This is a genomic window from Paenibacillus sp. JJ-223, assembly GCF_927798175.1.
Lineage (GTDB): Bacteria > Bacillota > Bacilli > Paenibacillales > Paenibacillaceae > Paenibacillus > Paenibacillus hubeiensis.
Genome location: NZ_CAKMMP010000001.1, coordinates 346029 through 576714 on the forward strand (window position 1 = coordinate 346029; position 230686 = coordinate 576714).

198 protein-coding genes, 1 pseudogene and 1 riboswitch (2 of these 200 only partly in view) are annotated in these 230686 nt (G+C 46.4%); of the genes and pseudogenes, 146 read left to right on the top strand and 53 right to left on the bottom strand.

From position 1 onward, the window contains the following. On the bottom strand, positions 1–121 hold the start of the coding sequence (locus L6H98_RS01410; RefSeq protein WP_236412350.1) for an XRE family transcriptional regulator. 440 nt of this gene lie to the left of the window's left edge; 121 of the gene's 561 nt are visible here — the first part of the coding sequence; its start codon is at positions 119–121; its stop codon lies off the left edge, out of view. 94 nt (positions 122–215) lie between these two features. After that, positions 216–848: an FMN-dependent NADH-azoreductase gene (locus L6H98_RS01415; protein WP_236412352.1), complete on the bottom strand. Its 633-nt coding sequence runs from the start codon at positions 846–848 to the stop codon at positions 216–218. Between the two features lie 132 nt (positions 849–980). Here L6H98_RS01415 and L6H98_RS01420 point away from each other — a divergent pair, with 132 nt between their 5' ends. The 3 genes from L6H98_RS01420 (at position 981) to L6H98_RS01430 (ending at position 3639) form a co-directional block, all read left to right on the top strand. Then, a complete protein-coding gene (locus tag L6H98_RS01420) occupies positions 981–1340 on the top strand; it encodes a winged helix-turn-helix transcriptional regulator (RefSeq protein WP_236412354.1) in 360 nt (119 codons plus the stop codon). 135 nt (positions 1341–1475) lie between these two features. Beyond that, complete coding sequence (locus tag L6H98_RS01425; protein ID WP_236412356.1) at positions 1476–1904, top strand: DUF1259 domain-containing protein; 429 nt, start codon at positions 1476–1478, stop codon at positions 1902–1904. Between the two features lie 106 nt (positions 1905–2010). Next, positions 2011–3639 carry a GMC family oxidoreductase gene (locus tag L6H98_RS01430; protein WP_236412359.1) on the top strand — a complete coding sequence of 543 codons (1629 nt, stop codon included), beginning with the start codon at positions 2011–2013 and terminating at the stop codon, positions 3637–3639. A 208-nt stretch (positions 3640–3847) separates the two neighbouring features. Here the strand turns inward: L6H98_RS01430 and L6H98_RS01435 are convergent, their stop codons facing one another. Further along, complete coding sequence (locus L6H98_RS01435) at positions 3848–4729, bottom strand: LysR family transcriptional regulator (RefSeq protein ID WP_236412361.1); 882 nt, start codon at positions 4727–4729, stop codon at positions 3848–3850. A 130-nt stretch (positions 4730–4859) separates the two neighbouring features. Between L6H98_RS01435 and L6H98_RS01440 the strand changes: the two genes are divergently transcribed. Both L6H98_RS01440 and L6H98_RS01445 read left to right on the top strand, forming a co-directional pair. After that, a complete protein-coding gene (locus tag L6H98_RS01440; protein ID WP_236412362.1) occupies positions 4860–5936 on the top strand; it encodes a nitronate monooxygenase in 1077 nt (358 codons plus the stop codon). Positions 5937–6198: 262 nt separating this feature from the next. Beyond that, positions 6199–6546, top strand: a complete 348-nt coding sequence (locus L6H98_RS01445) for a hypothetical protein (protein WP_236412363.1) — start codon at positions 6199–6201, stop codon at positions 6544–6546. A 110-nt stretch (positions 6547–6656) separates the two neighbouring features. Here the strand turns inward: L6H98_RS01445 and L6H98_RS01450 are convergent, their stop codons facing one another. Together L6H98_RS01450 and L6H98_RS01455 are read right to left on the bottom strand one after the other, a co-directional pair. Continuing rightward, positions 6657–6836, bottom strand: a complete 180-nt coding sequence (locus L6H98_RS01450; RefSeq protein WP_236412364.1) for an H-type small acid-soluble spore protein — start codon at positions 6834–6836, stop codon at positions 6657–6659. 11 nt (positions 6837–6847) lie between these two features. Next, positions 6848–7018 carry a hypothetical protein gene (locus L6H98_RS01455; RefSeq protein ID WP_236412365.1) on the bottom strand — a complete coding sequence of 57 codons (171 nt, stop codon included), beginning with the start codon at positions 7016–7018 and terminating at the stop codon, positions 6848–6850. Between the two features lie 244 nt (positions 7019–7262). On the opposite strand from L6H98_RS01455, the gene L6H98_RS01460 reads away from it, so the two are divergent. Together L6H98_RS01460 and L6H98_RS01465 are read left to right on the top strand one after the other, a co-directional pair. Beyond that, positions 7263–7952: a glycosyltransferase gene (locus L6H98_RS01460; RefSeq protein ID WP_236412933.1), complete on the top strand. Its 690-nt coding sequence runs from the start codon at positions 7263–7265 to the stop codon at positions 7950–7952. 274 nt (positions 7953–8226) lie between these two features. Beyond that, positions 8227–8997 carry a glycosyltransferase gene (locus L6H98_RS01465; protein WP_236412366.1) on the top strand — a complete coding sequence of 257 codons (771 nt, stop codon included), beginning with the start codon at positions 8227–8229 and terminating at the stop codon, positions 8995–8997. 78 nt (positions 8998–9075) lie between these two features. Here L6H98_RS01465 and L6H98_RS01470 read toward each other — a convergent pair whose 3' ends face one another. Continuing rightward, positions 9076–9645, bottom strand: coding sequence for a DUF4062 domain-containing protein (locus L6H98_RS01470; RefSeq protein WP_236412367.1), 570 nt, complete (start codon positions 9643–9645; stop codon positions 9076–9078). Between the two features lie 401 nt (positions 9646–10046). Between L6H98_RS01470 and L6H98_RS01475 the strand changes: the two genes are divergently transcribed. From L6H98_RS01475 to L6H98_RS01490, 4 genes are all read left to right on the top strand, one after another. Continuing rightward, positions 10047–11345 (top strand): NCS2 family permease, encoded by a 1299-nt coding sequence (locus tag L6H98_RS01475; protein WP_236412368.1) that lies wholly within the window; start codon positions 10047–10049, stop codon positions 11343–11345. A 245-nt stretch (positions 11346–11590) separates the two neighbouring features. After that, positions 11591–11998, top strand: a complete 408-nt coding sequence (locus L6H98_RS01480; protein ID WP_236412369.1) for a carboxymuconolactone decarboxylase family protein — start codon at positions 11591–11593, stop codon at positions 11996–11998. 346 nt (positions 11999–12344) lie between these two features. Continuing rightward, positions 12345–12926 (top strand): sigma-70 family RNA polymerase sigma factor, encoded by a 582-nt coding sequence (locus L6H98_RS01485; protein WP_236412370.1) that lies wholly within the window; start codon positions 12345–12347, stop codon positions 12924–12926. Continuing rightward, positions 12901–14097, top strand: a complete 1197-nt coding sequence (locus L6H98_RS01490; RefSeq protein ID WP_236412372.1) for a DUF4179 domain-containing protein — start codon at positions 12901–12903, stop codon at positions 14095–14097. Before L6H98_RS01485 ends, L6H98_RS01490 begins: the two co-directional genes overlap by 26 nt. A 383-nt stretch (positions 14098–14480) precedes the next feature. On the opposite strand, the pseudogene L6H98_RS01495 reads toward L6H98_RS01490, so the two are convergent. Further along, positions 14481–14546 (bottom strand): annotated as a pseudogene (locus L6H98_RS01495) (hypothetical protein); the annotation flags it as partial. A 253-nt stretch (positions 14547–14799) separates the two neighbouring features. Between L6H98_RS01495 and L6H98_RS01500 the strand changes: the two are divergent. Further along, positions 14800–15243: an Lrp/AsnC family transcriptional regulator gene (locus tag L6H98_RS01500; RefSeq protein WP_236412373.1), complete on the top strand. Its 444-nt coding sequence runs from the start codon at positions 14800–14802 to the stop codon at positions 15241–15243. An 87-nt stretch (positions 15244–15330) separates the two neighbouring features. Here the strand turns inward: L6H98_RS01500 and L6H98_RS01505 are convergent, their stop codons facing one another. The 11 genes from L6H98_RS01505 to L6H98_RS01555 form a co-directional block, all read right to left on the bottom strand. Further along, positions 15331–16533, bottom strand: coding sequence for an MFS transporter (locus L6H98_RS01505; RefSeq protein ID WP_236412374.1), 1203 nt, complete (start codon positions 16531–16533; stop codon positions 15331–15333). Between the two features lie 200 nt (positions 16534–16733). Further along, on the bottom strand, positions 16734–18116 hold the full coding sequence (locus L6H98_RS01510; RefSeq protein ID WP_236412375.1) for a DJ-1/PfpI family protein: 1383 nt from the start codon (positions 18114–18116) through the stop codon (positions 16734–16736). Between the two features lie 262 nt (positions 18117–18378). Beyond that, entirely contained in the window at positions 18379–19020 is a 642-nt protein-coding gene (locus L6H98_RS01515) for a phosphatase PAP2 family protein (protein ID WP_236412376.1), read from the bottom strand. A gap of 206 nt (positions 19021–19226) precedes the next feature. Next, entirely contained in the window at positions 19227–21761 is a 2535-nt protein-coding gene (mprF, locus tag L6H98_RS01520) for a bifunctional lysylphosphatidylglycerol flippase/synthetase MprF (protein WP_236412377.1), read from the bottom strand. A gap of 245 nt (positions 21762–22006) precedes the next feature. Next, a complete protein-coding gene (locus L6H98_RS01525; protein WP_236412378.1) occupies positions 22007–22579 on the bottom strand; it encodes a methyltransferase domain-containing protein in 573 nt (190 codons plus the stop codon). A 51-nt stretch (positions 22580–22630) separates the two neighbouring features. Beyond that, on the bottom strand, positions 22631–23728 hold the full coding sequence (locus L6H98_RS01530) for a HAMP domain-containing sensor histidine kinase (RefSeq protein WP_236412379.1): 1098 nt from the start codon (positions 23726–23728) through the stop codon (positions 22631–22633). After that, positions 23721–24401: a response regulator transcription factor gene (locus L6H98_RS01535; RefSeq protein ID WP_236412381.1), complete on the bottom strand. Its 681-nt coding sequence runs from the start codon at positions 24399–24401 to the stop codon at positions 23721–23723. The genes L6H98_RS01530 and L6H98_RS01535 overlap by 8 nt, the downstream gene beginning before the upstream one ends. Positions 24402–24457: 56 nt before the next feature. Then, entirely contained in the window at positions 24458–25012 is a 555-nt protein-coding gene (locus tag L6H98_RS01540) for a methyltransferase domain-containing protein (RefSeq protein ID WP_236412382.1), read from the bottom strand. 70 nt (positions 25013–25082) lie between these two features. Beyond that, the gene (locus L6H98_RS01545) at positions 25083–25586 is read right to left on the bottom strand and encodes a VTT domain-containing protein (RefSeq protein ID WP_236412384.1); all 504 of its coding nucleotides are present in this window, start codon (positions 25584–25586) and stop codon (positions 25083–25085) included. Between the two features lie 152 nt (positions 25587–25738). Then, positions 25739–26377, bottom strand: a complete 639-nt coding sequence (locus tag L6H98_RS01550; protein ID WP_236412386.1) for a hypothetical protein — start codon at positions 26375–26377, stop codon at positions 25739–25741. A gap of 200 nt (positions 26378–26577) precedes the next feature. After that, entirely contained in the window at positions 26578–28026 is a 1449-nt protein-coding gene (locus tag L6H98_RS01555) for an alpha/beta fold hydrolase (protein ID WP_236412389.1), read from the bottom strand. A 282-nt stretch (positions 28027–28308) separates the two neighbouring features. Between L6H98_RS01555 and L6H98_RS01560 the strand changes: the two genes are divergently transcribed. From L6H98_RS01560 to L6H98_RS01605, 10 genes are all read left to right on the top strand, one after another. Continuing rightward, the gene (locus tag L6H98_RS01560; protein ID WP_236412391.1) at positions 28309–28734 is read left to right on the top strand and encodes a hypothetical protein; all 426 of its coding nucleotides are present in this window, start codon (positions 28309–28311) and stop codon (positions 28732–28734) included. Positions 28735–29349: 615 nt separating this feature from the next. Beyond that, positions 29350–30729: an SPASM domain-containing protein gene (locus L6H98_RS01565; RefSeq protein ID WP_236412393.1), complete on the top strand. Its 1380-nt coding sequence runs from the start codon at positions 29350–29352 to the stop codon at positions 30727–30729. 33 nt (positions 30730–30762) lie between these two features. Continuing rightward, positions 30763–32409 carry an ABC transporter ATP-binding protein gene (locus L6H98_RS01570; RefSeq protein WP_236412394.1) on the top strand — a complete coding sequence of 549 codons (1647 nt, stop codon included), beginning with the start codon at positions 30763–30765 and terminating at the stop codon, positions 32407–32409. A 45-nt stretch (positions 32410–32454) separates the two neighbouring features. Beyond that, positions 32455–33315, top strand: coding sequence for an ATP-binding cassette domain-containing protein (locus L6H98_RS01575; protein WP_236412395.1), 861 nt, complete (start codon positions 32455–32457; stop codon positions 33313–33315). Between the two features lie 3 nt (positions 33316–33318). Next, complete coding sequence (locus L6H98_RS01580) at positions 33319–34005, top strand: hypothetical protein (RefSeq protein WP_236412396.1); 687 nt, start codon at positions 33319–33321, stop codon at positions 34003–34005. Continuing rightward, positions 34002–35132, top strand: a complete 1131-nt coding sequence (locus L6H98_RS01585) for a hypothetical protein (RefSeq protein WP_236412397.1) — start codon at positions 34002–34004, stop codon at positions 35130–35132. The genes L6H98_RS01580 and L6H98_RS01585 overlap by 4 nt, the downstream gene beginning before the upstream one ends. A 415-nt stretch (positions 35133–35547) precedes the next feature. Next, the gene (locus L6H98_RS01590) at positions 35548–35982 is read left to right on the top strand and encodes a YciI family protein (protein ID WP_236412398.1); all 435 of its coding nucleotides are present in this window, start codon (positions 35548–35550) and stop codon (positions 35980–35982) included. Next, positions 35979–37295, top strand: coding sequence for an RNA polymerase sigma factor (locus tag L6H98_RS01595; RefSeq protein ID WP_236412399.1), 1317 nt, complete (start codon positions 35979–35981; stop codon positions 37293–37295). The genes L6H98_RS01590 and L6H98_RS01595 overlap by 4 nt, the downstream gene beginning before the upstream one ends. A gap of 43 nt (positions 37296–37338) precedes the next feature. Then, a complete protein-coding gene (locus L6H98_RS01600; protein ID WP_236412400.1) occupies positions 37339–37680 on the top strand; it encodes a DUF1801 domain-containing protein in 342 nt (113 codons plus the stop codon). Between the two features lie 189 nt (positions 37681–37869). Next, entirely contained in the window at positions 37870–38709 is an 840-nt protein-coding gene (locus L6H98_RS01605) for an alpha/beta hydrolase (protein WP_236412403.1), read from the top strand. Positions 38710–38829: 120 nt separating this feature from the next. Here L6H98_RS01605 and L6H98_RS01610 read toward each other — a convergent pair whose 3' ends face one another. After that, on the bottom strand, positions 38830–40191 hold the full coding sequence (locus L6H98_RS01610; protein ID WP_236412935.1) for an alkaline phosphatase: 1362 nt from the start codon (positions 40189–40191) through the stop codon (positions 38830–38832). A gap of 405 nt (positions 40192–40596) precedes the next feature. Between L6H98_RS01610 and L6H98_RS31330 the strand changes: the two genes are divergently transcribed. Together L6H98_RS31330 and L6H98_RS01615 are read left to right on the top strand one after the other, a co-directional pair. Next, entirely contained in the window at positions 40597–40734 is a 138-nt protein-coding gene (locus L6H98_RS31330; protein WP_356722646.1) for a copper resistance protein CopC, read from the top strand. A 518-nt stretch (positions 40735–41252) separates the two neighbouring features. Next, a complete protein-coding gene (locus L6H98_RS01615) occupies positions 41253–41657 on the top strand; it encodes a hypothetical protein (RefSeq protein ID WP_236412404.1) in 405 nt (134 codons plus the stop codon). A 213-nt stretch (positions 41658–41870) separates the two neighbouring features. Here the strand turns inward: L6H98_RS01615 and L6H98_RS01620 are convergent, their stop codons facing one another. Beyond that, complete coding sequence (locus L6H98_RS01620) at positions 41871–42851, bottom strand: hypothetical protein (protein WP_236412406.1); 981 nt, start codon at positions 42849–42851, stop codon at positions 41871–41873. Positions 42852–43157: 306 nt separating this feature from the next. On the opposite strand from L6H98_RS01620, the gene L6H98_RS01625 reads away from it, so the two are divergent. The 6 genes from L6H98_RS01625 (at position 43158) to L6H98_RS01650 (ending at position 56897) form a co-directional block, all read left to right on the top strand. Next, complete coding sequence (locus tag L6H98_RS01625; protein WP_236412407.1) at positions 43158–44195, top strand: LacI family DNA-binding transcriptional regulator; 1038 nt, start codon at positions 43158–43160, stop codon at positions 44193–44195. Between the two features lie 172 nt (positions 44196–44367). Further along, positions 44368–46830 (top strand): hypothetical protein, encoded by a 2463-nt coding sequence (locus L6H98_RS01630; protein WP_236412408.1) that lies wholly within the window; start codon positions 44368–44370, stop codon positions 46828–46830. A gap of 398 nt (positions 46831–47228) precedes the next feature. Then, a complete protein-coding gene (locus tag L6H98_RS01635; protein ID WP_236412409.1) occupies positions 47229–48620 on the top strand; it encodes an extracellular solute-binding protein in 1392 nt (463 codons plus the stop codon). A 46-nt stretch (positions 48621–48666) separates the two neighbouring features. Beyond that, a complete protein-coding gene (locus L6H98_RS01640) occupies positions 48667–49644 on the top strand; it encodes a sugar ABC transporter permease (protein WP_236412410.1) in 978 nt (325 codons plus the stop codon). After that, entirely contained in the window at positions 49644–50525 is an 882-nt protein-coding gene (locus L6H98_RS01645) for a carbohydrate ABC transporter permease (RefSeq protein WP_236412411.1), read from the top strand. The genes L6H98_RS01640 and L6H98_RS01645 overlap by 1 nt, the downstream gene beginning before the upstream one ends. A gap of 18 nt (positions 50526–50543) precedes the next feature. Then, positions 50544–56897 carry an S-layer homology domain-containing protein gene (locus L6H98_RS01650; RefSeq protein WP_236412412.1) on the top strand — a complete coding sequence of 2118 codons (6354 nt, stop codon included), beginning with the start codon at positions 50544–50546 and terminating at the stop codon, positions 56895–56897. A 155-nt stretch (positions 56898–57052) separates the two neighbouring features. On the opposite strand, the gene L6H98_RS01655 is transcribed toward L6H98_RS01650, so the two are convergent. Then, positions 57053–57454 carry a VOC family protein gene (locus tag L6H98_RS01655; RefSeq protein WP_236412413.1) on the bottom strand — a complete coding sequence of 134 codons (402 nt, stop codon included), beginning with the start codon at positions 57452–57454 and terminating at the stop codon, positions 57053–57055. Between the two features lie 252 nt (positions 57455–57706). On the opposite strand from L6H98_RS01655, the gene L6H98_RS01660 reads away from it, so the two are divergent. Then, positions 57707–58123, top strand: coding sequence for a YjdF family protein (locus tag L6H98_RS01660; RefSeq protein WP_236412414.1), 417 nt, complete (start codon positions 57707–57709; stop codon positions 58121–58123). A 181-nt stretch (positions 58124–58304) separates the two neighbouring features. Beyond that, the gene (locus tag L6H98_RS01665; protein WP_236412415.1) at positions 58305–58769 is read left to right on the top strand and encodes an NUDIX hydrolase; all 465 of its coding nucleotides are present in this window, start codon (positions 58305–58307) and stop codon (positions 58767–58769) included. Positions 58770–59063: 294 nt separating this feature from the next. On the opposite strand, the gene L6H98_RS01670 is transcribed toward L6H98_RS01665, so the two are convergent. After that, on the bottom strand, positions 59064–59246 hold the full coding sequence (locus L6H98_RS01670; protein ID WP_236412416.1) for a hypothetical protein: 183 nt from the start codon (positions 59244–59246) through the stop codon (positions 59064–59066). Between the two features lie 214 nt (positions 59247–59460). Between L6H98_RS01670 and L6H98_RS01675 the strand changes: the two genes are divergently transcribed. The 3 genes from L6H98_RS01675 to tnpB all read left to right on the top strand — a co-directional run bounded on the left by L6H98_RS01675 (position 59461) and on the right by tnpB (position 64161). Further along, positions 59461–60216 (top strand): hypothetical protein, encoded by a 756-nt coding sequence (locus L6H98_RS01675; RefSeq protein ID WP_236412417.1) that lies wholly within the window; start codon positions 59461–59463, stop codon positions 60214–60216. A gap of 187 nt (positions 60217–60403) precedes the next feature. Continuing rightward, positions 60404–62713 carry a stalk domain-containing protein gene (locus L6H98_RS01680; protein WP_236412418.1) on the top strand — a complete coding sequence of 770 codons (2310 nt, stop codon included), beginning with the start codon at positions 60404–60406 and terminating at the stop codon, positions 62711–62713. Positions 62714–62967: 254 nt separating this feature from the next. After that, positions 62968–64161 (top strand): IS200/IS605 family element RNA-guided endonuclease TnpB, encoded by a 1194-nt coding sequence (tnpB, locus tag L6H98_RS01685; RefSeq protein ID WP_236412419.1) that lies wholly within the window; start codon positions 62968–62970, stop codon positions 64159–64161. A gap of 32 nt (positions 64162–64193) precedes the next feature. On the opposite strand, the gene L6H98_RS01690 is transcribed toward tnpB, so the two are convergent. Next, the gene (locus L6H98_RS01690; RefSeq protein WP_236412420.1) at positions 64194–64748 is read right to left on the bottom strand and encodes a stalk domain-containing protein; all 555 of its coding nucleotides are present in this window, start codon (positions 64746–64748) and stop codon (positions 64194–64196) included. A 79-nt stretch (positions 64749–64827) separates the two neighbouring features. Between L6H98_RS01690 and L6H98_RS01695 the strand changes: the two genes are divergently transcribed. From L6H98_RS01695 to L6H98_RS01705, 3 genes are all read left to right on the top strand, one after another. Beyond that, positions 64828–65091 (top strand): hypothetical protein, encoded by a 264-nt coding sequence (locus L6H98_RS01695; protein WP_236412421.1) that lies wholly within the window; start codon positions 64828–64830, stop codon positions 65089–65091. Positions 65092–65171: 80 nt separating this feature from the next. Next, a complete protein-coding gene (locus L6H98_RS01700) occupies positions 65172–65684 on the top strand; it encodes a hypothetical protein (protein ID WP_236412422.1) in 513 nt (170 codons plus the stop codon). Between the two features lie 111 nt (positions 65685–65795). Further along, entirely contained in the window at positions 65796–66242 is a 447-nt protein-coding gene (locus tag L6H98_RS01705) for a VOC family protein (protein ID WP_236412423.1), read from the top strand. Between the two features lie 228 nt (positions 66243–66470). On the opposite strand, the gene L6H98_RS01710 is transcribed toward L6H98_RS01705, so the two are convergent. From L6H98_RS01710 to L6H98_RS01720, 3 genes are all read right to left on the bottom strand, one after another. After that, positions 66471–68522, bottom strand: coding sequence for a serine hydrolase domain-containing protein (locus L6H98_RS01710; protein WP_236412937.1), 2052 nt, complete (start codon positions 68520–68522; stop codon positions 66471–66473). A gap of 113 nt (positions 68523–68635) precedes the next feature. Continuing rightward, positions 68636–69934 carry an ATP-binding protein gene (locus tag L6H98_RS01715; RefSeq protein WP_236412424.1) on the bottom strand — a complete coding sequence of 433 codons (1299 nt, stop codon included), beginning with the start codon at positions 69932–69934 and terminating at the stop codon, positions 68636–68638. A 1-nt stretch (position 69935) separates the two neighbouring features. Beyond that, the gene (locus tag L6H98_RS01720; RefSeq protein WP_236412426.1) at positions 69936–70676 is read right to left on the bottom strand and encodes a LytTR family DNA-binding domain-containing protein; all 741 of its coding nucleotides are present in this window, start codon (positions 70674–70676) and stop codon (positions 69936–69938) included. Positions 70677–71003: 327 nt separating this feature from the next. Between L6H98_RS01720 and L6H98_RS01725 the strand changes: the two genes are divergently transcribed. The 12 genes from L6H98_RS01725 (at position 71004) to L6H98_RS01780 (ending at position 83620) form a co-directional block, all read left to right on the top strand. Continuing rightward, entirely contained in the window at positions 71004–71543 is a 540-nt protein-coding gene (locus L6H98_RS01725) for a glycerol-3-phosphate responsive antiterminator (RefSeq protein WP_236412427.1), read from the top strand. 140 nt (positions 71544–71683) lie between these two features. Beyond that, positions 71684–72397: a glycerophosphodiester phosphodiesterase family protein gene (locus tag L6H98_RS01730; protein ID WP_236412429.1), complete on the top strand. Its 714-nt coding sequence runs from the start codon at positions 71684–71686 to the stop codon at positions 72395–72397. A gap of 12 nt (positions 72398–72409) precedes the next feature. After that, complete coding sequence (locus L6H98_RS01735; protein WP_356722647.1) at positions 72410–73249, top strand: HAD-IIA family hydrolase; 840 nt, start codon at positions 72410–72412, stop codon at positions 73247–73249. Between the two features lie 37 nt (positions 73250–73286). Continuing rightward, complete coding sequence (locus L6H98_RS01740) at positions 73287–74123, top strand: metallophosphoesterase (protein ID WP_236412430.1); 837 nt, start codon at positions 73287–73289, stop codon at positions 74121–74123. Between the two features lie 24 nt (positions 74124–74147). Further along, positions 74148–75236, top strand: a complete 1089-nt coding sequence (locus tag L6H98_RS01745) for an ABC transporter ATP-binding protein (RefSeq protein ID WP_236412431.1) — start codon at positions 74148–74150, stop codon at positions 75234–75236. Beyond that, a complete protein-coding gene (locus L6H98_RS01750; protein WP_236412432.1) occupies positions 75233–76105 on the top strand; it encodes a sugar ABC transporter permease in 873 nt (290 codons plus the stop codon). Before L6H98_RS01745 ends, L6H98_RS01750 begins: the two co-directional genes overlap by 4 nt. A gap of 18 nt (positions 76106–76123) precedes the next feature. Continuing rightward, positions 76124–76948, top strand: a complete 825-nt coding sequence (locus L6H98_RS01755; protein ID WP_236412433.1) for a carbohydrate ABC transporter permease — start codon at positions 76124–76126, stop codon at positions 76946–76948. A gap of 24 nt (positions 76949–76972) precedes the next feature. After that, positions 76973–78286 carry an ABC transporter substrate-binding protein gene (locus L6H98_RS01760; RefSeq protein WP_236412434.1) on the top strand — a complete coding sequence of 438 codons (1314 nt, stop codon included), beginning with the start codon at positions 76973–76975 and terminating at the stop codon, positions 78284–78286. 94 nt (positions 78287–78380) lie between these two features. Beyond that, a riboswitch (ZMP/ZTP riboswitch) is annotated at positions 78381–78462 on the top strand. Positions 78463–78522: 60 nt separating this feature from the next. Next, entirely contained in the window at positions 78523–79125 is a 603-nt protein-coding gene (locus tag L6H98_RS01765) for a DJ-1/PfpI family protein (RefSeq protein WP_236412435.1), read from the top strand. Positions 79126–79220: 95 nt separating this feature from the next. Continuing rightward, a complete protein-coding gene (gene map / locus L6H98_RS01770) occupies positions 79221–79961 on the top strand; it encodes a type I methionyl aminopeptidase (RefSeq protein ID WP_236412436.1) in 741 nt (246 codons plus the stop codon). A gap of 261 nt (positions 79962–80222) precedes the next feature. Beyond that, positions 80223–82271 (top strand): glycoside hydrolase family 16 protein, encoded by a 2049-nt coding sequence (locus tag L6H98_RS01775; protein ID WP_236412437.1) that lies wholly within the window; start codon positions 80223–80225, stop codon positions 82269–82271. A gap of 404 nt (positions 82272–82675) precedes the next feature. Then, positions 82676–83620 (top strand): hypothetical protein, encoded by a 945-nt coding sequence (locus L6H98_RS01780; RefSeq protein WP_236412438.1) that lies wholly within the window; start codon positions 82676–82678, stop codon positions 83618–83620. 87 nt (positions 83621–83707) lie between these two features. On the opposite strand, the gene L6H98_RS01785 is transcribed toward L6H98_RS01780, so the two are convergent. Both L6H98_RS01785 and L6H98_RS01790 read right to left on the bottom strand, forming a co-directional pair. Beyond that, positions 83708–84481: an SDR family NAD(P)-dependent oxidoreductase gene (locus L6H98_RS01785; RefSeq protein WP_236412439.1), complete on the bottom strand. Its 774-nt coding sequence runs from the start codon at positions 84479–84481 to the stop codon at positions 83708–83710. Next, entirely contained in the window at positions 84482–84880 is a 399-nt protein-coding gene (locus L6H98_RS01790) for a MerR family transcriptional regulator (RefSeq protein WP_236412440.1), read from the bottom strand. 229 nt (positions 84881–85109) lie between these two features. Between L6H98_RS01790 and L6H98_RS01795 the strand changes: the two genes are divergently transcribed. Beyond that, entirely contained in the window at positions 85110–85493 is a 384-nt protein-coding gene (locus tag L6H98_RS01795) for a nuclear transport factor 2 family protein (RefSeq protein ID WP_236412442.1), read from the top strand. 104 nt (positions 85494–85597) lie between these two features. Here L6H98_RS01795 and L6H98_RS01800 read toward each other — a convergent pair whose 3' ends face one another. Further along, positions 85598–86827: a helix-turn-helix domain-containing protein gene (locus tag L6H98_RS01800; protein ID WP_236412444.1), complete on the bottom strand. Its 1230-nt coding sequence runs from the start codon at positions 86825–86827 to the stop codon at positions 85598–85600. 261 nt (positions 86828–87088) lie between these two features. Between L6H98_RS01800 and L6H98_RS01805 the strand changes: the two genes are divergently transcribed. The 8 genes from L6H98_RS01805 to L6H98_RS01840 all read left to right on the top strand — a co-directional run bounded on the left by L6H98_RS01805 (position 87089) and on the right by L6H98_RS01840 (position 98211). Then, positions 87089–88453 (top strand): glycoside-pentoside-hexuronide (GPH):cation symporter, encoded by a 1365-nt coding sequence (locus L6H98_RS01805; protein WP_236412446.1) that lies wholly within the window; start codon positions 87089–87091, stop codon positions 88451–88453. A gap of 285 nt (positions 88454–88738) precedes the next feature. Then, complete coding sequence (gene uidA, locus L6H98_RS01810; protein WP_236412447.1) at positions 88739–90526, top strand: beta-glucuronidase; 1788 nt, start codon at positions 88739–88741, stop codon at positions 90524–90526. Between the two features lie 547 nt (positions 90527–91073). Next, the gene (locus L6H98_RS01815) at positions 91074–91556 is read left to right on the top strand and encodes a GNAT family N-acetyltransferase (RefSeq protein WP_236412448.1); all 483 of its coding nucleotides are present in this window, start codon (positions 91074–91076) and stop codon (positions 91554–91556) included. Between the two features lie 429 nt (positions 91557–91985). Continuing rightward, positions 91986–92447, top strand: a complete 462-nt coding sequence (locus L6H98_RS01820; RefSeq protein WP_236412449.1) for a MarR family transcriptional regulator — start codon at positions 91986–91988, stop codon at positions 92445–92447. A 182-nt stretch (positions 92448–92629) separates the two neighbouring features. After that, complete coding sequence (locus L6H98_RS01825; protein ID WP_236412450.1) at positions 92630–93739, top strand: zinc-binding dehydrogenase; 1110 nt, start codon at positions 92630–92632, stop codon at positions 93737–93739. Between the two features lie 77 nt (positions 93740–93816). Further along, on the top strand, positions 93817–95055 hold the full coding sequence (locus L6H98_RS01830) for an MFS transporter (RefSeq protein WP_236412451.1): 1239 nt from the start codon (positions 93817–93819) through the stop codon (positions 95053–95055). Between the two features lie 190 nt (positions 95056–95245). After that, a complete protein-coding gene (locus L6H98_RS01835) occupies positions 95246–97234 on the top strand; it encodes a methyl-accepting chemotaxis protein (protein ID WP_236412452.1) in 1989 nt (662 codons plus the stop codon). A 554-nt stretch (positions 97235–97788) separates the two neighbouring features. After that, complete coding sequence (locus L6H98_RS01840; protein WP_236412453.1) at positions 97789–98211, top strand: tetratricopeptide repeat protein; 423 nt, start codon at positions 97789–97791, stop codon at positions 98209–98211. Between the two features lie 81 nt (positions 98212–98292). Here L6H98_RS01840 and L6H98_RS01845 read toward each other — a convergent pair whose 3' ends face one another. After that, positions 98293–99135, bottom strand: a complete 843-nt coding sequence (locus L6H98_RS01845) for a DUF4367 domain-containing protein (protein ID WP_236412454.1) — start codon at positions 99133–99135, stop codon at positions 98293–98295. A 76-nt stretch (positions 99136–99211) separates the two neighbouring features. Continuing rightward, positions 99212–99808 (bottom strand): sigma-70 family RNA polymerase sigma factor, encoded by a 597-nt coding sequence (locus L6H98_RS01850; protein WP_236412455.1) that lies wholly within the window; start codon positions 99806–99808, stop codon positions 99212–99214. A 368-nt stretch (positions 99809–100176) separates the two neighbouring features. On the opposite strand from L6H98_RS01850, the gene L6H98_RS01855 reads away from it, so the two are divergent. The 3 genes from L6H98_RS01855 to L6H98_RS01865 all read left to right on the top strand — a co-directional run bounded on the left by L6H98_RS01855 (position 100177) and on the right by L6H98_RS01865 (position 103616). Then, the gene (locus L6H98_RS01855) at positions 100177–100815 is read left to right on the top strand and encodes a TetR/AcrR family transcriptional regulator (protein ID WP_236412456.1); all 639 of its coding nucleotides are present in this window, start codon (positions 100177–100179) and stop codon (positions 100813–100815) included. A gap of 108 nt (positions 100816–100923) precedes the next feature. Then, positions 100924–101067, top strand: coding sequence for a hypothetical protein (locus L6H98_RS01860; RefSeq protein ID WP_236412457.1), 144 nt, complete (start codon positions 100924–100926; stop codon positions 101065–101067). Positions 101068–101684: 617 nt separating this feature from the next. After that, a complete protein-coding gene (locus L6H98_RS01865; RefSeq protein ID WP_236412458.1) occupies positions 101685–103616 on the top strand; it encodes a fructose-1,6-bisphosphatase in 1932 nt (643 codons plus the stop codon). Positions 103617–104293: 677 nt separating this feature from the next. On the opposite strand, the gene L6H98_RS01870 is transcribed toward L6H98_RS01865, so the two are convergent. Together L6H98_RS01870 and L6H98_RS01875 are read right to left on the bottom strand one after the other, a co-directional pair. Beyond that, entirely contained in the window at positions 104294–105253 is a 960-nt protein-coding gene (locus L6H98_RS01870; protein ID WP_236412459.1) for an aldo/keto reductase, read from the bottom strand. 59 nt (positions 105254–105312) lie between these two features. Then, complete coding sequence (locus L6H98_RS01875; RefSeq protein WP_236412460.1) at positions 105313–105669, bottom strand: cyclic nucleotide-binding domain-containing protein; 357 nt, start codon at positions 105667–105669, stop codon at positions 105313–105315. Positions 105670–105856: 187 nt separating this feature from the next. Here L6H98_RS01875 and L6H98_RS01880 point away from each other — a divergent pair, with 187 nt between their 5' ends. The 8 genes from L6H98_RS01880 to L6H98_RS01915 all read left to right on the top strand — a co-directional run bounded on the left by L6H98_RS01880 (position 105857) and on the right by L6H98_RS01915 (position 112867). Then, positions 105857–106303, top strand: coding sequence for a GNAT family N-acetyltransferase (locus tag L6H98_RS01880; RefSeq protein WP_236412461.1), 447 nt, complete (start codon positions 105857–105859; stop codon positions 106301–106303). Positions 106304–106397: 94 nt separating this feature from the next. Continuing rightward, positions 106398–106946, top strand: a complete 549-nt coding sequence (locus tag L6H98_RS01885) for a GNAT family protein (RefSeq protein WP_236412462.1) — start codon at positions 106398–106400, stop codon at positions 106944–106946. Between the two features lie 82 nt (positions 106947–107028). Further along, the gene (locus L6H98_RS01890; RefSeq protein WP_236412463.1) at positions 107029–107541 is read left to right on the top strand and encodes a ClbS/DfsB family four-helix bundle protein; all 513 of its coding nucleotides are present in this window, start codon (positions 107029–107031) and stop codon (positions 107539–107541) included. 199 nt (positions 107542–107740) lie between these two features. Further along, complete coding sequence (locus L6H98_RS01895; protein ID WP_236412464.1) at positions 107741–109015, top strand: diguanylate cyclase; 1275 nt, start codon at positions 107741–107743, stop codon at positions 109013–109015. Positions 109016–109271: 256 nt separating this feature from the next. Continuing rightward, positions 109272–110069 (top strand): undecaprenyl-diphosphate phosphatase, encoded by a 798-nt coding sequence (locus tag L6H98_RS01900; protein WP_236412465.1) that lies wholly within the window; start codon positions 109272–109274, stop codon positions 110067–110069. A 146-nt stretch (positions 110070–110215) separates the two neighbouring features. Then, complete coding sequence (locus tag L6H98_RS01905) at positions 110216–110497, top strand: metalloregulator ArsR/SmtB family transcription factor (RefSeq protein WP_236412466.1); 282 nt, start codon at positions 110216–110218, stop codon at positions 110495–110497. Between the two features lie 62 nt (positions 110498–110559). Continuing rightward, a complete protein-coding gene (locus L6H98_RS01910) occupies positions 110560–111609 on the top strand; it encodes an Atu2307/SP_0267 family LLM class monooxygenase (RefSeq protein WP_236412941.1) in 1050 nt (349 codons plus the stop codon). Positions 111610–111700: 91 nt separating this feature from the next. Next, on the top strand, positions 111701–112867 hold the full coding sequence (locus tag L6H98_RS01915) for an MFS transporter (protein ID WP_236412467.1): 1167 nt from the start codon (positions 111701–111703) through the stop codon (positions 112865–112867). A 127-nt stretch (positions 112868–112994) separates the two neighbouring features. Here L6H98_RS01915 and L6H98_RS01920 read toward each other — a convergent pair whose 3' ends face one another. Next, complete coding sequence (locus L6H98_RS01920) at positions 112995–113885, bottom strand: LysR family transcriptional regulator (RefSeq protein ID WP_236412943.1); 891 nt, start codon at positions 113883–113885, stop codon at positions 112995–112997. 143 nt (positions 113886–114028) lie between these two features. On the opposite strand from L6H98_RS01920, the gene L6H98_RS01925 reads away from it, so the two are divergent. Then, a complete protein-coding gene (locus L6H98_RS01925) occupies positions 114029–115048 on the top strand; it encodes an alpha/beta fold hydrolase (RefSeq protein WP_236412468.1) in 1020 nt (339 codons plus the stop codon). A 178-nt stretch (positions 115049–115226) separates the two neighbouring features. Here L6H98_RS01925 and L6H98_RS01930 read toward each other — a convergent pair whose 3' ends face one another. Next, positions 115227–116750 (bottom strand): alpha-N-arabinofuranosidase, encoded by a 1524-nt coding sequence (locus L6H98_RS01930; protein WP_290371404.1) that lies wholly within the window; start codon positions 116748–116750, stop codon positions 115227–115229. A gap of 140 nt (positions 116751–116890) precedes the next feature. Between L6H98_RS01930 and L6H98_RS01935 the strand changes: the two genes are divergently transcribed. Both L6H98_RS01935 and L6H98_RS01940 read left to right on the top strand, forming a co-directional pair. Then, positions 116891–117808: an ArsR family transcriptional regulator gene (locus tag L6H98_RS01935; protein WP_236412470.1), complete on the top strand. Its 918-nt coding sequence runs from the start codon at positions 116891–116893 to the stop codon at positions 117806–117808. A gap of 100 nt (positions 117809–117908) precedes the next feature. After that, positions 117909–118529, top strand: coding sequence for a hypothetical protein (locus L6H98_RS01940; protein ID WP_236412472.1), 621 nt, complete (start codon positions 117909–117911; stop codon positions 118527–118529). A 77-nt stretch (positions 118530–118606) separates the two neighbouring features. Here L6H98_RS01940 and L6H98_RS01945 read toward each other — a convergent pair whose 3' ends face one another. Genes L6H98_RS01945 through L6H98_RS01960 form a run of 4 tightly spaced genes read right to left on the bottom strand, consistent with a single transcriptional unit; the run spans position 118607 to position 121676 of the window. Further along, on the bottom strand, positions 118607–118783 hold the full coding sequence (locus tag L6H98_RS01945; protein WP_236412474.1) for a hypothetical protein: 177 nt from the start codon (positions 118781–118783) through the stop codon (positions 118607–118609). A 29-nt stretch (positions 118784–118812) separates the two neighbouring features. Further along, positions 118813–119910, bottom strand: coding sequence for an ABC transporter permease (locus tag L6H98_RS01950; RefSeq protein WP_236412476.1), 1098 nt, complete (start codon positions 119908–119910; stop codon positions 118813–118815). Further along, complete coding sequence (locus L6H98_RS01955) at positions 119907–120731, bottom strand: ABC transporter permease (protein ID WP_236412478.1); 825 nt, start codon at positions 120729–120731, stop codon at positions 119907–119909. Before L6H98_RS01955 ends, L6H98_RS01950 begins: the two co-directional genes overlap by 4 nt. A 12-nt stretch (positions 120732–120743) precedes the next feature. Then, positions 120744–121676 carry an ABC transporter ATP-binding protein gene (locus L6H98_RS01960; protein WP_236412480.1) on the bottom strand — a complete coding sequence of 311 codons (933 nt, stop codon included), beginning with the start codon at positions 121674–121676 and terminating at the stop codon, positions 120744–120746. Positions 121677–121870: 194 nt separating this feature from the next. Between L6H98_RS01960 and L6H98_RS01965 the strand changes: the two genes are divergently transcribed. From L6H98_RS01965 to L6H98_RS01975, 3 genes are all read left to right on the top strand, one after another. Further along, positions 121871–123073 carry a sensor histidine kinase gene (locus L6H98_RS01965; protein ID WP_236412482.1) on the top strand — a complete coding sequence of 401 codons (1203 nt, stop codon included), beginning with the start codon at positions 121871–121873 and terminating at the stop codon, positions 123071–123073. Then, positions 123069–123725, top strand: coding sequence for a response regulator transcription factor (locus tag L6H98_RS01970; protein WP_236412944.1), 657 nt, complete (start codon positions 123069–123071; stop codon positions 123723–123725). The genes L6H98_RS01965 and L6H98_RS01970 overlap by 5 nt, the downstream gene beginning before the upstream one ends. A gap of 309 nt (positions 123726–124034) precedes the next feature. Beyond that, positions 124035–124673 carry a L,D-transpeptidase family protein gene (locus tag L6H98_RS01975; protein ID WP_236412945.1) on the top strand — a complete coding sequence of 213 codons (639 nt, stop codon included), beginning with the start codon at positions 124035–124037 and terminating at the stop codon, positions 124671–124673. Here the strand turns inward: L6H98_RS01975 and L6H98_RS01980 are convergent. Then, a complete protein-coding gene (locus L6H98_RS01980; protein ID WP_236412484.1) occupies positions 124656–125048 on the bottom strand; it encodes a hypothetical protein in 393 nt (130 codons plus the stop codon). The two genes, L6H98_RS01975 and L6H98_RS01980, sit on opposite strands and share 18 nt — an antisense overlap. A gap of 170 nt (positions 125049–125218) precedes the next feature. After that, positions 125219–126235: an alpha/beta hydrolase gene (locus tag L6H98_RS01985; protein ID WP_236412946.1), complete on the bottom strand. Its 1017-nt coding sequence runs from the start codon at positions 126233–126235 to the stop codon at positions 125219–125221. 104 nt (positions 126236–126339) lie between these two features. Between L6H98_RS01985 and L6H98_RS01990 the strand changes: the two genes are divergently transcribed. The 9 genes from L6H98_RS01990 (at position 126340) to L6H98_RS02030 (ending at position 135781) form a co-directional block, all read left to right on the top strand. Further along, positions 126340–126933, top strand: a complete 594-nt coding sequence (locus L6H98_RS01990; protein ID WP_236412486.1) for a TetR/AcrR family transcriptional regulator — start codon at positions 126340–126342, stop codon at positions 126931–126933. 316 nt (positions 126934–127249) lie between these two features. After that, the gene (locus L6H98_RS01995; RefSeq protein ID WP_236412488.1) at positions 127250–127942 is read left to right on the top strand and encodes a response regulator transcription factor; all 693 of its coding nucleotides are present in this window, start codon (positions 127250–127252) and stop codon (positions 127940–127942) included. Positions 127943–127947: 5 nt separating this feature from the next. Beyond that, positions 127948–129411, top strand: coding sequence for a HAMP domain-containing sensor histidine kinase (locus tag L6H98_RS02000; protein WP_236412490.1), 1464 nt, complete (start codon positions 127948–127950; stop codon positions 129409–129411). Next, entirely contained in the window at positions 129404–130549 is a 1146-nt protein-coding gene (locus L6H98_RS02005) for a WD40 repeat domain-containing protein (protein WP_236412492.1), read from the top strand. The genes L6H98_RS02000 and L6H98_RS02005 overlap by 8 nt, the downstream gene beginning before the upstream one ends. A 176-nt stretch (positions 130550–130725) precedes the next feature. Beyond that, positions 130726–132558 carry an acyltransferase family protein gene (locus L6H98_RS02010; protein ID WP_236412494.1) on the top strand — a complete coding sequence of 611 codons (1833 nt, stop codon included), beginning with the start codon at positions 130726–130728 and terminating at the stop codon, positions 132556–132558. A 36-nt stretch (positions 132559–132594) separates the two neighbouring features. Continuing rightward, on the top strand, positions 132595–133284 hold the full coding sequence (locus tag L6H98_RS02015) for a hypothetical protein (RefSeq protein ID WP_236412496.1): 690 nt from the start codon (positions 132595–132597) through the stop codon (positions 133282–133284). 40 nt (positions 133285–133324) lie between these two features. After that, positions 133325–134350 carry an LCP family protein gene (locus L6H98_RS02020; RefSeq protein ID WP_236412498.1) on the top strand — a complete coding sequence of 342 codons (1026 nt, stop codon included), beginning with the start codon at positions 133325–133327 and terminating at the stop codon, positions 134348–134350. Further along, positions 134347–134493, top strand: coding sequence for a hypothetical protein (locus L6H98_RS02025; RefSeq protein ID WP_236412500.1), 147 nt, complete (start codon positions 134347–134349; stop codon positions 134491–134493). Before L6H98_RS02020 ends, L6H98_RS02025 begins: the two co-directional genes overlap by 4 nt. Before the next feature lie 124 nt (positions 134494–134617). Further along, a complete protein-coding gene (locus L6H98_RS02030) occupies positions 134618–135781 on the top strand; it encodes an alpha/beta fold hydrolase (protein WP_236412502.1) in 1164 nt (387 codons plus the stop codon). 448 nt (positions 135782–136229) lie between these two features. On the opposite strand, the gene L6H98_RS02035 is transcribed toward L6H98_RS02030, so the two are convergent. Further along, positions 136230–137342, bottom strand: a complete 1113-nt coding sequence (locus tag L6H98_RS02035) for a hypothetical protein (RefSeq protein ID WP_236412947.1) — start codon at positions 137340–137342, stop codon at positions 136230–136232. A 409-nt stretch (positions 137343–137751) separates the two neighbouring features. On the opposite strand from L6H98_RS02035, the gene L6H98_RS02040 reads away from it, so the two are divergent. Further along, on the top strand, positions 137752–139884 hold the full coding sequence (locus L6H98_RS02040; RefSeq protein ID WP_236412504.1) for a LuxR C-terminal-related transcriptional regulator: 2133 nt from the start codon (positions 137752–137754) through the stop codon (positions 139882–139884). A gap of 78 nt (positions 139885–139962) precedes the next feature. Beyond that, entirely contained in the window at positions 139963–140622 is a 660-nt protein-coding gene (locus tag L6H98_RS02045) for a DUF4386 domain-containing protein (RefSeq protein WP_236412506.1), read from the top strand. Positions 140623–140666: 44 nt separating this feature from the next. Here L6H98_RS02045 and L6H98_RS02050 read toward each other — a convergent pair whose 3' ends face one another. The 4 genes from L6H98_RS02050 to L6H98_RS02065 form a co-directional block, all read right to left on the bottom strand. Then, a complete protein-coding gene (locus tag L6H98_RS02050; protein WP_236412508.1) occupies positions 140667–142067 on the bottom strand; it encodes a serine hydrolase domain-containing protein in 1401 nt (466 codons plus the stop codon). Between the two features lie 127 nt (positions 142068–142194). Next, complete coding sequence (locus tag L6H98_RS02055) at positions 142195–143289, bottom strand: HAMP domain-containing sensor histidine kinase (protein WP_236412509.1); 1095 nt, start codon at positions 143287–143289, stop codon at positions 142195–142197. Beyond that, a complete protein-coding gene (locus tag L6H98_RS02060; protein ID WP_236412510.1) occupies positions 143274–143948 on the bottom strand; it encodes a response regulator transcription factor in 675 nt (224 codons plus the stop codon). The genes L6H98_RS02055 and L6H98_RS02060 overlap by 16 nt, the downstream gene beginning before the upstream one ends. A gap of 164 nt (positions 143949–144112) precedes the next feature. Further along, positions 144113–144745 (bottom strand): phosphatase PAP2 family protein, encoded by a 633-nt coding sequence (locus tag L6H98_RS02065; protein ID WP_236412948.1) that lies wholly within the window; start codon positions 144743–144745, stop codon positions 144113–144115. A 264-nt stretch (positions 144746–145009) separates the two neighbouring features. On the opposite strand from L6H98_RS02065, the gene L6H98_RS02070 reads away from it, so the two are divergent. From L6H98_RS02070 to L6H98_RS02105, 8 genes are all read left to right on the top strand, one after another. After that, the gene (locus L6H98_RS02070; protein WP_236412511.1) at positions 145010–146017 is read left to right on the top strand and encodes a substrate-binding domain-containing protein; all 1008 of its coding nucleotides are present in this window, start codon (positions 145010–145012) and stop codon (positions 146015–146017) included. Between the two features lie 52 nt (positions 146018–146069). Next, positions 146070–147962: a sensor histidine kinase gene (locus tag L6H98_RS02075; protein WP_236412512.1), complete on the top strand. Its 1893-nt coding sequence runs from the start codon at positions 146070–146072 to the stop codon at positions 147960–147962. After that, on the top strand, positions 147959–149272 hold the full coding sequence (locus L6H98_RS02080; RefSeq protein WP_236412513.1) for a response regulator: 1314 nt from the start codon (positions 147959–147961) through the stop codon (positions 149270–149272). The genes L6H98_RS02075 and L6H98_RS02080 overlap by 4 nt, the downstream gene beginning before the upstream one ends. 325 nt (positions 149273–149597) lie before the next feature. Further along, positions 149598–150683: a multiple monosaccharide ABC transporter substrate-binding protein gene (gene chvE, locus L6H98_RS02085; RefSeq protein WP_290371405.1), complete on the top strand. Its 1086-nt coding sequence runs from the start codon at positions 149598–149600 to the stop codon at positions 150681–150683. Between the two features lie 21 nt (positions 150684–150704). Then, on the top strand, positions 150705–152255 hold the full coding sequence (gene mmsA, locus L6H98_RS02090; protein ID WP_236412514.1) for a multiple monosaccharide ABC transporter ATP-binding protein: 1551 nt from the start codon (positions 150705–150707) through the stop codon (positions 152253–152255). Beyond that, complete coding sequence (gene mmsB / locus L6H98_RS02095; protein ID WP_236412515.1) at positions 152239–153402, top strand: multiple monosaccharide ABC transporter permease; 1164 nt, start codon at positions 152239–152241, stop codon at positions 153400–153402. Before mmsA ends, mmsB begins: the two co-directional genes overlap by 17 nt. Before the next feature lie 304 nt (positions 153403–153706). Further along, positions 153707–154732, top strand: coding sequence for a hypothetical protein (locus L6H98_RS02100; RefSeq protein WP_236412516.1), 1026 nt, complete (start codon positions 153707–153709; stop codon positions 154730–154732). A 321-nt stretch (positions 154733–155053) separates the two neighbouring features. Then, positions 155054–155656: a hypothetical protein gene (locus L6H98_RS02105; RefSeq protein ID WP_236412517.1), complete on the top strand. Its 603-nt coding sequence runs from the start codon at positions 155054–155056 to the stop codon at positions 155654–155656. A 792-nt stretch (positions 155657–156448) separates the two neighbouring features. On the opposite strand, the gene L6H98_RS02110 is transcribed toward L6H98_RS02105, so the two are convergent. After that, on the bottom strand, positions 156449–156988 hold the full coding sequence (locus L6H98_RS02110; RefSeq protein WP_236412518.1) for an SUKH-4 family immunity protein: 540 nt from the start codon (positions 156986–156988) through the stop codon (positions 156449–156451). Positions 156989–157184: 196 nt separating this feature from the next. Between L6H98_RS02110 and L6H98_RS02115 the strand changes: the two genes are divergently transcribed. The 6 genes from L6H98_RS02115 (at position 157185) to L6H98_RS02140 (ending at position 161522) form a co-directional block, all read left to right on the top strand. Then, the gene (locus L6H98_RS02115; RefSeq protein WP_236412519.1) at positions 157185–157337 is read left to right on the top strand and encodes a hypothetical protein; all 153 of its coding nucleotides are present in this window, start codon (positions 157185–157187) and stop codon (positions 157335–157337) included. 281 nt (positions 157338–157618) lie between these two features. Then, positions 157619–158644, top strand: coding sequence for a hypothetical protein (locus L6H98_RS02120; RefSeq protein ID WP_236412520.1), 1026 nt, complete (start codon positions 157619–157621; stop codon positions 158642–158644). 148 nt (positions 158645–158792) lie between these two features. Continuing rightward, positions 158793–159530, top strand: a complete 738-nt coding sequence (locus L6H98_RS02125; RefSeq protein WP_236412521.1) for an MBL fold metallo-hydrolase — start codon at positions 158793–158795, stop codon at positions 159528–159530. A gap of 217 nt (positions 159531–159747) precedes the next feature. Next, positions 159748–160011, top strand: a complete 264-nt coding sequence (locus L6H98_RS02130; protein ID WP_236412522.1) for a hypothetical protein — start codon at positions 159748–159750, stop codon at positions 160009–160011. Positions 160012–160252: 241 nt separating this feature from the next. Continuing rightward, complete coding sequence (locus L6H98_RS02135; RefSeq protein WP_236412523.1) at positions 160253–160810, top strand: PadR family transcriptional regulator; 558 nt, start codon at positions 160253–160255, stop codon at positions 160808–160810. Beyond that, positions 160803–161522, top strand: coding sequence for a CPBP family intramembrane glutamic endopeptidase (locus L6H98_RS02140; RefSeq protein ID WP_236412524.1), 720 nt, complete (start codon positions 160803–160805; stop codon positions 161520–161522). Before L6H98_RS02135 ends, L6H98_RS02140 begins: the two co-directional genes overlap by 8 nt. Positions 161523–161703: 181 nt before the next feature. On the opposite strand, the gene L6H98_RS02145 is transcribed toward L6H98_RS02140, so the two are convergent. From L6H98_RS02145 to L6H98_RS02160, 4 genes are all read right to left on the bottom strand, one after another. Next, positions 161704–162585 carry a carbohydrate ABC transporter permease gene (locus L6H98_RS02145; RefSeq protein WP_236412525.1) on the bottom strand — a complete coding sequence of 294 codons (882 nt, stop codon included), beginning with the start codon at positions 162583–162585 and terminating at the stop codon, positions 161704–161706. Positions 162586–162600: 15 nt separating this feature from the next. Beyond that, positions 162601–163521, bottom strand: coding sequence for an ABC transporter permease subunit (locus L6H98_RS02150; protein ID WP_236412950.1), 921 nt, complete (start codon positions 163519–163521; stop codon positions 162601–162603). Positions 163522–163632: 111 nt separating this feature from the next. Then, positions 163633–165039, bottom strand: a complete 1407-nt coding sequence (locus tag L6H98_RS02155; RefSeq protein ID WP_236412526.1) for an extracellular solute-binding protein — start codon at positions 165037–165039, stop codon at positions 163633–163635. Between the two features lie 289 nt (positions 165040–165328). Continuing rightward, complete coding sequence (locus tag L6H98_RS02160) at positions 165329–167065, bottom strand: glycoside hydrolase family 2 TIM barrel-domain containing protein (protein WP_236412527.1); 1737 nt, start codon at positions 167063–167065, stop codon at positions 165329–165331. Positions 167066–167216: 151 nt separating this feature from the next. On the opposite strand from L6H98_RS02160, the gene L6H98_RS02165 reads away from it, so the two are divergent. Together L6H98_RS02165 and L6H98_RS02170 are read left to right on the top strand one after the other, a co-directional pair. Then, positions 167217–168053 carry an AraC family transcriptional regulator gene (locus L6H98_RS02165; protein ID WP_236412528.1) on the top strand — a complete coding sequence of 279 codons (837 nt, stop codon included), beginning with the start codon at positions 167217–167219 and terminating at the stop codon, positions 168051–168053. Positions 168054–168167: 114 nt separating this feature from the next. Beyond that, the gene (locus L6H98_RS02170) at positions 168168–170171 is read left to right on the top strand and encodes a glycoside hydrolase family 2 TIM barrel-domain containing protein (RefSeq protein ID WP_236412529.1); all 2004 of its coding nucleotides are present in this window, start codon (positions 168168–168170) and stop codon (positions 170169–170171) included. A 30-nt stretch (positions 170172–170201) separates the two neighbouring features. Here L6H98_RS02170 and L6H98_RS02175 read toward each other — a convergent pair whose 3' ends face one another. Beyond that, a complete protein-coding gene (locus tag L6H98_RS02175) occupies positions 170202–171095 on the bottom strand; it encodes an AraC family transcriptional regulator (protein WP_356722648.1) in 894 nt (297 codons plus the stop codon). Between the two features lie 178 nt (positions 171096–171273). Here L6H98_RS02175 and L6H98_RS02180 point away from each other — a divergent pair, with 178 nt between their 5' ends. The 34 genes from L6H98_RS02180 (at position 171274) to L6H98_RS02345 (ending at position 217261) form a co-directional block, all read left to right on the top strand. Then, entirely contained in the window at positions 171274–174627 is a 3354-nt protein-coding gene (locus L6H98_RS02180; protein WP_236412531.1) for a DUF5107 domain-containing protein, read from the top strand. A gap of 238 nt (positions 174628–174865) precedes the next feature. Next, a complete protein-coding gene (locus L6H98_RS02185) occupies positions 174866–180961 on the top strand; it encodes an S-layer homology domain-containing protein (protein ID WP_236412952.1) in 6096 nt (2031 codons plus the stop codon). A 331-nt stretch (positions 180962–181292) separates the two neighbouring features. Beyond that, the gene (locus L6H98_RS02190; RefSeq protein ID WP_236412532.1) at positions 181293–181859 is read left to right on the top strand and encodes a sigma-70 family RNA polymerase sigma factor; all 567 of its coding nucleotides are present in this window, start codon (positions 181293–181295) and stop codon (positions 181857–181859) included. After that, on the top strand, positions 181846–183054 hold the full coding sequence (locus L6H98_RS02195; protein ID WP_236412533.1) for a DUF4179 domain-containing protein: 1209 nt from the start codon (positions 181846–181848) through the stop codon (positions 183052–183054). Before L6H98_RS02190 ends, L6H98_RS02195 begins: the two co-directional genes overlap by 14 nt. A gap of 19 nt (positions 183055–183073) precedes the next feature. Beyond that, positions 183074–184051, top strand: coding sequence for a DUF5643 domain-containing protein (locus tag L6H98_RS02200; RefSeq protein WP_236412535.1), 978 nt, complete (start codon positions 183074–183076; stop codon positions 184049–184051). A gap of 55 nt (positions 184052–184106) precedes the next feature. Further along, complete coding sequence (locus L6H98_RS02205) at positions 184107–185084, top strand: DUF5643 domain-containing protein (RefSeq protein ID WP_236412537.1); 978 nt, start codon at positions 184107–184109, stop codon at positions 185082–185084. Between the two features lie 244 nt (positions 185085–185328). Beyond that, positions 185329–186096, top strand: coding sequence for an ABC transporter ATP-binding protein (locus L6H98_RS02210; protein WP_236412539.1), 768 nt, complete (start codon positions 185329–185331; stop codon positions 186094–186096). Next, positions 186083–188020 (top strand): ABC transporter permease, encoded by a 1938-nt coding sequence (locus tag L6H98_RS02215; protein WP_236412541.1) that lies wholly within the window; start codon positions 186083–186085, stop codon positions 188018–188020. Before L6H98_RS02210 ends, L6H98_RS02215 begins: the two co-directional genes overlap by 14 nt. Before the next feature lie 6 nt (positions 188021–188026). Further along, complete coding sequence (locus L6H98_RS02220; RefSeq protein ID WP_236412543.1) at positions 188027–188395, top strand: YxeA family protein; 369 nt, start codon at positions 188027–188029, stop codon at positions 188393–188395. 60 nt (positions 188396–188455) lie between these two features. Continuing rightward, a complete protein-coding gene (locus L6H98_RS02225; protein ID WP_236412544.1) occupies positions 188456–190660 on the top strand; it encodes a M1 family metallopeptidase in 2205 nt (734 codons plus the stop codon). A 307-nt stretch (positions 190661–190967) separates the two neighbouring features. Continuing rightward, on the top strand, positions 190968–191321 hold the full coding sequence (locus L6H98_RS02230; protein WP_236412546.1) for a multidrug efflux SMR transporter: 354 nt from the start codon (positions 190968–190970) through the stop codon (positions 191319–191321). A 1-nt stretch (position 191322) separates the two neighbouring features. Next, on the top strand, positions 191323–191637 hold the full coding sequence (locus L6H98_RS02235) for a multidrug efflux SMR transporter (protein ID WP_236412548.1): 315 nt from the start codon (positions 191323–191325) through the stop codon (positions 191635–191637). 30 nt (positions 191638–191667) lie between these two features. Further along, the gene (locus L6H98_RS02240; RefSeq protein ID WP_236412550.1) at positions 191668–192252 is read left to right on the top strand and encodes a TetR/AcrR family transcriptional regulator; all 585 of its coding nucleotides are present in this window, start codon (positions 191668–191670) and stop codon (positions 192250–192252) included. Between the two features lie 172 nt (positions 192253–192424). Then, positions 192425–193579, top strand: coding sequence for a VanZ family protein (locus L6H98_RS02245; protein ID WP_236412551.1), 1155 nt, complete (start codon positions 192425–192427; stop codon positions 193577–193579). A 307-nt stretch (positions 193580–193886) separates the two neighbouring features. Then, positions 193887–194600 carry a response regulator transcription factor gene (locus L6H98_RS02250; protein WP_236412553.1) on the top strand — a complete coding sequence of 238 codons (714 nt, stop codon included), beginning with the start codon at positions 193887–193889 and terminating at the stop codon, positions 194598–194600. Continuing rightward, positions 194597–196009 carry a HAMP domain-containing sensor histidine kinase gene (locus L6H98_RS02255; protein WP_236412555.1) on the top strand — a complete coding sequence of 471 codons (1413 nt, stop codon included), beginning with the start codon at positions 194597–194599 and terminating at the stop codon, positions 196007–196009. The genes L6H98_RS02250 and L6H98_RS02255 overlap by 4 nt, the downstream gene beginning before the upstream one ends. Positions 196010–196334: 325 nt before the next feature. Next, complete coding sequence (locus L6H98_RS02260) at positions 196335–196880, top strand: XRE family transcriptional regulator (protein WP_236412557.1); 546 nt, start codon at positions 196335–196337, stop codon at positions 196878–196880. Positions 196881–196895: 15 nt separating this feature from the next. After that, positions 196896–198410: a response regulator gene (locus L6H98_RS02265; RefSeq protein WP_236412559.1), complete on the top strand. Its 1515-nt coding sequence runs from the start codon at positions 196896–196898 to the stop codon at positions 198408–198410. 16 nt (positions 198411–198426) lie between these two features. Further along, positions 198427–200250, top strand: a complete 1824-nt coding sequence (locus L6H98_RS02270; RefSeq protein ID WP_236412561.1) for a histidine kinase — start codon at positions 198427–198429, stop codon at positions 200248–200250. A 99-nt stretch (positions 200251–200349) separates the two neighbouring features. Next, the gene (locus L6H98_RS02275; protein ID WP_236412562.1) at positions 200350–201720 is read left to right on the top strand and encodes a sugar ABC transporter substrate-binding protein; all 1371 of its coding nucleotides are present in this window, start codon (positions 200350–200352) and stop codon (positions 201718–201720) included. Between the two features lie 101 nt (positions 201721–201821). Next, a complete protein-coding gene (locus L6H98_RS02280; RefSeq protein WP_236412953.1) occupies positions 201822–202688 on the top strand; it encodes a sugar ABC transporter permease in 867 nt (288 codons plus the stop codon). A gap of 6 nt (positions 202689–202694) precedes the next feature. After that, positions 202695–203525: a carbohydrate ABC transporter permease gene (locus tag L6H98_RS02285; protein ID WP_236412564.1), complete on the top strand. Its 831-nt coding sequence runs from the start codon at positions 202695–202697 to the stop codon at positions 203523–203525. Positions 203526–203645: 120 nt separating this feature from the next. Next, positions 203646–204716 (top strand): Xaa-Pro peptidase family protein, encoded by a 1071-nt coding sequence (locus tag L6H98_RS02290; RefSeq protein ID WP_236412566.1) that lies wholly within the window; start codon positions 203646–203648, stop codon positions 204714–204716. Positions 204717–204739: 23 nt separating this feature from the next. Continuing rightward, positions 204740–205936: an FAD-dependent oxidoreductase gene (locus L6H98_RS02295; protein WP_236412568.1), complete on the top strand. Its 1197-nt coding sequence runs from the start codon at positions 204740–204742 to the stop codon at positions 205934–205936. After that, positions 205933–206934, top strand: a complete 1002-nt coding sequence (locus L6H98_RS02300) for a proline racemase family protein (RefSeq protein WP_236412569.1) — start codon at positions 205933–205935, stop codon at positions 206932–206934. The genes L6H98_RS02295 and L6H98_RS02300 overlap by 4 nt, the downstream gene beginning before the upstream one ends. Before the next feature lie 22 nt (positions 206935–206956). Further along, the gene (locus tag L6H98_RS02305; RefSeq protein WP_236412570.1) at positions 206957–207979 is read left to right on the top strand and encodes a proline racemase family protein; all 1023 of its coding nucleotides are present in this window, start codon (positions 206957–206959) and stop codon (positions 207977–207979) included. A 47-nt stretch (positions 207980–208026) separates the two neighbouring features. Then, positions 208027–208914: a dihydrodipicolinate synthase family protein gene (locus L6H98_RS02310; RefSeq protein ID WP_236412571.1), complete on the top strand. Its 888-nt coding sequence runs from the start codon at positions 208027–208029 to the stop codon at positions 208912–208914. A 55-nt stretch (positions 208915–208969) separates the two neighbouring features. Continuing rightward, on the top strand, positions 208970–210406 hold the full coding sequence (locus tag L6H98_RS02315; protein WP_236412572.1) for an aldehyde dehydrogenase family protein: 1437 nt from the start codon (positions 208970–208972) through the stop codon (positions 210404–210406). A 13-nt stretch (positions 210407–210419) separates the two neighbouring features. Next, positions 210420–210692 (top strand): (2Fe-2S)-binding protein, encoded by a 273-nt coding sequence (locus L6H98_RS02320; RefSeq protein ID WP_236412573.1) that lies wholly within the window; start codon positions 210420–210422, stop codon positions 210690–210692. After that, complete coding sequence (locus L6H98_RS02325) at positions 210686–211024, top strand: (2Fe-2S)-binding protein (protein WP_236412954.1); 339 nt, start codon at positions 210686–210688, stop codon at positions 211022–211024. Before L6H98_RS02320 ends, L6H98_RS02325 begins: the two co-directional genes overlap by 7 nt. Continuing rightward, positions 211021–212238 (top strand): FAD-dependent oxidoreductase, encoded by a 1218-nt coding sequence (locus L6H98_RS02330; RefSeq protein WP_236412574.1) that lies wholly within the window; start codon positions 211021–211023, stop codon positions 212236–212238. Before L6H98_RS02325 ends, L6H98_RS02330 begins: the two co-directional genes overlap by 4 nt. A 2-nt stretch (positions 212239–212240) precedes the next feature. Beyond that, positions 212241–214916, top strand: a complete 2676-nt coding sequence (locus tag L6H98_RS02335; RefSeq protein ID WP_236412575.1) for a LamG-like jellyroll fold domain-containing protein — start codon at positions 212241–212243, stop codon at positions 214914–214916. Between the two features lie 37 nt (positions 214917–214953). Then, on the top strand, positions 214954–215562 hold the full coding sequence (locus tag L6H98_RS02340) for an immunoglobulin-like domain-containing protein (protein ID WP_236412576.1): 609 nt from the start codon (positions 214954–214956) through the stop codon (positions 215560–215562). After that, positions 215492–217261 (top strand): beta-L-arabinofuranosidase domain-containing protein, encoded by a 1770-nt coding sequence (locus tag L6H98_RS02345; RefSeq protein WP_236412578.1) that lies wholly within the window; start codon positions 215492–215494, stop codon positions 217259–217261. The genes L6H98_RS02340 and L6H98_RS02345 overlap by 71 nt, the downstream gene beginning before the upstream one ends. A gap of 205 nt (positions 217262–217466) precedes the next feature. Here the strand turns inward: L6H98_RS02345 and L6H98_RS31230 are convergent, their stop codons facing one another. Beyond that, entirely contained in the window at positions 217467–219473 is a 2007-nt protein-coding gene (locus tag L6H98_RS31230; RefSeq protein WP_290371406.1) for an S-layer homology domain-containing protein, read from the bottom strand. A 499-nt stretch (positions 219474–219972) separates the two neighbouring features. On the opposite strand from L6H98_RS31230, the gene L6H98_RS02360 reads away from it, so the two are divergent. The 9 genes from L6H98_RS02360 to L6H98_RS02400 form a co-directional block, all read left to right on the top strand. Next, complete coding sequence (locus L6H98_RS02360) at positions 219973–222306, top strand: ABC transporter permease (protein WP_236412580.1); 2334 nt, start codon at positions 219973–219975, stop codon at positions 222304–222306. A 12-nt stretch (positions 222307–222318) separates the two neighbouring features. After that, positions 222319–223086 carry an ABC transporter ATP-binding protein gene (locus tag L6H98_RS02365; RefSeq protein ID WP_236412582.1) on the top strand — a complete coding sequence of 256 codons (768 nt, stop codon included), beginning with the start codon at positions 222319–222321 and terminating at the stop codon, positions 223084–223086. Positions 223087–223146: 60 nt separating this feature from the next. Beyond that, complete coding sequence (locus L6H98_RS02370) at positions 223147–223782, top strand: TetR/AcrR family transcriptional regulator (RefSeq protein ID WP_236412584.1); 636 nt, start codon at positions 223147–223149, stop codon at positions 223780–223782. 1213 nt (positions 223783–224995) lie between these two features. Continuing rightward, positions 224996–226174, top strand: a complete 1179-nt coding sequence (locus L6H98_RS02375) for a family 43 glycosylhydrolase (RefSeq protein ID WP_356722649.1) — start codon at positions 224996–224998, stop codon at positions 226172–226174. 663 nt (positions 226175–226837) lie between these two features. Then, positions 226838–227800: a zinc-binding dehydrogenase gene (locus L6H98_RS02380; RefSeq protein WP_236412585.1), complete on the top strand. Its 963-nt coding sequence runs from the start codon at positions 226838–226840 to the stop codon at positions 227798–227800. A 148-nt stretch (positions 227801–227948) separates the two neighbouring features. After that, positions 227949–228266 carry a thioredoxin gene (gene trxA / locus L6H98_RS02385; protein WP_236412586.1) on the top strand — a complete coding sequence of 106 codons (318 nt, stop codon included), beginning with the start codon at positions 227949–227951 and terminating at the stop codon, positions 228264–228266. Between the two features lie 126 nt (positions 228267–228392). Beyond that, a complete protein-coding gene (locus L6H98_RS02390; protein WP_236412587.1) occupies positions 228393–229163 on the top strand; it encodes a glucose 1-dehydrogenase in 771 nt (256 codons plus the stop codon). A gap of 213 nt (positions 229164–229376) precedes the next feature. Further along, positions 229377–229766 (top strand): rhodanese-like domain-containing protein, encoded by a 390-nt coding sequence (locus tag L6H98_RS02395; protein ID WP_236412588.1) that lies wholly within the window; start codon positions 229377–229379, stop codon positions 229764–229766. Positions 229767–229973: 207 nt separating this feature from the next. Beyond that, a protein-coding gene (locus tag L6H98_RS02400; RefSeq protein ID WP_236412589.1) for an FAD-dependent oxidoreductase crosses the window boundary here: on the top strand, positions 229974–230686 show its 5' portion. 388 nt of this gene lie beyond the right edge of the window; the window shows 713 of its 1101 coding nt (coding positions 1–713); its start codon is at positions 229974–229976; the stop codon falls past the right edge of the window.

Genomic DNA, 230686 nt, shown 5'->3' on the forward strand with positions numbered 1-230686 from the left:
GTTTGCTTACGCCTGTTATTTCCGCTAAGTCGTCTAAGCTCATGCCTTTTTCTTTTCTGTACCTTTTCAAGGCACCGCCGATTTGCAACACAAGTTGTTTGGATTCGTCAACTTCATCCATTGGATATTCACCTCAACAAAAAACAGCTACAGCTAGTATATCGTTTATCTAAATTCTTTTCCATAGGTGAGATATGATGAAGCCACAACTGCGATTAGAAACGTTTGGCGACTTCCTTAGCATGTGCAATTGCTTTTTCCTTAATCGCTGGAGCTTGTTCGGATGATGCCGTTCCTTCCACAAAAATGGCTTCAATCGATTGAATCCCGTAGAAATGCAGAACCTTTTTTAGATAACTGTATCCCATTTCAATCGGAGCAAGGGGACCTTCCGAATAAACGGAACCGCTAGCTTGAATGTGTAAGGCTTTCTTGCCGGACAACAAACCTACAGGACCATTTTCGGTATATTTGAACGTTTTGCCCGGAATGGAAGTCGCATCCGTATAGGCTTTCAAAACCGGCGGGATCGAGAAATTCCACATCGGTGAAACATACACGTACTTATCGACAGCCACGAATTGATCAATAATGGCTTCATGACGGGCTACTTTTGATTTCTCTTCATCAGACAGTTGATCGAAAGACGAACCCGACCGGATCTTTCCCCACCCCCGTAAAACATCGGCATCGATTGGCGGAATATCCTCTTGGTACAGATCGAGATGAATAATTTCATCGGTTGGATTTGCCTCACGATAAGCTTCTATAAATTTTTCCCCTACCGCGAGACTAAAAGATGACTGGGAATCCAGGGGATGGGCGGTGATGTAAAGTACAGCTGCCATAAATAAAAACTTCCCTTCTGTAATTAAAATAAATACACTTTCTGGATTAATCATATCGTATATATTTTAATTGTGAAGTACGCACAAATATGTGCTATAGTATTAAAAAAGGTACTGCAAAGGAGGCAAGGCATGCCAAAGAACCCCGGGCATTGCCAATTCGTTGTGGCGCTGGATTCGATTGTCGGCAAATGGAAGCCGATGATTCTTTATCATTTACTTCAAGGCAAACCTCTGAGGTTTAATGAGCTAAGAAGATTGCTGCCTGATATCACTCAAAGGATGCTTACGCTCCATCTGCGCGAATTGGAAGAGGAAGAGATCGTGAAACGTGTCGTTTATCCACAAATCCCGCCGAAAGTGGAGTACTCCATCACGGAATACGGCATGAGTCTGTCTCCGATTTTGGAAACCTTGCATCAATGGGGAGCGGCCCATATTGAGCGCAAGCAGCTCAACAAGGCGAAAAATGAACAAACCGAAACGGACTAGCGTTCGACATTACGCTAGTCCGTTTTCATTCGCCGCTTTATAAAAATGGTCCTATTATACAGGCTAGCAGCCTTCACCATATCTTTCATCTCTCCATAGTATGTTGGTATATTACGAGATGGGAGGAATGAACAGATGGCAGTTAGTCCGCTTTGTAGACAATTCGCTTCTATTTTGAAGGCAACACCGCAGGTGATTAACGGTGTTTGTACAGCTTCTACGGTCAGAAATAACATCAAACCTACGATTTTAGGCAAAAAAACCAGATCGTTTCTAGCCATCCCTCAGGCATTTTCCTTTGAGAACATTGGCCGTAACGGGAGAGCATTATGCCTTGGCGAAACTGTCATTTTGACCGCGGAAATCAATCCATTTATTTCCCGGCTGCGCAGCCATGGCATCAAGGTCACTGCGCTTCATAACCACTGGTTATTTACCAACCCTAACCTGTGGTATATCCACTTCGAAAAGAACGAGAAACCGCTAACTTTCGCGAGAGACGTGCGTGATGCACTTAACGTCTTGACAACAAAAACAGTTCGGCCTGTTATTATCAAGAAATAACCGAACAGGGGTCCGCCAAAGGCGGGCCTTTTTTTATTCCGCTCAGGAACAAAGGACAGGAAAAGGTAATATCCTGACATTAGCCTATATGCAGAGGAGAGCTTTGATGGATAGGAAATGGACATTCGATTATATTGTCGTAGGAACAGGTCCTGCCGGCGCAGTCATTGCAAAAATACTCAGTGATGATAAACAAACCTCAGTTCTTGTCCTTGAGGCCGGAGAAAACAACGATAAGGATAAGCCAATCCGGGATTCTACTTTTGCTCTTGAGCTGGAGGAACAATTTTTCCCGCAATACTTCTGGCAGGGGGAAGGGATTCCGCAAGAGGGGGTGGATGACCGATCATTTGAATGGACCACAGGACGCCTCTTAGGCGGAGGATCTTCGATTAACGGGGAGCAATATGTACGCCCGACACCAGATGTTTTTAGGGAATGGGAGAAGCTGCTTGGACCGCTGTGGTCACCAAGACGGGCTACGCGCCGGTTTAAGAAATTGGAAAAGTATAACGGAGAAACCGATAATCCAAGCGCACGGGGATACCACGGACGGCTGGATATCAGGCAGGCACCAGTACACCCCACATCGATGGCCGAGAAGCTTACCGCAGCCATTGAACAGGCTACAGGCTTCCCGGAGATCCTGGATTATAATGACCCGAAAACACCCCTTGGTCCGTTTACAAGATGGCAATTGTATCAAGATCCGAGCGGTCGAAGGGAAAGTTCTTCGAAGGCGTTTCTCTCCTTGGATATTATGACCCCTTCCGGTCGCGGTGTAAAAGGCAGGAAACTAAGAGTGTTCTTTAAATCAACGGCGCTGCGCGTGCTTTTTGATCAAAAACGCGCTGCAGGCGTGGAATTTCTGAAAGAAGGGAAACGCGTTCGGGCTTACGCACGAAAAAAAGTGATTATTTCGGGCGGCATCAATAGCGCTCAGCTGCTCATGCTATCCGGAATCGGACCTGCCCCATTGTTGAAAAAAGCAGGTATCCCTGTTATTTTTAACAATCCTAATGTAGGCCAGAGGCTGAGAAACCATACGCTCAACACGGCCGTGTTCACAACGAATCCCAACGATAACGCCCTGCCTGCTAATGATCCGAATGCCCTTTATACAGGGGGAGCCTTTTTGCCCGCCCCGATGGAGCCGAGCGGAAATCGGCGGGCAGTACAGCTGATTGGCATCGGTTCCGACCGCCATTTAACGCTTGCACTCCTGTACTTGCGCCCTAAGAGCCGCGGTTTCATTAAAATCCAGAACAATGATCCGCTTAAAATCGTGCTTGCGGATGAAGGATTTCTTGCCAATCCCGATGACATGGAAGCCGTTAAAAATATTTACAGAATATATGTTAAAAATATCGCTGCCAAGCTCACATCCATCGACCCGGCGTACCGGCTTATTTCGCCAACTACCGATATCATTGACGATGACTCCAAGTTGGAAGATTTTATAAAAGAGAATTTTGACCATAACCATCACCAGCAGGGTTCGCTTCGCATGGCTCCTTTACATAGGGGAGGGGTTGTTGATCGGAGGGGAAACGTGCATGGGGTGAAGGATTTGATCGTTGCAGATGCTTCAATCATTCCATTTACGGTGGACGGCAATGTTTCAGCCCCTGCATTCCTTATCGGGTATACCATTGCTCGCCAGCTGCAGTTACAGGATAAGAAGCCTCAAAAACGTCAGGGAAAAAGACAGCCATTCGAGAACGAGGAAGAATAGGTTCGTAATCCGATCAGAACGAGTCAAAAAGCCCTGGATTTGGATTCAAATGCTCCCCCTTAGAACGGACATGGGATACCCCTTTGGTTATTCCGATGAATTCTAAGGGGGATATTTTATGGCGATTAAAGGACAGAAATAATGCCCGGAAATCGGGTTATATTGCAGCTGTACTTTCTTATGCCTGTGCTTACATACGTAGATACCTTTAGATTAGGCTTATGGAGAGATTATTCCTCACTTCGTCTAAAAAAGCCGATAGTGCTGGTGTAATTAAGGTGTCTTTGCGCTTAACAAACAGAGTCGTTACAGAGGAATACTCAGTCGGCAGCCGGTGACTGATTACCTTTCCTCGCTCCTCATAATCAGCAATGATCGAGTAAGGGAGTAACGTAATGCCCAGCCCCGCATGAACACAAGCAAGAATCGTTTCAAGCGTACCGAATTCCATTAATTTTACCGGCAATAATCCTTCTTCTTGGAAAAGAGAATTAAGCCTGGCACGATATGAACATCCTTTAGGAAACACCAGCATCGTATGATTCTGCAAATCATGGATGGAATCAACCAAAGGGTGTTCGGGGGAAGTTACCAGTACGAGTGTCTCTTCAAAAACGTTCTCTTGACATAAATCAGGATGCTGGATCGGACCAGAAACAAATGCGCCATGCAGTTCATAATGGAGAACGGCATGAAGCAGTTTTTCGGTGGGCCCGGTCATGAGAGAGAAATCGACATGAGGATACTTTAAATGATATTTAGCAAAGACGGCAGGCAGCCGAACGGCTGCCGTCGTTTCCATCGAGCCGATGGACAGAGGGCCCGTAGGAATGGACGCATTCCCGACCGCTGCCCTGGCTTCATCCATCATATTTAATATCTTTTCGGTGTACGATACTAAAACTTCTCCGGAAGGAGTAAGGGTAATTCCTTTTTTATGGCGATAAAACAACGTCGTCTGAAGCTCAGCTTCCAATTGCTGAATCTTGTTTGTCACATTGGATTGCGCATAGTTTAATCTTTTGGCGGTCTTGGAAATGCTGCCTTCACGAGCTGCTTGAACAAAAATCTCCAATAAATGAATGTCCATAAGTGAAATCTCTCCCTGAAACTGAAGTATCTGAAAACGAGATATATAAGATCATGTTTTCGAATTATACATGATGGATAAAGTCGGTGTAAACTAATGTGAAGATATTCATAATGAGGAGGGAGCAACGATGGCCATACAACTATATAGCAAATTTTGTGAACTTTTCGATATTCGTTATCCCATTGTACTTGCAGGCATGGCTGGAATTGCGAACATGGTTCCGCTCGTATCCGCAGTTTCTAATGCAGGGGGTCTCGGAACCTTGGGCGCTGCTTACATGACACCCGAAGAAATAAGGGATGCGATACAAGCCATCAGGAAGCTGACTCAAGCTCCTTTTGCTGTTAACATTTTTGCTAACGTTGGACCGGATCATTATCAAAATTTTAATGCCGTTAATGAAAAACTGAATGCGATCCGTGACTCATTAGGAATATTACAACCTGATCAAAATGGAATTCATACACCAGATCGATTTGATGAACAATTTCGCGTGTTGTTAGAGGAAAACGTTCCGATTATTAGTACAACCTTCGGTTTATTATCGGATGATCACATGCAGCAAGCGAAATCATTAGGTATAAAAATCATGAATAAAGTAACAACTGTAGACGAAGCGATCCAGGCTGAACAACGAGGATGCGACGTTATCGTTGCTCAAGGCAGTGAAGCCGGAGGACATCGCGGGACATTTGATACGTCATCCAGACCATCTGGAGCCAACATCGGAACGATGGCGCTTGTCCCGCAGATTGTTGATCAGGTGAAAGTTCCCGTTCTTGCGGCTGGCGGAATTATGGATGGCAGGGGGCTGGTAGCTTCGCTTGCTTTAGGTGCGCAAGGGGTACAAATGGGGACAAGATTTTTAATCTCAGCGGAGTCGGGTGCACACCCGGTTTATAAACAGGCACTGCTTGAAAGTACGGAGGAAAGCACCGTGATCACCAATGCATTTTCGGGACGGCCGGCAAGGGGAATACGCAATACGTTTATCCAACATTGGGAAACAAGCGATATTAAGCCTCTTCCTTTTCCTACACAAAATACATTAACACGAGAAATCAGAAATGCTTCTGCCCGTCAGAACAACCGGGAATATATGGCGCTTTGGGCGGGACAAGGCACGAGAATGCTTACAGCGGATCAAGCCGCAGGCGATATTGTGAACCAGATCGTGGAAGATGCCAAAAAAATCTTGATCTAACGCATTTTTAGACAAGAATCACTATACCTAAAAGGAGCAGATTATATTGCCTCTTATTCGTTTTGATTTAATTGAAGGCAGAGATCGGGAGAGTATCAAGCGTTTATTGGATGTCTCCCATATAGAATAGAGGAGGCTCGGTATGAAGCTGTGATTATGATAAGATTTCTTCCATGGACTCATTTTACAAAAATAAGCATCTTCTGCTATTTTCCTTACTATATAATATAGTAAAATCACACTCGGAAGGAGGAGGGTACCTTTGCCATATGCCGTCAGTTTTATTATAGCCGTACTGCTCACATCGCTATCTTATTTTTTGGGCAGCCGTATACTTACCAATGGAATTGCAATGTGGCAGGCCATCGTGATCGGCGCATCCGTAGTTTCACTCGGTGCTATCGCTGAGGCGCTTGGATTACCTATTTGGCTGATTGTTCTTATACCGTTTCCGGTTGGGATGTTGTTGTTATTTCTATTTTTACATCAGCCGCTATACATCTGGTTTATTACATATTTGATTATTCTTGCTATATATACATTAATTCACGTCATCGGAAGTTACTTTTTTGAGTTTCATTCTTTGATTCCTGCTTGGAAATTATCTTAAGGTAGAACTTATACGAGTTAACCGGAGCTTAAATGCTCCGGTTTTTTTGCAGGTCAAAAGGGATATGGCTGCATGGTAAAGATGAAGAGTGTTCCAAAACCCGCCTTATTCTACGGATGTTCAACCAGACTGGATAAAGGAACGGTCATTTCCTGCTCCGAGTTGCCGATCGGATAGATCCGAGCGGTATCATCCTCATTGACATGCTGGATGAAAACAGGCGCATCCTGATAAGTTACATGTTTCATAATGCCTGACTCACAAATTTCAATCGCTCTTTGTTTGTTCATGGGAATTCTCCTTATTCTGAAGGCTCATTCGATGGATCAATATGACGATGGGCGGCTCTTTTTATTTCTTGGTCGAGTTTGGATGGTCCTTGAATTTCTGCGGCAGCCTCCATCTGATCGTTCAACTGCTGTTCGATCTGTCCGATTCCGTGCGCTTCCTGTTGTTGTTTGCTCTTGGCCAAAACGTTCCCTCCATGTCATGATAAGATCTTTATTTCCTCTGCATCACTACATTGCTCCAAAGCGTAGGACCTTATGCAATAGTTTTTCGTTCAATCGCCAAGATCGGTTCAAGTGCCCGTTACGTCTTGCTCCGTTTTTCATACTTTATAGAGTCGGCAGTATTGAATAAAGAGATCAAGACCGTAATTCGTTGAGACAGGAATTGGGTTGCGGGATTTAGGGATTTTATGAGGAGGCGGTATGGTGACAAGAAAAGTCGTGATCGAGATTAATTTCAACAACTATGGTTTTGACCCGGAGCGTCTAACGAGGGAATGGCTGGTGCGGAGAATGGGCATTTTTCGCAAGTTTACGCTGAACAGCCTTAAGGCACAGACGAATCAGGATTTCCTGGCCGTCGTGAAGCTCTCGAAGGAATCGGGAGAGTTGATGCAGGAAATTTTGGCAGAGCAGGAACCGTTGCCGGCCAATATCCGTTTCGGTACGCATATCGAGAGCGTTCGCGCCATACTCGCCTTTGCGGAAGGATATGAAGACATTTACATTGCCAGACTGGATTCGGATGACCTTTATCACAGAACGTTTGTTCAGCAGCTTTATAACGTGCAGCCAAAGCCAGAGACGATGGCGCTAATTAATCAGAACGGGTATCTCTGGAACAGCGTCAACAATGAGATGGCACCGACGTTTCATCGTTCACCGCAGTTCTATGTGTATCTGTATAAAACGGAGCAGTACGCCTCAGGATACCGCGTCAAGTTACCGGGGAGAGGCACCCATGGGAATGTCATCGATTTGCCGCATGAGCTGCTGCCTCCACGCAATTATATCAATGTCATTCATTCCAGCAATACTTCAGTAAAAAAGGTTCCGCTTAAAGACCGGCTGAGTGAAGATCAGATCGAACAAGTATTACGGGAATTCATGGGCTGAACAGAGGCGTTCTTGATCGATGAGAAAGCTGATGTTATTGACGTTACCACGAAGAGAGATCGGATATCCGCACTCTCTCTTCTTTTCCCGGTTTTATAGAGGTGGAATCCAGATTCTGCGGTCGTTTGAATCGATGCATCAAAGCAATTGTCCGTTGCTGTTTTACCGAACATACATATACTAAGCGTAGACTGACCACCGGATTTCCCTTTCAATAAGAGGAGTTGAAAAAATCCGGGGTAACATCCTTGAACATCAAAGGAGGGCTATGTGCGTGTCTAAAGAAAAAAAGCTTGTCGTAGAAATGCTCTTTAATAACTGGGGAGCGACAGCGGATCGACTGACCAAGGGATGGATCGAATACAGAATAGATTTATTCATGAAATATGCACTTCAGAGCCTGCTTCTTCAATCTTCTCAGGATTTTACCTGCTACTTGCTGTATGATCCGAACTCAGAGAAGCTTATACAAGAAACACTAAAAAAGTATCCTCCCTTGCCTTCCAATATCCGTTTCGTCACACCTAAAGATTACCAAGCTCATGTCATCCAAGATATTAGAGAGTTCAGGTATTTGTACCGCGTCTATCTGTCCAGTGACGATATGTATCACAAAGATTTTATCAAAAAGCTGCATGACTATACACCCCGAAAAGACACGGTTGCCCTGATCCCACAATACGGTTACATCTACGATTCGGTACAACATCGACTGGGGAAATTTTTTTTCTGGCTTCCCAGCTACGGTGCAACCCTGATCCGTGTGGACGAATATTTGAGAGGACAAGCGGCCCGTACTTCCTGGCGCGATGCGTTTAAGGTGCCCAGGGAGTTCATTAATATCAAAGAACCCATCTGGATCAATCATATTCATGGACAGAATACAGGAACCACTTTTGACAATGTGTTGACCTGGAAAATAGCCAATGTTCATGATGCTTGTTCGTTGGACCCTTGGGATAACGGTAAGCAGCCTCGAGCTTTTTTCGGTCCTGAAATTACAGAGCCCAATGAGATCGAACGGATACTGAAAAACTTTTTTTAAAGGTGTCTTTCCAATAGTCATTAAAGGAAAAGATAAAGGGAAGACGGAAGAAAGGGGCCGGTTGTGCAAGCCCCTCTTTCATTTCTTTTTCTCCAATTCTGCTTTTAATCTTGCATTCTCCTCCAACAGCTTTTGAACGTCCGGGATATCCTTGCCGGATACCCAGCCATATAAATCGTCTCTAGCTGCATATTTCGGCAATTGATCGCGAAGCACCATTTTAATGTGCCGTAGATCTTCAACATAATAGATCGGGATTTGTTCCATGACGAATTGTTTGAACTCTTGAAACTGCTGATAATATTCAATGGCTGAGAAGTCGTATGGCTTATGTCTTAATGCTTCATCCGTGACAACAAAGGCAAATCGAGGTTTACCCGCTTCTCCCGCATACTCGTATTCCCACTGCGTATAACTCTTGGTTTCATCATCAGGAAGCGTTAAGCCATAGAATCCGCCGAGAATCAGAATATATACATCGGACTCGTCGATCCATCTTTGCCTGATTTTCATTGGACTTTCCTTGAAAAATTGCTCTATGCCAGCAGGGATATGACCAGCTTGAAGTACGGCTTCGACAGCGGTATGCCTTTCCTCAATCAGATCGTAGTAAGTAGACGATATGTAAATCTGTAATTTTTTTCTCATAGGTCCCACCCAAATGTAAGAATCGGTATCCTATAGAATCTATCACTCACTCTCTTTATTTGTCAAAATGGACTTTGGTACGAGAAAAATCAAAATATCTTCGAGCCTGAAGGCAGTCAAGAGTCTAAAAAAACGAATAAATACGATATGTAATATCGATATCGTTCGTAAATAACTGTGAACAATCGGTTAATTCGTTGACAATGAGTGTTACGTTTATTAAAATACGAAATGGACATCAGGTTGAAACAGATATAAGTATCCTTATTTAAGTTAGAAGCTTGCTGTTAAATCCTAATGACGAATATAGGAGCGGGAATTTAACAATCCTATACGCAGATTAGGATTTTTTTGTTTTTATCTAACGTAGCATAATATGAAGGTTGGAGGCTGGCTTGACCATGGACAATTGGTTCAAACTCAAAGAAAGAGGCACGAGCGTTTCAACAGAAATCATCGCAGGGATCACGACATTTTTCACCATGGTATACATAGTGATCGTAAACCCTGGCATACTCAGCAGCACGGGGATGGAATTTAACGGAGTATTCATTGCAACGGTACTTGCGAGCATTGTGGCGACTCTGATAATGGGGATATGGTCCAACTATCCGATCGTCTTAGCGCCGGGTATGGGTCTCAACGCTTTCTTTGCTTACAGTGTAGTCGCCGGATATGGCGTGTCTTGGCAGGTTGCATTGGGAGCGGTATTTATAGCAGGGCTTTTGTTTGTTGTTTTATCGCTTACTTCATTCCGTTACATGCTGCTGGATGCCATTCCTGCGAGCCTTAAGCATGCGATCACAGCAGGGATCGGACTGTTTATTACGACGGTAGGCTTGCAAAATGCCGGAATTATCGCCGATTCGGAATCGAATCTGATTACCCTCGGGAACTTGGCAGAGCCAATGACTTACCTGACGATTATCGGATTGATTATCACGGTTGTGCTGATGGCTTACAATGTCAAGGGTTATCTGTTCATCGGTATGGTGATTACCGCGATCCTTGCCTGGATGATGGGACTATTTCAAATGCCGGAATCGATGGTATCCATGCCCGAAGGCCTTACGGCGACGGCTTTCCAACTGGACCTGGCAGGCGTATTCTCTAACGGCTTGTATACGATCATCTTTACCTTCTTGTTAATCACGCTGTTTGATACAACGGGAACGATGCTCGGCGTGGCTGAACAAGCCGGATTGCTTAAGGATGGTAAATTTCCGCGCTCGCGCGGCGCGCTCTTGGCGGATGCCGTAGGGACGACCACCGGCGCTTTGCTCGGTACCAGCCCGACATCGGCTTATATCGAGTCCAGCACAGGGGTGGCTGCCGGAGGAAGAACGGGACTGACGGCGGTAACGGTAAGTGTACTGCTTGCGCTTACGTTGTTCTTTACACCTATCGTAAGTGTCATATCCGGCATCCCTGCGATCACTTCTCCGGCATTGATTATTGTCGGGTACTTTATGATCAGCGTTATCAGCAAAATCAATTGGAAGGATCTCGAAGAAGCTTTTCCTGCCTTCCTGATTATCATCCTTACCCCGTTGACACACAGTATTGCGACAGGCATTGGCGTAGGATTTATCTTCTATCCTGTGCTTAAGCTGCTTCGTGGAAGAGGCAAGGATGTTCATCCTATATTTTACATTTTTGCGGTATTGTTCTTTATCCAGCTTGTATTCCTGGATCACTAAGAAATGGTCGAATAAAAAGGAGAACTGCTAGTTTACAGGCGGTTCTCCTTTTTTATTTCAATATGCTGGAAAAACATGATAAAGAACGAACAGTTCTTGAAAAAACCGAATAGTCGTAATACAATGATTTTAATATCCGTTTCTGTACTCATCCGTTTAGGATAGTTGCTGTTATCCACACACGTATTTGGTTTTATAGTTACAGTTGGAATCACCATTTCTAGTTGAACGAAGGAGGAGAACGGATGACCAGGTTATCTTACTCCAGTATAGGTGAAACTCCTTTTCAACGCTTGCTGGGTCATAATCCAGGTATTCAAACAAATTGGACCAAGCTTGAACAAGCTTTTTATGATGACGGCCGATTAAGCAGCGAATTAAAAGAACAGGTTCGTCGAACCCTGGCCTACGGCAACGGATGCAAGTACTGCCAGGCCAAAGGAAAACCGGATCTGAACCAAGCTGATGTTAAAACCAGTCTGGCTGTAGCTTTTGCTGAATTGTTTCTGAATCATCGCTCAGCCATTGATCAAGGAACATTCGATGTGCTCCGCAACGAGTTCTCCGAACCCGAGATTGCAGAGCTGTGCTCGTTCATTTGTTTTACGACAGCATCCCAAACCTTTGGTTCGCTAATGGATTTACAGCCCTGAAAATACTGCAAAAGAGAGGAGGAAAAAAACACCGACGATGTATACAAGTCATGAAGATATGATAAACGTTATTTTCGTTGCTCAAAAGAATGAACAACTGGAAGAAGCATTGCTGAATAACACGCAATTAACAGCCTTATTGAATGCAAAGCAAGTGTGGATCGAGAAATTTAACAACAATTTCAAAATTGAGAATCTGATTTGGACGTATACTTCAAACCATGTATCTTTACACATTTATTTGAAATAGTCGCTAAAGAGCGGCTTTTTTTTTTGCAAATGTCACATATCGCAAAATGCTGGACGTTATACAAGGTGAAGATGAAACAAAAGGGAGGTGAATGGTTTGAAGCACACAGACACCGGAGCAGAATTGATGGATATTGAACCGTATGTGATCGATGCCCAAAAAGGGGACAAGGAAGCTTTTGCCGTCATCATTCGTACCTTTGAGAGACAAATTTATACGTATTGTTATTATATGTTGAAAAATCGCGAAGAAGCGGAGGATGCGCTGCAAGAAATTTTTATTAAGTTATACCGCTCTATTCAAAAATACGAACATCAGGTTTCCTTTTCTTCCTGGCTTTACAAAATAGCCTATTATCATTGTATGGATATGTTCAGAAAGAAAAGCAGGCAGAAGAAAACGTTATTCCTGCAAAAAGAAATTCAAGAGTTGGAGCATCAGCACTTGAAGGAGAACATACCCGAGGTCGAACAATTACTTATGAGTTTGAAAGTGGAAGAGAAGCATCTCGTACTATTACGAGCCGTTGAGCAGTACAGCTTCGAAGAAATCGGACAGATCATGGAATGCAAACCGGCGACCCTTCGGAAAAAGTATGAACGCATCAGAAAAAAACTAATTCGAGAAAAGAAATCTAGAGGAGGGACAACGCATGAAGCAATGGTCAGATCCCACTGAAGAAGAGCAGGTAAATCAAATTAGAAGGATCGTTAAACAAAAAGAAATGCCGCAAGAAAGCTATGTAAATCAAATCTTAGAAAGGTTGGATCATATGAACAGATCTAGTGATATCAAACGTACTCGAAAGTGGAAGAAAAAAGTAGCGATCAGCGTGACAGCTGCCGCGATGCTTGGAGGCGTGGTGATGGGGAGCGGGTTTGTCTCCCCGGTGATGGCGGATGCCTTGAAAAATGTACCTTGGATTGGAAATGTATTCCAATACAATATGGACAACAGTTTAAAACAGGCCAGCGAGACTGGACTGACGACCTTACCGAACTTAAGCTTAACAAAGGAAGGGGTCACCCTAAACATCAAAGAAGTGATGTATGACGGTACACGGCTTGTCCTTGCTATTGAACGTCAAGGTATTGAGGACGACACCATGATTTCTCCGTATCTACCGGAAGGCGCAAAGGATGAGAATTTAAATCCAATTCCAACCGTACCACTGAAAGAGCAGAAGAAGGGATACCTTTCTATCCCGGACATCGAGATTCAGGGAAATAGCAAGTTTTTGGGCTCGTTCACCGATGCCGCTGGTAAGACGGAGGACGGACAAATCTTGCGAAACATGGCATTATATGAGGTTAGCAAGGGGCTGACGGAGAAAAATCTCCCTGAAACGTTTGACATGAAGGTTAAGCTGAACGTCAGCGGAATCGAGGAACCTTTTGAATTCGTAGTTCCTGTCAAAAACATGGCGAAAGGAGCAGTTATCCTTCATCCGAATCAAAGCCAAAAGAGCGGAGATTTCAGTTATACCGTCCAGCAAATTGAATTGACCCCTGTAACGACCCGTCTGGTGCTTGACAGCGTAGGTCAAGTTCCTGAAACTCCGGAACAGACGGGCGATTTAAGTCCGACTAAAATGTACTATGACATTGTAGACCAAGATGGGAATCAAATTCAGCAAAATATGGTCGGGTACTTTAATAGTCATCCAGGTACTGAGTATCACGAAGATGAGACGTACCAGCCATTTAAGCAAACGCCGACTTCGATTACGATTAAACCGTATACTTTAACCGCGAAAAAGGATTGGACGATCGTTTCCGACAGTGCAGGCAAACCGGTTAAAACCTATCATAAAGATCTTGAAATGACCATTCCGGTCATTCAGAAATAAGTCTTCCGCTGTGATGGTGCGAGTGAAAGAGGCGTTCTCATAGAGATACGCCTCTTTCACTTGCATAGCCTGTCAAAGAGCGCTTGAAATGCAACGGTTGCCGGCAACTTCGTTCATGCTCCGTTCATATTGCATTCATTAAGAGGACATTTGGGTTGGTTAGACTTGCAATAGCGGACCGACCGCAAGGCCAATGCAATGATCACAAGAGGAGCTTAAGAGTTTGACGCAACCAGGAACGGCGGCGCCTGCACTTGATTTTAAGCCACTCATATCAGAGTTAACTCCTTATTATAAAGTCGTCGCAATTGAACCTTTTGGTTGGTTACCGAAGCATATCTAAACAAAGCATTTTCCTGCATCGGTCGTTTCTGCTCGCGGTCGGCCCAACCAGCAGGCCTGCTGTAAACGAGGTTTCCGCCTAATGTAATTTGAACAACGGTACCCACGATCCTTTTTTCCTCGAGTGTACGGTCAATGACCTACCTCATTGACGCTTTTGTGCAGCCATTCCAGATCTATATTTCTCATGTTTCTCATCCTCTCCTGCTGTAATTTACTTGATTATTTATAGCAAGTGTGTTTATTATATAAATAATTTCTACCGCATTACATAAAACAAACAAGTTAAATGAAGTAGTTTCCGATGATTCCAAAGGGATTTAGAACAAATAACTTTTAAAATTAAGGTGGTCGATGTTCTTGGACGAGATCGATAATAACATCCTGCTCCATTTGCAAAACCAGGCGAGATTATCAATGACGGATTTAGGAAAGCTGGTGGGACTGTCTCAGCCAGCGGTAACCGAACGTGTAAAACGCATGGAAGAAAAGGGGATTATCGAGGAATACCGAACCGTCATTTCCGCACAAAAAGTGGGTAAGCCATGCACAGCCTATATGCTTGTTCGGACCCGGAATTGCTATCCTTTCCTTGATTTTTGCCGTTCTTCACCAGAAGTCACGGAATGTTACCGGATAAGCGGAGAGCATAATTATTTATTGAAGGTCCTCACGGAAACAACTCAGGAGTTGGAAGAGTTTGAAAACAGGTGCGATCAATACGGAACCTATACGACTCTGATCGTAATGTCTTCACCGATTGCTTATAAAAATCTCATTGGTGAAACGAATTTGCTCGCATAGGATGTAATCCTGTAATCCCCAAAAAAATGAATCCGCCTTTGCAGCGAATTCATTTTTTGATTATGTTGCGCATGCTCGTGAATTCCTTTAGGAAGGAAAGCCATGCTTTTTAGCTAGCCGAGCTGCAAGCAAGGAGGGAAGCAACAGAATGATTAATGAGCCTGGAAGGAATCCGGCTCCAAGCTGTTCGAGAAGAAGCCCGCCGATAATGCCTCCGCCGCCGATGGCCACATTCCACGCGGTAACCAGCATCGATTGGGCTATATCTGCGCTTTTTCCCGCTGCTTGTGCTATCGCTGTTTGCAGTAAAGTGGCTGCCCCGCCAAATGTAAGCCCCCATGCCGTAACACCAAGAATGATGACTGCAGGTTGATTCATTCCGATTCCCAAGGCTGCGGAAGCCAAAGCAAATCCCGTGATGCTGATTAAAACCAGCATTCTTAGAAAACGATCAATCAGCATGCCTATCACCCAAATGCCGACAATCGAGGTAATGCCGAAAATAAGAAGAACCAAATCCACTCGCTGAGCAAACGCCGTTTCGGCAAGATACGGTGCAATATAAGTGTACAAAATATTATGAGCTAATACCCATGCCAACACGACAAACAAAATCGACCGAACACCGGGAATCAGGAAAACCTTGTGAAAAGGGAGCTGATCACCGGCAGGCTCGCCGGCATAATCCGGCACCTTCCAGAGCACCCAGCCAATAAGGGCTGCAGCCAGTAATGATACAGCTCCGAAAATGAGACGCCAATCTGTATAAGTACCGAAAAAAGTGCCAAGCGGAACGCCCAGCGCCAATGCCAACGGGGTGCCAACCATGGCTACGGCCATCGCTCGTCCCTTTAACGAATCAGGCACCATGCGCCGCGCATAACCGGCCGTCATCCCCCATAGTACACCTGCCGAAACACCTGCGAAGAAACGCGCGACAAGCGTCAGCACATAAATAGAAGATAAGGCGGTGATGGTGTTAAATACAAAAAAGCCGACGATGCACAGCAGCAGAAGCGGCCGGCGCTTCCACCCGCGGGTAGCCGTTGTCAAAGGAATGGCGGCCAGAACAGATCCAACCGCATAGAGAGTAACCAATTGTCCGGCAAGAGCTTCTGTGACCCCGAGATCCTGCGCAATTTGCGGCAGTAATCCAGCAGGCAGCCCTTCCGTAAGAATGCAGATGAACCCCGCCATGGCTAAGGCCAGCAGCCCGACCCACGGAAGACGTTGGGAAGACGGCACATTTGCTCCGCCGCCTTTTCGTATAAGAGCAGTGTTTGAGTTCACGAAAAAAATCTCCTTTATTTATTTTTTGCCGTTTAAAAAGCTTTGGCTTTCGTATAAGCATATATAAATAAAACATTTATTTACATGGATGATTAAAGGAGAATGAAGCGAATGAAAAGGAATATACTTTTATTTTTATTGAAATTCCATGAATTTAAAGGCAAAAAGGCAGCCGATTATGAACGGCTGCCTGCGTTGCGCTAACGCGTAATATAGTTACTCTCCATTTTCTGCTTTTTCTTCCTACGGATCAAGACCGAATCAATGAAAAAAGTAATAAGCAAGGATAAGATACCAAGAACAACGGGTATGCCAAATGCCTCCAATGAGAAGGGTCTGCCTTCTAACGTTAAGTGATCAGTGGCGCGGTATTCCAGCCGTTTGGCCGCAAATTTAGCTGTTTGCACATCTTCCTGTGCCGCCAAATTCTCAAAGGCAGGATCCATGGCAAAACGATCTGCTGCATCACGGTGTAAGAACAGCATTTCCGCGCTGCTGCCGCTGCGTTTCCATTGCTCGATGTCGTCTGCAGCTGCAGACTCGGCATTGGCGCCAACGACAATCATTTTATCCAAGGTCGGCACATCATTTATTGGATAACGTGCAATCAGGTTGAGACCATGCTTCGTTACGATCGGTTTATGATCCCTGGAAACGGTTAATGTCGTTGTTGTACCCGAAGCGCCGTATGTATCAAATGCGGCGGACAAATCCAATTCGTCGGCACCATCATACAATAATACGCCCGCCTTAACTTTGTTCCATTGGTATGCATTATTCAGTACGTAAGTGATATCGCTTAACCCGGCATTAAAGGGTTCCATTTGAGGGTTGTTCACGTAATCATAAGAGGGATAGTTCATCTCTCTGGCAACTTCTTTCGCCGCTTCCTCGCCCAACTGCTGGGAGATGACAAACAACGTTGCATCGATCCCTGAGGTCAGACCTGCTGAAGATACGATATGATCTTGTGGGACATAGCGCTGGTCTTTTACCCATTGAACTTCGGGATACTTTTTAATGAGCCGGTTGATATCTCCCCAGTGGGTCGCGGCCGATTTTCCGTTCAGCAAGCCGGTATCTGCCAAGTTTTCCGCCCCATTGCAGATGCTGAGCAGCGTGGTCTCGCTATCCGAGTGTTTCTGAATCCATTCACGGACAGGTGCATATTTTTTGTCGTCCAATATCGGCATAAACGGAATAACGATAATATCCGGGCTTTTGCCGAGCATCCTGTCCAGTTCTTCAAATGAATAATGAGGGATGACATCAAGACCCCCGGTTAGGGATTTTACATTGCGATCGGGTGCAACACCGTATACATTGTAAGCCTTGGTCAACGCAAACATTTCGTACGGGACGAGAAAATCGAAAACTTCGGTCACTTCGGTTGCAAGCAGGACAGCTACTGTCGGTTTGGTTACGTCATATGTTGGGACTTGTATATTTCCCAAGACAGGCTCTGGTTTATTATACACTGACATCCCTGCATTCATCGTACGCACGAATCCAATCGACCCAACCCCTCCCACGATGACGATAAAAACAATAAAGTAAATGGCGATACGCAATGCAACTTTCACTTATATACCCCTTCCAGTTTTAAATTCTTGGTGCCTTCAAAATATATCAAATAGATGATTTATTTATCATCAGGCTGCAGTTTGGTAAGGGGGCTGGACTAAAGTTGAGGGACCCAATGGCCTCGGGTCTGTTTCTTTTTGTTAGCAAGACTCAATAGGGCTACTATTTCATAAAAGCAATGAAATAATCGTTTCAATGTTAAAGATTAGAAGTGTGAGGAGTGTTGTTGAGGGGCCCGGGACAATACGCATCACACCTTTTCTAAGCAGGAAGCTGCTGTTTTTTTTGTATCGATATGATCCACGCCCCTGCTAACCTGAAACATAGTTCCCCGACTAACACGCCACCGGCAATGTCTACCACGACGTGTTGTTTCACGAACACCGTTGAGATCATGATAAGAGTAGACATGGCTGCCGTCAGCCTCCAATTGATTTTGCTAAATACTCGCGCACCCCTAAGCATCAGGTAACTCGTTAACACATGAATGCTTGGGAAACAGTTGTAGGGCTGATCCGAGCTGTACACCATGCCGATGATACGATAGAGAAACCCTGTTTCATGCTGGATATCTGGACGCTGGATCGTTGTTTGAAAGAGGGCAAAGAACAGATACGAAACGATCAAACCGCTGCAAAGTGCGATCAAAGTTTGAAAATAGGTTTCCCTGTTTTTAAAGGCAAGCGCGACAAGTATGCCTGTAATGAAGGGGTACCATAATACATAAGGGATGATAAATACAGGGACGAATGGTACTAGTTGGTCAATGCTTGTTCCAAGATAAAATACATGATCCCCAGCCCGATTCAAAATACCATAGAAGATATTCAAAATGGGGACGATGAGGAGCCATAAAAGAGATAACCATGCCGATCTATAAGATGGTTTTTCAAGACGGTCCACGCTCTCACTCCTAAAGATGATTTATGAACCATCATAATAACAACCTCTGAAGAACGTACTGGGTATTTTCTAAAGAAACTCTAAAGATTCGACGAGGGTCATTGATACAGGTATACGAAAAGAACGAGAAGGGAACATAACGGCATAGAATCCGTATTCCTTTCTCGCCCATTCTGTAGAACATGTTCTTCATGAAGCGGGACTTGTTATTCAGGGGTTCGGGATATTAGTCTCACAAGGTCCATCGTGACGAAGGGGAGCCTTTTGTTAGCCGGATAAGCTAAAAATCTTGGCTGCCATTCGGGAATGAATTTTTCTTTATAACGGCGTAATCCTATAAATCCATACCAACGTCCGCCATATTTAAACACCAAGCGGGCCAGTTTTTCCTCGCGGTGTGCATATGGGGTTACTCCGACACTGGAAAGAGGAGACATCCCCAAATTGAAATAGGCATAGCCTTGCTCCTTTGTCCATTCCATCAAACGTATTAAAAGAACATCCATCGTTCCATTTGGCGCATGGTTCACATGACGCATGAGATCAATGGAAATCACTTTTTTTTGGTTATATGCAGGAGCTAGTGTAGCAAAGGCCAAAATTTTTCCTTCTGCATCACGCAGTAAGGTTAAGGGTGACCGTTGAATGTAAGCCTCATTAAACCAACCTAATGAATATGCTTTTTCTTTGCGATTGCCCAGCCATTCATCCGAAAGATCGCGTAATTCAGCAAGAAGTTCGGGATGGTACGGCGGCGTAAGAACTTCGAAACGTTGATTCATGCGATTGGATCTGTTCAAGGCCGTTCGTAAGTTTTGATTTTTTTTGCCGCTAAGCGAAAAGGGTTCCAAAGGAACCAGCGCTTCTTCCCCCAGCTTGAAGAATTTGTAACCATTCTCATGATAGATCGGAAGATAATCAGGGGTAGCCTGATAGAAAACAACGGTTAATCCGAAACGCTGCGCAAAACTCTGAAACTCCTGGATGGCGGCACCGACAAGTTTTTTGCTTCCGATCGGATCGCCAAGCACGATTAATTTGCGGCGAATGCGAGAATAAGGGATCAAGACTTGGTCATGCTGCGCCCAGTAGAAATGTTTGTCTCCCAAATATAGAAGATGTGTCAATACGTTCCCATCTTCTTTGGAAATGAACTGAGTCAATTTCTCGATATCCTTTTCACTAGGACGCTCCCCTGTGTAATGATGCGGTCGCAGCGTAAACATGGACGCCGCCAAAATCAGTACCCCACTGAAACCACCAATAAGATTCATCATATACTCACCTTTAGATGAAGCAAGGTCATGCAAGGGGCCTACAACAGCTAGATCGGCATTTATATCCATGGCCAAATAAGAAAGTAACCAAACGCAAGAAACAGGTACGCCAATCCAGATCGTGAGAGGGGATATTGTCGCACTTTTCCGGGTGAAGTGAATATGGGCTGTATACCATATAAGCGTTAATAGCAGCAAAATACTGGCCATTAACATATCGATCCCATGGCTGAATTTTATGAACAGGCCTGCTGACCATAATACGATGGCCCATATGTAAGCTCGCCGGGTTCGGAGCAGAGCGCCACGGGATACAATGATAAGCATGATGCCGACAGAAATGGATAATAGCTCACCAGAGTGATGCAGTATGGGGATAAATAATATATTTTCATAATCATAGCTCTTAGCAAACCGTTTGGGCATCGCCAAAGACAGAAGGAGAAGGATTCCATTCACCAAAAGCATTTTTTCAATGAGCCATGCCCCGAGTTTGCCCAACAATACCCATCGGGAGGGCTTGTGTAACTTGTTATAGGTTAGTCGCCTTGCATTGGAAATGGCCGCAATCATCCCCTTCAATAATTTACGGACCAAGCTTATTTCAAAAGCAGCCATGAAAAGACCGAGCAAACAAGGAGCTATAAAATAAAATAATCGAAATAATATTAAAATGATAAAAGCAGCGGATGAGTTAACCTCCAAGGTCTGAAGCCCATACAAAGCGATTAAATCAAATGCTCCAATTCCTCCCGGAGCCATGCTGATGATGCCGGCAATTGCTGCCACAATATATACACCGAAAACCGGCGCAAATGATAATTGGGGTTGCTCATGGAAGGCGAACAGCCAGAATAATATCCCTGCACACGCCCACTCCAAAAGAGAAGAGGCAAGAGAAGCGATAACGACATTCCACGGCAGCTTGCCCTGACCTTTATTGAACCATTTCGCAAACAAGGAAGATCGCTGCATCAATAAAAAGAACGGCAGATAGAGGGATATGCCCATTACACCGATTTGAAGCCATGAATGGCGCTCAAAGACGGCATCTACGGGGAAAACACCCATAAGTACAAAACATCCAAATAGAGCTAACCCAACCATCAAAATAGGAGAAAGGAACAGGGATGCAGCTCCCGCTGTTGTTATCTGAATTCCGCGTTTCTTATACAGAAATGTACGCATCCCTACACCAGTGAGGCCCGCCAACCCCATCATATTATTGAATGAATTGGCGATCCAAGCATACCGAAATGTTGTTTTCCAATCGAGCTCGAGCTTAAAATGGCTTCTGATTAAAAAATCATAGGTACTCATCACGGATACTGCTAAAAACGAAGAAAAGACCCATAGGATAATGACATGAACAGGCATTACGCCAATAGGGATCAGAATTCTTATGAATTTGAAGCTGTACGCAGCATAGAGTTTCTGCGATATTTTTCGTAACAAGTTTCTCATTGTGTCGTTGACTCCACCTTCGGGACAATAATTCTCTAAATTATAGAGAAATAAACTTAGGAATCTGTGGGCATATTTCTAAAGAAAATCTAAAGAACATCTAAAGAACGGGGATACGGTTGTTATTTTGAGCAAAGACCTGGTGTAGCAATTTGTACAAAAAAACAAGCAGTGAACCACTGCTTGTGATAGATAGAGTAGGGGGATGAAGAAATGTGTGACCCGCCAGATGAACAAAAGTGCCTTTAGGCGGATGGTTGATCCTTTTTATGACATACAAAAATAAATGCAGGTGCCAGATTGAAAGGTTCGAATATGATTTTATCGATGACCAGATGTTCGGCCCACTTCTTTTTCATATGAAGCGTATTTTGATAAACAATTAGAATTCCACCGGGCTTGAGAGAGTGAACCATTTGGTGAATGATATTTTCCCTCATATTCTTCGAAAAATTAAAGAAGGGTAAACCACATATAATACAGTCAAGGTGGTTAATGCTCTCTTGTATTAATTTTTTGGATAAGTACGATGCGTTCGAATGGAGCTTGAATTGGGGATAGGTATCCCTTAAGTTCTCGCGCATCTTTTTGTCTCTTTCAAACAAAAATACGTTTACATTACCTTGCAGCCGGCCGGTAAAAAGGCGAGTAATCGCCCCGGTGCCTGCCCCAAGTTCGGCGATCGATTTGATGTTATTCCAGGGTATTTCCCGAATGATTTTTTTGGCTAGAAATCGTTGATTAGGAAATAAACTTCCTACACGTTTCGGGTTCTTGAGGAACCCCTGAAGGAAGAGAAAAGGTTTAGGGTACTTCAATGATCCATCCTCCGTCGTCATTCTTTGTGGTGGTTTTTCGAAGCGTTAAGCTCAGGAGTGATATAGCGGCAGCAACATTGTAAACAAAAAAACATCATCGGTATGATGCAGGGTCAAACTACCTTGATGCAATTCCATAATATTCCTGGCAATGGAAAGACCGAGCCCAGAGCCGGCCTGAATGCCTTCGCTGCTCCTTGAAAAGTCTACTTTATAAAATCGGTCAAACAGCTTATTCACTTGATCCTCATTAAGCGGTGTCCCTTTATTTTGGATCTCTATCGCGATGTGTGTACTGAATTTTTCCATTCGAAGTTCGATAGCACCGGGTTTGTGTGAGTATTTCAAAGCATTCATCAACAAGTTGTCGATTGCCCTGGCGATTTTTTCGCTGTCCACATAAACATTCGTCGGAGAGGGGGCAATCTCTTTGACGATACGAATCCCATTTTCTTGAGCAAGCGGCTCAAATTCAAATAACATTTGCTCCAAAAGTTGGGATAAATCGATTTCTTTCCGATTCAATTGGGTATCGTCGACAGACGTAAGCCGGGTGTATTCGAACAAATCGTCGAGGAGTTTTCTCAAATGGACGGCTTTGTTGTACGTATTTTGGACAAAACGTGAGTACTCATCTTTGTCTCGGAAAGATTCGGTCTTTAGAAGCTGAATATAGCCGATGATACTTGTAAGAGGAGTGCGCAAGTCGTGGGAGAGACCTGTAATCATTTCCATTTTAGATTGTTCAAGCTCACGTTCCTTCGCAATTTGTGCTTCCAAACGCTCTGCCATTCTATTAATGTTTAAAGCGACATTACCTAGTTCGTCTTGACGGTCAATCGTTACCCGATATCCTAAATTCCCCACGGCGATTTTTTCAAGCCCTTGCTCTAGTTTGATCAAGTCTTTTACAATGTTCCGGGTCAAAAATAGAAAAACACCGATGAAACTAACGATAAACAAGGGGGTAATCAGATAAGGAAAAAATCGAGAGTACCAATCAGATTCCATAGAGTTACCAAGATAAATCGAAGTCAAAAGGAAAACATAGTTAATGCCAAGTGAGATAACCAGGCTTAGGATCATTCGAATGAGAATATTGACTTGAATTCGTTTGTTTTGTTTTAACTTTCGAACATAATTAATCAATTTTATAACCAACCCCCCATACGGTTTTAATGTATTGAGGTTCTCTTGGCGTTTCCTCCAATTTCTCTCTTAAATTACGTATGTGAACCATAACCGTATTGTCAGAATACCCATAGGGCTCTTTCCATACACTTTCGTAGATTTGCTCCGAGCTAAAAACTTGACCAGGCCGGCTCGCTAATAGCAGCAGAATGGCGAACTCCAAAGGGGTCAACGAAATCTCTTTTCCTTTGAGTTTAACGGAATGTTTATTCTTATCGATCGCCAGGTCCTTGATGAGGATTAACGAATTAAATTCTTCTTTGCCCATTAAGGATTGACGACGGAATTGTGCTTTTACGCGTGCAATCAATTCCAAAGGATTAAATGGTTTGACCATGTAATCATCTGCTCCGGTCGTCAAACCGATAATTTTATCGATATCCTCTTCCTTGGCAGACAGCATGATGATTGGAGTATTTGAAATTCCCCTGATTTTCATACATGCCGTGATCCCATCCATCCGTGGCATCATGACATCCAGAATAACAAGTTGGACCGAACTCGATTGGATCATGTCCACGGCTTCTAAGCCATCGGCTGCTTCAATGACGTCATATCCTTCATTGCGCAAGTATACATGGATCACATCTCGAATTTCCGGATCATCGTCTACGACTAAAATGGTATTCATTTTCTTTAGTATCTACCCTTTCTCATATATAATGCTTTGAATTTTCATTGCTTTCTTTATTTACGGCACACATAGACGAAAGCGGAGGGAACATTCAGAGGAACAAACTCAATGTTCTCAATAATGAATTTTTCGGAAAGATGCTTCTTCATTTGCAGCGAATATTGAAAAGCGATGAACCGTCCTCCAGGTTTTAAAGCTTGGTGAATCTGTTCAATCAAGGCATCCCTTAATGTACGCTCAAAATTGAAAAAAGGCAAACCGCTAAAAATATAGTCTAATTCGTCGATGCCTTCGTTCTTCATGGTATCCAATAAAGTGGCAGCGTTCGGGTGGGAGATGAACTCCGGGTATTCATGTTGTAAATTGCTCCGCATCGTTTGATCCATTTCAAATAATAAAACTTTTGTATGTTCATTTGCATTTTTTTGAATGTATCGGGTAATGGCCCCAGTCCCTGCGCCAAGCTCCGCAACGGCAGTGCTTTCTTGCCAAATGGCATGATTAACCATTGCGCTGGCCAAAAAGCGAGAGCTTGGAATGATACTCCCCACATTTTTCGGGTTTTTCACAAAGCTTTTTAAAAAAAGCAATTTATCATTAGTTTTCATTATACATACCTCCATTGGGTTTATTATGAACGGCTCCGTTCGTTTCAAATCGCATTTTTCAGGCCTTGGCTCAAAAACTCAAGGAATGCAGCAATGATAAAATTGAATCTCCAAAAAAAGTTCCTAAAGCAAAAAAGATGATCGTCCAAAGCAGCGCACTTGTGTATGTGATCAGAGCGAATTCTTTATAACGAACACCACTTAGCCCAATGAGCAATGGCATGAAATAACGTACAACCGGGATAAACATGCCGATACACATGGCTAGATTGCCTCTTTTTCGAAGAATGGATTCGGCTTTGAGATAGTGCTTGTTGCGTGAGAGCTTTTTCTTGAATTTGTAGCCGAATACGTGACCGGCAGAATAAGCAAGCGTGATCGCTGTCAGCAAACCGGCCAGAATACTGATATAGGCAGCCCAGTGATCGATAACATCCGAGCGGCTTAGAACGGCACCGGTAAGGATCGTTATTTCATTAGGAATCGGAATTCCGAATGGGCCTAGGGAGAAGGCGAGAAAAAAGAAAAGGTACCCATATTGATGAATGAGATCTAACACTGCGTTTCCAATCATTTTTTTCAGCTCCTCCTGTTGATCGTTTTATCTTAACGAGAAAAACTAAGGAAAGAATGAGAGTATTTCTAAAGAAAATCTGAAGAAAACCTAAAGAACAAAAAATAAACCGCATAACCATTGTTAATGTGATCTAACAATGGCCATGCAGTTTATGAATGAGTGTCCGAAGAAACATCCCGTGCAAATCGCAACAATTCGTTAATTCTTTTCTTTAAGTACACTGCTTTTGTGATTGCTTCTTGAATCCGTTTTCCGTAGTCGTCCTGGTTATTGTACGATGAAGTTTTCAAGAGGGTTATGTCATGAATAAGACTATTTAACGTTGGCCGTAATTCCGATATGATATCCTCCATTAACTTTTGATTGAAATGCTGCGTTTCATGTTCTTTCTTTGTTTCCTGCTGCAGGTGATCCATCAATGAATTGATGGTAGTTGCGACGTTGTCCAATTCATGAAACCCCAGATGAGGAATCCTATAACTTAAATTTTCTCCATTAAACATCAGTAACGCCTTTTCCAATACGATCATTTTTTTCGCAATGGGTAGTGTCAATAAACTGAATGTTATTACAAACAGTACGGTAAAAAACATCGGAATGAGATTGGCTGCCATAAAATGAGGAGTGGGGCCTTCCATTAAGTATGAAAAATGGGCAAGATAACAGGTGAGATAATAAGAGGAAAAGCATGTGAAGAAAAATGCAATCAACAAACGGTTACCCAGATAAATTAATATTTTTACATAGATATTGGTTATTCTAAAGGATGTTGAACGATTTTCATTCATGATTGGCGATCACTCCGTCATTTATTAGAGCCATCATAATCATAAATCCTGAAGAATATCATAGGGGATTTCTAAAGAAACTCTGAAGAGAGTCATAGGAGAGGTGGATATTTTGGGTAATGTCGGTTGTCATGATCTGCTATAGGAAACAAGCGTTTCTCCATGCGAGAAACGCTTGTTGAAGATAAGCCGGCTGTCCTTTACCGACCAGGCTGTTCTAAATGGATTTGGGGATACCTGTCGGAGATGTCGCTCATCTTTGGTTCGCCTGTACCCTTGACATATTGGTCAAAAAAAGCAAGACTCACTTCGTTGATGATTTGATGAACCTCGCGCGGTTGGGCTTTTTTAGCTGACAGCAGCGGGGAGAAGAGGTGAAAATCCGTAAAACTCATATGGGACGTCTTTGGGATCGTCATCGTATACCCTCCGTTTTTCAAAGCAAGGTTGCGACGTTCCGCGGATTCCTCCCAAAATGACTCGTAGTATGCTTTTGATTTCCCGCTCTGGGCAACGGCTTTGTCCAATGAGTTTTCGAACACGGTTCGATCGATACTCTGTTCCCCGTTCATTTGCAGATAAGGCTTCGCGAAACCATCATCAGGAGGCGGATCGCCATAAAGCGTGCCATCCATATTCATGGCTGCCCGGATACGTGAGTCCTTCATGAGCATTTGTGCTGCGGTCGCGCCTCCGTAAGAGTGCCCAAACATTCCGATACGTGTCAGGTCAATATGATCTTTAAACTCCGGTTGAGCGTTCAGTTGTTCAAGCTGGTCTAATACAAAAGTCACGTCATCAACCCAGAGAGTGATATGGCTTCCAAGTTCACTGAAACCACTCAAATTATTTTTCTTCAACAAAATTTCTCTTCCGTCGGGATAAACGGTCGCTGCTGCATCGTATGCATGATCGATGCCAACCACGATATAACCATGACTGGCTAATTCTTCGACCTGAAAGGTATTTTGATTACGAAAGCCGGTCAGCCCATGAGAAAAAATCAAAACAGGATACTGCTTTTGGTCATTGGACAAGGAGGCATTCGTAAACGAGTGCGAATCGATCAGGCTGAGGTGATCAAGTGTCCACGATGGAAACGAAAGGGCTTTTTCAAGACCCTTGGTTACAGCTTTCACATGACGGATATAGGGTTCAACCGGTTTGGATTCCGTGGTGTCCGCAGGATACCATAACTGAACCATCAGTTCCCGATATGCGTTGGGTTCTGATGCGTTTTCTTCCTTCCGGTCCAAGTCCGTCCAATGCAATACGGTCGTTCCAACCTGATAAGGCCCGGTCGGTTTTTCAAAGGTAAACACAGGCATCAGGAATGTAGGAGCGACCATTATCCCTAAAAGGAAAAGAGACATGATCGTCCAAAGCGATGTTTTCCATCCGATCTTTCTGCGATCCGTTCGTTCCTTCTTTTTCCGAGTTATACTTAAAAACAGAATCATAGCTATTACTGTTATGTATGCAGGAACCATCTGCCATCGGTATCCATCCAGCACGAATTGTAAAATCGTAGTGATCAACAGCAAGGCAATTGCAAAAAGCCTGGGCATTTCAAAAAAACGTGGTTTCCATATGAATAGATTAGCAAGGATGAAAATTAGCAATACAAGTACGATGTCGAATAATCTCAAAGTTTAAATCCTCCCAGTAAATTCATTTGTAGTCACAACAGTCCTTGAAGTATGGTTTGTACATGGACGTTCCCTTCTTTCTGTAAAATTTTCAACCGAAAAGGCTTTTCTCCCTATAGACGGCGACTTACTTGGAAACTATTTGGTTTTTTATAAAACTATATAGTAACACACGAATATCTTATCGATTTGAAGGAATGATGTCAAATGAAGCGAACAAGATGGAGCATCGGCGGAACATTTCAAATGTATATTTCGTTGGAAGATCAAGGGGGGCGTACGATGAAGAAATATTCGTTTTTCACCTTCATGTTTGCTTTATTAACGGCCTTGTTTCTAAGCAGCTGTCAAAGTGCTAATACGCCTAACCAGGCGGGAGCAAGTAAAGAACCAAAGGAATTAGAAACCTTTTTTTCCGGCGATATGACACAGGTTGATTCTATCGAAATCATGAGTGGCAGTGATGGTACCAAAAAAACGACTACAGATCAAGCGCTCATTCAGAAATGGATTGAAAAGGTGCGCCATATAAACATCGTCCTTGATCCGGATCAGGAAGATGCAGCAGGGGTTTTGTTCCATGTTACGCTGTTTAAGCAGGGGAACGAAGTGTTCTATATGACGCCTACCGATATGAATCATCAGCGGATGAAACCGCAGTCGGAATTGGCAGACCGAATGGCAGAGCTTTTCAATGCGATAGAATGAGCTTGTTTTACAGCATAACCGAGCCGTGTGCTAACATGACCCTTCTGGACTTCGGGTACTTTAAGGGCGGGGGCTTATAAAAAGCGGATAGGCTGTACACTGTATTGGATATAAAGACGCTTTAATGAAGAGATCAGTAGAAAGGACAAATAGAGTATCTGTATTAATTACCGCCCGATGTCTTGCACCAATATTGATCTTATTTTAGTCGAACACAAGAAATGTAAGTGATTTTTATTACTGTTTATTTAATGAAGTTACTGGATAATTTATCTTGCAAATACAATTTGATGATATCAATTCATTAGCTAATTGAAGGGAGGTGGAAGTATGCTTAAACAAATCAATAAGGGATTTACCAAGGGTTCCGATGACTCAAAGATATGTTGGACATGTGATACAAAGGATTATTGTGTAAAATGTGATGCACTTGATTGGGGATGTTCAGGTGGATATGAAACCTGCATTACCAGAGATTCTGATGGTTAGATGTTGAGAAGTGAAAGTGTTACATACACTTCTCATTTGAAACCCAGGTTTTCTATGGAGATCTGGGTTTTTTCTAGCCTTATTTTATCAAGAATAACTATCAGCACATAGATTGGAGCAAAGTAAATGAACGAACTCACAAATATTTGGGAAAAACGTATTAGACCAGCAGATGTTTTGCTTCTAGAACATAATTCAAATAGCTACGCATATGTTCCAGGGAGAAATGCACTTTATGAAATTGATAGCAACTTAGAGATGATCCTCAGGTCAGACAATGAAATAGTATCAGTGATATATGATAACTTACCTTTGCCATTAGAGAAAGGAGAATTTCTCGATGTTATTCATTCTCTTATCGAGAATGAAATGATTAATCAGGAAAGAAAGACGAAAGAAATTGAGACAGCCCATTTTCGATCAATAAGCGCTCTAACACTTATGATGGTACAAGAATGCAATCTAAAGTGTACCTACTGTTATGCTGGAGATGGCGAATACAATGAAAAAGGAAAAATGAATTTTGAAACTGCAAAAAGATCTGTGGATTTTTTAATTCAGAATTCAGGCGATATCGAAGAATTGACTCTTGTTTTCTTTGGTGGCGAACCTTTATTAAATTTCGAAACAATTGAACAAGTTGTATATTATGCTAATAAACTAGCCGAGACGCATCATAAGAAAATTAAATATAGTATGACTTGTAATGGAACCCTCATTACTCCGAAAATCATTGAATTCATTCGGGCTCATGATATGTATGTTCAAATTAGTGTTGATGGCCAGAAGGCAGCTCATGATCAGAATAGATTTTATGGTAACAAAAAAGGTAGTTACGAGATAATCATGAATCGTACGGAAGAGCTACGGAACAAAAATCAATTAGGGGTTCGCTCCACACTTACTCCAGATAATACGAACTATACAGAAATATACCAGCACTTATTTTCTTTGAATTTTCGAAGTGCTTTTTTAGCACCAGCTATGCAAATGTTTAACAGTGAGAGTTTTGAAGAATTGGGTGTAGAATATGAGATCCTCACTCAGTATTTTTTAGAACTGATAGAAGAGAGAGAATATGGTAAGGCTAAAAAGATAAATAATATAATGAAATATTTACAGAGATTACATAGTGGTTTCGAGTCGACCTATTCATGTGGTGCGGAGGTTAACTTTTTTGCTGTTGATATCCATGGTGATCTTTACCCGTGTCATCGCTTCGTTAACAATAAAAATTACAAACAGGGTAACATATACTCTGAAATTGATCATTATAAGAAAAAAGACTTTCTCCTAGAAGCACATACATCAAATCGAAAAAACTGCAATTATTGTTGGGCTAGAAATTTGTGTGGTGGTGGGTGTCATCATGAGAACTATGAGTTAACAGGAGCTGTAACATCACCACCGGTGGACTATTGTAAGCTTACAAAAACACAACTAAACTCCATTTTTCATCTTTACTTAACTTTGACAGAAGAAGAAAAAGAGATATTGCTAGGTTAACTTTTAAAAGGGTATTTCTAAGGAGATTTAATTATGAAAGGTCTTGCTTTTATATATAAAAGATTGCTCCCTTATAATCGTGAGATTGTGACAATTTTATTATTCATGGGGCTGCCTCTGTGCTTTGGAATAATGCAACCTATCCTTTTTGGAAAATTCGTTGATTCTATAAGCTCTAACCAGTTTAAGGATGCTTATTTTATCGTTTTTTTGATTTTTATGTTTTGTTTGATGAATCTTCTTTTTAACCTGGTATGCAAATATAAGGTGACGAGTATCTCTTATAAAATTCAATTCAGTTTAAAGACGGATCTAATTAAACGTATCTTCTCTCTTCCTATGAACATCTTCGAATCGCTCCCCAAGGGAGAGCTGATTAACAAAATTGAAAATGATACAAAAGCTTTCTCAATTGCCGTAACTGACTTAGCTAAGTTTTTTGTAGATAGTATCAGTTTCATTGTCATTATTAGTATACTCATTAAAATCAATCTGAAACTTTCGTTAATTTTAGCTCTTATTGGGCCGATATTACTTATATCATTCTTGGTATTTGGGAAAAAAATAAAATTTCTGGACGGGAATGTTAAACGAAAATTAGATAGTTATCTTAATTTGTTGAATGAGATCTTGGAGAAATTCACGCTATTTAGAGTTTTTCATGCAGAAGGTGCGATCTTTCGAAAGTTTGAAGGGGAATTGAGTAGTTATCAATCATCATCACTAAACAAGAACAGGATAACCATTCTTTCTAGTGGTACAGTAGAAGGCCTAAACTTTATTTCATATATAGCAATTCTCTTGGGTGGACTTTATTATGTTAAAAATCACAATCTAACTCTTGGCGAACTTGTAGCATTCACCACGTACTCCAGCAATTTCAATTACTCTCTGTTAAGGTTTTCTCAATTTAACGTTCTGCTACAGGAAACCGTGGTCTCTATAAATAGAATGGACAATATTCCCGCTGCAGCAATAAGAAGAAACGAGGAGAGAAGTATACATGATCCCAAAATCCTGAATAGTTTTACTGGAACTGTTATGGAAATATCAAAGCTCTCCTATAGGTATGCTGATGTCGGTATTAGGTGTATTAATGAATTAACCGTGTCTGTTGCTCGATCAAAAATCCTTCAAATTACTGGAGCGAACGGGAGCGGTAAATCAACCTTGTTAAAGATTTTAGCAGGTTTACTTGAGAACTATACAGGTGAGATTCGTTATAAAGGATCAGATATTAATGATATCCCACGTTCTATATATTGTAATGAGGTATGTTTCGTTACTCAAGAACCTCAAGTCATTTCTGGCTCAATCCGGGAGAATCTTTTACTGGGGAACGCTAAAGCAACTTCGGGAGAACTACGAAAGGTGTGTGAAATGGTTGGTATTGCTTCGTTTATTGATTCATTAGATCAAAATTATAATACTTTAATCGGTATTAATGGAATTGAACTATCTGTGGGTCAAAAACAAAAGTTATCCATGGCTAGAGGATTACTAGCAGATGCAGAATTATATCTGTTTGATGAAGTTACTTCTGCACTAGATATAAAGCATAAACAAACATTTTTTAAATTGATGCACTCTTTAAAAGAGAATAATAAGGCGATTATTATCATCTCTCATGATCCAACTCCGCCTGGCTTAGTTGATGAACAAATTGAATTATGTATCTAAGGACTGGGGATGTCAAAATAAAAATAAGGTAGCAGGTGATAATATATGAAACTGAGCGTTAAAAATCTTTCTAAACATTACGATAAGCCCATTCTTCAGAATGTGTCTTTTGAAATGAATACGGGAATACTTGGTTTGTTAGGCGAAAATGGAGCTGGAAAAACGACATTGCTCGAAATCATCTCCACGCTGATTGCTCCCCATACAGGTCAAGTAGACTATGAAGGCATGGATGTCAGTCAGGATTTATATGCGATCCGAAAACAGATTGGCTACTTGCCGCAGAAATTTGATTTTTTTCCCCATTTAACCGTGCAGGAGATTCTTGAATATGTTTGTCGTTTGAAAAATATTCACGGCAAGCAGCGGATAGCAGAAATTGAAGAAAAGCTCGAGCAGGTTGGTTTGCTGGTACATAGGAACAAAAAATTCATTGCTTTGTCTGGAGGGATGAAGCAGCGCTTAGGTATTGCCCAAGCCATCGTTGGCAACCCCAGGTTGCTTTTGGTTGATGAACCCACCGTGGGACTTGATCCTCATGAGCGTGTGTCGTTTAGACAGCTGCTAACCACTCTTTCTACAGACCGATCTATTATTATTTCCACCCATATTGTCGAAGATATTGCACTTACAACAGATTTGGTTCTTGTACTGCACCAAGGGATTGTGAACTATTTTGGAGATATCCCTGCTTTCATCAAATCGGTGGAGGGAAAGGTGTGGCTTTACAGCGGAGAGAATGTGACGGAGAAGCTTCAAGAGCAAGGTGCACTCATCATCTCAACACAGGTCACTGCAAGTGGTGTACATGTTCGCTATCTATCGGATACCCCATTGGAAGGCAGCCTGTTAGTAGAGCCTACTTTGGAGCACGCCTATATTTATACGAATAGAAAGAAGGTATAACCATTGCATGAATTTATGGTACAGCTTCATTTTTCGTTTAAATCATTGTTAAAACATCGATTGCTGCTCATCACTGTTTTTTTGCTCACAACGATCATCCCGCTTGTTCTGGCACAAATGAGCGGAGAGACCCGCTTTGAAAATCGTTGGCTTTCCATGCTTCAGCTCCAAATGATTATTGTGACACCTCTGGTTCCTGTTCTCGTCAATGCTGTTTGGGGCGGAAAACTTAGAGACTTCGAACTGAAAACGATCCTGTTTTATCTAATTATCCCTTCCAATTATTTAATCTCCAAGCTTGCAGCTGTTGGGGCCGGAATAAGCATGATCTTGATACTGATTGATTCTATTTATTGGTTTGCATTATCCAATCAAGGTCCTAGTCTCTTATGGTTAGTCACACTCTTGCAAATCATCTTAACCGTATCCTTTGTGGTCTCGTTAACTGGACTGTGCTCTCTTATTTTTAAAAGGACGATTTACAGTACCATTTTCGTTTTTATTTACCTGATGATCAGTATTCAATATGTCCACCAACCGATGTTTGCGATCTGGTTTAATCCAGATTATGTATCGGAAATGATTCTAGAGCCGAATTTTATGCTTCAACGGTACGTCTTGGTTTTATGGATAGTGCTCATGCTTTTGATCAGCTCCATGTTGTTCAGAAAGCAGGTTGTACGCACATGATACGGTTATGGTTTTTAGAATTAAAGGTCCTATGGCGCAGTGAACATATTTGGGCTTTCTACATGGGACTTTTCATTTTATATTTGAGCAAATTTGTATTCTTTATCGATGAATTGCCTGTTACTATTCCTTTATATGGACTGTTCATGTCGACCATGACACTTGTAATATTGAATTCACCTAGACGTTACCATATGGTTCATATAATAAGACTTACCAACTGGAATCCTATACGAAGAACATTGCAGTCATGGTTGTTTAGTTTTTTATGTACCCTTCCAGCTTCAACCCTCTTATTTTTCACGGTTCGTGAAATTTTTAAAGACACTCCCGTTTATCTGCTGGTGTTTGTTATTCTCGGATTATCCTATTTCGCCATCAGCTTTGCGTTTGTAATTTCTTTATTATCATTCAAAATGGCTATTCTATGCTGTGTATCTGTGTACATGCTCCTTACTTTAATGCATGGTTATAAGCTGGAGAGTATCCGGTATGCTGCACCAACTCTGAATTTCATGTATCCGGATTACCCTGATATGAGGAATATGCTCTCGATATTTTTTCTTGGAATCCTGATGATGGGGATCTATTTTTGGAAAGGAGTCGATTGGCCTCGCCGGCAAAAAAGATCGCTGCTTTTCATTCTCATGATGTTCCTTGTCATATACATCGCAGTTCCGATTCAAGAAACATGGAATGAAAGACATTTAGCAAACGAACCTTATCAAAAGGTTCAAGTGAACAACATCGTTGTGCAATATAAAGGTATCCCTCGAAGTATGGCAACAAGATATAGTCAGGTGGTCTCTGATATTATTGAGGAGTTGAAGGAACATGAAATGAACCCGGAAATGACTCAAATCAAAATCACACGATTAGGCCGAGTCCCCAAAGGTACTCAACTGGAGCATATTATGAAGTTAGAAGAGAAGACGCTATATATTGAACCCTATTCAAATAAATTCTATGAGTTCAATTATGGGTATAATATCATTCGAGACATGCTTGAACTCTCGGGAATTGACCATCAAATTGGACAACAAATAACCGAGAGTTTGATCCGTAAAAACAAACATCACTTTTTCGATTCACTTCAACGTAGGGGACTTAGCGAAACCTACGAATAAGAGATATGATTTTGAGTAAAGGTAACACCCAACTGCTATTGAGCACATTCAATAAAACCGTTCAATCAGCATCTACATACTGTGTTCTTAATTTCAGGGCACCACCCAAGCGCAAATGCTGGCGGGTGCCTTTTTTGTCCTATAAAGGAATCTTTTAAAATGAACGACAAGCAAAGAGGTGGATTCCGGTATTCACCCTTGCCATGTGACTGCAAAACATGAAGGTAAAAAGAACTTGTTTGAAGAATAGTTCAAGTAAAATGCGGGTGACTAATTTGTATTTTAGACCGGATTTCAATTTTTTTCGAAATTTTCAATAGAGTTTGTCGATTTTGGTTTCTGGCGTTCGTCGTCCTGTTTAGAGGCCGGAAAGTTTGGATCTCATAGCGTCTATTAAAAAGGAGGAGCTTACCACATGAAGTTTATGATGATTGTCAAAGCAACCAAGGATTCTGAGGCTGGGAAACCACCAAGCCCCGAACTGTTCGAAGCAATGATGCGGTTTAATGAAGAGTTGGCAAAAGCAGGGGTGTTGGTGGCCGCAGACGGACTGCATCCAAGCTCTGGAGCCATTCGGATTTCTTATCCGGAGCCTGGAGGAAAGCCTACGATTGTGGATGGTCCATTTACCGAATCCAAAGAAGTGATTGCTGGGTATACCCTGATTGAGGTGAGATCCCGGGAAGAGGCGATCGAGTGGGCCTTGCGAATGCCAGATCCGCACGGATTGGGAGAGGGACAGATTGAGCTCAGACAGGTATTCGAAGGAACGGATTTGACGGATGATCCCAAGATGTTAGCCGCCCATGACGCACTGAGTGCAGAACTAAAGCAACGCAATCAGCCATGATGGAGTGTTATGTCCATCGCAAGGTCGATGCGATCTGGCGAATGGAGTCGCCGAAGATCATTGCCGTATTAACCCGAATGGTGCGCGATATCGGCCTCGCCGAAGATCTGGCCCAAGACGTAATGCTCATTGCGCTGCAAAAGTGGCCGGAGGTGGGCGTTCCCGACAATCCCGGTGCTTGGCTGATGGCCGCGGCAAAAAGACGTGCCATCGACATGATGCGAAGAAACAAGGTACAACAGCGAAAATATGAAGAGGTCGGCCGCAGCTCCGACATGTTTGATGAACAAGAGATTAGCGATGCATGGGATGGGTCCGTGGGGGATGATCTCTTGCGCTTGATCTTTATGACGTGCCATCCGATATTGTCCCGCGAGGCTCGCCTCTCATTGACCCTTCGTTTGCTCTGTGGATTGACAACAGATGAGATTGCTCATGCGCTGTTCGCTGCCGAACCGACCATTGCCCAGCGGATCGTGCGTGCAAAGCGAACATTGCGCGATGCCAGAGCGGAATTTCAGATCCCGGAAGGAAACGAACTCAAGGAGCGTCTCGAAACCGTAATGGAAGTGATCTATCTTTTATTCAATGAAGGATATGCCGCGACTGCGGGGAGTTCCTGGATACGTCCGTTATTATGTCAGGAAGCGCTGAGGATGGGACGAATCTTGGCAGAGCTTGTAAAGGAAGAGTCGGAAGTTCATGGCTTGGTGGCATTAATGGAAATCCAATCGTCTCGTTTTAGAGCCCGAGTTCATTCCTCAGGGGAGCCGATCCTTTTGCAGGACCAAAATCGGGGATTATGGGACCATCTATTAATTCGTCGAGGGTTGGCAGCGCTTGAACGAGCAAAATCTTTCGGTCGACCGCTTGGTCCTTATGCGTTGCAGGCTTCCATTTCCGCATGCCATGCTGAGGCCCGTACTGCCGAGGACACCGACTGGATCAAAATTGCCGCATTGTACGAAGCGTTGTCGCGGGTCCTTCCCTCGCCGGTCGTTGAGTTAAACCGAGCGGTAGCCATCGGTATGGCATTTGGCGCGGAATTTGGCCTTCAGCTTGTGGAGCAATTAGAAACGGTAAAAGCGCTGCGGGAGTATCACTTGTTGCCCAGCGTGAAGGGGGATTTCCTTGAAAAGCTCGGACGAAACAACGAGGCTTATCAGTCGTTTCAATTCGCAGCCTCGCTTGCACAGAACGATCAGGAACGGGCACTGCTGCTCAAGCGCGCGGCAAAATGCAAACAGACTTTCCAAGGGGAAGGAACAGAGAAAGGGATGGAAACCGAATTGAAAAATCAAATGGGCCTGTAAATAATCAAAACGACATAACGCGTGCGCAAAGGAGAATATGACCATGAACCAAGAAGTTACGGAATATATCCAATCCTTGAAAGAGCCTTGGCAAAGCCAGCTGTGTAACGAACTGCGGGAGCTTGTACGCTCCGTCATTCCTGATGTACAGGAGCGGATGCAATATAAAAAACCCCATTATCTGAAAAACGGGAAATATGCTGCCGTCATTTCCGCTTCGAAAGATGCAGTGAGTTTCACCATCTTTAATGCCGCAGCTGTGACATTTCCTGAAGGTTTCGATGGACCCGCGGAACGAAAAACGATTAAACTGCGTAAGGGGCAAGAATGGAGCAAGGAATCGTTAACTTCCTTGTTGAGTCAGGCTGCCTCGACGTTGGAATGAACTTTGTACTAAATAGCTGCCAACGGGGTTGGCGGCTTTTTTTGTTGCCATGGATATAACGGTACAAGGGAAAATAAAAAAGTTTTCTAGCGATGTCGATTTCCATAAGTTGTGTTCGTCATGTAAGTATAGATGCAAAAAATGGCTTATTGGAATAACCACAAATCCCAACCTTAAAGGAGATTAAACATGAATACGATCATTTCCAGAGACGGAACCAACATCGCATACGACAAAATGGGGCAAGGACCGGCGCTCATTCTCGTGGCGGGAGCTTTCAGCTACCGCAAATTCCCTGGACAGGTACAGTTAGCCAAGGAATTGTCCGATCAGTTCACGGTGTATAATTACGATCGGCGGGGCAGAGGGGACAGCGGGGACGGAGAACGTTACGCCATAGAGAGAGAGATTCAGGATCTGGAGGCCCTAATCGAAGAAGCCGGTGGGAAAGCATACGTTTGGGGCTTATCTTCCGGGGCGGTTCTGGCCATGAAAGCTGCCGAGAATGGTGCGAAAATCACTAAATTAGCCCTGCATGAGCCGCCCTTCATCGTCAATGCGTCTGACCGCACACCTCCTGTAGATTTTCTGGATCAAGTGACTCGGCTTATCGCGGAGGAAAAGCGTGCAGAAGCCATTAAATACTTTATGACGCAAGGCATGGGCGCTCCTGCCTTTGTTGTATCCATGATGCGTATGATGCCTGGCGTGTGGGCTAATCTGATGTCTGTTGCCCATACTCTTCCTTACGATGCTCAATTGATGCAAGGTTATATGTCTGGCAAGTCTTTACCTCCTCATTTTGGAAAAAAGATCATCCAACCCTCCTTAGTATTGGAAGGTATCGAAAGTCCATCCGCACTACGCAGCGGGGCACATGCGCTTGCAAGCATACTCCCGAATGGGGAGCTGCGAAGCAAGAAAGGACTGGGCCATACGAAAAAACTTAATGCCAAACGGATTGCTTCTGAGTTAAAAGCCTTTTTTGATCAGGACAGTGATGTGGTTAGTACTGTGCAAGAGCGCTAATGATGATTAAGACATCTTTTGATGGACAATATTCCGCCCCTCTGATGTTTTTTTATGATACAAAAAGCCCCTCTCTAATTTCTGACGGAAAGAAGAGAGGGACTGCTGATAAAGCTTTGATTATTTATGCTTCTTCAGAATATCGAAAATGATTTCTGCATTATCCGTATTATCGATCAGGCCGGAGAAGCGGTGGCTTGCCGGACCGTAAGCATAGACTGGCACGTCTTCTCCCGTATGTCCGCCTGTTGTCCATCCCGTGAACGATCGGTTATCGATAATCGTCTCAATGGCATTGTCGATCTTCGTTACATCGGCGTCTTTAGCCGCATCTTTTACCGATTGAATTTCTTCAGCCGTCAGCTCAAGCTTGAGGTAGCTTTTAAGCGTTTCCTCTACGGAAGCACCTTCAGCAATCCGTGCTGCCATGAAATCCGGAGTGCGTACCGCAGCTTTGATCGGATCCACGAAGAAGTTATATTCACCGTCTTTGCCGAGCGTGAGTCCGCCTGTTGAATGGTCGGCAGTGGCAACGACAAGGGTTTCGCCGTCTTCTTTGGCAAAATCGATCGCTGCCTGGAATGCTGCAGCAAAATCCTCCATTTCGCTCATGGCGCCAACAATGTCATTATCATGGCCTGCCCAGTCAATCTGGCTGCCTTCAACCATGAGGAAAAATCCATTTTCGTTTGTGCTCAAACGATCAATCGCCGTATTTGTCATCTCGGCCAACGAAGGCGTTTCGCTAGTACGATCGATATATTTGTCCAGCCCTCCGTCCGCAAAAAGGCCCAGAACTTGTTTATTGGTATCTGCGAGCAGGGCGCTGCGGTCTGTCACATAGCTAAAGCCGGCTTCCCGGAACTCTTTCGTCAGGTCGCGATCCTTACGTACAAAATTTGATTTTCCCCCACCTAACAGGACATCCACTTTGTGTTTTCCATTGATCAATTCATCATAGTAATCATCTGCGATCGCATCCATGTTCTTGCGGCTGATGTCATGGGCACCGAATGCAGCCGGTGTAGCATGGGTAATCTCCGAGGTAGCAACAAGCCCGGTGGATTTTCCGTCTTCTTTGGCCTGCTCCAATACCGTTTTAACTTCAGTCTTGTCATGATCGACAGCAATGGCGGCATTATAGGTCTTCACGCCAGCAGACATCGCGGTTGCCGCGGAAGCGGAGTCCGTCACGTTCTGAGTGTCATCATCCGGATACGTCATTTGAGCTCCCACAAGGTAGGGATCAAATACGGTTTTCTCCATGACCTTTGTAGAAGGATCGTCTTTCATATAACGGTAAGCGGAAGTATAAGCAGTTCCCATGCCGTCACCAATGAGGAAGATGATATTTTTGACCTTTTTCTTCTCTACACTAATCGCTTGTACTGCATTGGCTTGTCCGGCAGACAAGACTGTAGAAGCGGCGACGGCCAGGCTAAGTGCTACTGCAGGGAGTGCTTTTTTTGATAATTTCACGATAAATCCTCCTTTTATATTAAACATGAATGCATGAATCTTTATTCATTTGTCTGACAATATGAAGATTAGCATTCGATTGTAAAAAAAATTCAAGCCATATGTACACGAGGAGTAAAAGATTAACAAAACATTAACTATTCCAGGTTCTCTATTTTATCGAATTCAACTCATTGAATGAAGGGAAGAGGAGGCAAAGACCCGTATATTACATGTTTTTACTTGCTGTAATCTTGATTCTTTCCGGGTGTAGTACGCCGATTGCTGGAACAGGGGGTAAATATCTGATAAGCGGATCAAGGTTTAATGGGGATCACAGGATGGGTCCCGTATTGAGGCCATGCTCGATGAGTCGATGGATTCGTGATGGGTTATGGGTCATGTTTGAGATATGGAGCCCGGAGAGTAATGGTTCCAGCCAGTTCATACGCACACACCAAGCTTGAGAGCTCTCCACCAAAAGCTGGCGAAGTGGTCACAACAAATCTGGATGAAATTACATTGCAATTCAACACTAACATTGAGGTGTTAAGTTCGTTTAAGTAGCTAAGAACGTAATTCGCCAGTCATAAAGAATCAGGATCTTTCCCAAACGGGAAAAATCCTGATTCTTTTCTTTTTCTGTATGTTATTCCCAAAATCATTTACATTAGTGCACTTTATAAAAAGCATTTTATCTCGTAGCTGCCCAAAGTGAAGAGTCTGTACCCTTCGCAGGTGAGCAGCCCCGTGAGTCGGCACGGATCTGCGTTGATTAGAATTTCGGGAATACATATTTAACCAGAAAGTAGAGAAGTCCAAAAAAGATAATGATATATGCGGCATATTTAATAAACGTGGAAGCGACCAAACTTGAATCAGACTTGTGCTGAACATCCTTATGCTCTACTTCTACTGTACGATGCGGCTCGTTCATTTGAATCATCTCCTTCAGGTGATTGTGTGCTTAGAGAACCATTACACACGATAAGAAGGATTGAATCGCTGTCGGCTTCACCCAAGCGTTATTACAAGAACGGCATACACTTATAGAATCAAGCTATGATTTACTAGGAGGAGATATTATGCGAAAGAACAATATTCACGGTTGTCCGGCCCCGCAGAATATTACATTGATTCAGCGCCTGCAGTCGCTTGCAGGACGGACGGTTACGGTGTTCCAACCCGGATTCCCGAAATTAACAAAAACGACAGGCAAGCTCTCCAATGTGACTAAATCCTCTTTTACCGTTGGATCTACGGTAGTCGCAATCCAAACCTCCTTCTATATCGTAACCAACGAAAGGGTTAGACGGACGCAGCCTTTTGAATTGACTGCTACAGCGGAAGATATCGGTGAACTGAGTGGAATATTAATTCGCGTCGGACGGGGCTTTGTCGAGTTTGTTCAGACGCCAGGCCGAAGAGTGCCTACTATTTTCCCATTGAATTTATTTACTGAAGTGTTTTGCGAAAACGAGGAAGAATAAGAACACCTTATGAGAACATGGAAGAAAGGTATTCCTAAAATTAGAATGCAGCCAACGGATGCAATAAAGTACCCACTTGAAAGTCAGACCAATAAATTGGATGCAGCCGGTTGGCCACGAGCTCGGTATTATACCGTGCTCATGCTTTGCAAGCTAGACTTTAACTTAAAAAGTCAATTCCTGTACGTAAGGAACTGACTTTTTAAGTGATTTTTAAATAACACTCTCTACGTTTTCTTTACCTTCATTGGTTAATAATGTGGTGTGTTTATGAAACAGCTCTTCAGCTGAGCTGCTAAGTACGTTAAAGTCGACTTTCCTCCATTTTTCAGGATCAGGCACATAATCCTGATCATATATTTTCTTGGACAAATTGGAACAAATTACATAGCTTGAATATGGATGAGGATTCTCTCTGTTATGATCAGCATCGGATAAAAACTTTTTCATTAACACTTTATTATTTAAAGGATGGTAAATTAATTCTACCAATTTGGCTCGATATTCCAGATCGACAGGAAGAAGACATGGGAAGTCTTCATAATCCGCTAAATGCTGCGCTTCATGAGCAAGGTATGAATATAAAAAATCGGGCTTATTTATTACTTTTTCATACCTGTCTTTTACACAATATAAGGCATTTTCAGATGCCCATCCTCCTGCAGCTCTCCCTCCAAAGGTAGCGAAATGCAGCCAGCTCTGCATAATAAAATCGGACATAAAATATACATCAATCTTTTTGGATTTCTCTGGAAGGGTGACTTCATACTCGACCTTCTCTTGTTTTCTCCATATATATGGCCCCCTAAAGGGCGGGGTAATTCCTCCTTGGAAGTAAAAACCTCTCGAGTTAAACTCTTTAGATAATTTTTCTTCAATAGAATTTAGGTCATCTGTAGTTTCGTATCCGTCTGGTAACAACTCTATTAGGGATTCCGCTAAGATCTGTTCTGCTTCCTCTTTGCGTTTTCTATTGGTTAAGACGGATCTAAAGTATTCGTAATATGCTCTAATAACACTTCTAATCCATGCATCTTTTGTTTTATATCGAAATACTGGTTTTTCAGCAAAAAAACGGTTGGCGTATTTATTTTTAAGCTTTTCCAAACCTGTATTATGATCAAGGCTTAGGAGATATTCATAAGCTTTATTGATATCTCCTTTTAAACAATAAGAATATAGTTTTTGTTTCATTATTAATATAACTCCTTAATCTGATATTTTTTGTAAGTTCGGAACACGCTGCTTAAAAGTTAATATTATGCTCCAACCACACTCTTTTTACTGAACATTATGATCGGCTATGCACTCTTTTTTTGTTTTATAAGTTGCACAACTTTTTTTAACTCATGCTAGTGAGGGGAAAAAAAGTGGAATTAAAATCCAAAATAACGATTGCAAAATCGGAGATTGTAAGGTAAGATTCACCTATCAACTCAAAAATCTAAACGTTTAAACAGCTGATGAACGATGGTTCGTATGCTTAGACAGGAGAGACCTATGAGAAAAACCAGCATAAAGGACATCGCTCTTAGGGCAAATGTTTCGATTGCCACCGTCTCCTATGTGCTTAACGGAACTCGGAATGTTCGTCCGGAAACGCGCAGACGGGTCATGGAGGCCATCGAAGCTTTGAATTACAAACCGAACGAGATTGCTAAAAGTCTCAAACGCAACCGAACGAACACCATCGGTGTCATTGCGGAGGATGTGACCGTATTTAATGCGCCGGACATTATCGATGGCATTAACGATTTCGGGGACCGCCACGACCTCCATATTCTGCTCGTCAACCTTAGGCTCGACAAGCGAATTGGCCGTCATTTTCACGATGTCGAAGCGTACCGCAAGTATGCAGCCAATGCCGTATCCGAGCTGCTTGGTAAACAGGTGGACGGCATCATCTATATCGGCGTGCACACTCGTGACTTGACAGGGCTGATCAATGTTGAGGGCAAACCGATCGTATATACTTACGGGTACACACAAGACGACATATCAATCCAGTATAATGATGAGCAGGCTTCCTATGAAGCGATGTCATACCTGGTTCAACAAGGTCACAGTCGCATCGCAATCATTAGCGGTTTGATGGATTCGATTCCTTCCAGGCGGCGATTAAACGGTTATTACAAAGCCGTTACCGAGTTTGAACTGCCGTTTGACCCGACCTTGATTAAGATGGGGGATTGGGAACGGGATTCAGGCTATCGGTTGGCTAATGAGCTGCTGGACATGCCCGATCCGCCGACAGCCATTCTGTCGATGAACGACGTTATGGGCGTCGGGGTGCTTCAGGCTGCAAAGGAGAAGGGAGTCAGCGTTCCTGATGACATTTCGGTAGTTGGTTTTGATGACAGGGAGTTTAGCGATTATCTCAGCCCGCGCCTGACAACGATGAGTTTGCCGCTTCATGAGATGGGATATTTGGCAAGTGAAACGCTCTACCGTCTAATTCAAGGGGAAGACGTTCAAGACCTTACCATGCCGGAATGCCGCTTGATCGAGCGTGATTCCGTTCGGAGTTTGAAAGCGTAAAGGCTGGATCGGAGCAGAATAGTTTCAATACATAAGGCAAACCGCAGGTGAAAACTCCGCTATTGTACTTGAGAAACCGATGGCGTCATATCATAGACGAATTGGCGTTTCTCTTTATTGAAGATAATTTAAACGTTTAACTTCATTTCTGATCGATGAAAGGGTGATTTGAATGACGACTCTCAGCAATGATAGGTTGAAGATCGAATTGGGAGAGCGTGGAACCGTTCATTCCTTGGTGATGAAAGATGATCCCCATACGATGAATTGGGTAGTCGATCCTCGTTATTTGCGAGAGGTTGGATTTCAAGAGGATGAGGACAAGCTTTTTGGGGAATGGAGCTTGCGGTTGAACGGGAGGGACGTCCAAAGTTCGGCGTTTGTGCCTAAGGTAACGAAACATAATTCGCAATATGCTACCGTGGAGTTCAGAGATTTACCGGTCAAAATCTTGTTATCATATTCGCTCGAAGAGGATCGGCTGCGTTGGGGGATTGATCTGACGAATGAATCGGATGAGCGTATTGAAGTTCAAGGGCTGCATGTTTGGTTTTCTCTCGCCTACATCATGTTTCGAACGCAGGATGTGTATCGCAACATGCATGAATCCTGTGCCGTATTTACGCATCTCGGCGGGAGCTTCGCCAAATTTGCCGCCGTGCGGCGAAGCAACGAAGGACCTCATTTGGGAATTTACACACTCAGAGGAGCGACGTCAGCCATGGGTTCTCATTGCCGATATTGCAATCGCTTTCTCGAACAGGTTTCGCCATCTTTGGACGGGTTGTTGTACCACAGGCTCTCTTTGGTGGAGGATGGTACTTCATTGAAGGAATCGGCAGCTGCCGATTGGATATATGGAGACGCTTACAATCCTTTGGTGTTAACGCCTGGACAAACGGAAAGCTGGGAGTACGCGTTTGTGTCATTCCAAAACGAGGCGGATTTCTATCGTCAAGGCGAAACCCTTGGACACCCGCGATGGAGCTATACACCCGTAGTGCCTGAAGGAGGTCAATTCAAGGCCTCGTTCAGTCTGCCAGCAGGGCTGGAAATAGGCACGTTAAAATTGTATAGTGCGCTTCGAACCACGAGTGACATCGTGGAGCAGGAGATCACCACACGCGTGATCTCTTCGGAAAAGCCAACGTCTACAGACCAGGCTTTCGGCCGTAACAACCATCACGGCATTGAACGGGAGTTCATAGTCATCCTGCCTGCTGACGAGCCGGGGGAACGCAAGCTGGAATTGGTGCTCCGGGACGGACGACGTGATGTGCTGGTTTGGAATGTGCTTGAACCGGTCCATGCATTGCTCGAAAAGCGGGCAGAATGGCTGGCGGCCAACAGCTATGAAGGAGCGGAGACCGCCCTTCGACCCCACGCGTTCCGTCCGTTGTCCAACCAGGGGGAATCGCTGGGCAAATTGGCATTTTTGCTGATGAAAAATAGGATGACTACGCCTGTTCCCGAGCAGGTGGCGAAGGCGGAAGCGGCGGCGGTGCTGGATATGAAGGTACACTGGTTCATGGACGGCGATTTGTCCCGGCCGCGACCATTGTACGGCAGCTTTTACCGCATGTATGATTTCGATTATATTGCGCACGTCTTTTATCTGTTATCGCGGATGGAAGCAGGGCTGCTCCATCTGCATTCTCCTTCCGAATATTTGCAATGGGCCGCCGAAGTGATGTGCATGCGGCTTGATCCGGATTGCCATTCCGGTCAGCGGGAGAAGGACGAGTCGCGTCTAAATGGTGTATTCATTCTTTACATACGAGAACTGCTGCAGGAGTTGGAAGATAAGGGGTATAGTGAATTGCACGAACGGCTGCGACAGCTGTGGGATCGCTTCGGTCGGGACATGGAAATCGGCGTTCGGCACTATGGCGGGGCGGTCACGGAGCACTTTTACGATAATGCCGGATTTGGCCCGACGTGCATGGCGTTATGTTTCCTTGGGCTAACCGACGAAGCTGCACAATATGGCCAGCTTATTCTGGCCAATATCGGGTTCAGCAACGACTATCGGCTGCAGAATCCGGACCGCTGGTGGGAAGCGTTGTCCCCGATGATTCATTCCTTGTGGGGCGGACTTGCGGCGTCATCGGCATTGGCTGCCTATGAACATCTGGGCGATCCTGAATATCTGGAAGCCGCTTACCGCTCAACCATGGCGATCTTCCATTGTTATGACTGGAATGTAAGATCCACGCCGCGACGGCTGAAGCCGGGTGAAGCCGCATCGACGTATAGTGTGGCTGCACCCAATTTGAACATGCCGGAGCTGTCGCGCAATCGATTCGGACAATCGGTGTTTGTGGGAGCAGACGATCCGCTGTTTGCCGCTTTGTTCTCCGACGTTTCGGGGGATGACTGGGATATGGGCGAAGAGTTAGCGGCTTATTTGCTCGGGTTTGGAACTACGACGTATCTCTATCGGGATGGAAACGGCACATTAAGGTGCGTCAACGGATTCTTGACTGAAGAGCATGACGGGTGGACCGTGACAAGTTATGCGGCATATCCGTCCAGATACGTGTTCCGTGAAGAACGCTTGGAGTTTCGGGCTCCACAGGGAACGTTGCTGCAGAGCATTCGCCTGGAACAAGGAAAGTTCTGCGCCTGCTCATGATCCGTCCTCCAGCATGGCTTCGTCCTTTCGGTCTATATAGGTTGAACCAATGATTTTTACACAGAGACACTACGCGGTCAGAACCATCTTCCGATCGCTGTTATCCCCAGATTTCTTTGATCTCCTTTTTCAAGGAGAAAATCCGGTGATCAGCCTATGCTTCCCAAGCAGCTTTCTTTCAGAAAGCTTTTAGACCGCTTCGCTTCTCCAAATTCTTTCTGCCCTCTTCGTTATCGTGTAAATTTCCGGTTCAATCTATATAACAGGGAAAGTACAGGTCCGCCAACGTTTAGCCCATGTAATAATCACTCGGATATTAATTGATCATTGTTTTTAAGTTAAACGATTAAATTCGTTTGGCTTGAAATAAATAGCTTTGAAAAAGGGAGGAAACAATCATGAGGTTTGGTAAGCGCAAGTTGGTTCTGTCTCTCGCATTAACCTTGGCCTTCTCCACGCTGGCAGGCTGTTCCGGCAATTCGGACACGTCCGGCAGTGCCAATAATGCGACATCAGGCAGCGGTGACACGTCCGCCACTGGCATTACCCTAGAGCTGCTGTATTGGGGGGATGATGTACAGAAGCAACTGGTGGAATCTGCTGCAGAGAAATACACGGCGGACACCGGGGTGAAGATCAATGCGCAGGTATTGCCCGCGGACGGCACATTCGACACCTTCATCCAGACGAGAATGCAATCCGGCGAACTGCCGGACATCAGTTACATGGGGGAAGCGGACATTCAAAAGTATAATGAGATGGGCATATTGGAGGACATTTCCGACCTGCTTGCAGATGGAAGCATTCCGGAGAAACTTCCCGCAATCACCATCCATTCTCCGGAACAGAAAGTAATCGGCGTCGGATTGTCCAACCAGATGGAGCTGCTGTTCTACAGCAAATCGAAGTTTGATGAAGCCGGCGTCCCTTATCCACCTACCAAGGTTGAAGACGCATGGGATTGGGATACGTTTGTCGCCAATGCCAAGAAGCTGACCAAGGATTCAAGTGGTAAGACGGCCGCCGATGCCGGTTTCGACGCGGCCATGACTGAAAACTACGGGCTTGGTTTTACCGCAGGGCGTGAATTTCACCATTTCTGGGCAGCGAACGCGAATGGAGGAGGCATCGTATCGCCGGATGGGAAAGAGTTCCAGTGGGATTCACCCAAAACGGCGGAAGGTATTCAGAAGCTGGCTGATCTCGTGAACAAGGACAAGGTTGCTTCTGCTTTCAGCTATACCTGGAGTTCCGGAATCGGCTCGGCCGTGGATGCGTTAAGCGGAGGATATGCCATGGCCGTCAGCGGATCATGGGATTTGGCAAACATCAAGGGCAATGAAGATATCGGCGTAGGCGTGCTTCCGAAAATGGAGAAAGCGGTAACGATGAATGCCGGTGCCCCGCTGGTTGTGTACAATACCTCCAAACATATCGAAGAAGCCAAAAAATTCTATGCTTATATGGTCAACCCGGAAAATAGCCTGGACTTGCTGAAAAGCGGCGCATGGCTGCCGAATCAGGCGGACTGGTACACGGACCCTGCTCTGATCGACAAATGGACGGCTGATCTGCCGGCTAGCGCAAAGGAAACGATTCTCAGCTACGCCACGACCAAGGATGCCATCGTGCAATGGCCCGCGTACTACGTTCCGGCTTACCTGAAAATGAACACGGAATACGAAAAATCGATCGACCAGGCGTTATCCGGCCAGAAAAGCGTTCAGGAGATTTACGATGCGATTATGCCGGCCATTAAGTCGCTGTGGGAAAGCGGCAAGGTATCTTAACGCCGGGAATGTCTGAAGTTTGAATTTGAAAAGAGAGGCTATGCTTATGAATCCAGAACGCAAAATCGGTTCGGAATCCATCCCTGCCAGAAGATTTGCCAAAGGTGCCACCAAAGAGGCCTTTGCCGGATATCTCTTCGCCGCTCCTGCCATTATCGGATTTTTGGTGCTGACGATGTACCCGATGCTCGCCAGTTTATATTACAGTTTTCACAAAATTACGATGATGGGCGGCAGCCAAGTCATGGAATGGATCGGGCTGGACAACTTCAGGTATATTTTCAGCAACCCCAGCTCCGAATTCAAAAAGTCGATTACGGTTACGCTCGTTTACGCCTTTGTCAACGTGGCGCTTGTTATCGTGTTTTGCCTGATCGTTGCCCTGCTGCTAAACCGCAAGTTTATCGGGAGAAATTTGCTGCGGGCCATCTTCTTCCTGCCATCGGTCGTGCCGATGCTGGCGACAACGATCGTATGGCAGATGCTGCTGCAAAATCAGGCCAAAGGCGGACTGGTTAACTGGATTTTACTGCAGTTGGGTATCGCGCCTTTGGATTTTCTCAACGATCCGCTGCGGATTTTCTACACCTTGTTTATCATGAGCCTGTGGACATGCGGCGGGACGATCGTTGTATTTATTGCCACGCTGCAGGACGTACCCGGAGAACTGCTGGAGGCCGTAGAGATGGACGGAGGCAACGCCTGGCACAAGTTTCTTAAGGTGACTTACCCTACGATTAAACCTGTCCTCTTCTTTCAACTCATCATGTGTATGATGACGTCGATCCAAATTTACACCCAGAGCGTGGTGCTGTCGAGAAACGGTGCGCCCGATCGGATGACGTACTTTATCAACGTCATGATCTACGACCACTCCTTTGTGCAAGTGGGCATGCGCGGATTGGCATCAGCCGAAGCGTGGATCGTATTCCTGATCACCTTGGTCATTACAGGCGTGTTGTTTTACTTTCAAGGCGCGCTGAAACGTGATGATGCCATGGGCAAACGAAAGTGGGTGAGATAATGGCGACGGTACCTGCAGCGATGAAATACGCAAGCATCAAGCAGGCGAAAAACCGAAGAAAAGTGTTTCATATCGGGTTGATTTTGCTGTCCTGCCTGCTTGCGTTGATTTTTGCTTTTCCGTTGTACTGGCTGTTACGCGGCGCAATGGTCAGCCATTCGGAAATTTTGGCCAGGCCGCCCGTATTTTTTCCGAAGGAGCTTGGATTGGATAACTTCAGGCTGGGGCTTGAACGGATTCAGTTCTGGCGGCAGCTGTGGAATTCGGTTTCCATCGTCGTTCCTTATGTCATTGGCACCGTTATTACCACCAGCTTTGCCGCTTACGCGTTTGCCAAACTGCGTTTCCCGATGCGCGGCACCTGGTTTGTGCTCGTCATCAGCAGCATGATGCTGCCCAGCGCGGTTACATTGCTGCCGCAATTTTCGTTATATACGTCGCTTGGGCTTGCGGGCAAACCAGCGCTGATTATTCCGGCTTTTTTTTGCGCAGGAGGCAATGCATATTTCGTTTTCCTGCTAAGACAATTTTTCATGACGATTCCTGCTGAGCTGAGCGAGGCGGCCAAAATCGACGGAGCGGGTTATTTCCGCATCTACTACCGGATCATGCTGCCTCTCATTCGCCCTGCAATGATCGTGGTTGCGCTGTTCAGTTTCATCAACTGCTGGAACGAATTTTTCTATACGATGATTTATCTGAAAACAGAGGCCGATTATACCTTGCCTATGGGCTTGTACATGGTGAACGGAATGCGTATTCCGAACTATGAGCAGGTCATGGCGCTTGCACTGATCGTAACGCTTCCCTGCCTGGTGTTTTTCCTGATCGGCAACAAATATTTCGTAGAAGGCATTACGTTGACGGGAATTAAAGGTTAATAAGGAGGAGACGAAGCAATGGCGACAAAGAAGAGGAAATGGGCAACGAAAATGTGGGTGGCCGCCTTGGCCACCGTCGTAACCTTGAATACGGGCATCGTGCCTGCGTCGGCAAATTATACGACAGACTTCGTCCATGAAGGCGTAGGCACTGACTACGGCGAAGCAGCGTGGAAGAATAATCGGATCGTGGGTGAGCCCGTAGATTTCAGCCAAGCCACCGTCGGCCAGATGATGAAGGCGATCGAAAATTTTGATTTTGACCAATTCGCCGCCGATCATGCCGACCTGCCTTGGCTCGACCAATTGCTGGTAAACGAGGGGGTCATCCCGGACGACAACAACGATGATGGCAGTGCCAACACGCTGTTCAGCCGCGGGAGCGCGCTGTATATGAAAACGCAGGACAACCGGCAGCTCGGTTTTGTCGGACAGGTACATTATGCGGATACCCTCAACAAGGACACGATGTATAACATTACCCTGTCTACAGGAGCCGTCGTGGAAAACAAGGCTGCGCGCAAAAATTATCCGAGCCACGCGGACCAGACCTACACAAGCGGCGGACTGGACATCAACCAGCGTAAATTCATTACCTCTTCAAACAGCGCCGTTACTTTGCTGAAGTTAACCAACAACGGTAATGCGCCAATTACGTTAACGATGACCGTTAAATCCCCATTCGTAACCGACACCGAGGGAGACGAATTGATCGGCAAACGGGTGGCTGCTCCAATCATGGTTGGACGTGCCGGAGAAAAATACGTGGAAGCGATGTCCCATGTCGACGTGCATTTGAGCGGGGACGGCATGATGCCTGTCGGTAATGATTTGGTCAAAGAAATTACGGTTCCTGCAGGCGGTTCGGTGGACGAGAAGGTGGTCATGGGGTGGTTAGCGGACGAAATCCCGGCCTCGAAAACGCAGTATGCTGCTTTTAAAGCAAGTAATAATGAAAAGGCTTTCAGCGACCAGGTAAAGGAGTACAACGAATGGTGGGCGCAAAATATCCCCTATATCGATATTCCGGACGAAAACGTGAAAAAGGTGCTGTATTACCGTTGGTGGTCCAATCGCTTCAATTTGCTGGAAGCCAACATTCCCGGCAACGACTGGCAATTTCCGATGAACATGGAAGGCGTGCTCGGTTATAACAACGGAATTACGGTCAGCGTGCCTTGGGTGCTGCAGGATTTGAAGTGGCTGCGCGATCCGTCTTATGCGTACGGGACATGGTTAGCCCAGGGTGAGTATTCCGAAAACGCCAACTACAAAAACAATCCGGGACGCCCGAATATCTGGACATGGGATATGATGCAGAACACGTCGCAAGTGGGCTGGGAAGCCTATAAAATTTATGGCGGCGGAGAAAAGGTGCTGAAAAAATTCGCCGATTTCTCGGCAAACGACGTGACGGGCACGCTGAATCATTTCCGGGGAACCCATCCCGACTTGGTTTATTACAATCACGGACCGATTACCGGCAATGACGGGGACACGGTATCCATGCACTGGAAAGGAAACGGAAACTATGCCCGGTTGGACGGATCTTCTACAGCATATGCGAATGCGGTAGCGACGCAGCAAATGTACGAACAGCTCGGGGATGACGCGAACGCCAAACGTATGGAAGAGGTCGCGCAGCGGATTCGAAATGCGATCCTGAATAACATGTGGTTCGACCAGGCGGACTTTGACGGCGACGGCAAGGCCGATACGAACGGGGAAGGCAGTTTTTTGCATAAAAAAGTCATCAATCAACAAGACGTATTCAATCCATGGCGTGACAACAACATGTTTGTGTTTAACTTCGGCGTGGTGCCGAAAGAAGGCGAGCAAGGGTATGAATCCAAATACTTGACCCAGTTGTCCGATTATGGAGATCCGAACTATTACCCGATTTTCCCGTTCTTCACGGCAGATCAGCACAGTATCATGAAACGCGTGGAGGCCTTCCGAAAAGGAGAGACAAGCGCATTCGGCACCGACCAGTTCGCTTGGTGCAACTTTGGGAACTACATTAACACCATTCGCGCTTCCTTACGTCATTACCCGGTGGAAAACATCAACAGCGACACGTACAAAACGTTGTTTGACTGGGGGGCTTGGCTGCACACGGTTGAACCGGGCAATACCGATCACCTGGATTCCAACGAGTTTTTCTGGTTGGAGGATTATTTCTTCGGCACGCCTTGGACGCCGGAAAATCCGCCGAACCCAAGCGGCAAGATGGTGCGGGCGTGGATTCACCATGATACGCTGGGCATGATGAATTATTCCGTCATGGAGGATATGGCAGGCCTGCAGCCACGAGCAGACGATAAAATCGAGCTGTGGCCGCTCGGCATCAAGTATGACCATTTCGCCGTGGACAATGTACGTTATCATGATGCCAATCTGTCCATTGTGTGGCAGGACCCGGCCAAGTATAGCGACAGCGATCCATACTACAAGGACATCCCCGTCGGATACTCGCTGTTCATTAATGGCGAACGTGTCATGACCACGGATGAAATGTCGCATATCATTTTTGATACGGCGACGGGCAAGGTGGAAAAACCCGATGGTGACGTGCCAGGAGCTGTCGGAGACAACACAAACACCAACGTCATTTATGAAAAGGGCAGCGCTGTTCAACTGGCTTCGGCAGATGACACTTCAATTGGAGACAATGAAAAAGCAGTGGACATGTTTAATAAAGCCGGCGTTGACGTGGTGCACAACGGTGTAAACCTGGCGACAGCGCCCGGAACAACGGTGGAATCCAGCTATATTCATAGTAATTCGAATGTGAACCGACTGGCAGACGGGTCCACGATTGCCTCGATGAACCATACGTCGAATACGGCGTTGTTCGGCGGATCGCCGAATCCGTCCGATTCGGTCACGTTCCAATTCGATGGAACCCAAACGGTGGATAACGTCAAAGTGTACTTCTATAATGATCGGCGGCCCAACGGGTATGCTGCCCCGCAAACGTTCGGTGTGGAATACCTGGATGCGGACGGCACCACATGGAAGCCTGTAGAGGGGCAATTCCGTTATCCGGACTATGTGGCCGCAAATTACAACAATGTTGAATTCAATGCGGTGAATACGGCCGCCATCCGAGTCCATTTTACGCATGCCTCGGGCTACTCGACAGGCATAAAGGAAATTCAGATCTACAACAATCAACTGAACGTAACCCCTTCGGAAAATCTGTCGCCCAAGGTACAGCTGGACATGCCGGTGACCGTGGAGCAAGGAGCCCCGTTGAAGCTGGCGCCCATCATTACAGATGACGGTCTGCCGAGCGGGCGGTTGACGTATGCATGGAATCTGGTTTCGGGCGACGCCGATGCAGTGCAGGCCGAGGCGCTGGACCAGGCAACGCTGAATGCCACATTCGGCGCGGTGGGCGAATATCGCTACGAATTGAGCGTCAGCGACGGAGACAACGTCACGAAGGTCGAAGTGCCTATCACGGTATACGTAGCGACGGCTGAGTTGTCCGGGACTATTGCCAAGTTTGCGGACCGGGTATCGCCTCAGGGCAAGCTTGTCCGCAATGCCGACGATTTCACGCCAGACTCTTGGCAGACGCTGCAGGCAGCGCTGGTGGAGGCCAAGGAGCTGCTTGCCAAAGATGACTACACGCTTGAAGAAGTGCAATCCATGACGAATCGATTGCGCCTGGCAGAAGAGAGCCTTCGTTACCGCAATGCGGCTCTGTTGGCTACGCCCAGCGCTTCATATACGTCGGCATGGGAATCTTTGAACGGGGTAAATGACGGATATATCCCTTTGGTCCCAGGAAGCATCGGCAACCAGGAGATCGAAACCCAATACGGAAACTGGGGGTCGCCAAGCCAGAGTCATTGGGTGGAGTATACGTGGAAAAGCCCTGTGACCCTCTCCGGCAGCTCCATGTACTTTTATGATGATGGTGGCGGCGTACAGGTTCCGGCCGATTACGACTTCGAGTATTGGGATCAAGCCTCGGGCGAGTATGTTCCGGTTAGCGGACTCAGCGAGAAGAAGATGGAAAAGGGGAAATTCAACCAAGTCACCTTTAATGAAGTCACGACCGACAAACTGCGTTTAACGATGAAAAATCAAAGCAGTTCGGTGTACACCGGGTTAAAGGAATGGCGGGCCATCTCGGCCAAACCTGAGGGAGAAGAAGCACCTGAAACGGACCACGGCGCGATTACGGCCATTGAGCCGGTTTCGGTCAATACGACCATCAACGTCATGCCTGAACTGCCTTCCCAAGTCACCGTGACCTATGCGGACAAGACGAAAGGGCAGGTCAACGTCGTGTGGGATGAGATCCCGGAAAACAAGCTGTCCATCGCAACCGATTTTGTCGTGCTTGGCAGCGTGGAAGGAAGCGACTTGAGAGCAAGCTGCCGTATTTATGTCAAATACGATAAGTCCCGCCTGAAAGCGGCGATCGATGCTGCTTCCGATCCTTCCGTGAACGAAGAGAACTATGTCGGCACGCCGGAACAATGGGAAACGTTGCAGGCGGCTTTGCGGACGGCCGATGACGTGTACAACAATGACGCTTCGACCGAGGGAGATATCGATTCGGCGTACAAAGCGTTGTTGGAAGCCTTTGAAGCATTGCAGCCCATAGAGGAACACAGTGCAATCATTAGCGGGATCAACATTCCGGGCGGTTCGGTGGACCCGTTGGCCAAGGAAATTGTCGTTCCCGAATCGACGACGCTGGAGGAACTCAAAGCAGGACTGACCGTTCCTGCAAGTGTGACATTTACGGTGTACGAGTCCGATGGGCTTACGACGGCAATTGATTTGAAATCGGGATACAAAGTAACGGTAACAGCTTCTGACCTGATTACGTCGAACACGTATACCGTCATCATGGTCACAGTAAATCCGCCAGTGAATACAGCGGCGCTGGAAGCGAAGCTGAACGAGGCAAAAGCGTTGAAGCAGGAACGGTACACGGCGGCAAGCTGGAAGGACCTGGCGGAAAAAATAGCATCTGCCGAACAATGGCTGACGAGCGGAACCGCTTCACAGGCAGACATCGATGCTGCGCTCGGCGCACTGGCTTCGGCCATGGCGGGGTTAAAGCTGCTGCCGCCGCCAACACCAACGCCCACTCCGACACCGACACCAAGTCCATCGCCATCGGCTCCAATTCCGGCACCCGTTCCAACGCCTGTACCTACGGATCCGAAAGAATCTACGCCAGGTACGGTGAGCCCAGGCAGAATCGAAGTGAAAGCAGCTGCCGGCAAGGGTGGCAAGGCCAAGGCCCAGCTCACGGACAGCGAGATTAAAGCAGCGTTGGAAAATATGAAGGGCGGGAAGTTAACCATTGTCATCCAAACGGACTCGGATGCAAAACAAGTCGAAGCAGAGATCCCGTGGAAAGCGCTTATTGCTGCAAAGTCCTTAACGAGTATGAGGATCGAAATAGGTTCGACCGTATTGACGGTGCCGCATCGATTCCTGACCACGTATAAGGATATCAATAATCTGGGGCTGATCGTAGAAGTTGTGGAACCTGCCGAGATGCCTGAACCTGCAGGAAAACTCCGTGAAGCGGAAGCAGCTGCCAACATTACGCTGAATGCAGACGGCAAAAGCCTCTCCGCGGAAGAGTTAAATGGTAAAGGACTCAGGTTAGCGATGCCTTATGCTTTGAAGGCAGGGATGAAGGGGCATCAGGTGGTTGCCTATACGCTGAACGATGCGGAAGCGGCTCAAGCTGTGGTTGGCGGAAAATATGATGAAACGTCAAAAATGTTTGAGTTCAACATGCGACAGAACGGCATGTTTGGCGTCCTTGGCGTGAATGTTGCCTTCAACGATCTGACCAACGTGAGTTGGGCCGTGGAGGCGATTGAAGCACTTGCAGCCAGAGGAGCCATTCAGGGAACGGAAGCAGGCCATTTCAATCCTGCGGCTCAAGTAACCCGTGCAGAGTTCCTGAACATGTTGATGAACACCTTTGATCTGCTGGATGAAACAGCAATTCCCACCTTCAGCGATATTAAAGAAGGGGCCTGGTATAGCGACGCAATCGCTAGTGCGCAAAAGCTCGGGATCGTCAAAGGGAAAGCGGATGGCTCTTTTGGCGTCCATGAACCGATTACGCGCGAAGAGATGGCGGTCATGATTTATCGCCTTGCAAGCAGCTTGGAAGTTGCGTTACCGACCGAAGAGGGAGGAGTTTCTGCGGCGTTTGCCGATCTGGAGCATCTTTCGACAGAGTCTTTAGCAGCAGTGGAAGCTGTGCGAAAAGGCGGTTTGATTGCCGGAATGGCGGATGGCCGCTTTGTCCCTAATGGTCAGACCACACGCGCACAAGCGGCGACGGTCATTTACCGATTGCTGAAAAATGTGGATTAACAGGCAAAACTATAAGCCAGGAAACCGCACTAATCCATCACATAAAGTCTATGTTTTTTCCGGTATAAGCAACGTTTTTGATTTGGATTACAGCATTGAAATGATAAGGAGTATAAAACGCCGGTGCCCTTAAGCAGGTTACCGGCGTTTCTATATTAGCGTTTCGGCATTTTACGCTCATCCATATACAGCAGGTTCCAGCGGTGGCCGTCCAGGTCGGCAAATCCCGCGCCGTACATCCAGCCGTCTATTTCGCTCGGCCTGCCAAAGATGCTTCCCCCGGCAATCTCTACGTTTTGAATAAAGGCATCTACTTCTTCTCTGCTTTCAGCGCCGATGGAAAATATCACTTCTGCGCTATGGGAAGTATCTGCGGTTTTTGAACCTGTAAATTTCTCAAACGCCGCATCCGGGAACAGCAGGATCGTTGTTTGGCCTATAACAAGCTGGGCTCTCTCGTTACCAACGCTCACCGCATGAAATCCAATTTCATTGAAAAAGGCAGTTGATCGTTCAACATCTTTGACGGGCAGGTTAATCCAGATTTCCTTCGACATGGCTGTGGCCTCCTGGAATATATTCTCAACCACTCCTACTATACTCTACCTCAGCATCAGAAGCGAATCTTCTTCAACTAAAGGGCCAATTCGTGGAGGATTCACCAAAGGTGATAAATGTGATATAACTTTAACAGGAGTGTAGAAACACAGATCGGTTGGTAGTCCGGTCGCACCGGGATAGCCCTGGTGCCAGTGACCTTCCCCCCTCGGGATGTCCATCACTCCAGCATGAATTGAGGGGGAGTAAGTATGAAGCTTACCGTATTGTTTGATGAAAGTTGTAAGTACTGGATTGGTGTGGTTGAGCAGGAAGAGCAGGGACGTCTGAAAGCTTGTCGTCATATTTTCGGGAACGAGCCGAGGGATTCGGAAATATTAGAGTTCGTTGGCAAGAACATGATGGAATTGATGAGCCTTACGAAGGTAGGAACGGATACGAAACGACGTAAAAGCACCCGAGTAAATCCGAAAAGACTTGCTCGCCAGGCTTCTAAGGAGATTGCTCAACGAGGTTTATCCAGCCATGCTCAGGAAGCGATCAAGCTGGACCTTGAATCCAGAAAACTGCAGCGAAAAGTGCAGAATCGCCAACAAATTCTAGAAGAAAATGAAAGAAAATATCAGCTTAGAGTTCAAAAGGCGAAGAAGAAGCACAGGGGCAAGTAGTCAAAACAAAAAATAATTTAAAGGGAAGCGGGTCTTATAGACTTGCTTCTTTTTTTATGAGGAAGGGGACGCTGCAGTAGCGAACCGCTACTTTACGAGTGCTAGTTTAGTCATTTACAACCAACGGAACATATGTTCTACTGGTGATAGTGTTCATTTCTAACTATGGAGGTTTTTTAACGTGACGCAAAACGGAATTGTGTTGGTTGTGAGTGTTTCGATACGACATGAAGATCAGGTTCTTATGATCCAAGAAAATAAAGCATCTGTTAAAAATACCTGGAACTTTCCGTCAGGGAGAATCGAGCATGGCGAAGATATTCTGGAGGCAGCATGTAGAGAAGCAAAAGAAGAAACCGGCTACGATGTCCAACTTACAGCCACTACAGGTGTTTATAATTTCATTAGCAGTACCAATCATCAGGTGATTTTATTTCATTTTATTGGCAAAATCATCGGTGGTTCTCTCCAATTAAATGCAACTGAGATCATTGATGCGAAGTGGATCGAGCCTTCGGACCTGTTGGATCCAGATTTACTGGAGCTGCGCGATAAAGAGGTCATTAAACAGATTGCGGAAAATGTGATCTCCCAAAAGGAATATCCATTGGCGTTATTTGCCAAACGTATGGAGGTGGGATTTTAACGCACGGACTTCGCTTAATTGGAGAATGGAGGACTTGTCATGTCCAAATTTTTAAAAATTGTCGCTTATATATTAATGACTTGTGGAACTCTTGTTCCAATGGGAATTCTCTCTAGAGAGAGTCTGTACTTTACATTATATCCAGGACTGTTACTGCTATTAATCACCAACGTATATGAAGTTGTCATGAAATCCAAAAACTGAAAATGTCTTTAAGCTGTTTTCGTAAAAACAAAACTAATGGGGGGAGAATCTCACTCATAAGAGCAGGATCCTTGATATTAGAGGCCAAGCTCAGTCCTGGCTTCTTTTTTCTTTATAGAAATTGGATATAAGAATGATTACAATGCCAATAACCATTAAAATGATACCTATTGTTTTGTATGGAGCGAATTCTTCAATAATAATGAAGGCTAAACCTGAAGCAAACATACTCGTGCCAAGAAACGCAAGCCATTTCCTTATTGATCTGCTCATAATATGTATCACCTCCTTGTTTAGAAAGGGATCTCTTTTTTTAATGCAATAATTGGATTTGTTTACATTATAACTTGAAGTTGTTTTATTAAAGAGAAAAATATAGGGGATTTAATAGATAATATACATATATACGGCACCTGGTGTAACTGTATAATTTCAAAAATGAATCCAAATATGAAAGTGAGAGATTACAATTAACAAGAAACATATTTTGCTGTTAGCGTCATCGGTTTTATTGTTTGGATTGCTGGTTGCTTGTACAGCTCAACAAGATGCTGGGACGGCCGTTCCTGACAATACTGGGAATCCGGAAAGCACTCAAAATAATTCCAACCATTCAATCGCTGAAAAGCAAAATTCTTCCCGAGATATAGCGAGTACATACCCTAAAACAGATCTCACCGATTCAATGACCATTGATTCAGTTCATGAAGATCCATCGATTCGTGCCGAACAAAAAACAGATCAGGGAACACTCCTTATGATTGCTAATGGTAAAGAAGAACGAGGGCACTTAAACGTATCGAGCACTCAGGGGCAAGAGGGGGATTTGACCTTTCAGAGTAATTACTCTATCGTCTACAAATACGATGGTCAGAATAAAGTTTTATTAGATCTTCCGGCATATTTATTTGTCCGGCCATCTGACCAAAACATAACCTTTGAAAAGGTTGGTTTTAAAGATGCTGAAGTTTTTGTCCTCACCCCGCAATATCAAACTGGGCATGGATTGGAAGGGTTTGTGTTCGCGATCGATAAACAAAATGGTGAGGCATTTCCATTGGAGATTGTAAAAAAGGATCACGTTTCTAAAACCCTTCTCTACTCTGAAACTGCACCCACACTACGTATTGAAGATGAGGGTTTGGTTATTCATCCGCCTGTTGGTGCAGGTACCCCGGAGGAAGATATGAAAGACGTAATTTACAAGTTAGATCTGAGTCGAAAGCAGTTAATTGCCGAATAAAATTCTTTAACTATAAAGCGAAATATGGTGCTGCACTCGTAGTGGCCTGGTGGGATTTATTATTGCGGTTATATAGATCCAAAATATACAAAATATTATGTAACTTTTCCTTGGAGTCAGGCGTTTAATAGTATGACTTTCGAAAGAATGAAATTTGCATGTGAGCAGAAGGAGCCGAAGACAAGAAATGAATCTGAAAAAGAACATGTCCATTTTTACCGCTTTAGCTGTTATTCAAGCATTTGCAGTTGGTTCGGTGAATGCGCAATCGGTGGGTCAAGCCGACGTTGAAGCTTTGCAGTCCGCCAACGTAGAATCGGTGGAGGTCATAAAGCAAGAGCAGCCGCTTGCCGAGAGTGAAGTGGTGACAAAAAGCAGCAACGCATCCTCCAGTGCTCCATCTACTGAGAAAGGAACGGAAGCTTCCACACTAACAGACACGGGGACTACGCCTGCAACCAATACGACCCCGACTGCCACTGGCGAAGAGACAACGACGAACAAACCCGGGGAGAGTTCCACAGGGCAGGAAGGAGCTGCGGAAGCTTCAAAGGATGACGACACGAAAGCGCCCCCTGCTCAAGTCGAGCAGCCTGCTACAAATGGAACGGCTGCTGGAACATCGGGCGGAGATCTGACTTTGTACATGAATAGCAACAAAATGGAGCAGGACGGGAAAACGTATCTTGCTGGCCAGCCGATGACTGTAAAAAACGGTGTATCCTATGTTGCCATTCGTGCACTGGTGGATCGTGTGGGATATGGAGTCAAATACGACAGCAAAACGAAGGAAACGATCATCATCAGTGGTGATAACGAGCTCCGATTCAAAACCAACAGCAAGGTCTATACCGTGAATGGCGAGTCCAGAACGATGAAAGGCCCTGCTTACCAGCAAAAAAATACGTTCATGGTGCCGTTAACTTCGATTACCCAAGCTCTGAACATCACTTACAAAGTGAATCAGTCGGCTAAAACGGTTGTGCTGAATCTAAATACGAAACCAGTTGCAAGTTTTACGATTTCCCAAAAGGAAATTGTTGCGGGCGATCAGGTGGACTATGTAACTTCTTATCGTTCTCCAAATGGACTGAAGATCGTTGATGAACGCTGGACAGGTCGTCAGGAATCGTTTGATCAGGCGGGTACATATACGATTTCATATCAGGTTCAGGATTCCAACGGCCAATGGAGCGATCCCTACTCGATGACGATTGAAGTTCTGAAGCCTAATCTTCCTCCAGTAGCCATGTTCACGACGGACAAGGAACAGTACAAGATGGGTGAAAAAATCACGTATATCGACCAAAGCACGGATGATGAAAATGCTATCAACGAAGTGGAATGGGAGAACAACTCATTAGCATTCTTTGTTCCGGGTCCCAAAACGGTGACCATTACCGTTACGGACAAACACGGTGCAACCGACACGTACAGCAAAGTCATCACCATAACCGATGAGACGTTGTATACTCAATCAGATTTCAATTTACTCTTCACCCCGGTCGGACAGAAATTTGCCTTCAACGGCGGGGAAGTGCATTCTATGGAAAAAGTGCCTTATACGTACACCGATGAGCCAAGCCTGCTGATCCGCAGCAACAGCCCGGAAACGGTGAATACGGAAGGCATAGTATATAAAGAATCATCTACGGGGCAGACCCGTTTCATGATTCACCATGTGAACAATACAGGCAAAAGAGTAAAAATGTATGTTATCGCAACGAATAACAATCCATATCCGGCAGTATTCGAACAACAAAATATGGGCTTTGCGGGACCTACTCCATATGCTACCGTAGCCGGGAAATTGTCTATCGATAAATGGTTCAAGTCGATTCAGACTGGGTCCGATCAAAAGAAAGAGTATATTCAACCTGGAGAAAGCAAACTGATTTTGACCGAGCTCAATAAAACTCCGATGAAACAAGGACAAGTGATCTCACTTTATTCGGACGCATTCAGCGATTATCCACTGGACTATAACGTGATCATGGTCGAAGAAAATAAAGATCCGTTCGAAGCCCTGCCGATGCTGCCTGTGCTTGATCGTGACGGCGTGCACAACCGCGGAACGTACCCGAATGCTACTCGCATCATCACGTACGATCAGCCATTGGGAGACAAACCAGCCCGCCTGCCGCTCGGCGATAATGCGAGCGATCCGAATCTGGTCGGAAAAGATCCAATGGCCTACATAGACGCATCCAATGCGGGCAACTTTGGCGTATTGTACAAAATCACATTGAACAATGTCGCTCCGCGTACGCTGATCTCTTTTAACCCTCGCGGAGGAAAATATTTTGGAGTAGCTCTTGTGAACGGACAGGTTGTGCAGATTGCTGAAAACAGCACTTCCGTCAACACGTCGAGTGAACAAAGCGTTCTCTACCGCACAGGATCCTCTGGAGAAAGCGTAACGATTCTGTTCTCTGCCGCGCCAGGAAGCAACCTGCCGGTCAATCTGCTCTTTACGCCACTCCCGATGGAGAAGTAATGTAGTTCTCCTATAAGCTTGAACGGAAACTGGTGGTTTCGGTCAACATGATTTCATTCTAAACATGCTAAAACCTCTCCCAACAACACAGGGAGAGGTTTTAGATGTAAGAATTTAAAAGTGCTTTATCGTTGAAGGCGAGAAGACTCCCTCCTCAAAAGCGTCAGCTTTAGGTGGGGGATGAATCGCCATTTTTTTCTATTCGGAACCGAACATATGTGCTATGATAATTGCAAGGAACGGAGGTGCATGGCATGTTCTTCCATAAAGCATACAAGTATCGGATCTACCCCAATCGTACACAGCAGCAGTGGATTCATCAGATGTTTGGATGTTGCCGGTTTGTGTTCAACCATTTTCTGGGGCAATGGAAGGATACGTTTGACGCCACGGGCAAGGGCTTGTCGTACCATGCTTGTGCCACGCAGCTCCCAGATCTAAAGCAAGAACATCCTTGGTTGAAAAAAACGGATAGTATCGCTCTACAATCGGCTGTTCGGCATGTAGCCGATAGCTTTGATCGTTTTTTCAAGAAGCAGACGCAGGCTCCGCGTTTCAAAAATCGTAAACATCCGGTGCAAAGCTACACTACTCGATATACGAATGGAAATATCGCTGTGAATGGGAGGAAGCTGAAGCTCCCCAAGCTGGGGTGGCTGCGTTTTGCAAACTCCCGCCCCTGTGAAGGACGCATTCTCTCGGCTACGGTACGGCGAAATGCCGCGGGGAAATATTTTGTTTCGCTCGTCTGTGAAGTGGAAATGAAGCCCTTGCGGGATAACGATAAGTCGGTAGGGATCGATCTGGGACTTAAAACGTTTGCGGTATCCTCCGAGGGTATGCGGGATACTCATCCGAAAGCCTTCAGCCGGTACGAAAAGAAGTTGGCATGCTGGCAACGGAGATTGGCCCGACGTACGAAAGACGGTACCAATTGGCAAAAAGCCAAACGGAAGGTCGCCCTGATCCACGAGAGAATGGTGAATATCCGCCATGACTTTTTGCACAAGCTGTCCACCAAGCTGATTCGTGAAAACCAAACGATCAGTATCGAGGACTTAAAAGTTTCAAACATGCTTAAGAATCACAAGCTGGCCAAATGGATCGCCGATGCATCCTGGAGTGAGTTCAGAAGGCAGCTCACGTATAAAGCGGAATGGTACGGGCGCACCCTCAAGATTGCGGATACGTTCGCTCCGACAAGTCAAACCTGCCATGTATGCGGAGCACTACACCGAGGGGTTAAAGATCTTTCGGTACGGCAATGGGTGTGCTCATCCTGCCAGACCCTCCATGATCGGGATGTCAATGCAGCCCGAAACATTAAGGATGTTGCCATATCGATCGTCATATCGCCCGAGAACTGTGGGAACCACAGGGATCGCTTGGTCCACTTCGAACCAAGAGGTTCGATGACCCAAGAATCCCCCACTTCAAGCGAAGGCTAAGTGGTGGGAGTGTTCAATGAACGATGGTCCTTCTAATCGTTAAACTCAACAAATACATGCATATATCGATCGACCCCTGGGATCCCCGTCGTTTGTTTGATATCCAAAAATTCAAGTTTCTCTGCCCAGTCCAGTCTTTCTTGATCCGAATCATCGGCATATTCTTCAAAGATGTACGCTAAGACAAATGCATTAATAGTCGAGACTCCATCGTTCAATTGTACCCAATCTTCAGGGAGAACGACTTGGTTCTCACTCGCCGTGATTTCCTTTCCAGAGAAATTAAGAATGAGTTCTTGTCCTCGATTTATAATTTTAGTTATTTTGTTCTTTCCATCCCACATCATCTTTGCTCCAGATGCTTTAAAGACATCCTTTACTGGAATTTGAATGGAGTTATAGGTCGTGGTGGTTAACTTACCGCTTTTCGAGACATTTAATACGGATTTTTTTATTGAAGGACTATACATGTACGCCGCGCGCTCTTTAAAAGAGAGGTCATTTAAAGAGGGGTCCTTAGCAGATGCGATGGACGCTGCACCGACAACTAAGGTTAACATCAACAACAGAGAAATTAGTCGCTTCATCTTGATTCCTCCTAAAATAATATTGTTCATTCGAATTATAAACGCTATAAGCCATACAAATGTTGGGAGTGACCATTATATGACCAAATACAATAAAAGCTGCGAAGACACGTATATAAAATTGTGGGAAGATATTCGAGAATTAGATGAAAAGGAAATCGTAAAAATAGTAGAAAGTATTAAGAGGCAAACCCATTCAAAGTTAAAACGTGAGGAGAAGTATAGGGAATTCAAAAATTATCTAAAAACCCCTTTACCCTATATCGCAGTGATCATGGGCATCACGATTCCTTCAGCTATATTGGTTATTTTTCTTTGGACATCGTTAAAACTAGAGTACTAGTTAGCGAGCCGTCGATGGAGAACAGGAACATCCGGAGATGATGAAGCACTTTACGAATAAAGAATGGGAGGGATGGGATCTTGAAAAAGCTTACCGCTATGCTTGGATTGTTTGCATTATTAATCGCTTGTCAAGATAAAACAACCCGTGAACAGGCACAGAAGCCAACGATTCCAGTAACGGAAAGTGTGACTGAAGAGGAAAACAAGCAAAAGGAAGAAGAACTAACAAAAGCCAAGGAAGCTGAAGACATCCCGCCGGTTTACCTTGATGAAACGAATTATACAGGGGACGAGCTGGAGATCGTCAAATTAATGAATGCCCGCCTGCGTTATATATGGGAAGAGGATGAAAAGGGGTATATGAGCCTTATTGATCCTCAAGCGCCAATATCGGGTATGGGAACACTCAAAGTTCGGAAGGTTACCTCCATGAGTGACATTACCATACAAGAACAAAAGAAGCTTTATCAGGCAGTTGTAATGGTTACTGAGCTGAAGGAGAACGACGAAGAATACAGCAGCACCATGGTTTTTTGGAAAAAGAAAGAAGAGGGAGATTCAGCTCAATGGGTTATTGCAGATATTGATTAAGATCCAGAAAATATACAATGGATCTGGATGAAGCAATCCGCTCCATACAGCGATTGCTCACTACGACATTGAACAGATGATTTAATTTTGCAAACATAAGGAGATAAAACTATGAACAAACTACTAAGAATGGACAATGTTGGGATCGTTGTAGAATCCCTTGATGACGCCATTTCTTTCTTCGAGGAGATTGGCTTGAAGCTCGAAGGGCGAGCTACTGTCGAAGGTGAATGGGCTGGTCGGGTAACCGGGCTGGGTTCACAGTGTGTAGAGATTGCCATGATGGTTACCCCAGATGGTCACAGCCGACTTGAACTTTCGCGATTTCTCACCCCGCCTACGATATCAGATCACCGAACTGCTCCTGTAAATGCCCTCGGTTATCTACGCGTCATGTTCACCGTTGAGGATATTGACGAACTGGTTTCCAGACTCACTAAGCATGGTGCTCATCTCGTTGGCGAAGTGGTTCAGTACGAGAACTCGTATCGGCTCTGCTACATTCGTGGGAAAGAAGGACTTTTAATCGGTTTGGCGGAACAACTCGGTAATAAATAAGTGACGGAAAACCGCTCTGCCAATGTAAACAGTAAGAGGCAAAAGTGTACTTCGTTTTACAAGAAGGAACGTTTCCAAAACAATCTCGGCGACCTCCAGCCGATTGAATTTCGGAAGAGAGTCGCCGCTTTATAAAAATCCTCTTTTTTGTCTATTTGACGGGGCTACAGCCAAGCAAATTTTGCTTGTGATCTGTTATTTCAAGAAACCTGATTTTATTCATTCCATTTATTTTAGATGGATTTTGAAGACATCTCCGGCTTCACCGCCAAAAACGATAAAACCACCTTTTGGAAGCTGTGTTGTTTGTTGATGGGTTGCCACGGAAAAGTGAACTACTTCCCCTTTGGCGTTATATACGGCATAACCTCCGCGATCCGGAGAATCCACCGTTAACGATTTGTTCGCCGAGCGGGCGTCAATCGCATACCATCGGGCTTGACCGTTTGCCGGAATGGTAGTGATTCCTGTTTTCCCGGCGAAGATCGGAGCGATGGCATCCTCTGCAATATATTCCTGCCCATCCTGAATCAAAATCTCGGTATCACCCTTCGTGTAGAGCTGCAGATCGAAGGCATCTCTTCCGTTCATCACAGGAATCTGGGCGACATTCTCTGCATAGTTCGGATCAACCACTCGTGTGCCGTTGGCGTAGCCGTTCTCTGCATCAACGGTCAGGTTCTTGATCAGCATCGAAGGAAGCAGATAGAAGATCGACGTTATTTTTTCATCCAGTGCGTAATATTTCGAACCGTTGCGAGCAGCCCACTTTTCTTTCGTTGCTGTATCCAGCGCTTGATGCTCCAATTTCTGATAATCATAAGTATTCATCACTGTTTGTCCCAGACCGGATAACGTTATATTTGCCAGCACTTTAACGTACACCTTGTCGTTGCTTTCTTTCTCGAAACTAATCTTTACACTTCCATCGGGACTCGTAAATTGTCCTTCACCTGTGTACACATAAATTTGCTCCGGGATGAGTCCTCCTTGTAAGGCAGGCAGTTTGATCTCGCCATTTTGGATGTTTATGTCCAGCGTTGTACCTACCGTACCATATAGACCGGAATATGCAGTCAACTCCGCCGGCATGTTCACTTTCACGGGTGGTGGGAATGTTTGATCCGGCTGAATCTCATCAATGATGTCTTGATCCTCCAGTACCTCGAGCAGAACTTTGCTGGCAAACATCTGGTTGTAGATGGAAGATCCGCCTGAGGACAGAACAGCCATCGAAATATCATGTTCAGGGATCGTGATTAACGATGCATGATACATCATGGTGTCTCCACCTTTAGTGAGTGCAGTAATGCCGTAATCGCTGAACGGTGCCAGATCAACAGCATCCCAGCCAAGACCGTAGTTGAACGTATTTCTCTCTTCAGACACCCAGATTCCTTGACGATATTCATGATTTTGCATGGACTCTGCCGCGGATTCGGACAGAATGTCCGGTCTGTTCCCCATCAATACTTCTGCAAACCGGGTTAATTCTTCTGCAGTCGAGTAGATTCCACCTGTGCCGAGGATATTGGCATTTTCGGCAGGCAGTTTAGTTTCAATCGTTGGCCAATACGTCTCGGATAAACGGTCTCTGTCGAATGAATCCAGCGGTGTCTTGGTCGATTCCAACTGCAGCGGATTGCTGATGAATTTGGCAATATATTCGCTGTAGCTTAACCCGCTCACCCGTTCAACCAATATTTCAAGCAGCTGGAAACCGTCATTGCAATAAACGGAATACGCTCCCGGGTCTGACTTTAGTTGTTCCGTCTTGAGTTTGAGCAGTAATTCATCATGATTCATGGTGTCATTATCATCAAACAACATGCTGTTTCCATAGTGCGTGCCGTACAGACCGGAAGAATGATTCATCAGCATGCGCGGCGTGATTTGGGTATAGCGAGAATCGGCCATCTCGAAGTCTTTAATATACGTCGTAAGAGGCTGGTCCAGATCGACTTTGCCGGAATCGACAAGCATCATGGCAGCGGCCGTGACGTACATTTTGCTCACCGAGCCGATTCCGAACATGCTCTCTTTGTCCACGGGGATCTGTGATGCCTTGTCGTGAAGCCCCGCGCCATCTGACAAAATGATCTTTCCTTCATCCATAATGGCATATTGCAGACTTGTGACACCGTAATTTTGCAGCAAATCCGTAGCGATTCTGTTGGCAGCCACCTCAACGGTCGCGTTTGGGTTCGTCTTGGCCATGACGCCCGTCATTGGTGTGATCACAAGCACCGCCGTGCATAATATACTGATCAGTTTCTTCATCATAACATCCTCCCTCAAGTGCTTTTTGTATGATAGATTCATCATATCCGGAAGGAGGTACACCGTGCGCTAACGAACCCTGAATGGAAAAAAACCATCCTTGAACGGCATGTTCAGGGATGATTTGTGTGGAAAGGAAGCACAACCATGTTATTGAATGTCCGATGGTGATTCTCGATACTCATATGTCCTCCATATTTCTCACACATCCTCGATATATTGGTGAGGCCGATCCCATGATACTCCGGATTGGGCTTCTCACTCTTCAAGTGAGTTAATGGTTGCTCCACATGATTCATAATCTGGATGGCGAGTGCAGAGGCAGTGGAGTGGATTGCGATCAGAATATATCGGTCTTCAGCTTGCCTCACTTTCTTGGAAGCCTCGACGGCATTATCCAGCATATTGCCAAGCACCACGCACAGATCATATCGATCGATGTGCACATGCTGTGAATGAAGCCCGATTCGGGTATCGATTCGGATCCCGTTTGCTTGCCCCACGGCAATGGTATTCGTAACAAGGGCATCGATCACGAGATTGCCGGAGTTTACCCGTTGGTATGCTCCTTCAATCTTGTTTAACGTAAGTCTAATATGATCACCTGCCGCATCAAGCTTGTTTTGCTGGATACATTCTTCAATGTACAGAAACTGCTGATGGATATCATGGATGATGCTTTTCACATTTTTGAAACTGTGCACCGTCTTCTCATAGTTGGCATCCTGATAATCCATCTGTCGCTGCAGCTGGGCATTTACATGCGCGAGCTGAACCTTTTCGACCATATTATCGAATACGTATACAATGAACACATTAAGAAAAAGGGAGCCTAGCACGGAAACGATATAAAATATGTTTTTTTCACTATAATTCGAGGCCACATTGATCTGATAGATCGTTATGGTGGGTACGATCAGAAACAAGAAATAATACCGATAATGCATGGCGAAACTTCTGCGTTTGGCGATCAAACGAACGATCTGGATGACAACGAACATCATGCTGCAGCCAAGCAGCATGACTTTGGAGGACACCCAATGATTCTCCGGGTTGTAATGATCCCATATGGTGTAATCCGTAGCGTCCAGCGCACTCATAATATACACCGCAATGTAATTCACCGTTGTGAGCAGCACTGCATACAGGACGGTAAAAGCAAGTTTAATGATGAATTCGACCTTATAGGATTGCGCCAGGCTGAAGATGAACAGCAAAGCCAGAGCAGACGAAACGACTGGTGAAAATGAAGTTCCCAGATAGAAACTACCCAATACAACGAATACGATAAAATAAATGACTCTTTGGGGCTTTCGTTTGGGCTTGCCCAGCACGGAATCGAAATAAAAATTCACCTGAAATGCCATAAGTAAGGGAACGACGATGACGGACAAAAACACATAAGCATCCATATCATTGAATCCTCATGATCATAAATTTGGTGTAGGCATCCTTGACTTCTTTGACTTTGGATCGTCCAATAGGCAGCACAGTGCCATTTAGCATGACGACCTGTGCGCCGGAAAACTTCTGAACATGCATCAGGTTGATGATGATCGAGCGGTGTATTTGCAAGAAACCATGGTCTTTCAAAGCGTCCGCATAATGGGAAAGAATGCCTTTGCTCACATGGGTATTTTCTTTGGTTACAACATTCAATTTGTTTTTGATCGTTAAACTCTTCACGACCTCAATCCACAGAATATCATCGTATTTCAACAGCAATTCCTCATAGTCAGATTTGATCAGCACGAACTTTTTGTCCATCGCTTTAAAATACTGGCACAGTTTAATCATTTTCTCTTCAAAGATATGAGGCTGGATCGGTTTGATCAAATATTGAAAGGTGACCACGTCAAAACTCTCCACCATATACTCCGGATAACTGGTCAAAAACATGATCTGCACATCCAAATGCTTCATATTTCGGATTTCTTTGGCCGTCTGGATTCCGTTCATTCCGCTCATTTCCACATCCATGATGAGAATATGAAACGTGTCCCCAACGTCTTGATAATGGGAGACCAGCTGTTCGCCGGATGCAAACAACGTAATCTGGAAATCGATATTGCTTTTTAGAGATAGGGAGATCAGCATCGTTTTTACAAGCTCTCTTTGTTTTTCCTCGTCGTCACAGATTGCAACATTGAACATGGTTGAACATCCGCCTTTCATTGACATCGACTCTGAATTTCACATTCAAATATACTATTTTATCATAGGTTTCAGGGCAAAATCGGGTGAAACGCATGAGTCTGACCCTAAAGCGCACTAATCCATCACACAAGGCCACTGCGAGTGCAGTACCATCTTCCGATCGCTGTTATCCCCAGATTGGTTCTGCCTCTCCGTTAACGTGTGCATGTTTTTTGCCGGTTCATATAGATCTAAAATTAATACGCCGTTTACACGGGGATGATTTATTACGAATACTTCCTCTTTAATATTTATTATGACAAACGAGGGAATGAGGACTGAATCATGAAGAATTATCCGATCATCGCCTCCATCACGGTAGACGAACAAATTGCCCGAGCTTTAGCAAGCGATGTAAAACGAGTGATTCTCATGACAGGGAACATTACCAATCTGGGCACAATCGTAGACAGTCTGCATCAAAGCGGGAAACAGGTCTATGTGCATACCGAGATGGTATCGGGGATTGGGCGAGATGCCTCTGCCATTCAATATCTTGCGGATGTGTTTAAAGTGGACGGGATCGTGACGACGAAGAGCAATGCGGTCTCTGCGGCAAAGCAGGCAGGCATATTAAGCATTCAGCGCATATTTGCGATCGATTCCGCAGCCATTGAGACGGCCGTGCGGATGATTATGAGCTACAAACCGAATGAGGTTGAACTGATGCCGGGACTGATGCCCCGAGTCATCCAAGAGCTCAAAGAACGTATCACGCAGCCTTTGATCGTGGGCGGCCTCATCCGGCATGAGGAAGAAATACAGCAAGCCTTGAAGAGCGGCGCAGATTTTGTTTCGATCGGGCATGAGAAATTCTGGACTTAATTTCATACATTTATCCTTGGGTGGAGACGACGAGAAAACCCGGTGGTAAGTAAATCAATTACAACCTTGATGTTGAAGGAGGGTGATTTGCTGCTGGGTTTTTTGTGTTGTCCAAAAAATACAACAGGAGGGAATGAAGCATGATCATTCAAGCAGTTGCTCATCGCGGCTATCCAAAGAAATATGCTGAAAATACGTTGTCTTCCTTTTTAAAGGCGGTAGAGCTTGGCTTCTCGCATCTCGAACTGGATGTTCATCTCAGCAAGGATGGAATTCCAGTCGTCATTCATGACCATACTCTGGACCGCATGACCAATGGAACGGGCAGGGTAGTCGATTATACGGCTTCGGAATTGCAATCTTTCAGAGTGAAACAGGATGAGCATATTCCAACCCTGGAAGAAGTGCTGCGTGCCTTAAAGGATAAAATTCAACTTAACATTGAGCTGAAGCAGATGGGAGACTACTACCCTGAGCTTGAGAAAAGGGTGCTCGAAGTTATCGAAGCATTCGACATGCTGGATCAGGTCGTCATTACGTCGTTTGATTTTGATGCCCTGGAGAGAATCAGGCAGTTATCTCGCGATGTACGCATCGGTCTCATCACTTTTGGCGGTTCAAAGGCTATTCTTGACTGGTCCTTGGAGATGGGGGCAACGTTTCTGTCCATGCACTACGCCTTTGTGACCGAACACTACATTCAGCGATGTCAAGATCTGGGGATTCAACTGATGGCTTGGACCATCAACGAGACTTCCGTCATGAAACAATTTCAGGAGTATCCGTCCGTCTGGATCTGTACCGACGAGCTGGAAGGCTTCATGGACGTATTGGAGATGTCCGGCTCAATATGAGCGGGCGAGAGCATGGTTATGGAGAATGTATATGCGTACGATGCGTACTGCTTCGATTTAGACGGAACGATTTATATTGACCAAATGAGGCTGCCTGGCGTAAAGAGCTTTTTAAGCAGCTTGCGGTCACGCGGCAAACGTCTGCTGTTCCTTACAAATACTTCCGTTCATACCAGGGAGGATTGCTACAAGCGGCTGCTGGGTTTGGGCGTTTCGTGCCAGCTTGATGAAATTTTGACTGCAGGCTACGTATCCGGACTTTATTTTGTAGAGCATGCACCGGATGCCAAGGTGCTGGTTGTAGGGGAGGAGGCGCTAAAGGAAGAACTTCGGGCAGTGGGGATAAACCTTTCCGAGGATCCGTACCGTTCAACGCATGTGTTGGTCGGAATGGATCGGCAATTCCATTACGATAAGCTCCATCTGGCGGCAAAAGCCGTTCGTCATGGAGCGGTTCTGCTCGCAACGAATCCGGACAATTGCTGTCCCGTCCAAGGAGACATTATTCCGGACACCGGAGCTATTCTGAGCTCGATCGAGGCGGCGAGCCAGCAGAAAGCAGCGGTAATGATCGGCAAGCCTTCAAATTATTATGCAGAAAAGTCGCTTCAGCTTCTTGACGTGGATCGCAGCAGCTGCCTCATGATCGGCGATCGGCTGGAGACGGACATTTTGTTTGGAAAGCTGAATGGAATGAAGACTGCCCTCGTGCTTACCGGCATCTCCTCAAGAGAGGATATCGGAAAAGCGGATATCGTTCCGGATTATATATGGCCTTCCTTGAATGAATGCATCATGGAGCAGCAGAATCATTCAAAGCATTCCACGGTGCTGGAGATGGAGAAAGCTTGAGCAGCAATGTTCCAAAATAAAAGTGGAGGTGGCATGCATGCGTCTTGCGTTACTTGGTGATTTTCACTATTCAACCATGAGTCATGGAACCGAAGAAATGAAGGCAGCGAGAGTCCGGGCATACGAGCATATGCTTAACGCTTTTCTGAAGGAGGAGGCGGACGTTCATGTCTCGATTGGCGATTTGACGCATGAAGGAACGGATCAGGAACTCCGTTCGATGTTTTCCATGCTTGCAGGAAGCGGACGGAACTTCATTCATGTGCTGGGAAATCATGATACGTATTCGATGCCAAAACATGAGATTTCCATGCTAACAGGTCAGGAGCGCTATCGGGCGATGGATACGCCTCACGCCAGATTGATTTTTCTGGACACTACCCAGGAAATGAACCGCACAGATTGGGGAGGAGAGCTGGACGAAGAGCAGCTGGATTGGCTTAAAGACCAGCTTGCCGATTCGCGCGAGAAGCAAGTGCTCCTCTTCGGCCATCATCCGGTGTTTGATACGACTGCGCGCTCGACGCTCGATAAGCTGTACATCCGTCCGCAGGAGGAACTGAAGGGCATATTAAACAGTCGGCCAGAGGGAGGCATTTATTTTTGCGGACATAATCACTTGAACTCCATCGTGGAGCAAGGTAAATGGCATTACGTACAGACCGCAGCTTGTCTCGATGTGCCGGCATATCGCGTTATTGAAGTGCATGAGGGCGGAGTAGCGATAACTCACCGTCTTATACAGGATGCTGGTTTAAACGAAGACATTCAGAGCTTTTGTTATGATCTGCCGGGCTTTGGACCTGTCGCTAATGCATTGGGAGAGGAAAGCGACCTTACTTTATCCGTTCATCTAGCAGCGGCGGCACAATAATGTCAAGAAAAAGGAGGGAATGGCATGGCACAAATTGTGTTGAAGCAGATTGAAAAAAGCTTCAAACAGGATAAAGTCATCGAAGATCTCAATCTGACCATTGAGGATGGCTCCTTTACGGTATTGGTCGGCCCGTCCGGCTGTGGAAAATCGACGACGCTCCGCATGATCGCAGGACTTGACAAGCAGTCGGCGGGAGAAGTTTGGATCGGAGACCAATGTGTCAATGGAGTGGAGCCGGGCAAGCGCAATGTCGCCATGGTATTTCAAAACTATGCATTATATCCGATGATGACGGTTAAGGAAAACATCGAATTCGGATTAGTGAACCGCAAGGTGCCTCGGCCTGAACGAGAACGTCTCGTCAAAGAGATCACCGAGGTCGTCGGTCTGGCCGAGTATTTGCATAAGAAACCGCAGGCACTGTCCGGCGGTCAGCGTCAGCGGGTGGCCTTGGCTCGGGCCATGGTCAAGAATCCCGCGGTCTTCCTGATGGATGAGCCGTTGTCGAATCTGGATGCCAAGCTTCGCCATCAGATGCGAACGGAACTGATCCAGCTTCACAAACGGCTGGGCGCAACCTTTGTCTTTGTTACGCATGACCAGGTTGAGGCGATGTCGATGGGAGACCGTATCGTGATCATGAATAAAGGGCGCATTCAACAAGCGGATCGTCCAATGAAAATTTACGATGACCCGGATAATGTGTTCACAGCCCGGTTTATCGGCACGCCGCCGATGAATGTGATTGACCGCGAACAACTCCTGCCGTTTCTGAACGGGCAGCTGCATGACGAAATCGGGCAGGTAGGCTTTCGTCCGGAGAAAACGGCAATGATGCTTGAGAACCGGTCGCAGCCCGGACATGTGCAGTTCCCGGCCCGGATCCTGACCCGTGAGACGCTAGGGGCAGAAATCATCTATCAACTGGACTCCGCACTTGGCCAAGTGTCCGTGAAGAGCTTCTTGAAACCTCTGGAGTCAGCCTCCGAGGTGCACATCTCCGTGTCGATGCAGGACCTGTACTATTTTGATCGCAGAGGTGTACGTGCTCGTCAGCATGAGCGGTCCGAAACGAGAGAACTGATTGTCCTGGGAGGGAACTATTCATGACCGTGTGGTCCAGGTTCCGTCCCTATGTCATGGTGGCTCCCTCGATCGTGATATTTTCCATTTTCTTCATTTATCCGATCTTTTATATGATCTTTTTGAGCTTTTACAACTGGGATTTCATTAATCCTGTCAAAGAATTCGTGGGCTTCAACAACTTTGTCGAGTTATTTGAGGATAGCGCGTTTCTTCAGGTGCTGAGCAATTCCTTGAACTATACGCTTCTTTCCGTATCGTTATCCATTGTGATTTCGCTGCTGCTAGCCATATGGCTGAATCGGGAAGGGGCATGGTATGGGTTTGTTCAGGGCGCGCTTTTCAGTCCGCACATTGTTTCGCTTGTATCCGTATCCCTGGTGTGGATGTGGCTGATGGACCCCAAATTCGGTTTGCTTAATGGTTTGCTGGATATGGTTGGTTTGCCCAAACTGGAATGGCTGAGCAGTCCGGACAGTTCATTGCTGTCGCTTGTCCTTGTTTCGGTGTGGAAAGGCGTCGGCTACAACGCTCTTATTTTCATCGCCGGTCTGCAAAGCATTCCGAAGGATGTGTATGAAGCCTCCGCTCTGGACGAGGCCAACTGGTGGCGGAAGTTCTACAAAATTACGCTGCCCATGCTTTCGCCGACCCTGTTTTTCTTGATTATCATTAATTTGATCAGCTCGTTCCAGGTGTTTGAGACCATTGCCATCATGACCAACGGGGGGCCGATCAATTCAACCAACACGCTCGTCTTTTACATTTACGAGTACGGATTCCGTTACTTCAAGATCGGTTACGCTTCTGCAGCGGGAGTGATATTGCTCCTTGTCGTTGGTTTGCTGACGCTAGTTTATTTCAAGCTGCTAAGCCGTAAGGTTCACTACCAATAGAAAGGAGGAGGGAATATCATGGCAATGAAGTCATGGCTGCGTATCCTGAACGTTACTGCCACGGTCGCATTGGTTGCGATTTTTGCAGTCCCTTTTCTATGGATGATTTCAACATCATTGAAGTCTTACCCGGAAACGGTGATCTTTCCACCCAAATGGATTCCTTCCAGGATCATGTGGAGCAATTTCCAAGCGGCGTGGGAATCGGGGCCTTTTTTGAAATACCTGATGAACAGCGTTATCGTCTCGGTCAGTATACTCCTGCTTCAATTCACAACCATTATATTGGCAGCCTATGCGTTCGCAAGATACTCCTTCAAAGGAGACAAGCTGTTATTCGGGATCACGATGGTGACCTTGATGATTCCTGGTCAGCTTATTTTCCTGCCGGTGTATTTGCTGCTTAGCAAGTGGGGACTCATCAACCATTTGCTGGCACTCATTCTTCCTTTCTCCTCCAGCGCCTTCGGCATATTCATGCTCAGGCAGTCGTTCAAGCAGGTACAGGAAGAGCTTATTGAAGCGGCGCGACTGGATCAAGCCCCGGAGTGGAAGATCATTCTCAAGATTATGGTGCCCTTGGCACGGCCAACCTTGGTGACCTTTGCATTGTTCAGCTTTATTGCACACTGGAATGATTATTTCTGGCCGCTCGTCATGACCACCTCCGATGCTGCAAGAACGCTGCCGATCGGAATCTCCAAGCTGCGCGAGGTCGACGGAGGAGCCGCCTGGCACATTTTGATGGCTGGAAACATGATACTGGTCGTTCCGATCCTTATCGTTTTCTTATTTGGACAACGTCAAATTATTAAAGCATTTGTTTATTCGGGCGTAAAATAATCAGGTTCATAGGAGGACTTATTCATGAAAAAATTTGGTTCTATGATGTTAGCGGCAACGCTTGCGCTTGCTTTGACGGCTTGCGGCGATTCCAACTCCGCTGGTTCAACCGATACGGCTGCTTCAGGTAACAGTTCCAATGGTACGGCCAATAAACCGGTCGAGATTACATATTGGTACTCTTGGGGTGACAAGATCGCCGAGAACAATGAGAACTTGGTGAAAATGTTTAATGAATCCCAGGATGAAGTGATCGTAAAGGCGGAATACCAGGGATCGTATGCAGACCAGCATTCCAAGGCGCAGGCGGCTTTTGCAGCGGGCAATGCCCCCGAAGTTTGGCAAAATGAAATTGCTTCCGTTGGGGTGTTCGCCGAATCCGGCATGACACAGGATTTGACTTCCTTTGTTGAGAAAGACAAGCTCGATACGGAAGATTTCATTCCAGGACTCATGGGGAATTCCTATGTGAATGGCAAACTGTATGCTCTTCCTTATTTGCGCAGTACGCCGATTCTGTATTTGAACCGGACGATGCTGAAGGAGGCGGGACTTGATCCTGCCGGACCGAAGAATTGGACCGAGTTTGAAGATTATGCACGCAAGCTGACGGTGAAGGATAAGCGTTATGGCATCTCGATGCCTGTCGACATTTGGTTCTACGAAGCTTTTGTAAGGCAGAGTGGAGGAACGATGGTCAGCGAGGATGGAAAAAGTGCGGCATTCAATAATGAAACCGGGATTGCGCCCGTAAAGCTGTGGTTGAAGATGAAGGATGAAGGCATTATGAACATCGCCACGACCGATGATGCGGGTACGCAAGCCAAGACGGATTTCCACAATCAACGTTCTGCGATGCTGTTCTCCTCGACCGCGGACTTGACCAATAATATGAAGGTTGCCGAAGAGCAGGGCTTTGAACTCGGAACGACATTTATGCCTGCAAATGATACGTATGGAGTACCGACAGGCGGTGCCAATCTGGTTATGACATCGGGGCTGTCCCCGGAAAAGCAGGAGGCGGCGTGGAAGTTCATTAAATGGATGACCTCCAAAGAGCAAACGATTTATGCAAGCTCCTTTACGGGATATTTGCCCAGCCGAATCAGTGCTGTGGAAAGCGATGAGATGAAGAAGCTTTATGAGGAAAAGCCGCTGTTCAAGGTGGCGGTAGACCAACTGGAATATGCGGGTCCGCGTCCAATGCAGAAGGTTTATCCGGAAATTGGGGAGATCATCAAGGATGAAATTCTTCGCGCGGTTGTGGATTCGTCCGTTACGCCAGAGGCAGCCATAGCTGAAGCGGCGAAGAAAGCCGATGCCTTGTTAAACAAGTAGCTCGGTATCCTAAACACAAAAGAAAAGAGAAAGACTGGAACCATTTCATTTATTTACAATAGTGAAAGAGGTCATGTATACTTAGAGCTAAATATCCGGTATGTGCGACTGGCGTAAACGTGGAGTGAACCACAAGGAAGCACATATTTTATATGCCGTACGCCTGGGCAAAGTGTTTGATCTTTTTGATCGAACACTTTATTTATTTTCAGGAAATGAAAGGAATGGTGGCGGCGATGAAAATGGCGTTTGTATTATTTAATGGAATGACAAGCATGGATTTGGCTGGATTTTATGAAGCGGTGACTTGGCTGGCGATTCTGAAAGCGAAGGAAAACGTATCTTGGACATTCTGTGCAGACAAGGATGAAATTTCAGATGACCGGGGGCTGAAAATGAAATCCGATGCGGTATTGCCTGATCTAGGTGATTTTGATCTGGTCTTTTTCCCTGGTGGCCGATCCACGAGAACGCTTCGATTTGATGAGGATTTCATGCGCTGGGTTCGCACGGCAGAGAACGTGCCTTATAAGATTTCGATTTGTACCGGGGCTTTGCTATTGGGAGCAGCCGGTTTCCTGCATGGAAAAAAGGCTACGACCAACTCGTCAGCTTATGATTTACTGGCTCCCTATTGTGCGGAAGTCGTTGCTGCGCGTGTAGTGCGTGACGGTAACACGGTAACCGGTGCGGGAGTTACAGCTTCCATTGACCTTGGGTTATACGTGGTCGAGATGTTGACAAGCACGGAGACCGTTCTTCAAGTCCAGCAAAAGCTGGAGTATCCATTTTACGAACCTGGTAACCTAAGGGATGTCTATAAGCCGAATTTGCGATAGAGGGATCATATACAAATATTTTGCATGTATCGGGTGCATTGAGGAGATAACACTTATATAATGAATTGAAGATAAAAGATTGCGAGGTAAAACAGATGATTGCAAAGACAGAAGAAGACATCAATGGGTTGAAGGAAATTGGAAAAATTGTTGCCTCTATTCGAGATGAATTGGTACAACGAACGATTCCTGGCATAACGACGAAAGAGCTTGATGATATTGCCGGAGAGCTTTTTGCCAGAGAAGGCGCAGTTTCAGCTCCAAAAAGTGAATATGATTTCCCTGGTTATACTTGTATCAGCGTTAATGAAGAAGTGGCACATGGTATTCCGGGAGATCGGGTTATCCAAGAAGGGGATCTGGTAAACATCGATGTTTCCGGCTCAAAAAACAGTTATTTCGCGGATACGGGAATCTCGTTTGTCGTAGGCAAAGGTGAAGAAGTGTTAACGAAATTATGCGAAGCTGCTAAGCAAGCATTTGAAGCAGGACTTAAGAAAGCAAAACCTGGTTCCAAAAAAAGCGGGATCGGAAAAGCGGTATTCCAAACAGCCAAACAGCATGGATTCACGGTGATCAAAAATCTTACAGGGCATGGCATTGGACACACTATCCACGAAGCACCTGACCATATTTATAATTATAATGATCTATCGGATGATGAATTATTAAAGGAAGGCATGGTTATTGCATTCGAACCTTTTATCTCTACCTTGGAAGAGGAAGTATTCCAAAAAGATGATGGCTGGACCTTTGCTACGGCCAAGAGCTCTGTGGCACAATTGGAACATACGATAATCCTTACCAAAAATGGTCCGATGATTATCACGCTTTGAACGATTGGTGAAACCTTTCACGGATAATTGACTTCATTTCAATGGTAATTATCATGAAAAATAGGAATACCCTAATAATGGGTTCAAGTCGCTGTAATAGCGACTTTTTTTATTTTGTGGAACGAAAGGAAGTAAATGCTGCATAAATCGAGACATCGAAAGGAGTTGGTTTCCATTTCGATCCAGGGATCGTGAAATGGATTATAGCAAGATTGATGGTCGTATTCATTCAACATGGAGGCGAAAAAAAGGAGGACTAGGATGAAACCATTTCACTTTATGGAGAAACGATTGGTGAAAAAGGTACTTGGTTTGTTCTTAGTGATTGTAATGCTGGCCAGCATTGGCGTAATGCCTGCTTCGAAAGTTCAGGCAGCGGGAACTACGGTGTCCTCGATGGATTACTTTTCGCCCGCAGATGGACCTGTAATCTCCAAATCAGGGGTTGGCAAAGCCAGCTACGGATTCGTCATGCCTAAATTCAACGGAGGCTCGGCGACGTGGAACGATGTTTACAATGACGTCGGTGTCAATGTGAAAGTAGGCAGCAGCTGGGTGGATATTGATCAAGCCGGCGGTTATATCTATAACCAAGACTGGGGGCACTGGGCCGATGGAGGCTTTAACGGCTATTGGTTCACGGTCTCGGCAACCACCGATATTCAACTATACTCCAAAGCAAATGGCGTTACACTTGAATATCGGCTTGTTTTTCAAAATATAAACAAAACGACCATCACGGCGATGCATCCGACACAGGGGCCGCAAATAACGGCAGGCTTCACAGGCGGCGCGGGATTTACATATCCGACATTCAACAATGATCCGGCGGTAACTTATGAAGCCGTTGCCGAGGATTTGAAGGTATATGTAAAACCTGTAAACAGCAGCACATGGATCGATATCGACAATAATGCAGCCAGCGGCTGGATCTATGATCATAACTTTGGCCAATTTACCGACGGCGGAGGAGGATACTGGTTTAACGTTACGGAGTCGATCAATGTCAAATTACAATCCAAAACTTCTTCGGCTAACGTGGTCTATACCATTATCTTTAATGAACCCGTACGTCATTCTTATGTGATTACGCCCTATGAAGGAACAACGTTTACGGCAGATGCGAATGGCTCTATCGGCATACCGCTTCCCAAAATTGATGGAGGTGCGCCAATTGCCAAAGAGCTGGGTAATTTCGTATACCAGATTAATATCAATGGGCAATGGGTGGATTTGAGTAATTCCAGTCAGAGCAAGTTTGCATACTCCGGTAATGGCTACAATAATATGTCTGATGCCAACCAGTGGGGGTATTGGAGCGATACTATCTATGGCCTGTGGTTTCAACCGATTCAGGTGGATATGCAGATTCGTATCGGCTATCCGCTGAATGGACAGACGGGCGGAAATGTAGGCAGCAATTTCGTCAACTATACGCTGATCGGTAATCCGAATGCTCCGCGTCCAGATATTTCTGACCAAGAGGACATTGCTATTGGAACACCGACCGATCCGGCTATGGCAGGCATGAATCTCATCTGGCAGGATGAATTCAACGGCACCACGCTTGATTTGAGTAAATGGAACTATGAAACAGGTTATTATCTCAATGACGATCCCGGTACCTGGGGATGGGGCAATGCGGAGCTTCAGCATTACACAAACAGCTCCCAAAATATTTTTGTACAAGACGGGAAGTTGAATATCAGGGCGATGAATGATATCAGATCCTTCCCGCAGGATCCTAGTCGGTATGCACAATATTCCTCCGGCAAGATTAACACCAAGGATAAGCTTTCCTTAAAGTACGGCAGAGTGGATTTTCGTGCCAAGCTGCCCACAGGCGATGGGGTTTGGCCTGCGCTTTGGATGCTTCCCCAACATTCCGTATATGGCACATGGGCCGCATCGGGAGAGATCGACGTCATGGAAGCGAGAGGGCGCCTGCCTGGGTCAACGAGTGGCACCGTACACTTTGGCGGACAATGGCCGATGAACCAGTCAGCCGGCGGCGAATATCACTTCCCGGAAGGGCAAACGTTTGCCAATGATTATCATGTATACTCGGTCGTCTGGGAAGAGGACCATATTAAATGGTATGTTGACGGCAAGTTTTTCTATAAAGTCACCAACGAGCAGTGGTATTCGGCAGCCGCACCGAACAACCCGAACGCTCCTTTTGATGAGCCATTTTATCTTATTATGAACCTGGCGATCGGTGGAAACTTTGACGGCGGACGTACTCCGAACGCGTCTGATATCCCCGCCACTATGCAAGTTGATTATGTCCGAGTGTACAAAGAACAGTAAGGAAATGCGAAAGACCGGCAGCTTTTTTTGTTGCTGGTCTTTATTTAATGTATGTATGTTGCGTTTCAACCTGAGATGGATGTGCTGTTGGAACAAAAAATTACAAGTATAGTGCTGTTTCAGGTAGAAAAGCATTGAAGGGCAAGTCCAAATTACCTATAATCAACTAGGTGTTTGGAATATATACCAATGTAACTAAATTTATGAGGAAGGGATGAGGTATTGCATTTAAAATGAAACTGGTTTCGCTGAGTTTGGAGAGGGAAATCAAAAAAATCTGGGGATAACAGCGATCGGAAAGATGGCACAGCACTCGCAGTGCCCTAGTGTGATTGATTAGTGCGGTTTATATGCGTTTAGTCCAATGGACAGGTTAGATCATGTAGAATTGAAGGAGAATGAAAATGATCAAAAAATTAATGGTGTTCAGTATAGTCGCAATGATTCTTATGGCACAGCTTGTAATTAGTCCGGCTTCCTATGCTGCAAGTAGTTATACGGGGACGTGGAGTGATCAGTATGACATTGGTTCATATGGAATGAATCAAATGTATCTTAGAATGAAGGACAAAGGAACACAAGTAGAAGTAGAGGTGACAAACGATTATTACCTCCCCACTAACGATAGCAGAAATAGTTTTTTGAATTCAAAGGGAAAATACAGGAGCAGTTTCATCACCGGAACGGTTACTTTTAATGCAAAAGGTACGGCGAGCTTTAAATATAAGGATGAGTACAATAATGGGAAAATGACGATTAGCGTAAAAAAAGAAACGGTCACGTTGACTTGGTCAGGTACAGAAACAACGGACTATTCTTTCCCTAAGGGGACATTTAAGCTATACAAAAAGGTGGATCTTTCCTCTTCCGAGTCCAAGAAATTAGGGGTTTTTCTTAGCAATTTTACCGAGCTGCAGCTATACAAATTTGATGCTAAGAAAATAAATAATTCCGATCTTATTCGCTTCGGCGTATGGCATAACTACATAAACAACTTTAATTCAAGAATAAGTTCATCTCACGGAAAACTTTATATCACTAAATCATCTGTTGAAACCTCAATATTAAAATATTTCAATATCAAATTTAGCAATCATCGGTCCGTGCTTAATCTTAAATACAATGGTAAAGGTTATACCTTTGATGGTGCTGACGGCGAGAGAGTCTTCTATGTTCAGGTAGATGAACTTTACGATATGGGGAGCAACAATTATAGAGTGTATGGACATTTATACGATCCTGATTATCCGAATGACGATTTGGTTAGCCGCGTTGATGCTATTGTAAAAAAAGTAAAGAAAGGCAAGGAGTATAGGTATGTTCTTACACAACTCAATGTGAAACATTGAGAAGTAGAGGGGCTATCTCTAATGCCTTTAAAAAACACATCGGTGAATAGAAACAACACCGATAGATTACAGGGACGAAGCAGAGGGCTATCTGCTCTTCGTCCCTTTTGCGTTTTTCGTAGCCTGATACATCTTCTCCGTGTACTCATCAATTTCATCTCGCGACATGCGCAAACGGTTCACCGATGTACCATATCCAATTTCCGCTTTCCCCTCTTCCAATCCTTTGAAAATTCCATCTGCGAAGGCATCCAGCGGTTCTCCTTGGACATGCAGTCCCGCTCCGCCCAACTCTGTATTCACTGCCGGAGGAGCAACCTCAATGACTTCTATGGACGTATCGGAAAGCTGGTGTCTTAAACTCATGGTAAACGAATGAAGGGCCGCTTTGGTCGCAGAATAAATCGGAGCGATTGCAAACGGCGTAAAAGCCAGCCCGGATGTCACGTTAATGATGGCCGCCTCTTCTTTGGCTGCAAAATACGGAGCAAACAGCATAGAGAGGTGTAAGGGTGCTTCAATATTGGTTGTAATTTCTTGATTGAAATAACTCCAATCGTGCTTTGCATCCGCTTTTAACACATTAAACCGTTGCTGGATCCCTGCATTGTTCACCAGCACATTCACCTCTGGATAGTTCATTGTTACCCAATCAAACAATGCTGCACGTTCGGATTCAATGCCCAGATCACATACACGGGTGATAAGATCAGGGAATTTTTCTTTCGCATGTTGAAGGGCCTGTTCACGCCGTCCGCAAACAATGACGTTATTTCCAGCTTTTAAAAAGCGCTCTGCAAAAGCCAATCCTATTCCCGTATTTCCGCCTGTAATCAGTATTGTATTTCCTGAAAGTTTCATTTATGGCGCCTCTTTTCTGTTTTGTTTATTCTTTCTTTCCTGAACCCGTTTGGTGTAACGTGCAATTTTTACGTCAATGCCTTCTAAGGCTTCTGTCATCAATGTTATTTCAGCCAGCACGGCTTGCTTGTGTTTCTTCAGCATTTCCAGTCGGAGTTCCGTGGTTTGGTCTCCTTCTACCACCCGATCAATATATTTCTTGATGCCACTTATTGGCATATGCGTGTTTTTCAAATAAATAATGATTTTAAGGAGCGTCATTTGATCTTCGGAAAATAACCGCCTGCCGGCTTCATCACGCTCGATTAGCGGCAGCAGTCCTTTTTTTTCATAATAACGCAAGGTTGATTCCGGAATGTTGAATCGGGCTGAAGCTTCGCTAATGGAACAATACTTCATCTGGAGGCCTCCAAATTTTATCTTTCATTGCCGACAGGAATAGGATACGTCTTAAACCATGGTTTAAGTCAACATTTTTTAAAACGAAATATGTATCAAACGATTATTTATTTGCTTTTTTGGACTTGAGCAACGGAATAACGGGACGTGTCGGATTTTTTCTTTATTATGGTACTATAGAATTAGGAGTATATCTTTTACATAACAAGATCAAGGAGGGAGTACGGTTATGCTTAGCAAAGAGATAAGGGATATCATTGAAAATTATCTTGAGGCATACAATTCATTTGAAATTGAAGGCATGGTAAACCTCTTGCACAAGGATATCATATTTAGGAATATTTCCAATGGCGAAACCACTACGGAAACCAAAGGAATACAAGCATTCAGGGAATTGGCAGAACAGTCGTCAACGATGTTCACCAGCCGTCGCCAGATCATCACCGAGTACAGTGTCATCAATGACAAAGTAGAGGTTGGAATTGATTATGAAGGTATTCTTGCCGTGGATTTACCTAACGGATTAAAAATTGGAGATAAGCTGCAATTAAATGGAAAGTCGAAATTCGAGTTTAAGGAAGGAAAAATCTCCTTGATTGAAGATTACAGTTGAGTAATACAACGTTTTAACTAAAGAGAACGATAGCTCAATAAACCGCCTTTTCACCAAAGGCGGTTTTTCTTATGATCATAGTTCAACATTAAAATTTAGGTGCTTCAATTTTGATTTTTGAACTGTTTAGGCGTACATCCCGTAAACTTTTTAAAAACTTTAGCAAAATAACTTTGATCGTAAAAATTCAACATCGTTGAAATCTCAGCTAAAGAATAACTGGAGTAAGACAGCAGGTTTTTAGCTTCTTCTATTTTGGTTTTCTGGATAAACTGAGGAATCGAAATCCCGACTTCTTTTTTAAAAAGGTTAGATAAATAATTGGGATTCAGGGAAGTTAATTCGGCCAGTTGGGAAACGGTAATGTTTTTATTCAGATGATTAAAAATAAAATTTTGACAAATATTTATAGGTCTTGAGTATTTATGTTTTTTACTGTTTGCGACTCGTTCAGCAAAATCAATTAAAACATCTTCAATCAATTCATCGACTGCTCTACTTTCGGTTAATTCCTCTAATTTAAGGATATACAAATCACTAAGGTTATAGGCGATTTCTTGATATAATCCTCCTTCTACTGCTGCTCGGGTGGTTAGCGTGATCAGAGAAATGGCGATGTTCTTTTGACTTCTCAAAAAACTGGTCTTTGATAACACACCTTTCTTACCTTGTTTATGAATAGCATGAAAATTTTCCAATACTTTATCTGTTCTCCCTAACCGTATAAAATCCAAAAGCTTCTTCTCTTTATCTATTTCAGTGTGTACTAAATTATTTTGACGTCCATCAATAATTTGGGAATAGGGTTGTTCAATCTCTAGCATGTTTTGATCAAGACCTTCATTGTTCAGCAAAATGTCAGCCAGCTCCAGCTTTTGTTGATAAAGCATAAAATAAATAATCATACTCAGATTAATAAAATTAAAATTGCTGATTACCGGGACTTGATCATAGTAATGCTTTATTTCCTCTTTGTTTCCCCGGGTTACTAAATCCCTTAACGTGATTTTAATAGTCTCTTCGGTCATCCTGAAATTAATTACTGGACCGACGACGATTCTCCCTTTGCATTCTTGATTAAAATGGACATTTATTGCGAAAAATTTCTCATGATACAGGGTTTCGCGAATAACGGGAAAATGTTGTGATCCCATTTCGGTAAATAACTCTGTAATAATGGCGGGGTTGGACGTGTACAAAGGGTTATGCCGGAAATCAAGAGCCGCTTCATAAGTTAACGTATTCTCACTGTCAAAATAGTATATAGGTATTTTATAGATATTGTGTGCCAAGTTACATATAAATTCGATATTCTCCTGCTGAAAGTTATGCATGTTGAAACCTCCAGGTTGTAGAGTGAAGAAATTAGATGTGTTAATTCCTTTTTATATGTGAAATTTACCATAAAGAATTTCTAATAGTGATTATACTTTTCTGTGAAATCGATTTCAACAATTGAAATGAGGGAGGAAACAGGGGGCTAACCAATCGTTAAAGCATCATCCTTTTTAATCGTGAAAGCGCCAACAAATCATTAATTCAATTTGCACTTCAAACAAACTGTTACGGCCAACATATATGAAGAGGTGGGTTCTATGCGTCCATTTGGATACAAGGATAAGTTTGGATATTTGTTTGGTGATTTTGGGAATGATTTTTTCTTTGCTCTGGTGGGCTCGTTTTTGATGGTGTATTACACCGATGTCTTTCAAATTAATCCTGCTACGGTAGGGGGATTATTTTTGCTGGCACGTCTGTGGGATGCGATTGCAGACATCACGTGGGGGCGCTTTATCGATACCAGAAAAGCCGGAAAGAACGGGAAATTCAAACCTTGGATCTTTAGAATGTCGATCCCTCTCGTCATTTCTGGCGTTTTAATGTTTGTTCACATACCGGGAATGTCCAATGGATTTTACATCGCGTATGCCTATGTTACTTATATCTTATGGGGCACGTTGTATAGCACGGTTAATATTCCATACGGTTCAATGGCTTCAGTCATTACAGCTGACCCTGTAGAACGGACGACGCTGTCCACATGGCGATCGCTTGGGGCGACATTAGCTCAATTGATTGTCGGTGTTCTGGGTCCACTGCTTATGTTTGTGAATAACGAGGCGAATGCCAATCGCTTTTTAATGGGGGCAGTCATTTTTGGCATTCTGTCGATCGCAAGTTATATGGCTTGTTATAAATTAACCGTAGAACGTGTGGTCATGGATGAAAATCATAAACCGAATATGAATTTGAAAAAAACGCTAAAAGGTCTTCTTAAAAATAAACCGTTAATTGTATTTCTCATTGGCTCACTTATTTTCTTAATTAATTTAATGTTAATTGGAACAGTGAATACGTATTTGTTTAAGGATTACTTTGGAAATGCCCAGTTGTTAAGTGTGTTTAGCCTCGTTCAATCGGCAACGATCCTTATAGGAATGCCGATTGTCAAACCTTTGGTAGCCAAGTTCGGAAAAAAAGAAGTAGCTGCCTCTGGGTTTCTACTATCGACCATCGTTTACTTTATTTTATTTTTGCTTCCAAACCTATCGGCGGTTCAATATATTTGTATTTTATCGCTGGGTTTATTCGGATATGCTCTTTTCAATTTAATAAGTTGGGCTTTTATAACGGACTTGGTTGACTACCATGAACATGTAACCGGTATGAGAGAGGATGCAACCATCTACTCCATCTATTCTTTTGCGCGTAAAGTAGGACAGGCTGTAGCCGGAGGAATTGGCGGTATAGCTGTGGCCGCCGTTGGTTACAATGCTGAGCTTCAATCCCAAGCTGCAAGTACGTTGGACGGGATTCATTTATTAGCGACATTAGTACCATCGATCGGCCTTCTGCTCGTATTTATTTGTATGGCCTTCTTCTATCCGTTAAACAAAAAGCGTACGGCTGAACTTGTAAGCGTTTTAAATAAGAAGAGAAGTGATAAAGACTCGTTGTGATAACCCAACTATATAGATTGAACCGGAAATTTACACGATAACGAAGAGGGCAGAAAGAATCTGGAGAAGCGAAGCGGTCGCTTAAAAGCTTTCTGTAAGAAAGCTGCATCGGAAGCATAGGCTGATCACCGGATGTTCCCCTTGAAAAAGGGGATCAAAGAAATCTGGGGATAGCAGCGATCGGAAGATGGTTCTGACCGCGTAGTGTCTCTGTGTAAAAATCATTGGTTCAACCTATATAGATTTATGATTTCAACCACTTTAATGGAAAAAGGAGATTTATTTATGCTTTATCCTACACTTACCGAAACGCGTAGCATTATAGATTTAAGTGGGATTTGGAACTTTAAACTGGATTCTGGCATGGGATTTAAAGAGAACTGGCAGAACGAAAAGTTGAAGGATCCAAGCCGTATGGCGGTTCCTGGTTCATTTAACGATATGGCAGTCAGTGCAAACATCCGTGACCATGTTGGCTGGGTTTGGTATGAACGGGAGATTACTCTGCCAAGTTCGATGACCGAAGAACGAGTGGTTTTACGGTTTGGTTCTGCCACCCATTTCGCAAAAGTTTATTTGAATGGAGAATTCGTTGTAGAGCATAAAGGGGGCTTTTTACCCTTTGAGGCTGAAATTAATCGATATTTACAAAAAGGCAAAAATCGATTAACCGTTGCGGTGAACAATATTGTGGATGAGACGACCTTACCCGTTGGTTTTGTAACCGAGAAGCACGTTGCTGGTGTTGGAAAGGTTGTTCGGAATCATCCTAATTTTGACTTCTTCAACTATGCCGGTTTGCATCGCCCTGTAAAAATATATACGACGCCGACCATTTATGTTAAGGATGTGACGATCGTAACTGAACTGGATGGGACAGTTCATTACTCCATTGATGTGATTGGTTCAGCATCTGTTAAAGCAAAGATTGTAGATGAATCGGGCATCGTTATTTCAGAGTCAGAAGGAAAATCCAGCACACTTACGATTTCCAACGTTAAGCTGTGGGAACCTTTAAATGCCTATTTGTACACCCTTCGGATTGAACTGGAGGATGAAGGTGAAACGATCGATGTTTATGAACAGCCATTTGGTGTGAGAACGGTTGAGGTGAGCGGAGGGCAGTTCCTGATCAATAACAAACCGTTCTATTTCAAAGGTTATGGTAAGCACGAAGATACGCCTATTCATGGAAGAGGGTTAGATGAAGCAGCCAATGTTTTGGATTTTAATTTGATGAAATGGACGGGAGCGAACTCATTCCGTACCGCTCACTATCCATATTCAGAAGAAGTGATGAGGCTTGCGGATCGGGAAGGATTTGTTGTCATTGATGAAGTACCCGCGGTGGGAATGCATTTAAACATGATGGTGCTGCATCGTGGCGGAGAACTTAGAAATACGTGGGATGAGCTTAAAACGTTCGAACATCACCAAGAGGTGATCAGGGAACTCATTGAAAGAGACAAAAACCATCCCTCTGTTGTAATGTGGAATATAGCCAATGAGCCTGCCTCAGAGGAAAAGGGTGCTTATGAATATTTTAAACCACTAATCGAATTAGCCAGAGATTTAGATCCGCAAAAGCGTCCTGTTACGATTGTCACTCAAATTGAATCTTCACCTGAACAGGATCAAGTGGCGGAGTTATTAGATATCCTTACCTTTAACCGCTATTACGGATGGTATGTAGATGGTGGTGATTTGGTATCAGCCAAAGAGATGCTGCGCACTGAATTTAAGGAATGGCTGAAAAGATGTCCAGACAAACCATTTATGATGACCGAATATGGAGCGGACACTGTCGCCGGATTGCATGATGTCGAACCCATTATGTTTACAGAGGAATACCAAGTTGCGTTTTATAAAGCAAACCATGAAGTTTTTGATGAATTTCAACAGTTTGTCGGTGAGCAAGTGTGGAACTTTGCCGATTTTGCAACGAGCCAGGGAATCATTCGTGTACAAGGAAACAAAAAGGGGATCTTCACTCGTGATCGAAAACCTAAAGCCATTGCCCATGAACTTAAAAGACGGTGGACGGCCATTCCTGATTTTTATTACAAGAGCTAGCTAAAAGGGAGCTCATGAATGTTACCCAAGTTTCCCCAAACAAGCATTTGCGGGCGGAATACGCTCTATAGAAGTCACTTTCTCTACGCCCGGAGCCGATGAAGCCATTGCAGAGTTGGCCCGTCTAAACGGGTTTTCGGGTTAATGCGATTGCCCCCGGTTTTTTTGTTACGCATCAAAATAAAGCATTATTATTCAATGATGAAGATCCCCCTACTCCGAGAGGTAGGTAAATTCTGAAAAATACACCCAAGGAGTAGTATTACCAATAGATGACGGCTTCTCCTCGTATGCCGGAGTGTGATTGAAAAAAAGCTATAGAATAGGGGAGCTTCGCTTCCCCAGTCGATCCAGGTGGATCGCCATCTTTTTTATGTTCTGCGTTGTTGCCGTCATCAAGGTCAGACGAAATGAATCCGCAAACCCAACATTGGGTGACCATCCGAATATAGGTATTGTCCATGAACGTAATAGGAATACCGATATTGATCAATCGTTTGGTTTCTTCTATAGTGGGAATAACCCCTACAAGAGGAGGAAACATTGGATGCTTGAAACAGCGCTTACGATCACTTCGATGCAGACGCCCGAAGAAGCTCGGGCCTTCAAAACACTTAACGAGGAATGGATTGCCCGTATCTTCGCCGTCGAAGAGGCGGACCTGGTCATCCTCGATAACCCGGTAGAGAACATCGTGGACAGAGGAGGGGACGTACTCATCGCACGTGATGGCGATTCGATCGTCGGATGTGTTGCGCTCGTGCCGACCGGAGCCGGCGTGTTCGAGCTCTCGAAGATGAGCGTTGCACCCGAGATGCGCGGGCGTGGATACGGACGGAAAATCATTCAAGCGGCCATTAACCGCGCACGCGGACTAGGCGCTACATCGCTCTTTTTGGGAAGCAGCACCAAGCTGCCGAATGCCGTTCATCTTTATGAATCAGTTGGGTTCAAACACGTTCCTGTCGAGCAGATCGGGCCCATGCCCTATGTAAGAGCGGATGTGTTTATGGAGTTAGAACTACATTGAATACGGGGCATGAACCTTTGTGGCAGATCGCTAAGCGGATAAATGTAGGTGTATCCTTATAGCAAAATTCCCATGTACTCATGCCCTCGTGTTTCTTGTATATCGGTGAGGTGGTCCTCTTGCAAGAGGACGCACCTTTTTTGTGCTGTTCAGCGTTTCTCCACACAGAGGACGATGACGAGAATCGGAATTCACTTTCTTAAGCATTGAGCTCGGGGTGATAACACACATTTCCCAAAGTTCCGCCCTGCAACGGCATGGTTTGGCAGTCAGACGAGGGAGCTCATAAGGTTTACTGTTGTATATTGTATAAGGTTAATTCAAATCGCCAAACGACTCTTTATTTTGGAGATCTTGGACTAAGTGCATTTGTTCTTTATTGGGGGTATAATGAACCATAATAATATTCGTCAAAGTTAGGGTGGGATTATGAGGAATAAAAGAGAAGAACTGCTAATTGAGAATTCTTATATGTCGTCCATGCACAACAAACTATGGTTGACGGATTGGAATAAAAAAAATCATTTAAATCTCTCCATGACGGAAGTCAGCATATTGGAAATACTGAATGATGAAGGCCCCAAACGAGCCAAAGAGCTTTCAGAACCACTACATATTACTTCCGGGGGAATTACGGGGATCTGTAACAAATTGCTGGCGAAAGGACTGATCTTTCGACGGAGAGACGAAGATATTGACCGGCGTTCCGTCATGTTGGAGATATCGGATGCAGGGAAAAAGATCGTCGATGAAGCTTATGCCATGAGACTGGATTTGGTAAGTTCACACTTCAGCGTGTTGACTGATGAAGAAATTATGCTGTGGAACAAATTGTATAAGAAACTGATTCACCACCTTCTTGAAAAGAGGAACGGTACACATTCAGATTAATTTCTGAACGTGTACCGTTCTTTTTTTATCTAAAATAGTGATGGATATCATCTATTAACAATATGGTATTGTGACTAATTTATGAATTGTAAAAGTAGGTTAACCGTATTATAGTATTTGTATTAGTACTAAGATACTTATTTATAAGTATTTAATAAATAATATATAAGGATGTGTTGAGTGTGAAGGCGGTTGTTTTTCGAAAAGGTCAATTTCAAATGAAAGAAATAGGGGATCTTCAACCAAACAAGGACCAACTGTTGGTTGAACCATTAGCGATCGGAATCTGCGGGAGTGATCTCTCTGCAGTAGCACACACGGATGATTTCCTCGAGAGTGTACGCAAAGCGGGGAGCGTCGGGCAAGCATTTGATCCGAACAAGGATTTGGTTTTGGGACATGAGTTTACAGCAAAAGTCATCGAGGTCGGTGATAATGTCATTGACTACCAACCAGGGGATTTGATTGTTGTACTGCCTTGGGTGATCGGTGATGACGGAGTGATGTATACCGTAGGATACTCGAACGATTATCCGGGAGGATTTTCGGAGCGCGTGCTTGTGGGCAACGGAGGCCATTTCAAGATTCCCGATGGAGTCAATCCTTATCATGCTGCGGTTACCGAGCCACTCGCAACCGGTTACAATAGTGTTTTGAGAGCGGATATTGGACCGGATGGAGGAGCGATTGTGACAGGAGCCGGAACCGTTGGCCTTGGTGCCGTCATAGCACTTGCTTCTCGTGGCATCCACCCGATCGTCGTTTCCGATCCATCTGTCAAAAGACGGGAGATTGCCATGAAATATGGGGCTCATGCCGTCGTAAATCCTTTGGAAAAGGATCCGGTCGAAGTGTATCGAGGGTTGGCCAAAGACAGTCAGCGTCTACACGTTTTTGAAGCCTCCGGCGTAAAAAACTTGATTTATAACATGATTGATGCTGTGCCTCACTATACCAAATTCCTGATAGTTGGAGCCTCCATGGAAGACAATCTGCTTAAACCGACAAGTCTCATCAACAAAAACATCACCTTGGACTTTATTACAGGGCCAGGTTATGGTGAAACCTCTTATACGGCTTTGAAAGAAACCTTCGAGGACCTAATCGCTGGGAAATTTGATCCATCGGAAATCGTAACAGCATATACCGGCTTCGATGGAGTTGAACATGCGTTTGCCGCGCTACGACCGGGAGGGGAGCAAAAGATTGAACAAGTCAAAATCTTGATTGTCCCTCAACTGGATGGAGACGGCATATATGCTCCAGATCAAATTGAACTTCCAAAAATATAAACAGATACTCCAAAAAAATGAACTAAAGAGGTGAATCATGCCGTCCAATACGTATTGTATTCCGGTGGCATAAACTCATGGAACATCATGTGACTTACTCCAAATACCGCTGGATCATGTTGATATTGTCAGCGTTAACTTCACTTATTCCAACCATTGTTTTTGTTGGTCCCACAGTATTCATTCCTATGATGATGACTGATTTGCACATCACAACAGCTGAGGCGGGCGTCATGGTTACGATCGTGCTGCTAGGAGCTGGTTTGACCGGCACTATGGGGGGCAGCTTGATGGGCAAGTTCGGTATTGCACGCACGCGTACGATAGCACTGCTCTTTTATACAGTCGGAGGACTCGTTCCTCTGTTCACCTCCAGCTATGCCATATTGTTAATCAGTCGCGTGTTGATCGGGGTTGGGATGGGCATTTCGGCAGGAACATCGGTTGCCGTCACGATGGATTGGTATCCTCCAAAAGAACGGCCTTTGATTAATTCATTGAACTCCATCTTGTCTCTGGCTGGATCTTTCATTGCTCTGGCTGTTGCGATTCCGTTGTATAATCTGGTTGGTCAAAATTGGAGACTTACACTTGAGTGGTTTGGAATTGCTATGCTGATAACAACGATTCTCTGGGTTATCTTTGCAAGAAACAACGCTCAAACGAGTCAGGGAAATATGTCAGACCAATCACAGAACAAACCTTCCTCCAAAGAAAGCCCATTGAAATCGGTCATTCGAAAAAAAGAGGTCATTCTGCTGGTTATTGCATATCTTTCCTTTATGCTGTCCACGCAAAGCTTGCAGACGTTCCTGCCCACTTACTTTCAAACCGATTTAGCCATGTCTGCTGCGAAGTCCGGAACCATCACGAGCCTTATTTCGCTGGCTTCGGTTGTTGCGGGACTCCTTGTGGGCATTCTCATGGCCGCTTTGGGAAGACGTAAAATATTCATGTGGCCATTGTTAACCTTGCTGCTGGTCGGATGTATTGGTTCCGTCACTTTTCCGGATGGAATACTACTGTATACTTCCGTGATTTTGATTGGACTTGCATTGAATGGCTGGCTGCCAGCCATGTTTACAAGTGTAATGGAATTGGAGGGCATGACTCCGGAACGGGCAGGCGCGGCGCAGGGACTAATTCTAAGCGTGGGCATGTTCGGAGGGGCTGTCTCAACACTTGTGATCGGTTGGATCGCAGAGTATACGGGACTGCGTGATGCTTTACTGTATTTCAGCTTCTTGGCTTTGTTCGCCATAATTTCGACCGCAATGCTTCCTGAAACGGGGCCGATCGGTAAAAAGAACAAATAATCTCGAAAGTGCGCCTGTTCTTCTTTTTCGAAGGACGGGCGCTGTCTATATGTAGGAACATTATCGACATGTTCGTTGTATGACAAAAGAAGATGTAAACACTACTAAGTATCTTACCGATAAAGTATATGATATGAATTTTAAGCTCAACAAGCGTTTGTATACTTAAGATGGTAAAGGAGATTAATGGATGAAGAAGCAATGGATGAAAAGAATGAAAGAAAAATTGGTGATTAGAAGGATTGGAACAAAGCTGACTATTATCGTTAGTTTACTGATAATTCTACCCATGCTTGCATTAGGTTGGAGATCATATGAAACATCCAAAATGCAAATTGCAATAAAACTAGGGGAGACGGCTAAAACCAGTTCCGTTTCACTAAGCTCGACTCTAGACAGTACGTTCTTTGCACAAAAGGCAAATGTTGCTCAACTAAGCCGGCTTATAGATGGAAGTGAAATGGATAATCCGCATAACCGGAAAATGATGACGGATTTTTTAGAGCTTCATCCTGAACTGAAATCCATATCTGCCATTTCTGCTACAGGTGAAGCTATCCAGATCCCAAACAAAGAACAAACGGAAAACATCCTATCCAGCGCTTGGTATAATGAAGCATTATCGGGCGATGGTGTCTATATTTCCGAGATAGAGCAATCACCCGTTGATGGTTCTTACAGTATTCGTCTTTCTCAATCACTTGAAAATGGATCAGGCGTTATAACTATTGAATCTTCAGTGGATACGCTTAAATATTTGTTTGAAAGTACAAAACTAGGCGAGACAGGCTTTATTTATGTCATTGATTCTGATGGGAGAGTCATCTACAATCCTTTCGTCGAGACGGGAAGACTATTGTCAGATTCCGGTAACCGAAACATCCTTAAAACAGATCAGGGAGAAGCTACGCTCCATAATCCTGATGATAACACCCAGGCTCAAGCCTACTTTGTTACAAATGCAATGACAGGCTGGAAGGTCATTTCAGTTCTACCCTTCGATGAATTTAACGAAGCAGCAAAGCCCATTCTACGAAATTTGGTAACGATACTAACGATAAGTATTATTATCGCAATAAGCATACTGTTTTGGATGACTAGAGGCATCACTACTGCACTGGCAAAAATCGTTCATGTTCTTGAGCGCGTAAGTCAAGGCTATTTAAATGAACGCGTTATTGTCAAACGAACGGATGAGATTGGAAGATTAAGCGAATATTCAAATCAAATGATTACCGCCCTACATAACATCATTGCGGATGTATCCATGTCATCTAATGCATTATTGTCAACCAGCATGGAGCTTAATAGCTCGGCTGAACAAACCAAAACCACTGTTGAGCTTGTTAGCGGCTTAATAGATACTTCTGCAAAAGGTACGAAACAACAAGCATTGGCTACCAAAGAATCGTCGATGATGATGCAAGAAATGACAGCTGGAACTATAAAAATTGCTGAGTCGTCCACCGTGATCGCAGAATTGTCTCAGAGAACGGAGAAAGATATTGAACACGGCAATCAACAAATGGATTTGGTCAGCCAACAAATGGATATCATCCTTCAGTCTGTAGAAGAATCTTCTTTGTATATTGAAAAGTTGAATTTACTTAATACTCAAATTACGGACATGAGTTTGATGATTTCTTCGCTTGCCGAGCAGACCAATTTATTGTCTCTAAATGCAGCGATCGAAGCAGCTAAGGCAGGTGAAGAAGGAAGAGGCTTTGCAGTGGTGGCTAACGAGGTTAAGAAGCTAGCAAATAAGTCAAAAGAATCAGCTAATCATATAGAAGATAATATTAAGCAAGTGAATACGCTTGTTCAGCAAATTCATCATGTTATGAATTTGAAAGTATACAAAGAATCCATTCAGGGAGTAGAGTTAGCAGGCCGTGCCAAGTTAGCGCTTGAACAGATACAAAACGCTACGAAAAATGTTGTTCAACAGATTATAGATGTGTCCGCTGTGACGGAGGAACTGTCTGCGGGTTCAGAAGAAGTTACAGCTTCCGTCAATGAGATCGCTAATATTGCTGATCAATCATCTAATGCTTTTGAAAAAGTAGTGGCGGCAAGTCAAGAACAATTAACCGCGATAAATGGGATTAAGTCAACCAGCGAAGAGATTCAGGGCATTTCACATTCTCTGAATCAAAAAGTGAAACGATTTGTTTTATAAAAACCACCAAAATCAGTTGAGGTCTATATGAGGAAATAGAATTCTAAAAACGTTAATCCATTGCGCTACCAGAAACTGTCCTTCTAGTTTATTGTATGACCAACAATGAATTAGAAGGAGGTTTATTATTGTTGAATATTGCAGATCGAAGACTTGAATTGGTAAATTTGCAGGATTTTCATAGAACGCGATCTGGGGCAGAATGAACAGAGGGTAATATGATTATTATTCGGAATCAGGTAAGGTATTGGGTCCGAAACTGGAATTGACTGATTGCACCATAATTTCGAAAACCGATGGGCGAAGAATGGTTTTTGCTGGACTGAGGATGGAGGTATTTTTAATCAAAAGCAGGCCTTGAAGAACTTTCATTTTCAGGGCGCGCGTTTTTTACGTGTCAGGTTAGTGGGCAAATACTCTGGATTTCACGAATCATTTCATTTGGGCGATAGAATATTTGTTGGCGATACAAGGCGCAATCATTTTTGATGAAAATCAAAAAACGATCATTCGTTAGAAAATGATACAAATTGAATAGGACAGGAGAAATAGCGATGCAGCTTTCAGATTCAACCTATGGCGAGATTACAGCTCTAAGTAAACAAGGCGATGATTTGGTGAAGGCAGGCGATTTTGAGGCGGGCAAGAATAAGTATGTTAAGGCCCTGCGATTATTACCGGAAAATCATCAAGAATGGGAGGCCGCTACGTGGTTATACGTGGCAATCGGGGATGTCCATTTCCATATGAAAAATTACGATAAGGCATTTAAATGCTTTTATAACGCTGTACAATGTCCGAAGGGAGTAGGGAATCCCTATATTCATCTCCGGTTAGGTCAGTTGTATTATGAACAGGAGAACCTTGAAAAGGCGGCGGACGAGTTAACACGGGCTTACATGGGTGCGGGTATTGGGATTTTTATGGAGGATGATCCAAAGTATCTGGAGTTTTTAGAGACAAAAATAGAGATTTGATTGAGAGGATAAGAACATAATGAAAAGACCCACCGGGGCTCATCAGCGGGTCTAGTCTTGTGTAGAACGAAGCGGGGATGCTCAATGTTTCGATCCGGGAATGATCGTTTCGGCAATGCGGATCAGCTCTTCCGGAGAGATATTACCTTTGCGGACACTTAGGGTGTAGTGATAAACATAGCTGGTTTCAGGTTCCTCATAGACCCATATTAACTCGGTGGAACCCCCTCGAGAGGTTCTCTGAATGACGTCCTGTCCGTTTATTTTTATTTTTTGGCTGGTGCTGTTCAGTCCGTCTTCATATGAGGCGGTGACAGGGCCGGTATTTTTGGCGTTTAGGATACTTAGTGAAATTTCATTTTTGCCGCTGGCATAGGTTAGGAACGACAGCCAGAAATCATCCGTAAAATTCACCGGCATCAAGGCATAATCTTTGCCGGAAGCTTGGGCTTCGGCCAGCAGTTTCTTTGCAATTTTTGTTTTTTCCTCTTCGGAGAGCGTATTCAGATCCATCCCGTGCTCCATATGTACGCTTGCCTTTTGGAACGTATACGTGTTTGAGCCAGAGAGTTCCTTGGATAGGGGCATGCCGGGTACATGCAGCATTTTCTTTAATTCGGCGAAACTCTTTACGATATGTGAATTTGCTTTGAGATCGAGGACATGGTTCGGATTGTTCGGCACGACGTAGATGATCGCAGCCTCGCCGGGCTTGATGTCATTCACCCAAATTTCGTTCATTCTGGAAATTCGTTTTGCTTCGTCCTCGGTGCGATTCGATGCAGGGGCAGTGGAGAACGGCTTTTCTTGAAAAAGAATCTCCCCTTTGTCGTTGGCCAAGGACTGGTATTTTACGGCGGCAAATCCCGTTGATGCAGTCAGCAGCATGCCGGCTAAGAGGAGAAAGCTCACTCTATTTTTCACAAAAAATCGCTCCCTTTTGAAAGGTTTTTCTCCTATGTTGTTCATGATCCGATCTTGAAGGGCGGTTCCTGAAGGTTCAACTCTTTGAAATAGTGGTTTCAGGTCTTGGCCGGGGTCGATGCTCATTTTTTCTTTCCTCCTCTGTACTGACGTAGTATGTTCTGAATTTGGCGGCGGCCCGCTCGTATTTCTTTCGTAAATAGGTCGCGTTTTGATTCAGAATAGGGCTAATTTCGTTATAGCTCTTTTCCTCGACGCAGCGCAGAATCAGCAAGCTTCGTTCCTCGGCGGACAACATGGCCAGCGCACGCAGCACGGACGGATTGTAATATTTGTGATCAATAGCTTGATCGACCTGGTTGTTGTCCCGGTCACTTTTGTACAAAAAGGGCAGAAATCGCGTGATTTTGCGTTTGCGCAGCAAGTCAATGCAATGGTTTAAGGCAATCCGGTACAACCATGCCTCATAGGGTCTGTCTGGATCGTATTTGTGCAAGCTGCGGTATGCCTTCAAGAACACCTCTTGACTGCAATCCTCTGCTTCTCCATAATCTCCGAGCATATGGTAGCAGTAATTGAAGATGAATTTTTCGCAACGCATGACGATCAATGCATACTTGTCTTTCTCCCCTTTCAGAACGTCACTGACAATTTGTTGAATCGGTTCGTCCAAGTTGCTTCCCCTCCTTACAACTTGTATTACGGAACAGCATCAGGCAAATGTGACAAATCGATCGAAAAAACTTGATATGACGTCATTCATCGGTAAATCGGGAGCTGTTACGGGGGAAGAACAATGCATTAAATTGACAACATACTGAAGGAATTTTATTATATTAGCATACTGACGAGTATCTGAATAACACATCTATAGTAGGTGTGTGGAGGTGATTCGATTTGAATGTTCGTGACCAAGTTTTTCAAGCAGCAGAACAATTCGTCGAGACGAAGGCATTCGACCTGATTACATTTGCTGACATAGCCAGAGTGGCCGGCGTACATTGGACTGCTGTCCGCAGACATTTTGGCAGCAAGGAGCAGATGAGGGAATGGTTAAAGGAAAGGCAAGCGGAACTCCATGCCGATCTTACGGACACGAGGTCCCGCGTGCTGGAAGCAGCTGCACAAGTCTTTTCTTCAAACGGATATGTAAACTCTTCTTTGGATAAAGTTGCCGAGTATGCCGGGCTAAGCAAGGGGGCGGTTTATTGGCATTTCTCCAGCAAGCAAGATTTGTTTCTTTCGATTTTAAAACAAACTTATGAGCAGCAGCTTCGACTGCTTCCCCACCAAGTGGACCATATACTGTCATCGAACGAACCGATGACTGCCTTGTCGGAATGGTTGGAGTCCCAGTTTAATTGCCTTGAGGCTGGAGAAGAACGATCCAGCCTATTTTTGGAATTTTTAGTTTCCGGAGAAGCCGAGATCCGCGAAAATTTGCAAAAACTTCACGGACACATGATGGATGAAATAGGGATATTGCTGCAAGAAATGCAACGAAGGGGGTACATGGCAGAAGACGTCGATCCCCGTTCGATCGCCTTGATGCTGGATGCATTGCTAAAAGGCGTTCTCATCGAATGGATTCTCGACCCACGGCCGGATTCATTGCGCGCCCTTATCCATACGATATCAAAAACGTTGTGGCATGGAATTAGAGGGCCTGCCAACCAATAGACATTTGTCCTGAGATTAAACGCGTTATTATGCCATTGACATACTATATAGTACGTTTTTAATGTATGTATAAGTATGTGAATATAATGATTATGAGGAGGAATACGGATGGTTGTGTTAGCGATCATCGTGATGTTCATGGCGGCTCTTTATTGGTATGGCCAATTCCAATTTACCGAGAAGATGTTCTCGCTTTTGTTCCCGCTGCCAAGGCTGTTTCGGAGAGATACAAAGAAATCAAGGTGCCACTAGTCATTATGGTAGGCGCAGACGATCCTTTCGAAACAAAGGAGCATAGTTTCCGACTGCACAAAGAAATTCCGACCTCCACACTGATCGTACAGGAAAACGTTGCACACATGATTCCCCAAAATCACCCAGAGGTAGTTATGAAAGCGATAGAGTCCCTCCATTTGAAATGAACCGCGATCGTTGCCTGCTGGTCGCTAAATTACCCCTTTTCGTAAGATCGGGTTAACCAGCAATTACTGGTTGGCCTTTTTGTAATTCAGAAAATGTGAATATAATTAACTTTGAAGGATAAACGTATCGTATGAGGAACTGCTGTTGCTATGGCCCCGCAAATCGGCTCGGCAAATCTATTAATGAGGTGAAGAACTGATCAAATTCACATTCAAAACATCTTGATCACCTTTTGCATAGTGATCTCCTGTTGGGGCGGTAGTTCGAACTCCTGACTAGCCTGAGCAAAACCGCTGAGCCCGGTACCTTAAAATTTATCTTCTCAACGTGAGTAAGCTAAAATTTTGGGTATATGTTATGATATGAATAATTAAATGTAAGTTTCTATTCATTCGTTAGTAAGTATGGATCATAACCACTTATTTCCTTGAAGGGGGACATCTGTTTTGGATGCGCAGTTTCTAGATTTATTGGCCCAGAAATATGATACGGAAGAAAAAGTCATCACCGAGATCATCAACCTTGAAGCGATCTCCAATCTCCCCAAGGGAACCGAGCATTTTGTCAGTGATTTGCATGGGGAGTTCCAGGCTTTTCAGCATGTACTAAGAAACGGTTCGGGTACGGTCAAAGAGAAAATCAAAGATTTATTCCGAGAGGTTTGGACGGATCAAGAAATCAATGATTTTGCGGCATTAGTGTATTATCCGGAAGAAAAAATACAGCTGGTTAAAGGAGCCCTATGCAGTAAACAAGCCTTGAACCAATGGTATAGACAAACGATTGAACAAATGCTTAAGCTTATTTCGTATGCCTCTTCCAAGTATACGCGCTCGAAATTGCGTAAAGCTCTGCCGGAGCAGTATGTATATATTGTAGAAGAGCTTTTATACAAAACAGATTCGACCAACAATAAGGATCCTTATTATGAGGAAATATACCGGCAAATCATCTCCTTGGGCCAGGCGGACAAGCTCATTATCGGCCTTGCTTATACGACCCAGCACTTAGTGGTTGACCATCTTCATGTGGTCGGAGATATCTATGACCGGGGACCGGACCCCGATAAAATTATGGACACGCTGATCAACTACCATTCTGTAGACATTCAGTGGGGGAACCATGATGTCCTGTGGATCGGCGCCTACGCGGGTTCCCTGGTCTGCCTTGCGAATATTATCCGAATCTGCGCCAGATACGACAATCTGGATATCATCGAAGACGTTTACGGTATCAATCTTCGCCCACTGCTGAACTTGGCGGAGAAATACTATGATGACAATCCGGCCTTCAGACCGAAGCTGCAGGCAGGCCATAACGTAACGGAGCAAGAAATTCTGCAGATCACCAAAATTCATCAAGCCATTGCCATGATCCAGTTCAAGCTTGAAGCTCCGATTATCAAGAGACGCCCATACTTTAATATGGCAGAAAGACTTTTGCTTGAGCAGATTGATTACGACAAAAATGAAATCAACATCGGCGAAAAAACGTACCCGCTGGAAAACACCTGTTTCGCAACCGTAGACCCGCAGCAGCCTGAACAATTGCTGAAGGAAGAACACGAGGTGATGGAAAAGCTGCTGTTCTCCGTTCAGCATTCCGAAAAGCTGGCCAGACATATGAATTTTCTGATGAAAAAGGGCAGCCTTTATTTAAAATACAACGGGAATCTGTTAATCCACGGCTGTATTCCTTTGGATGAAGAAGGAAACATGGAAGAAATGCAGATTGAAGACAAAACGTATTCGGGCCGCCAGCTGCTCGATGTTTTTGAATATTACTTGCGCTACTCCTTTGCGCATCCGGAAGAGACGGATGATCTGGCTACGGATATGGTATGGTACATCTGGACAGGGGAGTGTTCCTCGCTCTTCGGAAAAAGAGAAATGACCACCTTTGAACGGTACTTTATCCAGGATAAAGAAACCCATAAGGAGAGAAAGAACCCGTACTACTATTTGCGTGAAAATGAAGAGATCTGCCGGAAAATTCTGCTGGAGTTTGATTTGAATCCGGATCACGGACATATCATTAACGGCCACACGCCAGTTAGAGAAATTCGTGGAGAGAACCCCATTAAAGCGGGCGGGAAAATGATCGTCATTGACGGCGGTTTTTCCAAAGCCTATCAATCCACAACAGGCATCGCCGGATATACCTTGTTGTATAATTCCTTTGGCATGCAGCTCGTCGCCCATCAGAAGTTTAATTCAAAAGAAGACGTGTTATGCAACGGCACGGACGTATTGTCTGTAAAAAGACTGGTGGACAAAGAACTGGAACGGAAGCTTGTGAGGGAAACCAATGTTGGGGAGAAGCTGCAGCAAAAAATTTCGAATTTGAAAAAACTGCTGGAATATCGTTACATGAAGTGAAACGACTATATAGATTGAACCGGAAATTTATACGATAACGAAGAGGGCAGAAAGAATCTGGAGAAGCGAAGCGGTCTAAACGCTTTCTGAAAGAAAGCTGCTTCGGAAGCATAGGCTGATCACCGGATTTTCCCCTTGAAAAAGGGGATCAAAGAAATCTAGGGATAACAGCGATCGGAAGATGGTTCTGACCCCGTAGTGTCTCTGTGTAAAAATCATTGGTTCAACCTATATAGTAAAGATAAAAAAAGGGCTGCCCGATGGTCATAACCCTGTGCGACAACTATTTCATTTCACGTAAGGGTGCAGCAAACCAGATAAAAGCCAGTCAAAAGACATGTTTCAAGTCCTTTTGACTGGCTGAACGTATTGGTGACCAGGTTTAGCTTTGTTCCAGCTTGCTAAAGACGGGTTTTCGTTCGGTGAAGAAGTAAAGCAGCGCTGCAGCCGGAAGAATGATGCCCAGAACAGCTGCAGTCTTCCAGCCGCGCTCAAGACATTGCCCACGACTCGTTAACGTTGTTTTTCTGAAGATAAAAAAGTAGCGTAAGGTACAAGAATCTGGGCGACTACCGAGCCAAGGCCGATGAACAGGGAAGAAATCAGGAAAATTCCTGCGTTGGGGGGATGATCTTCCTCCATCCAAATCCGAAGAGCGTTTAGTATAAAACGCAAAATTATTTTTTCATGCTTTTTTCCCATGCCCCTCTGACGGATATACCTGTCTCCATAGCAGCTTGTTCTAAATCTTGAATGTCCTTTCTTTCTAATGTGAGATGAACAGCAGCTAATGCATCGTCGATCTGTGCTTCTTTGGTAACTCCTATAATGGGTACAGTTCCCTTTGCAATGGCCCAAGCCATTGCTGTGGTCGCCGGTCCAACGTTATATTTGTCTCCAATCTCGCCCATTACATCGATTAAATATTGAAGTTTTCGCAGAGTTCCTATATTAAAAGCTTCGCCTCTTCTTGTATTGCTTTTAAACGGATGATTGGCATTATATTTGCCTGTGAGTGTTCCTTGTTCCAGGACCATATAGGAGAAGAAAACGATATTATTGTTGTTACACCAATCGATAATGCCTGCTTCTTCGGATTCCCTGTATAACAAACTATAATGATTTTGAACGGCTGAAAGCGCCAGACTCTCTTTTTCCAGAATGCTGACAGCTAATTTTAATTCATCCAAGTTGTGATTAGATACTCCGATGTGTTTAATCTTGTTCTCTTTTGCCAAGGGGATGATTTCTTTTGTCCATTTTTCAATATTCCGGGGATTGTGGATCCAATACAGGTCAATATGCTGCTTTCCAAGCCTTTCCATACTTTCATTTAAAGACTTCCTCATATTTTGTTCCTGGCCATCGAAGGGTGTGAATTTCGTAGAAATCATGATGTCTTGTTCTTCTTTAATAAATCCACCTAAAATGGTTTCAGATGCGCCATAACCATATACAGCTGCAGTATCCCATAAGGTAAAACCTTCTTTGATGGCTTTTTGATAAACAGGTCGTAAGTCCTCTTCATTATAGTTATTTCCAAAAACCCGATCTCCACCGTTAACCCCTATACCCCATGACCACGTTCCCAGTGCTATAGCTGGTATTTGACTGGTTTTCATGGTTACATATTTCATGATGACTTCCTCGCTTTCCAAATTTTAAATTTCCTCGGCAATCGTTCTTCTGATTCTGCTCAACGAGACGGGAGTTCGTTGCATTGGATTACCATAACGACACATTCCTCTAAGGCTTCGACGGAACGGTTTGAAGGTTTATGATCAAACAATCGTTCATAACAAAGTAAGGAACCTTCTTTTGAAAAAAATCTTGTGACGTCATTCCCATTCATGTCAATATAATAGCTTCTTAATAAACCGGAGGTAACAAAATATATTTCGTTCTGCACAGCTCCTTGATGAACTAGTATATCTCCTTTAGGTATTTTCTTTTTTGTAAACATAGTCATTGCCTTGTCAACGACTTCTTGTGGCATGTTGTCCTGCATAAGCAGCTCGATTGAATTTTGGATTTGAGCGAATTCATCCTTCATCCGGTTCCTCCGTTACTCACTATTTTTTTGGTCACTTCAGAATTCTGCGATTACCTGTTTTGATTATATTTTCTTACCTGCACCTTGTAATTAACATAAGATAATTATTCTTGTATACTCGAAAGTAGTTGTACAGAAACAAACGGTGCTGCATTCTGAAAATCTATACATTGAAAGGCGGTATGTAATGAACAAATTAGAAATTAAAGTATCTAAGTATCATCCCAAGTATGCTGAACCTACAGTGAAAATGTGGAGAGACAGTAAGGAACGGGCCATTGGTCAGGCTGAAATCCATAGCTTCGACAGCCATCTTTATTTCTTAAAACATATATTAGCTGAACAGTATCAAATCGATTTAGCGTTAATGGATGACAAAGTCGTTGGAATGATTGCCTATAATGAAACGGAGATCAGCCAACTTTATATTCATATTGATTATCAAGGTAGGGGTATAGGGCAAACTTTGCTTAATAAAGCAAAGGCACAAGCCAGTGGAAAATTAACCTTATATACATTTGAAGTTAATAAAAATGCCCAAAGGTTTTATGAGAAAAATGGATTTGAAATGATTGGTCGAGGACATGAGAATGAGGAGAATTTGCCTGATATTCAATATGAATGGAAATTATAGAAACTTCTCTTGATCTTAGGTAGCTAACATTATTGGATTTTGCTACAATAGCTCTAACCAAATTGTGGGCGACCAAATAAGGGGCGATTAGTCTATGTACAAAGCCATCATTGATGATCAGACATACCTTTCGATTCTCCAGCAGTCACATGCACAACCATTATTTGAGTTGATTGATCGTAGCCGTGATTCTTTAAGAAAATGGCTAGAGTTTCCGGATCAAACAAATACGGTTGATGATACAAGAGCCTTTATCCATCGTTCTTTAAGTCGATTTTCAAAGGATAATGGATACTGGTCCGGTATCTGGCATAAGGGAGAAATCGTAGGATCGATCGGCTATTTATGGATGGATTGGGATTCTAAACGAACTGAAATAGGGTATTGGTTAGGAGCCCGATTTGAAGGTAACGGCATCATGACCAAGGCCTGTAACGCCTTCATCAATCACGCTTTTAATGATTTGCGGTTAGCTAAGGTTGAGATAGGAGCTGCAACTAACAACTTCAAAAGCAGAGCGATACCAGAACGCTTGGGCTTTACTCAAGAAGGAATTATTAGAAACTATGAGCTGCTTCACAATCAATATGTTGACCGAGTTATATACGGTCTTATTAAAGAGGAGTGGCATCCGATGAGCTAACGAACACTAGTGTTCTTCACCGGAAACTCTTTTCATTAAATAATATACACACCTCAGTTAAAGACGGATAAGGAGTGGTACCATGTACGAGTCTAAAACCCGTTTAAAGGAAGAGATTCATAAACGCTTTTTGTTATTTGATGGTGAGTTTGACGAAATTCCTGAAGAACTTAAAGATACACGTGACAAGGATGTAGATCGGACACCAAGTGAAATGATTGCTTACCAACTCGGGTGGCTAAATCTTGTGATGAGTTGGGACAAGGATGAGCGTGCTGGAAAAAAAGTCGTAACTCCTTCTCCTGATTACAAATGGAACCAGTTAGGTGCGCTCTATCAATCTTTTTATAACGATTATGCTCATCTTTCGTTAACTGAGCTGCGTCAAGAATTCAAAAAAGTGGAGCTGCAATTCCAGTCCTGGATTGATACGCTTACTACCGAAGAATTATATACTCAAGGCACTTTAAAATGGACGGGAAGCAATCCGAAGTGGCCTGCCATAAGGTATATTCACATCAATTCCGTGGCACCATTCACAACATTCAGGACCAAAATAAGAAAGTGGAAAAAGAATCAGTTGCAAGGGAAATAGTCAATGTAGTGTTTAAGGATAAAAAAAACTTGTACCATTCAAAGTCGCGATTTCAGCGGCTTTTTTTGTTTTAAGGAACCAAGTTCTTGCGAGACGCCAACTGGTAAGTTTTAGTAATACCAAACGAAGTAAAAATTTGCTACTATATCGTATAACGTTAACAAATTTCGTAATCATGGCGGAGGATTAAACAAGAAGAATGAGAGAATTTTTGAGCGAGCAGTCTATAGAGGCATTAAAATCGATCATTAATCACAATCCAGATGCCATCTTTATCGTTTCCAACGAAGGAAAAATTGTAGAAGTCAATGAAGGGGTTACTGAATGTTTAGGGTATAACAAGGAAGAAATTATGGGTGTGTCGTACAAAGATTTATTTTGTCAGCATGAGCTTGATTTGATTAAACAGTTTTTCGGTGAGGTTCTAAAGGGTGCATCCTGTCAATACGTGACCGAAGCGCAGCATAAAAACGGAGATATCGTTTACTTGCAAATAAAGCAGGTTCCTTTGTTTTATGAAGGGAAGGTCAATGGCGTTTTTGGAGTGGGCAAGAACATTACGGAGCAAAAAAAGCTGCTTACGGCTCTGAAGGAAAGCGAAGAACGTTATCGATTGTTAGCGGATAATTCCCTGGATTTGATACAGCTGATCAATCTTGACGGAATCGTGGAGTATGCGTCTCCTTCTCATAAGATGGTACTTGGGTTTGATCCAAAAGAATATATAGGCAAGTGGGTATTCTACAACCCGAATGACGAAGTGGATGAGGAGTTTCGTGCCGTTTTTATGGAGATGCTGCTCTTGCAACAGCCCTTTACCTATGAAATACAACGCCAACATGAGCAGGGAGATCCCGTATGGCTGGAGTTGAAGGGAACGCCTGTGTTTGATGAACACGGTAATTTTAAAAATATGATGCTGGTCGGAAGGGAAGTGACAGAGCGAAAAAAGCATCAGGAACAACTGGAGCAATTAAGTTACCGTGATGCTTTAACCGGAGCTCCAAACCGAAGGTTTCTAACGAAATTGTTAAATCAGGTTTTAAATGAAGAAACAACGGACGTAGAACAGGTGGCTGTGATGTTTGCCGATCTGGATCATTTCAAGCAGATCAATGATACATTAGGTCATGAAGCAGGGGATGAATTGCTGCGGCAATTTGTAAAGCGAGCAGGGGCTTGCCTTCGTAAACATGAGGTTTTAACGAGAATGGGCGGTGATGAATTCGTGTTTGTCCTTCCTCGCACCACGTTCTCGGATACCCGTGTTTTGGCCGAAAATATTTTAGAACAATTGCAGCTTCCTTGGAATATCGGAGGGCAGGAACTTCGTACGACATCCAGCATAGGCATCGCATTTTGCGAAAAAGGGGATACCGTCAAAGAGCTTCTTCAAAAAGCAGATGCCGCACTTTATCTGGCTAAGGCAGAAGGAAAAAATACATATCGTATATTCTCCTTTTTTCATTCGTAAAATATCGGTGTATCAAAAAACAATATGAAATTGCGACCGTTTCCCGGCACTTTACCGGAGAACGGTCGTTTCGTTTTTTCTTCGAATCGAACATCGTTATCCGTTTTGCCATATTCGAAAGAGATTCACATCCTATGTGACAAAAATGTCACGCTGAATCGAATATTGTTACGTTAATCGATGGGAGGGAACAAACAGAACCCCTTATACTTAAAATTGTTAAACAAGTTTATTTTCCTAAGGAGGATATTTACGGATGACGGATGTAATTAAAGCAATAATACTCGGTATCATAGAAGGCTTAACCGAGTTTTTACCAGTATCGTCTACTGGACATCTTATTTTAGCAGGTGATTTGCTTAACTTTGAGGGAGACGCGTCAATAACCTTTAAAATTGTTATACAGTTGGGTGCAGTAATGGCAGTTCTCATTCTTTATTGGAAAAGATATATGGAAATTGGGTCAAATTTAATCAAGATGGATTTTTCAAAAGGACTAAACGTGATCCATATGATTTTGGCTATGGTACCAGCGTTAATTGTATATCTTCTCTTCAAGGATACGATCAAAAGCCAATTATTCGGTCCAACTCCTGTCTTGATTGGTTTGGTTGCAGGTGGCGTGTTGTTGATTATCGCAGCACGGAGCAGAAGAAAAGAAACCGCTGATACGATGGATAACATTAATTATAAACAAGCTTTCGGTATTGGCCTGTTCCAATGTTTGGCTTTGTGGCCAGGGTTTTCGAGATCAGGATCGACAATTTCAGGCGGCCTTTTGCTGGGGACCAGCCAAAAAGCAGCCGCGGATTTTACCTTCCTTATTTCAGTACCAGTCATGTTTGGTGCAACCTTGCTGGATTTATACGATAGTCGCGATTTACTTCGCTCAGACGATATATATCTGATGTTAATTGGCTTTATAACTTCCTTCCTTATAGCCATGATTGCGGTTGTGACGTTTATTAAACTCATCAAGCGATTGAGACTGGAGTGGTTTGCTCTATACCGTTTCATCCTGGCAGCTCTCTTTTATTCCATTGTCATGCAGTAACAGCTCGATCCGCACCGGTTCCACTTTCGTTAACTCAAGCTCTGGTGGCAAGCCATAGTCCCCTTTACATTTAAACAATAAGGTGTTATCATCAGTTCTACACTTATAGAAATGTAGAGTTGTGCTTGAAAAGGAGGTCATTAACCATGACTGAAAACGAAAAAAAAATGGGCCAGGCGGTCAAAATATACAAGGCGTTAGGTGAACCCACACGTTTAAAAATTGCATTGCTGCTGGTGAAAGAGAGCAATCAATGCTTTACAGCTATTGGAGAGAAACTGGAAACCGTAGCTAGCTCGACGTTGTCACATCACCTGAAGCAATTAACTGACTCGGGCTTAATTCATTCGTCTAAAAGTGGATCGTATATTCATTATTGTGTTGATCGGGAAATGGCAGAGAAATTTGCGCCTTATTTGCTGGCGTAAATTTTTTTGAGTAACAGTTCTACATTTCTAGAAGTGAAGAAATGATAAAGGAGCAAATAATGATGGAAAAAAGGTCAAAGAACATGGAATTGGGCATAACTACCTTTCTACATACCAATCCAGAGCATGGTGGTGTATCGCCAGCAGAGAGGCTGCGACAAGCGATCGAAGAGGTTCAGCTGGCGGATCAGGTTGGGCTGGACGTGTATGCTGTTGGCGAACATCATCGAATCGACTATACAAGCTCATCACCGGCGGTCATTCTTGCGACTGCAGCATCCACAACGAAGCGGATTCGGCTATCCAGCGCTGTAACGGTGCTCTCTTCGGATGATCCTGTCCGGGTATATCAGGATTTCGCAACACTGGACGTACTATCGAAAGGGCGTGCTGAGATCATGGCCGGACGCGGCTCTTTTGTTGAGTCGTTTCCACTGTTCGGGTATAACTTGAACGACTACGAAGAGTTGTACGAAGAGAAACTTGAACTTTTATTAAAAATAGGCGCTAATGAAAAGGTGACGTGGGGTGGCGGACATCGTCCGGCTATTCATGATATGGGCGTATATCCCCGTGCACAACAAGACCCATTGCCGGTATGGATCGCCACTGGCGGTAACCCGGAGTCAGCCATTCGAGCCGGTATACTGGGTCTTCCCGTAATCTTCTCCATTATCGGTGGCATGCTGGAACGCTTTGCACCATTGGTGGAGCTATATAAGGAAGCTGCTAAGAAAGCCGGACACGATCCCGGTAAGCTGCAAATTGCAACGCATTCCCATGGTTTTATTGCGGAATCCTTTGAATCAGCCGCTGAACAGTACTTTCCCGTTATGGCCGAGCAGATGAATAAGATTGGACGGGAACGAGGGTGGGCACCTTATACTCACGACACATTCAAAGAAGCTTGCAACCTTCGTGGTGCTCTATATGTTGGTGATCCAGAATATGTGGCGGAGAAGATCCTGCTTGCGCAAGAGAAATTAAGTTTGACCCGTTTTCTGATGTATGTTGATTTCAGCTCACTGTCTCATTTGGAATTGCTGCGGACGATCGAGCTTTTCGGTACTAAAGTTGCCCCTATTGTTCGTAAGGAGCTCGCCAGAAAATAAGAAGACAGGATGTGAGCTAATCAGATGCAGCTCAATAGTAAACATGAGTTCTATAATTCTGGAAATATAGAAATGAATGTGAGGGAATAACATGGGAAATCCTTGGAAAATTTATATTCTGGCCATTGTCAGTTTTTTGGTAGGGACATCTGAATTTGTAATCGCGGGTATACTGGATAGAATAGCAAGTGATACCGGAGTGACGCTGGCAGCCGCTGGACAACTCATCACCGTTTACTCACTTGCTTACGCAATCGGCACCCCGATTTTGATTGCAATCACTGCAAAAATGGATCGAAGAAAGCTTATGCTGGCTGCGTTGACGCTATTTTTCATAGGCAATCTAGTCACGATTTTAACGACTGGCTTCTCCATGCTGCTGGGAGCTAGAATCATACTGGCGGTTGGCACGGGTGTATTTATGGTGGTTGCCTTGACCGTCGCCGCCAACATTGCTCAACAAGGCAAGCAAGGAAGTGCAATTGCTACCGTTCTTTTAGGCTTTAACCTTGCGCTTATTCTCGGTGTTCCTTTAGGAAGAGTGATTGCTGGTTCCTATGATTGGAAGATCATTTTTACGGGGATCGGCATACTCAGCTTGATTGCAATGTTTGTACTTGGGTTGACTATTCCTAAGTCTAAGGGAGAGACTCCTGTGCCAATACGGGAGCAGTTATCCTTGCTTAAAACGCCTCGAATTTCTATAGCTCTATCCATAGGATTTTTCTGGATACTTGGTTATACCATCATTTACACATATATTTCGCCATTCCTGTTGAACATTACTGGAATGAGCGACCGCATGGTCAGTATGGGGCTGTTTGCATTCGGTATAGCCAGTCTGCTAGGTTCCCAGGTCGGCGGCTATGGTGCGGATAAATGGGGGATTCCCCGTACATTGATCGGAGGCCTGCTTTTCCATTCCGGGATCTTGCTTTTAATGACAGGACTCGCCCAAACTTCCGTATTCATCATGCTGCCCTTACTTATGTTGTGGTCCTTTTTTGCCTGGTCAACAGGCCCCGTCCAACAGGTATATCTAATTGGTATGGCTCCAAAAGCCTCGGGGATTGTCCTGAGCTTAAACACTTCAATCATTCAATTGGGTATGGCCGGTGGGGCTATAATTGGGGGAATGGTCGTGGAAAACATATCCCTTCAATCCGTTGGTTTATTTGGAGCGATCGGTGTTGCGCTTGGGATCATTCCGGCGGTGTTATCTTTTTCCATGAAGAGCAAATCTAATATTGGAGGATAAGAACAGTCACGGGCAGAGATTCAATTCCGGGAAGCGCTCTTTATTGAGCAAAAAACAAAAGAGTCGATCAATGCGATCGGCTCTTTTTGTTCAACTAAAGTGTTGTTTTAGTAATCTAACGTCGTTGTTATTCTTTTGCAAGAAGTTCCCTTGATGCTTCTATGAAAGATTCCATGATAGGTGAAAGCCACTTGTCTTTATGCCACAACATCTGTGTATACACGTGCAAGTCCGGAATTTGCCATGGAAGGGCCACAAGTTCTCCACGTTCAACTTCGACTTCCACTACGATTTCAGGAAGAAAAGCTATGCCGATTCCCGAAATTGCACATTGTTTAATAGCTTCGGCGCTTTGAAACTCTAAATACGTAATGCTGTCCATGCCCTCTTTTTCAAATGACCGATCAAACATGGTTCGATAAGGACAACCCTTTTCATTCGTCAGGAACACTTCATTATGGAAATCTTCCAGTCGTAAATCCGTTTGTTTGGCAAGTGGATGGTCGGGTGCAGCGAACAAGCGGAAATTTTCTTCCAGTAAAGGCTCCACGACAAGCGCGCTCGAGCGAATGGGTTCGTCCAACATATAGACGACATCCGAGGTTCCCTCCAAAAGGGTTTGCTTGAGCTCTTGATTTGGAACGGAGCGGAAAATCAGACGAACTCCAGGATGCCGGGAACGAAACCGTTGAAAGACGGCTGGAAGGCGATAGGCGCAAATGACCTCATTGGCACTTATCGTTAGAGTGCCACTTAGATTTTCGTTGTCATGAACAACGCTGCGGGCTTCGTCCAATTTGTCAAGAACGCCTTGGATATGCGTTAAAAAGCGTTTGCCCGCCGTAGTGAGAGCAAGCTGTTTGCCCAAACGATCAAAGAGACGAATGCCAAGCTCCTCCTCCAAAGCTTTAATTTGCATTGTCACATTGGAGGGGACGTAGTTCAGAACTTCCGCAGCCCGAGTGAAATTCAATGTTACAGCAACGGTGCGGAACGTGATCAATTGACGCAGCTCCATCATACATCCCCCTTTACTTTCAATTTAATTGAATACTATCTTGAATTCTATTCACTTTTATTGAGAGTATCACAGCTCTATACTATGTACAAGAAATTACACATTGAACGTGTGGTTTCTATTTAGAAGGGAGCGAACATACGATGGATTATGAGATTTTTAATTTGGATGATGTAACCTTGCAATCGGGAGTGACGTTGCCAAGCGCTTTTCTTGCTTATAAGACTTATGGACAATTAAATAAACAGAAAGATAATGTCATTCTCTATCCGACTGCTTTTGGCGACCAGCATGTTCAGAATGAATGGCTGATTGGCAGCGGGATGGCCCTGGATCCGGAAAAATATTTTATTATCGTTCCAAATCTGCTGGGCAACGGTTTATCCTCGTCTCCCAGTAATACGCCTCCACCATTCGACCGGGCTCATTTTCCGCAGGTAACCATCTACGACAACGTTAAATTTCAGCATCGGCTGGTGACCGAAACATTCGGTATTCAGAAGATCGCTCTCGTCGTTGGGTGGTCCATGGGAGGCATTCAGGCATTTCAATGGGGTGCAAGTTATCCGGAGATGGTGGAACGAATTGCACCTTTCGCGGGTGTCTCCAAGTCTTGGCCCCATACCTTTGTTGTCTTGGACGGTATGAAAGCTGCGCTCATGGCTGCAGCCCGTTTCGATTCAAGTAAGCTTAACCAGCTGACTTCTGCAGACATGCGTGCCGTTGGCCGGGTCTATGGGGGATGGGGGGTGTCGCATGCTTTTTATAGGGAGAAGCTTTATAGAGAGCTGGGGTTTGAATCCTTGGAAGATTTTATATCCGGCGTCTGGGAAGATAGCTTTATGAATATGGATCCTCATAATGTTCTGGCCATGTTATGGACGGGTCAGCATGCAGATATTAGTGCAAACCCCACTTATAATGGAGATTTCGATAAAGCGCTCAGAAGCATTAAAGCTCTTGCCTGCATCATGCCGGGAAGCACGGATCTCTTCTGTACAGCAGAAGATAATGAATACGAGGCTAAGCTTATGCCTAATGCTGTCTATAACCCAATCCCGTCGGTGTGGGGCCATTTTGCCGGTCGGGGAATCAACAGGATCGATAATCAATTTATTGATGACAACCTGAAACACTTGTTGGCACGTAGCACAAATGAATAGATCGTTTATTTGCTTGGGGCGATATTGCCGAATCTCCTGAATGCTAAGGGGGGTTCTGTATCCAAGTCGAAAAGACCTCCAACCCTGTAATTCAGGGCGGAGGTCTTTATGGTTTTGCAAATGTTACGTTTATGTTCAGCTTATCGGGATAGTGGTTCTTGGTGATGATCAAGCCAATTTAAACTTGCTTGGTTTGCAGACGGATGACGTTCCATGATGCTTTGTTCAGGACGGATTGCAATTGGCCGTTGTCTACCTTTGTATGTCCGCCGGAGTGAGGGACGACGTTGTGCGGGTTCGATTTGGTGTTGACGGCTTTCAGATCATCGTTCTCCAAAACGATATGCTCAATGAACGTCGTTTCTCCGAAGGAACGAAGATCGACGTCGAGCTCCATCTTTTCGTCAAGATGCCTGTTTACTGCAAAGATCGTGATGGTTCCTTGCTCCTCGTCGTACACACTGATCGATTCGAGATAGGGCACATCGGTAAAATCCTTGGAATCATATTTCGGCGAAGAGACGATGGATTGCAGAACGGTGCCGCGTCCGAAATTGGATGCATGCATGAACGGATAATACGTGGTTTGAAACCAGATGGCGCCGTTGTTTTCGGTCATGATCGGCGCAATAACGTTGATCAGTTGGGCAATGCAGGCCATCTTCACACGATCCGCATGCTTGAGAAGCGTAATCAGGTAACATCCCACCGCCAGCGCATCCTCATGCGTATACACGTCCTCAAATTCTGGCGGCGCGATCTGCCAACGTTCCTCGGCCCGGCTCGTTCCGATGGAATTCCAAACGTTCCACTCGTCAAGCGACAGCATAAGCTTCTTTTTGCTGCGTTTCTTGGCCTGAACAAAATCGCAGATGGATGCTACGCTGTCTATGAATTGGTCGAGATCCAGCGATGTCGCCAGGAAATCGTAGGTGTTGTTTTTGTTGTTATTGTAGTAGGCATGCAAAGACAGATAATCGACATTCTCGTAGGACAGGTCAAGCACGGTAGCTTCCCATTCCGCGAATGTGCTCATGCCCCGGCTGGAGCTGCCGCACGCCACGAGTTCTATGCTCGGGTCGACCCATTTCATCGCTTTTGCCGTTTCGTTGGCGATTCGGCCGTATTCGGCAGCCGTCATAGCTCCGATCTGCCATGGGCCGTCCATTTCATTGCCAAGGCACCAGGTTTTGAACTTATGAGGCTCCCTGTAGCCGTGAGAAATGCGCAGGTCGCTCCAATAGGTGCCTGAAGTATGATTGCAGTATTCGACAAGGTTTCTTGCCGCATCAATGCCTCTCGTGCCGAGATTGACCGCCATCATGACTTCCGTTCCGACGAGCTTGGCCCAATCCGCGAATTCGTTCGTCCCTACCGCATTGGTTTCGATAGTCCACCATGCAAGCTCAAGTCTGCGTTTCCGCTCTTCTACCGGACCTACACCGTCTTCCCAGTTATACCCAGATACGAAGTTGCCGCCGGGATAACGGATAATCGGCACGTTCAGCGCTTTGATCGCCTCGATGGCATCCTTGCGGAACCCGCGTTCGTCGGCCGTAGGGTGCCCCGGATCATAAATACCGCCGTAAACGGCTCGCCCCAGATGTTCGATAAAAGACCCGTATATACGGGGGTCGACCGAAGCGATCTGAAAGTCTTTGTCGATGAGCATTTTGGATTTGAGCAAAAGGAAAACCTCCATATCTTTATCTTTGAATTAGCTAAATAGCGAAATCAGTAGGTTGATTTGATAATTAATGTGTATCATAATGTAGATATAAGGGGCAAGCTTATTTTTATGAGTTCGCTAAATAGCGAATTCTAGACAAAGGGGACTAAACGATGCAGTTAAGTACGGACGCGTCTTCTCTTGCGGTCTACGAGGCGTTGGCAAGCGAAGCGCGCTTGAATATCATTCGTTTGCTGCTGCTGAATAAAGAAATGCATATCAATGAACTCGCAAACGAGCTTTATCTCAGCAAAGCCATTGTGAGCACTCATGTCAGCAAGCTGCAAAAGGCCGGCATTGTGGGAAGCCGGATGAAGCGAAAGAACGGGGGAACCTATAAATATTGCTATGTCACGCAAGAGTACATGCTGATCAAACTGTCTCCCGAGCAGGTGGATGCTTCTTACCACGAGGTGTCGATTCCCGTTGGACAATACACGGATTACGAAGCGTGGCCGACATGCGGCATTGCCACGACGACCCGGATGATCGGACAGTACGACACGCCGGCCTGCTTCATGGACCCGGATCGGGTTCATGCGGGCATATTATGGATGGCGCGAGGATTCGTCGAGTATAAAATCCCGAATTATTTACATAAGGATGAGATACTCCGAGAAATTGAAATTTCGCTGGAACTCGGTTCAGAGGCTCCTCAAACCAATGAAAACTGGCCTTCGGACATCCGTTTTTCGCTGAACGGGCAACATTTAGGAACCTGGACAAGCCCGGGAGATTTCGGGGACCGCAAGGGTAGGCTTACACCGCAATGGTGGCATTCCGACGTGAACCAATACGGCCTATTGAAGGTTCTACGCATCAATGACCAAGGTGCTTTCATCGACGGACAGCGCATCTCGGATGTCGGAATTCACGATTTGCAGCTAGAGGCCACGAACTGGGCCTTTCGGATCCATCCCGAAGAAGCGGTGCGGGGAAGAGGGGGGTTAACGCTGTTCGGAAAGGGCTTCGGCAATTACGATCAGGATATCGTGATCCGATATTATTACGATTTGCCGACCGATACCTAAGAAGAATGCTCCATCATGTTGCAAACGTATTTGGCTTGAGTTCTGTTCGACAAGTAAATTTGAATAGTAGACATTAATTTGAGCTTTTGGAGGAATCAAGATGAATCTCTTTCATATTCAAACGGCGGTGCACGACATTGACCGCCGATCGTCGTTTCTTGCCGACAACTTCATCGGGATTGCATGGCCGGGAACAGGAGATTTGGAAATGCATCCACCGGCAGCATGGAAGGAACGGCTTGTTTCAAGCTATAAGCTGGAAGGGGGCGAGCTTGCGGCTTCCATGGAGACGCTGCATACATTTGCAGAAGTCATGCAAGACGGGGACCGTGTTTTGATTCACGATGGCCATTGGATCTATATTGGAGACGTGGGTGATTACTATTACGATGATTCTTGCGGAATCGGAGAAGATTTGATTTGCCATCGAAGAGGAGTGACCTGGCTGGGCAGAGTTCCCCTAGAAGAGGCAAACGATAAAGTTCGGGAGCTTTGCCACAGTTCCTCAACCCTTGCAAAATTCGGACACCCGGTATCCCAGGCCCAATTGGAGCATATGACGATCGATGCCATCGAAAAATCGAACGATGCACCTTCGGTCCATGTGGATGGAGCAACGGTACAATCTGCGCTCGATATTTTGAAGGCTGCGCTGCACAGCGACAAGGAGGACTTGCGCGTCCGTGCAGCAGCGGCCATTTTGCAATATACGAAAGCGTGACGGACGAGATGCTGTGCCAATTCATTCTTGAAGCAGACCAGCGGATTCCCCGCTGTTCTGGCTTTTCGGTAATCGATTCAGCTGGTCAATCTAGAAAAGCCGTTAATGATTAAATATATGCCTGCTACGCGCAGCGGAATGCGCGGACCTGTCCCGTCTTTCCGAAAAAGAATGTTGGCCAGAGGGCCGATATATACGTTGACAAGTATTCCTGAAATGATCTCGATCATGCCGAGCAAACCCATTAGATTCATGAACGAACAAACTCCTTTTACCTGAACGTTTAACCGTTCCGTTTTTGTTTGTGCAGTGTATAATTCATCAGCAGGAACGATAGCGCTATAGTCACAATTCCAATCCCGCTCAATCTGCCAACCACTTCGAGGGTTGATGTAAGGGAATAGCTCCCCATGCTTAGGTCCTTCAACGCCCTCATGGCCCATGTACCGGGTACGCACTCGGAAATCAGCCTGAACCATTTGGGGAAGCTGTCCTCAATCGGGAAGAATGACCCTCCCAAAATCCCGGCTAAAGCCATAATGACAGACCCGGTTACGGTAAAACTTTGGTGGGAATGGATCCAGGGCACAAGCAGCATCACCAGCCCTGTAATAGCCAGCAGGTAAGAGGCCCAAATCGCCATGTCAAATCCGAAATGATCCCATACCGTCGTGTCCAGAAACCATGTGCTGGCGATCAATACAAGGAAGGTAATCGAAATGCCAACCAGGTAAGCCGAAATGACCTTGGACAGAAGGTATTTGGCAAAGCGTACCGGCACCATGAGCAGCCTGCGCTGAAGGCCGTTCTCGCGTTCATCCATCAAGGTGCGGAATCCCTGGATCACCGCAAACCACAGGAACATCAGCAGGAATCCGTCAAGCCTTGAACGAACCGATCCCTCCGACGAATTTATCGCTTTTTTGTAAGAGAGAAGGCGTTGATCCGGTTCCGCCTGATGGAGCAGGAACGCTTCAAGTTTTGCACCGATAAGTTGTCCGACGTTTTGATGAGCACTGCTTTTAGGCAGCACCAATTTAATGTGTGAAGGAACAGTTCCTTCTCCAGCGCCTGATTCAAACCCCTGCTCAATGACGATGCCCGCAGCCGTATCTTGTTCCATGATTTTCTCATGCATAATGTTTTCCGGCAGGATCAAGACATTAAAGCTGCCGTCCTCCTTAAGCATTGAGGTCAACTGGTGAGAGTAGCCGCTCTGGTCTTGGTCGGCGATATAGAGCGTAATCGGATATTCATCCCGGGCAAACGCAAATAAATACGTGAGCAGGAGAGGGGCGGCGAAAAGAGCCAACAGGGCGATCCGATTCGCAAGCATCAACTTCATTTGTTTTGTTACCATAAGCCATAACTGCATATTCATTTCACCTTCCTGCCCGCGGAGAGCAAGACCATCAATAACAACAGGCCTGCCATTCCCGCCAGTATGAGCATATCCCAGAAAAGTGCCGACCAATTCTTCCCTTGCATTACGTGTAAGAAGGCATCGATGGCTCGCCCATTGGGTGTCCATTCCTGGATTTTTTTTAATATGTACGGGAAGCTGTCTTTATTGAAAAAGCTGCCTCCCAAAAAACCAAGCCCGTACAGTACGGGGGCGGAAAAACTGGAAATGGAAGCATGATCTTTGGCCCAGAAACCACAGCTTAAGACCACCGAACCAATGCAAAGCCCGTAAAGGGCCGTAATACAGAGCACCGCCGGAACATGGCCCCAGGTTACCTGAAAAAACAGACGACTGCTGAACATGATTACTACCATCTGAACAACAATGGCAAGAGTAATGCCAAGAAGCTTTCCCGCGACATAATGAATCATGGGCAAAGGCGAGGATTGAATGCGGCCCAGTGTGTGATTCAGTTTGTCCCGTACCAGACTGTGTGCGAGCTCGAAAGCCGTGAGAAAGGAAAACAGTACCGTCATGGCTACGGCCTCATATTGCATCGGGTCAACCGTTTGGTTTGTGGCGGATACCCATTCGACAGGAAAAACGATGTTTGAATCCGTGCCTACCCGTCCGGTGGAAGCTTCTTGATGAGAATGGGAAGGGAGCGAGGATTTGCCGAACAGAGTGCCCAAAATAAAAATCATGGCAATGGGCAGCAAAACAAGCTTGAAATAAAACACTTTCGATTTAGATAAAAGCCTGATATCCAGCAATAGAATGCGAATCCATGGATGCACAAAAATCCCCCCTTAATCCCTTAAAGATTTTCCCGTCATCTGCAAAAACACATGCTCCAGGTTAACTTCCTCATATTGAAAAGAGGACATCTGTACGCCCAATGTTCTCAATGCATCCAAAATGTCTATAACGCTTCCGATCGCCGTATTAATGGAAAGAATCAATCGGCTGCTTTCCAGTTCCATCTTTTGAATTCCCCCGATCCGGCTGACTGCCTCCCAATCTTCAAACCCGTTCGGCTGATAGGTGATTGTCAGGATATCCAGAGCCTCTGACTGTTGTTTAAGTTCCTGCTTCGTTCCACAAGCGATAAGCCTGCCGTGATCCATGATAGCTACACGGTCGCATAGATATTCAACTTCTTCCATGTAATGACTGGTATATATAATCGTTGTTCCCTGATCCCGGCTTAATTGTTTGACCATCTCCAAGATATGGTTGCGGGACTGTGGATCAATGCCGACGGTCGGTTCGTCCAAAATCAGCAATTGGGGTCTGTGCATCAGTGCAATGCCTATATTGATCCGGCGCTTCATCCCTCCGGAAAATTCTCCGACGCTTTGATTTCTTTTATCATGCAGTCCCATGAGCTCAAGAACTTCTTGGGCGCGGTCTCTGAGTGTCTGTCCCCTCATTCCATGCAGGGAGCCAAAAAACTCCAGATTGTCCTGGGCGCTCAACGCTTCGTACAAGGCGAGGTCCTGAGGGACGACGCCCATGATCTTTTTGACCTCGGCTAAACGTCCTTTGACGGTTTGTTGATTTACTCTTATGTCACCGCGATCCGGTTCCGAAATCGTCGAAATCATCGAAACGGTTGTGGATTTTCCCGCGCCATTGGGGCCAAGAAGTCCCATAATTTCGCCATGGTGGACATGTAGGCTTAAATTTTGAACGACTTTTCGGTTGCCGTATGCTTTAGTTACTTGAATTAGTTCTAACAATATTTTTCCCTCCAGAAGGTTGACTTGGCATTGCTGCTATACCAGTGTATTAGCTCGTTGCGGGGGCAACAATTCACGAAAGTAACCATTCGAAGGGGTGTCTTGTTAACATGACTTTCGTTATCTACTCTGCGAGATTCAACCGTGGTATGATGGAAGAACTGTCTATTTACCACGTGGAGTGAGGAGATTTGATGTTGGAGTTGTTTGCCTCCGTTAATAACCGGATTTATGTACTGCTTACGTTTAAAGTATTGTTGTTTATGTCTTTCGTCCATCAGTTATGGAACCTGGATCGACCCATTCCGTTTGCAGTTTGGCCGTTGGTCGGTGCGCTTGCTTTGAATGACTTCATTCGTGGGAGATACGGGTTGTTATCTAATCGTAAACGCAGTGCGTTCGTTTATTCCATGGCCGCCAGCATGTTCATTTTGGCTGCGCTAAACCTCCTGTTACCCTCGATAGGCATCTCTGCCCTGATTCAGCTTATATTGATCGAACTCATTATTTTTGGCGATCGTTTGATCCCCCTTCTCGTAGGTCTGGATGGTATCGCTTACGTTCTTCCAGATCTGGTTTCGTTCCCAGTGGGAGACCAATTGTTCAATGATGTCATCAACTTTGCCGGATTTTTGGTTGTGGGTTTGTTGTTCAGAACGATTATTGCGGAGAAGACCAGAACAGAACGTTTATATAGCGAACTTCAGGATGCGAATCGCAAGCTGCAGCTATATTCAAGCATGGTCCAGGAGCTAACCATCACGAAAGAACGGACAAGAATCGCCCAGGAAATGCATGATTCCATCGGCCATTCGCTGGTTGCCTTGGGCATGAATCTGGAGTATGCGTACCAAACGGTTGACCAATCCCCCGAGAGAACGAAAGAGGTGTTGGGCAAAACGCTGCTGATCTCCAAGGAAGGCATGGCCAGTTTAAGGAAAGCGGTGGATACGCTCAATCCCACAAACAAGATCGACCATTTGAGAGTCGCGCTAAACGAACTGTTTTCCAATTTTGATCCAACGACAGGGGTCGGATTCGAGCTTGAACTGGATTCATCCATAGAGGAACAACCTTCCAAGATTAAAGATTGCCTGCTTAAAACCGTTAGAGAGGCTCTGACCAATGGAATTCGGCATGGGGGAGCAACCCGTTTCCATATTCGGATCGTGAAAAGCAAAGAGGGGATCTACATGCAAATCCGTAATAACGGCCAGGTCAGCCATTCGCTGGACAAATCCCATGGGTTGCTTGGCATGGAAAAACGGATCACGGCCCTCGGGGGACAAATGATGATTCATCTTAATCCCGAATTTGCAATAGAAGTCCGGCTTCCTGTCGTGAGCGGGAAAACCGAATTGAATTCAATGGATAAAGGGGGCATCTGCCTTGATTAGAGTTATGATTGTGGATGATCAGGAAATCGTGAGGGAAGGACTCAAAATGATTCTAAGCCTGCATGAGGAAATTGAAGTCGTCGGAGAGGCAGTGAACGGACAAGAATTGCTTAACCTTTTGAACAAGCTTCAAGTAGACGTCGTGTTAATGGATATCCGAATGCCCGTGATGGACGGAATTACAGCAGCAAAGCGGGTCAAGGATCAATACCCCGATATTCGAATCATTATTCTTACCACGTTCAACGAACAGGATTATATAATCAGGGGATTAAGCTACGGGGTCGACGGGTATATCCTGAAGGATTCGGGTTCTGCGGAAATTATGAATGCCATTAAAGCGGCCAACTCCGGCAGCATCCTGCTTACTTCTCGGGTAACAGAGCAGATGGTGAAAGGCTTGACGGGTTCCTATGCTCCCCATGAAGGGTTTTCATCGGATACTCATCATGAAAAACTGGACTTGCTGACTCCAAGGGAATTGGAGGTGGCCAGGCAAATTTTATCAGGGAAAAGCAACAAAAGCATTGCGCTTGCTCTATACGTCACAGAGGGCACAGTGAAAAATTATGTGTCCCGCATTCTTGAGAAACTAGAATGCCGAAACCGAACGGAGCTTGGACTACTACTAAGTCGGTGGGAGCCTTTTTAGCGAAAGCAGTGATCATGTTTCATGTATACTATAAGGACAGTTTGCAGCCTGTGTAAATTACTGGAGAAAAGCGAGGAGCAGTTGCCAATTAGCACCAGCTCCTTTTTTTAACGGTTTTTTGGTTTAACCTGACTGGAAAAACTTGATTTGAGCCCATGGTCGACCTCGTAGGGGAAGGAGGGAAAATCAACAAAATGAAGTGTATAAAATGTCGTTATTGATTAAATATTAAAGATGTTTGAACAATATGAAATTGACTTAACATGGTGAAAACACATGATACTAACGAATCAAAAATGGATTCTAATCATGTTGGCAATGCTTGGAGTGTTTCATTTAACTCCGCCCGTCTTGCCGATTATACATGAGCAAAGCGATCTTGAGATTGCGATCTATCCTGAACGTCACAAGTTGCTTGTACGAAAGCAGGGGCAAGTCATTAAGACCTACCCTGTCGCCGTTGGCAATCCGTCAACACCGACTCCAGTTGGAGATTATAGAGTCGAATATAAAGGAACCAACTGGGGGCCCTCGTTTGGCCCGCGTTGGATCGGATTGAATGTTCCGTGGGGCAATTTTGGAATACACGGTACGAATAAACCCTATTCCATCGGTCAACACCTTAGCCATGGCTGTATCCGGATGCTTAACCGGGATGTCATCGAACTGTACGAATTAATCCCGATTGGAACCAAAGTAACGATATATGGTCATGTGCTTGGAGAAATCAATCAAAATCCGAGGGATTTAGCCGAGGGGGATGTTGGTGGAGACGTGCAGCTTATTCAATCCCGGTTAAAAAGCGCAGGATATTACAATGGGGAATGTGACGGGAAGTTTTGCTTCAATACAACCGAATCACTTAAGAAATATCAGAAGGATCATCGCCTTATTCCGAATGGTGTTGTTTCTCAAAAGGTATATGAAGAGTTAGGTTTGGTTGAATAGATGTGAATCCAAGGCAAGGGACCGCAGGCCCATATCAAAACACCTCAAGATAAAGCATCTATATCGAAAGATGTAGAGATTAACTGGAGGTGTTTTCAATTTCAATATGTCTTGTTCAGGTAACATGTTCTTCCGAATGGCTTTTATCTTTTCATCTGTAAAGACTCCGGATTCCACCAAGTCAAGTATGGAAAGCACACCGCCGCGAGATCCCCAGCTTCCATCTTCTATGACTTGAAAACTTACCCACCAATTCGGTGAAGGTTCCTCAACTTCAAGGATGCTGGTCAGGCATTTGTATATATTTGAAATCACGATGCTGCGGACCTCGTTTGGCCAGTCTCCATCCATGACGAGAATGTTGACCGTAATCACGTCTCGGTCAGGCTGCTCAGATTGGGCCCAGGAAAAGATCCGAACCCAACGAGAAATATTCGTATGAAATAGATGCTCGAACCTAAAGGACGCCGTCAGGCGTTTTTTTTGTAAGGACAGTCTCTGCTAAAATGTTCTGCGGCACAGGACGATGTTTCAATCCGTCTCGTTCAGTCTATATTCGAGACCAAGTCAAGAATGGTCTTCACAACCAACTCCGGTTCATCATGAATCACCATATGACCACTCTGTTCGGCAATGATCAACTTGCTGTCACTGGACAGATTCATCATGTTACGCTGACCTGCTTGCCAGATCGCTTCAAGCTGGTGCCCAACTTCAGTTGAAATTCCCGCCTGGGCATAGTTCTGGGGTAGACCGCGCGCAATGACCCGAACAGGAATGGACCCGAGTTTCTGCCCGCGAATGGCATCTTCTGTCGTATATGCGAGGTTGCCTTCTTCTTCTTTGGCACGGAAAAAGGAAGGCGTTGCAATCACGTTAATAAATGCATCCCGATCTTGCTCTGCAACCAATCCTTCCAGCATGAAGTCCGGAAATAGACGAAAGCTTCCGGATAACTTCAACAAGGATAACAATGAGGCAGGTGGGTTGCCTTTGAAATGATCCTGTTGGAGTAAAGCTTTCGTATTCCGTTCATCATCCTCAGGGCGGGCATCAATTAAGACAAGGCCCTGTACTTCGTTGGAGTACATCTGCGTAAATAGTCTGGCATACATGCCCCCCAAGGAGTGACCTACCATGACATAGGGTCCATCAATGCCTTCATTCTGAAGCGCCAGATGTAACTCTTGGACAATGTTGGCTCCTGTACGCTCTGTGGGCGCGGCCTCGCTCCAGGCGTAACCTGCACGATCGTAGGTCAACACAGTTGCATGTCTAGCAAGCTCCGAGGGAATGTCTCTCCATGATAAACTGGTTTCACCGCTACCGGCTTCCATAATTATGGTAGGTGATCCGTTTCCCTGTTTATGAATATGAAGTTTGTAGCCTCCTGCTTCAACCAGCTTTCCTGGAGGAGGAAAATCATCTTTGGCTTGAGAAGAGGCATACCATTCATAGAGAAACCCTGCCCCGATAACCACCAGAACCGAACAGAAAAATAGGAGTGCGAATTTTAATACTCGAAACTTGCGCTTTGGTCTGCTTTGAATACTTGTGCCCATCATCCACGAATTCCTTTCTTGTTGTGCGTTTTTATAGTACATTGTACTAAAAAGGATTATAGCACAGTGTACTATAAAAGAGAAGCTTGGTGTATAATAGGACTATGCCAAAAATCGTAGATCATGAAAAACAACGAAAAATGGTTGCCGCTGCTGCCATCCGCGTCATCCGGGACCACGGGCTGGAGCATGCCACCGTTCGGAATATCGCGAAGGAAGCGGGTCTATCCGTAGGTTCAATGAGGCATTATTTTGCCACACAGGCTGAGCTGTTTGCCTTTTGCATGAATCTTTTTGCTGACCGGGTGCAGCAGAGAGTGGAGGCATTGCAGATGAATGGATCTGTACTGCAGAACATGAAAAATCTGCTCTTGCAATTTCTGCCGTTGGACGAGGACAGGAAAATAGAAATGGAGGTCTGGTTTTCTTTTACAGCCAAAGTGCTTGTTTACCCCGAATTAAAAAAATTAAGTGACCAGATGCATCAGGGGATGTATATGTCAGCCCAATATGTGATCCAGGAGCTGCAAACGCAGGGCTTGACCGATCCGGATATGGATGCCGGTGTCGAGACAGAGAAGCTGTATGCACTGATCGATGGACTCGCCATTCATATGTTAATGCAGCCTGAAAGGCTTACAGCTGAGCGAGTGGAGCAAGTCATTGAACAGCATTTGAACATGCTCTGTCAGGGGTAACGGAATCAAAAGAAGAAGGGGGATTTCGTGAAGTTGATGCAAATTGTTATGCTATTGGCGGAGAAATGTTTAGCGATCAATCAAAACAGGGAGAACGTTAATATGTGTACGAGAGACGAGTCAATCTTAAATTGATTCGTCTTTTTCTTTTATCATGATCTAACTTCCATCCAAAAGAAGTTTGACTATTTCACAGTACTCATGATCGTAACTCTTCGATTTAACGAGAATTGATTATTTCTGCACAACTCGTTAACATAAGAAACAATGTCAGTGTTACATCTGACATAAGTACCTAGAAGAGACGGAGATTATAATGAAGAATGCGAAAATCCTAATCATTGAAGATGATGCCCCCATTGCGGACCTGCTCTCGTACGGACTCTCATTGGAGGGCTACCAGACACTTATCGCATCAAATGGAGCCGATGGAATAAGCGAAATTCAGTCCTTTCAGCCTGATCTGCTGCTCCTGGACTGGATGCTTCCAGACCAGAGCGGGCTGGATATATGCAAAAAGGTTACCGCCGAGTATAACATCCCCATCTTCATGATAACGGCCAAATCCGATATAACGGATAAAGTGCTTGGACTAGAGTTCGGCGCAGATGATTATATCACCAAGCCATTTGACCTCCGCGAAGTCATTGCCCGGATTAGAACTATACTTCGCCGTTTGGAGCAATCCAATCACAGGCAACAGAACGATTCGCAACCGGATATCATCCGTATTGATCATATTGAGATTCGGTCCGAAGAACGGCTTGTAAACAAAAACGGTCAACCGGTTGAATTAACGCCAAAGGAATATGATTTGCTTATGACGCTGGTGAGGAATCCAGGGAGAACATTTAGCAGATCTGAATTGCTTGATGTTGTCTGGGGCTATCATTTTGCAGGTGATACTCGGACGGTAGATACGCATATCCAGCGACTTCGCAAAAAGCTGGATGCAACAGATCATATTGCAACGGTATTCGGAATCGGATACAAGTTCAAAAGCAGGTGATTAACATGCGTAAAATCAGCATCAAATTTCTTCTCGGATTCCTGTTGATTTTCTCCTTTTCATTTCTAGTATTGAGCCAAACGGTGAAGGAGATCATTCATACAAGCAACCAAAATCTGATCACAACCGAACTCGTTGGACTCAAAAATAATAGCAATGTTTATGTTCGTCAAACCTTTCTGATCAACCATTTTTCGAGTAACGAGCTATATTTTGGGGAAATGGCTGAGGAACTCGGCATTAATTTGAATCATGCCACTGGAAATAGTGTCGGCGTATATACCCTTGACGGAGAGATGTTATTTGCCTCGGACAAGTCTTTATTTTCACAGCCGCAGAGAACGGATCTGCAAGAAGCGATCGATGGAAAAACTGCGTATAACATCAATTATGACGATGACAAAACAACGGTTCTGTTCTCTTACCCCGTCGTGATCGATGGATCAAAAGTAGGGATTCTACGTTTCTACAAGGACTTTAGCCAGCTGTATCAGCAAAGCAGTCGAATTCTGGATACTACGCTCTATATCACACTTGCTATTTTTGCAGTTACTTTTTTATTTTCTTTCATTCTGTCAAGACACATTACTCTTCCACTTGGGAAACTGGCCCGTGCCTCGTCCGAAGTGAAGAATGGCAATCTGGACGTTCGCATCCGGTTCAAACGAAAGGATGAGATCGGACGGCTTGCCGAAAATTTTAATGACATGATTGATCAGATCGGCCTGCAAATGAACATTATCCGAAAAGATCGGGATCAACTCAAGGATCTTCATGAGCAGGAAAAGCGTTTCTTTGATAATGTTACCCATGAACTCAAAACACCTTTAACTTCCATATTGGGCTATGCAGAATTGATCAAGGCGAATGGAGAGAGGGATCGCACCTTTTTTGAAAAAGGCATGAACCACATCATCGAAGAGAGCAAACGTCTTCATAAGATGGTGCTCAAGCTGCTTGAAGTCTCGCGTCGTCATGCAACCAACCATGAACTCGACCGCATTGAAGTCGGAGCCGTTCTAGGAGATGTATGCGAATCCATGTCCATACGTGCACAACGCTACAAAAAAAGCATATCTGTAGACATGGAGACCGAATTATACATGCTCGCCCAGGAGGAACGAATTCGGCAACTCTTTATTAACCTGCTGGATAATGCTATTAAATACAGTTTGGACTTCTCCGAGATAACGGTAAAAGGGCTTCGTACGGACGGGAAAGTCCGTTTTATCATTGACAATCCAAGTGATCCCATTGATGCGGAGCAGCTTTCCAAGCTGTTCGAACCTTTCTACTTCGCTCATTCCAAAGATCCAGAAGAGGGCAGCGTGGGGCTCGGATTAAGTATCGTCAAATCCATTGTCGATGAACTGGAGGGTACCATTTCTGTCGTCAGTCAAGATTACCATACTGCAGTTACGGTAGAGTTTAACCATGTATCCGTAGAGGAGGGGAACAATCATGGCTAAGAAATATGGTGGGTTTGGTTTAAGCGTGATTGTTCTGCTTGTCCTTCTGTTAATAGGTTGTGGCGCCCGCTTTCCAAACGAAACCATCATCATATCAGGGAACGAGGCAAACGAACAAACACATCAAGACTTAAGTCCCGTTCAGGTCAAAAAAATTTACCGCCTTCCGGAAGAAAAAGTGGATAAAGGGTACTGGTTGGGCTGGTCAACAATCGACACGCTATTGGGTTCATTCAAAAGTACAGGTTTCCCTGAGCGTTTCATGTTGAAACAATTGACTCTCCCTTTTGAACAAAGTAAAGACATTATGCAGAACGATGTGGACCACTCTCTAATGTCACTGTCGCCGGACGGTAGGCATGTCGCCGATGTACGTATAAACAAAACGACAATCACGACTGTTTTCATTTCTGCCAGTGACGGAAAAGAAAAAGAGGTCGACACATTTAACCCCAAAGGTCAGAGTTACCTGCAAAATATGTCCTGGTCTGACAACAGCCAAATGATAGGTTATCTGGTTCTGGACGCTGCTGAAAGCGAAAAGAACAGTCTGCGGGTGTATGATACGAAGACCAAGGCATCCAAATCCTACACATTAAACGAGTTCAATTCGGATGATACACTTCTTGATGTCCAGGTATCCAATGATGGCCGCAGTGCCTTGATTAAGCTGCTTGATACCCGTCAATCGGGCAGGCCCACCATCGCGCTTGGCAAATTGATCGATGGGCATTTTGAGACAAAGTACAAGCGTCAAATTGCTGATAAACCAATGATCTGGATTGGCGACGATCAGTTTGCTTTTTTGGGTAGAGATGATACGTTGTACGAATACGATCAGCGGAACGGTGAGCTTTCCGTTATTCTGGAGAGAGTATCTACATTTGAATTTTCACCGGACAAAAAATTTATTGCATATACGTTGCAAGATGAAGATGCTGTTTATGTGGGGAAAATGCAAGGCAGAAATGTGCTTTATAACGAGCCCGTTTACCGTGGTATATTGCCGTTGAATATGAAATGGAGTCTGGACAATACAAGTTTGTTCATACAAGGGCCTAAAACCTTTGTGAATCCGAAAAGCATACCCAATGATGATTCCACAGAGGAGCCGGCATTTATCATCGAATTTGAATAGCACTTCGTTAAAACACCCTTGATACGGATTACATTCCATTTCAAGGGTGTTTTCGTTGTCAATAACGATGTCCCTGTTGTGACAACTTGTTTACATCTTGATCAAACTTTGGCGACATCCGCTGTTTATATTGATTAAAGAGATTTAGCCCCAATACAGACAAGGAATGAAGCACAATGCGTGGGAAATTGAATCAACCGATGAAGCGTTATATGCCTGGAATGGATGGTTTACGAGCCATTTCCGTACTGGCTGTCATCGCTTACCATTTGGACTTGAAGTGGGCCCAGGGAGGATTACTGGGAGTAGGTATATTTTTCGTCCTGTCCGGTTACCTGATTACGGATCAGCTTCTAATGGAGTGGAAAGTGAATCATGACGTATCGATTTGGAACTTTTGGCTGCGAAGGTTTCGCAGATTGCTGCCTGCGATGTTAAGTATGCTCTTGCTGGTTGCATTGTGGTTGTTGGCTGCAGATCCTGCGAGACTCCTGTTACTGCAAGGAGACTTTATCTCTTCTGTTTTCTATGTGAATAACTGGTATCTCATCTTTCACGAAGTTTCGTATTTTGAAAGCTTCGGCCCAGCTTCGCCCATTGGACATCTCTGGTCTCTTTCCATTGAGGAACAGTTTTACGTCGTTTGGCCGATCGTACTGCTCATCTTTCTAAGGTTTGCGCCTCGGCGCGGAAAGTTGCTTTCATGCATGTTGGTGCTGGCTCTTGTATCTGCGATGGCCATGGCTCTAATGTATGTGCCGGGAACAGACCCAAGCAGAGTGTATTACGGAACAGACACCAGAGCGTTTGCCATACTGATCGGTGCGGCCTTAGCGGTTGCATGGCCAAGCTGGAAGTTGGGGAAGGAGATTTCACCCGGGGCACGGAGATCGCTTGATGTCACTGGTGCATGTGCACTGTTCATCCTGATCATGTGTATTCTTCGCACGAATGAGTATGAAGATTCGCTGTATCAGTATGGATTTCTCCTTCTCTCTCTGGTTACGGCAGTATTGATCTCTGTCTTGGCGCATCCGGCTAGTCGTCTAGGCCGCGCTTTGGGATGCCGGTCACTGACCTGGCTTGGCAAGCGTTCTTACAGCCTCTACATATGGCATTATCCCGTGATTATTTTGATGCAACCCGATGGGGCGAGTAGTGAAGGGCTTGGATTTGCGCCGTTGATGCTGCGTCTCGGCCTGATCCTATTGCTGTCCGTATTTTCGTACACGTTCATCGAAGAACCGATTCGCAGGGGACATTTTCGCGCGAAATGGCGTGATATCCGGCGTCATCAACGTTTTAAACCCATGGTCGGCATAAGTCTGACGTTGATTGCGTTCTTTATCGCCCTATCCTGGATAACCAGCGGTTCGAAGGATCAGCCTGAATTCGCCCAAGCCGTGAGCATTCCCGAAACACTGCAAAAAGATGAACAGGAGATCCCTGACCAGCAACAGCCATCGATCAATGACAATCAGCCGATCACTGCTGACATGCCCCAAACAAGTCATGAAGATGCTGCCGGTTCGTCTAATTCAGGAAAAGGCATCACACTAATCGGGGATTCGATCACACTGGATGTGGATTCCTACATGAAAGAGATGCTTCCGGGCATTGTGGTGGACGGAAAGGTCGGCAGGCAGATGACGCATGCTCAAGAGGTCGTGGATCAGCTGCAAGCAGAAGGAGAACTGGGGGACCAGATCATTATTGAACTGGGGAGCAACGGGATTTTTAATCAAAGCAAACTAAGAAAGCTAATAGATACGCTGCAAGACAAGCAGCTTTATCTGGTAACTACTCGGGTGCCCAGAGCTTGGCAGGATCCTGTGAATGATGCTTTGAAAGAAGTTGCACGTGATTATTCCAATGTAAACATTATCGATTGGTATGCAGCCAGTGAGGAAAAAAGTGGACTGTTTACTCCTGATGGGATTCATCTCACTTCCGAAGGAGCTCAATATTACGCTTCTTTACTCGTCCAACATGTCAAGCAAAACGCGTAGCATCCATTTTTATGGATAAGAAAGGTGGAATATACGATGAAAAAAAGAAAAACGTGGATGTACTGGGGGCTTGTCCTCCTCATCTCCATCCTTGGGTATCTTGCTTTTCATAACCAGGCTTCTTCCAAAGGTGAACTAGAAAAAGCGGATCGCCGATCTTTTGAAACATTCGAGAATAGTTCAAGCCTGACCCCATCTGAAGTAAAGGAAGACATGAGCTCCCTAAAGGCAGACATAGCTGAATCTTCGTCCATCGATGGGCAAGGAGTTACCGTCATTGGAGACTCCGTCATGGTTGGCGTTGAGCCTTACCTGAAAGAGAAGCTTCCGAAAGTCACCGTTGATGGAAAGGTCGGCAGACAGATGTCCCAGGCCGGAAAATTAATTCAACAATTAAGTGCGGAGGGGAAGTTGGGAGACCGCATCATTATTGAGCTTGGCACGAACGGCCCCTTTTCCAAAGATCAACTGCGCAATTTGCTTACATCATTATCGGAAGCCAAACAGGTTTTGGTCGTGACAACCCGGGTTCCAAAAAGATGGCAGGATACAGTGAACGCCAACATTAAGGATGTTGTAAATGAATTTGATAATGCGAGAGTGGTGGATTGGTACGCAGCGAGCGAAGGCAAAGACGAGTTCTTCTACAAAGACGGCGTTCATCTGAAGCCGGATGGCAGCAGATTCTATGCTTCGCTTCTCGTTCAAGGATTACAGGAACATTGAGTGCTTTGTCTATTGAGTACCAAGAAAAGGAGTGTCCGCCATGGCGTTCAAAAAGAAAAAATTTACAGCGGTAATAAGCATCATGATTTTAGCAGCAGTTGTCGCTTTCGGGCTTTATTATTCCTTATCCATATACAGAGGGTTAGAGGGGTTGAAAAAAACGTCGGAGGATTCTCCCTTTGCCCAAGTGATGGCGAGCGAGGAGAACGTCGCAGAACCTCCAAAATGGGCTGGCGAGGAACCTGTTAATATTTTGCTGATGGGCGTAGATGCACGCGGCAACAAGAAAAACGGGATTCCGAGATCTGACAGCATGATGGTTGTTTCCCTCGACCCTGTTAAAAAACGTATTCATGTGTTTTCCATTCTTCGGGATACCTATACTGATATTCCGGAGCATGGGAAGAACCGCATTAACACAGCGGTCACCCATGGACCTAAAACGGCAATGCGCGCCGTAAGCGAGCTGCTTGGTATACCGGTCCAATTTTACGTATACACAGACTTCCAAGGCTTTATCAAACTCGTGGATGCAGTCGGTGGCGTCGATTTCTATGTGGAGAAGGATATGACTTATGAAAGTAAAGCTGATCATCATGAGTACGATATCAACCTGAAGGAAGGGGAGCAGCATCTTGACGGGAAGACAGCACTTCAATATGTTCGTTTCCGCCATGATGCCCTATCGGATTATTCCCGAACGAAGCGGCAGCGCGATTTTGCCAATGCCATCGTCGAAAAAATGAAAAGCACAACATCCATCATGAAGCTTCCATCGATCCTCCAAGAAGTCAGTCCGTATATCGACACGAATTTGTCGGTAAATGATATGTGGCAGCTGGCATCGGTTGGTTACAAGAGCAAAATGGAGGCAAGTGAGCAAATCCCGCCGATGAAGCTGCTTAAAGAAACCTATGTCGGAAGAGCAGCTGTACTTGGCGTAACAAACGACAATGAACTGAAGGATTACGTTCGGAACATACTTGAAGCCGATGAGTTCGAGACTACAGAAACCGGTAATTCACCGCTTGATCATGAACGGGAGAGTGGGGAGGTTGGAGAATGAAAAAGAGAAAATCCATCTTCAATGCGCTTTCGGCGGAGAGTCAGGTACAGGGAACAACGGCAGAGCTTCATGATCTGGACCGTGTTGAATCCTGGGCAGGAGACGAAATCCGTGAATCGGCAGCCGCTGAGGGAGGGACATGACATTACGTCAATTAAGCTAAACTAGTTGATATCATGGGAAATTTGAGCGGCGTTATTCAGTTTATAATATAATGGCAATAAGTGGGTTGAAAGCGAGTTTATTTGTTAAAGGAGATGTTGAACGATGTGCAGCCATGTTGTAGAACGTGATTTTAGTTGTAAAAGGGACAGGTTAACGATTCGCGGTACAGAATTTCTACCGAAGGGAAATAGCCTTCCAGCCGTTATTGTTAGTCATGGATTTGGTGGGAATTCCAACGATTTAGGTGAATGCTGCAGAACTTTTGCATCATGGGGTTACGCATCCTATAGTTTTGATTTTTGTGGAGGTTCTGCTCATGGAGAAGGAAGAAGTGACGGGGCATCAACAGATATGACGGTGCTGACTGAATGTGAGGATTTAATGGCGGTGATGGATTATGTTAAAGGATTACCTTACATTGATCAGAATCGTCTGACGTTAATCGGCTTCAGTCAGGGAGGGTTTGTATCAGCATTGACAGCAGCTCAGCGCGCACATGAAGTAGAATCGTTAATTCTGCTTTATCCAGCATTTTGTATCCCCGATGATGCTCGTAAAGGTGCTTTAGCCAGCTCTTCATATGATGTCGAACATGTTCCGGAAGTTATTGATTGCGGGAGGATGTCCATTAGCAAGAGCTTCCATGAAACAGTGGTTAATATGAATCCGTTCGAAGAGATCATTCCGTATAACGGACCGGTGCTGCTTATCCATGGTACTGCGGATGAAATCGTACATTATAGTTATTCTATTAAAGCCCAAGAATCGTATGCGCCAGGTCAATGTCACTTGCAACTGGTCAGAGGAGCCGGACATCAATTTACGGAGAAACAAACAAGCAGTTCGATGATATCCATTCAGCAATTTTTACTGGGCAGGAAAGAAGTTTTGACAATCGATGTTCAGATTACGGGCAGCGAGGTACGTATGGAAGAAGGTGCTGGAAGACAAACTGCAGTTTATTTCACAGGAGAAAGCGAGAGTCCGTACTTCAAAGGTTTAATTTTACCAGGAGCAGTAGATATTCAGGATCACTTGGAAGATAAATTAGTCCATGTTCGAGCGGTGTATACCTTGGAGGGTACAGATTATCATGGCGAATCATGTCAACTGCACATTGTTAACCAGTCTGTAAATGGGGCTTTAAAGCCAACAGTAAATACAGATAGCAGAGCTCTTTCTTTTCTTAATCATGCGGATTTGACCGCTTCTCTTGAGGGATTTCAAGATGGGCTAACCGTGCGTATTTTCTCCAATGTGGAGTGAATCAATGTAACGTATTTTGTTGAATGAAGGGAGTCTCTTAAAGTTCTTTTCAACTTGAGAGGAAGTGTCGGGGGACAAGAACATATGCCCATTGAAAGTCGCTATTTTAGCGGCTTTTTTATTTTATCGGTACAAGTTCTCGTCCCGAAAGTCGCTATCTTGTGATATGATGATTTAAGGTTTTTTGTTGTAATGTCGAGGGACAAGTACATTGTCCCATTGAAAGTCGCTATTTTAGCGGCTTTTTTGTTTTATCGGTACAAGTTCTTGTCCCGAGCCAAGAAAAGGAAGTTACATATATTCATTATCGTTGCTTATTTCTGATCTTACCTATATTTCTCTGTATTTCTCTGTGAACCTAGAACATATCTTGTTCTAGGTTATTCAATGAGTATCCCACCCGTGGGTGGGCTGCTCATTGAAGATGTATAATTGCGGATTAGATTTTTCATTTGGATGCTGGTGCTGGACCGATGGAACTGAATCTTTGGTCGAATCGTCGCATCATTAACTCGAGTGGACCAGTAGGCTTAAGAGCAATAATAGAGCCCACCACCAGTGTGATTACAACTACGATTAGATCACCAAGCGGAAATTCACCTAAACCATAATCGATTCCCAGGAGGGTCAACACCCAAACAACGATGAACTGAGCGGCGTACATCGTAAGGGCGACACGACCAACTGCTGCAAAAGGGCTTAAAATGACGCTTATTTTACTCGGGATCAGGAACGCAAGTCCTATGGCCAGAAATGCAATTCCGAGCCCGATTAACGTCTGGAACGTTGACGCGGTATGCGGTGCTGTCTGGAGAAGCATGTGCCAGAGCGGTGGATTTACATTAAAAGGCCAAATGGCATATTCGTCAACTGGAACGAAATTCGTACCTTGAACACGAACGATCCACGATTCAAAAGATGTTCTTAGATCAGGAAGGACATAAGCTTCCAGCATCTTACCAATGACAAGCATGACGAAACCGCTTATGGCAAGCGAGACTGCAATTCGCTTATTGGTTAGATTGAATCGCGCAATCGCCATTCCTGCTACAAAAGCAGGAGAAAGTGCGAGAGCAGACATCGGCCCCCCGGCAATATCTTGAAGCAGATCTGCTCCATTGAAGTAACTCAACCCCAGAAGCATAAGTGGCGGTGCCAACACCAGTAAACCTAAAGCAGTGTAAACCAATACACGAGTTGAGCGGTGAATGAGCACTAATCCAAGCACGAACATGGCAGCGTAAGCAGGCAGGATGATGCCGTATGGGGTATTCAGCAGGATTAGGAGGTAGCCGATCACATCCACAAATACAGCCCGCGCTAGCATTCTTGACCGAAAAACGGTTGCATCCGTTCCGCGCTCCTTCATCCGCTGAGCCATAAGCGAATACGAAATACCTCCGCAAAGAACAAATAATAGCGTCGTATTGCCTGCAACGATAGCATTTCTTTCATTCAAAGCAAAGTGCTGTAAAAACATGCCGATCACGGCTAGACCCCTTACAGCATCTAGAGCCATAAGTCGTCCGGACCCACGTGGGTTACCTCGCTTATGCGACAAATCCGCGTTATTTTGCTGAGAATTGGGGGCACCAGGGTCAACTTCCACGCCTTGATGCCTTATCTCATTCGGTGACAAAAAGTTTAATGACAATTCATATTCCTCCTAGTCTGTTTCTATTACTTGTTAGCTTGTGCTTCCTTTACAGCACTCACTAATTCAATATAGAAGGGACTTGTCGCCAAAGTTTGATCAACTTGTAAACAAAATGTCACAGAACTTATTTATTTGCTTTCGTTTTTTTTGGATGGCGGCCGGAGACTAAAGTTTAACCGAGAAATGACCCAACCGAGAGCAATAAACGGTCTTCTAATGCGGCTATCTAATCGAAAAAGAAATCCTTTGTCTTCATTCAAGTTTGGTCATTCGATTCATTGATGGCGGCAAACCCTAATGGTAAAATATGCTTATGTCTAAGCGTAACCTTTCCACTAAATTTAATATACCGCCTTTTCGGCAAAATACAGTTCTCCGTCAACGCTTGATAGAAAGGCTTCAATGTGAATTACATCGTAAATTGACCTTGATCTCCGCGCCCGCTGGCTATGGCAAAACGACATTGATTGGCGAATGGATTCCCCAATGCGGGCGGCTTGTTGCATGGCTATCACTTGAGGAAGGGGATAATGAGCTTACGCGGTTTTTAACCTGTGTTATTTCATCGCTGCAAACGATTGCCGAGAAGATCGGGGAAGGCGTGCTTGAAATGCTTCAATCTCCAGCACCGCCTCCGATGGAGTCCATTATAGAGGTGCTCCTAAAGGAAGCTGCTGTCATATCACCTTTCATTCTTGTCCTTGATGATTATCACGCAGCGAAATCGAAGCCGATAGACGAGGCGATTTCCTTTCTCCTCGATCATCTGCCTTCGCATATCCATCTGGTCATGATCACACGCGAGGATCCGTTTATTCCATTGGCCCGGTTACGAGCTCAAGACCAGTTAACAGAGCTGCGTGAAGCAGATCTGAAATTTACGCGTCCCGAAGTTGAAGGGTTTCTTAACGAAGTCATGCGACTAAACCTACCTGAGAATATCATCGATGAGCTGGCATCACGAACGGAAGGATGGATTGTCGGTTTGCAGTTGGCCGCCCTTTCTATTCAAGGCGATCGTGGTACAGACCGGTTTATTCAGTCTATTGCTGGCAGCCATCATTTTGTGCTGGATTATTTGGTAGAAGAGGTTCTGGAGCGGCAACCGGAGGCTGTTCAGACCTTTTTGTTACGCACCTCGATTCTCGACCGCCTGTGCGGTTCTCTTTGCGATGCTATTCTGCTCGATCCGGAAATATCAGGGAAGCAACGGTTGCTGGATCTTGAGCGCCAAAACCTGTTCGTTATTCCTTTGGACCATGAACGAAGATGGTATCGCTACCATCACTTGTTCGCCGAGTCATTGCAAAGACGGTTAGAGGATCATCTCAACGGTTCCAATGTTGCAGAACTACACCAACGGGCAAGCGTTTGGTATGAAAATCACGGCCTTGAAATCGAAGCATTTCGCCATGCCGTTGAAACAGCTGATGTTGAACGCTCCGCGCTTCTTTTGGAAGGCCATGGGATGCCTTTGCATCTTCGCGGGGCAGCAGGCATTTCGCTGAAATGGTTGGAGTCGCTGCCTGCTGCAGAATTGGACGCCAGACCGGCGTTGTGGGTGATGTACGGTTCAGCTTTGCTAATCACAGGTAAGCCGACGCACGTTGAACCCAAACTGCGAGCGGCAGAGGCAGCGCTCGAAGGCGCCCGACAGGACGTTCGCGTCAGAGACTTGATCGGGCTGATTGCGGCAACCCGGGCTGCAGTGGGTTCGTTAATGATGGCCGTGAATCCTAACGGGACCCATCAAAAATTACAGACAGCTGAAAAATTCATGCAAATGACGGAGCATGACGACAAAAGCGATGACCTCATCGAGCTTATTGCTCCGGGCAAGAATGTTTTGAGGAGTGCAGCCTATGAGATCGATCAAGTTATTAACCAATCCAGGCTCGCGTTAGCGTATCTCCGCCAGGATAATCTTCCTGTTCGGACGGCGGCGGCATGGATGCTGGGCATCTCAAGCCAACGGCGGGGAGACTATGCGGGAGCTCAAAAAGCCTACAATGAAGTTATTTCTTACAGTCACGTGATGGGACATAAACTGATGGCCATTATGTCTCTTATCGGACTGGGTCAATTACATGAAGCAGACAATGGACCCAACCTGGCGGGAGAATGCTACGAAGAGGCTATCAAGCTGGCCGGCGATCTTCCGCTTCCGGCTCTTCGCGAAGCACAAGCTGGCCTGGAGCGTGTCAGGACGATCCTTCAATCAACGAAGAATTGCGATTTGGTTGAGCCGCTCAGCCAGCGTGAACTCGATGTGCTAGCGCTTGTTGCCAAGGGACTTTCCAACCGGGACATCGGCGCAAAACTCTCCTTGGCTGTGGACACGGTAAAAGGGCATAATCGCAGAATTTTCGAGAAACTTCAAGTTCGGAGGCGCACTGAAGCGGTTGCACGTGCTCATGAGCTGAATTTACTCCCCAAAGAACGATAAAAAACCACACTAAAGTGTCTATTGATCCCCAAGCCCCTAAGCTATGATTTCTATAACATGAGCGAAGGGGAGATAAGCATGAGCAAATGGAATGTAAAGGTAGCAGGGTCACTCTTTCTGTTGTCGACGGTTGCGTATCTGTTAGGGAGCGGGTTGCTGAACCCCGTTCTTCAGCAGCCCGAACAACTGGCAGCTTTAAATTTGGACCGAACCAACGTAATCTTAGGATTGTTTTTGGAGTTAATCAACGCGATAGCGGTTGTGGGAATTGCCATGCTGCTGTACCCTGTATTAAAAAAACAGAACGAAGCGTTTACGCTAGGGTACTTCGCTTCCAGGGTGATCGAGTCAGCGATTCTTATCCTTAGTTTAATCGTTCCGATACTGCTCCTCGCGTTGAGCGGTGATTACAGGGAGGCGGAATCAGGTGACGGATACTTTCAAGTACTGGCAAAGTTTGCGGCAGAATCTCACTTTATGCTCTTTGAACTGGCTATGGTGGTACTGAGCCTAGGCAGTTTGTTATTCTGTTATGTGCTCTACCAGTCCAGGTTGGTACCGCGCTTATTGTCCATGATCGGATTTATCGGGTATGCCGGATTGCTAACATCCAGCTGCCTGGCGATCGCTGGTCTAGACCTCGGAACGATTCTTTATGTTCCAGGGGCAATATTTGAAATAGTTCTGCCGCTCTGGCTCATCGTGAAGGGATTCAATCAGCGCACAGCAAACTCCTGATGATCGACACACGCCAGAACGGCAGCTCATTTATGCGAATAAAACTACTGGGGTAAATCCCAACGACCGTTCTTTTTAATCTGAACGTAGACGTAATAATAACAAGCCAAATGCACGAAGTTGACAAGCGACCATACAGCAAGCCAAATGATTGGAGACGACAGAGTAGTCCAGATGCCGAACCAAGGCAGCACGCGTCCTCCGCCGATCAACGTCATCAATGGGGACAGGGACAAGAGTATTAGGACCGGAATCAGCTTTCTAACCGTGATCAGAATCAATTTACTCATCGTTAGGCGTTTGTTCCTCCGATGGATGCGAAAATAGGCATATACGCCCCATGCGAGCGTTGCGATGATCAGCGCAATCATGATCATTTCCATGTTTCGACCGTTCACAAATGAGGTTTCAGGCTTTTCCCCTCTCATGATCTTCGCAATATCATGAATAAAAGCCGAGTAATTCACAAAAGCATTTATGCCCGAATTAAACATGATCGCAACGCCCATTTTCTCGTCCAAAAAAATCATTTCTTCCGACTTGTACGTCCAGAAGATGCCGCTATGGGAGATCATTTTGCCCCCGGATTCGTCTTGGTTTGCAAGCCAGCCCATGCCGTACGGACCGATGGCCCCGGCTGCGTGATATTGCTTCATTAGGGAAGGAGAAAGGAGCTGTCCGTGATATTGGGCAAGCATCCAGAGGGACATATCCTCTGCGGTTGAAATGATGCCGGCCGGGCCCTCAATGAACCAGAGCGGTTCCGATTGGCCTACGGCACGTCCCAAAATCAAGTAATGTCCTAACGGGATCGTTTCATTCTCATTGATTTGCTGCGTCGTGCTGACACTGAAGGTATGGTTCATTCCTAGCGGTTCAAAAATATGGCGCTTCAGATAATCCGAAAAACGCTCCCCGCTTACGCTTTCCACGAGGTTCGCCAGCAGCACGTAATTGGGATTATGATAGCTGTACGCGGTTCCGGGGCTATGGGCAAGTTGAACCTCCGTTAATAATCGATTCGCCTCATGCAGAGTTTGGAACTGCGCGTTCCTCGTCATATCCGGGTTTACTTTGTCATTGAGACCGCTGGTCTGATTCAATAAATGACGGACCGTAATGTCATGTACGCGGGGATCCAGTGGAGAATGCTCGGGAAAATAAGAATCGTAAGCCGCATCCAGGTCAATTTGTCCATGGTCTGCCAGCTGCAGCACGGCCAACGCAGTAAAGGACTTGCTTAACGAAGCAATGGGGAAATGAGTGTCGTCCGTCACGCTTTGGCCGTCTGCGAATGTTCCGTAGCCTTTGGCGTAGTAGACCTCATCGTCCTTAACAATGGACAGTGAAGCAGCCTTGATGTGATTGGCCTTCATGCTCCGATTCATATATTCGTCGATGTCTTGCAGGATTTCCGACCTGTCCCGGGCTTCCGTGGCGGACATGGGGTTCGGCCACACGGAACATAACAACAATAAACAGCTGATTGCAACAAACATTCTTTTTTTCAGTTTTGGCATCATTAGCACTCCTAAAATTCAAGATAAGGAAATGCTATCAGCACTTTTTCAACTATTTATCAACTGGGGTCCCAAAACTTGCCGTAACGCTCCCGCCGCCATGAGGACCGTTTGCGATCTGCAGGTCCCCTTCATGTTTTTCACAAAACACCTTGCAAATATAAAGGCCCAGCCCGCGATGTTCGGTCGCGTCCCACACTTCGCCGCGATAAAAAGGGAGCACAGCCTTGTGCAGGGCTTCATCCGAGAAACCATGCCCGTCGTCTGAGACGGTAATCTTCATCGTGCTTTTCTGAATGTCATAGTGAACGTTCACTTGGCTGGCTGCGTATCGAGCCCCATTGGCCATCATGTTTTCGAAAATTTGCATGACGATATAGGGGTCCACGTTGATTACGGCATGATCATATTCCATGGAAGACACGAAGGTTTTGCCGAATTGCCTTGCGATTTGTTCGGCACTGTCGTTTAACAAAGTCGTCAACGAGATCGTATCGATCGACTGACGGTGCACCGGGACATCCTCCAGCTTCTGAATCGAGCTCATAGCCTCCGCATAGCTCTCCAGACGCACGATGTGAAGATTCATGGTATGGATTAGATCCAGCACCTTTTCTTCCGACAATTTCTTTTCAGGCAGATAGGTGGCGAGGAGCTCGGTGTTTCCTTTCAACACGGACAGCGGCGTTCTCAAGTCATGAGCAAAAATGGCATTGAGTTTCTTGCGTTCCTCCACCGACCGCCAGAGCGTCTTTACGTTTTTCTCCAATGTGGAGCGCATGTTCTCAAATGCCGCAATCAGCTCGCCCATCTCGTCCCGGCTGTCATAGGAGATGTGGAAGTCCAGATCGTTTGCCGAAATTTTCTCGGATGCCTGCTTTAACAGCTCCAGCGGACGTTTCAGTTTCCATCTGTAAAATAAGATGGCCATGGTGACGATTCCGGCTGCTACGGTAAGCATCACTGCCGCGACGAGGGAGGGCAGCACCCACTCCGATTCTCCGAAACGCAGCCGCAGCTTCTCCGCCCAGGCAAACTCCAGCGTGATGACGACCAGTACGGCAATGAGCGTGACTACGCATAACAGCATAAAAGATTGCCGTAAGGTAAATCGCCTGAGCAGCAGTGCATTCATGAGCTTGGCCATTTGTATCCTACTCCCCAAACAGTCTCGATTCGGTCAACGCAGCCATGTTCCTTTAATTTAGAACGAATTCGCCGGATATGTTCCGCGATCACACTGCTGTCTCCCTGGTTGTCCCACCCCCAAATTTTTTCGTATATGCGTTCCTTTTCGAACACGATATTGGGATGTGTGGACAGTAACTCGATAATGTCAAACTCTTTTTTCACGAGTGGAATTTGCTTATCTTGGTAGTAAAGCTCCCGGGCTGTATAATCAATGACCAAATCATCGTTAAACCTTACCGAGGATTTGGTCTGGATTCGCTGTTCTCTGCGCAAATGCGCTTCGACCCTGGCCCCCAGCTCGTGAATGCTGAAAGGTTTCAGGATATAGTCATCGCCGCCGGCCTGAAATCCGGCTATTTTATCGGCATCTTCAATTCGAGCCGTTAAAAATAAAATCGGGCACGAGATGAAGTCTCGGATTTTCTCGCATAATTGAAGGCCGTTCTGCTCAGGCATGTTGATATCCAGCAAAACAAGATCGGGTTGTTGTTCCACTTTTCGCAGCGCTTCCCTGCTGTCCTTGGCCGTTAGGACGGAATACCCGTTGATTTCAAAATAATCGGACAGCAGCTTTCGAAGATCTGCTTCATCGTCCACGATCAGTATTTTATGCATTCATGCTCAGTCTCCCGTATCCAAATATGTAACCCAGCATAGCAAAAATCCACAAAAAATAAAATCTCCATCTCATCGGGGGTACCTGAACTAATAGGGAAAAAGACCCGCTCTAACCTCAGCTTGAGGGTGGCGGGTCTTTGACTTTTTCTCATTATAAAGTTCTATGTCTGAGGTTTGGAATGAAGCAGCGACAGCCGCTCCAAATAACGCTGATAAAACCAAATGCAGATCGCCAGCCAGCTGCCGCTCAGAAAGTAACCTCCGGCAATATCGCTGGGATAATGCACGCCCAAATAAACTCGGCTCAGGCCGATCGCCAAAATTAAGGCCGCACTGACGATGATCATCATCACCCGGCCCGTTGCTGTAGGAATATGCTTCCAGATCAGAAAGGCCAATCCGCCATATAGGCTGAACGCCGCCATCGAGTGTCCGCTCGGAAAGCTGTATCCGTTCGCTTCTGCAATGCGATGGATGGTTGGTCTGGCACGCTGAAATGCCAGTTTCAACAAGGTGTTCAGCATTGCTGAACCTGCAATGACCGCGGCCAAAAAAAGAAGTTCCCGCCTGTGTCCCAGGAAAATATACAATACGATCATAAACATGATCGTGATGGTGATGACAGGCCGTCCGCTGCCGATCCATGTGAATACCCGCATCCACTTGGTCATGCCGGGTGATTCCATGCCCTGAACCCATCCGATCAGGTTGTCATCAAACCGGTGGATCTGGTGATCACTGACGGACAAGGCAATCAGTGCAAATACGGTAAGGCTTAATGCTGCAATGAGCAGCGGGAAGGAGAAGGTCTTTTTCTCATGCTGTGCCAAAATGTTGGGAACCTCCAAGATGCCTGAATTTCATAGGTCGAGCCGGCCATATGATATTTGTATTATGCTATAATTTTACAATAAATATTGCTTGAGTAAATGTTAGCCCTGTGTCTCCATACACAGATGACTCTGGCTAAAACGGAAAGCGGTTTCTTTTTTGCGTGTTTGCGTTTACAATTTAAGCGGAACGCAAGTGGAGAGACCTCTAAGGAAGTGAAGACGAATATGAAAAAAACGCTGCTGGTTTATATTTTGCTCATCTCGGCTTTTGCGCTGTATGTGTTCAGGTACGAATACGCAAGCGAAGCGAATGGCTCATGGGAAGACAGGGGACTGCGCGGAGATATCGGTGAAACTTACATCATGATCACGTTCCAGTCCGGCTTGGAATATTGGAAAAGTGTGCTCAAAGGCTTCGAGGATGCCGGGGATGCCCTCGGGGTAACCGTGGAATACCGGGGAGCTACGCGGTATGATCCGAAGGAACAGACCACAGTCATCGAGCAGGCGATTGCACGAAAACCGGCAGGCATCGCCATTTCCGCCATTGACCCGCAATCGCTGATTCCCGTCATAAACAAGGCGTTGGACGCGGGTATCCCGGTCGTTTTGTTTGATGCGGACGCACCGGACAGCAGGGCCTATTCTTTTCTCGGTACGGACAATTACCAGGCAGGGGTGACTGCTGCGGACAAAATGGCCGAGCTTCTGGGCCGGGAGGGAGAAGTCGCCGTTCTGACCATGCCGGGCCAGCAAAATCATGAAGAACGAACACAGGGGTTCCGCGATACGATCCGTGACCGGTACCCTTCCATGAAGGTCGTTGAAGTTGCCGATGGACACGGAGATGTAATGAAATCAAAAGATGAAGCGCTCAGAATGATGAAGGCGTATCCGAAGCTCGGCGGAATTTTTGTAACCGAGGCGACGGGAGCGGCAGGCGTAGGCGAAGCGGTTCAGAATGCAAATGCGGGACATCCGCTCCAAATCATCTCCTTTGATACGAATAAGGCTACGCTGGATATGATCAAGAGCGGCACCATCTCTGCAACGATCGCACAAGGAACCTGGAACATGGGATATTGGTCCCTTCAATATCTGTTTCATTTGCACCATCAATTGACCGTGCCCGCACCGTCCTCTTCCGATGAGAACGCACCGCTGCCTGTTAGGGTAGACACCGGAATCTCTGTGGTGACACGTTCGAATGTAGATGATTACTATGCCAAATAAAAATAATAATCGGTCAACTATGTCCCTCAGCTGGAGGAAAATCCGTTTCCGCATGAAGGGCGGATTGCAGCGGCTCCGCTTGCGTAATATGCCGCTGCGTTATCAGCTGATGCTGCTCTTTTTGCTCTTTGCCATCGTTCCTTCGGTGGGACTCGGGCTGCTGGTGAACTGGACGGTGGAACGGATTGTCGAACGACAGGTTGAAGGGCACACGATGCAGCTGATCGGCAAAGTCAATGAAGCGCTTGACAGCAAGATGGAGAATTTGCAGAATATGACCTATCTGATCGCTTTTGATCCGGATATCCGTGCTTTTATGGAAGGGAAAACGGATTTTGACGGCCATACAGGCACAGCTGTACCTTATAACGATCTGAACCGGGCCAAAGATCAGGATCAGCTTTATGGAATCAAGCAATATTTGCAGGGCTTCACGACATTGTACCCGGAAATCGCAGGGATCGTGCTCGTTAACCGAAACGGAGATTACATCAGCAATGAGATGTATCCGAAAACCAATCAAAGCCTGGTTCAGGAGGAATGGTACCAAAGCGCGGCCGGGAATGCCGGCATTTTTACCGTTCTGGGCCAACCGAGACATCGTAACATCACGACGCATGTCCGGTATAAAGACAGTGAAATTGTGTCCGTCGCACGTTCCATCACGGATGAATCATCGGGACGCGTGCTCGGTGTCATTATGATTGATCTCAAGCTGCGTACCGTCTCACAGGCCGCCAGGGATGTAACGCTGGGGAAATCCGGATATGTCATGGTGACCGATGCAGAAGGGCGAAGCGTCTATATGCCGGACAATCCACTCGTTGAGCAGATTCCACCCGCGTGGTTCACATCGGGAGATAGCGGAACATTTAACGCAGAAGCAGAAGGGAAGGAATTGTTATTCATGTACCAGTCTTCCGCGTTTACGGGATGGAGAACCGTAGGGGTGTTCCCGGCCAAGGAATCGACGGCGGAAGTCCGCCAGATCCAGTTTTACGTGGTCAGTTTTGTTTTCGTGGTCTGTCTCTTTGGCCTGAGCGCTTCCCTGCGATTTTCCAATTCCATCGCTCAGCCTATTTTCCGGTTGATGTCTTATATGCGCAGAGCGGAAACGGGAAATCTCAGATCCGGCCGCTGGAGCGATCGTGCCGATGAAATCGGCATGCTCGGCAGAAGCTTCAACCGAATGCTGGTGCAAATCCAGCAGCTCATGTCCCTTAATGAACTGCGGGAGCGGCAGAAACGGGATGCGGAAATGCGAAGCCTGCAGGAGCATATCAAACCTCATTTTTTATATAACACCTTGGATACGATTCATTGGATGGCACAGAGGAAAGGCGTAGACGATGTATCCGAGATGGTGGGTGCCCTCTCCAGACTGTTTCGGATCGGGCTCAGCAAAGGCAATGATTTCATTCCTCTGCGTTCCGAGATTGAACATATATCCAGCTATCTGCAGATTCAACAGACCCGGTACCGGAACCGGCTTCAATGTGAGTTGGTGATTCCCGAGGACCTAAAGGAGCTGTTCGTGCTTAAGCTGGTGCTGCAGCCCATAGTGGAAAATGCCATTTATCACGGGATTAAGGGGAGACGAGGGCCGGGTAACATTCGGATCGAAGCTAAAGTAAAAGACGACAAGCTGTTGCTTACGGTACAGGACGATGGCGCCGGGATGACAGGCGAGCGGCTGCACGAGATGACTCGTCTCCTCAGCACACCCCTGGAGAGCATGGAAATACAGGAAGCCGGCCAGGGTGGCAAAAGTTATGGCATGCTGAATGTACAGGCACGTCTGCGGCTTTCTTTTGGCGAAGAATACGGAATCAGCCTGGATAGTCAGGAAGGTGAAGGGACCTGCGTGACCATCACTCAGCCGTTAATGAAGGAACTACCACAAGCATTGCAATTCGATATTGAAGGAAGGCGGGAGAGTCAATGAAGAGAGCAACCATGCAAGCAGCTTGGACAGAATTGGAGAGTGCGGCAGTTTCTGTGGCGGGAGTCCAGACATTGCAGACTTCAGGGCGCTACCAAGTTCTGATTGCAGATGACGAACCGATCATTCGCGAAGGCATACGGGATGCCATTGATTGGGATCGGCTGGGCATGGAGGTTGCCGGTGAAGCGGAAGACGGTGAAGAAGCGCTGGAGCTGGCTGTCCAGCTCGGTATCGATATCATCCTTGTGGATATGAATATGCCATTTCTGAACGGGATTGATCTGATCCGCCGCCTTCAGGACGAATGTCCGGGCTGCCGCTGTCTGATCATCTCCGGTCATGATGAGTTTGCTTATGCCCAGGAGGCCGTGCGACTTGGCGTGGAGGATTACATCCTAAAGCCGGTAGATGCGGAGCGGCTGCATGCTGCGCTCGAGCGTTTGTATCGGCGGATGGACGAAGAACGCAAGCGGACCGCTTACGTTAAGCAGGCTGCGGATCAGATCGAACGCAATATTCCGCTTTTGCGTCAGCGTTTTTGTCTGGAGTGGCTGGAAGGGCTTGCGGAAGGAAAAGATCTGACAGAGCAGCTGGCGTTCCTGCGTCTGCCATCCGATCCGCCCGTGCAGCTCGGGATCGTCCGCTGGCCTGCGGCCGAAGCCCGTCAGTCCCTTATGCGGGAGAATGACCGCCAATTGTTTCTTTTTGCCGTGGAGAATATTATCGGCGAACTGCTGGGAGAACTTCCGCATGTCCTGTTCAGGGACCCGAATGGGTTAATCGGCTTTTGCTTGTGGCAGGCGGCTCCGGAAGAGCTGGATTGCATCATTGAACAGCAGATCGGTTCCTGCCTCAATATCGCCGTTCATGCCCGTGTGGTGCAAAATACAGGTACATTAGAAGAGGCCCCGAATGCTTACCGGCTATGCCGGGAACTTGTTTATGGGGAAGCCCGATTGTCTCCGCTGGTGCGCAGGGCTCGGCAGATCATCAATGAGGAGTACGCGGATCGGGAACTGACGCTTGAATCGCTCGCTGCCCGCTTGCAAGTCTCCTCGGTATATCTCAGCCGGGTGCTCAAGAAAGAGCTGAACGATACTTTCGTAACCCTGGTCACGCATGCCCGCATCCGTAAAGCGGTGCAGCTGCTGGATTCCACGACGATGCCCATCCACAGCATTGCAGAACGGGTCGGTTACGACACCCAGCATTATTTCAGCACGGCGTTTAAGAAAAAGATGGGGATCTCGCCTGCGCAGTACCGAAAAGACGGGGGCACAGGGCACAGTGCCTCCGCGGACCTGGTATAACATCAAGCGGACCAGGAATAACATCACCGGACATGGACAAGGGCAACGGAGTTGTTCTGCTTCTGCGAAGCGGATCAGCTCTTTTTTTATACCCGGTGGATGAACGATACTCGAGGCAAGGGATTCAGCATCTTAACTTCTACAGGTTATACAAAAGTTAAAATATTATAAAAAAGGTTCAAAAGCTGCAAAGACGGTCTCGACGTCATAATGCTACGATTGGATCAGGCGAAAACAGAAAGCAGTATGGGTCACTTCGAACGTTGTAAGCGTTATCTTATGATTCGTTCACGATCCGCATGATTTGAGGAAAGGGGAACTTGATATGAAAAAAGGAGCAGTGATGATCTGGCTTCTGGTGATGACCCTGATGCTGTCGGCTTGCAATCTGGCTGAGAGTGGGGCAGGCAGCAAGGAAAAAGGATATGTCGGCATCTCCATGCCAACCAAATCCTCCGAGCGATGGGTCGGCGACGGAGAGAACATGGTCCGTTTGTTTCAGGAACAGGGGTATAAAACGGATCTGCAATACGCTGAGGACGTGGTCGAAAATCAGATTTCACAGATTGAGAACATGATCACCAAAGGAGTGGATGTGATGGTGATTGCATCCGTGGATGGCAATACGCTGACGGATGTGATCAAGAAGGCTCACGATGAAGGCATTCAAGTCATATCCTACGACCGTCTGATTCGCAACACGCCCTATTTAACGTACTACGCGACGTTCGACAACTTTAAGGTGGGCGTGCTCCAGGCTTCTTACATTGAGCAGAAGCTGGGCCTCAAGGAAGGCAAGGGCCCGTTCAACATTGAGCTGTTTGGCGGCTCGCCCGACGATAACAATGCGTATTTCTTCTTTGACGGTGCGATGTCTGTGCTGAAGCCGTATATCGATTCCGGCAAGCTTGTCGTGCGGAGCAACCAAACCACGATGGCGCAGATCGCGACCTTGCGCTGGGATGGAGCATTGGCTCAATCGAGGATGGATAACCTGCTCAGCGCCTATTATTCGGGAGATCACCTGGATGCGGTCTTGTCCCCGTACGACGGAATCAGCATTGGCATTATCTCGTCGCTAAAAGGCGTCGGATACGGATCAAAGAGTAAACCTTTGCCCGTCATTACGGGTCAGGACGCGGAGCTGGCCTCGATCAAATCCATTGTTGCCGGAGAGCAGACGCAGACGGTATTCAAGGATACTCGCAAGCTGGCGGAACAAACGGTAGAGATGGCCAATAGCATTTTGCAAGGAAAACAAGCGGAAGTGAATGACGAAAAGTCATATAACAACGGAATTAAGATCGTACCAGCCTATTTGCTGGATCCGATTTCAGTGGATCGCACAAACGTGGAGAAGGACATTGTAGGCACCGGATATTACACCAAAGAAGAAATTGGATTGAAATAATAATGGAAAGGAGCAAATCCCATGACCGGAATCATATTGGAAATGAAGGGCATTACCAAAACCTTTCCTGGGGTCAAAGCACTGGAGAACGTCAATCTCAAGGTCCGGGAAGGCGAAATTCATTCGCTGTGCGGTGAGAACGGTGCAGGAAAATCCACGCTGATGAAAGTGCTTAGCGGTGTATATCCACATGGAACGTACGAAGGGGATATTTTGTTTCAGGGCAAAACATGCGAGTTCAAAAATATCAAGCAGAGCGAGGATCTGGGGATCGTCATTATCCATCAGGAGCTCGCGCTGATCCCTTACCTGTCCATCGCGGAGAACATCTTTCTGGGCAATGAACGTGCCAGCAAAGGCATCATTGACTGGAAAGAAACGTTGGTCGGTACACGTGAATTGCTCTCCAAAGTGGGGCTCAGCGAAAATCCGAACACGCTTGTATCCAACATCGGCGTGGGTAAACAGCAGCTGGTCGAAATTGCAAAAGCACTCTCCAAAAAGGTTCGTCTGCTCATTCTGGATGAACCAACGGCAGCGCTTAATGAAGATGATAGCGAAAATCTGCTCCAATTAATGCTGGAATTCAAAAAGCAGGGAATTGCGTGTATCCTGATTTCCCACAAGCTGAATGAAGTGTCCAAGGTATCGGACTCCGTTACGATATTGCGGGACGGCAAGACGATCGAGACGCTGGACATGAGAAAGGATAACGTCACCGAAGACCGGATTATCAGCGGAATGGTGGGCCGTGATCTGACAAGCCGCTACCCGGAACGTCATGCCAATATCGGTAAAGTCATATTGGAAGTGAAGGACTGGACCGTTTATCACGAGCATCATGCCGAACGCAAGGTGCTGGATCAGGTCAACATGAACATCCGGCGTGGCGAGATCGTGGGCATTGCCGGTCTGATGGGGGCGGGACGTACGGAGCTGGCCATGAGCATCTTCGGTAAATCTTATGGACGCAACATATCGGGCCAGCTGATCAAGGATGGCAAACCGATTCAGAACAACAGCGTAACGGAGGCGATTCAAAATGGTTTTGCCTACGTGACGGAGGATCGGAAGGAATACGGGCTCATTCTTATGGATGATATCAAACGCAATATCTCACTGACCGGTCTGAGCAAGCTGACCAAAAATGCAGTTGTGAACGAACGTGAAGAAGTGCTGGTTGCCGAAGAAATGAAGAAAAGCATGAATATCAAAGCACCGAGCATTTTGCAGAAAACCGGAAACCTGAGCGGTGGCAATCAGCAGAAAGTGGTGCTAAGCAAATGGATTTTTGCCGGTCCGGATATTCTCATTCTGGATGAACCGACCCGCGGAATCGATGTGGGCGCCAAATTCGAAATCTATACCATTATTCACCGCCTTGCTGCAGAGGGCAAGGGCGTGCTGGTGATCTCATCCGAGCTTCCGGAGGTTCTGGGCTTGTGTGACCGGATTTATGTCATGAATGCCGGGCGCATCACGGGAGAAGTCAGCCACGAAGAAGCTACGCAGGAAACGTTGATGAGATATATGACGAAGTCTGGAGGCGAGAAGCATGGAAATGCTAACTAAACTGTTCAAAAACAATATACGCCAATACGGGATGATCATCGCCCTGGTTGTCATTATGATCTTGTTCGAGCTGCTGACTGGCGGGCTCTTACTGAAACCGATCAATATTACGAATCTGATCCTGCAGAACAGCTATATTCTTGTGCTCGCCATCGGGATGGTACTGGTCATTATTACCGGACATATTGACCTGTCGGTAGGTTCCGTTGCAGCCTTTGTCGGTGCAGTGGCAGCAATCATGATGGTCGACTGGCAGCTTCCGGCCTGGATGGCGGTGATCGCTTCTTTGCTGGTCGGGGCGTTAATCGGAGCCTGGCAGGGCTTCTGGATCGCCTATGTGCGGATCCCTGCGTTTATCGTGACCCTTGCGGGCATGCTGCTCTTCCGCGGGTTGACGATGATCGTGCTCGAAGGGCAGTCCATCTCTCCTTTTCCGGGAGGATTCCAAAAGATTAGCTCCGGGTTCCTGCCAGATATTCAATTCTCGGGTTTCGGGCTCATCTCGATCCTTGTAGGGGTTGCGCTTACGGTCTGGTACATCGTGAATGAACTGCGGGAACGCCGCTCCCAGCGGAAATACGGATTCGCGGTCGTATCGCAGGGACTTTTCCTGCTCAAGCTGATTGTGGTGGCTGCGGTGACGAACCTGTTTACCTTCGTGTTGGCAAGTTACGCCGGAATTCCGAATATTTTGATCCTGCTGTTTGTACTGATCATCGTTTATTCCTTTGTCATGAACCGTACTGTAATGGGGCGTCATGTATACGCGCTTGGAGGAAATGAAAAGGCTGCAGGACTGTCCGGAGTCAAAACCAAAAAAGTGACATTCTGGGTATTTGTAAACATGGGCGTGCTCGCCGCCGTTTCCGGTCTGATCTTCGCTGCCCGTCTGAACGCGGCCACTCCAAGAGCGGGTACCAACTTTGAATTGGATGCCATCGCAGCCTGCTTTATTGGCGGGGCTTCAGCTTCCGGTGGCATTGGAACCGTGTTTGGAGCAATCATCGGCGGCTTGGTAATGGGGGTACTGAATAACGGGATGTCCCTCATTGGTTTGGGCATTGACTGGCAGCAGGGAATCAAAGGTTTGGTGCTTCTGCTTGCCGTAGCTTTCGATATCTACAACAAAAACAAAAGATCGGCCTAAAGCTGTAGAAGAACACGTTCTTGTACAGATATGGAAATGAAGAACAGACCCGCTATCGATCATAGCGGGTCTGTTTTCTGTCGAGGGACAAGAACATGATCCCATGGAAGTCGCTATTTTAGGAGAGAGAATAGCCCAAGGATGGATGCTCTAACGGAGAAATAAACCATAAACTTGCTCCCCATATGGATTCGCTGTAAAATGCAGTAAAATTAAGACTATCTCAGATAGAGATTCTGATCGTTTGGTTAACAATAATATTTAAATAGATTATCGGTAGCATAAAAGAATTGGGGGAGTCGTTATGGGAGAAGTATGGACAAGCTCTATGCATGGTGCACCTTGGACAATAGGGAAAATGAATAAAGCGATTAAGCAACTGGGACATCGGGCGCTTATTTCGTTTGTCATTGATATAGATAAGCTCGAAGATTTACAAGAATTAGATAAGCATGTATTTGCTAAACGTCCGGATTTAGTATTGTCTATTCGTCAAATTGATATGAAAGGGCGCTATACAGAGGAATTATTACAGATCATCGCTGACTTAAAGCATATAACAGCTTTACAATTAAACCTTCAACATCATATTGATTTGAGTATACTTGGTAAACTAGAGCGATTGCAATTTTTATCAATTACAAGTAAAAAGCCGGTAAACTTAAACTTTACTTCTAACTTTAGAAATCTTCAATATCTTTCATTATATGGGGAATTTGTAGACTTAACACCGATCGGCGATGCAACTGAACTTGACACGCTCATTTTGAGTACTACTATTCATGAAGTTGATTTTGTTCGTCAGTTAACCAAATTGGAGTGTCTCTTTATTCATGATTGTACTTTGAAAGGTTCCCTAGCAGCACTTGCGAATTCTACAGTTAAAATGCTTAGCTTAGCAAATATACGTAACTTAACGAATCTGGATGATATAGCTTCAATGCATAATCTTACTTATTTACGATTGTCCTTATCTAAGGTGGAGGCTTTATGTGACTTCTCTAAAATGCATAACCTTAGACAGTTGGAACTGGATAATATGAAAGCGTTAAAACATATAGATCTTTTGTGGTCAGCACCCCTTCTTGAAATGTTAGAATTAAGGCAGATTTCTACAAGTATTAAAGCCAAGGATTTAGAGGCATTACTTGAAATGGAGCACTTACAACAACTAGATTTTCAGTTTATTGATTTTAATAAAGGAAGGATTGCAGCATTACGCGATTGGTTTAAACAAGCAGGGAAGGAGCATATCCTCTATGAGAATATTGCTGAAGACAAGCGAATGAAGTCCATGTGGCGAATACATTTACAAAATCATATAGGATAAAATAAATAGCGGTAAATTCATAAGTAGCCATAAGACCAGGCATGTCTTCTACTCTCCAAAGACGATGTACTATATAGATTGAACCGGGATTTACACGATAACGAAGAGGGCAGAAAGAATCTGGAGAAGCGAAGCGGTCGCATTTATCACCGGATTTTCCCCTTGAAAAAGGGGATCAAAGAAATCTGGGGATAACAGCGATCGGAAGAAGGTTCTGACCGCGTAGTGTCTCTGTGTAAAAATCATTGGTTCAAACCTATATAGTAAAAAAGGGGCTCTTCTACAACTACAAAAATGGATCTAAAGGGGGCGCCAGACATTATGTTAAATCGATTCAGCTGGAAAGAAAATGATGTTTATTTTGTACCTGTGACAGGCTCAGTTTCAACAGTTGTTCAATTACTCAAAAAGCCTTATATTATCATGTTTAATATCTTTTTGGAGAATTCAATCTCTGCTTGGGATGAGGTTAAATTACAGGATATTCAAGAATTTCGAGTGATCCGAGTGTTGAATTCAGCTGTAAAGTTGACCGCAAAGCAGAAATTGAAAGATGCAGCCATGGCTCCTAAAACAGTTGTGGATGTACCCAAATATTATATTAGCCAAGATTTTGGAAATCGTCCGGATTCATGTTCTACTCGATTCAATCTGGTGTATATTGATCCAGGAATCGGCGATTTGGGAATGGGAAATCCCATCGTGGAAACGGATATCTATCCCGCGAATCCACTTGAACGATTAGAGCCTTATGAACTAACCGCATTACATACAGCTAAAGATTTGATGCATAGGCTCTACTGGTCATACTCTGTTAATTTCGGGCTGGATAAGTATAAGGAGTATTATATGAATTGCATTACTCCAGTTCCTGTACACGAGTGGAACCAAGAGTACTTAAATGCTGGAGGATACTCCTTCTGAAAGTAATCATGAATTTAGACATAGACGAGCCACTGAAGAAGGGGACATGATCGCAATGAAAGATAAATTCCCTGAGAAAAAGCATGGAGGACTCGTAAAAAAGAGACTATATAGATTGAACCGGAAATTTACACGATAACGAAGAGGGCAGAAAGAATCTGGAGAAGCGAAGCGGTCGCTTAAAAGCTTTCTGTAAGAAAGCTGCATCGGAAGCATAGGCTGATCACCGGATGTTCCCCTTGAAAAAGGGGATCAAAGAAATCTGGGGATAACAGCGATCGGAAGATGGTTCTGACCGCGGTAGTGTCTCTGTGTAAAAATCATTGGTTCAACCTATATAAGAGAATTATTATTGCCCCATGGCTTTTTTAGAACTAAGCCGAGCTTTTATACAAGGATATACGAAGAAAGAATTGAGTTTATCCATCTGCATAAATTGAGATCTGGTCCTTTCTATAGAGTTCATACGGGGATACGATTTCTATTAGATGATCTGGACTTTATAGCTTTAAACGGAATCCAAGCAAATGGATACAAAAATGAATATTCAATACATTATAACTTCAGGTATCATAAAGATGAGGATTCTATAAATAGATGTGCAAATCAAATATTGTTATTTGTAGAGAATGAGGCCATTCCTTGGTTTGATCTATGGCGAAACGAAGATGCTTTATATACTAGACAAGATAGTCCACTAAGGGAAGAATTGGTGCATAAATACAACAAAAACGCAATACGGACATTTTAGCGATCGTCACGGAAAAACGTTTCGCGGTATCGGTAACGATCTCATTTCGTTTTGTCGAGGATCGATCGGTAAAAGTTTATACGCAGATCATTCAGCGGAAACAGGTCGTCGGAAAGCTCGTACAAACGCATCGGCCAAAAGGACTCGTCGTTTTCCGTGGCTTGAGAATCATAGCGTCTGAACTCTGTTTCCAGCGCTTCCACCGCTTTTTGCGGATCGTTGCCGGATTCAATTCGCCACTTTACCTGCTGCATAAACAAGTTGTGAAATTGCAAAAAAGAATCAAAGCTTGAATTGCAAAATTGCAGCCGGTAAAGGGCGTCTTCCTGGTGGATATATGTTACGGTGCCACTCTCGAGATCGACCGCGTAATAACCACCGAGATCATGTCCGAATATCGCAAGCGTTCGATCTTCAAACCGGAAGAGGTATAAAGGACTGTCAAATTCGATAGCGAAGTTCGGATAGGGGATCAGCCGAAGTCTTTCGGTTGTTAGATTCGACAAGTATTCGGATTGCTCAATTTCGGAGGGATCCAGACTCTCAAAACTGGATTTAAGTTCTCGGATAACAGGCTCCATAGCTGCACCTCACTGAAAATTTAGTCGACCGGTCGGCAAAATAAAAAACGAAAACAGGGTATTATAATCATACCATTAATTGGTCATTAAATGTCGAGGGACAAGAACATGTTCTTATTTCCGATTAGATAAGCATCCAAGATGTCCCGGGATTTACTTGAATCGGTTTTTAAATAAACTACAAGAGAAGGCAATCATGTTTGATGTTGAAAGAATACAAGAGGTAATACCGCATAGAAATCCATTTCTATGGGTTGATGGAATCCTGGAGGAAATTGATGAAGATAAAAAATCTGTTGGAAGCACTGGCACAGGTCGGTGGCGTGGCTATGTCCAATGGAGAGAGTAGCAATCACAAAAATAGGTTTATTGACTAGTATTGATAATTGTCGTATCAGATGACAAGTAAAACCAGCAGACCAATTCCTGCTTGTATTCGATGTTCGAGCAATTTCGTAGGTTAGGGGTAAATTCCCTGAACGTTGGATTTTTGAAGCAATGGGCAGGCATAGAAACATACATCCCTGGCATTTATGCCAAAGGGCTCTTTTAGTCATTACCGGTCGTCATTTATACTAGAGGTAGTTTAACCCATACATAGAAACGATATCAACGGAGAGGAGAGGCGCTGTGCCTATCTACTACTACATCGCAGCCATTTTATTGGTTATTGGGGTATATTTGATTCGGCGTAAGATCAGAATTTTCCGTCCGGCGGGAAGCCGCAGAAGGCATGCAAAAGTGACGTACAGGCGCAAAAAGTTACCTTTGAATCTTGGACTTCGCGAAGAGGTCTCCTATAAGCAAACCGTTCTTCAATTGGAAAAGAGTTTCAATAAACATTTTTCCAACAAACTGAAGATCCGTATGGGACAGGAATATCCTCATATGACAACGCACGAGTATCGATGGAAGCTGCTGGAGCTGAAGAGATACTTCATTATGGCTTCTTTACTTAAGCAGGTGCCCATGTTCAGCGAGGAGGTAGACGAATTTTGGCATGAAATGCTGATGTTTACGAGATCCTACGCTGACTTTTGCGCAGAGTTTATGGGTTCCACTGTACATCATGAGCCGGCTGTTACCCGCCGCGAAACGCCAGGAGCACGAGCCTGGTTTGACTGGGTGTACTGTCAATTATTCGCGTTTACTCCCTATAGTTCCGTGATCTGGGGCGATTTCTTCAGGTATCCGTTATCCGGTGATGTGCAAAAGTTGATCGCGCAGGGAGACCCGTCCGAACTGGTGAATCAACTCTTCCATGCCAGGCGCATGCAGGAGAGTCCTGAAGCTGCGCAGGTTATTACCTACTTGATTGAAAAACTGCAAAGATCGGCAAGTCTAAGCGCAAATGAACTCTCCCTTGAATCTCCGGGTACGGGGGATGTGGCTCTTCTCATGGCGAGTGCCATGGTGTACCATTCCATACATCATGAAGCGACATACGGGGTGCGCATGGGTCGCCTGGAGCAGGAAATCCTCCCGCAGGAAAAGACTGCCTCCGGGTCTTCGTCAAACAGCAGTTGCACGAGCAGTGCCAGCTGTTATGCAGATCATTGCACAGACAGCAGTGGTTCATCCGGAGGTTCCGGATCATCCTCAGATTCTTCTTGCAGCTCATCCAGCTGCTCATCCTGCGGCGGTGGCGGAGATTAATGAAGAAGGGCACCGTATGACGGGGAAATTTCATTTGGAGCGTGATGACGCAGGGGCTATGGGGGCTTTCGGCGCTTCGTATCGCAGGAGAAGGTCATGTGTTAATAATATGCAATAATTATTGTTGTTTTAGTTAGGAGGTATGTTGATGAGTACTTATCATCTACTTGATATTGAGTTTGAATATAACGGACAAAAACAGGTCATTACCCCAATCCTTCTTCAAGATGAGTTTGACACGATTCTTATCGACTGCGGTTATCCCGATTTCATGCCTCTTATTGAAAAAGCGGCTAACCGGTATAACGTTACTCTCGATTCAATGACTAAACTGATCGTGACGCATCACGATATGGATCATATGGGGTCAGTCGCTGCTTTGAAGAGGGCGCATCCACACATCGAAATCGTTGCTTACGAGCTAGAAGCGCCTTACATTGAAGGAACGAAAAAATCATTGCGGCTTGAACAGGCAGAATCAACGTTTGACGCATTGACCGATGAAGCAAAGCCATATGCGGAGCAATTTATTCGCCTCTTGAAGTCGATCGAGCCGGTTGCCGTTGACCGGACGGTAGCCGATGAGGATTGGCTGCCTTGGTGCGGCGGGATTAAGATCATCCACACGCCAGGTCATATGCCCGGGCACATCTCATTATATTTGCCAGCCAGCAAAACACTGATCGCTGCAGACGCCGTCGTCATCGAGGAAGGCGAGCTCGCCATTGCTAATCCCCAGTATACAATGGATCTGGATGAGGCCGTACGATCGGTACAGCGATTGCTTGACTACGATATCGAGCAGCTGATTTGTTATCATGGAGGTTTATTTCATGGTGATGTTCGACAAGCGATCCAACAATTAATCCATAAATATAAATCTTGAGTCATTCTGAGAACTTGAACCGGTTGCCGATTAAATGGATATCTAAACGTTATGCAGCCACCTTCAGGCCATGCACCAATCTGCTACCATATGTTAAAATTAGGTTGAATAAAAACCGAGGTGATTTCATGTTCAATCCGAAGATCTTCTTCTATTAGTTGTGTCTAAGGTCATGGCTTCAAAAGCCAAAATCTAACCCGGCACAACGGGGATGAAGATGTTTACGCGTGAAGAGATTCAATCCTGGGAAGATGAGAAGCAGCATAGTCTGGGGATCAACAGGAAGCCCATTGATCCAAGGAGAGAGAAGCTTAAAGATTTCCGTAAAGGAATCAAGAGCGTTCATTACAACAAAGAGTGTAAAGCAGCACGAAAAGATGATTATCGCCTTTATAGAACAAAAATGAAACGACTGATGCGTAGTGAAGAATACGAACTCCTTCACAATTATAAACGAACAAGCGGTTGGATTACTTGGTAAATATTAAATAAAAAAGGTAGCCCTTGAATGAACTACTCCATTGTTAACTGATTAGCAGTGTGGGAAGTCCGTTCGGGGCTGCTTTTTTTGTTGAAGTAACGGCAATTCAAGTTGTGGAGCTTCCAATGCTAAAAACGGCTTGAGCTTATTTTTTCTCTAAATGGATTGCCATCCTTAGCCTTATGGAGTATTATGCTAATTGGATATATCTCAAAGATATATTGTGAAGGAGGAGGGACGTATGAAAAGAATCAATACCACCCATTTTGCCATTCTCGGCTTACTTCGCATTAAACCCATGAGTGCCTACGAACTTGTAAAGTTTTCGAAGGAAAGCATCGGCCTTTTCTGGAACGAATCCTACGGACATATTCATAAGAGCATCAAACAACTGGAGCAAGAGGGTTATGTGTCCGTTGTGGAAGAAGCTGAGACGGGGAGGCGTAAAATCGTCTATGGTGTTACGCGACAAGGATGTGAACAGCTTGATTCATGGTTAGCCCTCCCGCCGGAGGAATCTGTGATCAGGAACGAATTGCTTATGAAGCTCTTTGTCTCCGATGAACGGCATATCCCCAAATTAATCGCTTTTCTCCAGGAAGAATTAGAAGAGAGCGAGCGGTTAACTGCGATGCTTGCAGGAATTAAAGCGAGTGTTCCTGACAGGGAAAGCAAACAGGCCCAGCTCTGGTTGTTGACCCTCGACTACGGTGAGCGATATCTGCGAATGACCATCGAATGGTGCCAACATGCGTTGGAATCGTTAAACCGTCCAGACAGGGGGCAAGAGAATGAATAAAAAACGGTTCAATATGGTTCCCATCCTGTTCATTTCGATCGTGGTTGCTGCTTGTGCCCCTCTCCTGGTATGGTTCAAAAGCAGTCCGCCCCTCCTATTAAAAATATTCGAAAGTGCTGGATACAATCTAGAGATGAGTTATCAAGTCACGGTGTTGTTATTGGCTGTTATTGTGATCGGCATCGTCTATGGAATCGCGGGGAAAGAGGGACTTGCGTATTTAAACCTTAAAAGGCGGGATGGAATAATCCGGCCAGAACCGTGGATTGGCGTTAAGCCAAAAGAGACGGAGACGTGGAAAAAGTTAGGTGTAAACTTCGCAATCGTGATTACGTTGGTAACGTCTGTCGTCATCTACTTCCAAGTGGTTCATGGAGGGAGCGTAAGTCTGGAGCTATATCCCGGGGTTATACTCATCCTTCTATTTGCGCTTATGAATGCTTTTTCAGAAGAAATCATCTTTCGGTTTTCGTTTGTTGCCGTTGTTAGCAGCTATGGATTTTCTCCGTATGTAGCGCAAGGATTAGCCGCATCGATCTTTGGTGTCGTTCATTATTTTGGAAATCCAGGCGGGATACCAGGCGTATTGATGGCTGCTTTTATCGGATGGTTTTTGGCCAAATCGATGTTAGAAACAAAAGGATTTTTCTGGGCGCTAACGATCCATTTCTTGCAGGATGTCGTGATTTTCAGTGCTTTATTTATGAAATAGCTGCCCAGGGTCCCTATATAAGTTGACCCGATGATTTTTACACGGAGTCACTACGTGGTCAGAACCATCTTCCGATCACTGTTATCCCCAGATTGTTTTGAATTTAGATATATCACACTTATGGAAAAAATGGTCTCAAGGTTTTGCAGCAAATGTGTGCAACCTTGAAACCATCTGTCCATTATTCTTTGAGCGCACCGATCATAACGCCGTGCACAAAATATTTTTGCAGAAACGGATACAGGATCAGGATCGGCAGTGTAGACACAATGATCGTCGCGTATTTTATCGTTATCCCGATATCCAGACGATCGCCGGCTGCTGCTCCTGTCATCATGCTGTCTGTACTGTTGGAAATCAGAATCTCCCTGAGCACCAGCTGAAGAGGGAACCATTCCCGGTCCCGTAAATAAATCAATGCATTGAAATACGAATTCCAATGGCCTACGGCGTACCATAAAATCATGACGGCAATGACGGGCATGGACAGGGGAATAATAATTCTTGTCATAATAACCCAGTCATTCGCTCCGTCGATGCGCGCGGATTCCTCCAAACTTGCCGGGATGCCTTGAAATGCGGTTCGCATAATAATCAAATTGAACGAATTGATGGCCCCTGGCAAGAGAAGTGCCCAAGGTGTATTCAACATCCCGAGATGATTGATCAGCAGGTAAGAAGGAATAAGTCCCCCACTGAACACCATAGTAATCACGATGATGAGCATGATGTGGTTTTTGAAATAAACGTTGCGACGGGAGAGGGCATAGGCACCGAGCGTTGTCATCACCAAATTGATGGCTGTACCTGCTGTGACATAGAAGAGCGTATTCCGGTACCCGGTTGTAACCATGGGATTTTCCAGTACCGCTTTGTAGGCAGCGAAACTAAATCCTTGCGGGTAGAACAGCATGCCGCGAAACTGGGCCATTTCTGCAGGATTGCTTAGAGATGCAAACAGGATATAAATAAACGGATAGAGCGTAACGAAGCAGAGTAAAAGCATAAAGCAAATATTAAACCATGAAAATACCGTTTCACCCAGAGAACGTTTATATGTCATTTTTCACGATCCCCTTTACCACAGTCTATGTTCGCTTACTCGCTTGCTGATCGTATTCGCGAGTATGAGCAAAATGAAGCTGATGACCGAATTGAATAAACCTACTGCAGCGGAATATCCGAAATCGGCTCCAAGAATACCTTTTCTGTAAACATAGGTTGAAATGACATCAGCCGTTTCGTAAGTAAGCGGGTTGTATAACAGAATGATTTTTTCGCTTCCCACGGAAAGCATGGATCCTATATTAAGGATAAACAAGATGACTATGGTAGGCATAATGCCTGGAATCGTGATATGCAAGGTTTGCTTCCAACGTCCTGCACCATCAATACGAGCCGCATCGTACAGCGTAGGATCAATGGAGGACATGGCGGCGAGATAGATAATGGAACCCCAGCCGATTCCTTGCCAGATCCCGGAGGATACATAGATCGAGCGAAACCATCCCGGCTCCTGCAGGAATGCGATGGGCTCGTATCCAAAAAAGCCGAGCATGTTATTCACCAGGCCATCACGGGCAGCAAAGTCAACAAGCATGCCGGCTACGACCACGATTGAAATAAAGTGGGGAAGATAACTAATCGTCTGTACGACTCGTTTGAAAATGACAAGACGTATCTCATTCAGCAATAGAGCAAGGATGATCGGGGCAGGAAATGCAAACAACAATTCATAAATACTGATCATTAAGGTATTGCGAAGAAGACGCCAAAAGTAAGGGTTTTCAAAAAAGTTCTGAAAATGGGTAAAACCGACCCAAGGACTTTCCCATACGCCATCTGCGATCCCGTAATCCTTAAAAGCAATGAGCAAGCCGTACATAGGACCATAATGGAAGATGGCGTAATAAACAATAACGGGAACAAGCATCAAATAAATGTAGCGATTACGAACCAAGTCCCTCATGATGATCCTTTTTTTGCTTTCCGCGGGCATTCTGGCTGCTGCTTGTACAGCGTTTCTGTCTAAATCAGGCACAAATTCTCCCTCCCGGATGTCCGGAATATGACATGCATCCTCGTCATATTCCGGAATGGTAAGCTTTGCTTATCGGTTGTTGTATCTTTCCAAAGCTGCCTGTTGGATTTGGATCGCTTCCTCGATGCCTAACCCTTTCAGCATTTCTACATAATTATCGAAATGATCAAGCGGTTCCGTACCCATAATAAATTTCAGAATCATTTCGTCTTTAAATGTATTGACGTCGGTCATGATCGAGGAGTATCGGCTGCTATCTTCTACAGAGATACTAACGGGAGGCATTCTTTTTTCCTGTGTAGTGTTTGACCACAACGTCATGGCCTCTTTTTGTTCCGGCTTGGTCGTATACTGCTGCGTGTGACGTACATCCTGCACAAAAGGACCGGAGGTAGCGCCCATAATATGCTTCCTGAAGGCTTGGGAAATCGGCAGTCCGTCAGGATTATTCAAAATCGCATCCGTATACCGGGGTTGGCCGTCAACGAGCGTGTATGTTTCGCCTTCTTTGCCGAAGTTCATAATGAGTTTTCCTTCTTCACTGTATAAATAATCCAGAAATTTCACGGTACCAACAACGTTTTGGTTGCTTCCGGTTATGGCTGCGAAGATGCCGGTAACGGGATTATCCATATGTCCGAAGACCGGCTTTTCGCCAGGATTTAATGTCGGATAGGGGGTTCCGACCAATTTGAAATCCGGTTGGCTTTGCGCCATCAAGTCCATGTATTTTCCAATGCCGCCATTGAGAAACAGGACCGCCGCCCCCACCTGATTGCCTGTTATTTTGGCATCGGTCATTTTGGCATCCGTCGTCGCAAAGTCCTTGTCGAGCAGACCTTCGTTATACCATTGGTTCATTGTGGCGAGGTATTCCTTGAAGCCGGGTTCAATCGGCCCGTATTTGACAGTATCCTTCTCCCGGTAGAAATCGTTAGGTGTCCCGAAGGCACCCGCAAAAGTTAATTCTCCTGCCGAAATTAGAATCGGAATTTCATCCGCTTCACCATTACCGTTCGGGTCCCGTTCTTTAAACGCTTTCAAAACGGTGTGCCATTCATCGATTGTCGTGGGTACCGACAAATTTAATTGGTCCAGCCAGTCTTTGCGTATTGCAGGTCCCAGGAACACTTGTTGGGTGACATCCTCACGAATGAACGGGAAGCCAATGAGATCCCCATGATCTGTGGAAGCCATTTTTCTCCATTCCGGATGATCCTCCAGCAGTTTTTTCAGGTTGGGGGCATGATCCAAGTAATCATTCAATGGGATGAGTTTTTTATCTCGGATTGCTTTCTGTGCTCCACCTGGGTATGCGTTCCATCCATAATCTACAACATCAGGCAGCTTATTCGATGCTACCATTAAGTTGAATTGTTCTCCGAGTTGGCCTTGTGCCGGGTGCTGAAATTCGATTTTCACACCGGTTTTGGCTTCAATTTCCTTCCAGGCAGTTACTTCTCCATAACTTTTCATAATGGCAGCAGCATCCGGAAACAAATCCACCCAATACGTTAATTGGGTTAGCGGTTGATTCTGCTACTCCTGACGAGTCTGTTGGCTCAGCTCCTCCTCCGCTGCACGCAGCCAGCGTAGTCGTAAACAGTCCCAAGATCATTAAAACAACGGCATGCCTGCTCATCTTTCGCGTGTACATGAACATGAACAAATCGTCCTCCTCATTCTCCATCATGGTATTCATCAATTTGGAATGACGTTTTTTGATCTGGAGGGGCCATCCCTTCCAGGGATAGCCCTTTGCTTATCATCTCAATGTGGAGCCCCAGTCGTATGGATCGTTATGGTCGGTATAAATGCCCTTGACTACGCGATAGGCCAGCTTTGGTTTGCGATATTCGTTGACCAGTCCTTTGTTGTTGAAGGAACGTGCCCGATCTCTGAAGTGGAGAAAATGACTCTGAAGCTGAGCCCTTGTATCTGCAAATTGCCACACATAAGTTCCGCTAATCTTCGGATCGGCCCGAAAGAGCTTCAGCGACTTTCCGAGTAGATCCGCCTGGTAGTCCTCGCTGAATAGGCGGGGTTCCCAGCCGGAATCGCCGTATACGCCTGCTCCGCCAAACTCGGTCATCAGCACAGGGGTTTGCTCTGCTCCATATTCCTTGCAGCGCTCGTGAAAGATTTCGAGCATCTCTTCGAACTCGACATGTCCGAAATACCATCCGCCATAATAGTTGATTCCGATAACGTCGAATAGTCCGAGGCAGATGTCTGTCATAGGGTGCATCGTGGCATAAGCCACCAGCCTTGACGGATCCTTGCTCCTAACAAGCTCTGTCATCTTGATGGACAATTCATAAGCCTCTTTGGAACGTGTATCAATTTCATTATGGACAGACCAGAACAGGATCGAGGGATGGTGAAGATCTCGCTCGATCATCTCACCCATCATGGTCATCGCACGTTTTACGAAGAGCGGGTCGTCCGTATGTTCCGCCGGGAACGCTGCGCCCCAAATCGGAATCTCGCTCCAGAAGAGCACGCCTCGCTCATCCAGCAGATCGAGCCAATATTCACTTTGGGGGTAATGTGACCCGCGTACAGTGTTGCATCCCATCTGCAGGATGATATCGAGCTCTTTGGTCATCAATTTGTTGGGAAATGCGAAGCCCCATTCGGGGTGCTCTTCGTGGCGGTTAACTCCCTGCAAATAAAGCTCCCTGCCGTTGAGCCAAATCTTCTTGTTCCGGGCCTCCACGGTACGAAACCCGATGCGGTCTGTAAGGTCGTCATGGCCGGCTACGACTCTGATCATGTAAAGGGCTGGATTTTCCGGTTCCCATCGCTTGAGGTCTGACCAGGCTTGTTCCACAACGAGTTCCATGCTACCCTTAGCTGGGAGGTAAGCGTTATCATTTCGAAATATCTCATCATTCCTATAGAAGGATACGGGCACTTCGACTGGAGTATCCGACATGGAGCGGAGCGTGAGCCGGATTTGGACGTCAGTGCTGGAATCTTCTTTCATGTCATAGGTAATGCGCATCCCCTCGATCCAAACATCAGGTAAACGCTGAACCTCAACGGGTCGAATGATTCCGCCGTAATGAAACCAGTCCACGATATGGTATGGCAACGTGTTCGTCCCCAGCGTACTGTCTGTGCGGACGACGAGTTCGTGGACTCCGGCAGTCACGCTAGGAATCGTAAAGTCAAAAGGAGTAAATCCACCATAATGGTATCCCAGATGCTGTCCATCCCAGTACACATCGGCATGTCCCATCACCGCGTGGAACAGTAGACGCAGATGGCTGATATCATCAAGGGTTACCCACGTGCGGTACCATGCTACTCCTTCGTAGTCGAATTTGCCAAGCTCGTTATTCCAACAGGCTGGCACGGGGATGCGATCGTGGGTGGAAGGGAAGTTCCTGTGCCACTCTTCCGATAATCCAATGTCATCCTTGTCAAAAACGAAATCCCATAATCCATCAAGCAGTTGGCATTCTCTACGTCGATGCTGCTGAAACGTGCGGATCAATTTCATCATCTCCAATTCATTTTTCCAGTAGAACATCTGTAATCGATGGTCTGTATGTTCGGAGTTTAGCATTCGTAGCAATGAAGCGACAATGGTAAAAACAATCTTAATCATTTGTCAAAAATGATACAAATAAAGAAGGGAAGTATCTATGGAGTATGCTTTGGGAAATATGGTGGTGCATCTGCACTGGGTCATCGCCAAGCCGGCGCTGCCAGGCTGGGAAGATATTCGGCAGACCGTATCCGGGCACACCTTTTATTATATTTACAGCGGCAAGGGAATTTTTCGTTGCGAGGAGAGGGACGTGGAAGTGGAGGGGGGCACATTGGTCTACCTTTGGCCCGGGCTGCCTCTTTATATGAAGTCTTCCGAGGCGCATCCACTCCGAATGACGATGCTGCTCTTCGATTGCGCTTCGTTAAGGAAAAATGAGAATGAATGGATTGGGCCGGAGCCGATCGAGCGGCTGCGACTGCCCTTTCTTTTGCCTTTACAGAGTGAGCGTACGGGGAAGATCGGGGAACTGTTCCGGGAAGCGGAAAGGGAATGGGTACCTGGGGATCTTGTGCGGGAAGCAAGAGTGAAATCGGTCTGGTATCGCTTGGTGCAAGAGGTACACGAGGCGGCGGAAGCAGGGGGAAGACACAGCGGTGAGGAAGGAATAACAGCGGCTCTTCGCAGGTTCAAAGAGAAACTGGATACGGAATTTGCCACCGAGTTTCGCATCACCGAATTGGCGGAGCAGACGGGTTTCTCTCCTGTTTACTTACGCAGAACCTTCGCAGACAGGTACGGGTGCAGTCCCAAGCAGTACCTGGATCAGCTTCGCAATGAGCATGCCGTTCGCCGACTCCGGTACACAGGTGATTCCGTCACGGACATAGCGAGAGCATGTGGGTACTCTGACGTCTACCAGTTCAGCAAAACGTTCAAGAAGCGCAACGGCTTCTCTCCGACCGAATACCGCAGAATGCAGGGAGAGTGATACTCGCCTGAGAAAAGTCCAGCATATTGTCCATGCAATCAGAAGATGCTCAATGGCTTTGAGCGTTCTGCTTCCCTATAATAAAGCACAAATGTGAGAAAGAGGGGAAATCGCATGCACGGCAGATTAAATATTCCGTTGGAAGAATCCTGGACATTTCAGGCAGATCCAAAGAACGAAGGGTTGAAACTGAAATGGCATGAACATGGCCCTTCCATGGGTGAGAACATTCAAATCCCACACACATGGAATGTGCAAAAGGGTTTGCAGGAGTTTCGTGGCACAGGCTGGTACAGCCGCACTTTTTTTGCACCTCCTGAATGGGAAGGCAGATTGCTTCGTCTGCAGTTTGATGCGGTGTATCGTGATGCCGTTGTATGGATCAATGGACAGAAGGTAGGAGAACATGCCGATTCAGGTTACACCGCGTTTGTTTTAGACATCTCAAGCGCCATCATCTTTGGAGAAAACAACAGGATTGTGGTATCGGCAAATAATGAGAACAGTCAGACAGCCCTACCCGTAGGGAATAGCTTTGATTGGGCGGACGATGGCGGAATTATACGCGGCGTATCGCTTATCGTTAGCGGTCGCGCAGCGATCGATTATGCCAAAATCCAGGCCGTTCCTGTCTTTAACGAAGAAGGAGACAGGCGTTGCTCTCCGTACGGTTTATTATCAGGCGAGATTCATTTGTGGGAGAGTGGGGAGGCGAACAGCACCTCTCTAAGGCTTGTCGTGACCGCAGCGAGTGAAGATGGCGCACAAATTTCAGAGCAATGGGAGATCCTTAGCAACGAAGGCTTTCTACGCTTTAAAGATATCAAGGTGGAAAGCCCAAAATTGTGGCATTTCGACCATCCTCATTTGTACAAGGTGGATCTTGCTTTATACTCGGGGGATATACTCTCGGATGAGGTATCGATTGAGATTGGTTTCAGAGAGATTCGTTCAGAAGGAAGTACACTGCTGCTTAACCGAGAGCCGGTGCGTCTTATGGGGGTCGAATGGATGCCTGGATCACATCCGGACCGAGGGATGGCTGAAACGTCGAGCCAACTTGAAGAGATGCTCCGACATATTAAAGAAGCCAATTGCGTCATCACCCGTTTTCATTGGCAGCAAGATCGCAAGCTGCTGGAATGGTGTGATCGAAACGGTTTATTAGTACAGGAGGAGATTCCCCACTGGCAAACGCCGCATGATCCTGACGACGAATGGCTCCAGACCTCCATGCAGCATGCCCGGGAAATGATTCATCGACACTACAACCATCCATGTATCTATGCTTGGGGGCTAGGCAACGAGGTAAACGGGCAATCTGCGGTCACGGTCCGTTATTTTGAACAATTAAAAACGCTTGTTCGCGAACTGGATGACACCCGATTTATTAACTACGTTTCCAATACGGTGCATGAAAATCCCTCCCAGGATGCGACGGGTGTAGGCGATGTTATCATGTGGAATGATTACATTGGAACGTGGCACGGCGATTTGGACAGACCCGCGGTGATTCGAACCATTACAGAGCCTCATAAAGATAAACCTGTGATCGTTGCCGAGTATGGACTATGTGAACCTGCTTACGAGGGTGGAGACGAACGACGAAAGCAAATCCTGACGGACAACACGACGGAATACCGGAAACACCCTGGGATTGCTGCCCTTATCTATTTCAGTCTGAACGATTATCGGACACAGATGGGCGAAGCAGGGGAAGGCATGCTGCGTCAACGTGTACACGGTTCCATGACTTTGGATGGCACGCCCAAGCCTTCATATGAAGCCCTGCGTCAATTGGCTTCCCCGATTCGCGTTGCCGTAAATCTGGAAAATGGCGCGGGTAAGGTGGCAGTAACTATAGAAACTTTGGATGACATTCCATCCTATAGGACATCTGGATATACTTTAAGGCTTATTGATCCACACGGTGATTTTTATGAACAAGAAATTCCCGAGTTGGAACCTGGAGAGCGATGCGTATTACATTTTATGGACATCCCTCAAACCGGATGGGATGAAATTCGTTTACATGTAGAAAGACCTACCGGATTTTCGGTGACGAGCGGTTTATTAACCAGTTATGCCGGTCATTTCACCGATAACTTGGTTCCGTGATACGGTTGTCTTCATTTCTTATATGTTATATCAACCTTTTGGGATGCTCCGATATTCGGTCGGGGAGCATCCCATTATTTTTTTGAATAATCTGGAGAAATAATAGGGGTCCTTCATACCGACAGCTCCGGAAATTTCTTTGACGCTTTTATCGGTTAAGGATAACAATTGTCCAGCACGCTGCATCTTAAGTCTAAGATAGAACTCGATGGGAGGCACGCCGGTTTCCTTGTTGAACAGGTAGATCAGATGTTGTTTGGATAATCCTAAATGACTTGCCAAATCGGGAAGCGAAAGGGACTCCGTCAGCCGCTCCGTCATGTATTGCACGGCCTGTTCCAGATATCGTTCGTTTTTATTGTCTTGAAGCGAATGCATCAAACTAAAGCCGACGTGACTAATGAGGTGCCGGATACACTGTGACACATAGATCTGATTGTTCATGGCGTACGGTTTATCCGACAACAAGGCATAACATTGTTCAACATCTTCAATCCACCGGGAGTGCAAGTTCAATGTAAAAGGGAGAGGTCCGACGTTCAGGGAATAGGCTCGGATCAGAGATTCGGCGTCTGTCCCTGTAAGGTGCATCCAATAAATGGACCACGGGTTTTCATTAGAGGCACCATAGCGATGCGGGGTTTCCGATGGAATAACGACAAGCTGCCGAGGTTGAATTTGAACGGTTCTGTTCGTTTCCACCCAGCCCTCGCCCTTGACGCAGTATATGAGAATATGAGTCGGACAACCTTTTGGCCTCTCTCTGTAATGATATTTTGCTTCTGGAAAAAATCCGATATCGCTTACATGAAAATGACTTGTTAATGCGTCATTCTGTAGTTCCTTGAGCATAAATTCAGGTTGTATAAAAATCTTTTCTTCTTCGAATCCGTCGGACTTCAAATTCAGATCTGCCCCAAGCATACGTATCTCCGCCTTTGTATCAGAATATCCTTCAATAATATCATACACTCCCTTATCCGAAAGGGGAATTCATAAACCTATTGTAAGAATATAATCCATGAACTACCGACTTTCGTCAATTGTATAAAGGGGGTAGAGCCGTTAAATTTAACCTATAAACACAAAGGAGGATTACGCAATGAGCACAAAAGAGCCATCATCGGCTGTTTCGAGTAAGGTTCGGGTTTGGGAGGAACAAGTTGAAATCCCCACGTACGGAACGGGTAAACCGGACAAAAATCCAATGTTTCTGGAGAAGCGTGTGTATCAGGGGAGCTCTGGACGAGTTTACCCGCTTCCGGTCATCGATAAAATACTGGATGAGAAAGAAACAAAGTCATATGGCATGGCCATTCTTGAAAACGAATACGTTCGAGTCGAAATCATGCCTGAGATCGGTGGCCGGATCTATCGTGCATTAGATAAAACGAACAATTATGATTTCGTATACTATAATCGCGTCATCAAACCGGCACTTGTCGGGCTTGCGGGTCCCTGGATTTCAGGGGGCATCGAGTTTAACTGGCCGCAGCATCATCGACCGAACACATTTGGACCTGTGCAGCACACCATAACGGAGAATGAAGACGGCAGCGCGACCGTTTGGGTCAGTGAGATTGATCGAATGTACGGCACAAAAGTAACGACAGGTTTCACCTTGCATCCAGGCAAGGCCTATATCGAAATTACAGCGCAGTTGTACAACCGTACGTCGGAGCCGCAAACGTTTTTGTGGTGGGCCAATCCGGCCGTCGCCGTCAATGATCATACGCAAACGGTATTTCCTCCTGATGTAACGGCAGTATTCGACCATGGAAAACGCGATGTGTCCAGATTCCCGATTGCTACAGGGACCTATTACAAAATGGATTATTCCGAGGGTGTCGACATTTCCAGGTACAAAAACATTCCGGTCCCAACTTCGTATATGGCATACAAATCCGACTATAACTTTGTGGGAGGGTACGACCATAGCGTGCAAGCAGGTCTGCTGCATGTAGCCAATCATCATGTCTCCCCGGGCAAAAAGCAGTGGACTTGGGGCAACGGGGAATTCGGTCAAGCCTGGGACCGAAGCCTGACGGATGAAGACGGACCTTACATCGAGTTGATGACCGGCGTATTCACGGACAACCAGCCTGACTTTACATGGCTCCAGCCGTACGAAGAAAAGTCGTTCACCCAGTATTTCATGCCGTACAAAAACATCGGCGTCGTCAAAAACGCCTCCATTGATGCGGCAGTGAATTTGGAGGTAGATGAAACGCTCCGCGTTGCGACGGTAATGGCCTATGCTACATCCGTCTTTGAAGGAGCGACCATCGAACTAAAGGGTCGTAAGCGTACGTATGTAGATGATCGAGTCACACTTTCTCCAGAATCCACTTACAAAACCGTCGTTACGTTGGACGAGGGGGATCAACCGCATGATTTGCTCCTAACCGTACGGAATGCCGAACAGAGTTTGCTCATCAGCTACAAGCCGGCGAAACCTTCCATCGAACAAATCCCGGATGCTGCCAAGCCGCTTCCTCTCCCGGAAGAATTGAGGAGCACAGAACAGTTGTATCTTGCCGGCCTTCATTTGGAGCAGTACCGGCATGCCACGTTCGAACCGGAAGCCTATTACGAAGAGGGATTAAGAAGAGATGCTTCTGACATTCGGCTCAATGTCGCTTATGGCACACTGATGCTTCGAAGAGGGGAATTGAAAAAGGCGGAAACACACTTCCGTACGGCAATCGAATCATTGACCTGGCGGAATCCCAATCCGTATGATAGCGAAGCTTACTACCAACTTGGCCTGGCTCTCCGGCTTCAAGAACGGAATGAAGAGGCATTTAAGGCGTTTTATAAGGCAGTTTGGTCGGCAGCGTACCAGGATAGCGGCTACTATGCATTAAGCCAGATCGCATGCGAAAAGGGAGCGTTCTGGGAAGCGCTGGAGCTGGTAGAACGCGCATTGGTTCGAAATACAAGAAACTACAAATCAAGGCTGCTCAAAACCGCGCTGCTTCGCAAGTTGGACCGTCATGAGGAAGCCATTGCATTTGCGGACGAAACGCTGACGATGGATATTGCCGATTTCGGAGCCAGATATGAGAAATTCATGATTCTCGAAGCCATGGGAAAAAACGAAGAGGCTCAACTGGTGCGTTCGGAGCTCCGCCGATTTATGAGGGATGACGCTCATAATTACTTGAATCTGGCTTCGGATTATACGGGATGTGGTTTGTTCGCGGAAGCAGCCCGTGTGTTGGAAGAGATTTGTTCCATCCAAAATGAAAAGGCTTATCCAATGCTTCATTACACACTTGCATTTGTTTATGACAAAATGGGACAAAGCGAAACAGCGGAACATGAACGCCAGCTTGGGAGCGCAGCTGCACCTGATTACTGTTTCCCGAACAGCTTGTTCGATTTAAGCGTATTGCTTCACACGCTCGATAAAAATCCATCGGATAGCAAAGCGCATTATTACTTGGGCAACCTCTACTATGATAAAAAACGGGCGGAAGATGCCATAAAACATTGGGAGACCTCCGTCCGCCTGGATCAGCAATTCGCCACGGCCCACCGCAATCTTGCGCTGGCTTACTACAATAAACGCAACGATGCCGAGGCTTCATTGCAGTCGCTTAACCGGGCTTTCGAATGTAATCCTAACGATGCCCGAGTATTTTACGAGCTCGATCAGCTGCATAAAAAAACGGGCGTTCCTGCACAAGAACGATTAACGAAGCTTCAGAAGCATATGAACCTTGTAGAACATCGCGACGACCTTTATCTCGAATATGTTACGCTGCTGAATACATTAGGCCAACATCATGAAGCATTGTCGTCATTATTAAGTCGTCGTTTCCATCCTTGGGAAGGCGGAGAGGGAAAAGCGACAGGACAATATACGCTTGCACTAGTTGAGCTCGCCAAGCAAGAGAATAAACGCCAATCTTATCAAGATGCCGTTTCGCTGCTTCAACGAGCACTCCAATATCCGGAGAATCTGGGTGAAGGCAAACTTGAAGGCGCGCAGGAGAACAATATTCATTATGAGTTGGGTATTGCCTACCAGGGACTCGGACAGCAAAAAGAGGCCGTCTATCACTGGACGCTCGCTTCAGAGGGGCTGGAGGAACCGGCTAGTGCGATGTATTATAATGACCAGCCGCCAGAGATGATTTTTTATCAAGGCCTTGCTTGGGATCGACTGAACAATTCAAAAGAAGCAAAACGACGCTTTAACAAGCTGATCGATTTCGCAGAAAAACATTGGTTTGATGATGTTAAAATCGATTACTTCGCCGTATCCTTACCCGATTTTCTGGTATTTGAGGATGATTTGAACAAGCGAAATCAAACGCACTGCTTGTTCATGCTCGGGCTTGGGTTGCTTGGTCTTGGTCATAAAGAAGAAGCGAAGAAACGATTCAATGAAGCGCTGCAGTTGGAACCAAACCACCAGGGAGCGAAAATTCATCTGCAATTATGTTGAGTTAAAATAGGGCCCAGTTTGGCGTGAATCATAAGACCACCGGTATGCTTTTGATACCGGTGGTCTGTTTTTACTACTGAAACGTTGTCTCAAGGCAGCATCCCTTTTGAAGGGTGTGACTTGAATTTACCTTCGTATTATCATGCGTTTACAAAACAAATGTATATTTTTCAAAGTACCTATGCACAAAAATCCAAAAAAAAGTAAAAGCAGAAAGGGTGCAAGGAATTTGAACCGAGTGAACCTGAAAAAATGGGGCGCGATCACGGCGATTACCGGAATGCTGTTTGGGCTTGCGGCCCCTGCCGGATATGCGGATCCCAGCCTTCCGTACGTTCTTCAAGAAACGGGCGCGGCTGAAGCCGACCGGACAGCGGAGAGCACGGCAGCTCAAGGCTTGCAAATTGTACATACGCCCGCAGTGGCTACCCATGCGTCGGGGCAGCCTTTGACATTATCCGCCCAAATCTCGGGGGGGCAGACCACGGTAACCGCTTCGGTGTATTACAGGGTGGATGATCAAACGCCGAAAGAAGTGGTTTTGACGAATATGGGCGGGCAGGAATATGCTGCAACTATTGAAGGCAACCAGATCGTCGGAGGCAGCCTGAATTATTATTTCGAAGCTCGCGAAGGGGAAGGCGTGCCGGTACGCAGCAGCGAGTATGCGGTACAGATCACGGGCCAGTCGCAGCCCGACATGTCGGCACCGCTGGATATATTGATTACCGAATTGGTGCCGGACAGTGATAACGTGAACTCGGCCGACGCCTACGAATTCGTGGAAGTATACAACAATAGCGGGCGAGAGCTTGATTTTGCAGACTTCAGGCTCCGATATAATACGAATGTGGAGTGGCCGCTTACAGGCAGCTCCCAAGCGGTCATTCCGGCTGGAAAAGCCATCGTGCTCTGGGTCATGAACGGCAGCAACAACCATCTGACCGTCGACGATTTTAACCGAAACTACGGAACCCAGTTGACGGAAGGCTCGGATTTGTTCCGGATCGACGGAGGTGGCGGAATGGCCAACGGCGCCGGAAGAACCCTTGAGATCCTTGCTGCTTCGGGCATGACGCTGGTTTCGGCCTCGTATCAGAACGATGAACAGACGCAGCCGAACAAGGGAATCTTTTATCGGCACCCTGCGGCAGGCAGCGTCGACATGATCATGATGGACGGGCCGGGGACACTTCCGGCAACGCCGGGAACGGTAACGAAGGAGCAAACGGAAGCCCCGGGGGAGGCCGACCCTGGCCTTCTCATTAAGCATACACCGGTAACCGCGGCGGACGCGGCGGCGGATTTGACGATTGATGCGTCGCTGGAACATGCCGGAGCGGAGCCGGCGGATTCTACTGTGAATCTTCTATATAAAACCGCTTCGCAATCCAAGTTTACGGTCGTGGCGATGAAACCGCAGGGCGGTGTATATGCTGCTGCGATCCCGGCGGAACAGCTCGTCGAGCCCTCTTTGGACTACCGGATTCAAGCGGTTAGCGGCGGGAAGTCGGTGATCACCGATTCCTATACGGTGCAGATCCGCAATGTTCCGGCCTTTGACCCGCAAAAGGCTCCGCAGCTGCTGGTGACGGAGGTCGTTCCGAATACCACGAATGTCAATGGAGCCGATGGCTATGAATTCGTGGAAATCTACAACAATTCGGATCAGGACATCGATTTCCGGAACTACAAGCTGTATTACCGTTACACGGATAAAGGACCGGCAGCGGATGTCATATGGTCTCCGGATAAACAGGACTTTGTGATTCCTTCCAGGCAAGCTGTCGTCTTCTGGATCATCAACAGCAGCATCCCGCATTTGACGGTCGCCGATTTTAACCAATTTTACGGGACGGATCTGCAGGAAAACGTTAATTTGTTTAAAGTTGCGGCAGGAGGCATTTCCAACTCGGGGAAACGCGGATTTGTGGTGAAAACGAATACCGGCAAGGAAATCTCTGCTGCTTATTATGATGCGGATACCGTGTACGAGGACGGTAAAACGGAAACGAAGGAAAATACCGGACTCCAATATAAATACCCGGTCAATGGCAGCACTCAAATGATCAAGATCGGCAGCGGCACCCAATTCCCCGGCCCCGGCGCGTTGGAAGCCAAGCAAGTCCCCGATGTTCCGGTTACTGTCGTGATCGACACCGTGCCGCCGACTCTCGAGGACCGGACGGGAATCACGGCGACGGACCAAAGCAAAGGCTTCGAGATCAAGGCCTGGGCAGAGGATGACCAGCAGGTCGCATCCGTGACTTTGTACGTGAAATCCGATAAACAATCCGATTATATTCCGTACCAGCTTACCGAGGACTACGGTGATTTGCACTATCACCATACCATTTATGCGGCGGACCTGATTGGACGAAAAACCATCGAGTACTACTACATCGTGTCCGATGGGTTTAACGAAGTGACATCGCCGAAGTACAAGGTGGATATTACCGGCGGGCCCGATCAATCCGATCTGCGTTTAAACGTGAAGGATGGCGATCTGGTCAGCGGTACGAAAACGATCAAAGGCACGGCCAAGACGGGCAATCCGGACAGCGTTATCTTTGAAATGGACGGGCAGCCAGTCACGGCGCCGACGGGAACCGCGCTGGAGCATGACGCTTATTTTGTGTTCGATGTTAAAAACGTGGACTATTACTTCAAAAATGCGATCACGATGGGACCCGAGGAACTGAAGGACGAAACCATTCTGTATACCTTCCTGGACCCGATTACATCCTACCAGACGCTTAGCTTTCCGATCGAAGCCAGCCGCCTCAAGCCGGGCGAGGACAACACGATCTATATTCGGGCAGGTTCCAAATCCGGTCCGTTTGATGACCGGGTAGAGGAAAACAAGGATGATTTCGAGATCAAAAACGTGCGACTTGTTTTGGCCGACGGTACCGAAATCATGGACCCGGCTTATGCCAAGCGGGACGTGGAGATCAAAATGGGCGACTCCGCAGGAAAGCATGAAGCGATCGGGTTCCGTTTTACGCTCCCCGAAAGCCTGTTTGCGGCCAAGTCCTGGCTCTGGGATACTGTGCAAGAGTCGGATGGGGAGCATGTCATTAAAGCAGTTAGCGGCGGGTTTTCTGCCAGTGCCAAAGTAACGGTCGACAACACGCCTCCAAGCATCTCCGCAAGTATCGAAGACGGTAAATCGTACCGCGGCAAGTTTACGATTCAAGCGGAAGTCACCGATGCCCTCTCCGGGGTTGCCAAGGTCGAAACGAAGCTTGATGGAGAGCCGATTCGGCTCCCGATCGAGACAAGCTCGTCCCAGCTGGCTGCCGGACCGCACGAGCTGTACTTCCAAGCCGCCGATCAGGCCGGAAACGTAACGGAGAAGACGATTCGCTTCGAGGTGCCTGCCGAGAATCCGGAATCGCCGCGGCTGATTTCGCCGACAAACGGCCAAACCGGAGTGGGCAGCACCGTTGATCTGAAGGTGAACGTTAAAGACCCTACGGGGGATCGGATGGACGTCTCGTTTTATCGGGGATTTTTGTATGACGGAACAAGCAAGCACGGTTTTACGGGTTTCCAGAATACCGCGGACACGGAGCCCCCAAGAGAGCTTGCTCCATCGGGCGAGAAAAGTCTGGATGCTGAGGATTACGCTAAAATCGGGGCGGAGGACGGGCAGTACCTGACGACGGATTCGGACGATCGCTTTCCCTATCAGCGTTTCGAAATCAAACTGGACCCTTCCGTGAAGCCTAGCGACCGGGTGGACGTGGTATGGAAAGGGAAGTCCCTGCCGGGCCGTAAAGTCAGTCTTTATGTCTGGAGCGAGGGGCAATCCAAATGGATTACCCTGAAACAGGTGATTGCGGGTGAGGAGGACTTTACGCTTAAGTCGACCGTCAAAGCCGGCGATTATGCGCATAAGGGCATGATTTCGGTCATGGTTCAGGACGAGATTGCAGGCGCCGGAATCGGGGAGGAGGCAGCTCGGACGGCAAAAAGCGGGCCGATATCCGAGGACCCTTACGATTTCTCGTTCCTGTGGATGTCGGATACCCAATATTATTCCCAGGACTATCCATACATTTACCGGAAAAACGTGCAGTGGATCGCCGAGAACAAGGATCAGCTCAAGCTGAAGTACATCATTCATACCGGGGATGTCGTCGATAAAGCCGATCAGGAATATCAATGGATCGAAGCCGATCAGAACATGAAGGTGCTGGAGCAGGCAAATATTCCGTACGGGGTGCTTGCCGGCAATCATGATGTGGGCCATCAGGACAATGATTACTCCCAGTTCAGCAAATATTTCGGGGACTCCCGCTTTCAGGACAGCCCGGTATTTGCAGGCTCCTATGAAAACAACCGCGGCCACTACGATCTCGTCTCCGCGAACGGCAACGATTTCATTATCGTCTATATGGGCTGGGGCTTGGGCGAGAAAGAGATCGAGTGGATGAATCAGGTGGTTTCCATGTATCCGGAACGCAAAGCGATCCTTTGTTTGCATGAATATCTGCTCGTTTCCAACAATCGTGCGCCGATCGCGGACCAGATTTTTGAGAAGGTGGTGAAACCCAACAAAAACGTCATCGCGGCATTGTCCGGCCATTATCATGATGCCGAACTTAAGATCGACCAACTGGACGATGACGGGGACGGCATTCCGGACCGCAATGTGTACCAGATGCTGGCGGATTACCAGGGAGCTCCGGAAGGGGGCCTGGGTTACATTCGTCTCATGCAGTTCGATATGGCGAATAACAAGCTTCATATCAAGACATATTCCCCTTATCTCGATGACTATAATTTTTATGATCCCCAGGAGTACCCGGGCAAAGACGAATTTTCGCTGGACCTGAATCTCCAGGCTGCCACCAAACGGGTAGCCACCGATTACATCGGGGTGAGCGTGTATGCCGATCAGTTGATCGGCCGGCAGGAGAACGTGGATAGCGGGGATAACGCTTCGGTTCGTTGGGCCGGACTGGCGGGCGATGCCTATTATCAATGGTATGCCAAAGCAGAGGATGCGAACAGCGGACAAACGTTCTCGGAAATATGGGGTTTCCATACCGGTTCTGCTTCGGGCGAAGGGAATCCACCGGGAACCGTTCAGCCGGGCGGCGGGGATTCCGGCCGTACGCCGTCCTCCGGTGGTAGCATATCCACACCGGTCGGATCTCCGGAAGCCGAGCAGCCTGCAAGCAACGGAGTAGTCATAGCAACGCCAATCGGCAGCGGAACGTACGGGGTGAGCGCGGAACTGCTGCGGAAGGCGGGAGCCGGGGCTTCGAACGGAAAGCTCGAGATTCAGATCAAACCGGGAAATGCCGAATCCGGGCAGCCTGTTACCTTGAAATTGGACGCGGCCGCACTCCGCGAATTTTTCGAGGAACACCAGGGATCTTTGGTCGTTCGTGCGCCGGGCAGCCAGATCGCGTTTACGCAGCGTTCGCTGCCAAATCAGATCGGGGAAGCGGACCAGCTCAGCATTACATTTGGAACAGGGGTACCGGGGAACTCGGGTTTTGAAAAAGGAATGAGTTCCACCGGAATCGCCTATGAGCTCGGCATGTTCTTGATCAAGGGAACGGAGTCGAGAAAACTTAGCAAATTGGATGCGGCGGCGGAAATTCAGCTCAACCTTACAGATGAGCAAGCCAAACTTCTCGATGCAGACTACGCCGGCGTCTATGAGCGGGTGAACGGGGAACTGCGCTATGCAGGCGGTTCGTTTGCCGGACGCACGGTAACTTTTACAACCGATCATCCGGGAACCTACGAGATCCTTGAGCTGCGCAAATCGTTCTCGGACCTGAGGGGTCACTGGGCAGAGAATATCGTACGCCAATTGGCAGCCGAGCACCTGATTCAAGGTGTGGACGCGGAGCGGTTTGTTCCTGCAGCACCGGTAACACGCGCTGATTTTGCGCTTGTGCTGACGAGAATGCTTGGAGGAGAGGCGGAAACGGCGGATGTGCAATTCGCCGATCTTGCACCGGATGCTTATTATACGGAAGCGGTCAAGCAAGCCGCACGCTTGGGGCTCATTCAGGGCAGCGGCGGGCGCTTCCGGCCAGCGGACAGCATTACGCGGGAGGAAGCAGCGGTCATCCTGTATAAAATGGCTCAAGTCCTTAAGGCAGAGCCTTCGGCGATGCCTCTCGGAAATGATGCAGCGTTTGGTGACGCCGGGTCGATCTCTGCATGGGCAAGGGATGCCGTCACGCAAATGCAGGCACTCGGCGTGCTGAACGGAAAAGGAAATGGACGTTTCGAACCGAAGGGTTTCGTTACCCGGGCCGAAATGGCCAAAATGATGAGTGAAATGCTCAAGCTTTCGCTTTAGGATTCAAAGGCAAAAAGGATAGCCTGGAATAGCCCAAAGGCTGCGATGGATCGTTCATCGCAGCCTTTTTTGATTCTGCATGCTGCATTACCTGTATAATTACGTCGGAGAAACAAGGCCTTTGGCGTCAGCACAACCGGCCGTCGGATGCAGCATTTACAAAGCTTGGCCATCAGAAAGGCTCCTGTGAGCGACGAAATGAGCATTGGGGGAGCAGGCCAAACGGATGTCTAACGATGACAAGTCCGTACGATGATAAGATTTTTTACGGCGAAATATAACATTTTGGCAGGGGAGTCCATCTAATCCTATAGAGGGCCCTCAAAAGGAGATGAAATTCGTGCAGCAAGATATGGAACTGGAAGTCAAGCGAGCGCAGCGGGGAGATCGTGAAGCGTTTATCCGGCTATTCCGGAGGCTGGAGCCCGAGCTGTACAGTTTGGCAAAGTCCATTGTCGGACGTGATGAAGACTGTGCGGACGCATTTCAGGAAACGACGCTTAAGGCGTATAAATCAATGTCGACATTGCGAAAACCGAAATATTTTAAAACGTGGGTAATCCGGATTCTGATTAACGAATGCAACCAGCTGCTGCGGATGCGCAAAAGAACGGTAGTTATGGCGGAGCTCCCGGAACAGGCGAACCTGGATCGCTCAGCGCCTTATTATAAGGACAACCGCCAGCTCGATCTTCGGGAAGCGGTGGAAAATCTGGATGAATCGTTACGAATCGTCATCCACTTGTTTTATTATCAGGATCTGCCGATCAAACAGATCGCATCCGTGCTGGATATTTCCGATGGAGCCGTAAGGGCGCGCCTGCACAGAGCCCGCGGGATATTGGCCGATGAAGTAAAGCAAATTCGGAAGGGGGAGCTGGCTTATGAAAACCTATGATATCGATCGAAAGCTTCGGGAAATTGGCAAAGAACCGCTGCCTGAGGTTCCCGAAATCGTCCGCCGCCGGCAGGATGAAGTCTACGCCTCCTTGGCCGACCTTCCGATGCATGGCAGAGGCGGCCAAACCGCGGGGTTGCGCAAGACCCGCCGGATTGCCTTGGTTGCGGCCTCGGCCGCAGCGATCGCTCTGGTCGGTGGTATAGGCGGTGCCATGGTATCACCGGCGATGGCGGATTCGCTGAAGAACATTCCGCTGATCGGCAGCATTTTCAAGCTGGCTGACGATCTGGGGTTACGGACAGCGGACGAAACAGGGCTTGCGGCCCATCCCGACGCCAGTGTAACCCATGAGGGGGTTACCCTTCGCATTCCGCAATTGGTGTATGACGGAACCCGGTTATCTTTGGCCGTAACGCGCGAGGGGGAAGGGCTCGTCGGTGGAATCATGGATTCGGAGTCGACGGGGAATGGAATGCCGGCAATTTTCCCCAAAGGAGCAATACATTCATTTGACGTGTTGATCGATGGCCAACCGGTTCATAGAACGACGGGAAAGAGAGAAATCGGTCTTTCCGGGAAGCCAACCTCTGATCCGAATTCGGCGCTCTACGAACTGACGGCTTATTCCTTAACGGGTGAACCTGGACCCATTTTGCCGGACTCGTTTGTGCTGACGGCCAAAATTGGATTGGAGGGCATCGAAGAGCCGTTCGTCTTCGAGCTTCCTGTACGCAAAAACACAGATCAGCTCGCTGCCGCTTTCAATGAGGCGAGGGAATGGAAAGGAAACATCGTTACGCTTGAACGAATCGAGTTCACGCCGATTACGACAAAAGTAGGTTTTAACATCACGTCGAACGATAAAGAGGCCAGGCTCCTTAGACAGCATCTAAACTTTGAGCTGTGGGACGATCGCGGCAGGATGCTTGGCCTTGTCGGCGGCTTTGGATTTTTTGATAACGATGAACAAAAGCAAATGATCAACAAACTGCTGTTTGACCGTTTTGTGGATGCCCCGAAATCGGTGACGCTTAAAGCGTTTTTGCCGGAAATGGAAGACCCGTCAGCTTCCACGGGGAGATATAAAGTCGACAGTCATGGAGAACTGATCAAGAAGTATGTTAAGGAGCTTGAAATCACGGTTCCGGTGGACCGTGCCGGTTTGGATAAATTATATGATATTTCAAAGTGAAAATTTGGAGGGTTCCCTTATGAATAAAATCTACAAAGTAATGACCACTGCTGCACTGACGACAGGTTTGCTGTTGAGCGGGGCAGCGTGGGGGATGAAACCGGCAACCGTTGAGGCGGAGGCCAAGATTCCAGCAGTACAGAGCAACGCAACGCAGAAGGCGGGAAAAACGGCCGGCATAACCCAAGAGGGCATTACGCTTGAAATGAACGAAGCGTTGTATGACGGAAATTATATCCGGCTTACCCTGGAGCGCAGCGGCAAGGGTCTTGTCGGAGGCATAACGGACAGCACATTCGATGAAAAGATTCAGGACGTTATTTTGGAGAAAGGCGCCATTAAAAACATCGACGTTTTCATTAATGATAAATCCATTTTCGAGTACGGCGGGGGTGAATTGGGGAAAAGACCAAGTTTGAGTTGGGAGCCGGGCTCCACTCCTGACACGTTTCATATCAAGCTGACGGATCCTTCATGGCTTGGCGGACAAGAATTTGCTTTTCCGGACAAGTTCAAATTGACCGCAGAAGTCACGTTGGAAGGCGTGGAGCAACCGTATATGTTTGATCTTCCCATGCAAAAGACCGCAGACAAGCCGATTGTCCTGAAGCCGAATGTGACGAAAAAATCGGGCAAAGTGACCCTTTATCTTAGCAAAATGAACCTGACATCGACCTCTTCCCGCGTACAGTTGATCGAGAAAGGGTATGAATCGGGCAAACCTTCCGATTTGATGTATGAATTTGTGGATGACCAAGGCAATGAGCTGGATTTCCTTTCAGGCTTTGGCACGGACGAGAATAACAAAGACGGGGACATGTATCACGATTACGTGTTAAGTCCATTGGGGAAAGATGCCAAGTCGATTACGCTCCGGGTGTTCAAACCTGAATTTAAAGAACCGGGGGCAACGAGCGGAGCGTATAAATTGGACGAGAACGGGAATATCGTCAAACACTATATTAAAGAGCTGGAAATGACGGTAAACGTGAAGTAAACAACAGAAACGGAATTGTATAAAGAGATAAAACACAATTGGAGGATTCAAACGAATGAACAAAATGTACAAAGTCATGACTTCTGCTGCATTGGCGGGGGTGCTGGTTGGTGGAGGAGCTGGGGCAATTACATCAAAGTCCGGCGATGCGGCGGCTGCCAAGGCTCCGGAGGTTCAAAACATTGCGGCGCAGAAAACGGAAAAAACGGCTGGCATCACCCAGAACGGCATTACGCTGAAGGTGAGCAAAGCGGTCCATGACGGAAATTACATCCACATTTCATTGCAGCGGAGCGGAAAGGGACTTGTCGGCGGCATGACCGAACGCGAATTTGATGAAAAAACCGAGAAGGAAATTGTGGAGAAAGGCGCCATCAAAGATATCCAGGTGCTGATCAACGGCAAAAATACTTATGATCTCGGAGGCGGATCAATGGACAAAAGGCCGGACATGCGCTGGGGCCCGGGTTCTACCCCGGATACAGCTATCATTCATCTGTCCGATCCTTCCTGGCTCGGCGGTGAGCAGTATTCCTTCCCGGACAAGTTCAAGCTGACGGCAAAGATCACCCTGGAAGGCGTGAGCAAACCTTACACTTTTGACCTCTCAATGCAAAAGAGTGCTGATAAGGCGACTGCCCTGAAACCGAATGTGACGAAAAAGACGGGCAAACTTACCGTGACGCTGAGCAAAATGAACCTGACCTCCACCTCTTCCCGCGTTCAGTTGATCGTCAAGGGGCTGGAGAAGGGCAAGTCTTCCGATATCAGTTACGAATTTTGGGATGACCAAGGCAGCGAGCTGGATATTCTTTCGGGCCGGGGATCGGACGAGAATAATAAAGCCGGCGACATGTACCACGATTTCGTGCTGAGCCCTTTGGGGAAAAACGCCAAGTCGATTATAGTCAAAGCTTTCAAACCCGAATATGCCGAAGATGGAGCGACGAGCGGAGCGTATAAATTGGATGCCGACGGCAATATCGTCAAATCATACGTGAAAGAACTGGAAATGAAGGTAAAAGTGAAGTGATGGAACCAAACGTACTTTCATGACGGTAAGGCCTCCGGCGCACTTCGTGCGACCGGAGGTTTTGCTTCAGAAACAGAGTTTATGATAACGGGATCGTTCAAAATAAATTTTACCCTCAGGGACGCAATAAAGTCCCTGAGGGTTTTTGCATAACTGTAAGGTTGCTGTAAGGTTGGGATTATCACGGTGTAAGGTGGGGTCTTTAAAATTGGATTTATTCTTATCGATGTTAAGGAGCGACACCATGAAAACCATACTGGAAGCAAAAAACGTAAACAAAACCTTTGGCACAAAAGGAAACCTATATCCGGCGCTGCAAAACATTAATCTAAGCATTGAAGTAGGGGAGTATACCGGCATTATGGGCCCGTCCGGAGCGGGGAAATCGACGCTGCTGAACATCTTCTCGACCATCGATACGCCGACCTCCGGTGAAATTACGATCGATGGGCAAAACATCGTTGCCATGAACGAGGAGAAGCTGTCTGATTTCCGCCGCAATAAACTCGGATTTATTTTTCAGGATTACAACCTGCTCGATACATTGACGGTGAAGGAAAATATCCTGCTCCCACTGGCCTTATCCAAAGTCCCGGCAGCCGAGATCAAAAAGCGGGTTGAGGAAATCGCCGATACGTTCGGCATTCGTGAGATTCTCGACAAGTACCCATACCATATTTCGGGCGGTCAAAAACAGCGGGCTGCCGCCTCGCGGGCCATCGTGTCGAATCCGAGCCTCATTTTGGCGGACGAGCCGACCGGCGCACTCGATTCGAAATCGGCGACCGGGCTGCTGGAAAGCTTGAGCAAGCTGAACCGGCACAATCAAGCGACCATCCTGATGGTTACGCACGACGCTTATGCGGCGAGCTTCTGCAAGCGGGTCATTTTCATCAACGACGGCCGGCTGTTCAAGGAGCTTCATAAGGAAAGCATGACGAGACAAGCATTTTTCGGACAGATTCTCGAGGTATTAGCGGAGCTCGGAGGTGGTCAGCATGACGCTGTTTAGGATCGCCGGGAAGAACATCCGCCAGAACTTCATGAATTATTTTCTTTATTTCGCTTCGATGATATTCAGCATCGTCATTTACTTTACGTTCGTGTCCTTGAAATACGACAGCACGATCGCATCCGCATCGGAAGGATCGCAGAAGATCAGCTCGGCGTTCAGCGGGGCAGCGGTCGTGCTGATCGTTTTCGTGGCGGTGTTCATCTGGTATTCGAATTCGTTTTTCACGCGCAAGCGCAAAAAAGAGGTCGGGCTGTATTCGCTGCTTGGCGTCCGAAAAAAACAGATCGGACGGATGCTTTTTTATGAAAACTTTCTGATGGGCATCCTGGCCCTGATCGCCGGAATCGCGCTGGGAGCGGTACTTAGTCGGTTTTTTGTAATGATGTTGATGAAGGTGATGGGTTACGCTGTCGTGGCTAATTTCTCTATTTCCCCAGCTGCGATCCTGAATACGTTTCTGGTGTTCATAATCATCACGCTGATCACTTCAGTCCAAGGCTATCGCTTGATTTATCGATTTAAGCTGATCGAGCTGTTCAAAGCAGATCAAGAGCGTGAGAAAGAGCCCAAGTCTTCCCTGCTCATTGCGTTATTGTCTGTGGTGCTCATCGGGTTCGGCTACTGGCTTGCGCTGCAAAATATGTTTACTTCCAAGGCATGGGCTGCGATCGGCTTCATGCTGACTCCGCTCGTTATTTTAGTATCCGTCATCCTGGGCACATATCTGCTGTTTAACACGTTGACCGTTACGCTGCTGAAGCTGGCGCGCAAACACAAAAAAAGCTACTGGCGCGGACTGAACCTGATCGGGACTTCCCAGCTGCTGTACCGGATGAAAGGCAACGCACGGACGCTAACGATCATCGCTGTGCTGAGCGCAACGACGCTGACAGCGGTTGGAACGGCGTACAGCACGTATTACAACACCCGGACGAACGCGGCGGTTTCGAATCCGAACAGCTATATGTTTATCGGCGTGGACAGTACGGCCACAGGAAAAGCCGATAAGGCGATCGAGCAGGCTGCGGGGCATAACGTGCTCTACCATGAGTCCATTCCTCTCCTGGAGGTAGATGCGGACACCTCCGGTCAGGATTATGCCCAAGGATCAGAGGAGCAGTTGTTTACCGTCATATCAAGCCGCGATTTTAACCGATTGGCCAAGCTGCAGGGGAGGGAGGATGCCATAAGCCTTGAAGGCAGCGAAGCCGCAGTGCTTGAACCTGCCTATCTGGAAGGCATTTCGCCGGAGTATGTCGGTTCGGCAATCAAGCTGAAGGGTGAAGGGATCCGTGAAACCATTCAATTCAAAACAGTAAAAAAATACAATGTGCTGAATCTTGGAACGGTCTACTCCACCATTGTCGTCAGCGATGATATGTTTGCGGAGCTTAAGCCGAATGCCAAAGCCATGGCTGTCGAAGCATATCGCATCACCCATCAGGACAAGGCGAAAGAGCTGACAAAGCAGCTGGAAGAGATTTTACCGGAGAAAGCCGGGCTTTCAAGCTTTTACAGCGATTATTCGCGGGGAATGGAATCTACCGGCCTCTTGATGTTTATGGGCGGATTCCTCGGCCTTGTGTTCCTGGCGGCGACGGGCAGCATCATTTACTTCAAGCAGCTGACGGAAGCCGGGAGCGACAAAGCCCGTTATGTGATTTTGCATAAAATCGGCGTCAAAAAACGGGAAATCCGCAAATCCGTTGCCAAACAGGTACTGTTCATCTTTGCCCTGCCGCTTGCTTTCGGCATCGCGCACTGTGCAGTCGCCCTGTCGGCACTGTCGAAGCTGATGATGGCCAATCTGGTCGTGCCCGTCATGATCTGCATGGGTGTCTATGTTTGCATTTATCTGATCTATTATTTGTTGACTGTACATGCGTACTGCAAAATCGTTACCTATAAAAATAAGGAGTGAACGGGAATGAAAAAGGGAATTACCGCTGTAGCGGTCGTTGTGATCGCTCTGGTCGGATTCGTCGTATTCATCCAAAACGTAAATTTAAACCGAATCGGCGCGCAGCAATATTACGTTCAGATTAACCAAGACGGAAAGAGAATCGAAGATAAGTCGGACAGTGGACAGAAGTATGTTTCTTACGAATACACTCAGGAGGGCTTTGACTCTAAAGGAAAAGAAAAGGTTTTGACCTTTACGGCAGCTAAAGAACTGCGCAAAGATGCGTACCTTCGAATCTATGTGAAAGGGAATGACGTCAGCTCCTACCAGGAAGTTCAGGCGGACGAGCTGCCCGAACAAGCAAAGCAAAAGCTCGAGGGTGCCGTGAAATAACACGAATACGGAAAACCAGGATGTAGTCTACTATAACATGTTAACAAGGGAGAGAATCCAATGTATCGAAAAACATTTAAATTTAAAACGGTATCCCAAAAAACGCTGGTTTACTCGCTGGCTTTTACGCTTGCGGCCTGTCCGGTCGTCGGTGCCGGCCAAGTGCTTGCAGCACCAGCCGCCGCATCCGCGGAATCCATAGAAATGTCACAAGCGCATGCCCAGGTCCAGTATCGGATCGATGCAAGGCTGGATGCGAAAAATATGCGCATTCAAGGAAGCGAGACCGTCACTTACCGGAACGCGTCCAACGATACACTGCGGGAGATCGTTTTCCATACGTTCGCCGACGCCAATCGGTCCAAAGCGACCCAAACTTCGATGTTTGAGCAAAACAACGAGGAGATCCAGAAGGAAAATCCACAGAAGAAGCCGGAGGATTTTCTTGGCGGCATTGACATTCGCAGCGCGGCGACTAACGGACAACCTTTGGTTTTTTCAAACAGCAATCAGGCTCTGACCGTTGAATTGAAGCAGGAGCTAAAGCCTGGGGAAGCGGTGACGGTTGAAATCAACTTTGAGGTGAAAATCCCTTACGGCATGCAGCGCCTGTCTTACTACAAAGACATCGTCAACGGCGCACATTGGTTCCCGGTCATGTCGGTCTATGACGAGAACAAGCATGAGTGGAACAAAAAGCCGTACAGCAAGACCTTCGAAACCGATTATTATGATTCAGCGGATTTCGAAGTTCATATTAACGTCCCGGAAGCCTATCAAGTACTGATGCCGGGGACGATCACCACGCAGGCGGACCCGAGAGAGCCCGGCCGGAAAGTCGTTACCGCCGTTGCCGATAACACCCGGGAGCATGTCTTTTTTGCCAGCCCGAATTATAAGGTGGAGCGCGTAACGCGTGACGGCCTGACCATTGAATATTATTATTTCGACAATATGCCAGGCAAGAAAAAAATCGTCGATGAATACATCGACGCCGCTTTTAAGACTATTCAATTTTTCAGCGAAAAATACGGGAAATACCCTTACCCTGAGTTCCGGATTGCAGAGTCGTACGTCGAGGGAGTGGCTGTCGAGTTTGCCCGGGTCATTCAAATGGGACAAATCCGGCCGAACAGGGATCCGGCACATGATACTACATTCGTGCACGAGATTGCCCATCAATGGTTCCATGCCTTGATTGGAAACGATTCGGAGACAGAATCGTTTTTGGATGAAGGATTTGCCGATTTTTCGAAGGTCTATTTCGCGGAAAAACAAGGTGACGACTTGAACGGGTTCAAGTCGATCCAAATGGATGATTTGTCTTCGATAGACAAGCCGATCGCCGCAACCAATACGGAAGCGGGGGGCCTGGAAAGCCCGACATTTTATAATAAAGGACGCCAGGCCATCTACCAGTTGTATCGCATGGTGGGTGAGGACAAATTCGATGCGTTCATGCAGGAATATTTTAAGCGGTACCAGTACAAAAACGCGACGATCCAAGGGCTTCTGCAAACAATACAGGATACGCTCGGAAACGAAGCACGAAAGGAAATGGACAAGGCGCTGCATGATCCGCAGTTTGCTCTAAAGCCCGAATACCGATTGTCTGAGGCGGAAGAAGCTTCGTATTGGCATGAACAGTTTAAGAACTCGTACCATTCGTCCCTGGCCCAAGTTGCAAATCTTCCAGCGGAAACGATGAGCCGCATCATGGATAAGGCGCTGCAGGGCGAACCGCTGACGATTGTGCTGAGCGACCAGGCCGGCAGCCTAGCGAAAAAGCAGCAGCAGACGATCTTGACACAGCTAAAAGGGACTCTGGGGATCATGGGTATTCCATACGAGGTTATTTCCGATCGGCAAACGCTCAAGAAAAAGCTGGAAAAGGAGCTCGGAACCAGCAATATCATTGCCATCGGCAGCGCGAATACGAACGGACTCATCCAGGCGCTTAAACCTGGCATCATCCAAAAATCGAAGGCCATCGGCTTCGACTGGAAAAGCAAGATGAACCAAAAGTCAGCTTCGGGAGCATACGTCGTTAAGCATCCTTACAATCAAAACCGTCTTCTGGTGCATTTTTTCTGGAACGGTGACGCCTTGAGCGACAACGCGGTCGAGCCGTTTGCGGAGCAGATGCTGCAATCGCTCGGTTTTAGCGGCAGCTTTTATCAGTATTACGTTTTGAACAAAACAGGCCATGTCGCAACAGATAAAAAGATCGCTAACCCATTGGCGAAATTTTTCGGCGAAGAATAATGCAGGACGGGGAAGATGATTACTGAAGACTCGGCAGGTTTCAGCTGCCGGTCTTCTTCCCTGTTTGCAGAAAGTATAACATCCAACGAATCATGCTTAAGGAACGTAGGATTTGCTTTTTGGATTGAAAATCAATTGTACTCTTGCAAAATCAGCATAACTATCATAAAATCTAATGAACGTTAGTTAAATTATTTGAAAGGCTGTTCAATGGTCGTCATATTTCATTACAAAGCGACAAAAATTTTTAAACAAAAAATCTAACGTTCATTAGTTAGATTTAAGTTTTTAAAGGGGAGAGGTTATCATGGCATGGCTGTACTTAATTATTGGTGGAATTCTTGAAGTAGGTTGGGCACTTGGTCTAGGTTTCTCAGAAGGGTTTACAAGAATAGAAATTGTTATTCCGACAGTTATATTATTAGTCCTGAGTTGGTGGTTTTTCGCTAAAACATTAAAAATACTTCCCGTTTCGACGGCTTATGCAGTATTTACTGGCCTGGGTGCTTTTGGTACGGCTTTAGTGGGCATGACAATTTTAGGCGACCCCGTAAGTTTAACCAAGATTGTGTTAGTCATTCTATTAATTAGCTGTATTATTGGACTAAAATTAATTTCGGATGAACCGAAGGAAGAGAAACGATCAAGAGGGAGTGTGTAAAATGTATTGGTTATCCTTAATATTAGCTGGATTGTTTGAAGTTGGAGGTATTATTAATCTGAAGCTGACGGAAGGATTTACAAAATTAAAGCCAACCATCTTTTTTATTTTATGTTTATGTTTAAGTTTTTTCTTTCTTTCGGTCTCATTAATCGAAATACCTATTAGTATCGGTTATGGTATATGGACTGGGGTAGGCGCGTCGGGAAGTGTGTTACTTGGGATGTTTATATTTAAAGAACCGAAGAATGTGAAGAAACTTATTTTGGTTGCAGGAATTATTTTCAGCATAGTAAGCTTAAAATTGATATCTTGATGAATGCCAACAAATGAGGTGAAAAGTGAATTGAAAAAGGGTGAAAAAACGAAAAGAATGATATTGGAACAAGGTTTAAAGCTGTTTTCCTCGTATGGTTACGAGGAAACAGCACTTAAAGATATAGCTGCAAATGTGCACATTAAAACGCCTTCGATTTATGCTTATTTTGAGAGCAAGCAAGATCTTTTTGAACAAATTGTAAATTTTGTTATTGAAGATTATTTAGAGTTTATCCAACAACAATTTTATGTTATAGAAAATTTACCATTAGAAAAAAAATTATATCATGTTTTAGTTGAATTGAATAAATACTATTATATGAATGATAAAGGTTCCTTTCTAAAAAGGTATGGGATTTACCCTCCGGATAATTTTAAAGAACTCATAACAGCCCAAAATAAGAAGGTAGAAGAAGGGATTCGAGAACTTGTTTTTTCCATCTTAAGAAACAACAAAGAGAATGAGCTTATCGATGAGGAGACTATCGTTACTTCTTTTACAATCATACTAGACGGTATGCTTTTTCATATGATGAGCTCCCCTTATCAAGAATATGAACGTAGATTAAATATGACCTGGTCTGTATTTTGGAAGGGGATCCGTGAAATGTGATCTGTATAAACCGCACTAATCGATCACAGAAGGCCACTTCGAGGGCAGTACCTTCTTCCGATCATGTAGAATGTACAGGTTTTCGTTGGAATTTGTTAAAGGGGTATATGAAAAGAATGAATAGGGAAATATGTTTATTGCTGAAGAACTAAATTATTAAAGAGGTACCCATATGTCTGTATATTTAATTCCAATAAAAATCGCTTTTATTTTATTCGGTGTGTTGAGCTTTTTTCTAATTATCCCTTGGTTAGTCTATAGTTATAGAAAATATGGTTATTTAAGTCTTTGGGCTTCAATAGTGGCTTATTCCTTTACTTTTTATATGTTATCGGTTTTGTTTTTAGTTCTTTTGCCTCTTCCGGATACTCGAAATACTTGTGCTCTTCAATCACCTGATACGGTGCATTATAATCTAATCCCGTTTAATTTCGTTAGGGATATTATGAATAGCGGTTCCGTTGTCTGGTCACAGCCTTCCACCTATGTGAGATTACTAACGCAAAGTGCATTTTTGCAGGCGGCATTCAATTTCCTATTGTTGCTGCCCCTAGGTGTTTATCTAAGGTATTTTTTCCAACAAAAACGATTCTGGAAGAAAGCGCTTGGTTTTGGATTTGCGTTATCCCTTTTTATTGAGACAACACAAATAACAGGTATTTATGGGATCTATAATTGTCCGTATCGTATCTTTGATGTGGATGATCTTATATTAAACAGTACTGGTGCTTTGTTTGGATTCGTCATTGCTCCTGTCCTGCTTGCTCTATTTCCATCTCGAAACAGCCTTATTGCCAAGGGAGAAAAAATGCAAGAAAATTCTCTCGTACCTCCTTTGTCGCAATTGCTGGCTGTAATTATAGACTATCTATTGATCAAGATGAGTTGGAACCTTACAGCTGGACTTTTTCCAACAAGTGGATTCGCAGAATTTGTTTATAAAACGACTTGCTTTTTTATTCTGTTCTTTGTAGTTCCTTTTATTTGGAGGGGAAATACAATTGGAACCAAAATACTTCGTTTTAAACTAGTTCATGTTGATGGTGAAGCACCTCCGTGGCAGTCCATGCTGAAAAGGTCCTTTGCGATATATTTACCCTTCGCAATATCATGGGCCCTAAATATATTTTCTGGTGTTGAGTTAGATATAACTCTTAATCCCTATCACGTATGGATCACAATGATTATACTTGCATTTCTCATCATTATGTGGGCCGTATTATTTATCCATACGATGTTCATCTTAATGAAAAGAGGGAGACGGAACTTTTACTTTGACTATGTTGCGGATTTAGTACCAAGGAAACATAAATTTGATCCTAAATAACAAATGTGGGAGTAATTATAGAACAAGAACATTGGCCCATTAAAAGTTTTTTTGAACTGCACCCCAATTGTTAGGACACACTCCAACAGTGAAGGTGCATTTTTCTTCTCCATCTTGCATTCCCAAGCAGCTTGAAATGGAAAATGAGTATCTAAAAAAGTGAAGAATAATCATAGAGTCGCTGGCCAATATGCCCATTTCGGTATATGGTTATAGTCGTGGAAAGGCGGGGAAGATGATTACTGAAGACTCGGCAGGTTCTAGCTGCCGGTCTTTTTTCCTGCCTGCAGAAAGGAGATCGAACCAATTGCCGCTAAGTCAGAAAATATTGATCGTGGACGATGAGGAGGATATCGTCAAGCTGCTGAAAACCGTACTGGGTAAGGAAGGTTTCGAGCATGTGTATACCGCCTCTTCCGCCGAAGAAGGCTGGATTCGGTTTCAGGACAAGCAGCCCGACCTCGTTATTTTGGACATTATGCTTCCGGACGGCGAGGGCTATGACGTATGCAAACAAATCCGCAGCGTTTCGAACGTGCCGATATTCTTTTTGTCGGCCAAAACGGAGGAAATCGACAAAATACTCGGATTTGCCATAGGCGGTGACGATTACATTACCAAACCGTTCAGTCCAAAGGAAGTGGCTTACCGGATCAAAGCCCGTTTCAGAAGAACGGAGGCTGCTTTGGATGAGGAAAAAAAGGAACGCATGCTGAAAGCCGGCCCGTTCGAGCTTGACGAACATAAGTTGGAGCTGAAGAAAAACGGCGAAATCATTGAGCTCAAACCGAAAGAGCTGGGCCTCATTAGTTATCTGCTGAAGCACCCGAACCGGATCATAAGCAAGGAAAGCTTGTACGACCAGGTGTGGGGAGAGGATTCCTTCGGTTATGACAACACGGTCATGGTTCATATTCGGCGACTTAGGGAAAAGATCGAGGAGAATCCCTCAAGCCCGCAATATTTGGTGACCGTAAAGGGACTCGGGTATAAGCTTGCCGTGGAGGAACCGGGACGATGAAATGGCGGCTGACCGGCAGATATCTGGCATCCGTCGTTCTTATTGTCGTCATCGTCATTTTCATAAACATTTTGGTAATCATCGGGCTTTATATATACCAGAATGAATCACCAAAGTATCCGTTTCTTCAAGGAGACAACTCGGCCGAGGCCATCACCCGTTCGTTCGGACAAGAGATTGTTCTTTCCGAAACGGGGATGGACATTACGGGTCAGGGGAAGGACACGCTTGAGCGTAATCAGGCCTGGATTCAAATTCTGGATGAAAACGGGAATCAGGTCTATGGCTTTCGTGTGCCGCCAGAGGCCAAGACCAAATACACGCCGATGGATATCGTGCAAACCTACAAGTATATGGAAAAAGAATTGATGTCGACCGTATTTATCGGGGAAAAGCAGGGGAACGGGAAGCGCTACAGCTATTTGATCGGCTTTCAGGACCCTTATCTGGAGCGGAATATCCTCACCTATGATATTCGGAAGGTCGGACGTTTTCTTCAAATCGGGATCGTGACCGTGCTTTGCGTCGACGGTTTCATTGCGCTCTGCATCGCTTATCTGTTCAGCAAGAGGTTAACCCGGCCGCTTTCCGCGCTTATAGACGGAATAAAACAGCTGGCCCATAAGAACTACCGGGGACACTACGAAACGAAGGGCATTTACAAGGACGTGTTTTACAACGTCAACATGCTGACCGAGGAGCTGCGGGCAAGCGAACTGGAACGGAACAGGCTGGACCGCATGAAAGAGGAGTGGATCGCGAACATTTCGCACGATATCAAAACGCCGCTAGCTTCGATCCAGGGATACTCCGAAATGATGCGGGATAAGGATTATGATTTTACGGTCGAGGAAATGCGGGATTACGCGGAAATCATCGAGCGGAAGTCGCTTTATTTAAAAGACGTGATTGAAGATCTGAACCTTTCCACCCGTCTGAGAAACATGGGTCTCACGCTCAATCTGAAGAGCGTAAACGTTGTCAGCCTCGTTCGGAACGCGGTCATTGATACGTTGAACGATACCCGGTACGGCAATCGGAATATCGATTTCAGGTACAGCGACGAAGTAATCCTCAAAGAGGTTGACGAAATCCTGATCCGCCGGGCGGTCGCCAATTTGATCTACAACGCGGTAGTCCATAACTCTGAGGATGTTTCTATTGCTGTAAGCGTCGAAAAGGAAGGCGGCACGGTCCGAATCGTTGTCGAGGACCACGGCAAAGGAATTCGGGAAGAGGAGCTGGAACGGATATTTGACCGTTATTATCGTGGAACAAATACAGGCGAGCTGCATAAAGGGTCAGGACTCGGCATGGCCATCGCGAACGATATCGTGAAGGCCCATGATGGGGAAATCCACGTTATGAGCGAGTTTCATAGCGGAACAAGAATCGAAATTCTGCTCTGAAGGAGAACGATAGTTCCATCAGAGATAACTAACGCTTGCTTCGATCATCGCTGAATACCCCATCATAATACGTGTTGGAAATGGGCAGCGTTCGATCGCCAAAATGGTCGAGGACAAAACAAAACCTAGTAAAAGTCGCTATTTTAGCGGCTTTTTTGTTTGTTGATGGAATAATCATCGCAAAAAACACAACCTTGCCATTGTTCTATCACGGCTATGTTAAATTGTCTAGATGCATTTGTTAAAATTTATTGACAATTTGAATTTAATGTTGTTTCATATGATTAAACTATGTTGAATGACACTTGGTTAGGAGAGCAATGGAATGGAATTGGGAAGCAAAATCCGAAAGCTTCGACTGGAACAAAACCGGAGTCAGGAGGAGATCGCACAGGCATGCGGATTTACCAAAAGCTTATTGTCCAAAATCGAAAACGGGAAGACGGTCCCTCCCATCGGCACGTTGATCAGGATTGCCGAATCGCTTGGAACCAAAATTTCCATGCTGCTGGATGATAACGATTTTAACGGAACGGTGTACACGCCAAAAGCGAGCAACATGGAAAAAATGGTCCAGACGGACCAAGGGTATGCGTTTTCCGCCATTGCGGCCAAACGGCCGGAAAAACTGATGCAGCCGTTTTACTTTGTCGTACAGAAAGGCAAGACAGGCAAAAGGACGTTTTCCCATGTCGGGCAGGAATTTATTTATGTGCTTGAAGGTACGATGATTTATTACGTAGGGAAGGAAGAATACACGTTAAATGCCGGCGACAGTCTGTATTTTGATTCGGTAGAGAACCACAAATATGTGCTGGTATCCGATGAAGTCAAGTATTTGTCGGTGTTTTGTTCCGATACGAATGGGTAGGAAAGGGGATGAAACATGTTAAATATTTTGGTTGTGGATGACGAACCGAGGCACAGAAGAGGGCTGTCCCGCATGCTGAAGGCTCTGAAACCGGAGTATACCATCTTTGATGCCAGAGACGGGCAGGAGGCTTTGGAAAGTTTGGATGTTCATCCGATGGATCTGGTGTTTACGGACATTCAGATGCCGGTGATGGACGGCCTGGAATTAATGGAACAGTTGACGCGCAGGGGAAGAGATGAAAGCGTTGTCATTTTAAGTGCTTATTCCGATTTTGTTTATGCGCAGCGTGCGCTCCAGTTAGGCGCCAGCGATTATTTGCTTAAACCGGTGGAGGAAAAAAACATCATGCCGCTGCTTGCGAAAGCAGAGCGTAAAGCCAGCACTGCGCGTCTGGCATGCTTGGAATCCGCACTATCCGAACTGCTGGAAGGATATCCATCTGACCAGAATTATCGATTGCTGGAAAGCACATTCCCGGCATTCAAGCAAGGGGTCGTGCTGGCCGCAGTTTTTGGCATGGCGAAAGACCATCAGCTTCTGCTGAGCAGCCTCAAAGGGACACTGCTGGAGATCATGGAGGAATTCGGATTCTCCTGCGCATTTTGCATGAAGGAAAGAATGCTCACCGTCTTGATTATGAACTCCGAGTCGACCTCCATGGTGCCGCCCGGCTTCGAGGACAGCCTTCATGGGGTCATTCGACACTTCCTGCAGACATACGGAGCGGAACTAACGTTTGGCTTGGGGCATTGTTTTGCCGAATGGCATGGCGTCAGACTAGCTTACCAGCAAGCCTGCCATGCGCTCAAAGCCAGATTTTATAAAGGCGGAGGGGCGCTGTACGGAGCCGGGCAGATCAATAGCGAAGACCCGCCTGCCGTCGTGAAGCTTGAAATCAACGGGCTGATCAGAGCGGTGTTGTCCGGAAACAAGCCGGAAATTGAGGCCTGTCTGGATTCCGCTGTTCGCCAGGATGACGGGAACGCCTTTCCCGAGCCGGAAAAATTGAAATATTTTCTCGCTGCATCGATTCATCAAGCGGCTTCCCTTTTAATGGAAAAAGGGTTTGCACCCTTGAATAGCACAGCCTATGAGGAAGCACTGCTTCACTGTCATACCGTAAATGAACTTAAAGAGGCGGCGCGGGAATGGATCTTCGGTCTGACGGAACGTCTGGAACAACGACGGCAGTGCAAAGCCGAATCCATTATCGACAGCTGCAAGGCTTATATTGATACGCACTATGACGAAGATGATTTGTCGCTCAGTACGCTGGCAACGAAATTTCATTTTAATCCCTCGTATTTTTGCATGCTTTTCAAAACCCACTCCCAGATGACCGTTCATCAGTACATCACGCATACCCGAATGAAGGCTGCCGCCGACTTGCTGCTGCAGACCCCCCGGAAAGTGTACCAAATTGCCGAAAGCGTAGGGTACAAGGACGCAAAGTATTTCATTCGTCTGTTTCGCAAGGAGTTTGGCACAAGCCCCGAAGAGTATCGCCATCTATCTGCTATTCGCTAAAAGGAAGGGATGCCATTTGAGAGGACGTTGCCCATTGCCGCGTTTTAAAGATCTCACCTACAGGTCCAAGCTTTTCCTGACTTATGCACTCATCGTTTCGCTCCCCCTCAGCATCCTGAGCTGGATGTATTTTCATTCAAGCAGGGATTTCGTCTCCGAATTTGCCAAGCAAAATTGGTATTCCATCGTTAAACAAAACAATGAAATCATGGACGCCGAACTCGCGCGGGTAGAAGAAAGCAGCCTGGCCATGATCGGGGACCAAACGTTGTATGAGCAGTACCTGCATGCAAACCCTGATGACGAATACAGCATGATCTCGATGGAAAAAAAGGTCAGCCGGACGTTAAACACGTACTTTACGGACTTAGGACAGATGTATTCCATCCATCTCATAACCAGTTATTCCAACATTGGCCCCACGGGCGCCTCCGCTTTTATTCCGTATAGCAGCTTCAACCAAACGGCATTATACCAAGCAGCTTTACGGGGGGACGGGGCGATGGAGTGGGTACCTACCTTTTCGTTTGATCACATGTTTCAGCAGAATATCCGCCGTTCCAAGCCTCCCGAATATGTTCGCCTGCTGGCTGGCGTCCGTTTGCTGAAGCTGTTCAATATCAATAATGGCGAAGTCGCCGAACTGCAGGGCAAGGCCGAGCTTCCCGTGCTGGCCGTTGTGTATCGGCCGGAAATGTACCATTCCCGCTTCGCCGACACGCTCCCGTCCGCCGGAGCTTCTTTTTTTGTGATCAGCCCGGAAGGGCAGCCGGTGGCGGGCACATCCATGGAGCAGGAAACGGCTGCCATCGATCCCGCTTGGCTGGATGAAATGACGGAGAGGAAAAGCGGAACCTTGACGGTGACGCAGAATGGAAAGCCGCTTATCATTTGTTTTGATATGTCTGGGGTGACGGGATGGATCTCGGGGATCACCATATCGCCCGAAGCGATGGTGTCGGCTTTTTTGCCGGAGATCAAATCCTACACCTTTTACTTGGCCGTGATCCTCCTGCTTCTTTCACTCCTGCTCGCGTATATTTTTGCCAATTCCATTACCAAGCCCATTCATCAGCTGCTGCAAGCCATCAAAAAAACGGGTGAGGGCGAGTTCGATACGCGAATTCCCGTTGAATCCTATAACGAGATGGGACTGTTAATCCACAAATTCAATCAAATGAATGTCAAAATCAACAATTTGATCGAAGAGAATTACAAAGTCAAGCTGCGGGAAAAAGAGACCGAGATCATGTCGCTGAACATTCAGCTGAATCCCCATTTTATGTACAACACGCTGAACATCATGAATTGGACGGCGCTTGAAAACAACCAGACCGAGCTGAGCCGCATGATCGTCAGTTTATCCTCCATGCTGCAGTATACGACCCGGAACAGTCAGGACACCGGCGATTTGGCCGACGACCTGAACTGGCTGAAGCATTATATTTTCATTACCAATCAGCGTTTCGAAGACCGGTTTACCGTCAGCTATGATATTGCCCCCGAGCTGTATGCATACCAAGTGCCCAAGCTGTTCCTGCAGCCGTTTGTCGAAAACGCGATCGTTCACGGATTTTCCCGTTTGCATAGCGGGGGAGAGATCGTCATCCGGGGATGGGTGACCGGTAGCGAACGTTTTTTCACGGTCGAGGATAACGGCACGGGCATCGCTCCGAGCAAATTGGAAGAGTTGGGTAAGCGTGCAGGCGAATCCATCGGCATCCGGAATGTGGACAAAAGAATCAAACTCATCTATGGGGACGGCTATGGCGTCACCCTGACTTCAGTTGAGGGACAGGGCACTAGGGTACAAATCAACCTGCCGGCATCAAACATGTGAAAATACTCCACCTATACAAATATGTTCGAATTTTTTGGGCGACGGATTTTTTTTACAATAAATATACAAACCATCAGCCAATGAATGGAGGTTTCGCAGATGAACATAGCCAAACGTCTCACAGGAGCGATATTATCGTCTGCTCTGGCGATCAGCTTGCTGCTGGCGGGCTGCTCGGATACCGGAAATGCTCCTGAAGCCCAAGGCGGCCAGAACGGTCAAGAGGAGCCCGTCACACTTAAATTTTCCTTTTGGGGAGACACCATTGAAAAGAAAACAGTTACGGAGGCGCTTGAGCGTTTTGAACAGGAAACCGGGATCCAGGTCGAACCGATGCATGTTCCAGCGGATTATTTGACCAAATTGACGACGATGGTTGCAGGCAACGTTGCACCGGATCTCGGTTACCTGTCATCGGGGGCCGCTCTGAGCTGGGGACGTGACGGGAAGCTGCTGAACCTCACCCCGCTCATGGAAAACGACCCCGATTTCAACAAGGACGATTACCTGGATCAGATATGGTATGAAATTGCTCCTGGCAACATCATCGGGACGAGTACCGCTGTTGAAGGGTATGGTCTTATGTACAACAAGGATTTGCTGCTGGAAGCCGGGGTCGAGCTGCCTCCAACGGATGCCGCACAAGCATGGGATTGGGACACATTTGTGGAGTATGCCAAAAAATTAACGCTCGATGATCAGGGAAGAAATGCGTTGGACCCGAATTTCAACCCGGATAAAATCAGGCAGTTCGGCCTTCAGTACGATCCGTATAACATGATGGCGGCGGTGGTATCCAACGGCGGGAACTTCCTGACCGAAGACGGCAAAGGCTTCGGGCTGGCCCAGCCGGAAGCGATCGAGGCGATTCAAAAGCTTGCGGACCTGATGTATGTGCACCATGTTTCCCCTACGCCGCTGCAGGCCAAAAACATGCCGGATACGGCACTTCAAACGAAAAAGGTCGCTATGACGGTATCCGGCAACTGGGCGCTTCAAGCCTTTGCGGAACAGGATTTTAATCTCGGCGTCGGAGTCCTGCCGAAGCTGAAGGAAAGCAACACGCTGCTGGACGGTGCACCAACGGTCATTTTCAAATCAACCAAACATCCGGAAGAAGCTTGGCTGCTGTATAAATATATGACCGATCCCGAATCGGTACTGCCGCTGATCGAGGGCGGATTATGGATGCCGCTGAAGAAGGAGTGGTACACGAATCCCGAACTGATCAACAAATGGGCGGCGGGGAACAAAGCGCACCCGGAAGGCTACACGGAAGCTTTTATGAAACAAACCATTGAAAACGGAATCCGCACGCCCGGCTTTGAAGTGAAGAATCTGGACAAAATCAACGCGCTCGTCACGCCGGCACTTGACTTGGTATGGACGGGCAAACAAAAAGCGGAAGAGGCGCTAAAAGGGGTGGAGCCCAAAGTCGTGCCGCTGATCGAGGGTTATTACGGAAGGTGATCCTTATCCGGCGGCAGCAGCAAACCACGGTCTGTCTATGACTTGAACGATATTCATTGAAGATAGGGGGGATTCATATTCAACACAAACGCCGGATCGCCATGGCGGGCATCCTGTTCGCCCTACCCAGCATTGTGGGACTGATGTTGTTTGTCATGCTGCCGATGCTCGCCAGTTTGCTGCTCAGCTTTACGGATTACCGGATCGTCAACACGCCTAAATTTATCGGATTCGCCAATTATATTCGGCTCTTTGACGGGACGGATCCCTATTTCTACAATTCGTTGTGGGTCACCTTGAAATACGTCATTCTCCGTGTTCCGTTTGGCCTTGTGTTCTCCTTTATGGCTGCTTTTTTGCTGAACATGCAGTTCATTCGCGGCAAATCCGTCTTTCGCACGATCTTTTATTTGCCGTCCATCGTGCCTGCGGTCGCCTCTTCCATGATCTGGCTCTGGCTGTTTAGTCCTGATCTGGGACTGTTCAACAGCTTTCTTGAAGCACTGAATCTGCCTACGCTCGACTGGTTGTATTCCGAACAAACGGTGGTGCCTTCGATTGTGATGATGAGCCTTTGGGGGATGGGGAGCACCATCATCATTTTCCTTGCAGGCCTGCAAGGGGTGCCGCGATCCTTGTATGAGGCGGCCATTGTGGACGGTGCCGGCGCATTCCGGAAATTCCGGCATATTACGATTCCCATGATGACGCCAATTATCTTCTTTAACCTGATCATGGGATCGATCGGAGCCTTCCAGGTATTTACCGAGGCGCTGATTATGACGCAGGGAGGGCCCAACAATGCCAGCCTGTTTTATAACTACTATATTTATCGGCAGGCCTTTCAGTTCGGGGAAATGGGGCAAGCATCCGCCATTGCGTGGATTCTGTTCATCATCGTGCTTTTGGTCACGGTCATATTCTTCCGCACGTCGAAATCCTGGGTATTCTATGAAAGCGAGGTGTAGCTCCCTGTGAAGAAAAGCCGCCGTATTCAGCAGATTATCGTTTACTCGATCCTCATTGCGGGAGCTGCCTTCTGCTTGCTGCCCCTGTTTTGGCTGGTACGCAGTTCCATGATGAATTCGCTGCAAATTTTCGAGATGCCGCCGAAGTGGATTCCTTCGCCCTTTCAGCTTCAAAACTATGTGGAGGCGCTAACCACCATCGACTTTTTCCTGTTTTTCCGCAACACACTGATCATTACGGTCAGCTGTCTGTTTGGAGCACTCTTCAGCAGTTCGATTGGAGCTTACAGCTACGCCAGGCTGGAATGGCCGGGAAGACGGCTCTTCTTCGGCCTGCTGCTGGCCAGCATGATGCTTCCCGGCGCCGTCACCTTGATTCCTACGTTTATCGGGTGGAGGTTTGCCGACCTGATCAATACGTATGTCCCGCTGATTCTGCCGGTATGGTTTGGCTCGGCCTTTGATATCTTTTTGCTCCGGCAGTTTTATTCCACGATACCGAAAGATATGGACGAAGCTGCATATGTGGATGGTGCAGGCCCGTGGACCATTTTCACCCGGATCATCATTCCTTTGTCCAAACCACCTCTCATCGTGATCGGATTGTTCTCCTTTATGAATTCCTGGAACGACTTCATGGGACCGCTGGTGTACTTGAATGAGGAGAGAAAGTTCACGCTGGCGCTGGGCCTGCAAATGTTTCAGTCGCTTCACAGCGCGCAGTGGCACCTTCTGATGGCGGCCTCGACTGTGGTCATTTTACCGGTCATCGTCGTTTTTTTCATAGGCCAGCGTTATTTTATCGAAGGAATTACGTTGACCGGAATGAAGGGGTAATTCAGGAGTCGGCATCCCTATAATTCAACATTGTTGAATAAAATTCCACTTCATTTCGTTACATGCTGAAGAGACTGTATACATTCGCTTTGTCACAATACGGTAGGAGCGTGATCCAATATGAAAGCTCGGCGACTCGGCAAGGCAAGAGAAGCAATTGCGCGGCAGGAACTGGATGCACTGTTGATTTCCAGTCCGTTTAACCGGAGATACGTTACCGGCTTTACGGGCACCGCCGGTTGGGCCGTAATTACACAGGAGCAGGCATGGCTGGTGACCGATTTTCGTTATGTTCGCCAAGCGGAGCAGCAAGCCATGGAATTTGAAGTGGTGCAGCATGGGGGCGAGCCTCTTGAATTCATCCGTGAAAAACTGAGTACTGCCGGCGTCAAGAAAATGGGGTTTGAAAAACATCATGTTCCTTTTGCCGACTATGAAGCGTACGAGCGGACGTTTGCAGGGATCGAGCTGGCGCCAACCGGGAATGTCATCGAAAAGCTGCGCGGGATCAAGGACGAGGAGGAACAGCGTTGTATCCGCAAGGCGATCGAAATTACGGAACAGGCTTTTGCGTTTATTCTGGGCGTAATGAAGCCGGGCGTGACCGAAAGGGATGTGGCGACGGAGCTGGAATATTTCATGCGTAAAAAAGGCGCGGTGTCGTCGGCGTATCCGACCATCGTCGCTTCCGGCGCGCGCTCGGCGCTTCCGCACGGATTGGCCAGCGACAAGCCGCTGGGCATGAATGAATTCGTGACCCTGGATTTCGGCGCGAATTACGATGGATACTGTTCCGATTTGACGCGCACGGTTTTTATCGGCAAACCAACCGAGCGCCATCGGGAAATATACGGGATCGTGTTGGACGCTAACAAATCCGTTCTGGAGGGACTGAAGCCGGGCATGACCGGGAAGGAGGGCGACGCGTTGGCCAGGGAGTATATTTCCCGCCGCGGGTACGGGGAGTATTTCGGCCATGGCCTTGGTCACGCCTTTGGTTTGGAGATTCACGAGCTTATGCGGTTTTCCAAACAAACGGAGGATCGGCTGGAGCCTGGCATGATTATGACGGTTGAGCCCGGCATCTATCTTCCTGATTTTGGAGGCGTCCGCATCGAAGACGACATTCTGATTACCGATACGGGCATTGAAGTGCTGACAACATCGAATAAAGAACTGATTGTGTTGTAAGAGGGGAGGCAGGGGAGCGATTCATGAATGCGGAATCTGCGGAAGTTGTCGTCATCGGCGGAGGCATTATCGGCCTGTCCATTGCTTATTATGCAGCGAAGCAAGGTATGGACGTGATTGTGGTGGAGCGAGGGGAGCTCGCCGGAGGAACCTCATCCAAATGCGACGGCAATATTCTTGCGATTGACAAGGACCCCGGCTTTGACAGCCAGATGTCCTTAAAATCGCAGGAGCTGGTGGCGGAATGGGCTCGGGAGCTGGGTGAGGAATTTGAATACCGCGCCCCCGGCAGCATTCTGGTCTGCGAGACGGAAGAGGAGATGCTTGCCGCCGAAAACTGGGTTTTACGCCAGCGTGAGGCCGGCCTTCCGTTCCGCATGCTCGACCAGAAAGATCTGCGCGGCGAATGGCCGGCACTGGCCGAAGATCTGCCCGGCGGCTTGGAGTGTGCCACAGATTCGACGGTGAATCCGGTGCTGCTGGCCTATTCGCTGGCATCTGCCGCCCGACGGTACGGAGCCAGGCTGCGGAACCATACGCCCGTTACGGCGATTTTGCTTGATGCAAAGCGGAGAATACGCGGAGTGGAGACGGCCGCCGGCACGATTCATACCCGGACCGTCATCAATGCTGCAGGGGTATGGTCGAAGCATATCGGACAAATGGTCGGGCTGGATATTCCGATCGAACCCCGCAAGGGTCACATTCTGGTCGCTTCCCGCTGGGAGAGCATCGGGAAGCGAAAGGTGATGGAATTCGGTTACCTGATGAGCAAGTTTGGCGGAAAACGCAGCGTGGAACCGAAATTTGAACAATACGGGATCGCGCTCGTATTCGAACCGACTGCTTCGCAAAATTTCCTGATTGGCTCGAGCCGCCAATTTGTAGGGATGGACGCCCGGGTGGATCAGGAGGTCATCCGGCTTATCGCCGAAAGAGCAATCCGGTTTTTTCCTGTCCTGAAACAGGTTCCGCTGCTTCGGACCTACGCGGGGCTTCGCCCTTGGACGCCGGATCATTTGCCCATCGTATCTGCCGTTGATGAAATTCCCGGATTCTACATTGCGGCAGGACACGAGGGCGATGGCATCAGCCTCGCGGCCGTTACGGGAAAAGTCATTAGCGAAATGCTGAAAGGAGTCCCGACCTGCATTCCGGTTGATCCGCTGCGTTATGACCGTTTCCGCCGAGAGGCGGGCAGACAGGAGGTAGTCTTTTGAAAATATCCAAGCTGGTGACCACCATCGACACGCACACGGGGGGAAACCCCACCCGGACCGTAACAAGCGGAGCACCCGAGCTGATCGGCTGCACAATGACCGAGAAGATGGTGTACATGTCCGAGCATTACGACGATTTTCGCCGGGCCCTGATGCTGGAGCCGCGGGGACACGAAGTCATGTCAGGCTGCATTTTGACCCCGCCATGCAATAAAGAGGCAGACATCGGGGTTGTCTTCATTGAAAGCGGCGGATATTTACCGATGTGCGGACACGACACCATCGGTTTATGCACCGCGTTGATCGAGGGAGGAATTTACCCGGGAAGCAAGGACGTCATCCATTTGGATACGCCGGCGGGTATGGTGAAAGCAAAGCTTACGGTGGAGAACGGAAAGGTGAAAAAGGTTTCGTTCACCAACATCGCCTCCTTTTTATATCAGTCGGATGTACGGGTTCGCGTGGAGGGCATTGGCGTCATTTCCATGGATATTGCGTACGGGGGCAATTTTTACGGGCTTGTGGATGCGCGTCCGCTTCGTCTGCCGCTCGTTCCCGGCCGCGGTTCGGAAATCGTCGGGCTGGCGATCAAGATCCGGGAGGCGGTCAATCGTGAAATCGAGGTGGTACATCCCGAATTTCCCGTCATTCGCGGACTCACCCATATCGAGTTCTATAGTGATCCCGTATCGCCGTCGGCCAGCTGCCGGAATACGGTGGTTGTGCCCCCCGGCGGCATTGACCGCTCTCCCTGCGGCACGGGGACTTCGGCGAAGGTTGCTGTGCTTTACGCCAAGGGGGAACTGCAAAAGGGAGAGGAGTTTGTGCATGAAAGCATTGTGGGCTCCATGTTCCGGGCCAAAGTGTTGGAGGAAACGACCGTGGGCGGCAGGACGGCAGTCATTCCCGAAATATCCGGTTCGGCATGGATTACGGGCTTTCATCAGTTTGTTTATCAGGACCAAGACCCGTTGAGTAAGGGATTCTTCCTGCTCTAACGAAGTTAATCGGAGGCCAGCTATGGAAACAACGAAATGGTATGCGGCGCTCGATACGCATTCCTGCGGTCAGCCGCTGCGGATCATCACCGGGGGGCTGCCGCAGATCAGCGGCTCCTCCCAGTATGAGAAGTCTTTATTTTTCAAACGACATTTCGATTCCGTCCGAAAGCTGCTGCTGGCTGAACCGCGTGGACACCGCGAGATGACGGGGGCGATTGTGACGGCACCAACGACGGAGGAAGCAAGCTTCGGACTGTTATTCCTGAACCAGGCCGGCCTTTCGGCCATTAGCGGCCACGGAATCATCGCCGCCGTCGCGGCATGGACGTCGACAGGACAGCTGTCTCCCTCCGAAGCGGCCAAAGGCATTCTGATCGATTGCCCTGCCGGAACGGTCAAGGCATTTGCCGACTGCGACGGGCATGAGGTCCGGTCGGTTTCTTTTTGGAATGTCCCAAGCTTCGTGTATGCCGAGCAGCTTGCGGTGAAGGTTCAAGGCATGGAGGCAAGGGTCGATGTCGCCTTTGGCGGTGAGTTTTATGCTGTCGTCGATACGTCGATGTGGGAAACCGGTGATGTTTTTGCGCTTCCGAAGCTGCGGGAATGGGGCAGGCTGATCCGGGAGGAGATCGAGCGGCAGCTTGAGGTAAGGCATCCGCAATTGGACTGGATAACCGGAATTAACGGCGTCTTTTTTTATCAAAGGCACGATGCAACGGGCGATGACGGACACCCGAACCGGCTCGCATATCGCTGTGCGGCTGCATTGGCCGGAGAGCAGCTTGATCGGTCGCCCGGAGGGGCCGCCGCCTGCGCCCACATGGCGGTTCTGCATGCCCGCTGTCCGCTGGAGCCCGGGCAGCAGGTTATATATGAAGGCATCACTGGCGCCCAAATCGTAGGAAGCATCGCGAGTGAAACGGAAACTCACGGGTATCATGCCGTCATTCCCAGCCTTACCGGAACTGCTCACATTCTGGGCTTTATGAACTTTTTGCTCGATCCGTCGGACCCGCTGCCGGAAGGCTTTGTTCTGTACTGAATCGAGTTCGATGCAGGCTGGATAACACTGAGGGGAGAAATATCAATATGCCAACATTTGAAGGGGTCTATGTCGCGCTTGTCACACCGTTTACAGCGGATTACGAGGTCGATTACCAGCGTCTTGCCGAGCTTTGCGATACGCTCATCTTACAGGGCGTGAACGGTTTGATTCCAGCCGGATCATTGGGCGAATATGCAACTTTGACGCAGGAGGAGCGGGCCAAGGTGGTGGAGACGGTCATCGAAGCCGCGGCAGGACGAGTGCCGGTGGTCGTCGGCTCCGCGGCGCCTTCCACCAAGCAGGCTGTAGATTGGGTACGGCACGCCAGGGATGCGGGAGCCGCCGGCGTGATGGCCTTGCCGCCGATCAATTACAAGCCGCTCGAGTCTGAGGTCGTCGCTCATTATGAAGCACTGAATGAAGTGGGGTTACCGATCATCGTTTACAACAACCCGCATGATTACAAAGTCGATTTGACGCCAGAGCTGCTTTCCAGACTTTCCGGACTTGAACATGTCGTGGCCGTGAAGGAATTCTCCGGGGATATCCGCCGCGTGCACGCTATTTTGGCCCATACCGATCTGGAAGTGATGATCGGCGTTGACGATTTAGCCATGGAAGGTGCGTTGTGCGGAGCAACGGGCTGGATTTCGGGCGTGCCGAATGCCCTGCCCAAGGAAGGCGTGGAGCTGTTTAATCTGGCGAGACAAGGAAAAGTTCAGGAGGCAACCGATCTATATCGCCATCTTCTCCCGCTGTTTCACTTCGATGCCAGTCCGCAGCTCGTCCAGTCGATCAAATATATGATGGAACTGGCCGGATTTTCGGCAGGACCGACGCGTCCGCCCCGCCTTCCTCTCCCGGCAGCCGAGTATGCCGCCATTAAGGAAGCATTTGAGTTTGCCGTGAAGCGCGAATGGAGCCAGCCATGATCACTGGACTTGGGGGATCAGCTGAATGATGAGCTTTGCAAAAGGAGGAACTCGAATGAAAAACAGCCGCAACTGGATCGGTGGAGAATGGATCGAGCCGACGGCGGGAGAGTGCGCCGTATTCAGCCCATCCAATACCAAAGAGCAGGTAGGGGTGCTGCATTTATCGGATTCGTCGCAGGTCGTTCAGGCGGAGCAGGCGGCGCGAATAGCTTACGGCTCTTGGTCTGGCTTGAGCGGCCCCGCCAGAGCCGGTCATTTGGAACGGATGGCGGATCTGCTGGAGTCGGCCTCGGATGACGTCGCCCTTCTCGCAAGCCTGGAGATGGGGAAACCGATTGCCGAAATGCGCGGGGAAGTAAGGCGGGGGATGAATCTGCTGCGTTATTACGCCGCCGAGGGCCTGCGGGCGAACGGTGCGGTCATCCCTTCGAGTGAGCGGAATGTGCTGCAATTCACGAGAAAGGTTTCTCTCGGCGTGGCGGGCATCATTACGCCCTGGAACTTCCCCGTGGCCATTCCGATCTGGAAAATAGCGCCTGCGCTGATTTGCGGAAACACGGTCGTATGGAAGCCGGCCGAGCTTGCATCGCTGACCGCGACCAGGCTGGCGGAACTGTTTGAAGCAGCTGGGCTTCCGCCCGGCGTCATCAATCTGGTTATCGGCAAGGGCAGCCGGATCGGCAAGGCGCTGCTGGAGGAAACGCCTTTGGACGCCGTGAGTTTTACCGGCTCCACGTCCACAGGACTTGGCATTGCTCAAATGTGCGCCAGGCGCAATATCAAATATCAGACCGAAATGGGCGGCAAAAATGCTGCCGTCGTATTAAACGACGCGGATCTTGAAACGGCTGTGCCGCTCATTGTCAGCGGCGCGTTTCGATCGGCTGGGCAAAAATGCACGGCAACAAGCCGGATTATCGTGGATTCAGGCATCTACGATTCGTTTGTCAGGGAATTGTCGCATGCCATGTCCAACATCAAGCTGGCCCCGGCATTGGACAGCGAGGCTTACCTCGGTCCCGTGGCTTCCGCAGGACAGTATGAAACCGTCATGTCCTATGTGCATATGGCGAACGAACAAGCGGATATTCTGGCGCAGGGCCCGCCTGTCTCCGGAGATTCAGAGGGGTATTATATTCGGCCGATCGTAGCCGCCGGCGTAAGCGCAGGTCACCCACTGATCCAGGAGGAAATATTCGGCCCCGTCGCCGCGGTGCTGAAAGCGGCCGACTTTGACGAAGCGGTAGCTTTGTGCAATCAATCGATTTATGGGCTGAGCGCTTCGCTGTTTACCCGAAATTTATCGGCTGCCCATCGGTTCCTGGACGAGGCTCGGGCCGGAATGGTCCGTGTCAATCAGGAAACCGCGGGTGTCGAGTATCAGTCCCCGTTTGGCGGCATGAAGCTGTCAAGCTCCCATTCGCGCGAACAGGGCCAGGCTGGACTGGATTTTTTTACCGAGCTTAAGACGTGCGCCATTTCTTATTGACAGGAGGTTTCCTATGAAACGCCCTTCCATGATCATTTGCCGATGCGAAGAAGTAACCCTCGCTCAATTGGAGACTGCCTACGGGTCAGGATGCCATACTTCGAGGCAGCTAAAAATGAAAACGCGGGCCGCCATGGGAGCTTGTCAGGGCAGGGTATGCAGACATCTCCTCGAGACCTGGGTGCATGCCCAAAATCCGGAGTCACCCCGAGACCCGGAGCTCCTGTCCCACCGACCTCCGGTGCGGCCCGTGACCTTCGGCCAGTTGGCCAATGGTGAATTGTGATGGAACGGATTACGAATCATCCGATATTGGGCCGATGGGAAAGAGGCAGGGAACCGGTCAGCTTTACGTTTGGCGGCAGGACGCTGACCGGACTTCAGGGCGAGCCGATTACGGCTGCCCTGCTGGCCTCGGGGATTCGCAGGCTGCGCAGGCATGAGGAGTCCGGTGCGGTCCGCGGCCTGTATTGCGCCATCGGCCACTGCATGGAATGCCGGCTGACCGTGGAAGGCAAGGGGCAGGTGCGCTCCTGTCTAACCCCGCTTGAAGAGGGGATGCGCATTTCCGAAGGGCGTCAGCTGTCTAATGAAATTACGGGGAGGAAGCTGCCATGACCCCGGCGTCGTCATTCGATCTGTTGATTGTCGGAGCCGGCCCGGCAGGCTTATCGGCCGCCGCAGTGGCGGCCGGGCATGGCTTGAGCGTAGCTGTGCTGGATGAATTCCCGCAGCCGGGCGGACGCATGCTGGGACAGTTCCACGAGGAAAAGGGGAAGTGGTGGGTTGGAAGGCAGGCTGCGGAGCAGTTGATCGAACAATGCCGCGTGCTGGGAGTGGATATCCGCTGCGGCGTTTCCGTTCACGGCATGTTTCGGCATGAACGTTGCTGGGTCGTGAGAGCCGGAGGCGCGTCGTTCACGGCTGCAAGGATTCTCCTCGCCACCGGCGCCGCCGAAATTCCCCAGCCGACGCCGGGCTGGACGCTGCCAGGGGTCATGTCGATCGGAGCCGCCCAGGTAATGACCAATGTGCACTTTGTGAAGCCGGGCCGTCGCGGGCTGATCATCGGCGTGAATGTGCTCGCCATGGCGATTGCCCGCGAGCTGTCCGTCAGCGGAATTTCGCTTGCCGGAATCGTGCTGCCAGAACGAAATTCCGTATTCAGCAAGGAAGATGTGCCTAAAGAAGCAGTGAAACGTCTGCTGGGCCTTGCTCATTTGGCCCCGTCTCCGCTGATGAGGATCGGGGGAAAGCTGGGCGCCAGCCTGGGGATGGCTGGTGCAATATCCCGCTTTTTTCCGCGGCGCGGGCTGAAAATATGGGATATCCCTTTACGGCTGCGGACTTCCGCGATTTCGATCAATGGCGAACATCATGTGGAATCCGTGACGCTGGCGGATGTAACCGGGACAGGCGAAATCATTCCGGGCAGCGAACGTGAGGAAAACGTCGATTTTGTGGCTCTTGCCGGAGGTTTATCCCCGCTCGCCGAATTGGCCGCGGTGGCCGGATGTCCATTGGTGTATGCAGAGGAACTCGGTGGTCATGTTCCGCTGCACAATGAGGATATGCAGACGCCGGTCGAGGGTTTGTACGTCGCCGGAAACATAACGGGTATCGAAAGCGCTCAGGTGGCTATGGCCCAGGGAAGAGTCGCGGCGGCCGCCATTTGCCGCGATGCCGGAGCACCGGGGAAGGACCGGGAACGTAACCTGCTTGAAGCGATGGAGCATGTTCGCCGGATTCGCGCCGCTGCTTTGATCCAATTTCATTCAGGTATTTCGGGCGCCAGAGACCGATTATATAAGACATGGAATAAGGAGGCGTGAGTATGAAAAGGTGGTTATCCATGGTACTTAGCTTTTCGCTGCTGGTGTCCTTATGTGCATTCCCGGCCGCGGCCGAGCCGGCGGAGGCGGAATCCACCGGCGAAGAGGCGAAGATCATTGACATTTTTGGCAGAACGCTTAACGATTACGGCGTTGAGCTGGTAGATTGGCAGGGATACATCGCCAATCCTTACGTGAAACTGAACGTGGTTCCGCCCGAGGACGCCGCCTATCCGTTGACGATCGATATTAAAGCCAAAGGCACTTCCCGCCTGATGATGGACCGTCCGAGCACGCTGAGCGCAACCGGGGCGGCAAAGACGTTAACGTTCCAAAATGCCGGCGAAAGCAAGCCCTTTCTGCTCGAAATCCATCCTGACCGAATCGGAGGCAATGGGGAGATCGAACATTACACGCTGGAGCTCGCGGTCACGGATGCCAATGGCATAGTCCGACAACAAACCACGCCGATTCGCGTATGGGACCAGGATGATGCCAGAGAGCCGAGCCTGCCGCTGAAATTTGATTACAGATACGATACGATCCAGCCCTATTTCAGCGATCCCGCGATCCGAGAGGCCAGCGAACAGGCGATCAAGGATTGGTTCTACTTCTTTGATATGGAGCCCTTCGATACCGTCCCGGCGAATTCGGAAGTCACCCGGCTGCCAAAGGATAACTTTGACGGTCATGACTCCGTGACCAATGATGAGCCTTACAACGGGATGTGGATCTATCTGAGAGGGCTCAACGGCCCTTATTCGACCGGCGGAGCGTCCGACAACGGGAAATATCATAAACGCAACGGCGTGACGGTCCCTGACCGAATTCACCGGTCGCTTCTCACCATTTTGGACTTTTACGATACCGCAACGCCGTTTACCTCGCTGGATGATGAGCAGTGGTACCTGACGGAGATGTCCGACACATCTACGGACGTGTATGGACTCATCATGCACGAATTCGGGCATGCGCTTGCGTTTTCCCATAGTTGGAGAGGCATGGCTGCTTATAAGCGCAGCGGAGGAACGGCGGATAATATCGTTGCCTACCAAGGGGTTCCGGTCCCGCTGGATGACACCTATCATATTCCCGGGGAACCGCAATACTGGGACCGGATCAGCGGCCAGAACGGCGGCCGTACTCATCTCTTTCACAACAAGCGCTGGATGCTGACCAAACTGACGCTGTTGATTGCGGAACAAGCGGGCTGGAAATTGAATCGTTCCCTGACACCTTTTCTTAGCCCGTCGATTAAAAACGTTCCGGTTCCCAATGCAAAGACAGGACAGCAATATGAACTGAAGCTGCAGGCCGAAGGCGGAGTTCCTTTCTATGATTGGAATATCACAGAGGGATCACTGCCGGAGGGGCTGACGCTGGACCGCTTTACAGGTACGATCGCCGGCAAGGTATCCGGCAAAGCCAAGGGCAGCTACAGATTTACGGTACAGCTTCGGGATTATGACGAAAAGAACACCCCGGTGCAAAAGGAATTCACGTTAAACGTCGGTCAGGGAGAGCTGGCAGGGAATTACTTGTTTGATGAAGAAGAGGCCGGGGATTCCGGTATCGCCCTTGATTATTCCGGTGCGGGCCATGATGCCGCCGTTTACCATGCTTCGCGCACGGACGGCGCAAGAGGCGGAGGGTTGGGCCTGAACGGCTCGTCAAGCTACATGAAGCTACCGGATACGATGCTGAAAGGAACCCGGGACTTTACATTCTCCGCCTGGGTAAACGTTAACGGGGGTCCGAGTCCGGACGGTGCATCCTCTGACAATTCGGATATCAACACAGCCAGCGCGCGCATTTTCGAATTTGGTCCAGCCGCAGGCACGTCGACGGACCTATCCATCGAAGCCGGCGGAACGTTACGCTTCACAGCACCGGGCCCGCAAGGGACAGGAGCCGTGAGCGTTGTCGGCAGCGGCTTGACATCCGGACAATGGCATCATGCGGCGGTCACCCTATCCGGAAACACGGCAGTTCTGTACCTGGATGGGGTAGAACAGGCCAGGACCTCGGAAGTGAATCCAGGACGTATTCGTTCCCTGCTGAACGGAGTGAACAAGTATATCGGAAAGTCCGGGACGGACGGACATTATTTTGCCGGAAGCCTCGATGAAATCAAGCTCTATTCGCGTGCGCTGGTTGGGGAAGAGATCGCCGCTCTAGCCGCGGATAAACCATCGCCGCCGGTTGTTGAACAGCCGGATCCCGCAAATCCGAACGTGGCGATCGAAGGAACCGTCTCAGCCTCCTACGTCTCGCCTTGGGAAAGCCTGGCGGGGCTGAATGACGAATACGAGCCAACAAGCTCGGCGGACAGGGGACATCCGGTCTACGGAAACTGGGATACCCGCGGGAGCGAGCAGTGGGTGCAGTATGACTTCGACCGACCGTTCACCCTCTCCTCAAGCGAGGTTTACTGGTTTGACGATAATGATGGGATTGATCTGCCGGCATCGTTTTACATCCAGTATTGGACGGGAACCGATTGGGTGGAGGTGCCTGATCCTTCTGCATATGGCGTGCTTCCGGATCAGTATAACGTGACCTCCTTCGATCTGGTGACGACGACGAAAATCCGCCTTACCATGAAGGCCAAGGAAACGACATCCACAGGCATTCAACAGTGGAAGGTGATCGGAACGTCCGTCCCATCTCCAGGTTAACGGTCGGACGTACCACAAGCGAATAGGGGGGCATGATATGGGTTCGGTTAAAGAGGAGGAACGCATCGTAATTCAGGATATGGAGGCGCTGTATTTGGGCAATCTGGCCACGGTGGAATTTGATCTCCGCTTGCCCCGGGAAGGGAAATACGGTTCAAAAATCAGCTGGACATCTGGGGACTCTCGTTTTCTCCGAGACGACGGCACGGTAAACCGGCCGAAATATGGCATTGGCACACGCACGGTTCCGCTGCGGGCAACGTTTCGATACGGCGGCTGCAGCAAGGAAAAGGTCTACAACGTGACCATTTTGGAGGAAGAGAATCGAATTCGCGTGTCTCGGATTTATCCGATACGCCTGAAAGTGGATGTGGGGAAACCATTTTATTTGCCGGCGGTGGCCGTGGTCGAAACGGCCGAGGGGGAGATCATTTCCCATGCCGTGGATTGGGAACCGGGAGAGGAATATACGATGGATGAGCCCGGTCCCATCATGGTTAAAGGTGTCCTTAAAGACACGGCCAATTCCGGTAAGCACCGAGGTTTGGGCGGCAGCCGGGCAGGGTCGGGAAACGATGGACACAACTCCTGCCGTGCATGGCTTTCCCGCTGTCGCGGTGGCGCTGAAGGAAGGAACCGCCTTTAAAGCGGCTCAGGACAGGAGCCTTGCCTTCTTGAAAAAGGTGAATGACGATCAGATGCTGTATAATTTCCGAGCCGCTGCCGGACTGGATACGCGCGATGCTCTGGAAATGACCGGTTGGGATTCGCCAGGGTGCTTGCTGAGGGGACATACGACCGGACATTATCTGTCTGCGCTGGCGTTGTGCTACGCAGCTTCGGGAGATGAGGACATCAAGCGGAAGGCGGAGTATATGATCGCTTCGCTGGAAGAGTGCCAGCATGCTTTGGCAGGTCAGCCCGGATTTGATGCCGGCTTCCTTAGCGGTTACTCCGAGGAGCAGTTTGACCTGTTGGAGAAGTTTACCCGGTATCCGGAAATATGGGCTCCTTACTATACCCTGCACAAAATTTTTGCCGGATTGCTCGATTGTTATCGCCTTTTGGGAATCCATACGGCGCTGAAGATCGCCGATCAGCTTGGCGATTGGGTATACCGCCGTTTGAACCGGCTTCCAAACCGCGTGCTCAAAACGATGTGGGGCATGTACATCGCCGGCGAATTCGGCGGGATGAACGAATCGCTTGCCGAGCTGTACTCCATCACGCGCAAGTCTGAACATCTGGCGGCGGCGAACCTGTTTGACAACGACCGCTTGTTTGTTCCGCTGCGCGCGGGTATAGATGCCCTCGGCGGCCTCCACGCCAACCAGCATATCCCCCAGGTGATCGGCGCCCTGAAATTATTCCAGGCAACCGGGGAGAAGGCGTATTACGACATGTCCCGCTTTTTTTGGCAGGCCGTTACGGGTGCGCATATCTATTCGATTGGCGGCACGGGAGAAGGCGAAATGTTCCGGCAGCCAGGCAAAATTGGAGAATTTCTCAGCGAAAAAACCGCAGAAACCTGCGCCTCGTACAATATGCTGAAACTGACGAAGGAATTGTTTGCGTATCATCCGGCAGCGGAATATATGGATTATTACGAGCGTACGATGTTTAATCACATTTTGGCCTCCTGCGATCATCAGCCGACGGGAGGCAGCACGTATTTCATGCCGCTGGCACCCGGCGGGACAAAGTCTTTTGACGTGACGGGGAATACTTGCTGCCATGGCACGGGCTTGGAGAATCATTTTAAATATGCGGAAGCTATTTATCATTACGATAAATCTGCGCTGTATGTGAACCTGCTGGTTCCTTCAACCCTCCATTGGCGGGAACGGCAGATGAAGCTGACGCTGGACGTGGAGCCGCAAGATCCCGGAAAAGCGGCGCTGCGGATGGAGGGAACGGGGGAATTTGCATTGATGATTCGCCGTCCATACTGGGCCGGACCGGAATGCCGCATGGAGATCAACGGCAAGCCTGCCGACATGGCGGATGACCCTACAGGATATATCTGCATCAGTCGGGATTGGCAGGATGGAGACGAGATCAAGCTCTTTTTCGACTGCAGGCTCCGCCTGGAAACGGCGCCGGATCGGGAAGAACTGGCATCTCTTGCGTATGGACCGTACATTTTGGCTGCGCTCTCTGATGCAAATGACTATTTGCAGCTTCAATTGCACGAAGATGACCTGATGAGAAGTTTCACCAAGGAGACTGGGCAGCATGGGTTTGCTTTCCGATACACTTTGAAGGATTTGTTGTTCATTCCGCTGGCGAATGTGTTTCACGAACGATATCACGTCTATATTGAACGGAACCCGATGGGATCATAGGGTGGAAATGCAAGCGCACACTTTTGCAGTGTGCGTTTTTTCGTAAGACAAGAACAGGGGAGTTCATTATTTCTTTGGACATTACACTAAAATAATCGGTAGCAGTAGGAACGGGCTAAAGGTAAGCAGCATCTTAAAGTTCCATAACAAAAAAGAGCCACCTCTATGATCGTTCATACGACCCAAAGAGGTGGCTAACAGGATTTTAATATTCAAAAATTGGTTCTGAAACGAATGTAATGTATTGGTCTGGAGCTGGAGATTTGCTGGATTCTGTTCCGTCAGCGTCTGCTTTAACAGTTATATTGTAGCTGCCTTGCTCTGGTATATCCTTATTATTCAAATAGAAGGACACCACAGTGTATTTACCGTTTATTCCGGATATAGTAAGTGTTTTGCCGTCATCACTGATTTGCTGGGGAGTTATCCGAGTGATCATGGGAACCCCATTAAGAGTTTCGTTACTTATAGAGTATTCATCACCTTCTGCAAACGTAATTCCATCAACAGTTACTTCTAAAGTACCATTGTTGAAATCATCATTAGTTTGGTAATAGAAGTCCAGGTTTACATCGCTATCCCCTGAGTTGAACACTGCTCGTGACTCATAATTTCCAAAAAGAAAAAGGTCGCTGCCAATCGTAGGAGTCTGTACGCCTTTAGTCAAAGTAAATTTAAATGCATTTTCGGCACTCTTTGCAGACTCGTATTGTGTTCCAGGATCCATTGCAGTTATTACAAATGTATAGTCACCCGGTTCAAGGTATCCGAGATCGCCAGTTAATGAGCCGTCGCTTTGACTTGTTCCCTTGAAATATCCTGATCCCAATTCACCGTCGTCAACAACATTATTTCCATTTTTGTCATCCCATGGGTAGATATACACCCATGCATTTGCACGGCTTACTGCAGATGCCTGCCCGATGATTCGGTCAACCTCATTCGAGTAATTATCAATGACTGAAAATTTGCTTGCGTCCACTGTGAGAGGCGCTTCTTCAGTCGGTGGCTCCATTACGACTTGTTCTAAAACCTTATAACTTGTTACCCCGGTCGTGGTTCCTGTAGCAGCAATCGGTGTTACCTCAACGCTGATATAATGATCAACATCATCTGAAGTAAAAGTGTAGGAACTACTATTGGCATCAGGAATTAATACTTTTTCCCTTCCCTCACTATTCGCTGAGCGATACCAAGCATAATTCACAGATTGTTGTTGGTCATCTTCTGCATCATCGTAGGTAAAGCCGATAGTGACCTTTTGACCAACAACCAACTTTTCGGTTTCCTCTTCAAACATAAAACGTAAATCTTTAGCTACAGGAGCCGCATTAATTGGTGGTTCTGGATTTGGATTTGGATTCGGATTTGGCTCTGGATTTGGAGTTGGTGCGGGAGATGGTGTTGGCGATGGGTCACGATCAGGCACCGATGGAGAAGCTGGCTCAGGAGTTGAGCTTGATACAGGCGTCGATGGTTGTTGCTGTACAGGCTTGACGGGATCTTTCACAGGCTCCTGCTCTGGCTTTTGTTCCGGCTCAGGTTTGGTCGTTGCTTCTTCTGCTTGTTCTTGATCTAACTCGGTTTTTTTCGTGAGAAATTTAGAAGTAACCAAAGCTACATCCTGGCGCTTTGCACTTCCTGAAGGATTAAAACTCCCATCTTTGTTTCCTTCCATTAATTTCATTTCGATGGCAACTGCCACATATTCTTTAGCCCAGTCTGAAATAAATGAGGAATCGGAAAATTCAAGTTTGGAACCCTTGCCGGTTGTATCAACGTTTAAAGCATTCACAAAAATGACTGCCATCTGTTCGCGCGTGAGTGGTTCGGTACCAGCAAATTTTCCGTTGCCGACACCTTGAATTAATCCTGCTTTATACGCTGCTTCAACGGCAGCAAATGCATAGGAGCTTGCTGGTACATCTGAGAAGGTCGATGATTTTGCTGAGGCTATACTTAAATCAAGATTTAATGCTTTGGATAATACGATTGCAAAATCTTGTCTTGTGATGTTGCCGGATGGATTGAATTTTCCATTGCCGGTCCCGTTCATTATCCCTGCGTCTGCCAATTCGATGATGGCGTTTTTGGCATAATTGTTTGGAATATCCGTGAGGGATGATGAAGACGCTGCAATTGGGGATGCTAAAACTCCCAGCAAAAGAGTCGTTGAAAGAATGGATGCTGCAGCCAGTTTACGTGTTTTCATAAATATCCCCTTAATATAGTATAAAAGACTTATATTATATCGGATTCAGCAAGGGAATTTTTAATACTATTTTATTACAAAATTCACTTCAGAATTCCCGGTTTATATACATAAAGATGAAAATGGAAGGTCGCCCATTCTAAAATCAATCCATTGAACTTGCATATACATATATACATCCAAGTGACACATCCAAAAGTAGAGTCCCTGTGGTAAAGAAAGGGTCTGACGATTTACGTTGGGGCATGGATGAATGTATTCATACTTTTTTTGATCTATGACGAATAATGTAAATTCAGGGTCGAAGTACAATTTTTTTGAAGATTGATAGAACTATATGGATTTACTTTTTGCATATATGAGAATGAAAATGACAAATATTTCGACAAATTAGAAAAATATGTACTAATTGACAAATGTAAAAGCGATTATATAATGTGGATATCTACATGTCGGGAATGGGGCAGGAATTTGTAGATGAGAGGAGCCATGTTTGTTTATGCTGCTACGAATGCTGAGAAATGATATTTCCAGAAAGAAAGGAATCACGGCTGCGTTGTTTATTTTTGTACTGCTGGCAGCCTTGCTGGTATCTTCGGGGTCACGGATGATTATGGAGCTGACGAGTTCCATTCAATATTTGTTCTCTGAATCCAAGACACCACACTTTGTGCAAATGCATGCCGGAGAGCTGGATCAGACCAAAGTAAACACATGGGCCGAGGATCAACCCATGGTCGCGCAGCATCAGATTGTAGAGATGGTCAATATTGATGGCGCCAATCTGTTTCTCGGAGCAGAATCTGAAAAAAATAGCGTCATGGACATCGATTTTGTTGCTCAGAATCAGGATTTCGACTACTTACTGAATTTGAACAGTGAAATTATACAGGTTAAGGATGGCGAGATTGCTGTCCCCGTATATTACATGCAGCAGAATCAATTAAGCGTGGGGGACCAGATACGAATCGATAATGGACCATTTGAGCGTTCGTATACCATTGTCGATTTTGTCCGGGATGCCCAGATGAACCCGTCAGTTGTACACTCCAAACGTTTCGTGGTGAGCCCGGACAACCTGATGGAACTGAAGCAGGGTGTCGGAGAGATGGAGTATCTCATCGAGTTTCGATTGACCGATCCCGGAAAGACAGGAGAGTTCACACAAGCCTATCAGAACGCCGGACTTCCCAATGCCGGTCCGGTTGTGACTTATGGACTGTTTCAGTTACTGAATGCCATGACTGATGGCGTAATAGCAGCCGTTATTATTTTGGTCAGCCTTGTGCTGATTCTGATCGCCATGCTCTGTATCCGGTTCACGATGCTGGCTACGATCGAAGAGGATTACCGGGAGATCAGTGTCATGAAAGCCATCGGGATCGCAGAGAAAGACATTAAGAAACTGTATCTCATGAAGTATGTATTTATGGCCGGGTTCGCTTCCCTGCTGGGTTACGTTGCATCACTAGGCGTTAACAGACTTTTTGTCTCAAATATTTTGTTGTATATGGGCAAAGCACCTGCAACCCTGCTGCATTTTGCCGTGCCTTTATTGGCTGCCGGATTGATATTTGCCATGGTCGTTCTGTTCTGCCGGACGGTGCTGCGGCGGTTTCGGTCCATCTCTGCCGTGGAGGCGCTTCGGACGGGAAGTCTGGGAGATACACAGATCGTTCGCAATCGTCTCAGTCTGTCTCGCAATCGCTGGTCTTCCGTGCCGATCTTTCTGGGACTGAAAGAAGTCGTACAGCGAATCAAGATGTTCCGTTTGTTATTATTCGTGTTTGTCGTCAGTTCGTTCATCATGATCGTGCCGATTAATTTCCTTAACACTTTGCAGGCACCAAGCTTTATTTCCTATATGGGTGTAGGACAAAGCGATATTCGCATTGACTTGAGGCATACTGACGATGTTGAGCAGCGCTATGAAAATCTGATTTCCCGGATCAAGACCGACCCCGACATCAAAACGTATTCCCCGCTGGTAACAAGCCAGTTCAAAGTTCGGAATGCAGAGGGCAGTTATGATAATCTGAGCGTGGAAACCGGGGACTTCAGCATTTTCCCATTGTCTTATGTCAGCGGTAATGCGCCAACGACCGAGAACGAAATTGCATTGTCCGATGCGAACAGCAGCGAGCTTGGGCTGAAGACGGGAGAACAGCTTACCTTGCTGGTTAATGGCAAAGACCAGGTCATGACGGTCAGCGGCATCTATCAGGATGTAACGAATGGCGGAAAAACGGCGAAAGCTCTGCTGCCATACAACAAGGATAGTGTGCTGTGGTATGTGGTCAGCCTTGATCTGAAAGATCGCAGTCAGATGGCTGCCAAAATTGCCGAATTTGAAACATCCTTCTCTCCAGCAAAAGTGACGGATCTTCAAGGGTATCTGGATCAGACGCTCGGGGGAACCATTCAGCAATTAAAGCTGGTCACCATGCTGGCCTTGGCCATCGGGGTGTTCATATCGATATTAATCACCTCGTTGTTTCTTCAAATGTTGGTAGCCAAGGATAATAACGATATTGCTGTGCTAAGAAGTCTCGGTTTTGCCTTGTCCAAGATTAAGCTGAAGTATGTAGTCATGTCACTTATCATATTGACTTTCGGAGTTGCTGCCGGAACAGTACTGTCAAATACGCTCGGACCACTGCTTGTCAGCAGTATTATGTCCACATTTGGCGCTTCCAGTATTGTCTTCGTTATTGACCCGATACAGGCGTATATTCTGTGTCCGTTGTTGCTTGCAGGAACCATCGTACTGACGGCTTGGATCAGCATCCAGTCGATCAAGGAAGCCAGCATATCCAAAATGATCGTGGAATAGGGAGGAACAACGATGACAACGATACTAGAAGCCAAAGACGTGAATAAATCCGTAGCAATCGGTGAGAATGAAGAGCATAGCATTTTGAAAGATATTAATCTCCAATTAAAAAAAGGAGAGTTCGTATCCATTATGGGCCCGTCCGGCTCAGGCAAGTCTACGTTATTGTACAACATCAGCGGCATGGATCAGGTCAGTGCCGGCAGTGTCTACTTTAACGGCAAAAAAATATCCGCATTCCAGGAGAGCGACCTCGCAAGTTTGCGCTTGACCAAGATGGGGTTTATCTTTCAGAACATTCATTTGCTCAAGAATCTGAACTTGCTGGATAACATCGTACTTTCCGCGTATCTTGCCAAGAACAGCAGCAGGGATGCCATTAATGCAAGGGCGCTGTCACTCATGAAAAAGATGGGAATTGACGGGCTGGCTCATCACAACATCACGCAAGCCTCGGGAGGGCAGCTGCAGCGGATTGCCATTTGCCGGGCGCTTATCAATAATCCGGATATTTTGTTTGGAGATGAGCCGACAGGGGCACTGAATTCCAAGTCTACACACGAGATCATGGATATTCTTGGCGACATCAATGCCGCAGGTACTACCATTCTGCTTGTAACGCATGATGTCAGGGTCGCTGCCAGGTCAGAACGAGTTCTGTTCATGATGGACGGCAAACTGGTCGCAGATAAACATATCGGCAAATATGCAAGAGAACGTCAGGATCTGAAAAACAGGGAAGGTCATCTGTCACAATGGTTAGCTGAAATGGGGTTCTAATTCAAGAACTTCACGACTAGAATAGACCGACAGTCGGTCGAATGGATCGGAGGACAGAATATGAGATTGATTAAAAATCCGGAAGAACGCAGAAATGAAATACTGGATGCGGCCGAGATTCTGTTCGTGACAAAAGGGTACACCAAAGCGACTGTCATGGATATTCTCCAGGCTTGCAACATTGCCAAGGGCACCTTTTATTATTATTTCCAGTCCAAGGAAGAGGTTATGAATGCCATCGTCATGCGTTTTATTCTGAACGGGGAGGCATCAGCCAAACGTGTAGTATCTGATCCGAACCTGAACGCCCATGACAAAATTTTTCGCATTATTATGGCACAAAATCAGCCTGACGAAAAAAAGCTCGGGCTGATTGAGCAATTGCACCATGTGCAAAATGTGGAAATGCATCAAAAAAGTCTTGTTGAGACGGTTCTCCGATTAAGCCCCATCTTGGCTGAAGTGGTCGAGCAGGGTATTCAGGAAGGAGTGTTTCACACACCTAATCCCAAGGAAGCTATTGAATTTTTGCTGGTATCCTCACAATTTTTACTGGATCAGGGCATTTTTCAATGGAAGGAAGAGGAGCTCCGGAAAAAGGTGGAAGCTTTCGCTCATATCACGGAACGTGTTCTGGGAGCGGAACAAGGAAGCTTCACCTACATCACCCGTTTATATTTCCCACATCAAGCCTAGAAGAGAAAGGAGCAGCAGCAATCGAACATACGGTTCAAAAATCCTTTGGTAAGTTTCTGGTTGTATGGTTTGGTCAGCTCATCTCCATGATCGGGATTGGCCTTACGGCCTTCTCACTGGGAGTGTATGCCTTCGAAAAGACGAATACGGCAACAAGTGTTGCCCTCATTACCCTGTTTACATTTCTGCCCAACATCCTGCTCTCGTTATAAGGAAAGAGGCCCATTCGGATGCATCTAGATCAGCAAGCGAACAAAGGGGAATATTAAACAGAATTTGTTCTGATCGCGTTGACATTCCAACAATCTAGCTTGGGGTGTCTTTTTTGTAAAGGAGAGAACTTTATCGCTGATTCTTTTAGCCTGTATAACAACGGAGGGATGGAAATGAGAATAGCACAACGTATTGGAGTCATATCTTCAACTTGCACCATGATTCTATGGATTATATTAGCTTTATTAAATCCTTACACGCATGAACGTGCTGAGAACGATGTTATAATAAGCACACTATTTTCGCTTTTCGTTCCAGCTTGTGTAGCGTTGTTAGCATCCGTTATCCATAAGTCATCACTTATGTTTATTGCATTTTTGTGGTCGCTTCCTATCAGCCTATATATGACGATGACCCCGAGTATTTTTAAATTGTTTGGAGTTACTTCTTTTATGTACCTCATAGCGGGTATTTTGACAATAAGGTCGCGACTTAAGGGGATTAATTAGGAATAGAGCTCAAGGGACCGAATGCTGGACACCCTTAACAAGATGCTGGAGTATCGTACTCTACTTATGAACGATCCGCAAAAAGCTCAAGAGATGCTAATGACAAGGCATTCAAGCTCATCCGATTAAGATGCTTTAAAATTAGATAGGGAGAGGACGAGGGGCTTACGAGGCATGTTGAGCTGGTACCTTACGACTTACTACTCCCATAAAGAAGATTGAGAACCCCTATTGGGAGAAGTGAACTTTATATTTTGGGAGTAATTGTGTTTAGATTATAACAAATAAAGAATCGTTGGAGCTCATTATAATGAACTTAAATTTGCAAGGTAAAACCTTTAGTTCTGATCTAGACTACTGATGTAGTTTTATTATAGGTTATGTGGAGGATGCTGGATTTCCATGTTCATAAGAGATTGGCATATATCGCTCAAGGGCTTGATAGGTTAACAAGTGATCAAGATCGTTCAACTTTAGGGAGGGACATAACGATGATGAAAATAAAAGACATTCGCGAGCATTCGATCCGTTTGGCCATAGGTGAGCCGCTGCAGCTACCGAGATTCGTCGAGGCCGAATTGGAGAATGGCATAAATACGACATTGCCGGTGGTGTGGGAAAGCATCCCGCCCGTTCTGCTTGAGCAGTCAGGTACGGTTACCGTTGAAGGAACCGTTAAAGATGACGAGTATCCGAATCCGCTTGTGCTGAATCGCGCCGATCCTCATGTGCTTAAGCATACGGACGGATACTACTATTTTACGGGTTCTGTGCCAGAGTACGATCGCATCGTGCTGCGGAGATCCCGGACCATCAGCGGCCTTTCCGATGCCGAGGAGATGGTCGTCTGGACGAAACATGAAGAGGGGGAGATGGGCAGCCATATTTGGGCACCAGAGCTTCATCATATTGATGGAAAGTGGTACATCTACTTCGCAGCCGGAACGGCAGAAGACAAGTGGGCAATCCGTCCTTATGTCCTGGAATGTGAGGACAACGATCCACTTACGACAAGATGGATTGAAAAGGGGCGAATCAAGCTGCCGGTTGAAAGCTTCTCACTCGATGCCACCACGTTCGAACATCGGGGGCAGCGTTATTTGGTTTGGGCTCAGATTGTTGAGGAATCTTGCCTTTATATCGCTCGGATGGATACGCCATGGTCCATTTCGACCGAGCCTGTAAAAATCTCTTCACCGGAATATGATTGGGAGATTCAGCTGCACCGCGTGAACGAAGGGCCGGCAGTTCTGGTCAAGAACGGGCGTGTTTTCATGGCCTACTCGGCCAGCGGGACTGATGATCGTTATTGCATGGGGCTTCTCACGGCGGATGAAACGAGTGATCTGCTTGATCCGTCTTCATGGACCAAATCGAAAGAACCGGTGTTCTCAAGCAGCGAGTCTAATTCTCAATATGGACCGGGGCATAACAGCTTTACGATGTCCGAAGACGGCTCAAAGCTCCTTTTTGTTTACCATGCCCGCCCCTATAAGGAGATTTCGGGAGAGCCCTTGTATGATCCGAACCGACACGCCCGAGTTCAGCAGCTCTTATGGAAGCCGGACGGTACGCCATACTTCGGTGAACCGGGGTGGAAGCTTGATACGGCTGGATACAAAGCAAAATTAAGGATCACGGTGCAAGATGCTACTGCTAGCTTGAATTAATGACATGTAATATAGCATATATAACATGGCATGGACTTTTAAAGCTATATAGGTTGAACTAGACATTTACACGATTAACGGAGAGGGCAGAAAGAATCTGGAGAAGCGAAGCGGTCGCATTTATCACCGGATTTTCCCTTTGAAAAACAGGGGATCAAAAAAACCTGGGGATAACAGTGATCGGAAGAAGGTTCTGACCACGTAGTGACTCCGTGTAAAAATCATCGGTTCAACTTATATAATGCTTTTACATTAACCCAAAATGACATAAATAACAGTGAAGCAGCGGATTTCCGTTTAGGCGGAAAGCGCTGCTTTTTGATCATTCACACCATAGCTGATCCGTATATTCCTGCCACTCATGTAACTGTTATGTAACGTCAAGTAGGCGCTGATATCCAAATCCCGATCGCTTTTTCAAAAGGCATCTTGGTTGCGCTAATAGATGGTTAATAACATGGATTCAGTACTCGGAATATGCGATTGAACTCAGCTGAAAAGCAGCCCCAACAACCATATTCAATTTTCCCCACAGTAACAGTCATTGATGCTGATCAATAGTTGGGTGTCACCCTAGCTATATTCAACTTTTCAATTGAATAGATTTATTGATTTGTTTATACTAACGTAAACTCATACATTGAATGTAAAGGAGGAAACAAAATGACTCATATGAAAGCCATTCAAGTTCCTGCCAAAGGTGAAGCGATGCAATTCGTCAAAATCCCCGTATCTGTTCCTGCTAAAGGACAAGTACTTCTTCGAGTTCAAGCTTGTGGAGTATGTAATGGAGATTCAGGCACGATAAAGGGTGGTGCCCCGGAATACCCGAGAGTGCCAGGACATGAAGTAATCGGATTGGTAGAACAACTAGGTGAGGGATCAACCAAATGGAAAGTGGGTCAACGAGTCGGACTGGGGTATCATAGCGGACACAATCATATAACGGGGTTGACCATGGATGGTGGTTACGCGGAGTACATGGTCGCTTATGAAGATGCTCTGATTCTTATTCCCGAGGAAATTACTTCTGAAGAAGCAGCTCCGTTAATGTGTGCCGGTGAAACGACATTTAGTGCGTTACGAAATAGTTCGGCACGCCCAGGTGATGTAGTCGCTATTTCAGGCATCGGCGGATTAGGTCATCTTGCCGTCCAATACGCCAAGAAAGCTGGTTATCGAACCGTTGCCATATCCCGAGGAGGGGATAAAGAGCATCTCGCAAGAGGACTTGGGGCACATATTTACATCGATTCGGAAAAAGAAGATCCCGCCACAGCTCTGAGAGCACTCGGTGGAGCTAAAGTTATTCTTGCCACGGCACCCAATGCTAGCGTGATTTCTTCTCTAGTTCATGGCCTAGACACGGGCGGCGAACTTATTATTGTAGCTGGATCCAGGGACTGTTTAGAGTTATCGGCTATGGATTTCTTGATGGGTCCTCATACCGTGAAGGGATCATTTACTGGGCATGCCAAGGAAATTGAAGCTGCAGTCCGATTTAGCGTATTGACAGATGTTCGTCCGATTATTGAAGTTTTCCCTCTAGAACGTGCAAGCGAAGCCTATGAAAAAATGATGTCAGCCAAAACACGATTTCGGGCAGTCTTAAGTATGGTTGAATAACAAAGATTAATATAGGTTGGACACCCATTTGATACCCTAATGAAATACCATGAATATCTGCTTGACAGTCGTATTATTCAATTCTATAATTCAATTAATCAATTGAATATAATATCATTTGATTGAATATATATAGGAGGTTGTCCTTATGAGTGCAACTGCATTAACAAATGAGACGTTTAATCATCAAATTCAGTCTGGAATTACTCTGGTTGATTTTTGGGCACCATGGTGTGGTCCTTGTCAAGTCCAACTGCCGATTGTCCACCAATTGGCCGACGATATGAAGGGGAAAGCGACGATTGCAACGGTGAATGTAGACGAACAGCCGGAGTTGGCCTCACGTTTTGGAATCCGGAGTATCCCAGCATTACTTTTGTTCCAAGATGGTAAACCACTCGATGCAATGGTAGGCATTCATCCACGTGATGTTCTCGAAGCAAAAATGGTTAAACTTATGGATTAAGTGATCGGATAATCGGTAACAACGCTAAAAAAATGTTGCCGATTATCGTTAAACCATATAATGAAGCCATTACATTTGCCTTATAACTACCTTCTAGTAGGTAAAATTGAAATAGGAGATGGTATCATGAAATTTGAAAACAAAACAGTAATTGTAACGGGTGGCGGAACAGGAATTGGAAAGGCCACAGCACAACGCTTCTTTAAAGAAGGCGCAAATGTAGTCATTAATGGCCGTCGGGAAGATGTTTTAAAAGAGACTGCTCGGGAGATTGATCCTTCCGGCAAGAAAGTCATTATCGTAGCGGGCGACGTCAGTTTGCCAGAAACATCGAAAAATCTCGTTCAAGTCGCTGTGGAGGCTTTTGGTGGAATAGATATACTCGTAAACAACACTGGCAAATTTAACCCGACTCCTTTCCTGGATCACACTGCGGATGATCTGCAATCGTATCTAGATACGATTGTTAAAGGTACATTTTATCCTTCGCAAGCAGTAATTCCGGAAATGAAAAAAAGAGGTGGGGGAGCGATTGTGAATACCGGTTCAATGTGGGCTATTCAAGCGGTAGAATCGACGCCATCGGCCGCATATTCGGCTGCTATGGCAGGTAGACATGCTTTGACTAGAAATTTGGCTGTAGAATTGGCAGGCGACAACATTCGAGTGAATGCAGTAGCACCCGCCGTCGTCGAAACTCCAATCTATAATACATTTATGAGTGAAGAACAAGTAGCAGAAGTACTGCCAACCTTTAATGCTTTCCACCCTATTGGACGTAACGGTACAACGAAGGACGTTGCAGAAGCCATCCTGTTTTTGGCCAGCGACTCGGCTTCTTGGATCACTGGTGTAATTATGCCTTTGGACGGCGGTGTTACGGCACGTCTTCGTTAATTTTATAATGTGCATGGTTGAGAACTCCAATCGAATCGGTTGGGGTTCTACCATTCATGACTCCATATTGACAATAAGACAAATCCATCCTAAAATTCAACCATTCAATTGAATAATTCAAAAATAAAGCGAGAGGTGCTTAGAGGTGTATCGACATTCAATATACGTATCCAATGTTAAGGGAGTAAAGAATACGTCGCTTAGGAAAGTTACATGGTGATCACAGTTGCACTATTCTTTATCATCGCAATCGGGATTTTTCAGCATTTCCGTTATATGCGAAACGTAACGATTTTATCGATAAATCAAAGCCAAATTCATCCATTTCCCTATGCCAAATTACTTGATGTTCGAGATGCTTCCGATTTTAACAAGTCATCCGTACCCACATCGATTAACATTCCAATAGGTCGACTATCCTTCGTTTGGGAGAAGGAGCTTACCACAGAGGATCGGGTTGTGATTTTGACCGATACATCTTTCAAGGGCAGGAAAGCTGCACGAATATTATTAAAAAGAGGGTTCCGACATCTGTACCTCATGGTTGGCACGGTTCCTGCTCAGAGTGAATGGTTTGGGACTCAAGAGAAGCTTGACCAATAAAAAAATATATAAACCGCAAAAAAGATACACACGTTAACGGAGAGGCAGAACCAATCTGAAGAAGCGAAGCGGTCGCATTTATCACCGGATTTTCCCTTTGAAAAAGGGAATTTAAAAAATCTGGGGATAACAGCGATCGGAAGATGGTACTGCACTCGCAGTGCCTTGTGTGATTGTTTGTCTTGCATATCAAAGGAGATTGAAGAAATGAATAATCCAGTAATCATTGTAGGCGCAGGTTTAGCCGGAATTCGCGCCGCAACGCTGCTCCAGGCAGAAGGAATTGATTATCGAATTTTAGAAGCAAGGAACAGAGTGGGGGGACGAATTTTATCAATTGAGAGCTCAACCATGCCGGAATCGGGAAAATTTGATCTTGGACCTACTTGGTATTGGCCGCGTTATGAAAAATCGATTTCCGAGCTTGTTCAAGAACTTCGTCTTGAAACGTTTGAGCAATATACTGAAGGTGCTATGTTGTTCGAGCGCTATGAAGGTAGAGCACCTGAACGACATGTCTTACCTGAACACGCCATAGAAAGATCCCTTCGTTTTACCGGAGGCGCGCAAGCTTTAATTCGTTCATTAGTTGATACGTTGCCCTCTAATAAAATTGAATTAGGAGTGCATGTCAAAGGAATCGATCTAAGCGAAGATAAAGTCATCTCGATCAGAGCCGAAGATTCGGAAAGGCATACCAAGGAGTACACAACAAATTATGTGATTCTTGCATTGCCACCCAGACTTATTGTAAAACACATTCATTTTTCTCCTGCCTTGTCTAGGCAAACGGTAAGTGATTTGATGAACAAACCTACTTGGATGGCAGCCCAAGCAAAAGCGGTAGCCGTTTATGATCGACCATTTTGGAGAGAAACGGGACACTCAGGAATGGCTTCAAGTTGGGTCGGCCCATTACA

Excerpts from the sequence above, each read along its gene's own strand:
- L6H98_RS01415 (WP_236412352.1), bottom strand. The coding sequence starts at position 848 with ATGGCAGCTGTACTTTACATCACCGCCCATCCCCTGGATTCCCAGTCA.
- L6H98_RS01420 (WP_236412354.1), top strand. The coding sequence starts at position 981 with ATGCCAAAGAACCCCGGGCATTGCCAATTCGTTGTGGCGCTGGATTCG.
- L6H98_RS01425 (WP_236412356.1), top strand. The coding sequence starts at position 1,476 with ATGGCAGTTAGTCCGCTTTGTAGACAATTCGCTTCTATTTTGAAGGCA.
- L6H98_RS01430 (WP_236412359.1), top strand. The coding sequence starts at position 2,011 with ATGGATAGGAAATGGACATTCGATTATATTGTCGTAGGAACAGGTCCT.
- L6H98_RS01435 (WP_236412361.1), bottom strand. The coding sequence starts at position 4,729 with ATGGACATTCATTTATTGGAGATTTTTGTTCAAGCAGCTCGTGAAGGC.
- L6H98_RS01440 (WP_236412362.1), top strand. The coding sequence starts at position 4,860 with ATGGCCATACAACTATATAGCAAATTTTGTGAACTTTTCGATATTCGT.
- L6H98_RS01450 (WP_236412364.1), bottom strand. The coding sequence starts at position 6,836 with ATGAACAAACAAAGAGCGATTGAAATTTGTGAGTCAGGCATTATGAAA.
- L6H98_RS01470 (WP_236412367.1), bottom strand. The coding sequence starts at position 9,645 with ATGAGAAAAAAATTACAGATTTACATATCGTCTACTTACTACGATCTG.
- L6H98_RS01475 (WP_236412368.1), top strand. The coding sequence starts at position 10,047 with ATGGACAATTGGTTCAAACTCAAAGAAAGAGGCACGAGCGTTTCAACA.
- L6H98_RS01480 (WP_236412369.1), top strand. The coding sequence starts at position 11,591 with ATGACCAGGTTATCTTACTCCAGTATAGGTGAAACTCCTTTTCAACGC.
- L6H98_RS01490 (WP_236412372.1), top strand. The coding sequence starts at position 12,901 with ATGAAGCAATGGTCAGATCCCACTGAAGAAGAGCAGGTAAATCAAATT.
- mprF (WP_236412377.1), bottom strand. The coding sequence starts at position 21,761 with ATGAGAAACTTGTTACGAAAAATATCGCAGAAACTCTATGCTGCGTAC.
- L6H98_RS01535 (WP_236412381.1), bottom strand. The coding sequence starts at position 24,401 with ATGAATACCATTTTAGTCGTAGACGATGATCCGGAAATTCGAGATGTG.
- L6H98_RS01540 (WP_236412382.1), bottom strand. The coding sequence starts at position 25,012 with ATGAAAACTAATGATAAATTGCTTTTTTTAAAAAGCTTTGTGAAAAAC.
- L6H98_RS01545 (WP_236412384.1), bottom strand. The coding sequence starts at position 25,586 with ATGATTGGAAACGCAGTGTTAGATCTCATTCATCAATATGGGTACCTT.
- L6H98_RS01550 (WP_236412386.1), bottom strand. The coding sequence starts at position 26,377 with ATGAATGAAAATCGTTCAACATCCTTTAGAATAACCAATATCTATGTA.
- L6H98_RS01560 (WP_236412391.1), top strand. The coding sequence starts at position 28,309 with ATGAAGAAATATTCGTTTTTCACCTTCATGTTTGCTTTATTAACGGCC.
- L6H98_RS01565 (WP_236412393.1), top strand. The coding sequence starts at position 29,350 with ATGAACGAACTCACAAATATTTGGGAAAAACGTATTAGACCAGCAGAT.
- L6H98_RS01570 (WP_236412394.1), top strand. The coding sequence starts at position 30,763 with ATGAAAGGTCTTGCTTTTATATATAAAAGATTGCTCCCTTATAATCGT.
- L6H98_RS01575 (WP_236412395.1), top strand. The coding sequence starts at position 32,455 with ATGAAACTGAGCGTTAAAAATCTTTCTAAACATTACGATAAGCCCATT.
- L6H98_RS01585 (WP_236412397.1), top strand. The coding sequence starts at position 34,002 with ATGATACGGTTATGGTTTTTAGAATTAAAGGTCCTATGGCGCAGTGAA.
- L6H98_RS01590 (WP_236412398.1), top strand. The coding sequence starts at position 35,548 with ATGAAGTTTATGATGATTGTCAAAGCAACCAAGGATTCTGAGGCTGGG.
- L6H98_RS01595 (WP_236412399.1), top strand. The coding sequence starts at position 35,979 with ATGATGGAGTGTTATGTCCATCGCAAGGTCGATGCGATCTGGCGAATG.
- L6H98_RS01600 (WP_236412400.1), top strand. The coding sequence starts at position 37,339 with ATGAACCAAGAAGTTACGGAATATATCCAATCCTTGAAAGAGCCTTGG.
- L6H98_RS01605 (WP_236412403.1), top strand. The coding sequence starts at position 37,870 with ATGAATACGATCATTTCCAGAGACGGAACCAACATCGCATACGACAAA.
- L6H98_RS31330 (WP_356722646.1), top strand. The coding sequence starts at position 40,597 with ATGGTTCCAGCCAGTTCATACGCACACACCAAGCTTGAGAGCTCTCCA.
- L6H98_RS01615 (WP_236412404.1), top strand. The coding sequence starts at position 41,253 with ATGCGAAAGAACAATATTCACGGTTGTCCGGCCCCGCAGAATATTACA.
- L6H98_RS01620 (WP_236412406.1), bottom strand. The coding sequence starts at position 42,851 with ATGAAACAAAAACTATATTCTTATTGTTTAAAAGGAGATATCAATAAA.
- L6H98_RS01625 (WP_236412407.1), top strand. The coding sequence starts at position 43,158 with ATGAGAAAAACCAGCATAAAGGACATCGCTCTTAGGGCAAATGTTTCG.
- L6H98_RS01630 (WP_236412408.1), top strand. The coding sequence starts at position 44,368 with ATGACGACTCTCAGCAATGATAGGTTGAAGATCGAATTGGGAGAGCGT.
- L6H98_RS01635 (WP_236412409.1), top strand. The coding sequence starts at position 47,229 with ATGAGGTTTGGTAAGCGCAAGTTGGTTCTGTCTCTCGCATTAACCTTG.
- L6H98_RS01640 (WP_236412410.1), top strand. The coding sequence starts at position 48,667 with ATGAATCCAGAACGCAAAATCGGTTCGGAATCCATCCCTGCCAGAAGA.
- L6H98_RS01645 (WP_236412411.1), top strand. The coding sequence starts at position 49,644 with ATGGCGACGGTACCTGCAGCGATGAAATACGCAAGCATCAAGCAGGCG.
- L6H98_RS01650 (WP_236412412.1), top strand. The coding sequence starts at position 50,544 with ATGGCGACAAAGAAGAGGAAATGGGCAACGAAAATGTGGGTGGCCGCC.
- L6H98_RS01655 (WP_236412413.1), bottom strand. The coding sequence starts at position 57,454 with ATGTCGAAGGAAATCTGGATTAACCTGCCCGTCAAAGATGTTGAACGA.
- L6H98_RS01660 (WP_236412414.1), top strand. The coding sequence starts at position 57,707 with ATGAAGCTTACCGTATTGTTTGATGAAAGTTGTAAGTACTGGATTGGT.
- L6H98_RS01670 (WP_236412416.1), bottom strand. The coding sequence starts at position 59,246 with ATGAGCAGATCAATAAGGAAATGGCTTGCGTTTCTTGGCACGAGTATG.
- L6H98_RS01680 (WP_236412418.1), top strand. The coding sequence starts at position 60,404 with ATGAATCTGAAAAAGAACATGTCCATTTTTACCGCTTTAGCTGTTATT.
- tnpB (WP_236412419.1), top strand. The coding sequence starts at position 62,968 with ATGTTCTTCCATAAAGCATACAAGTATCGGATCTACCCCAATCGTACA.
- L6H98_RS01690 (WP_236412420.1), bottom strand. The coding sequence starts at position 64,748 with ATGAAGCGACTAATTTCTCTGTTGTTGATGTTAACCTTAGTTGTCGGT.
- L6H98_RS01695 (WP_236412421.1), top strand. The coding sequence starts at position 64,828 with ATGACCAAATACAATAAAAGCTGCGAAGACACGTATATAAAATTGTGG.
- L6H98_RS01705 (WP_236412423.1), top strand. The coding sequence starts at position 65,796 with ATGAACAAACTACTAAGAATGGACAATGTTGGGATCGTTGTAGAATCC.
- L6H98_RS01710 (WP_236412937.1), bottom strand. The coding sequence starts at position 68,522 with ATGAAGAAACTGATCAGTATATTATGCACGGCGGTGCTTGTGATCACA.
- L6H98_RS01715 (WP_236412424.1), bottom strand. The coding sequence starts at position 69,934 with ATGGATGCTTATGTGTTTTTGTCCGTCATCGTCGTTCCCTTACTTATG.
- L6H98_RS01720 (WP_236412426.1), bottom strand. The coding sequence starts at position 70,676 with ATGTTCAATGTTGCAATCTGTGACGACGAGGAAAAACAAAGAGAGCTT.
- L6H98_RS01725 (WP_236412427.1), top strand. The coding sequence starts at position 71,004 with ATGAAGAATTATCCGATCATCGCCTCCATCACGGTAGACGAACAAATT.
- L6H98_RS01730 (WP_236412429.1), top strand. The coding sequence starts at position 71,684 with ATGATCATTCAAGCAGTTGCTCATCGCGGCTATCCAAAGAAATATGCT.
- L6H98_RS01735 (WP_356722647.1), top strand. The coding sequence starts at position 72,410 with ATGGTTATGGAGAATGTATATGCGTACGATGCGTACTGCTTCGATTTA.
- L6H98_RS01740 (WP_236412430.1), top strand. The coding sequence starts at position 73,287 with ATGCGTCTTGCGTTACTTGGTGATTTTCACTATTCAACCATGAGTCAT.
- L6H98_RS01745 (WP_236412431.1), top strand. The coding sequence starts at position 74,148 with ATGGCACAAATTGTGTTGAAGCAGATTGAAAAAAGCTTCAAACAGGAT.
- L6H98_RS01750 (WP_236412432.1), top strand. The coding sequence starts at position 75,233 with ATGACCGTGTGGTCCAGGTTCCGTCCCTATGTCATGGTGGCTCCCTCG.
- L6H98_RS01755 (WP_236412433.1), top strand. The coding sequence starts at position 76,124 with ATGGCAATGAAGTCATGGCTGCGTATCCTGAACGTTACTGCCACGGTC.
- L6H98_RS01760 (WP_236412434.1), top strand. The coding sequence starts at position 76,973 with ATGAAAAAATTTGGTTCTATGATGTTAGCGGCAACGCTTGCGCTTGCT.
- L6H98_RS01765 (WP_236412435.1), top strand. The coding sequence starts at position 78,523 with ATGAAAATGGCGTTTGTATTATTTAATGGAATGACAAGCATGGATTTG.
- map (WP_236412436.1), top strand. The coding sequence starts at position 79,221 with ATGATTGCAAAGACAGAAGAAGACATCAATGGGTTGAAGGAAATTGGA.
- L6H98_RS01775 (WP_236412437.1), top strand. The coding sequence starts at position 80,223 with ATGAAACCATTTCACTTTATGGAGAAACGATTGGTGAAAAAGGTACTT.
- L6H98_RS01780 (WP_236412438.1), top strand. The coding sequence starts at position 82,676 with ATGATCAAAAAATTAATGGTGTTCAGTATAGTCGCAATGATTCTTATG.
- L6H98_RS01785 (WP_236412439.1), bottom strand. The coding sequence starts at position 84,481 with ATGAAACTTTCAGGAAATACAATACTGATTACAGGCGGAAATACGGGA.
- L6H98_RS01790 (WP_236412440.1), bottom strand. The coding sequence starts at position 84,880 with ATGAAGTATTGTTCCATTAGCGAAGCTTCAGCCCGATTCAACATTCCG.
- L6H98_RS01795 (WP_236412442.1), top strand. The coding sequence starts at position 85,110 with ATGCTTAGCAAAGAGATAAGGGATATCATTGAAAATTATCTTGAGGCA.
- L6H98_RS01800 (WP_236412444.1), bottom strand. The coding sequence starts at position 86,827 with ATGCATAACTTTCAGCAGGAGAATATCGAATTTATATGTAACTTGGCA.
- L6H98_RS01805 (WP_236412446.1), top strand. The coding sequence starts at position 87,089 with ATGCGTCCATTTGGATACAAGGATAAGTTTGGATATTTGTTTGGTGAT.
- uidA (WP_236412447.1), top strand. The coding sequence starts at position 88,739 with ATGCTTTATCCTACACTTACCGAAACGCGTAGCATTATAGATTTAAGT.
- L6H98_RS01815 (WP_236412448.1), top strand. The coding sequence starts at position 91,074 with ATGCTTGAAACAGCGCTTACGATCACTTCGATGCAGACGCCCGAAGAA.
- L6H98_RS01820 (WP_236412449.1), top strand. The coding sequence starts at position 91,986 with ATGAGGAATAAAAGAGAAGAACTGCTAATTGAGAATTCTTATATGTCG.
- L6H98_RS01830 (WP_236412451.1), top strand. The coding sequence starts at position 93,817 with ATGGAACATCATGTGACTTACTCCAAATACCGCTGGATCATGTTGATA.
- L6H98_RS01835 (WP_236412452.1), top strand. The coding sequence starts at position 95,246 with ATGAAGAAGCAATGGATGAAAAGAATGAAAGAAAAATTGGTGATTAGA.
- L6H98_RS01840 (WP_236412453.1), top strand. The coding sequence starts at position 97,789 with ATGCAGCTTTCAGATTCAACCTATGGCGAGATTACAGCTCTAAGTAAA.
- L6H98_RS01855 (WP_236412456.1), top strand. The coding sequence starts at position 100,177 with ATGAGGGAATGGTTAAAGGAAAGGCAAGCGGAACTCCATGCCGATCTT.
- L6H98_RS01860 (WP_236412457.1), top strand. The coding sequence starts at position 100,924 with ATGGTTGTGTTAGCGATCATCGTGATGTTCATGGCGGCTCTTTATTGG.
- L6H98_RS01870 (WP_236412459.1), bottom strand. The coding sequence starts at position 105,253 with ATGAAATATGTAACCATGAAAACCAGTCAAATACCAGCTATAGCACTG.
- L6H98_RS01875 (WP_236412460.1), bottom strand. The coding sequence starts at position 105,669 with ATGAAGGATGAATTCGCTCAAATCCAAAATTCAATCGAGCTGCTTATG.
- L6H98_RS01880 (WP_236412461.1), top strand. The coding sequence starts at position 105,857 with ATGAACAAATTAGAAATTAAAGTATCTAAGTATCATCCCAAGTATGCT.
- L6H98_RS01885 (WP_236412462.1), top strand. The coding sequence starts at position 106,398 with ATGTACAAAGCCATCATTGATGATCAGACATACCTTTCGATTCTCCAG.
- L6H98_RS01890 (WP_236412463.1), top strand. The coding sequence starts at position 107,029 with ATGTACGAGTCTAAAACCCGTTTAAAGGAAGAGATTCATAAACGCTTT.
- L6H98_RS01895 (WP_236412464.1), top strand. The coding sequence starts at position 107,741 with ATGAGAGAATTTTTGAGCGAGCAGTCTATAGAGGCATTAAAATCGATC.
- L6H98_RS01900 (WP_236412465.1), top strand. The coding sequence starts at position 109,272 with ATGACGGATGTAATTAAAGCAATAATACTCGGTATCATAGAAGGCTTA.
- L6H98_RS01905 (WP_236412466.1), top strand. The coding sequence starts at position 110,216 with ATGACTGAAAACGAAAAAAAAATGGGCCAGGCGGTCAAAATATACAAG.
- L6H98_RS01910 (WP_236412941.1), top strand. The coding sequence starts at position 110,560 with ATGGAAAAAAGGTCAAAGAACATGGAATTGGGCATAACTACCTTTCTA.
- L6H98_RS01915 (WP_236412467.1), top strand. The coding sequence starts at position 111,701 with ATGGGAAATCCTTGGAAAATTTATATTCTGGCCATTGTCAGTTTTTTG.
- L6H98_RS01920 (WP_236412943.1), bottom strand. The coding sequence starts at position 113,885 with ATGGAGCTGCGTCAATTGATCACGTTCCGCACCGTTGCTGTAACATTG.
- L6H98_RS01925 (WP_236412468.1), top strand. The coding sequence starts at position 114,029 with ATGGATTATGAGATTTTTAATTTGGATGATGTAACCTTGCAATCGGGA.
- L6H98_RS01930 (WP_290371404.1), bottom strand. The coding sequence starts at position 116,750 with ATGGAGGTTTTCCTTTTGCTCAAATCCAAAATGCTCATCGACAAAGAC.
- L6H98_RS01935 (WP_236412470.1), top strand. The coding sequence starts at position 116,891 with ATGCAGTTAAGTACGGACGCGTCTTCTCTTGCGGTCTACGAGGCGTTG.
- L6H98_RS01940 (WP_236412472.1), top strand. The coding sequence starts at position 117,909 with ATGAATCTCTTTCATATTCAAACGGCGGTGCACGACATTGACCGCCGA.
- L6H98_RS01945 (WP_236412474.1), bottom strand. The coding sequence starts at position 118,783 with ATGAATCTAATGGGTTTGCTCGGCATGATCGAGATCATTTCAGGAATA.
- L6H98_RS01950 (WP_236412476.1), bottom strand. The coding sequence starts at position 119,910 with ATGAATATGCAGTTATGGCTTATGGTAACAAAACAAATGAAGTTGATG.
- L6H98_RS01965 (WP_236412482.1), top strand. The coding sequence starts at position 121,871 with ATGTTGGAGTTGTTTGCCTCCGTTAATAACCGGATTTATGTACTGCTT.
- L6H98_RS01975 (WP_236412945.1), top strand. The coding sequence starts at position 124,035 with ATGTTGGCAATGCTTGGAGTGTTTCATTTAACTCCGCCCGTCTTGCCG.
- L6H98_RS01985 (WP_236412946.1), bottom strand. The coding sequence starts at position 126,235 with ATGGGCACAAGTATTCAAAGCAGACCAAAGCGCAAGTTTCGAGTATTA.
- L6H98_RS01990 (WP_236412486.1), top strand. The coding sequence starts at position 126,340 with ATGCCAAAAATCGTAGATCATGAAAAACAACGAAAAATGGTTGCCGCT.
- L6H98_RS01995 (WP_236412488.1), top strand. The coding sequence starts at position 127,250 with ATGAAGAATGCGAAAATCCTAATCATTGAAGATGATGCCCCCATTGCG.
- L6H98_RS02000 (WP_236412490.1), top strand. The coding sequence starts at position 127,948 with ATGCGTAAAATCAGCATCAAATTTCTTCTCGGATTCCTGTTGATTTTC.
- L6H98_RS02005 (WP_236412492.1), top strand. The coding sequence starts at position 129,404 with ATGGCTAAGAAATATGGTGGGTTTGGTTTAAGCGTGATTGTTCTGCTT.
- L6H98_RS02010 (WP_236412494.1), top strand. The coding sequence starts at position 130,726 with ATGCGTGGGAAATTGAATCAACCGATGAAGCGTTATATGCCTGGAATG.
- L6H98_RS02015 (WP_236412496.1), top strand. The coding sequence starts at position 132,595 with ATGAAAAAAAGAAAAACGTGGATGTACTGGGGGCTTGTCCTCCTCATC.
- L6H98_RS02020 (WP_236412498.1), top strand. The coding sequence starts at position 133,325 with ATGGCGTTCAAAAAGAAAAAATTTACAGCGGTAATAAGCATCATGATT.
- L6H98_RS02025 (WP_236412500.1), top strand. The coding sequence starts at position 134,347 with ATGAAAAAGAGAAAATCCATCTTCAATGCGCTTTCGGCGGAGAGTCAG.
- L6H98_RS02030 (WP_236412502.1), top strand. The coding sequence starts at position 134,618 with ATGTGCAGCCATGTTGTAGAACGTGATTTTAGTTGTAAAAGGGACAGG.
- L6H98_RS02040 (WP_236412504.1), top strand. The coding sequence starts at position 137,752 with ATGTCTAAGCGTAACCTTTCCACTAAATTTAATATACCGCCTTTTCGG.
- L6H98_RS02045 (WP_236412506.1), top strand. The coding sequence starts at position 139,963 with ATGAGCAAATGGAATGTAAAGGTAGCAGGGTCACTCTTTCTGTTGTCG.
- L6H98_RS02050 (WP_236412508.1), bottom strand. The coding sequence starts at position 142,067 with ATGTCCGCCACGGAAGCCCGGGACAGGTCGGAAATCCTGCAAGACATC.
- L6H98_RS02055 (WP_236412509.1), bottom strand. The coding sequence starts at position 143,289 with ATGGCCAAGCTCATGAATGCACTGCTGCTCAGGCGATTTACCTTACGG.
- L6H98_RS02060 (WP_236412510.1), bottom strand. The coding sequence starts at position 143,948 with ATGCATAAAATACTGATCGTGGACGATGAAGCAGATCTTCGAAAGCTG.
- L6H98_RS02070 (WP_236412511.1), top strand. The coding sequence starts at position 145,010 with ATGAAAAAAACGCTGCTGGTTTATATTTTGCTCATCTCGGCTTTTGCG.
- L6H98_RS02075 (WP_236412512.1), top strand. The coding sequence starts at position 146,070 with ATGAAGGGCGGATTGCAGCGGCTCCGCTTGCGTAATATGCCGCTGCGT.
- L6H98_RS02080 (WP_236412513.1), top strand. The coding sequence starts at position 147,959 with ATGAAGAGAGCAACCATGCAAGCAGCTTGGACAGAATTGGAGAGTGCG.
- chvE (WP_290371405.1), top strand. The coding sequence starts at position 149,598 with ATGAAAAAAGGAGCAGTGATGATCTGGCTTCTGGTGATGACCCTGATG.
- mmsA (WP_236412514.1), top strand. The coding sequence starts at position 150,705 with ATGACCGGAATCATATTGGAAATGAAGGGCATTACCAAAACCTTTCCT.
- mmsB (WP_236412515.1), top strand. The coding sequence starts at position 152,239 with ATGGAAATGCTAACTAAACTGTTCAAAAACAATATACGCCAATACGGG.
- L6H98_RS02100 (WP_236412516.1), top strand. The coding sequence starts at position 153,707 with ATGGGAGAAGTATGGACAAGCTCTATGCATGGTGCACCTTGGACAATA.
- L6H98_RS02105 (WP_236412517.1), top strand. The coding sequence starts at position 155,054 with ATGTTAAATCGATTCAGCTGGAAAGAAAATGATGTTTATTTTGTACCT.
- L6H98_RS02110 (WP_236412518.1), bottom strand. The coding sequence starts at position 156,988 with ATGGAGCCTGTTATCCGAGAACTTAAATCCAGTTTTGAGAGTCTGGAT.
- L6H98_RS02115 (WP_236412519.1), top strand. The coding sequence starts at position 157,185 with ATGTTTGATGTTGAAAGAATACAAGAGGTAATACCGCATAGAAATCCA.
- L6H98_RS02125 (WP_236412521.1), top strand. The coding sequence starts at position 158,793 with ATGAGTACTTATCATCTACTTGATATTGAGTTTGAATATAACGGACAA.
- L6H98_RS02130 (WP_236412522.1), top strand. The coding sequence starts at position 159,748 with ATGTTTACGCGTGAAGAGATTCAATCCTGGGAAGATGAGAAGCAGCAT.
- L6H98_RS02135 (WP_236412523.1), top strand. The coding sequence starts at position 160,253 with ATGAAAAGAATCAATACCACCCATTTTGCCATTCTCGGCTTACTTCGC.
- L6H98_RS02140 (WP_236412524.1), top strand. The coding sequence starts at position 160,803 with ATGAATAAAAAACGGTTCAATATGGTTCCCATCCTGTTCATTTCGATC.
- L6H98_RS02145 (WP_236412525.1), bottom strand. The coding sequence starts at position 162,585 with ATGACATATAAACGTTCTCTGGGTGAAACGGTATTTTCATGGTTTAAT.
- L6H98_RS02150 (WP_236412950.1), bottom strand. The coding sequence starts at position 163,521 with ATGCCCGCGGAAAGCAAAAAAAGGATCATCATGAGGGACTTGGTTCGT.
- L6H98_RS02155 (WP_236412526.1), bottom strand. The coding sequence starts at position 165,039 with ATGAAAAGTTATGGAGAAGTAACTGCCTGGAAGGAAATTGAAGCCAAA.
- L6H98_RS02165 (WP_236412528.1), top strand. The coding sequence starts at position 167,217 with ATGGAGTATGCTTTGGGAAATATGGTGGTGCATCTGCACTGGGTCATC.
- L6H98_RS02170 (WP_236412529.1), top strand. The coding sequence starts at position 168,168 with ATGCACGGCAGATTAAATATTCCGTTGGAAGAATCCTGGACATTTCAG.
- L6H98_RS02175 (WP_356722648.1), bottom strand. The coding sequence starts at position 171,095 with ATGCTTGGGGCAGATCTGAATTTGAAGTCCGACGGATTCGAAGAAGAA.
- L6H98_RS02180 (WP_236412531.1), top strand. The coding sequence starts at position 171,274 with ATGAGCACAAAAGAGCCATCATCGGCTGTTTCGAGTAAGGTTCGGGTT.
- L6H98_RS02190 (WP_236412532.1), top strand. The coding sequence starts at position 181,293 with ATGAAATTCGTGCAGCAAGATATGGAACTGGAAGTCAAGCGAGCGCAG.
- L6H98_RS02195 (WP_236412533.1), top strand. The coding sequence starts at position 181,846 with ATGAAAACCTATGATATCGATCGAAAGCTTCGGGAAATTGGCAAAGAA.
- L6H98_RS02200 (WP_236412535.1), top strand. The coding sequence starts at position 183,074 with ATGAATAAAATCTACAAAGTAATGACCACTGCTGCACTGACGACAGGT.
- L6H98_RS02205 (WP_236412537.1), top strand. The coding sequence starts at position 184,107 with ATGAACAAAATGTACAAAGTCATGACTTCTGCTGCATTGGCGGGGGTG.
- L6H98_RS02210 (WP_236412539.1), top strand. The coding sequence starts at position 185,329 with ATGAAAACCATACTGGAAGCAAAAAACGTAAACAAAACCTTTGGCACA.
- L6H98_RS02215 (WP_236412541.1), top strand. The coding sequence starts at position 186,083 with ATGACGCTGTTTAGGATCGCCGGGAAGAACATCCGCCAGAACTTCATG.
- L6H98_RS02220 (WP_236412543.1), top strand. The coding sequence starts at position 188,027 with ATGAAAAAGGGAATTACCGCTGTAGCGGTCGTTGTGATCGCTCTGGTC.
- L6H98_RS02225 (WP_236412544.1), top strand. The coding sequence starts at position 188,456 with ATGTATCGAAAAACATTTAAATTTAAAACGGTATCCCAAAAAACGCTG.
- L6H98_RS02230 (WP_236412546.1), top strand. The coding sequence starts at position 190,968 with ATGGCATGGCTGTACTTAATTATTGGTGGAATTCTTGAAGTAGGTTGG.
- L6H98_RS02235 (WP_236412548.1), top strand. The coding sequence starts at position 191,323 with ATGTATTGGTTATCCTTAATATTAGCTGGATTGTTTGAAGTTGGAGGT.
- L6H98_RS02245 (WP_236412551.1), top strand. The coding sequence starts at position 192,425 with ATGTCTGTATATTTAATTCCAATAAAAATCGCTTTTATTTTATTCGGT.
- L6H98_RS02255 (WP_236412555.1), top strand. The coding sequence starts at position 194,597 with ATGAAATGGCGGCTGACCGGCAGATATCTGGCATCCGTCGTTCTTATT.
- L6H98_RS02260 (WP_236412557.1), top strand. The coding sequence starts at position 196,335 with ATGGAATTGGGAAGCAAAATCCGAAAGCTTCGACTGGAACAAAACCGG.
- L6H98_RS02265 (WP_236412559.1), top strand. The coding sequence starts at position 196,896 with ATGTTAAATATTTTGGTTGTGGATGACGAACCGAGGCACAGAAGAGGG.
- L6H98_RS02275 (WP_236412562.1), top strand. The coding sequence starts at position 200,350 with ATGAACATAGCCAAACGTCTCACAGGAGCGATATTATCGTCTGCTCTG.
- L6H98_RS02280 (WP_236412953.1), top strand. The coding sequence starts at position 201,822 with ATGGCGGGCATCCTGTTCGCCCTACCCAGCATTGTGGGACTGATGTTG.
- L6H98_RS02290 (WP_236412566.1), top strand. The coding sequence starts at position 203,646 with ATGAAAGCTCGGCGACTCGGCAAGGCAAGAGAAGCAATTGCGCGGCAG.
- L6H98_RS02295 (WP_236412568.1), top strand. The coding sequence starts at position 204,740 with ATGAATGCGGAATCTGCGGAAGTTGTCGTCATCGGCGGAGGCATTATC.
- L6H98_RS02305 (WP_236412570.1), top strand. The coding sequence starts at position 206,957 with ATGGAAACAACGAAATGGTATGCGGCGCTCGATACGCATTCCTGCGGT.
- L6H98_RS02310 (WP_236412571.1), top strand. The coding sequence starts at position 208,027 with ATGCCAACATTTGAAGGGGTCTATGTCGCGCTTGTCACACCGTTTACA.
- L6H98_RS02315 (WP_236412572.1), top strand. The coding sequence starts at position 208,970 with ATGAAAAACAGCCGCAACTGGATCGGTGGAGAATGGATCGAGCCGACG.
- L6H98_RS02320 (WP_236412573.1), top strand. The coding sequence starts at position 210,420 with ATGAAACGCCCTTCCATGATCATTTGCCGATGCGAAGAAGTAACCCTC.
- L6H98_RS02330 (WP_236412574.1), top strand. The coding sequence starts at position 211,021 with ATGACCCCGGCGTCGTCATTCGATCTGTTGATTGTCGGAGCCGGCCCG.
- L6H98_RS02335 (WP_236412575.1), top strand. The coding sequence starts at position 212,241 with ATGAAAAGGTGGTTATCCATGGTACTTAGCTTTTCGCTGCTGGTGTCC.
- L6H98_RS02340 (WP_236412576.1), top strand. The coding sequence starts at position 214,954 with ATGGGTTCGGTTAAAGAGGAGGAACGCATCGTAATTCAGGATATGGAG.
- L6H98_RS02345 (WP_236412578.1), top strand. The coding sequence starts at position 215,492 with ATGGACACAACTCCTGCCGTGCATGGCTTTCCCGCTGTCGCGGTGGCG.
- L6H98_RS31230 (WP_290371406.1), bottom strand. The coding sequence starts at position 219,473 with ATGAAAACACGTAAACTGGCTGCAGCATCCATTCTTTCAACGACTCTT.
- L6H98_RS02360 (WP_236412580.1), top strand. The coding sequence starts at position 219,973 with ATGCTGCTACGAATGCTGAGAAATGATATTTCCAGAAAGAAAGGAATC.
- L6H98_RS02365 (WP_236412582.1), top strand. The coding sequence starts at position 222,319 with ATGACAACGATACTAGAAGCCAAAGACGTGAATAAATCCGTAGCAATC.
- L6H98_RS02370 (WP_236412584.1), top strand. The coding sequence starts at position 223,147 with ATGAGATTGATTAAAAATCCGGAAGAACGCAGAAATGAAATACTGGAT.
- L6H98_RS02375 (WP_356722649.1), top strand. The coding sequence starts at position 224,996 with ATGATGAAAATAAAAGACATTCGCGAGCATTCGATCCGTTTGGCCATA.
- L6H98_RS02380 (WP_236412585.1), top strand. The coding sequence starts at position 226,838 with ATGACTCATATGAAAGCCATTCAAGTTCCTGCCAAAGGTGAAGCGATG.
- trxA (WP_236412586.1), top strand. The coding sequence starts at position 227,949 with ATGAGTGCAACTGCATTAACAAATGAGACGTTTAATCATCAAATTCAG.
- L6H98_RS02390 (WP_236412587.1), top strand. The coding sequence starts at position 228,393 with ATGAAATTTGAAAACAAAACAGTAATTGTAACGGGTGGCGGAACAGGA.
- L6H98_RS02395 (WP_236412588.1), top strand. The coding sequence starts at position 229,377 with ATGGTGATCACAGTTGCACTATTCTTTATCATCGCAATCGGGATTTTT.